The following is a 224,935-nucleotide window of genomic DNA, read 5'->3' as shown; positions in this document are numbered from 1 at the left end:
AGCAAGGGCGACGGCATCTATGACGTCCCCGGCCAGCTCGTCCGCCGGGGCGATGCTTCCGACCGGCGCTATATCGGCACGCAGGGCGAATTGCTGCTGAGCTGGCAGCCGACGCCAACCGTGTCCTACGCCGTCTCTTACTCGATCTTCCGCCCCGGAGGGTTCGTCCGCGATAGTGGGCCGGCACGCGACATACACATGCTGGGGCTCGAGGCGATGTTCCGTGTGTGACGGCTTTGTTCCGGATGCTCGTTCGCGATGTCGCGGAGGCAAGCCGGTTCTTCGATACGATGCTCTTCGTAGAGGGTGTATATTACGATTGCGTCGAAGGCTGGTGAACAACGTGGTGTACACCAGCCTCCGAAGAAGCCCGTCGCTGCGCGGCGTCAGCGCGGTCGCATAATCGCAACCGCGCATTTCAGCCCCATGGTGCCAAACACGGTTGGTTCAGTATTCGACCTTGAACTCGACGAGGAAACGGCGTGGCTCCGCATAGAGTTTGCCGCCGAAGCCGAGCGAGCCGAAGTCGATGCCGTAGAGAACCTGATCTTCGTTCAGCAGATTGTCGCCCGAGAGCGCGATCTCGCCTTTCGCACGGCCGCCGAGCGCGATCTCGCTCAACGCAATGCGCGCGCTGACCGTGTTCGTAGGCGGGCCGGCAATGTCCCGCTGGAACGGGTTTACCGCATCGTTGGGGTGGTAAAAGATCTTGCTGCGATAGGCATAAGCGACCCGCGCCGACAACACGCCCATGCTCATCGGCGCAAAGGTATAGTCGGCCGCCAGGTTTGAGTTGAACTTGGCGACGTTCGGGAAGCGCGCGGTCGCAGCGATGTCGCTGACCGTGTTGGTGTTGGGGTTGAGGAACAGGAACTGCTTATATTTGGGATCTGTGTATCCCATCGATCCCGACAGCGTCAGCCCCCGCGCGGGAAGCGCGGTGATTTCGAGCTCGACGCCCTTGAACTCGGCCTTGCCCGCATTGACCAGCAGCGTGGTCGCGCCGCCGCTGCCCGCCGCGAATTGCGGCACCTGCAGGTCGTCATATTTGCTGAGGAACGCCGCCGCGTTGATGCGCAGACGGCGGTCGAACAAGTCAAGCTTCGCACCGGCTTCGTAGGAGGTCAGCTTCTCCGGCTTGAACGAGTTGAGCCGATAGGTGCCCCCGGGGCAGGCGCCCGTCACCGTCGGGGCGGTGCAGATCCCATCAGCACGCGGGTTGAAGCCGCCCGATTTATACCCGGTCGAAGCCTTCGCATAGACGAGCGCAGCCGGCGCGACCTGATAGCTGAGCGACCCGAGAAACGCAGTGTTTTCGAAGCTGATACCCTGCGAGGTGTTCGACGCATTTGGCACGCCGTTGGTCGCGTTGGCGATCGTCGTGTTCTTCTTGTCCTTGGTGTAGCGGATGCCGCCGGTCACCTCGAGCTTTTCGTCCAGCGCCTGTGGTTTCCAGCTCAGCTGCCCGAATGCCGCGTAGGACTTCGACGTCTGGCGATAGGCGGCGAGCGGCGACGTGCCGAGGCCGATCAGATCGATATTTTGCGCGACCAGCGCATCGCGTACCGCCGTGGGAATGCCGAGGAAGGGCAGCGCGAAGGGTGAGAGTACCAATGTCAGGTTCTGGTTATTATTCTCCGACACGCGCTCGCGGAAATAATAGGCTCCGAGCACGTAGGAAAAGTCGCCCGTGCTGCCAAGCAACTGAAGCTCTTCCGAAAACTGGCGCTGCCGCTGCGGCGAGTTGAAGCCGTTATAGGGCGAGACCGATTTGATCGAGGTGAGCGTGGGCGAGGTGAAATCGAGCACGCGCCCCTTGAGATCGCCCTGTCCGGACAGCGACAGCGAATTTTTCATCAGCAGCTTGCGGTAGCCGGTGATGGACTTGATCGTGAAGGCATCCGAAACCTCGTAGGACGCCGTGAGGCTGTGGCCCTGGCTGCGGGTCTGCGATCCATAATTGTTGCCCGGCAGGCCGCTCGGCTGCTGAAGACCCGAGTTCAGGCGGATGTTCGGCCCGACGAACTGGAGCGGAGCACCGCCCAGGCTGGCGGACCGGCCATAATAGGTGCGGGCGTCGGCGCCGAGTGCGACCGTCTGGAAGAAAGCCGAGGTACCCACGCGATCGTCCCAGTCGAAGGCGTAGTTGAGCTGGAACTGGCCGAAATCGCCGCGGATTCCGACCCCGAAGGCGTCGACATTCAGCGCCCCCGGATCCTTGCTCTTGGGCGTGAGGAAATTGTTGAAATAGCCGTTGCGCTGCCGGTGCAGATAGGTGGCCGAGGCGGAGATGCCGGAATCGCCGAGTTCGCCGGTATCGATGCGGATCTTGCCCGAAAGGTTTCGGCGGGTGCCGTAGCCGACCTTCGCCGAAACCCCGAACTCATCCTGCGGCTTCTTCGACAGGAGTTGGATCGCGCCGCCGGTAGTATTGCGGCCGAACAAGGTGCCCTGCGGGCCGCGCAGCACCTCGATCCGTTCGACATCGACCAGATCGAACAGCGACCCCGCGCTGCGCGCCACATAGACGCCGTCGAGATAGATGCCGACCGCCGTATCGAGGCCGAGCGACGGATCGGTCTGGCCGATCCCGCGGATGGTGATCGATGCCGCCGACAGCGATGAGGATTGCTGGCTGATGATCAGGTTCGGGGCGACCTGCGCGACCTTGTCGACCGACTGGACATTCATCTTCTCGAGTGTCTTGTTGTCGAGCGCCGTAATCGCGATCGGCGTCTTCTGGAGCGATTCCGACTGGCGGCGGGCGGTGACGACAATATCCTGCAGCGTGGCAGGCTCACCATCGGATTGGCTGGCGGATGCGGTCTGTGCGAGCGCGCTGCCGTTGGCGACGGCCAGAGCAATGGCGGCCGAACGCGCGAGTAGAATAGCTTTGTGCATAGTCCATCCCCATCTGCCCGATCACCTTCGGGCTTTTTTGTTAGTCAGCCACCGCCGCGAATGCCGCTATGCGCAAGACTTGTTGTGATTATCTGCGCGATATCGCGAGACAGGGTGTAACAGATAGCGACTTTGCGTTTTTATAAAGCAGACTAATGACGGGTTTTACGTCCTTCCGGAGTGGCTGCGCACAGCACTGGCGCTTCGCGCTCGATACGCGCTGCCTGTCGGTGGGACGATGTCCTCGCACAAAAGACGGGGGAGAGGCATGGCAGGACAGTTTGACGGCAAGGTCGCGCTGGTAACCGGCGCTGGCGGCGGCATCGGCCGTGCGACGGCGATCGCCTTCGCGCGCGAAGGTGCGCGGGTGATCGTGGCCGATCTTCCGGGCGACGCAGGCGCCGAAACGGTATCGATGATCGCGGGAGAGAGCGGCGAGGCGCGCTTCGTGCCGGTCGATGTGTCGGACGAGGCGTCTGTCGACGCACTCATTGCCGGCACGGTCGCCGCGTTTGGCCAGCTCGACGTTGCGTTCAACAATGCAGGCATCAACCTGGAAGCCGATGTGTGGGACAATCCACTCGCCTTCGATCGTACGCTCGCGGTCAATCTGGCCGGGGTCGCGGCGTGCATCCGCGCCGAAGTGCGCCAGATGACGGCGCAGGGCACGGGCGGCGCGATCGTCAACACGTCGTCGATCAACGGCATCATCGGTTCGCCGCAGCCCGGCTATGTCGCGGCCAAGCATGGCGTGATCGGCCTCACGCGATCGGCCGCGCTCACCTATGCCCGCGCGAATATCCGCGTGAACGCGGTCTGCCCCGGCGTCGTGCGCACCCCGATGAGCGCGAAGTTCGACGATATTCCGGAAATCCGCGCGACGATCGAGGCGATGACGCCCATGGGCCGCTTCGCCCAGCCTGAGGAGATCGCATCAGCCGTCCTGTGGCTCTGTTCGGACGGCGCAAGCTTCGTGACCGGCCACCCGCTGGTGGTCGACGGCGGCGCGACGGCGCAGTGACGGGAAGGGATCGCACGATGGCCAGGGGAAGCAACTCCCATCCCGCCTTATTGTCCGAAGGGCGGATCGGATCGATGGTTCTCAAGAACCGGATGATCGTCACCGCAATGGGCGTCAGCCTGTCGGAGCCCGATGGGACTGTGGGCGATCGGCTGATCGACTATCATGTCGCGCAGGCCGAAGGCGGCGTGGGGATGATCATCACCGGGGTGACCGGGGTTGCCTGGCCGGTCGGCGCGGTCTCGCCCAACCAGACCGCGATTTCGGACGATCGTTTTCTGCCCGGGCTGACCCGGCTGGCCGATGCGGTCCACGCGGGCGGTGCGAAGATCGCCGCGCAGCTCCATCATGGCGGGCTGGTCGCGGCCTATTCGGCGCTCGACGGGCACCCCTTGTGGGCTCCCGCAATCCCGCCCGGCTTCAGCGCCGACTTCATCCAATATTTCCTGCCCGAAGAAATTGTGGCCTTCATCGGCGACGGCACGATGCCGTCGATCAAAGTGCTGGAGGAGGAGGACATCGCGCTGGCGATCCGCCAGTTCGCCGACGCCGCCGTCCGCGCGAAGGCCGCGGGCTTCGACGGGGTCGAGGTGCATGGCGGGCATGGCTATCTCCTCTCCTCCTTCGTCTCGCCCGTCACCAACAGCCGCACCGACGGCTGGGGCGGCGGGACCGCGCCCGAGCGTGCCCGTCTGCTGATCGAGGTGGTGCGCGCCGTTCGCGCCGCGGTCGGCCCCGACTTCCCGATGTGGGTCAAAATCGACAGCCGCGAGATCGGCAAGGAAGGCGGGATCACGATCGACGATGCGCGCGCGATCGCGCCGCTGATCGAGGCGGCGGGCGCCGATGCGATCACGGTCAGCGCCTATCACGACATCGGTCAGGCCAAGCTTCACTCCGCGTCGAACATCCCGCACCAACCCGGCGCGCATCTGGAATCCGCCAAGGCGATCAAGGACACGCTGCGCATCCCCGTCATCGCTTCGGGCCGGCTGGAGGTGGACGTCGCCGACAAGGTGCTCGCGCGCGGCGGGTGCGATTTCGTGGCGATGGGCCGCAAGCTGCTCGCCGATCCCGAGCTTCCAAACAAGCTGGCCGAAGGGCGCATCGGCGATATCCGCCCATGCATCTATTGCTACACCTGCGTCAGCAACATCTACATCCGCGTGCCAGTGCGCTGCGCAGTTCGGCCCGAAACGGCGTTCGAAGGGCGCAACTGGCTGCCCGAACATGCGAAGCGCCGCGTCGTCGTGATTGGCGGCGGGCCAGGCGGCATGGAAGCGGCGCGTCGGCTCGATCTGGGTGGGGATGAGGTGATCCTGCTCGAAAAGGCCGATCGGCTCGGCGGCACGTTGCGCTTCGCGGGCCTCGCCTACGAACCCAATGAGCGGCTGCTTGATTGGCTGCGCGGACAGATCGACGCCTCGTCGGTCGACGTGCGGCTGGGTATGGAGGCGACTGTCGATCTGGTCGCGTCGCTGCGACCCGATCGCGTCTTCGTCGCGACGGGCGCGGTGCGCGACATGCCGCCGATTCCGGGGGCCGACCACGACCATGTCTTCAGCGGCGACGACATGCGCGCGATGATGTTCGGCGAAACCACCGAAGCGCTCAAGCGCAAGACGAGCTGGACCACGCGGCTCGCGACCAAGGTTGGGGCGGCAACGGGCGCCACGGCCAATCTCGATCTGGTCCGCAAGGCGACCCGCAGCTGGATGCCGCTGGGCCAGAACATCGTGATCATCGGCGGCGAACTCGTCGGGTGCGAACTCGCCGAGTTTCTCGTCGAGCGCGGCCGCACCGTTACGATCATTGGCGATGCCGCCCGTTTCGGCGGCGGGCTCACCGCCGTGCGCCGGATGCGGCTGCTCGTCGAGCTTCAGGAGCATGGTGTGGCGATGTTCCCAGGATCGCAGGACATCGCGATCGAGAAGAACGTCGTGCGCTTCGTCGACGGAAACGGCGCGGCGCAGGCGGTGCCAGTCGATCACGTCATCGTCGCGACGGGCGCGCATGGCGACACGACCCTCGCCGATCGGCTCGCCGCCGCTGGAATGGACGTGCGCGCTTATGGCGATGCGACCGGCATAGGCTATATCGAAGGCGCGATGCGGGGCGCGGCCGAAGCGGTTGCCTCTGGCTGACGCCAGGAGGCGCATCCGCTGTGAAATCCGACATGGCAAGGCCGAAATACGTCAGCTACACCATCGATAACTGGGGCTGCGGCGAGACGCGGGTGCAAATCAAGTCACGCAAGACGCTGGCATCAGCAACGCTCGACACGCTCGATCACCGCATCATCGAAACGCTGCGTTCCAACGGGCGCATCACCAACCAGGAAATTGCCGCCCGGATTTCCGTGACCGCAGCCACCGTTTCCGCACGTCTCAAGCGCCTTGATGAAATCGGAGCCGCACGTGTCGTGGCCGTCGCGGATTTCGCGGCTCTGGGCCACAACGTGCTCATGACGGTTGGCATAAAGGTCGCTGGGCGGGACGTGCTGGAGGTGGCGCAAGAACTTGCCAAATTGTCGGAGGCGCTGAGCGTCGCTGTCATGAATGGCCCCTGCGACATCGAAATGCTGATCGCCCTGCACGGGTTCGACGAGGCAAAGAGCCTGATGCTGGAGCGGATTTCGACCATCGCCGGGATCGATGTCATCGAAGCCGCCATCGCCGTCGAGATCCCAAAATTCAAATTCAACATCGCGCCGCTGCTATGAACGATTATCGGGTCGACGACCTCGACCGTCGCATCATCGAGAAGCTGGGGCGCGATGCGCGCGTGTCCAATCGACAGATCGCGGCGGAACTCGAAGTGGCCGAGGGCACGATCCGCACCCGGATCAAGCGACTGCAAACCCATCGGCTGATCGAATTTGCCGTTGTGAAGGACTTTCGCCTCGCGGGATCGACAACTCCCGTCATGCTCGGGATCCATGCAGATCCTGCCAAGATCGACACGATCGCAAAGCAACTCGCGGACATGGCCGAGATAAACTGCGTAATCATCCCGCTGGGCCGATACAGCATTATTGCCGTTGGGCTTTTTAACAGCGTCGAAACGATTAACGAGATGATCTTGACCCGCATCAGGTCATTGGAAGGCGTACGGCGTGTGGAAACGTCGATAGCCATTAACTACACCAAGTACGAGACCGGCGTCGCGCGTATCACAAAAGGAGATTAGCAAGCATAATGCGGGTATCTGTTATAGCCTGCTGTTCCTGATGATCTCGCGCCTAAATATCGGTCGTCCAATGTAGCCGCATTACTTTGAACGTATTCACCGGCCGCAATAACTACCGGCACGACTAAATGAATACTTACAAAATCTCGAGATTGCAGACATACTCAGCGATCGCGCGCGATCGCGAAGGCCGCTATTTCGGTAAGCAGATGAGCGGGAACCGAAATATCTTGGAGTTGATCCATGGCTTCGTCAACGAGGCGCATCGCCATCTCCTTGGCGTCGTCAACTCCGAGGACAGTCACGAAATTGCTCTTGCCTTGAGCCTGATCCTTGTTGAGTCGCTTACCAACGACATCTTCGCTACCTTCGACATCCAACAAGTCGTCCGCGATCTGGAACGCCAAACCGATCCGCTGGGCATAAGCGCGCAACGCCGTGCGGTCGGCGCTCGATGCCCCGCCCAGCAGCGCGCCAGCATCGACGCTCCATTCGATCAGTGCGCCGGTCTTCCACTCCTGAAGCCGGGTAATAGCCTCTAGGCTGGTCATCTGCTCGGTCGGCAGAAGATCAAGCATTTGCCCGCCAGCCATGCCTGCCGCGCCCGCATACCGCGCCAGCTCCATCACCAGCGCCGATCGAACGTCCGAATTCGGGTGGGTGGCGGGATCGGCGAGAATCTCGAAGGCGAAAGCGTGGAGGGCGTCCCCCGCAAGCACGGCGGTCGCCTCGTCAAAAGCGCGGTGGACGGTCGGCTTGCCGCGCCTCATATCATCGTCGTCCATGCATGGCAGATCGTCGTGGATCAGCGAGTGGACATGGAGGCATTCGATCGCGAGACCGGCGCGCAACGAGAAGATTTCGGGTACCGCGAACAGATCGGCTGTCGCCTTGACCAATAGCGGGCGTAACCGCTTGCCACCGCCAATCGCGGCGTGGCGCATCGCGGCGTAAAGCTGGTCGCGCCCATCGCCCGGCGGCTGGAGCACCTGATCGAGCCCCTCGTCGACCGCGCGCGCTATCGCGCGCAACGCATCGGGAAGCAGGCATGTGTCGGCGGTGAACATGGCACGTGTCAGCACAAGGCCACCTGTCGGAACGTCACACCTTCCTCCTGATTACCGACCTGTTCGGTCGATAGGTCGAATGATCGGCCGAGCCCCTCGAGCACCGCGCTCACCGACTGGGCCGGGGTCGAAGCGGCCGCCGTGATCCCGATCGAGCCGCTCTCTTCAAGCTTGGCGAAGTCGAGCTCGGACAGGTCGGCGACGAGCTGGACATTTTCGCAGCCCGCGGCGCGGGCGACCTCGACGAGACGACACGCGTTCGACGAAAAACTTTCGCCGACGATTATGAAGGCGTCGACCCTGCGGGCGATCGTCCTCACCGCCGACTGGCGATTGGTTGTAGCATAGCAGATGTCGCTGCCTTGGGGGCCGGCGATGCCGGGAAACCGCGCTTCGAGGCTCTCGACGATCCGGCGCGCCTCTTCGACCGCGAAGGTCGTCTGGATGGCATAGGCCACTGGCCCTCGCGCCGTCTCGGGCAGATGTTCGACCTCGTCGGCCGTTGCGACCACGTCGGCGGCGCCGGCCGGTAACTGGCCTAATGTACCATCGATCTCCGGGTGGCCGCGATGGCCGATCAGGATGACGTGGCGGCCATCCCTGTGATGGCGGCGCACCTCGCGATGAACCTTGTCGACGAGCGGACAGACGGCATCGAAGACGCGCAGGTTGCGCGCTTCGGCCGCCGCGATGATGTCGGGCGCAACGCCATGCGCCGAGAGGATCAGCACCGCGCCTTCCGGCACGTCCTCGACCTCCCGGACGAAGACCGCGCCGTGCGCTTCCAGGTGCTGCATCACCGATCGGTTGTGGACGATCGGGCGGCGGACATAGACGGGCGGCCCGAACTGGCTGAGCGCGCGCTCTACCGCATCGATCGCTCGGGTGACGCCGGCGCAAAACCCGCGTGGCGCAGCGAGCACCACATGCATCGGACGCGGCCGTGTCGAACGCGGTGAGGCGGAAAGGGATGCGCCGGGCGACGCGGGGGATGGCATCGATGACAACCTGCTTTCGGCCCCCGCCTCGTCGAAGGGTAACGGTCGGACGCTCAGCCGTCCACCTCATGTCATAAAAGATATCGGACGCGGATGTTCCGTCGGTTGTGTCCAGGCGCCACATCGAAAAGGACATCGTCGAATTTTGGCGGGCCGAATTTCATGGCGGGATCGCGCGAGAAGCCGAAACCTTCCCTGGGCATGGCGAGTAAAGTGTCTAGCTTGCCATTGCCATTTTCATCGTGAACCAAAGACAGCGCGTAGCGACCCGGAGAGAGGCCGACGAGCGTGATAGTCCCTCCGCCCGCCGCCACGGACCGCTTGATCGCCTTTGGATCCTTTGAGCAATCGGGAAAGTGGCGACTGTCCTGTGTCACGCAAAGCTGGATCAGGCCCTTGGCGTTCCGCAAGCCCGTCGGAACGACTTCAAGTTCAGCGCTCTGCGTGTCCGTCGCCAAGGCTTGAGAGGGTGCCAGCGCCAGCGTGACGATCATGATCGAAACGGCCCAAGCCGTGGTCGGTCCGGCAGAGGCGATCCCAGAAGCGGAAATATAGGCCATAATTGCACCTGTACTGGCGGTGATGCTGCTGATGATGGCTGGCGGTGATAAGCCAGCGGCCGATCGGCCCGTCGATGAGCCGGCGCGGGAACATCTCCCACCCCATGTGGTTCGTCACTCCCATGAGGGTCATGATGCCAAGCACCACCAGCAGCGCGCCCCAGTGGATCGGAATCATGAAGACCAGCGCTGGAATGACTACGGCGCCGGTCAGCGCCTCGATGGGGTGGAAGCTCATCGCCGCCCAGGCGGTCGGCGGGCGGCTCGCATGATGGACCGCATGGGCGATCCTGAATGGCGTGGGTCGGTGCATCCAACGGTGCGTCCAGTAGAACCAGGCATCGTGCGCGATAAGGAAGGCGAGCACCGACACGGGCCCGTACCACGACGGATAAGCGTGCAAATCATCGTAGATCAACGTCCAGCCCTGCGCCTGCCAGCCCCAGGCGACTATCCCCGCCGGCAGGCCATAGACGACCGCGCTGGCGAGCGACCAGGCGATTTCGCGGCGTATCTGTTCGCCGCGTCCCACATGGATATGCGGATGACGACGCGCCGACAGCCAGGCAAAGCCCCCGCTCGATACGAGATAGCGGCCCGCGATGATCGCGGTCATCGACAGACTGGTTACGAGGATGGCGAGCGTAGTCTCCACGACGCCCGACCTACACCATCATTTGGCGCGGCGCGACGCTCCTGCCATAGTGCCGCATGGCCGAACCCTCTGTGATCATTGCGGGCGGCGGACTCGCGGGCTGCCTCGTCGCTCTGGCCCTGTACCGACATCGTCCCGACCTTGATCTCATGCTGATCGAAGGCAGCGATCGTTTCGGGGGCGACCATGTCTGGTCCTTCTTCGACAGTGATCTTACGCCCGCCGAGCGCGCATTCGTCGACGATCTCGTCGTCGCATCGTGGCCGGGCAATCGCGTGGCTTTCCCAGCGCGGCAGAGGTCACTCGCCGGGAGCTATAACAGCTTGCGTTCCGAACGGCTCGACGCGGTGATCCGGGAAACCCTGCCGCCCGCGTCCCTGCGACTGGGCGTGCCCGTGACCCGCGTCGGGCCGACTGGAGTTAACCTTGCGGACGGGACAATCCTGGAGGCGTCATGCGTTATCGACGCGCGCGGAGCCGGCGACATGGCCGGTCTCGATCTGGGTTGGCAGAAGTTCGTCGGGCGGACCTATTGTTTCGCCCGCCCGCACGGCGTCACGCTTCCGATCATCATGGACGCGACCGTTGACCAGCGCGACGGCTATCGCTTCGTCTATTGCTTGCCATTCTCGGCCACCGAGATGCTTGTCGAGGATACTTATTATGCCGACGGTCCCGCGCTCGACGACCATGCGATCGGCGCGCGGATTGCGGCGTATGTCGCGGACCAGGGCTGGCCTGCGCACAAGACGCTCGCCGAGGAACGCGGGGTTTTGCCGGTTGCGATGGGCGGCGATGTCGCGACCCTATGGGAAGGCGCCGACGTCGCCCGACTGGGGCTGCGCGGCGGCTTCTTCCACCCCACCACGGGCTATTCGCTGCCTGATGCCGTGCGCAATGCACTCCTTCTCGCCGAGCAGACCGACATGACAAGTGCGGGCTTGTGCCGCCTTTTCCGGAGAGAAGCCGAGCGGCTGTGGCGCGATCGAGCCTTTTACCGTCTGCTCAACCGCATGCTGTTTCGCGCCGCCGAACCTGATCGACGTTATCGCGTGCTCGAGCATTTCTATCGGCTGGATGAGGCGCTGATCGGACGCTTTTACGCTGGCCGCTCCACCCTGCTCGACAAGGCCCGCATCCTGAGCGGGCGTCCGCCGGTAGCCCTATGGCGCGCGGCGGCGGCGATGACAGACATGAAAAAAGGGCGGGCGGTATGAAGCGAGCAGCGGTTATCGGAGCCGGATTCGGCGGGCTCGCACTCGCGATTCGGCTGCAGGCGGCGGGGATCGAAACCACGATCGTTGAAGCGCGCGACAAGGTTGGGGGACGCGCCTATGTGTGGCGCCGCGATGGCTTCACCTTCGATGCGGGCCCCACCGTCATCACCGATCCAGCCTGCCTGTCGGCGCTCTGGGCCCTAAGCGGGCATGACATCGCGGCCGATGTCGAACTGGTGCCGGTCTCGCCATTCTACCGTCTGTCCTGGCCCGATGGTGACAGCTTCGACTATACCAATGACGATGCGCTACTGACCGAGCAGATCGCACGGCTCGATCCCCACGACGTCGAGGGCTATCGCCGTTTCCTCGCTTATTCGGCGGGCGTCTACGTTGAAGGTTATGAGAAGCTGGGCGCGGTGCCCTTTCTCGATTTCCGCGCGATGCTGCGCGCCGTACCGGCACTGGCACGTTACCAAGCGTGGCGCTCGGTCTATTCGATCGTGTCGGGCTTCGTGCGCTCGGAAAAGTTGCGCCAGGCGCTGTCGTTTCACACGCTGCTCGTCGGCGGCAATCCGATGACGACAAGTTCGATCTATGCGCTCATCCACAAGCTCGAGCGCGACGGCGGGGTCTGGTTCGCAAAGGGGGGAACAAATGCGCTCGTCGCGGGCATGGCGCGGCAGTTTGCGCGGATCGGCGGCCGAATCCGCCTTGGCGATCCGGTGACTGAGATCGAAACCGCAGGCGACCGGGTGACGACCGTGACCACCGCGAGCGGATGGTGCGATACGTTCGACGCGATCGCCTCCAACGGTGACGTCGTGCGCAGCTACGAATGGATACGTGGCCATAAACGTGGCCCTGAGGCTGCACGCCGTCTGAGGCGTAAACGCTTCTCGCCGTCCTTGTTCGTCGTCCATTTCGGGGTTCGGGGTACCTTCCCCGAGATCCCGCACCATAACATCCTGTTCGGCCCGCGCTACAAGGGCTTGCTCGACGATATCTACGGCACCGACGCGCTTGCGCCCGACCCTGCACTCTATGTGCACCATCCCAGCGTCACCGACGGATCGATGGCCCCCGAAGGCTTTTCGACCTTCTACGCGTTGGCGCCGGTGCCCCACTTGGGCCGACACAGTCCCGACTGGACCGAAGAGGGGCCCCGCTATGAAGCGCGCATCCTTGACATCATCGAGGCGCGGCTCATCCCGAATCTGCGCGACAGGTTGGTCACTCGCTTTCACTACAGCCCGATCGATTTCGCGACCGATCTCGGCGCGCATCTGGGATCGGCCTTCAGCCTTGAGCCGTTGCTGACCCAGAGCGCATGGTTCCGCGTGCACAATCGCGACGATGTCCTGTCCAATTTCTACTTCGTCGGTGCCGGAACCCATCCGGGTGCCGGCATTCCCGGCGTCGTCGGCAGCGCGCACGCGACCGCCGGGCTGATGATCGATGATCTTGGCCGCTGATCGCTCGGCGCTTGTCGCCCAGGCCGAGGCGACCATTGTGCGAGGATCGCAGTCTTTCGCGATGGCGAGCCGACTGTTCGATCGCGTGACGCGTGAGCGCGCCTGGCTGCTCTATGCCTGGTGCAGGACCTGCGACGATGTCGTCGACGGTCAAGTTCTCGGCCATAATATGGCCGTGCCCGCCGATCCGCTCGACCGCTTCGAGACAGCATTTCGCCAAACTATGGACGCACTCGACGGCCGGCCGGTCGATGATCCGGCGTTCCAGGGCCTTGCCCTTGTCGTCGACGAAACCGCGATGCCGCGCCGGTTCGTATCCGACCATCTCGCCGGCTTCGAAGCCGACGCGCGGGGGTGGCGCCCGCAGAATGCCGACGATCTGTTCCGCTACTGTTATCAGGTAGCTGGCGTCGTCGGGTGCATGATGGCGGTGGTCATGGGGGTCAGCCCGCACGACGACGACACACTCGATCGTGCCTGCGATCTTGGCATTGCTTTTCAGCTATCGAACATCGCCCGCGACATCGTCGAGGATGCAGACAATGGCCGCTGTTATATCCCGGAGGACTGGCTCGCCGAAGCAGGCTTGAACGAAGCCGAACTGAGAATTCCTTCGACCGCCCCCCAGCGAGCGACATTTGCGGCGCGCCTCGTCGCCATAGCCGATCGTCATGAAGCTTCGGCGAGAGTCGGCGCCGCGCGGCTGCCCTTCCGCTGCCGCTGGGCGATCTTGTCGGCCGCCGGCATCTATGGCGGAATCGGGCGCGAGGTCGTTCGACGCGGGCATCGCGCGTGGGACGAGCGTGTCCGGATCTCCGGCAGCAAAAAGGCTATGCTCGCTATGCAGGCGCTGATCGCGAGCAGTCTGCCAAGCCCCCGAGACATGGTGCGCGACGGGCTGTGGTCGCGTCCGCGCTAAGGGATTTTGCTACGCGCCGCCGGCAATCGCCACCAAGGCAAGTGCGGATGGCGGTGATGTTCGTGATGATAACCGAAATGGTAGCAGGTCAGGAGCGACACCAACCAAGGATAGTCTGAACTGTGTGCGCGATGTTCATCGGCGAACGGGACGCCACGATGTGCATGCGGCAGGAAGGTGCCGAACCAGAAAAGCTGGAGCGACGACAGGATCGCTGGGAGCGCCCAGAATAACAGCAGATTAACGTAGGGGACGCGCAGGGCGAAGGTGAGGACTGCCACCGCCACAGTAAGAACGATCACCTCGCGAATGCCAAAATATTCTCGAAAGAACGCGGCATACCAGCGGAAGACATTGGTCGGGGCGGGCGCGTGAAAGTCGGGATCCTCGACGGTGCCTGGTGCCCGGTGGTGCTGCATGTGCTTCGGCGCAAGGCGGTCGAACGAGAAGCCGGCATAAGCGAGCAGCGCGGTCGTCCCGATCAGACCGTTGAGGTGGGGACGACCCGGCGCCAGCGAGCCATGCATGGCGTCGTGCGCCACGATAAATAGACCGACGTCGAGCCAACACAGAACTATGACAAGGGCAAACCCGACGAACGTGCTGTGCGTGGCAAGATCGACCCCGAAGAAGCCGTAGAGCGTCAACGCCAGCCAGCCCGCGAAGATCGCGGAGGCGAGGAGGAGGCCGATGATCGTCTGGCGCCCGCGCATTTCAATCCCGCAGACGTTGCCGGACGCGCTTCGCGAGCGCTTCGACCGGCGGGGCATAGAGGAACCCGAAGGAGACGGCGCCCTCACGAGTTCTCACCGCGTGGTGGATGTGGTGGGCCTTGATCAGGCGCAGAAGATAACCGCGGCGTGGCGCGTGGACGAAAGGGAAGCGGCGATGGACGAGGCCGTCATGGAGAAGTGCGTAGAGCAGGCCGTAGAGCGCCATGCCGATGCCGATCCAATAAGGCCATTCCCGCCACGTCGAGCGGAGGATGAGCGCGAGGCTGAGCGCGGCAAACATGAGTCCAAAGGCGTCGTTCGCCTCAAAAGGCCCGGAGCGCGGGCGATGATGCGAGCGGTGGAGCGACCACCCGATTCCATGCATGACATAGCGATGCACCGTATAGGCGACACCTTCCATCACGAAGACGGTAGCAAGCGCGATCGCGAAGCCGGTGAGGATCGAGGACGTCATGAAATCCCTCAAGAGACCTAGCTTATAGAACAAGACCGATCAGTGCCACCGGATCTCGATATGGGCTCGATACGGGACGTTTGCGACGCTGGCTTCATGACGCCGGCAGGTTATTTATATAGCCCTCGATCGCAGCGTGCCGCAGGGATCGAGGCAGCGGTCATCATCGTATACAAGCTCTGCTTGCGGGCGTTCAACCCGCGATAGCGCGAGGCCCCTTGCGACGACAGGAAAGGAACGGCATTATCGCCATATAACTGATCATCGCCGGGAAAGGTCCGCTCCGGCGCATACTTGTTCATTGTTTTGCTCCACCTTCTCCGGCGTCGGAGACTCCGGCAAACCCGGAGCGATTCAATCTGTCGGGGCGATGGCAGACTGCGAGATGGCTTATTCTAGTGGCAGATGAGGTCTGAACGCATGATGGACGCGTTGGCCCCTAGCTCCGGTTCGCATTGCGCCCGTTTGGTCGCAAGCCAGACGGGAACAACAAGAAGCTGGCGCGTTCTGTCAGATAGCGTGACGGTTTCGAGCGGGCGCGAACGAGATCACAGGGGGGCTCAGCCATTGCTTAAGACCTTTGCATGACCACTCCGCAATGGCTTTCCGTCGCAACGCTCATCGGCATGATGGCCCTCTTCCTCTGGGGGCGCTTCCGATATGATGTGACTGCGATCATTGCGTTGCTCGCAGCCATCGCATTGGGCATCGTCAGCCCCAAGGATGCCTTTGCCGGCTTTTCGGACGACATCGTGATAATTGTCGGGTCCGCGCTGGTCATCTCTGCAGCGATGCAGCGTTCCGGGCTGATCGAAGGTGCGCTCAGGCTGCTCGGCGGCCATGTGACGCGGGTGCGGTCCCAACTTCTGGTACTGACGGCTTCGGTCGGTATCGCTTCTGCATTGGTCAAGAATGTCGGCGCACTGGCGATGCTGATGCCGGCAGCCTTCCAGATGGCGAAGACGAACAAGACGAGTTCTTCGGTCTTCCTGATGCCGATGTCATTTGCATCGCTGCTGGGCGGGTTGATGACGCTGGTCGGGACCTCCCCCAACATCATCGTCAGCCGCGTGCGTCAGGAAATGACGGGTGAGCCGTTCGGCATGTTCGATTATCTGCCAACCGGGCTTGGCCTGCTGATCGTGGGACTCATCTTTCTGCGCTTCGGCTACCGCCTGCTGCCACGCGAGAGGCGAGCCGCCGCGACGCTGGGCGAAGCGCTGGACATTTCGAGCTATGTTACCGAAGCGCAGATCATGGAAGGTTCTCCTGCCGAGGGAGAGTCGATCCGAGAGTTCGTAGAGCGGCACAGGCGCGAGATTGGCGTCACTCGGGTTCTGCGCGCCGACATACGCACAATTCCGTCGGCCGATCTCATCCTGCATCGGAACGACACGTTGATCCTGACAGGCGCGCCCGATGCGCTGGAACGGGTGATCGCGCGCGACAACCTAGCGCTGGTGGGTGGCGATCGCGAACAGCCGAAGGGCAGCAAGGGCGACGAGATCGGCGTAATCGAGGGCGTGATCGGAGCTTCCTCGGTCATGATCGACCAGACAGCGGCGCGCATGCGGCTTCAGGAGCGTTATGGCGTCAATCTGATTGCCCTGTCGCGCTCCGCCGAGCGACTGACCCACCAACTTGGTAACATAAAGCTCAGCTCCGGCGACGTGATCGTGCTGCAGGGGCCGCTCAAACTGCTGACCGATCGACTCCGGGATCTGGGCGTATTGCCGCTTGCACAACGAACGCTGCGGCTCGGCGCGTCGGGACGCAGCTGGCTACCGCTGATCGTGTTGGCCGCGGCGATGACAGCAACCGCGGCGGGGCTCGTCCCAGTCGCCGTGGCCTTCTTTGCGGCCGCGGGAATCGTAATGGCAACCGGCACTTTGCCGTTGCGCGAAGCCTATGACGCCGTCGAATGGCCGATCCTCGTAATGCTCGGTGCGCTGATTCCGGTGAGCGATTCACTTCGCACGACGGGTGCGTCGGACGTTATCGCGACCCAACTCGCGCAACTCGCTTCCACTTTGCCACCGTGGGGGGCGGTTGCGCTCATCCTCGTCGTCGCGATGGCAGTGACCCCGTTCCTCAACAATGCCGCCACCGTGCTTGTTATGGCGCCCATCGCAGCGGTCTTCGCACACGACCTCGGCTATCGTCCCGAGGCTTTCCTGATCGCCACCGCTATCGGCGCGGGCTGCGATTTCCTCACGCCGATCGGGCACCAGTGCAACACGCTGGTTCTCGGCCCTGGCGGCTACAAGTTCAGCGATTATGCGCGATTGGGCGCACCGTTATCGCTAATTGTCATTCTCGTCGGAACACCTCTTGTCATGTGGGCATGGCCTCTACGCTAGGCCGCAGACTCATAACGTGCTGCACCAGATGCGAACGCAGACGAGTTTGACGGCAGGGAGATAATTGGCGGCGTTCTTGTCGTATCGAGTAGCGATGGCGCGAAAATGCTTGACCGAACCGTCGATCAATTCCGAACAATCCACCACGCTGCTCATCGGACCCCTGCTGGTTAGGCTCAGGGCGCTTAATTGGAGTGAGTGAAATCGATGTGACAGGTTCGCGGACTGGGGGCGCTGTTGCAGGCCTGCGGAGGGATCACTCGGGAAAGGCGGACAATTCGAGTCATGTTTCGCTGCCCTTTCCTGCCAAAACGGGATCCGGGGTTCGCGCTTCCCGATCGATAGAATGAGTGCAGCTGCCTCCGCGATCCGCCCTCCGTTTGGCGCCGACAGAGAAGAGATTTATAGAGGAGCGCCATTCCCGTAGGCTCGCTTTACAGCACCATCACGGCCGTTGGCCGCTGCTGCTAATGGGCTGCTTCATCGACTTTTCGTGCTTCAAATCGTTTGAGCTAGCTGAACCAATCGATCGTCGAGCCGTTCCGCCCGAAGCGTCGCAAGCCAGAGTAAGATCCTGATTTGGAGGCAAGATGAGCAAACACACGGCCGACCATCCGGACATCAAACCATTTGAAGGACCGGCAGGCGGCTGGGGTTCGGTTCGCTCGCTCGCCGAGATACTCCCGCGCGAGCGGATCCCGCCGGAAGCCCTCATCGAACTGGCGCGGCAGAACAAGCCGGACGGCTTCATGTGCGTCAGCTGTGCATGGCCCAAACCCGCTGATCATCACCCCGCCGAGTTTTGCGAGGAAGGCGCCAAAGCGACCGCGTGGGAACTGACCACGTTGCGCACCACTCCGGACTTTTTCCAGGAGCACACGCTCGACGAACTACGCAGCTGGCGCGATTATGATCTGGAGCAGAATGGCCGGCTGACTCACCCGCTGCGCTACGACGTAGTCACCGACAAATATGTGGCGTGTAGTTGGGAAGAAGCATTCAACGCGATCGGGGAGGCGCTTCGGCCGCTCGATCCGAATGCGGTCGTTTTCTATTCATCGGGGCGTGCCAGCCTCGAAGCATCCTACATGTATGGGCTGATGGCCAGGATGTATGGCAACCAGAACCTGCCCGACAGTTCGAACATGTGCCACGAATCGACCTCGGTCGGGCTCAAGGCAGCGATCGGCGTACCCGTAGGCACCACCCAACTGAAGGATTTCGACGATTGCGACGCGATCTTCTTCTTCGGGCAGAATGTCGGATCGAACGCGCCGCGTATGCTCCACGACTTGCGCAAGGCGCGCAAGCGCGGGGTGGAGATCGTCACCTTCAATCCGCTGAAGGAGCGTGGGCTCGAACGCTTCACCGATCCGCAGAACCCGGTCGAGATGACGACGCTGAGCGAGACGGTGATTTCGACCCAATATCATCAGGTGAAGGCCGGCGGAGACATCGCTGCGATGACCGGCATCGCCAAATTCCTGATCGAATGGGACGATGCGAAGGCGCCGGGCGAGCCGGGTGTCCTCGACCATGATTTCATCGCCGAGCATACCAAGGATTTCGATGCGTTCGCAGCCAAGGTCCGCGCGACGGAGTGGGAGGACATCGTGCGCGAGTCCGGCCTTGATCTGACGGCGATCGAAAATGCTGCTCGTGTTTATGCCAACGCGAAGGCGGTGCTCGCGATCTACGGCATGGGTCTGACCCAGCATGTGAAGGGCGTCGAGAATGTCCGCATGGTGGTGAACCTGCTTTTGATGCGCGGGAATATCGGCAAGCCCGGCGCGGGGCCGACGCCGGTGCGCGGCCATTCGAACGTTCAGGGGCAGCGCACGGTCGGCATCACCGAAAAGACCGAACTCGCACCGGTCGACAAGCTCAAGCAACTTTACGGCTTCGATCCGCCGACTGAGAAAGGTCTCGACACGGTAGAGACATGTCGCGGCGTGATCGACGGCAGCGTCAAGGCGGTCATTGGCCTGGGCGGCAACTTCCTGCGCGCCGTGCCAGAGACGGCGGCGATGGAAGAAGCGTGGCCGCGGCTCGAACTCTCAGTGCAGATCGCGACTAAGCTTAACCGAAACCACCTGTTCCCTGGCCACCAGACCTACTTGCTACCCTGCCTCGGCCGGATCGAGGAGGACGTGCAGGCAAGCGGCCCGCAAGCAGTGTCGGTCGAGGATTCGACCAGTTGCATTCACGGATCGCGCGGAAAGGTGGCTCCGGCCAGCCCGCATCTCCTGTCCGAACCACGGATCGTGGCCGAGATCGCCAAACGGATCGTGCCCCCCAATCCGCGCGTCGATTGGGACGGGTGGGTCGCGGACTATGCACGCATCCGCGACGCGATCGAGGCGACCTATCCCGAGGTCTTCAAGGACTTCAACGCGCGCCTGCTTACTCCCGGCGGCTTTTGGAAGGGTAATAAGGCGGCCGAGCGCGTCTGGCTGACGCCCAGCGGCAAGGCGGAATTTTTGGCGCCAACCGGCTTGTCTTCCACCGGCTTTGACGATGCTGATGGCCGCTATCGCCTGATCACGCTGCGATCGAACGACCAGTTCAACACCACGATCTACGGCTATCATGATCGCTTTCGTGGGGTGAACGGCACCCGCGACGTGCTGTTCATCAATTCCGAGGACATGGCGGCGGCCGGCTTAACCGACGGGCAGGTGGTCGCGCTCGAATCCGACGCAGGCGACGGCAAAAAGCGGAGGCGCGATGGACTGATCGTGACCCCTTACGATATTCCGCGCGGCTGCCTCGGTGCTTATTATCCGGAGGCCAATGTGCTGATGCCGGTCGAGCATCATGCCGACGAGAGTCATGTGCCTGCCGCCAAATCCGTGCCGGTGCGCGTTTGCGTATGACGTGGCTGGGGAACGGAGTGCCGCTCGCCCGGTTGTCTGCGCCATGAGCGCGCCCGCCAAAGCCTCGCCCGATGGCATCGAAGATCGGCACGTCTCCGCGACCGGATGGTTTCAGCGCCACGCCAATCCGACCTCGCTGATCCTGATCGCGCTGCTGCTCGCCACGGCACTGCTCGGCGTGTTGGGCGGGCATCCCAATCCCACGCACATCGCCGCCGGCGATGCGGTGCGACTGTCGGTCAAGAGCCCGGCGATCCTGCGAAACGGGACATTCTACGAAATGCGTATCCGGATCGAGCCACGCGTGCCGATCGCGGACGTGACGCTCGCGATATCGCTGCGGCTGTGGCGCGACATCACGATCAACTCCGCGATTCCTGCTGCGGAGAACGAGAGTTTCAAGGACGGCATGGTTCACATGTCGTTCGGTCCCGGCGAACCGGGCGAGCCGATCGAAATCAAGTTCGACGGGCAGGTCAATCCGCCGCTGGTCGGCCGGAACGAGGGCGTCGTCGCGGTCTATGACGGCGATCGAAAGCTGGTGTCGCTGCCCATGAGCGTGCGGGTTCTCCCCTGATGGACATCGTCCTGCGCGCCACGTTGATGTTCTTCATCCTCTACGTCCTGCTCAGGGTGCTGGGGAAGCGTGAACTCAGCCAGATGACGCCGTTCGAGCTGGTGACGTTGATCGTGCTGGGCGACCTTATCCAGCAGGGGGTGACTCACAACGATTTCAGCCTGACGGGAGCGGTGCTGGCGATCACCACCTTCGCCTTCTGGGGATTGGCGATGAGCTGGGGGAGCTATGTGTCGCCTCGGCTCGAAAAGCTGTTTGAGGGCGAGCCGCGCGTGATCATCCGCCATGGCGAGCTGCTGAGAGACAATCTGCGGCGCGATCGGCTCACCCGCGCCGAGGTGGAGAGCGAGATGCGGTTGGCGGGCATCGCACGCATCGCGGAGGTCGATTGGGCTATCCTCGAAACCAACGGCAAGATCAGCTTCATCGGGCGTTCGGCTGGCGACGACAGCGCCCAGCGCGACGATGATGGTCCGGTGTAGATGCAAGTGTGGATCCCTTATTGCGGCGCGGCGCCAGTGCCTGCCGACTGGCTTGCGCGTTGGAATTTCGATCCGGCGGTGCTGGCTGGACTGGTGTTATGCGGCGGTTGGCTGACGCTTCGCGCGGTTGCAGGGCGCGAGCGAAACACAGCGGTGCTGGCGATCGGCCTGCTTGCTATCCTCTTTGTGTCACCGTTTTGCGCGCTGAGTTCGGCGCTGTTCTCGGCGCGGGTCGCGCATCATCTCGTGCTGACCGCTATCACCGCGCCGCTCTTCGCTATCGGCCTGCCGCGGCTGGCGCTGCCGGGTGGAGCAATCGGTTGGGCGGCGCTCCACGCGCTGATCTTCTGGGCATGGCACACGCCGCAGGCTTACGCGATCGCACTGTCGAGCGACGCGATGTACTGGCTGATGCAATTCAGTCTGCTCGCCAGCGCACTGGGAATGTGGAGCGCCGTCTTGCGCGGACCGGCTTTGCTCGGCATCGGCGCATTGTTGGCGTCGATGGTCCAGATGGGCCTGCTGGGCGCATTGATCAGTTTCGCGAGCCGTCCGCTCTACGCGCCACACTGGCTGACCACGCAGGCGTGGGGGCTTGCATCGCTCGAGGATCAGCAACTCGCGGGGCTGCTGATGTGGGTCGCGGGTTCCGCCCTTTATCTCGGTGCGGCGATGTGGATCGGGCTGCGCTGGAAGGCGCTGGCGGCATTGCGCGCATGATCGAGGCGATCCGCGCCTGGGCTGCGCAGCACACGTCCGAGGGTCGTTATTCGCCGGTCGGTCAGATCTTCCACTGGGTGATGGCCGCGCTGATCACGTTCCAGCTTTACTGGGGCTGGCATATGAGTCGACTGCCAGTCGGCGGCGAAAAGCTGTCCGGATATTTGGTTCATGCCGAGCTGGGGCTGCTGATGCTGGTCCTGGCACTGTTGCGTTTCCTGTGGCGGATGATCGTGCCCGGTCCGGTCAACGACGCCGATCGCCTCGGCTGGCAGACTTGGGCAGCGCACGTCACCCATGTTCTGTTCTACATCTGCTTTTTCGGCCTGCCGTTGAGCGGTTGGGCGATGTGGTCGGCGCTCGATCCCGATCTTCCGCTCGCGGTGGCGGGCGTGATCCCTTGGCCCCAAATGCCGTTCGAGACACTGCCCGGTTGGATTCAGTGGATAGTGCTCGACTGGGCCGAGGATATCCACGTGGTGCTTATCGTCGTGCTGCTCGTCATGATTCCGCTCCATGTCGGCGCGGCACTCAAGCATCATTTCTGGGACAAGCATGACGTTTTGCGCGGAATGCTGCCCGATCTCAACGAGGATGAGGTCCGGGAAGAGCCACGGCATGGACTGACACCGCGCGAGCCTGCTCCGGAGAAAACCGGCGGCTGACGTGCCGCATCTCGCCCAGCGGATCGTTGTAGCGCCGCCCCTCGCGCCACGCGGCGAGTTGCGCCTCGACATAAGCGGCGGGTTGCGCACTTAGTGGCGGATTGGCCGGGCCGCGCCCTTCGCCGCGCGATCCGTGGCAGTTGACGCAGGCGGCGTATAGGCGATTGCCTTCCGCATCTGTGGGCCTCGCGATCGGCGGGGGCGCGGGCAGCCCGGCATAATAAGCCGAGACCTTGCCACGATCGTCCAGCGACAGCTTTCGCGCCACGGTGCGCATCGGCACATGGTCGCGACGCCCATTCACATAGTCGTCGAGCTGGCGTTGTAGATAGCCGACGTCGAGCCCGGCCAGGCGCGGTGACAATGCGCCATCGCCCTCGCCATGCAGGCCGTGGCAGGTGACGCACGCGGCGGCCACCCCACCATCGCCGCCGCTCATCGCGATGATCTGCCCGGTTTCACGAAAGCGATCGTCGGATCGCTCGCCAACACAGCCGCCCGCTGCCACGCACGCCAACACCCCTATGGTCCTGAGAAGAAAGCCGTAGTCCACGCGCAGTGGAACCTATCGTCCGCCGCGTCGGTTCCCCAGCCGAAACGACGGAAGACCAGATGCGCTTCACAGGGGGAATGATCGGATCGATGGCGGTCCTGCTGACCGGATGCGACGCCGCCGCGCTGCGGCCTGCGGCGGCCGACGGTGCCGCGATTGCGCGCGGCCGCGAAGCGGCGGTGCGACTGGGGTGCGGCGCATGCCATGTCCTGCCAGGTGTCGATTGGCCACGCGGGCGGGTCGGCCCGGCGCTGAGCGAGATGGGCGACCGCGCACTGATCGCGGGCCGCCTGCCGAACCGCCCCGATATTCTCGCCCATTTCGTCCGCGACGCGCCCGCGCTCCTCCCCGGCAGCGCAATGCCGGCACTGCCGATGCGCGATCGCGATGCCACCGACATCGCCGCCTGGCTCGGAAGCCTCCATGCAGACTGACGGGCCGCTGCACCACGATGCCGATCTGGCGCGCGTTCTTGATGGCTGGCCGCCGCCGGTGCTCGATCCCGCGGGGCCTTATTCCGAACCGATCACAGTGCTCGCATGGGCTCTTCTGATCGGAGGCACATTGGTGCTCGCGCTGGTGCTGGTGGCGCTCGGTGTTGCGCTGTTCGGATCGGGCAGGACCAAGGCGCGGCTGGGCGGTGAGAAGGCGATCTGGATATTCGGCGTCGCATGTCCGGTTGTCGTGCTCACCGGATTGCTGGTCTGGGGACTGACGCTGACCAGTCACCTTTCCGCCGGCCTGCCGACGGGCAAGGAGATGCGCGTCCGCGTGATCGGCGAAATGTGGTGGTGGCGCGTCCACTATCTGGATGCTGTGGGGCGCGAGACCGTCCGCGATGCCAATGAACTGCATATCCCGACCGGCATACCGGTGCTGCTGGAGTTGCAATCGGCCGATGTTATCCACAGTTTCTGGGTGCCGCGTCTCGGCGGCAAGATGGACATGGTGCCGGGGCGCACCAACCGCCTGCTGATCCAGGCCGACCGCCCTGGAATCTACAAGGGCCAGTGCGCCGAATATTGCGGGGGGCCGCACGCATTGATGGGCTTCATCGTGATCGCGCATGATCCTGCAGATTTCGCCCGCTGGCGCGCGTCGCGCCGCCCCGCGCCGATCGCGGGCGATTTGGTCGCGCGCGGTGCCAGGCTGTTCGACACGGTCGGCTGCGCGGCATGTCATACCGTCCGCGGCACGCCCGCCGATGGCATGGCCGGACCCGATCTGACGCATGTTGGATCGCGCGGGACGATCGGTGCGGGCATCCTGCCCAACAATGCAGGAACGCTCGCCGGATGGATCGCCGACAGCCAGGCGATCAAGCCCGGCAACCGCATGCCGCCCTATCGCCAGCTTTCCGCCGACGATCTGCGTGCGCTTACCGCGTATATGGCAAGCCGACGATGAGATCGGAGACGGGCTTCGATCCCGGTCTATACGCGCGTTTTCCGACGCAGGAACCCCGCCCGCCCGAGGAGGAACAGGAGCTCCGTCGCATCTGGTGCGCGCCCAAGGGCTGGGAATATCTCACCGTCGTCAACAACAACTATGTCGGGATCTACTATCTCGGCACCGCCTTTCTGTTCTTCCTGCTCGCGGGCGTGCTCGCGCTGCTGATGCGGGTGCAGCTTGCCGCGCCGCTGGTCGATATCCTGCCGCAAGCGACCTACAATCAGGTCTTCACCATGCACGGCACGGTGATGATGTTCCTGTTCGCGGTGCCGGCGGTCGAGGCTGCTGGCGTTTTGCTCCTCCCGCAGATGCTCGCAGCGCGCGATCTGCCCTTTCCGCGTCTCTCAGCCTATGCCTTCTGGGCCTATGCGGTGGGCGGGCTGTGCTTCTTCGCGTCGCTTTTCGTAGGGCTGGCGCCCGACGGAGGGTGGTTCATGTATCCACCGTTGACATCGAAAGCCTATTCGCCCGGCATCAACACCGACTTCTGGCTGCTCGGTATCGGTTTCATCGAGATTTCGGCGATCGCGGGCGCGATCGAGATCATCGTCGGCGTGTTGCGCACCCGCGCGCCGGGCATGAGCCTCGACAAGATGCCGATCTTCGCCTGGTCGATGCTCGTCTTCGCGGTGATGATCGTGATCGCCTTCCCCAGTGTTATCTTGGGCACGCTGCTGCTAGAAATCGAACGCGCGTTCAACTGGCCGTTCTTCGATGCGACGCGCGGCGGCGATCCGATGCTGTGGCAGCACCTCTTCTGGTTCTTCGGCCACCCCGAGGTTTACATCATCTTCCTGCCCGCGGCCGGGCTGATGAGCATGATCGTGCCGACGATCGCGCAGACCGAGCTGGTCGGATATCGGCTGATCGTGCTGGCGATGATCGCGACCGGCTTCATCAGTTTCGGCGTATGGGCGCACCATATGTTCACCACGGGTATGCCGGCGATGACGACGGGCTTCTTCTCGGCGGCATCGATGGCGGTCAGCGTGCCGGCGGGGATCCAGGTGTTTTCGTGGATCGGCACGCTCGCGGCGGGCAAGCCCCGCTTCAACGCGCCCGGCCTGTTCGTGATGGGCAGTATCGTGATCTTCGTGACCGGCGGACTGACCGGCGTGATGGTCGCGCTCGTCCCGTTCGATTGGCAGGCGCATGACAGCTATTTCATCGTCGCCCACCTCCATTATGTTCTGATGGGTGGGATGGTTTTCCCCCTCTTCGCCGCCTTTTACTATTGGACCCCGATGGTCAGTCGCCGCGCGTTGAGCGAGCGGTTGGCCAAATGGGTGTTCGCGCTGATGTTTGTCGGAATGAATGTCGCCTTCATGCCGATGCATCTGGCGGGGCTGATGGGCATGCCACGCCGCGTCTATACCTATCTGCCCGGTAACGGCTGGGATCTACCTAACCTCATTTCGACGCTGGGCGCGTTCATGCTGGCGGCCGGGATAGTGTTGTTCTTGATCGATCTGGCCCGCAACTTTCGCCTGGCACCGGCTGAGGGCAATGCCGGCAACATATATCGCGCGGGTTCACTCGAATGGCTGCCAACCGAACTCTATTCGACCCGCTCGATCCCGGTGGTGAAGAGCCGCGAGCCCTTGTGGGACGATCCGGGCATCTCGGACGATGTCGAGCAGGGCCGCTACTTCCTGCCGCGATCGGCGACGGGATTGCGTGAGACGATCGTCACCAGTCCGTTGCTGGCCGAACCCCAATATCTGCAGATCATGCCGGGCCCATCGGTCTGGCCGTTCGCGGCGGCGATCTTCACGGCGGGCTTCTTTCTGGCGCTTACGGTGCAAGCCTATGCGTTCGGACTGACGAGCGGCGTGCTTGCGGTGATCGCGGTGTTGCGCTGGATGTGGGAAACCGATCGGCCCGTCGACATGGAAGGCGTCGATATCGGCGCAGACATTCGCGTGCCGACCTATATGACCGGGCCGCGGAGCCACGGCTGGTGGGCGATGATCATCCTGCTGATCGTTCTCGGCATGATCTTTGTGATGGCGCTGTTCGGGAACGCCTTCCTCTGGTCGAACCAGATTACCTTCTGGCAAGCGCCGCCGGTTTTCGGCAATGCGCTACCGATCTTGGGATTGGAGGCGATGGGCGTCGCGGTGGCGCTGGCGGCGCGCAGGATCCTGTCGCGCAGTGTTACCATGTCGCTCGGCGCGCTGATCGTGGCGGCGGCGGCGCTCATCGCAGCGCTGCTGCTCGATCATCGTCAATGGCAGCTGACCGGCCTGTTGCCCGATATGAGCGGACAGGGCGCCAGTTTGTTCGCCCTCCTTGCGCTCCAGGCGACCGTGCTGGCGATCGCAGTACTGATGGCGGGTTACACGATCGTCCGCGCGATCAACGGTCTCGTGACGCGACCGGCGAACAATACGGTCGATCTGACCGCGCTGTTCCTGACCTATGCGGGCGGGCAGGGGTTCGCGGGCACGATCGTTCCGCGGCTGCTGGACGTCGTATGATGGCGGTACGGACCGCATAGCGCTTTCCGCCCTGACATCGGCCGCGCTGGCAGGCGAAGTCGCAGTCGTTTTTCGCACAGGGCAGTACCGCAATAGCGAAGCCTTCCATCAATGGCGTGATGGGATTGGGTTACAGATCGCGGCGCTCGCCGCGCTCGCGATCCTCTGGCAAACATTGCCGGTCCTGGCCGTAAACTCATTAAGGCGCTTGAGATTTGACGTTCCAGGGGATTCAGGCGTCCCATTGATTGGAAGTTTTGATGACACGGCGGTGGTACGAACTGACGGATCGGGAATGGGCGATCATCGAACCGCATGTCGACCACGATCACCACCGCGCTCGCGGCGACGCTCGCCCTCACCATCGCAAGCGGCGCGATCGCAGCCCCCGCCGCCGCCCCGACCGAGAAATGCTATGGCGTGTCGCTTGCCGGCAAAACCGCGGTGATCGCGATCTTCGTATATTCCGATGCCTGGCCGACCCATTTGAGCTGGCTCGGCTGTTGCTCCCGCCGATCGCGAGGGGCGGCGGAGCGTGGGCTTTGGACCAAACAGCGCAACGAGTTTTCGGCGCGAACGCCAGCGAAACCAAACGGCCACTCCATAAGGTTTAGTGGGACGGGCCAATCGGAAGGCGCGTCGCGAACTAATCACATTATTCTGAAAGCCGTCGTCGCTCCCGGTATCTGACATACCAAGAGGATCTGTGCTCGTGCGGTTTGGGCGGTCCGAGCAACCTATCGAAACGATGGGCGTTACGCGAAGAGCACGGGGGACGATATTTGGTACACGCCCAGTCTTCCGGATACGTTCCTACGGCCAAGGGGGCTGAGATTCGACGGACTGATCTCTTGTGGCCTCAGCAATCGTTGACCAACTCTCTATGAACGCTGAGACCCCGTTCGGAGCTGCCGCTCGTGAGCAACTCGACCGCTTCCCGCTTTACCGTTGGTGGCGGCGTTCGATTGTTGGCTCAATCGATCACGAACATGTCATGGAAAAGATCATAGCAGAGAGCGGGTGGTCGCCACGTTATGCCTTCATGACGATGATGTCAGCCGGCATCGCGGTTCTCGGCCTTTTGCTATCGTCGCCCGCGGTCGTAATCGGTGCAATGCTGATCTCACCCTTGATGAGCCCAATTCTGGGTCTTGGGTTCAGCCTCGCGCTATTCGACTTCGCCGAGATGCGCCGAGCGCTCATCGCGCTCGCGATCGGGTCGGGCGTAGCGGTGATGTTCACTGCGATCATCGTCCTGCTTTCACCGCTCCAGGCGCCGACACCCGAAATCATCGCGCGCACGCGGCCTAACCTCTTCGACCTTGCGGTAGCACTCTTCGCCGCGTTGGCAGGAACATTTGCCATCATACGCGGGCGGGGGGACACTGTGGTCGGCGTCGCGATCGCCACGGCCCTGATGCCGCCGCTTGCCGTCGTTGGCTATGGGCTTGCGACCTGGAACCTCGCGGTTCTTGGGGGTGCTTTCGCGCTGTTTGTGACCAACTTTGTCACGATCGCTCTGTCCGCAACGATCATGGCGCGCATTTACGGATTTGGGCACCACCTTTCGAGCCAGCAGAGCTGGACCCAGACGGTACTCCTGCTCCTCGTTTTCATTGTGATGGCTATCCCGCTGGGCGTCTCGCTCAGGCGCATTGCGACCGAAGCTGTCATCGTCAGCCAGGTTCGTTCCTCGCTCAACGAACAGTTCGACAGTCGCGCCCGCGTTACCCAACTCGATGTCAATTTCGACAAGACACCGATTGCGATCCGGTCCGTCGTCATCACGCCGCGCGACACGGTACAACAGGCCGGCAAGGTCGAGGCGGCGCTACGACAGCGTCTCAAAAGGCTACTGACGCTGCAACTCGATCAGGTCGTGCTCGATCCTGGCGCGCGGGCGTTCGATGCCCAGAAGGAAGAGCTGCGCCAGGCCGGAGACGCCGCAACGGCGGAAACGGCGCTTGTGTCGACCATTTCGCGCGCACTCGCTTTGGCCGCGGGCACCTCGCCCGAGCAGGTGCTCGTCGATCGGGACCATCGTCGCGCGTCGGTCGCGGCGGCCGTGCTGCCGGGTGCGGACCTTGCGACTTACCGCACCCTAGAACAGCGGGCCGCGACTGATGCGCGCGGGTGGACAATTGCTTTGACGCCGCCTCAGTTGGCTCTTCCCGAAATCGGCTTTGCCGACAATAGCGACGAGCTGGATGAGGCCGGGCTGGCAGCGACCGAAATTTCCATCTGGGCAGCACAACGATGGAATCTGCCGGCCCTGGCAGTACCCGGACTTCCGGACACCCTAACCGACAAGCCCTTGTTGGCGGAGCGTCGCGCTCGGCGCATTGCCGATCTCGTAACCAAGGCCGGCCTGCGGCCGACGTCGGCCCCTGCGGAGGGGCAGCGCTTCCGCCTCGCCGCGCCCACGACGCGCTGACGAAACGCGCATGAGTCCCGCCGCCCTTAGCGCCACCATATTGGTGATAGCGCTGACCTTGTTTGTCAGCGAGAAGGTGCGGCACGACCTGGTTGCCCTCATCGCACTGTTCGCCTGTCTCGCTGTTGGCCTGGTGACGCCTGCCGAAGCCTTCGAGGGCTTTGCTGATCCAGCGGTGCTGGCGGTGGCCGCGATTCTCGTGGTCGGCCGCGCGGTCGAGCTTTCGGGCGTTGCGTCCGTCATCGCCAAGGTGGTCATTCCTGAGAAGGCGGGTTTTCTGTCGAGACTCGTGACACTGCTCGCAGTGGCAATGCTGTTGTCCGCTTTCATGAACAACATCGCAGCTCTGGTCATAACGATGCCTATTGCGGCCGAGGTCGCCCGTGATGCGCGCAAGCCGCCCGCGACAACTCTCATGCCCCTCGCCTTCGCAACAATCCTTGGGGGAATGACCACACTGATCGGCACACCCGCCAATCTTATCCTGTCGTCGGTGCGCGAGACCGAACTGGGTGCACCGTTCGGCTTCTTCACAATGACGCCCGTCGGCGTCGCTGTCGCGCTTGCCGGGCTCCTCTATCTTGCGTGGATCGGTTGGCGACTGCTCCCGATCCGCGAGAGCGCCGAGCATCAAAAGCGTCCGCCTTGGCGGGTCTTCGAACTCGCCATACCAGAGGGCGGCCTTGCGCCATCGGATTTGCGCAAGCGGCTGCTTCACGCCAAAGCCCGAGCGCTGGCTCATTTTCGCGACACCCATCGCCTCCCGGTGGGCGGCGACCTGCCTCTCGAGCAGGGGGACCGCTTGCTCATCATCTCGCGCGCCAATCAATGGACGGTGGCCGAGCGAACGGGCCTGCTCACCGGGGCGCAACTCGCTGGAGCACCGGATGTCGTCACCGCTCGCGTTGTGGTCGCGCATGGCTCACCGCTCATCGGGCTGGGTTATGATCAGGTGCGCACGCAGAGCGACGACCGGCTCGAAGTGGTGGCAGTCGGCCCACGTGTCGCACGGGAAAAGCAGCCGCTCGTGCGCATGCGGATCAGCGCGGGCGATCAGCTTTACATCCGCGGCTCGAAGCACGAGCTTGCCCAATTCGTCGCAGGCGCCCGCCTGCTCGAAGTCGACCGGCTAGATCCCATGCCGGTCGCGCCGCTACGCGCGGCCGCAACGCTCGCTGTTTTCGTTCTGTCGATCGCAGCGGTGGTCATTGGCGGCGTCTCGCCCGCTATAGCCTTTCTCGCTGCCGCTGCGGCGCTGGCGGCACTGCGCCTTCTGCCGGCCAAAGAAATCTATCGCTCTGTCGACTGGCCGATCATCGTTTTGCTCGCTGCAATGATACCCGTTGGCCAGAGCTTCGATGACAGTGGCGCCGCGGCGATCGCGGCGCAATGGCTCGGCCACACGCTGGCGGGCCTGCCTTTGACAGCGGTGCTTGCTGCGCTGTGCGCTGTAACCATGCTGCTGTCGATCTTTCTCAACAATGTGGCGACGGCGGTCATCATGGGACCGCTAGCTATCGATGTCGCTCGGCTCCTAGGTGTCGACCCCGACGCAGCACTACTGGCGGTGCTCATTGGCGCGTCATCGGATTTTCTGACTCCCATCGGACACCAGAATAATCTGCTTGTGATGTCGCCCGGCGGGTATCGTTTCACCGACTATGCACGCATGGGCGCCGCACTGGTTGTCATCGTCATTATCACGGCTGCGGTGGTGCTAACGGTTCTCCACAGTTGATCATCGTCCTGCGCGTCGGCCTCTCGAACCATGACGTCCAGCCATGCCAGCGGGCGGGGATAGAGCGAATGGCAATCCCTATCCAAAACGTAGGACATAGTGGCTCGAAAAATATATCGTGGTACGATGTTCCTTCGCACAAGGCCGTGCATTAGACAGCGTCCATTCCCGGCCCGGATTCTCCGGTCCCAGGAGCGGACCAAAAGGCAATTTCATGCTGATTCCCGTCGCCGCGCTTTCGAGCGCTGTTCTTGTGACCCTGTTTCTCAGCTTCGGTCGATTTGCCCGATCGGACGGCTGGCGCGCCACGGTCACACCGCTCGCGTCGATCATCGGCAGCGGCTTTCTCATCTGCGGACCGATCCTAGCCAGAGAGTTCGGCCGGGCCGCGATCGTCGCCGAGGCAGCACTACTGCTGATAGCCTATGCAGCCGGCGCGGTGATCCGTTTCAACATCATCCACGTCGAGAATTACCTCGCCAAGGCTTCCTTCAACGACCCGGTGAGCTGGCTCGCACGCGCCACCCAAGGTGTCCTGGCGCTGGCATATGCGATATCGGTGGCTTACTATCTCAAGCTGCTTGCCGAGTTTCTGCTGAAGCCAATCGCTGTCGGCCCAGCATGGCACCACCTTGCTTCGAACATGACGGTCACCGCGATCATCATCGCGATCATTCTGCTCGCTTATGGCAATGGACTGAAGCGTGTCGAGCATCTGGCGCACGGCACCGTCTCTTTCAAGATCGGGATTATCGCTGGCTTGCTCACCGGGCTGGCCTGCTGGTGGCTTACCAATGCTGCCGCCGATCCGCTTCCTCCGGCGCGCGTGTCGGTCGCGAGCATCCCGTTGCTGCTCGGGCTGGTGATCACGGTGCAGGGGTTCGAGACGTCGCGCTATCTGGGCCACGCCTATTCGCAGGAGATTCGCATCCGCACGATGCGACACGCCCAGTGGATCGCCTCGGCAATCTACCTCGCCTTCCTTCTCCTGCTGACGCCCTTTCTCGGACGCGCCGCCGAAGCGGAGGGCGTAGCGGGGATCCTCGACATCATGACCATGGTGTCGCCCGCACTTGGCGTCTTCGTGCTGGTCGGCGCGCTCTCGAGCCAGCTCAGCGCCGCGGTGGCGGACTCGATCGGGTCTGGTGGATTGATGAGCGAGGTCACCCGCCGCAAACTCAGCGTCCAGCTCGCCTTCGCACTGGCGGGCGCGCTGGCCGTAGTCGTTGTCTGGCTGACCGATCCTTTCGAGGTCGTGGCAATTTCGTCACGCGCCTTCGCGCTTTTTTATGCGCTCCAGTGCGTTCTGGCGTTCACGGTGGCTCGGCGCACTGGGGCAGGCCGGTTGGCGCAATATCTTGGTTTTATCGTCGTCGGCCTCATCTGCCTCGTCGCCGTCTTTGTTGGCGCTCCGGCGGAAGGCTGAGAATGCGCTGGCGTCAGCTCACTCTACCGCGCGCGCGGGTGCTCCTGCGGCGCCATGGCCCCAAGGCGATGGTATGGCGCCGCCGCATCGCCATCCTCGGCGGGGCCATTCTGATCGGCCTGGTCGCGCTCCTGTTTGCTCGGCTCGCGGACTGGGCTGGGGCGAGTTTTCTTGGTTTCGCGGCGCGCTGGCGATGGGCGCCGCTCATCCTGACGCCCGCTGGCTTCGTGCTTCTGGTCTGGCTCACGCGTCGTATCGCCCCTGCGGCCAGTGGATCAGGCATCCCGCAGGTCATCGCCGCTTCGCGCGATCCGGAACGCGGCATGTCGCAGCTCGTCTCGGCGCGCACCGTCATAACGAAGCTGATCCTTACCGTCGGCGCCTTGCTGTGCGGCGCCTCGGTCGGTCGCGAAGGCCCTACCGTCCAGGTTGCCGCAGCCATCATGGGCTACGCGCACAGGATCGCAGGTATTCCGCTCAGAGCATCTGTCTTCATAGCGGGCGGCGCAGCCGGGGTTGCCGCCGCGTTCAATACGCCGCTTGCCGGTGTCGCCTGCGCGATCGAGGAACTGGCGGCGGCTTACGAGCAGCGCATGACCTTGCTGGTGATGGCGGCTGTCCTGATCGCCGGCATGGTCAGTCTCGGTCTCGCTGGCGATTATATTTACTTCGGGGCGATGCGACAGACGCTGAGCGTCGGCAACGCCCTGATCGCCGCACCGGTGGCAGGGCTCCTCGGTGGCCTGATTGGCGGAATCTTTTCGAAAGCGATGCTGGCAGCGGGAACGACCAGCTTTGCGCCTATGGCCTGGCTGCGCACGCGCCCGCTTCTGCTGGCAGCCGGTTGCGGACTGGCGGTTGCCATCACCGGTATCGCATCCGGGATTACTTGGGGTACAGGCTATCGCACGGCCCACGCGGTTATCACCGGGTCGGACGTCCCCCTCTGGTTTGGCGTTGCCAAGTTCGTCAGCACGCTGGCGACAGCGATATCCGGTCTGCCCGGAGGCATTTTCGCCCCGTCACTGTCGGTAGGCGCCGGCATTGGAGACATGCTGCGCAGCATCTTCCCCGGCTATCCACCAGGAGCGATCGTGCTACTGGGCATGGTTGCCTATTTCACGGGCGTCGTGCGCGCTCCGCTAACCGCAGTGATCATCATATCGGAAACCACGGCGAGTCGGGGGCTGATGATGCCGCTGCTCACCGCAGCGCTCGTGGCGGATTTTACAGCCCAGCTCGTCTGCAAGGAGCGGCTCTATCACGGCCTCTCACGCCGCTTCGCATTGCCGTCGCAGCCCGATCCAGCCCGAACGCACTAGGCTTCGTCGCTCGTCAGATTATCGATCGGCGAGCACGGCGTGTCTGATCCCGAGCAAGAAGATGCCGCCCAAGGCGGCTCCGCACGACAGTATGATCAGGATCAGAACGGTGCGCGATCGCGCACCCGGCCGCGCGCGAATAACCAATTTACAAGCCATATGAGCGCGGCGGTCACCGCCATCAGCCCGGTAGCCGTGATAAGGATCATCCTGTTGTGCTCCTTCCAGGCCGCCGGAAGTCAGCGATAGCCCAGGCGCTCGCGCATCACATGCTGCCGAACCTGCCGCTCGAGCGCGGGCCGTGCCGCCACTGCAGCGGTGATCTGGTTGAACCGATCCTTGTTGAGACCGTGATCCGCCAGAGAAGCGGCGATGGCTGCGTCCGCTTGCTCACGCAGCATGCCCAGCCGCGTCGGCGCCGCGCCTCTCTCCCGCTGATTAGCAATCGCACGAATGTTCAGGATTTCTAAGAGCGCTGATGCGTAACGAGTGATTTCGGCCTGATCGATACGTTGCGCGGGCGCTGACGGAGCGGCCACCGCCTCACCAACGCCAATCCATACGGCGGCACACAGAACCAATGTCAGAAGCGAACGCACCGGCACGCCATCATGATGTCGGACTAATGGCTGCGTTGAGTTCGACCGCAGTCATATTGACCGTCAGGCCCTTCTGACCGCTCGCGATCGCGGCAAGCGGGAGCCTGGCGTCGCCGGCCGCAGTGGCAAGGACAAGATAGTCGCCGTCAACCGCCTTGATCGTACCGAGATTTGCGCCCTGCGATCCGAAGATGGCGACACCCGGCAACATTTGCGCGCGCAAGGCGGCGGCAGCGTTGGCAGCAGCCGTGGCAGCGGCGTTGTCCAATTCCCCCTTTGTCATGGCAATAACCGGCCCATTTGGCCCCATGCCGAACGATGTCACCGGAACCGCGACCTTGTGCGCGCCCGTAGCGATAACAGCATTGTCGGCTGTTACACTCTCGATTGAGCCGACCTGGCCGCCGGATGTGTCCATGACCGTCATGCCGGGACTCAAGCGCGGAGGCATGGCGAGTATCGGGGTGGCTGCGACAATCATGGCCGCGCCGACGGACGCAGCGATGGTGCGAAGTCTCATCAGATCCTCCTGAAATTGGCAAGTATATCGTGATACGATATATATAGGCCCCGGAGGGAAAGTTCAAATGCGAATGAGCGAAGATCGAAAATTCCGCCTCCTGCTCGCCATTCCCGGATTGCTCGTCACGGTGGCTGCCATCCACATCGTATTGCGATGGATTCTTCACCAGATCCTGTAGATTCTCAGTCTTCGCTAAGGCCGCCAAGAATATCGGTCAGGGTCGATCGGATCCGCAAAACCTCAGCACGATGGGTCGTCGACATTTTACCGAGCATCGCCTCGGACTGGCTGGTCAGTCCCAGCATCACTCGGCGCCGGTCATGGGGGGAGGCGTGGCGCTCGAGCCAACCGAGTGCGATCATACGCTCGGCGAGTTCGCTTGCCGTGTGCGGCTGGACGAACAGTTGCTCGGCAAGATCGCCGATAGCCATCGTACGGTCGGGTGCAGCGCGTATCGCGAGCAAGCTCTGATGCTGCTGCGGCGTCATGCCAAGGGCTTTGGCGGCTCTCTCGCTGAAATTGAGGAAGCGGCGGAGTTCGTACCGGAATGCAGCGAGCTGCTCATAGTCCTTCTGGCTGACGGCCGATTTCGTGTTCTTTCCGCTCGCCATTCGATGCTCCGCAGGGTCGCGCGCATCAACGCCATACTCATCGTAGCGTCAAGTGGCTCAAAGCACCCGAACTTATGGCTCCGACGCCTTGTCGATACGCGGGTCGCTCGCATCGGTTTGTCGCATCGAAATCCGCTGGCCTCGCCACCAAGACCAACCAAGAACCGCGATCGCCGCTACGATCATGACGACCATCCTGAGAATCATGGCCGGCTCCTTTCCTTCAACCCCAACTCGACGATCCCGGTCGGCTGGAGTGCGGCATGCAGGATAGACTAGGCCCGCTGATCCAGCGCGCTTGCGAAGAGCGCACAAAGCCCGAACTCCTCCTCGATCCGCGCGGCGACTGCGCGACGAGCACGATGCGGCGTTCGCGGCCGACTTGCCGTTCGTAACCGACCTTTCGGATGCGCCGTTCGGCGAAGTCGCGCAAACGGTGGAGCATGCCGCCGACGCGCTCTATTTCAACGACAGCGGCCGTGCGGCGGCACGACCGGTGGCGCTGCGCGAAAATCCCAGATGGTCCGCCGACCTAACTAAATCGATTTCAACTATATCAACGCTTCAGATTAAATCTCTCGCCGAACCCCACACTCGGATTTCGCCGATTTTCATAGGTCATTGAAAATATAGATAAAACGGATGTCAAAAAATCAGCTAAATCATTGAATATAAATGATTTTATGACGAAATGGCGGAGCGGGAGGGATTCGAACCCTCGATACGCTTTTGACGTATACTCACTTTCCAGGCGAGCGCCTTCGACCACTCGGCCACCGCTCCGCATGCTCTGGAACGCGCGCTCCTATCGCCTTGGGGCCGCTTCCGCAAGGCACGGCGGCGTGCCATGATCGACGGATGAACATCACCTCGCGCCCCATCATCGTCGCCATCCCGCTGCTGTTCGCCGCAGCGGCCTTCGCCCAGGCCACGCCGGCCAAGCCGAAGACGTCGGCGGAGATCGTCGCGGCCGCGCCCGCATCGGCGTGGAAGGTGGTGGCCGACGAGGATCTGTTGATGATCGATCTCGACGGCGGACAGCGCGTCGTGATCGCACTCGCGCCCGCTTTTGCACCCGTCCACGTCGCCAATATCCGCGCGCTCGTCCGTGCCGGGTGGTTCGCGGGGATCACGGTCAACCGCGTGCAGGATAATTATGTCGTCCAGTGGGGCGACGCGACCGAGAAAAAGCCGCTGCCCGCGGGCATCGTCACCCCCACGCCCGCCGAATATGAGCGGCCTTTGGCGGGGCTGAAGCTCCGCCCGCTCGGCTATCGTGACGCTTATGCCCAGACGACCGGGCATGTCGGCTTCTGGCCCGTGGTGAGCGACGGCAACGCGGCATGGCTCACCCATTGCTATGGCATGGTCGGGGTGGGACGCGGCCTAGCGCCCGATACGGGAAGCGGCGCCGAACTCTACGCGGTAACGGGCCATGCCCCGCGCCATCTCGATCGCAACATTGCGACCGTGGGCCGCGTGATCGACGGGATCGAGGCACTGACCGCGCTGCCGCGCGGAACCGAGGCGCTCGGCTTCTACAAGGAAGGCACGCCGCGCCCCGCAATATCGCGCGCGACGATCGCCGCCGATCTGCCCGCCGCACAGCGCCCGCATTACCAGTTGCTCGACAGCGCAAGCCCCGCCTTCGGTGAATGGGTGACTGCGCGCGCCAATCGCAAGGACGACTTCTTCATACGCCCGGCGGGCGCGGTCGACATCTGCAACGCGCTGCCGCCCGTCCGCAAAAGCCCCGTCTGATCGCGCGTTCGGGCGGGTAGGAGGTCTTTCGCGATCTTTCGTCGCGCGGCCCGTTGCGTAACTGTGTTCGCTTGCGCACAATGAAGGCCGGCCGGGGGCAGGCAGGGATCGCCGGCGGGGACGATCATGGGCAAGACGCACTATATCGTGGCAGGGCTCGGCGACGCCGACATGGTCTGGTTGTTGTCGATGGGCAAGCTGCGCATGCTGAAGCCCGGCGAACGGCTGGTGAAGGCGGGCACCGCGCTGCAGGATCTGTTCTTCGTGACACGCGGCACCTTGTCCGTCGTTCAGGCCGACGGCACGCCGGTCGCGACGCTGGGCGAAGGCGCGGTGATCGGGGAGATGTCCTTTATCGAACGGCAGCCGCCGTCGACATCGGTCATCGCGGTGGACCGGATCGAGCTGCTCGCCATCCCGCGCGAGGCGATCCTCGAGCGATTCGAGCGCGAGCCCGAATTCGCAGCGCGCTTCTATCGCGCGCTCGCGGTGTTTCTGTCCGAACGATTGCGCGAGACCACGGCGGCGATGCGCGAAGCTGGTCAGCATCCCGAAAATCTCGCCATGTCGCCAGGCGGCGGCGATCGCTTCGGCCGCTTCGTCCGCATGCTAAAGGGCAACGGCGCCCCCGCCTGAGAGCGGCCTTGACCGCAATATCGATCGCCACACCATGCAACCCCACGCGCGTCTGGCGACCAACGATGCGCAATCGAAATGAGAGGAACGCCTTGCCACGCGAGGGCATTTTTCGTCGCCTGGGGCCGACGATGCCCCAGAAGCGCGAAGGAGATGGCGATGCCCCGCGGAGACAAGGACGCTTATACCGACAAGCAGAAGCGCAAGGCCGAGCATATCGAGGAAGGTTATGAGGATCGCGGTGTGCCGGAGCGGGAGGCCGAACGGCGCGCCTGGGCGACCGTGAACAAGGAATCGGGCGGCGGGAACAAATCGGGCGCGGGACGCGGCAAGCCCGACACCCATATATCATCGTCGCGTGGCGGGCGGGCCAATAAATCGGGTTCGGCTGAGCAGCGTTCGGCCGCAGCGCGCAAAGGCTGGGTCACGCGGCGCAAGAATGCAGCAAAGCATGCCGCCTGAACCACAATAGTGAAGGCCGCCGTCCCTTCCGGAGGACGACGGCCTTCTCCCCAGTACGCCACCGGGGGACTTATAAGGCGTTAGCAGTTACGATCGATTGCGCGGCCGGCAAGGGCGCCGACACCCGCGCCGACGATGGCACCGGTAGTGCCATCACGATTGTCGTAGCGGCCATTGCCGATTTCGTTGCCGAGCAGACCGCCGGCGATTGCGCCGATGATCGTACCACCGGTGCCCTTGTCGCGGCAGCGGCCGCGGTTGCCGCCATAATAACGGCGATCGTCATAGCCCCGGCCATAATAGCCACGGTCGTAACCACGGCCGCGATAACCGCGATCATAATCGCGATAATGGCGGACCTGCTCATAGCCGCCGCCATAATAAGGCTGCGCCTGGGCGACGACCGGAACGGTAGCGGTCAGCGCCACGGCGGAAGCGGCGAGGCCGGTCAAGAACTTACGCAACATAACCTTTCTCCTACACTCGAGCGGGGAACGCTTGGGACTTTCCCCGGCTCCTTCCTCGCGGACTCGACAGCCAGAAGGCCTGATCGATGAGACGCTTATTCCATGATTCGCGTGACCCCATCCTGAACGCGCTCGTTGGCCCTCGTTCAGCTTGGGGGGAGCTTTCGGCCGTCACGACAAGCGGCTAGGCTGGGGCCATGCAAAGGGCTGTCCTCGCTGCGATCGCATGGGTGCTGACGGGCACGGCGTCGTTGCCCGATCCCACGATCGATCATGTCACCGCCGAAGCCGTGGCGCTGGATGCGAACGATCCCGCGCATATACAGGTGGGGTCGTTGCGCTATCTGTCGGGCTGGGTGCTCAACAGCCGCAACCCCCGTTTCGGCGGCTATTCGGCGTTGCATGTCAAAGGCGATACGTTCGCCGCGCTTGCCGATACCGGTGAGTATCTGGGCTTTCGGATCGCGCCGCTTGGTGGGATCGAGGATATCCGATTCGGCCGGCTTCCCGACTATCCCGGCCGCACCGGCGCGAAATCGGATCGCGATTCCGAATCGCTCGCGATCGATCCCGCCACGGGCCGCATGTGGGTGGGGTTCGAACAATATAATGCCATTTATCGCTTCGCGCCGGGCTTCGCCAAGGCGGAAGCCGCCGCGCGACCCGCCGCGATGTCCGAATGGCCCTCGAACGAAGGCCCGGAAAGTCTGGCACGGCTGACCGACGGACGCTTCATCACTATTCAGGAGGGCAAGCAGGATGCGCTTGAGCCCCATCCGGCGCTGCTGTTCCCCAAGGATCCGACCGATTCGGACTCGATACCGATCGCCTTCAGCTATCGCCCGCCCGAGGGCTATGCACCGACCGATGCCGCGCAACTGCCCGACGGCCGCGTCGCGGTTCTTAACCGGCATTTCCGCCTGTCAGATGGAATGTGGGCCGCGATCACGATATTCGACCCGCGCGATATCCGGCCGGGTCAGACGGTACCCAGCACCCTGCTCGCCGAGATCCGCCCACCGCTAACGATCGACAATATGGAAGGCCTATCGGTCACGCGCGAGGGCGATCGGACGATTCTCTGGCTGATCTCGGACGACAATCAGAACGGGATTCAGAAGACGCTGCTGCTGAAATTCGCGCTCGAAGAGCGATGATCGGATCCGGCTGACAGCCACCGGCAAAACGCGAAAAGGCCGGGCCGCCACTGGGCGACCCGGCCTTTTTCCGAAATCGGGCTTCGCAGGAAGCTTAGGCTGCTGCCTGAAGCTTCTTGGAGACTTCGCGCTTCAGGCGACGGGCGCGCAGCGACAGATCGTCGTCCGACGTCTTGATCAGCCAGTTGTCGAGGCCGCCGACATGTTCGACCGAACGCAGGCCGTGGGTCGAAACCTTGAGGCGCACGCCCTTGCCCAGCGCGTCGGAAAGCAGCGTCACGTTCTGCAGGTTCGGCAGAAAGGTCCGCTTGGTCTTGTTATTGGCGTGGGAGACATTGTGTCCCACCTGACGGCCCTTGCCGGTAAGCTCGCAAATGCGCGACATTGCTCTTCGTCCCGAATGATCTGGTTAGCCCGGAAAGTGGCGCCGGATAATGGTCGCGTAGAGATTCGTCAACCCACAGCGCGGTGGGACGATGAAACCTTACCGTCCAAGGCTCGTTCTTCACGCCAGCCCAACTTTGGCAATGAAGGAACAAGTATCATGGCTACCGGTGAACCCTATAACGAATATCCCGCCCGGTCCAACGGCGCGCGCGTCGGCCTGATCGTCGCCGTCATTGCCGTGCTGGCGGTGATTGCCGCCTTTGCCTTCGGCCTGGTCGACATCAACCAGACCAAGAAGGCCAGCATGCCCGAAGTCAGCGTGTCGGGCGGCCAGGCGCCTGCATTCGACGTCGACACCGCCAAGGTCAGCGTCGGCAGCAAGAATACCGACGTCACCGTTCCCAAGGTTGAAGTCGGCACCAAGGAAGAAACCGTGAAGGTGCCTACGGTCGACGTTCAGAAGGCCAACTAAGGCGTGGTACGGCAGGTCGGAATCGACGGCGGTACGGGTTCTCCGGGGATTGTCACGCTGATCGCGGCGATCCTTCTGCCGCCGCTCGGCATCTTTCTCGATCGCGGGATCACCCCGGCCTTCTGGCTGGGTGTGGTCCTGACGATCATAGGTTGGTTGCCGGGGGTGCTGTTCGCGGTGCTCCTGCTTCTGATCCCTGAGCGCATCCCGATTCGCTGAGCCAATCTCGCAATATGGTGGCGGGTAGAATAAGCGGGGCCATGCCCTTCCCTCTGCCCGCCCCGATGCGCCTTGCGCTCGATCTCGCTGCCGAAGCTGCGTCAAATGGCGAGGTACCGGTGGGCGCGGTGATCATGCGCGGCGATACCGTTATCGCCACCGCAGCCAACGCGATGCGGGCGGGCGTCGATCCCACGGCCCATGCGGAAATGGTGGCGATTCGCCGCGCAGCGGAGGCGCTGTGCGCCGAACGACTCGGCGACTGCGACCTGTGGGTCACGCTGGAGCCGTGCGCCATGTGTGCGGGGGCAATCGCCCATGCCCGTCTCGCGCGGGTCTATTTCGCCGCCGAAGATCCCAAAGGCGGCGCTGTCATCCACGGGCCGCGACTGTTCGGCCAGCCCACCTGCCATCACCGGCCGGACGTCTATGGCGGCATCGGCGAAGCCGAAGCGGCGGGCCAGTTGCGCAGCTTCTTTGCGACACGACGAGACTGATCATTGCCGAAACGTCCGTTTCGCTGCATTAGGTGTGCAGCGCCATGCCGCACACAGCTCCCCTAGACCCGTTCCCCTGGCTCGATCTCGCGATCATCGTCGCGCTGATCGCGTTGAATGGCGTGTTCGCGATGTCCGAACTCGCCATCGTCTCGTCACGCAAGCCGCGGCTCGAAGCGATGGCCCGTGCCGGGCGGACCGGCGCGCGCAGGGCCGTGCAGCTATCGGCCGATCCCGGTAAATTCCTGTCGGTCGTCCAAATCGGCATCACCCTGATCAGCATCCTCGCGGGCGCCTATTCGGGGTCGAGCCTTGGCGATCCGGTGGCACAGCGGCTCCAGCTGCTGGGCGTTTCCGCAGAGGCCGCCCCCGAATGGGGCTTCGGCCTCGTCATCGCGCTGACGACCTATCTCTCGCTGATCATCGGCGAGCTCGTGCCCAAGCAGTTCGCGCTGCGATCGCCCGAGCCGATCGCCGCCCTGATGGCGCTGCCCTTATGGTTCCTGTCGCGGGTGGCTGCTCCGATCGTATGGCTGCTCGATAAATCGAGCATGCTCGTGTTCAAGCTGCTGCGGTTCGATCGCGAGGCGGCGAACCACGTCACCGCCGAGGAACTCCACCTGATCGTCGCCGAGGCGTCGAGCGCGGGCGTGATCGAGGAGAATGAGCGCGCGATCATATCCGGCGTCGTGCGCCTTGCCGATCGGCCAGTGCGCGAGGTGATGACCCCGCGCACCGCGGTCGAGTGGATCGACGTGAATGTCGACGAGGCGGGCGTGCGCGCGATGATCGCCGACATGCCGCACAGCCGGATGCCCGTCGCCGAAGGATCGGTCGACGAAATCATCGGCGTCGTCCATTCGCGCGATCTGGTGCGCGTGCTGCTGGCGGGCGGGCCGCTCGATCTGCGCGCGCTCATCCGCAGGGGGATCGTCCTGCCTGATCATATGGATGCGATGGATGCGCTGAACGCCTTGCGGGAGGCCGAAACCCCCGTCGCCTTCATCCACGACGAATATGGCCATTTCGAAGGGCTGGTCGTCCCCGCCAATCTGCTCGCCGCGATCGCGGGCGAATTCGCGTCGGATCAGGACGTCGATACCGATCCGCCGATGGTCGAACGGCCCGACGGCAGCTGGCTGGTGTCCGGCTCCTACGCCGCCGACAGCCTGGCCGACCGACTTGGCCTCGATCTGCCCGAGGATCGCGATTTCGCGACGGTCGCCGGCTTCGCGCTGTGGCGGCTCAAGCATCTGCCATCCACCGGCGAGCGGTTCGACTATAAGGGCTGGCGATTCGAGATCGTCGATATGGACGGTCGTCGCATCGACAAGCTGATCGCAAGCGCGATCGAGGATTGATACAGGTTCGTTACACCCACTTTGCGTGAAAATGGCGTGGGTTAACCTGTAATCGGCCCGGAAATGGGCTTTTTTGTCGGCATTTTGCCCGACGCTTGTCGTTTTTCGGATTGCCCCGTCCGAAAAGCCCGCGCACAAGGGGCGCCTTGCGCTGCCCACTGGCGCAAACCCATCAAGAATAAAGCAGGAGCTGACATGAACACTGCCGACATCGCAGGCGCCGTCGCCGCGGACCAGGGCATCGAGAAGGCCGCCGCCAAGCGCGTGATCGACGCCGCCCTCAAGATCATCACCGACGCAGCGGTGAAGGGTGATGAAGTCTCGCTCCCGGGCTTCGGCAAGTTCAAGGTTACCGCCCGTCCGGCGCGCGAAGGCCGCAACCCGGCCACCGGCGCGACCCTGACCATCCCGGCGTCGAAGAAGGTCGGTTTCACCCCGGCCAAGGCGCTCAAGGATGCCGTCAACGGCTAATCCTTTCCCTTCGGGGTAAAGTACTTTGGGGCGGGAACGGGATGCCGTTTCCGCCCCTTTGCGTTGGAAGCGATCGGAGAGCGCGATGGGCGGCAAGGCCTATGTCGGGATCGGCGGCTGGACCTACGAACCGTGGCGCGACAATTTCTACCCCAAGGGGCTGGCGCAGGCGCGCGAGCTGGAATTCGCGTCGCGCGCGGTAACCGCGATCGAGATCAACGGCACCTATTATGGCAGCCAGAAGCCCGAAAGCTTCGCGAAGTGGGCCGAAACCGTGCCCGACGGCTTTGTCTTCTCGGTCAAGGCATCGCGTTTCGCCACCAACCGCAAGAAGCTGGGCGACGGCGCGGAATCGGTCGCGAAGTTTCTCAATCAGGGGATCACGCGTCTCGGCGACAAACTGGGCCCGATCCTGTGGCAGTTCATGGCGACCAAGCCGTTCGATGCCGAGGATTTCGAAGCCTTCCTCAAGCTGCTCCCACCCGAGCTCGACGGGCTGAGGCTGCGTCACGCGCTCGAGGTTCGGCACGAAAGCTTCCTCTGTGCCGAGTTCGTCGATCTCGCCCGGCGCTATGGCGCGGCGATCGTCTTTGCCGATCACGCCAAATATCCGATGATCGCGGACCTTACCGCGGACTTCGCCTATGCGCGACTTCAGGATGCCGCCGCCGACATCCCTACCGGTTACGACTCAGCCGCCCTCGATCGCTGGGCCAGTGTTGTGAAGGCATGGAAAGACGGTGAAGACCCCGTCGACCTGCCCCACGCGAGCACGAAATCGGCCGAAAAGTGCGATCGCGACGTTTTTTTGTTCATGATCAACGGTGCCAAGGAACGCGCGCCTGCTGCAGCGAAGGCATTGATCGAGCGCCTTTAAGTCGCTTCCACGCTGCACCTGCGATGCTGCATCGCGCAATCGAATCAAGCAGTTACGTCATTGTTTCGTCGCTGAGGTGATTCTATATCCTGCCCGCCGGCCGCCCAACATGACCGGCATGAACGTAAGGCCCATCCCAAACAAAGGGGCCGCGTTTGCAGGAGAATGTTATGACCAAGACGATGTTCGCGTCGGCGCTGCTCGGCGCCGCTTTGCTGTCCACGACCGCCTTCGCCGCCGAAAGCCAGATCGACGTGGCAGGCGCCACCGGCAATGCTCTCATCCAGAGCAGCCCGGTCCGTACCGACGACCTCAACCTCACCAACCGCGCCGATCAGACCGAGCTGCGCGCGCGCGTCAACCATGCGGTTGCCAGCGCCTGCACGTTCAGCAACAGCGCGGTCGACACCGCCTGCGCCGGCGACGCCAAGGCGACCGCCAGCGCTCGTACCGAGGCGCTGATCGCTGCAGCCAACAGCGGCACGTCGGTAGCGCGCGGCGCCAACTGATCTGTCCCTTGCCGGCGGGTGGTGTTCCATCCGCCGGGATCGGGATCCTCAGCCCAAGGCCGGGCGCAATTCATCGCGGAAGAAGCGGATGAAGCCTTCCTGATCCGGCCCCGGCGACGTCAGCACGACATGATCGTAGCCTGCCGCCGTATATTTCCTCACCTGCTCCACATGCGGCCCGACATCGGGCCCCGCCGACAGCGAGTCGGCCAGATCCTCCGGCCGGATGAACTTGGTCGCCGCCTCGAACCCCTCGACCGACGGCAATTCGCTGTTCACCGCCCAGCCGAGGCCCGAGAAGCGGAAGCGCTCATGCGCAATCTCGAGCCCCTTCTCCGTCGTCGGTGCATAAGCCAGCAGCGCTTCCGAATAAGCCGGCCCCTTGGTGCCCGATTGCGATCGAAAGCCATCGACCAGCTCGGCGCTCGGCTCCGTCGTCATGATGCCGTCGGCCTTCTCCGCCGCCAACGCGACCGACCGATCACCGCTGACGCCGACGATGATCGGGATCGGCCGGTTCGGCACCTCGAAGATCTGCGCGTGATCGACGTCGTAATAATCGCCGGTCCAGCTATGCGCCCCGCCCTGCCAGAGCAGCCTGAAGATATCGATCGCCTCGCCCAGCATCGCGTGGCGCTCGATCGTCGCGGGCCAGTGGCCGCCCGTGACATGTTCGTTGAGCCGTTCACCCGCGCCGACCGCCAGGGTGAAGCGATCGTCGCTCATCACCGCGATCGTCGCAGCCGCCTGCGCGATGATCGTGGGATGATAGCGGACGATCGGGCATGTCAGCCCGGTCGCGATCCCGATCTTCGACGTCGCATGCGCGATCGCGCCCAGCACGCTCCAGGCGAACGGCGCATGGCCCTGCGCAAACAACCATGGATGGAAATGGTCGGATATCGACACGAAGTCGAACCCGGCCTCCTCGGCCAGCACGGCGTTGCGCACCAGTTCCTTGGGCCCATGCTCTTCCGTCATGAGCTTATATCCGTATTTCGTCATGCCTCGCCTCCTGGTCGGGAAGCGGACTCAATGCGTTACGATACGGTTCGATCCGTGCGGTGCGGCGATCAGGTGTCGAACAGGGCCGCGAGCTGCTCGACCATCGTACCGCCCAGCTGCTCGACGTCCATGATCGTCACCGCCTTCTGATAATAACGCGTGACGTCATGGCCGATGCCGATCGCGGCCAGTTCGACCGGCGACTTGGTCTCGATCCAGCCGATCACCTGGCGCAGGTGCCGCTCCAGATAGGAGCCGTTGTTCACCGACAGCGTCGAATCGTCGACCGGCGCGCCGTCCGAGATCACCATCAGGATCTTGCGCTCCTCGCGCCGCCCGATCAGCCGGTTGTGCGCCCACATCAGCGCCTCGCCGTCGATATTCTCCTTGAGCAGCCCTTCGCGCATCATCAGGCCCAGCGACTTGCGCGCGCGGCGCCACGGCTCATCGGCCTTCTTGTACACGATGTGGCGCAGATCGTTGAGCCGGCCGGGTGCGGGCGGGCGCCCTGCCGCCAGCCAGGATTCGCGCGACTGGCCGCCTTTCCAGGCGCGGGTGGTGAAGCCGAGGATTTCGGTCTTGACCGCGCAACGCTCCAGCGTGCGTGCCATGATGTCGGCGCAGATCGCCGCGATCGAGATCGGCCGCCCGCGCATCGAACCCGAATTGTCGATCAGCAAGGTCACGACGGTATCGCGGAAATCGGTCTCGCGCTCGATCTTGTAGCTGAGCGAATGGGTCGAGTTGATCACGACACGCGCAAGCCGCGCGGCATCGAGCAACCCTTCCTCCTGGTCGAAATCCCAGCTGCGGTTCTGTTGCGCCATCAATCGGCGCTGCAGCCGGTTGGCGAGCTTGGTCACCGCCCCCTGCAGGTGGACGAGCTGCTGGTCGAGATAGGCGCGCAGCCGCGTCAGCTCTTCCTCGTCGCACAGCTCGGTCGCCGAGATCTCCTCGTCGAACCGCGTCGTATAGGGATGATAGTCGAAGCCGGGGAAGAGGTCGGCGGGCGGACGGTTCGGGCGGACGGGCATCATGCCCTCTTCGCCATCGTCCCCCATCTCGCCTTCCATCTCGGACATGTCGTCTTCGTCGAGCTGGCGCTGCTCGCCCTCCTCATCGCCCTGTTCGGACTTGTCGGCGCGCATCTCCATCTGCGAGTCCGAGGAACCGCCGTCCTCGTCGCCTTCCTCCTGCTGATCCTCGCCGTCCTGTTCCTGCTCGTCCTCGCCCTGATCCTGATCGAAGGGTTCGTTCTCGGGCAGGATTTCCCCCTCGACGAGTTCGAGGTCCTCGAGCAACCGGCCGACGAGCTTGGCGAAGGCGCGCTGATCGTCAATCGCGAGCGCCAGCGCGTCGAGATCGGCGCCGCCCTTCTCCTCGATCCATTCGCGCACCATCGACAGGCCAATGTCGGCGATCGCCGGCGGTGCCTCGCCGGTCAGCCGCTCGCGCACCAGCAGGCCGACCGCGGTCGACAGCGGCACCTCCTCGCGGGTCCGCGCGCGCACCAACGGGTCGGACTTGATCCGCACGTCGAGCGCGGCGCCCAGATTGGCGCGCATCCCCGCCATCGCCTTGGCGCCGATCGCCTCGACGCGCGCATTCTCGACCGCATCGTACACCGCGCGCGCCACCGGTTCGGACGGCGCGTTCTTTTCGTGCAACCCGGCATCGTGATGCCGCATCTTGAGCGCGAAGCCGTCGGCGAAGCCGCGCGCCTCGGCCACCTGCTGCGCGGGCAGGTTGCGCGGCGGCATCGGCACGCGGATCTGCTTGTACGACGCCGAGGGCGCCTCGGCAGTGAAGCTCAGCTCCAACTCCGGCTCGCGCGCCACCGCGCGCGCCGTGCCGCCCAGCACCTCGCGAAACGCCTCGATCGGGGAACGTTCGGCCATTATTCGACCAGCAGCGCGATCAGCCGCTCGCGCTCGGCGGGGCCGACGCCGATGACATCGGCCAGATAGGCATCGACCCCGCCATGCTGGGCGTCGAGATGTTCATAAGCCGACGCAAGATAGGCTTCGTCAGCCGCCATAACCGGGGCGAGCATGGCGCGGTCGAACGTCGCCATCCGCTTCACCGAAGCCGCGCCGCCGTCGAACAACCGCTGGAAATCGGCGTGGCTGTTGGTCTCGAGATAATCCTCCAGGATCGTCTCCTTCGGCACGCCGAGCGCGTGAAGGATCAGCATCGCACCGAAGCCGGTCCGGTCCTTCCCCGCCGAACAGTTGAACAGCAGAGGCGCTTCGCCCGCCAACAACCGTTCGAACATGTGGCGGTAGGACGGCGCATGATCCTGCGGGATGTCGCGATACAGGTCGATCATCGCCTGCCGCATTCCTTCGGCACCACCCGCGCCCCGCTTGAGCAGTTCGGACAGCACGCCGGACGATTCGCCATAATCGCGTGCGAAATAATGAATGCCCGCGGGCTCGCACCAGCGCGTCGGCTCGCGGTCGCGCTCGCCGGGGCGGCGCAGATCGCACACCGTCTTGATGCCGAGCGCGACGAGATGCGCCTCGTCCTCGGGCGTCAGCAGCGTCATCGTGCCCGATCGGAACAGCATGCCACGCTTCACCCGGCGGCCGTCGGCGGTGGCATATCCCCCCATGTCGCGCAGGTTGAACCCACCCTGGAGCGGCAACAGGCGCGACGCTTCGGCGACATTGGACATGGCGTTCACTCCCCCTCAGGGTCTCGAAGCGGCGTCAGGCTTTCCCGACAATGCTTTCCGGCAGATCCTTGCCGAACACGCGCTGATAATATTCGGCCACCAGCGCACGTTCGCTCTCATCGCACTTATTGAGGAACGAGAGGCGGAAGGCGAAGCCGACATCGTTGAAGATCAGCGTGTTCTGCGCCCAGCTGATCACGGTGCGCGGGCTCATCACGGTCGAGATATCCCCGGCCATGAAGCCCTGACGGGTCAGGTCGGCCACCTTGACCATGTTCTCGACGGTCTTCTTGCCGTCGGGCTTGTCATATTCGCCCGACTTGGCGAGCACGATCTGCGCCTCGGTCGCGGCCGGCAGATAGTTGAGCGTGACCACGATGTTCCAGCGGTCCATCTGGCCCTGGTTGATCTGCTGCGTGCCGTGATAGAGGCCGGTCGTGTCGCCCAGGCCCACCGTGTTGGCGGTCGCGAACAGGCGGAACCAGGGATTCGGCCGGATCACGCGATTCTGGTCGAGCAGCGTCAGCTTGCCCTCGGCCTCCAGCACGCGCTGGATCACGAACATCACGTCAGGGCGGCCCGCATCATATTCGTCGAACACGATGGCCGTCGGGGTCTGCAGCGCCCAGGGCAGAAGCCCCTCGCGGAACTCGGTCACCTGCTGGCCGTCCTTCAGGACGATGGCGTCCCGGCCGACCAGGTCGATGCGGCTGATATGCGCATCGAGGTTGATGCGCACGCACGGCCATTTCAGCCGGGCGGCAACCTGCTCGATATGGCTCGATTTGCCGGTGCCGTGATAGCCTTGCACCATCACGCGCCGATTGAACGCGAAGCCCGCGACGATCGCCATCGTCGTATCCGGATCGAACACATAGGCCGGATCGAGATCAGGCACGCGTTCGTCGGATTCGGAGAAGGCGGGCACCTCCAGATCCGAATCGATCCCGAACAATTCGCGCACCTTGACCATCTTGTCGGGTGCCTCGAGCACCGTTCCGGCGCGGCTGTCGGGCTGGGTATTCGGCAAGTCGGTCATCATGCTGCTCATGCGAAGGCGGGACGGGCTTTCAACTGCGTATAAGCGGAAATCACGTCCTGCAAAGCTTTCTCATGACTGCGATCGCCGCCATTCCGATCCGGATGGAAGCGGCGAACCAGTTCGGCGTAGCGTGTTCGCAGCGCGCGGCGATCGGCATCCTTGTCGAGCCCCAGCACCTTCAGCGCCTTGCGATCGCCCTCGCTCAGCTCGCGTCCGTCCTTGCGTTCGCGCTCGGCGGCGCGGGCGAATTTCGCGCCGATCGCGTCGAGCGGATCGACGAAATCGGCCCAGCGCGGCACGTCTCCGCGACGTGGTGAAAAAGCCCGAGTCTCGCGCTCCCAGCCGGCATAGGGGGTCTGCTGCGTCTCGATTTCGTCGGGGCTCATTCCCGCGAAGAAATTGTAGCCCGAGTTGAAGGCGCGGACGTGATCGAGGCACAGGAAGCGATATTCGCCCGGCCCATCGAAACTCGCCCGTGCGCCGCCGATCGCGGGCGCGCGAAACTCACCGGGCTGCTCGCAACCCGGCTGCGCGCACAGGCGGCTCGTCCCCTCGATTCGTCCATGGAAGCGCGGCCCCGCCCGGCGCTTCACCCCTTCGTCGTCCAATCTCGCCTCTCTTCGCGGAAACGGCCTATATAGGTCGAATGACCCAGAATCCCACCGGCCCCGTCGCCACCGAAATCACGCGCCGCCTTACGCAAGCGCTCGCCCCGTCGCATCTGAACGTGATCGACGACAGCGATCATCATCGCGGCCATGCCGGCCACGACGCGCGCGGCGAAAGCCACTTCACCGTCGAGATCGTCGCCGAAAGCTTCGCCGGCCAGAACCGCGTCGCCCGCCAGCGCGCGGTCAACGCCGCGCTCGGCGATCTGATGAAGGAGCGGGTCCACGCGCTATCGATCAAGGCGCGGGCACCCGGCGAAAGCTGACACCCACGGAACCGTAATCCACTCGCGTCGTTTGGAATCCCGACAAGTATTTCGGGAGACGCACGATGCTGAAATGGGCCCTTATCTTTCTCGTCGTCGGGCTGGTGCTCGGCGCCCTCGGCTTCGGCGGAATTGGCGGCGCGTTCGTCGGGCTGGCCAAAATCCTGTTCTTCGTCGCGGTCGCTCTGTTCATCATCTTCGCGCTGCTCGCGTTGTTCGCGGGCCGGAAGATCAGCGAATCGCTATAGCTTAACCGCTCTCTCGAGCATGAGCCGCGGCGCCCCGTGCGTCGCGGCTCTTTTGTGTCTAGGGTAGCCTCATGAAGATCGCCCCGCTCCTCGCAGCGCTCGCTGCCACATCTTTCGCCAATCCAGCGCAGGCCGTGCTGGTCGACGGCTACAGCGCACAGCTCGCCAAGCTGCCCGAGATCCGCAAGCGCGCGGTGATTCGTCGCGCCATCCTCGACAACGAGGCGGCGTGTCAGCAGGTGACGATGGTCAAGCTGCAGGGCCGCTGGAAGAACCTTACCATGTGGTCGGCGCGCTGCACCAAGGGCGGCGACTATGGCGTGTTCATCGGCCCCGACGGCACCGCCCAGGTTCGCGCCTGCACCGACATCGCCAAGCTCAAGACGCTGCCCGCCTGCCAGCTGCCCAAGCCCTAAGTGGGGTTGGGCCACCCGTAAGCGCATGTTACAGGCGCCGTCATGTCCGAAGCAGCTACCATCGCCCGGCCCATCGACGCCGCTGACCTGATCGCCGATATGGGCGCCCGCGCCCGCATCGCCAGTGGATTGCTCGCCCGCACGCCAACCGCCGCCAAGGCCGAAGCGCTGCGCAAGGCCGCCGCCGCGATCCGCGACGCCGCGCCGGCGATCCTGGCCGCCAACGCCACCGATGTCGCCCAGGCCCAGACCAACGGCCTGTCGAGCGCGATGATCGACCGGCTGACGCTCAATCCCGATCGGATCGAGGGTATGGCCGCCGGGCTGGAGGCCGTCGCCGGTCTCGACGATCCCGTCGGCCGGATCATCGATCGGGCCGAACGGCCCAACGGCCTTGTCCTGCAGCGCGTGCGCGTGCCGCTGGGCGTGATCGGCATCATCTACGAAAGCCGCCCGAACGTGACCGCCGATGCCGGCGCGCTGTCGCTGATGTCGGGCAATGCCTGCATCCTGCGTGGTGGATCCGAGGCGGCGGCGAGCAACCGCGCGATCCACGCGGCGCTGGTCGCGGGCGTGACGGCGGCGGGGCTTTCCGCCGACGCGATCCAGCTCGTCCCCACCACCGATCGCGCCGCCGTCGGCGCGATGCTGACGGCCGAAGGGCTGATCGACATCATCGTGCCGCGCGGGGGCAAAAGCCTCGTCGCGCGCGTACAGGCCGAAGCGCGCGTGCCCGTGCTCGCCCACCTCGACGGTATCGTGCACCTCTATGTCGATCGCGCCGCCGATCCGGCCAAGGCACTGCCGCTCGTCGTCAATGCCAAGATGCGGCGGACGGGTGTGTGCGGGGCGACGGAGACGCTGCTGATAGACCGTTCCTATCAAAACCCCCGCCCGATCATCGATGCGCTTATCAAGGCCGGCTGCGAAGTGCGCGGCGATGCGGCCGCCAGAGCGATCAATCCTTTGGTGATGACCGCCGACGCCGCCGATTGGGATACCGAATATCTCGATTCGATCGTGTCGGTCGCGATCGTCGACGGCGTCGATGCCGCGCTCGCGCACATCGCCGCCCACAGCAGCCACCACACCGATGCGATCATCACCGAGGATCAGGCGACCGCCGACCGCTTCCTCGCCGAAGTCGATTCGGCGATCGTGATGCACAATGCCTCGACCCAGTTCGCCGATGGCGGCGAGTTCGGGCTGGGCGCCGAGATCGGTATCTCGACCGGACGCCTCCACGCGCGCGGCCCCGTCGCGCTCGAAGGGCTCACCACCTACAAATGGCTGGTGCGCGGTTCGGGACAGGTGCGGCCCTGAACAATCCTCCCCCGCTAGGGGGAGGTGTCAGCGCTAGCTGACGGAGGGGGAGGACGGCGGCAAACTCGGGTGGAGTCGTAACCTCCCCCTCCGTCGCCTTCGGCGCCACCTCCCCCTGGCGGGTGAGGATTATTGTTGGGGCTGCGGCCCCCGCCCCGCCGGGTCGGAGCCGTGGATCGGCACACCGACTTCGCGCAGGAAAACCGCGGTCACGCCGTAGCCCGCTTCCTCGGGCACGATCGAATACATGCCGTCCTCGCGATCCTCGATCGTGGGCATCACGCGCACATGCGGGCGCGCCTCGGCCGCCGCGATCGCAGCGTCGGCATCGACGCTGTAGCTGAGCAGGCGCAGGTTGAGCCGGGTCGGCAGCATGAACGACAGGTCGGCCTCGGCACGCGCCACCGCATCGGCCACCGGCAGCCATTCGATCGCCACCGCCTCACGCCCGTCGCATGCGGCATCCTGCCCATCGGGGGCGCGGACGATGAAGAAATGTGTGTCGAACCGCTTGAGCCCGCGCTCGGGCGTCACCCAATGCGCGAAGCGGACGACGCGATCGAGCGCGAGCCTGCCCCCGCTCGCGCGCACCGCATCCTCGAACGACAGATCGGGCCCGCACGGCCCCAGCTGCTCGCCTACGATCAGCAGCCCGGTTTCCTCGTAGGTCTCGCGCAAGGCCGCGATCCGCAGTGCGCGCTCCTGCTCGTCGAGCCCCTCGGCGCCGCTAACGAGCGGCAACCACGCTGCGTCGCGATCCTCCGGATCGGCAAGCCCGCCCGGAAAGACCAGGGCATTGTTGAACACATTGCCCTTGCGCCGCCGCACCATCAGCACTTCGAACGGATCGTCGCGGACGATCAGAACGGTCGCGCTCAGCTTCGCGGGAACGGGGACATAGGGCTCGCTCATCAGATGTCGGCGCCCTGCAGCAGGCGCGGCAGCGTGCCCGTCTCCCCGCGTGCCTCGGCCATGAAGCGCGCCTTGAGCGGAGCGATCCGCTGCACCGCGCCCAGGCCGATCCGCCGCACCGTGCGCGCCGCGCGGCCCGGCACGCCGAACAGGCGGGTCAGCCCGTCGGTCGACGCCGCGACCATGAAGCTGTCGAGGCTGCGCCAGCGCTGATAGCGCGCGAGCAATTGCGCATCGCCCGGATCGAGGCCCAGCCGCATCCCTTCGACCAGCACCTCGGTCAACGCCGCGACATCGCGATAGCCCAGGTTCACGCCCTGCCCGGCAATCGGATGAATGCCGTGCGCCGCATCGCCGACCAAGGCGAGTCGCGTGTCGGTGATCCGCGCCGCGTGGTGGAACCCCAGCGGATAGGCTGATCGCGGCGAGATCAGCTCGGTCTTGCCGAAGATCCCGCCCATGCGCTTGTCCGCCTCGGCCAGATAGGCGCGATCGGGCAGGCCGAGCATCGCCGGCGCATCCTTTTCGGACACCGTCCAGACAAGCGCGGTGCGATGCCGCCCCTGTTCGTCGTCGACCAGCGGCAGCAAGGCGAACGGGCCGCTCGCATAGAAGATTTCCCACGCGACATTGTCATGCGGCTTTTCGTGCGCGAGCGACGCGATCATCGCGACATGGTTGTAGCTCCATCGCGCGATCGTGATCCCCGCCGCCTCGCGCGTCGGCGACTTGCGCCCCTCGGCCCCGATCAGCAGCGAACCCGCCAGCACGCGCCCGTCGTCGAGCGTCACCCGCACCCCGTCGAGGTCGCGCTCGGTATTCACCGGACGACGCTGCATGAACAGGGTGAGGCCATCGACGCCCAGCGCGGTTTCGTAAAGCGCCCGGCGGATGTCGCGATTTTCGAACATATAGCCCAGCGCGCCGTCGGCGGCATCGGGCTCGAACATCAGCGCTTCGGGGCTCAGCCCATCCTGCACGCGGATCGTGTCGATCGGGCAGCCCTTGCCCACCAGGCGATCGGCGACCCCGATCGCCTGCAGCATCCGCCACGGCGCGCTCGCCACCGCCGATGCGCGCCCGTCGAACCCGGCCGCCAGCGTCGCCGCCGGATCTGCGGGATCGACCACCGCCACTGCAACTCCGTGCCGCGCCAGCGCGATGCCGAGCGTCAGCCCGACCAGTCCGCCGCCGAGGATGATGACGTCATGCCGTTCCATCACCCCTCCGTAAAAAGAACCCCCGTTCGTGTCGAGCGAAGTCGAGACACGTCCGCAAAACGCCTGGCCATGTGTCTCGACTTCGCTCGACACGAACGGCAGGGTGGAGGCCATGCACCTGATCTTCCTCCACGGCCCCGCCGCATCGGGCAAGCTGACGATCGCGCGCGAGCTGGCGGCGATCAGCGGCTATGCGCTGTTCCACAACCATCTGATCGTCGATGCGGTGGGCGCGCTTTTCGCCTTCGGCACCCCAAACTTCGTCCGGCTGCGCGAAGCCTTCTGGATGGAGAGTTTCGCCGCCGCGATCGCGGAGGACCGTAACCTCATCTTCACCTTCGCGCCCGAACCCAGTGTCGCAGCCGATTTTCCCGACCGCGTCCGCGCACTGGTCGAGGCGGTGGGCGGGCGGATCGACTTCGTCGCGCTGACCATCACCCGCGACGAGCAGGAACGCCGCATCGACACCGCGAGCCGCGCCGAGTTCGGCAAGCTCCGCTCGCTCGATCTGTTGCGGGCGCTGCGCGACCAGTTCGAGGCCTGCGAAACCGCGATGCCGCCCTCCGCCGTCACCGTCGACACGACGGCCACACCCCCCGCCGAAAATGCACGCAGGATAGCGCAAAGCCTGCATCTGCCGCACGCGGCTTGACCGCGACTCCCGGCTATGCGCATTCTGGCGCCCGGAACATTTGGGGCACAGGCCCCGAAGGCGGGACCATGGCGACAGCAGCGGATCAGGCATTCAAACCCGGCGGGACGCTGAAGGGTTTCGGCGCACGCGCGGGGGCGATCCTCGCGGCGATCGCGCTGATCACGGGCACGATCGCGCTCGGCTTCGCGCTGATCAGCTACCACGTCACCGATCCGGCGCTGAACACTGCCGCGGGCGGCCCGCCTGCCAATGTGCTGGGTTATCCAGGCGCCTGGATCGCCGATCTCGCGCTCACCCTCGTCGGCCCGCCGATTGCACTGACGCTGCCGCTCGGGCTCGTCTGGGGCATGCGACTGTGGCGCGGTGCGCCGGTCGGTCGCTGGGGCCGGTCGTTGTCGATCGCGCTCGCCGCCGGCATCGCCACCGGCATTGGCCTCGCCCTGTTCCGGGGCGGCTCGGTCGCGGGTCTGCCGGCGGGCCTGGGCGGCGTGCTGGGCTTTTCGGGCGGTGCGCTGGTGATGCTGGGGGTCGACCAGATCGGTGACCCGATGGCGCAGAATGCCGTGCGCCTCAGCATCGCCGCCTTGTTCGCCGTGCTGGGCCTGTCGCTGTGGATCTGGGGTCTCGGCCTGCTCGCTGACGAGCGTGACTGGCTGCTGCGGCGTGGTGCCTATGCGCGGCGTGCGCGGATCGATGAGGATCTTGCCGACGACGACCTGTTCGAAGACGACGATATCGAGGCGCTGGAACGCATGCCCGTTCCCGCACGCCCCCCGCGCCACGCGCCGATCGACGAGGATGAGGCGCCCGCCCCGCCCCCCGTCATCGCCGACCGCAAGAAGGCGCCCGCGCCCTCCGCCAAGGCGCAGGCGCGCGACCGGCAGAGCGCGCTGCCGCTGGGTGACACCTACAAGCTGCCGGGGCTCGACCTGCTCGCGCCGCCGCCGCCCAGCAACGGCAAGTCGATCGACAAGGCCGCGCTGGAACGCAACGCCCGCCTGCTCGAAAGCGTGCTCGACGATTTCAACGTCAAGGGCCGCATCGTCGAGATCCGCCCCGGCCCCGTCGTCACCATGTACGAACTGGAACCGGCGAGCGGCATCAAGGCGAGCCGCGTGATCGCGCTGGCGGACGATATCGCGCGCAACATGTCCGCCATGTCGGCGCGCATCGCCGTGATCCCCGGCCGCACCGTGATCGGCATCGAACTGCCCAACCAGAAGCGTGAGGGCGTGGTCCTTTCCGAACTGATCGCGTCGGACGCGTTCGAGGATGTCGCCGGCCTCGCGCTCGTGCTCGGCAAGAATATCGGCGGCGAACCGGTGATCGCCGATCTCGCGCCCATGCCCCATCTGCTCGTCGCCGGCACCACCGGATCGGGCAAGTCGGTCGGTCTCAACTGCATGATCCTGTCGCTGCTCTACCGGCTGACACCCGATCAGTGCCGCATGATCATGATCGATCCCAAGATGCTCGAACTCAGCATCTACGACGACATCCCCCACCTGCTGTCGCCCGTCGTGACCGAACCGCAAAAGGCGGTGCGCGCGCTCAAATGGGCGGTCGAGCAGATGGAGGACCGCTATCGCATGATGGCGTCGGTCGGCGTGCGCGGGCTCGCCAGCTTCAACGACAAGGTCCGCGCCGCCAAGGCCAAGGGCCAGCCGCTCGGCCGCAAGGTGCAGACCGGTTACGACGCCGAAAGCGGTCGACCGATCTACGAGGAAGAAAAGCTCGATTACGATCCGTTGCCCCAGATCGTCGTGATCGTCGACGAGCTGGCCGATCTGATGATGACCGCGGGCAAGGAGGTGGAATTCCTCATCCAGCGGCTCGCGCAGAAGGCGCGGGCGGCAGGCATCCACCTGATCATGGCGACGCAGCGCCCCTCGGTCGACGTCATCACCGGCGTGATCAAGGCGAACCTGCCGACGCGGATCAGCTTCCAGGTCACGTCGAAGATCGACAGCCGCACCATCCTGGGCGAGCAGGGCGCCGAGCAGCTGCTGGGCAAGGGCGACATGCTCTACATGCCGGGCGGCAAGCAGATTGCCCGCGTCCACGGCCCCTTCGTCAGCGATGAAGAGGTCCGCGCGATCGCCGAGCATTGGAAGATGCAGGGCACGCCCGATTATATCAGCGCGGTCACCGAGGAGCCCGAGGATGGCGGCTTCGCGCTCGAAGGCGCGCCAGCGGCCGACGATCCCGAGACCGCGACCTATCGCAAGGCGATCCAGCTCGTCGTCGAGAATCGTAAGGCATCGACCAGCTGGCTCCAGCGCCAGTTGCGCATCGGCTACAACAGTGCGGCGCGGCTGATCGAGCGGATGGAGAAGGACGACATCATCTCCACCCCCGATCATGTCGGCCGCCGCGAAGTAATGATTGACGTCGCCGATCTGGGCCGCTTCCTGAGCTGACCTCCATCATCCCCTTCCAGGGGGAGGATTATCGGGTTTGATCCCTGTCAAAGCGAATCGGCCGTGCCTGCCCCAAAGTCCGTCCCAGAAGCGGGCTTGGAAGGATCAGGCGCATGACCGACGTTTCCGTCACACACGGCGTGCCAGTGCAGGATCGTTCGGAGCCCGCTTCGCCCATCGCCTCGACACCGTCGGGCCCCGCCACCGCCGCGTCTTTTGCGACGCCCTATCAGGCGCTGGGCGGGGCGACGGTGATCGAGGCGATCATCGATCGCTTCTACGATCTGGTCGAACATGATCCGGCCTATGCCGAACTTCGCGCGATGCACGCCGCCGATCTCGGCCCGGTGCGCCGCTCGCTGGCGCGTTTCCTCACCGGATGGTGCGGCGGCCCGCGCGACTGGTTTCGCGAGGATCGGCCGGGCGGCAGCTGCGTTATGTCGCTCCACCGCAGCCTCGCGATCGATCCCGCAACCGCCGGCCAGTGGATCGACGCGATGACCCGCGCGATCGGCGGCCAGCCCGGACTCGACGAAAGCCTTGCCGCCTTGATGGTCGAGCGGCTGGACCTGATGGTGCGCGGCATGATCAACCGGGCAGTCGGCGAAGATGCCGCCGCGCGCCGTCAGGCGGAGGCAACGGCCTGACGCACCCTTGCGCGCGACCGGCGGCAACCTAAATCGGCTACGGAACGACACCGGCTTCGCGCCGGTTTGCGTCGCACCGTATGGATCGGCTACGTCAGCCGCAGAGGTTTCCCGCACATGATCATCGACATCATCATCTATCTGCTCGGCATCCTGACGATGATCATCATCATCCAGGCGATCCTGTCCTGGCTGGTGGCGTTCAACGTCATCAACACCTACAATGATTTCGTCCGCCAGTTTCTCTACGCGCTCGATCGGATCACCGAGCCGCTCTACAAGCCGGTCCGCAAGATCCTGCCCGATTTCGGGGCGCTCGATCTGTCGCCGCTGGTGGTCCTGATCCTGATCCAGATCATAGAGCGCGTTCTGCGCGGCGTTCAGAGCGGGTCGCCGCTGATCTGACCGTCTGGACCGCCACGGATGACGGCCTGATCCTCGCTGTCCGGGCGCGTCCTCGCGGCGGGCGCGATGCGATCGAGCGGGCCGCTGTCGACGCCGACGGGCGGTGCTGGCTATCGGTCCGGCTGGCCGCCGCGCCCAGCGACGGGGCGGCCAATGCAGCGCTGGTCGCGCTGGTCGCAAAGACACTCGGCATCCGCAGAAGTGACGTGACGCTGGCGGCGGGGGCCACGGCGCGGCTAAAGAGGCTGCATGTCAGGGGCGACGCGACCGCATTGGGCGCCGCCATAGATGCACTCATCAGGGGTTTGGAATGACGGCGGACATCATCGACGGCAAGGCGTTCGCGGCAAATCTGCGCGCGAAGGTGGCGGCGATGGTGCCGGCCTTCCGCGAGAAGGCAGGCCGTGCGCCGGGCCTTGCGGTCGTGCTGGTCGGGGAGGATCCGGCGAGCCAGGTCTATGTGCGCAACAAGCACAAGACGACGGTCGAGGCCGGCATGGAAAGCTTCGAGCACCGCCTGCCCGCCGATACGACGCAGGACGCGCTGACCGCGCTGGTCGAGCAGCTCAACGCCGATCCGGCGGTGGACGGCATCCTCGTCCAGCTGCCTCTACCCAAGCAGATCGACGAGAGCGCGGTGCTGGCCACGATCGATCCCGACAAGGATGTCGATGGTTTCCACGTCGTCAATGTCGGCCGCCTGTCGACGGGCATGCACGGTTACGTCCCCTGCACCCCGCTGGGCTGCGTGATGCTACTCAAGGATCGGCTGGGCGATCTTTCGGGCAAGGATGCCGTCGTCATCGGCCGATCGAACATCGTCGGCAAGCCGATGGCGCAACTGCTCCTCGCTGAAAACTGCACCGTCACCGTCGCGCACAGCCGCACCGCCCATCTGCCCGAAGTCGTGCGCCGCGCCGACATCGTCGTGGCGGCAGTGGGCCGGCCGGAAATGGTCAAGGCCGACTGGATCAAGCCCGGCGCGACCGTGATCGACGTCGGCATCAATCGCGTTCCAGGTGCGGAGCCGGGCAAGACGAAGCTGGTCGGCGATGTCGATTTTGCCGAAGCTGTGGAAGTCGCTGGCGCGATCACGCCGGTTCCGGGGGGCGTCGGCCCGATGACGATCGCGGTCCTGCTGCGCAACACCTTGGTCGCCGCGCATCGGCTTGCGGACGTCCCCTATGATGAAAAAGCGATCTGACCGGTGATCGCGCTGTTCCTCTCCGCCTTCGTGACATTGTTCGTGGTCATCGATCCGCCCGGCTGCGCGCCGATCTTCGCCAGCCTCACCCCCGGCGCCAGCGATCGGCAGCGGCGCGCGATGGCGATCCGCGCGACCGTGATCGCGGGCGTGGTGCTGCTGCTGTTCGCGCTGATCGGCGAGAAATTGCTGTCGACTTTGGGCATCAGCCTGGATGCCTTCCGCATTGCGGGCGGCGTGATGCTGTTCCTGATCGCGCTCGAAATGGTGTTCGAAAAGCGTACCGAACGGCGCGAAGGTCGTGCGGAGGAGATCAGCAAGAAGGCGGCCGAGGAGCAGCGCGAGATCGAGGACGTCTCGGTCTTCCCGATGGCGATCCCGATGATTGCGGGGCCGGGATCGATCGCGACGACGATGCTGCTCGTGTCGCGCAGCAATGGCGTCGAACAGTCGGTGGTGGTGATCGTGGCGCTGCTGGCGGTGCTGGCGCTGATGCTGGCAGCACTTCTGGCCGCGGGCGCGATCATGCGCGTGCTGGGGCCGAAGCTGGAGGCGATGATCACGCGCATTCTGGGCGTGCTGCTGGCGGCTCTGGCGGTGCAGTTCGTGATCGATGGGATCACGAAGGCGTTCAATCTGGCTTAGCCCCAGATCCTCCCCCGGAGGGGGAGGTGGCAGTCCGAAGGACTGACGGAGGGGTATTGGCCGGCAGCGATGCGCCAAGCCTCTTGCTACCCCTCCACCGCTTCGCGGTCCCCCTCCCCCTCCGGGGGAGGATTTTTCACCCCACAAGCTTCCACAGCCGGTAGGGCGAGTTGGCCGGAAGTTCGACGCGTTCGAGCCAGGTCGGTACCTGATCCTTCATCAGCTGACGATAGAAGCCGCCTTTGTCGTAGAGCGTCGTTTCCGCCATGCCGGGGCAGACGAGCAGCATCGTCGCCTTGTGCCGCTTCATCACGTCGTGCGCGACTTTGGGCGATGCGTCGCGGAAGGCGTGGTGGACGTCGAGGATCGCCTGGCTGTTGCGGTGATAGGGGCCGGCGATCGCGCTGTGCCCGGTCATCGCGATCAGGCGCGGGCCAAAATCGACATGGGTCAGGATCACCGTCGGCTTGAACGCGCCGAGTTCGCGTAAGTACGCGATGCGCGGGCAACGCACGCTGCGGTCCACAACCTTCTTCTTCGCCGCCTTCTCCGATTTCGGCCAGTGCGTCGTGACATATTCGACGCCGAGGCCGGAGACCGCGAGGAACGCCGCCGTCGGCCCCAGCACGCGCACGACGCTGGTCTTCGCATTGAGCAGCCGGCTCATCACCGGCCACGCGAGCGCGGTCGCGCCGAACACGCCCAGCATCTGCGCCTGCGGGCCATAGCGCGACTGCCAGAACATGCATGCGGTCGAAAAGACGCTGAGCAAGGCGATCGTCGCCCAGGCGGGAGCACTCGCCTGCCCGCGCGCGCGCCACCACGCGAAGATCGCGCCCAGCGCGCCGAAGACCGGGAGTGCTGCGATGTTGACCGCGTCGCGCCACGCCTTGGTGTGGAGCGGGCGCACCTCGCGCACATGGCTGAACCACAGCTTTTCGAGTTCGGGCGAGAGATGTTCGGGGCGGCCCAGGCATTGCGGGAAGGCGCCTGCATAGACGCCCGCCACCGCGCCCGCCGCGACGCCCGCAAGCGCCAGACGCAGCACGCGGCTTTCGACGCGCGCGTAGGAGAGGGCGAACAGCAAAGCGCCGGCCAGCAGCATCGCGGTGAGATAGACGGGCGAGAAGGCGTCGCAGACGGGCAGGCGATTGTCGTAGGACGCGAAGCCCGCGAAGATGATCGCCGAACCGCCCGCCAGCACGACCGCATAGCCGCGCATCCGATCGGCCTCGGCGCGGTCCCAGATCCAGCGCAACACCGTCGCCGCCCCCGCCATCGCCATCGACGGCAGAAGTTCGAGGCCGATGCCCAGCGATACGACGGTCGCCGTCGCGACGGTCACGCCGCCACGCTTGCCGACCGGATCGGCGAGGCCGGCGAGCGCGAGCATCAGCATCGCCAGCTGCCAGCCATGATGATCGACGCGCAGCGGGAACCACATGAACATCGCGGTCTGCGCGCACAGCAGCATCGCGAAGGCGAGCGGGTAGGCAAGCGGCGCGATCAGCCGGCGGCTCGCCAGGATCAGCGCCCACAGGGTCGCCCCGAAGGCGAGCATCGGCGCCACCGTGGTCGCGAAGCGTAGCGAGGTGAAGTTGTCGGTCACCTGCCGCGACAGGAACAGCAGCACCGCGATCGGCAGATCGACGATCCGGGTCCAGTGGATGCTCGCCCCCGCCGGTGGATCGAGCTTGTGCTGGCGCAGATCGAACCAGCCTTGCCCGTTCAGCCACGCCTGCACCTGCGCCAGCCGCATATTGTCGTCGGTGTCGCCCAGGCCCAGGACGCGGATCGACGCCCATTTGTAGATGAGCATGTAGATGATCGTACCCGCGAACATCAGCCAGAATGTCCGCCGCCAATGCCGCTCGACGAACGCGATGATCCGATCTTCCACCGATGCCCCTAACCTTGTGATGCGTGCGAGCGTAGAGCGCATGCCGTTGGATGAGAAGCGCTTCCACTCTCCTCCCCCGCCAAGGGGAGGTGTCAGCGCAGCTGACGGAGGGGGAGGATTGAGAATGCACCGGCCGCTTGAGGCGCGCCCGCTTTTGTGGAAGAGCGCGAACCACATGCGCAGCGCAGGCCTCCTTTCAGCCGAACGCCTCGTACTCCTGGGTCAGCTCGTCCGTTATGGGATCAGCGGAGGGATAGCGAGCCTCGTCAACATCGGCGTGTATCACGCCGGGGTTAAGCTTGCGCATCTCGATCCCAACCTGGCCTGGACGATCGGATTTCTGGCAGCGGCGACCACCGGCTACATCATCCATTCGCGCTGGAGCTTCCGTGGCCATGGCCGTCGCGACAATGTCTGGCGGCAGACGTCGCGCTTCTTCATCGTCTCGCTGGTCAGCTTCGCGCTCAACAGCGTCTGGGTTTATATGCTCGTCCAGCACTTCAAACTGCCGATCTGGGCCCCGTATCCTTTCGCGTTGTTCGTGACCCCTTTGCTCGTCTTCTGGCTCAATCGCGTCTGGGTGTTCGGATGAGCGCGCCTCTCATCAGCCTGATCGTCCCGGTGAAGAACGAAGAGGACGCGATCGGCCCCTTCGTCACGCGCGTCACCGCCGTGCTCGACCGACTGTGCGATCCCGATGGGGCCGCCGTCGGCTGGGAAATCCTGTTCGTCGACGACGGATCGACCGACGCGACCCTCGCCGCGATCATCGCCGCCAATATGGCCGACGCCCGCATCGTCGGCATCTCGCTGTCGCGTAATTTCGGCAAGGAAGCGGCACTGTCGGCGGGGCTCGATACCGTGCGCGGACGCACCGTCGTTCCGATCGACGTCGACATGCAGGATCCGCCCGAGGTGTTGGGCGACATGATCGACAAATGGCGCGAGGGTTATGAGGTCGTCTATGGCGTCCGCCGCAACCGGATGACCGACAGCTTTCCCAAGCGTTTGACCGCCGATCTCTATTATCGCGCGCATAACTGGCTGTCGGCGGACAAGATCCCCGAACATGCCGGCGACTTCCGCCTGCTCGATCGCCGCGTCGTCGAAGTCATCAAACAGATGCCCGAGCGCAACCGCTTCATGAAGGGGCTGTTCGCCTGGTCGGGCTTCCGCCAGACCGCGGTCGAATATGACCGGGCCGAACGCGCGGTGGGCACCACCAAGTTCAACTATTGGAAGCTGTGGACACTCGCGATCGACGGCATCACCTCGGCCTCGACGCTGCCGCTCAGGGTCTGGTCTTATCTGGGCGCGGGCGTGGCGTTGTTCGCGTTGATCTACGCGCTCTATCTGCTGGTGCGGGTGATGATCTACGGCGTCGACACGCCGGGCTATGCGTCGATGATGGTCGCGACCCTGTTCCTGGGGGGCATGCAGTTGCTGTCGCTGGGGATATTGGGCGAATATGTCGGCCGCATCCTGGTCGAAACCAAGCATCGCCCGATCTATGTGGTGCGCCAGCGCATCGGTGCGGTTGAAGGAGAAGAGTGAGTTGGATCGCGCCGTCTATGATCGCATGGCCGAGATCGATGCCGACCACTGGTGGTTCGTCGCGCGTCGAAAGATCATCGCGGCACTGATCGATCGCTTCCGCCCCAAGGCGGGACCGATGCGGATCCTGGAGGTCGGCTGCGGCACCGGATCGAACCTCGCACTGCTGCAACGTTATGGCAGCGTCGACGCGATCGAGCCCGACGACGGCGCCCGCGCGCTCGCCACCGAACGCAGCGGCCTGGCGATCATGGGCGGCTACCTGCCCCACGGCGTACCGCTGGAAGAAGGCCATTACGATCTGATCGTGCTGTTCGACGTGCTGGAGCATATCCCCGAGGACGTGCCCGCGCTCGCCGCTCTGCGCACCAAGCTGGCACCCGGCGGCCGCATCCTCGTCACCGTTCCCGGCACGCCCTGGCTGTGGAGCGCGCACGACGCCGAACACCACCACCAGCGCCGTTATACCGAGGAACATCTCACCCGCGTCTTTGCCGAGGCGGGCCTGACACCCCGCCACACCAGCCATTTCAACACTTTGCTCTTCCCGCTGATCGTCGCGGTGCGGGGGGTGGGCAAATTGCTGGGGCGCGAGGGCAATGACGACAAGATGCCGTCAGCGCCGGTCAATGCGGCCTTGACGGCAATCTTCGGGGTCGAGCGTCACTGGGTGGCGAAGGCGCGCGTGCCGTTCGGCGTTTCCATCGCCATGATCGCCGAGCCTTCGATCTCGTAAAGCGCGCCCCGCTCGCCGCCGTTCCAGATCTGCTTCAGGCTCGGATCGTCCTTCGGCCAATGTTCGGGGGCGGTGTTGATCAGCCACAGATAATCGAAGGCGGCGTGCGGGAAGAGCGCGATCGAGCTTTCGATGCTGCGCGTCGTGCGTGAACGACACCGCTTGGGCCGCATCACCTGGGTCGGATCCTCCGAATAACCCTTGGCCGGCGCATAGCGGATGCTGAGTAGTTGCGCCCCCGGCATCGTCCACAGCCCGTTGACGAAGGCTTCCTTGCGAACCACCGCGATCGCCCCGAGATGTTCGAGCCGTGGTGCCTCCCACTGGCTCAGGCATGGCAGGTCGATCAGCACGAAGATCCGCGAACCCTGCTTCACATGATCGAGCGCCTTCAGCTGATCCTCATAGCGGGTCGCGAAGGCATCGAAGCGCACGGTCGACAAATAGAGTCGGTAGCCGAACAGCGCGAGCGCGATCAGCGCGGTGGCGGCCAGCGCGCGTCGGTCGGTATAGCGCGGCACGATCGCGATCACCCCGATCGCGATCAGATAAGGCGCGAGTCGCATGTCGGCATAGGCCGATCCGATCACGATGCGCGGCATCAGCACATAGGCGATCGCCAGCACGATCATCGCCACACCCAGCACGCGGCGCATGCGGAAGCCGAGGCCGATCGTCGCGAACGCGATCAGCACCAGCAGCACGGCGACATTATACATGTCGAGCGCCATCCAGTGGTTGCGCAGCGACGAGACCAGATAGACGTATTTGGCGACCCAGTTGAACCAGTCGGTCGTCTCCCCTGTCACCGCGCCCGATCGCCATGCGACCATCAGGAGGAGCGGCGGCGCGAGCGGAAGGCAGTGGAGGGCCCCCCACCACAGCGACTGGAGTACCGACTTGCCCGTATCGCGCACGCGGATGATCTCGGCCGCGAAGGCGAGCAGGCCGAGCACGCCCCAGGCGAAACCGTGCGCCAGCCAGATGACGGCGCCGATCGGCACGAACAGGATCGCGCGCAGCCGCAAGCGCCCGGTACGCGCCATCCACAGCCACAAGGCGAACGCATTGAGCGTCAGCGCCATCGCGAAGACGTAGTTGATGAAGCCCCACTGGAACGGCCAGCTGAACGCGAAGGGCGCGACCAGTGCGGCGGTGGCGGGCAGCCGCCCGTGAACTTCGCGCGCGACCAGCAGGAAACCGAGCAACGTCAGCGGCGGAACGCTCATGACGATCAGCTTCACGCCCAGCTCGATCCCGAAGATCTTCGACATGGGGATGATGAGCAGATCGACGCCAAGATTGCCCATCAGCGCCCAGTTGAAGCCGTAGAAGCGCGACAGCAAAGGCGATTCGGGCGGTGCGGTCTCCACCGCATAGCGCGCCATATGGCCCAGCAGGTCGGTCAGCGGAATGATCTGCGGCCGGATCATCGGGATCAGGCAGGCAAGCGACAGCGCCGCGATGTACCAGGGGCTGGTCCACCAGCCCTTGGGGGGCGTCGCATGCGGCGCGGAACGGAACATCACGCGCCCTTATTTCGGCACGCGGCCGCCCGCAAGGGGAGGCGGTGCGGTTACGCCACCTTCCGCCACAGACGGAAGGGGCTTCCCGGCAGGGCGACCGGTTGCAACCAGGCCGGCGGATGCCCCGCGATCAGGCGCGCCATCAGCCCGTGCGGCGCGGCCTTGATATAGACCTGCGCCTCTTCGGCTTCGGGATCGATCAGCACATGGGTCATGCCCCGGGCTGCCATCATCCGGCGGGTCGCATCGATGTTGCCGGTGAAGGCGGTGATCGTGCGACGCAACGGGCCGGCGTTGCGATGATAGCCCGACGCCGGAAAGCGATGATGCGTGTGGACCAGCAGCGACGGCGCGACATCGAGCGACGACAGCATGTAGGTCGCAGGCAGAGCATCGAGCGCGCTCCAGCGATCGCACCCCTTGGCGCAGGTATAAGCGATCGCATCGCCCTGCCCCACCGGCGCGGGCGCCATCGCGCCGATCAGCGCGCCACCGATCCCGGCCGCGGTCAGCGGCGAGGCGGCGAGAATCGCGGCGCTCGATCCGATCACGCGCGTCGGCATCCGCGGCCAGCGCCGCACACTATCGAGCGCGCGCGCGAGCAACCACGCCGCCCCCGGCAGCGCAAAGCCGTGTGCGACGGCCGATGTGCGCTGGACGAGCAGCGAGAGCACGAAGGCCGCGCCCGCGATCAGCAGCAAGGTCGCCCACTGTCGCCGGCCATCGCTGCCATCCGCCTTGCGCCAACCAAGCGCCAGTCCCCCCAGGCCGATCATCGGGAAGGCGAGGATCATCCCCTGCATGTCGGCCGACTGGTGCCAGATCGGCAGCCCTTCGAGGACATGTTCATACCAGAAACCGCGCGTCACCGGATCGAGCGCGCCGAACGGCCCCGCCGCGCACAAAGGTGCTACGGAGAGGAATGCGGTCAGCCCCGCCGCCGTGCCCAACATGATCGGTACGGCGCGAAGCAGGCGCGATGGTCCGGCAAAGCCTCGCGCCGCCACGATCGCGCCCAGCGCGCCGCCCCCGATCAGCGCAAGCCAGGCCGGCCCCATCGCGTCGCATTCGGTGTGGCCCCATGCCGACAGGCGATGCGCGACGAGAAACCAGATCGCCGCCCCACCTGCGAAGGCGGCGGCAAAACCCTGAAGCCGCGCCGCATGGCCGGCATCGTCGCGGCCGATGATGAAGCGCAGGATGACGAGGCCGAAGAGGACTGCGACCATCGGCACGCCCTCCATCGAAACCGACAGCCAGATCGCGGCCGCCAGCCCGGCGAGCAGGCCGCCGCGCAGCGCGCGCGTGTCGATCAAGGCGGCGACGGTCGCCATCGCCATCATCGTCTGCCAGCCATGATGGTCGATCCGCATCGGCATCGTCTGGAACAGGATCGGCGGGCAACAGGCGACGAGCAGAGGCGCTGCCAGCGCGGCCGGTCGCCCGCCCACGCGCCGCGCCGCGACCATCACCGCCGCCATGATTCCGAGCAGGATCGCCAGCGGCACGACGCTTAAGGCCACGCGCTCGGCCAGGACATCGCCCAGCAGCGGCCGGAACAGCAGGGTCAGCGCGGCGATCGGCAGGTCGACGATCCGCGACCAATGCATCGCGAAGCCGCGCGGCGGATCGAGCCGGTATTGCGTGACGTCGAACCAGCTCTGCCCGCCGATCCAGTCGCGGACTTCCATCAACCGCATATAATCGTCGGGATCCCACATCCGCAGCAGCACGATATGCGGCCAGGCGAGGACCATCGTCACCGCGACCGCGATCCCCCATGGGGCAAGGAGGGCGATTGCGCCTTCTCCCCACGCCATTCGTCTATTCTCACCGGTTCGGAGATCGGTCACGGAAAGGCTCAGGCGGCCTTCTTCAACCGCCGCGGGACCAGCCGTTCGGAGCGCAAAGCGGCGGCGACGCCGGCATCGTCGCCCTCCGAACCCGCCTCGTGATATTCGGCATCCTCGTTCACCGCCCACAGATCGTGGCGGCGACGGCCTTCGACGATGTTCCGCACCGCGAGCATCGCGGTCATCATCGCATGATCCTGATTGTTGTACCGGTGCATGCCGTTGCGGCCGACCATCTGCAGCGTGGGATAACGCGCTTCCAGCTCCGCGCGGATCGCCGCGACGTGGCCGGCATAATGATCGTCATAGACCGGATAGGCCTTTTCCTGACGCACCACCGCGCCGCCGACCACGTCGCGCGGATCGCACAGGCCCAGCCGCGCGAGTTCGGCGGTCGCCAGCGCGATCAGCCCCTCGTCGGTCGAGCTCCACAGCCCGTCGCCTTCGAAGCAGAAATATTCGAGGCCGACGCAGGCCAGCGCCTCGTCGGGCACCATTTCGGGCGACCAGCTGCGGAAGTTCTGGATGCGGCCGACCTTCACCTTGTCTTCGTGGATGTAGATCCAGTTGTCGGGGAACAGGTCCTCCGATCGGATCATCAGCGCGACGGTCAGGAAGTCGCGATAGTTGAGCGCCATCGCGTTCGGCATCGATTTGGGCATCGGATGGAGCCGCGCGACGAGTTCGCGCACCGGCGCCGAGCTGATCAGATGGTCTGCGGTGATGACACGGGTCTTGCCGCCCCCGGCCTTGATCGTGATGCGCCAGTGGCCCGCCGCCTCGTCCCAGCTCGCCTGGTGCAGCGCATGGCCCATCAGGAATCGGTTGCCATGTTCGAGGATGCGATCGCGCGCGGCGTCCCACATCATGCCGGGGCCCTTGCGTGGATAGCGGAAGCTTTCGAGCAGGGTCTTGGCCTGCATCCCGTCATTGGGGCGCCGGTTGAGGCCCAGCGAGCGCTTGATCCCGTCGAACACCGCCTTGCCCAGCGACAGCCCCTTGATCCGCTGCGCCGCCCAGTCGGCCGACATGTCCTCGCACGGCATGCCCCAGACTTTTTCGGTGTAGGTCTTGAAGAAGATGCCGAACAGCCGCTCGCCGAACTGGTTGATCACCCATTTGTCGAACGACCGCACGTCCTTGTTGGGAAACAGCTTGGCACGGAAGAAGGAGAGCATGCACAGGCTCGATTCGATCAGCCCGAGCTTCCTCAGCGCATCGAAGGCGCGCAGCGGATAATCGTAGAATTTGCCCCGATAATAGATGCGGCTCATGCGCGGACGCTCGATGAAATCGTTCGGCAACAGCTCGTCCCACAGATCGACCACCTCGCGGGACTTGGAAAAGAAACGATGCCCGCCAATGTCGAATCGGAAGCCGGCATGTTCGACGGTGCGGCTGATCCCGCCCACCTGTTCGGCATCCTTTTCGACCAAAGTCACCGAAAAACCGTGCTTACCCAGCAGATAGCCGGCGGTGAGACCTGCCGGCCCCGCGCCGATGATGGCGACGTCACTATGCTGTTCGGCCGGGCTCATGGGGGTCGAAATCCTTTTCCGTCAGACGGACAAGGCTTCTGGACGCGCATCGGCTAAAAGATGGTTAACGGAACCTAACCTTTATGCAGCCTCTCCTCTTTTTAGAGGAGGCGGGCGCAACCCTGCGACGACATATTGCGTATCCTTAGTGCAAATGTGCGTTTTGCCGATGCGTGCCATGGCGCAATGGAGTTCCGGTCGTTTCCGCGAACAGGGGCGGGACCGGGAATCTACGTGTCGATTGGTCGCTTCTTTTCCGGTTACTTATAACCGGGATGACAGGGACGACTTTTGCAATTAACACCCGATAACAATTGGGTGGCCGTAATATAGTTGCAGGGGGGTGCGTGGTGCGTAACCGATTCGCGTTGATCGCTGGCGTGGGCGGCCTATCGCTCCTGACTTCGCCACTCGCCGCACAGGTCACCGCACCCCAACTCGCGCCGACTCGCGAAGAAGTCACCCGCAACCAGCGCGGCGGCGAAGTTCCCACGAAGGGCAGCAAGCTTCTCGTCGATGGCGGCATCGAACGCGCCCCCTGCGCGCTCGACGATCCGGCCTATGCCGACATCAAGGTCACGATCACCGAAGCCCAGTTCAACAACCTGCAGGGCGTGACGCCCGAAGAACTGCGCCCCGCTTACGCATCCGCGCTGGGCCAGGAACGGCCGATCAGCACGATCTGCACGATCCGCGATGCCGCCGCGACCATCCTGCGCCAGAAAGGCTATCTCGCCGCCGTCCAGGTGCCGGTGCAGCGGATCGAAAATGGCGTCGTCAAGTTCGAGGTGCTCTTTGCCAAGATCGTCGCGATCCGCGTGCGCGGCGACGCGGGCAAGCAGGAGGCGATCCTCGCCCGCTATCTGTCGAAGCTGACCCAGGATCCGGTGTTCAACCGCCTGACTGCTGAGCGTTACCTGCTGCTCGCGCGCGACGTGCCGGGCATGGACGTGCGCCTGTCGCTCAAGCCCGCCGGCACCGCGCCGGGCGAGCTGGTCGGCGAAGTCAGCGTGGTCCGCACGCCCTTCGATCTCGATGCGAACGTCCAGAATTTCGCCGCGAAGGGCACTGGCCGTTGGTCGGGCCTGCTGCGCGGGCAGGGTTATGGCCTGCTGACGTCGGGCGACCGGTTGAGCGCGTCGGTCTCCTCGACGGCCGATTTCAAGGAACAGCAGATCGCGCAGCTCGGCTACGACATGCGCCTGGGATCCGAAGGCGTCGTCCTGTCGGGCAACCTCACCTCGGCGTGGACCAAGCCCGACATCAACACGCCCGGCCTGTCGCTCAAGGCGCGCACATTGTTCTGGACCGGGGGCATCAGCTATCCGATCAAGCGCAGCCAGGCGCTCAGCGTCGCGGTCGCGGGCGGGCTCGATTATCTGAACCAGACGGTGCGGCTGAACGGCATCGTCTTTTCGCGCGACCATCTGCGCGTGCTCTATGCGCGCCTCGACACCGATTTCTCCGACATTCAGGAAGGCCGCCCGTCGCGCTGGCGCGGGTCGGGGTCGGTCGAGCTGCGCCGCGGCATCAGCATCCTGAATGCCAGTGAGAGCGGGCCGCTCGGCTCGTTCACTGATCGCACCTTCACCGGCCGGCCGCTCGGCGATCCGACCGCCACGGTGGTTCGCGCCTCGGGCGAGTTCGAGATCAACACCGGCTACAATGTGTGGGTCGCGGTCATGCCGCGCGCGCAATATGCGTTCGATCCGCTGTTGAGCTTCGAGCAATTCTCGACCGGCAACTATTCGATCGGCCGCGGCTATGATCCGGGCACCACGATCGGCGACAGCGGCATCGGCGCAAGCTACGAAATCCGCTGGAACCGCATCACGCCGTTCCCGCGCTACAATCTGGTCTTCCAGCCCTTCCTGTTCGCCGATGTCGCGCGGACCTGGGTCAAGGACGTCGGCGCGATCCAGGGCTATCACGACACGTCGATCTCGCTGGGCGGCGGTGTCCACGCCGCGCTCAACAACCGTTTCCGCATCGATGCCACGCTCGCCGTGCCGATGCGCCGGACCGGCTTCCAGACCGAGAAGCCCGATCCCCGCTTCCTGATTTCGCTGACGACCAAGCTTTGGCCCTGGAGTGCCCGGTAATGCGTAACACCAACGATCCGTTCGCGCGTCACAACCGCCCCGGCAAGAAGCCGCTGTTCACATCGCGCACGCTGACATCCGTCCTCGCCCTCGGCACCGCCCTCGCGGCGCCGGTGACGAATGCGATTTCTGGTAACTTTGTCGGCAACGGCATAAATCCGAACGGATCAGGCGTCTTCGACCTTGCTACCGGCGAATCCGGCGCTTTCCGGGCGAGCATAACGGGTGGATCGGGCAACGTGGCCCGGTACAACAACGTCCAGGGTGTGGACGGCGTCAACACGGATCGAGTTTTCATCTCATCCTCGACTGCGGTGATCAACTGGACGCCTTATGCCAGCGCCGAAGCTGCCCCCGGCGCGATCAACCTGCTGCCAAATGGCAATCGTCTATTTTTTCAGGCTGACGGGTCGGACTTCGGTCCCGATTTCACTGTTTTAAACCGTATCATTCCGACCGATCAAAGCCGTCAGATCAGCCTAAATGGTGTGATTTCGTCTTATCGAAATCAGATTGGCAGCAGCGTCAGCAGCCAATTGGGCGGTGGAAATATCTGGTTCTACAGCCCGGGTGGTATCCTCGTCGGTGCCACCGCGAACATCAATGTCGGCGGGCTGCTGCTTACTTCGCTCGATCCCATCGGCAACTTCAACAGTGGCGGTGCAACCTTCACCAATGACCCGATGGTCACGGGCCTCGCGCGCGGCGGCAAAGTGCAGATCGCATCGGGCGCACAGATCGCCGTCAGCAATTATATCGGCATCGTCGCGCCGACCGTGGAGCAGAACGGCGACGTCACCATCGGTACGCTCAATGGCACAGACAATGTCAGCGCCGCTTATGTCGCGGCCGAGGACGCGACACTGACGCTCAACGAGGGCCTGTTTGACATTCAGATCAACGTCGGCACCGATGGGGAATTGTTGCCTGACGGTTCGCTGCGCGCGCTGACCCACGGTGGCAGTACCACCGGCCCCGCGAACGATTTTGAACAGAACGTCCAGCAGCGCATCTCGCTGGTCGCGGTTCCGAAGAACAGCGCGGTCACGATGCTGATTCAGGGTGACGGCCAGCTCGGCTTCGAAGTCGCCAACGCCGTGCAGCAGGGTCGCAATTCGATCATCCTGTCGGGCGGCTATAACGTCCAGAATAACTCGGTGGAGATCGACGAAGGCACTCGCGCGCCTGCCATCGCCACCCGTGCGCCCACTGTAGGCGATCCCAATACCACGTTCGTCAACATCAACATCGTCGGCAGCGCGGCGTCGGCTCAGGGCAATCCCAAATTCCTGAGTGATGTAAGCGGCTACGCGACCGGCAATGCGTCGATCTCCGCCGGTTCGGGCACGCGGCTCGATTTCGCGCGCAATCTTTACTTCAACACATCGCATCGCGCGCTGGGCGATGGTGTGAGCGCGACCGCCGGTACGCTGTCCTTGTCGACGGGGGCGGGCGGCGCGGTGACGGTGGCGGGCATCGCCAGCCTGGTATCGAACGGCATCGGCGATAATGCGGTGTCGCAGGCGTTTGGCGGAACCGGCGTGGGCGGTCTCGTCTCGGTCAACGCCAGCGGCGGCTCGATCACGCTCGGCGCGCTGGAAATGTACTCCGAGGGCTATGGCGGCCTCGGCTCCGGCAGCGGCGCCAAGGGCGGCAATGGCTTCGGCGGCGGCGATCCCTTCGGCCAGAGCTTCCTGACCGGTGCGTCGCTCGGGGCCAATGCCGGCGGTGTGCTGACCGTAACCGGCCCGGTCACGCTCAGTGCCAACGGCTATGGCGGCAACAGTATCGATAATGACGGTGGCTTCGGCTATGGCGGCCGTGCGGTGATCTTCAACAATGCTTCGCAGGATATGAACCTGGGCGGCTTTGTGGACGTCAGCGCGGATGCGCAGGGCGGCAATGGCTTCAATGCCGGTGGCGCGGCCGGCGGCTTCGCGCAAATCGGTGCGGAAAGCGCCAGCATCATCACCGGCAGCGGCGTAAACATCTATGCGCGCGCCGTTTCCGGCGAAGCCTTTGGCGGCTTCGCCATTCCGCTGGGGGGTGAAGAAACCATCTCGCTGCGCGGCGGCACCGCGCTCCTGTCGCGCAACGGCGCGGGCGGGACCTTCATCGGCGGCGCTGCCTATCTCGATGGCTCGGCTTACGGCCTCGATCCGTTTGGCGGCGAAGTCTTCGCACCCACCATCACCTATCCGGATTTCAGCGGCGCATCGGCGCGCGGCGGGCAGGCGTCGGTCTTCGCCAGCGGCGGCGGGATCACGCTCAACAACGGCCTCTACGCCTATGCCGAAGGCTATGCCGGCATCAATCAATATGGTGACGGCGGCGTCGGCATCGGCGGCTTCGCGCGCGTCCGCGCGATCAACGACGCCGACATCACGATCTTCAACGAGGCGCAGCTGCTCGCCAGCGGCTATGGCGGCGTCGGCTTTAATGGCGGCGAGGGCATAGGCGGCGAGGTCAGCATCACAGTCGCCAATGGTGTTCTGTCAAACGGTACGCCGGGCGTAAGCGGCGCGACGATCACCCTCAACGACACCGGAATGTCGTTCTTCGGGCTGGAAGCGCGCGCCGACGGTCGCGGCGGTGATGCCGGGATCGAAGGTGACGTCGGCAATGGCGGCCGGGGCATTGGCGGCTTTGCGTTGATCCAGGCCAATGGTGGCCCAGGCCTTTCCAACAATGCGATCACCTTGGGCGGCAATGTTTACGCCTCTGCCAGCGGCTATGGCGGAGACGGCGGATCGGGCTTCAGCGATGGCGTTCCGCAGGACGGCGGCACGGGCGGCGACGGCATCGGTGGCAATTTCGTCGATGGGAACAATAACCAGCTCAAGGGCGTCGCGATCGGCGGCACCGCCGCCGGCGGCATCCTCACGATCAATGGCGCGGCGGAGGCCAGGGCCGAAGGCGAAGGCGGCGAAGGCGGAAGCGGCTCCGACAACGGCTCGACCTTCACGGCGGGCGGCAAGGGCGGCAACGGCTTCGGCGGCCTGATACAGGTCGGCCTGTTTTCCGGCGTAACCGGAACACCGACGACCGGGTCGGCCAGCTTCAACGGCGGCCTCGACATCAATGCGCAGGGCGAGGGCGGCGAAGGCGGCTTCGGCGCGTCCGATGAAAACGGCGTTTATAGCGCGGCAGGCGGCGAAGGTGGTCGTGGCTCGGGTGGCTTCGCCAACGTCCTTCAGCGCGGCGGATCGGCTCTGATCAATTTCATCGACATCAATGAATCCGGCGCGACGGTCGATGTATCGGGCCGCGGCGGCGATGGGGGCGAGGGCACCACAGCGGGCACGTTCGGCCGTGGATCGGGTGGCGACTTCGCGATGATCGCGTCGCCCCGCTTCCAATCGACCGATGTCGGCACGCTGCAGCTTCCCAACGGCGTCACCGCCGATGTCAGCGGCTATGCCGGCTCGGGCACCGCGCCGGTCACGTCCGATCCTGTCGCGGTTTCGGGCGAGTTCCTCGTCGCCGCCATCAATGGCGGCACGATCAACGCGCCTGGCATCACGATCGCGAATGCGGGTGTCAAAGGCACGCGCGAGTTCATCGACTTTGCCAATCTGACGCAGATTTTGACACCGCCGAGCTTCAGCGAATTGTCTGCGACCGGTGGTGGATCGATCGTGCTGGGTTCTGGCGGATTGACGCTTGTTACCCCGGGTGATCTCTCCCTGAACGTCGACGCGCTCAGCTCGATCTCCACGTCCGGCAACGTCACCCTTGGCGGTTCGACCAGCAGCCAGATCATCCAGACCGCGACTCCGAACGGCAATGGCGTGTTCAGCGCCAACGCCTTCAACATCTTCGCCAATTCGATCGACACGTCAGCGATCCTGAACAAGACGGCCGGCAGCTTCACGCTGACGGTGCCCGGCGCGATCAAGGTCGGCGGCTTGCGCGCCGCGGGCGGCAACATCACCGTCGTCAGCCAGACCGGCGGTGCGCTCGATCTCGGCACGATCTTCGCGGGCGGCGCGGTGCTGCTCAATGTCCAGCAGGCCGCGCCGACGACCCCGCTCAGCGCCGCAAGCACCATCACTACCGGCGACATCACCGCCGGTGCATCGGTCGTCGCCGCCGGCACGGCAATCGCGGTCGGCAACGTCATCTCTGGCGACACGATCGGCCTGACCGCGACCACGGGCGGCGTCACCTACGGTTCGCTGAGCGCGGGTCTGGTCAATCCGGTCGGCCAGTCGCAGCAGGGCTATGGCGTTGGCATCCGCTCGGCGGGCAACGTCGCCGGCGGCGCGATCGCGGCGCGCGGCAATGTCGGCATCGTCAGCCAAACAGGCGCGATCACCACCGGCGACATCAGCTCGCAACAGCAGTCGATCGTTCTGCTCGGCAAGGGCGCGCTGTCGACAGGTGCGCTGACGGCCGGATCCACCACACAGGGCATCTATGTCGCCGATTCGGCGATGTTCGCGGCGAATAACGGCAGTCTCGATCCGACGGTCTATTTCGGTCAGGCGCCGACCCCGATCGCCGCTCTCGGCCAGACCCCTGGCTCGCTGACGGTTGCCGGCACCGTGACCGGACGAAACCTGATTGCCGCAGCGACCGGCGCGATGCAAATCGGTGGGGTCAATCTGTCGGATGCGCTCACGCTAGGTGGTGGCAACATCACGCTGGGCAACGTCAACGCCGGAAGCGTCGCGATCAACGACGCCAGTTCGATTACCAGCGGTACGATCACCACCACCGGCAATGTCGATCTGAGCGCCTCCACAAGCGCTGTGGTCAACGGCCTTTTCGTCACCGGACCAATATCGACCGGCGCGATCACCGCTGGCGGCAACGTCAACGCCCTGGGTTCGTCGATCGCTACGGGCAACATCAACGCCCAGCAAATCGGGCTTAGCATGTACGGCTCGACCGCGGGCACGATCACCACGGGCAATCTGACCGGCGGCCCGGTGACCGTTAACGCGCGAGTTTTCAACGGCGGGCCCGGCGGTTCGATAGCGGTCGGCGATGTGACGTCCTCCGGCACTGTCGGCATCACGGCGGCGGGCTCGGTCACGGCGGGTTCGTTCAGCGCGGCGGGGCTGACGCTCGCTGCCGGCGGCAACGTCAATATGGGCAATCTCGTCGGCGGCGGCAACGTTTCCGCCGGCGGTTCGCTGACCACCGGCGATCTGTCTGGCGCCAGCGTTTATGCGGAAGCTCTCAACGGCAACGCCACGATCGGAACGGTTACAGTCGGCAGCGCCACGCTTCAGGCGCGCGGCGGCGACCTCGTCGTGGCGGATATCGATGCCGCCGCGAGCCGCCTGACCTCTGCGCCCGGGCAGGAGGCGCGCATTGCTCTGATCGGCAATTCGGTGCGTGCAGGCAATGTGTCGGCCACGGGCCGTGTCTACGCGGCCGCCACCACCGGTAACCTCACGCTGAGCAATCTGACGACGAGCAGCCTCGCCGAGCTTTTCGCCGCTACCAACGTTTCGCTGGGTACGGTCGTTACCGGAACCCAGGCCAACGCCTTCACCAATGTCGTCGGCCTGTCGATCAGCAACGTCTCGTCGCAGCTGCAGTCGGGCGGGACCGTTCCTCCACCGTTCTCCAACCTGCCAGCAGTAGACGGGTCGATCTCGGTCAGCGGCCCAATTTCGGGCGGGCAGTTGCTGTTGGCGGCAAATGGCGCGGTTTCGACCGGACAGGTCACGTCGAACAGTAACGTTCAGCTGCGGGGCGGTTCAATTAACGCCGGCAACGTCATCTCTGGCGACACGATCGGCCTGACCGCGACCACGGGCGGCGTCACCTACGGTTCGCTGAGCGCGGGTCTGGTCAATCCGGTCGGCCAGTCGCAGCAGGGCTATGCGGTCGGCATCCGTTCGGCGGGCGCCGTCACCGGCGGCGCGATTGCGGCGCGCGGCAATGTTGGCGTCGTCTCGCAGGCCTCCACGATCACCACCGGCGACATCAGCTCGCAACAGCAGTCGATCGTCCTGCTCAGCGGCCGCGCGGTCACCACGGGTTCGCTCAACGCTGGTTCGACCACCGGGGGCGTGTACATCGCCAATTCGTCGATGTTCCAGCAATCGGGCGGCAGCCTCGATCCGGCGACTTATTTCGCCGCGACGCCGGTGCCTGTCGCGGGCATCCCCTCCGCACCCGGTACGATCACGGTCAATGGCAACGTCAATGCCGCCCGCTTCCGCGCGGCATCGAACGGCACGTTCCGCACCGGCAATATCACGGTCAGCAACCAGCTCGATATCCGCAGCTTCAGCAACTACATCCTGGGTGACGTCAGCGCCCCCACGATCTTCCTGACGGCGCCTGCCATTCAGGCTGGCGCTCTGACTGCCAGCGGTGAAGTTCTGCTCGTTGCACCCGCGGCGATCAATGTCGGTAACATCACCGCCAGCGCGCTTTCCGCGCAGGCCGGTGGCGTCGTCAACATCGGCAATGTCAATGCCACCAACGGCGTGTTCATCGCCAGCACGATGATACCGCAGACACTGCCCAACGTCGTCCTGCCCGGCACGGTCACCATCGGCAACATCGCCTCGACCGCTGGCGATATCACCGTGTTCAGCCAACGCGGCTCGGTCACCACGGGTAATCTCGCGGCTGCCGGTGAAATCGGCGTCTTCGCCGATGCGGGCTCGGTCCGCTTCGGCAACGCAACCGGCGCCAACGTCGAATCCACGGCGGCGGGATCGATCACGGCGGGCGATGTCACCGCGACGGCAGGCGAGATCGACTTCGAAGCCGGGCCGAACGAGGAGAATCTCGAGGCGTTCGTCGCCGGAGCCGACATCACCACCGGCGCGCTGGTCGCGACGGACGAGATTTCGGTGCTCGGCAGCGGCAATGTCACGGTCGCCAGCGCGACCATCAACGCGCCCAGCAACCGCAATTCCGAGGAACTCTACGAGATCGGGCTTGGCGCCGGCGGCAATCTGACGGTCGGCAATGTCAGCGCGCCCGGCACCATCGGCCTCGTCGCGCTGACCGGCAACATCTCGGCCGGCAACATCGCCAGCAGCCAGGATTCGGTCCTCGCACTTGCGGGCGGAAGTGCCAGCTTCGGTTCGGTTTCAACTGTCGCCGGAGGCTACGTCTTTGTTGGCAATTCCAGCCAGCTTCCCGACGTCGATACCGATGACGGCATCGACGCCAGTGTGCTGCTGGCCAATGCGCCGGTCCGCGCGGGCGGCGCGGTCAGCTTCGCCGGCCCGGTTTCAACCGGTCGCTTCGATGTCGCCTCGGCCAGCGGCTTTGCGGCCGGCAACCTCACGGCCTCTTCAGTGCGCGTGAATACGGGCGGGGCCGCGAGCTTCGGCAATGTCGTCGACAGTGGCGCCTTCACCGTCGCGTCGAACGGCATCAGCACCGGCACGCTTCAGGCCTCTTCGGTCTCGGCCACCGCCGGCACGGGTGCGGCGAGCTTCGGCGCAGTCAACACGCCAGGCGCCTTCTCGGTCGGCTCGGGCGCGTTCACGGCAGGCGGTATCAACGCCGCATCGGTCCAGATCGCGGCCAGTGGCGCGGCCAGCTTCAACGGCGCAGTCACGGCACCGACGATCAACGTCGCGTCGACCGACATCGCGATCGGCGCCAATGGCTCGCTCGGCAACGCGGCGACGACCGCGCTGACCCTGACCAACAGCGGCACCGGGCCCAGCACGCTGGGCGGCACGGCGCAGGTGACGGGCTACACGCTCGACGCGGCCGAGATCGGCCGACTGCGCGCGACCCAGATCGCGTTCAACTCGACCGGCAACGTCACGTTCGATACAGCGGCGATCAATGCGGCGAACGCGCTGAACGGCGCGACCGGCGGCTTCCGCGTCGCCACCCCGGGGTCGATCCGCATCACCGGCAATGTCGACTTCACCAATATGGCAGCAACCAACACGGCGACCTTCGTCGCCGGCCAGCGGTTCGAGATCGTGACCCCCACCGGGCAGCTCCGCCTGCTCGGCGCCGGCAATGCGGTGAATGGCGTGGCCAATATCAGCGCCACGAACGTCGCTGTCGGCAACGCGGCTCTGCTCGACCAGCTGGCGGCCAACCCCCGCTTCGCCGGCCGCGATACCTTGCTCGGCCTGGGCGCTACGGGCAGCGCGGTGAACAGCGCCGGCTACATCCAGGCCGGCCGCCTTGCCTTCACCGTCGGCAACACCCTGCTGATCGCCAATTCGGGCACGGCCACCGACCCCGCCGGCTTCACCGCCGGCACCGGCGGCGTGAGCGTCGCGGCTGCACCGGGCCAGGGCACTGTCGACGTCGTGATCTTCGGCCGCTCGCTCGATGCTTCCGGCACACCGACATCGTCGTCGGGCACGGTCTCGACCGTGATGATCGCTCCCGGCAGCACCGGACGGATCAGCACGACGTCCAGCGTCAACGGCTGCGGCTTCGACGGGACGACCTGCACCGCGGGCGCCGTCGTCACTAACACCGTTCAGAACCAGTTGACCCAGATCGCCGCGACCATCCAGTCGGCGGTGACGGGCATTGGCGGCGGCGCGACCAACGGCCCGGCCGGCGGATCGGCCGACAATGACGGTACCGCCAGCGACAATGCCGCCACCGACGAAGGTTCGGATGGTGAGGATGACGGCGCGACGGCAGCGGCGCAGAGCGCGACGCGCGTCAACGTGCTGATCGACACCAGCAGCATCGGCGGCGGCGGCCCCGTGATCGACACGCCGGTCACCAGCTCGGGCAATTCCAGCCTGTGGGGCGGCGATGCCGGCAGCGACATCGGATCGACCGGTGCCGGCGGCCTGGGCGACACCAGCGGTCCGCTGGGCGATCTTGGCGGCAGCGGTGGCTTCGGCGGCGCGACTGGCGGCGGCTTCGGCGGCGCGGCCGGCACGGGTGCCGGGGGCGCAAGCTTCGGCGGCGCAGCGGGCGGCAGCCTCCCCAGCGGTACCGCGCCGACGGGCGGTACCGGATCGGTCGGCGGCGCGGCTTCGGCAGGCGCGGGCTCGACCGGTAATGCTGGCTCGGCCGGTGCCTCCGGCTCGGCGGGCGGTTCGGCTTCGACCGGTGGTACGGGCTCTGCGGGTTCGGCGGGTGGCGCGGCTTCGGCCGGCGGCAGCACCGGAAACACCGCAGGCAGCGGCAACGCGGGCGGCTCCGCGGCTGGCGGAAGCACTGGCGGCACCGAAGGCGGCGGTTCGACGGGCGGCCAGGGCGGCGGCACGGCCGCGACCCCGGCGGGTGAATCGAACGCGGGTGCCAGCGGCACGGCCGCGACAACGGCGACCGAAGGCACGTCGAACAGCGGCGGTGGGGGCGGCGGCGGTGAAGCCGGCGCGTCCGAGCCTGGCGCGACGCCGGGTGGCGCGGCGGGCGGCGCGGCAGGCAGCGGCGGCAATAGCGGCGGCGGCAACAAGGACGAGAAGACCGACAAGCCGCAGGGCGGCACCACCGGGGGGATCAACTAATGAAGACCATGATCCGCATCCTGCCCGCGCTCGCGGCCATCGGCCTGGTGGCGACGACGCCGTCGGTGGGCGCGCCGAGCCTGAGCCTGCGCAACAGCTTCCGCATCGGCAATGGCGGGGTGCTGTGCACCGCGCAGTCCAAGCCGCTGACGCCGAACCTGAAGAGCATGTTCGATCGCGGCTATTCGATCGTCTGTCGCGACGCGGCGACGCCGGTCGGGCAGATCAACGTGATGCGCAAAGGCATCGACGATCCGGTCGCGCGCGTCGCGAAGAACCGCGACGCCGGCATCGCCTGCGAAGCCCCGGCCCCGGCCCAGATCGAAGGGCTTTCGGGCGCGACGGTCGCGGCCTGCGTCGAAAAGGAAAGCGGCCTCGCTTATCAAAGCTGGGTGTGGTCGGATTCGCGGACGACCTATGTCGTCGAAGGTCTGGCGGGCTATGAAAGCGCGCTGAAGCTCGCGCTGCGCACCGCCGCGGCCGATGCGCCGGTCAAGGGCGATGTCGAGGTAGCAACGACCTCGGCGGGCGATCCTGCCGCCTTCGCGCGCGCCCAGGCGGGCTCGCTCGACAGCGAAAGCGCGCTGGCCGAAGCTTATTCGCGCAACAATGACGGCAGCTATGCCGAAGCAGCCGAATTCTTCCAGGCACTGGTCGAACGCGACGCTTCGGGTACCGAAACCAACGCCCGTACCGCCGAATATCTGGCGAACCAGGCGCTTCAGGAATCGAACCAGAAGAATTTCGCCGCGGCGGAAACACTGTTCGCGCGCGCCTCCACCCCGGCGGCGCTGGGCGAACCGATCACCGGCCGCCTGCTGCGCAACTTCTACGCGATCCACCAGCTTAACGAGGGCAAGGTCGACAAGGCGATCGCCGAGCTCGACAAGCCCGTGGTCAGCGTCAAGGCCGTAGGTACCGCCGACGCCGCGCTGGCCAGCGGCGCGATCACCCCCGCGGTCGCCGATCGCATCAACCGCGACAATCAGTCGCTCGCGCAGATGGGCGGATCGGTCGACGCCTCGCTCCAGCCGTTCGAACGCGCCGCGATCCTCGATGCGCAGGCGCTCCAGCTGCAGGGCGTCGCCTATCGCATCAAGAACGATTTCCCCAAGGCGCGCGCCAAGTTCGACGATTCGATCGCTGCAATGGGCTCGGTCCGCGAGGGCAAGCTCAACTCCACCGGCTGGCTGCGATCGAGCATCCAGAGCGAACAGGGGCTGATGGCCGAAAAGGAGGGCCGCATTCCCGAGGCGCAGCGCATGTTCGAAGACGCGCTGACCACGGTCGAGATCGGCCATCCGCAGACGGCGATCGCGCTCGCCGCCAAGGCGCGCTTCGCGGGCTTTCTCGCCCGCCACGGCCAGGGCGATCGCGCGATGACGATGTTCGCCGAGGTGGTGAAGGAAGGGCAGAACGTCCCCGGCGCCCTCACCTCGACCCGCAACCTGCTCAGCCCCTATTTCGCGCTGCTCGCCCAGCGGGCACCCAGCGATCCGACCGCGGTCGACGCGATGTTCCAGGCAAGCCAGGTCATGCTCCGCCCCGGTATCGCGCAGACCCAGGCGCTGCTCGCCCGCGAGCTTTCGGGTGGCGATGACGAGGCCGCCAGCCTCTTCCGCCAGACGGTCGCGCTCACCCGCGAGATCGCCCGCACCACGGGCGAGATCGCGCGGATGACCTCGACTCCGAATCCGGACGAGAAGGATGTGCTGCTCGCCGCGCAGAAGCGGCTCGCCCGCTCTGAGCGCGATCAGACCGCGCTCCAGTCGCAGCTCAACAAATATCCGCGCTACCGCGTGCTCGCGCCCGAAACCATGTCGGTCGCCGAGCTGCAGAAGTCGCTGCGTCCGTCCGAGGCCTATTTCAAGGTCACGATGGTCCAGCAGGATGTGTACGGCATGTTCGTCACGCCCGATGAGGCCCGCGCCTATCGCATCCCCGCGACGACCAAGCAGCTCGACGATGCGGTCGCCAAGATCCGCGATTCGGTCGTGAAGATCGAAAACGGCCAGATGGCGACCTATCCGTTCGACATCCGCCTCGCGCGCCGCCTCTATCTGGCGCTGCTCGGCCCGGTCGACGCGCAGGTCCATGCGGCCAAGAACTTCATCTACGAACCCGATGGCCCGCTGCTGCAGCTGCCGGCCAATCTGCTCCCGTCGGAGCAGGCCGGGGTCGATGCCTATACGGCGCGGCTGAAGGCCAGGAATGCCGACGAATATGATTTCCGCGGCATCGCCTGGCTCGGGCGCGATCATGACGTGTCGACCGTGGTGTCGCCGCGCAGCTTCGCGGACGGCCGCACCACCTCGGCAAGCCGCGCGAAGATGGCCTATCTCGGCCTGGGCGAGAATGCGAAGCCGGGCGACAATCCCTTCTTCGTGCCCCCGCCCGCGCTCAACGACGATTGCGCCTGGCCGGTCGACAATTGGAACAACCCGATCAGCTCGTCCGAGCTGTATCTGGCCGCCAACATCATCGGCACCGACAAATCGGCGCTGATCACCGACGGCCAGTTCAGCGATACGGCGATCGAGGGGAAGTCCGACCTCAACGACTTCCGCGTCATCCACTTCGCGACCCACGGCCTCGTCACCGCGCCCAAGCCGAGCTGCCCCGCGCGGCCGGCGCTGCTGACCTCGTTCGGCGGCGGCACGTCGGATGGCCTGCTGAGCTTCAAGGAAATCTTCGACCTCAAGCTCGACGCCGACGTCGTCGTCCTCTCGGCCTGCGACACGGCCGGCATGGCGACGGTGGGCGCGACCCGCGAGGCGGGCGTGACGACGGGCGGCAACTTCGCGCTCGACGGCCTCGTCCGCGCCTTCGTGGGCGCCGGCGCGCGCACCGTGATCGCCAGCCACTGGCCGGTGCCGGACGATTATGATGCCACCAAGCGGCTCATTTCGGGCCTGTTCACCGCACCCCCGGGCACCGCGATCGCCGCCGCGCTGCGCGAGGCGCAGATCGGCCTGATGGACGATGCGAACACTTCGCATCCCTATTACTGGTCCGCCTTCGCGATCGTCGGCGACGGCGAGCGGCCGATGCTCCCGGCCAACGAACAGCCCGCCCAGCAGGTCACCTCCACCGGCGGCGCTCCCGCCACCGCGAGCCGCCGCTAATTGATCCTCCGCCGCAAGGGGGAGGATTGATCTGGATCATTGCCACACCCTGTTCTAGAACATATCTAGAACAACATGGCCCAGCTCGACACCCGACAGAAGCTCGAGATTCTCGCGGATGCTGCGAAATATGACGCGTCCTGCGCCTCGTCAGGCACGTCGAAGCGCGAGTCGGCGGGGAAGGCCAAGGGGATCGGATCGACCGAGGGCATGGGCATCTGCCATGCCTACGCCCCCGACGGCCGCTGCATCTCGCTGCTCAAGATCCTGCTGACCAACAGCTGCATCTTCGACTGCCACTATTGCATCAACCGCAAGAGTTCGAACGTCCGCCGCGCGCGCTTCACCGCCAGGGAGGTGGTCGATCTCACCCTCGCTTTCTATCGCCGCAATTATATCGAGGGGCTGTTCCTCTCCTCGGGCATCATCCGCTCGTCCGACTATACGATGGAGCAGATGGTCGAGGTCGCCCGGTCGCTGCGCGAGGATCACCAGTTCCGCGGTTATATCCACCTCAAGACGATCCCCGATGCCGATCCCGGCTTGATCGACGCCGCAGGCCGCCACGCCGATCGCCTGTCGATCAATGTCGAGCTGCCGACCGACCCCGGCCTCGCCCGCCTCGCCCCCGAAAAGTCCGCGGCGGGAATCCGCGCCGCAATGGGGGGCATGAAGGCCGCGATCGAGGACGGGCATGACGCGAAGAAGCGCTATCGCTCCGCCCCCGCCTTCGCTCCCGCTGGCCAATCGACCCAGATGATCGTCGGCGCCGATGCCGCGAATGACAGCGACATCGTCCGCACCGCCGCCACGCTCTACGATCGCTATGCGCTGCGCCGGGTCTATTATTCGGCGTTCAGCCCGATCCCCGATGCCTCGGCCGTCCTGCCGCTCAGCCGTCCGCCCTTGATGCGCGAGCATCGGCTTTATCAGTCGGACTGGCTGATGCGCTTCTACGGCTACAAGCCTGCCGAGGTCGCCGCCGCGACCGACGATGCCGGCATGCTCCCGCTCGATATCGACCCCAAGCTCGCCTGGGCGCTCAAATATCGCGACGCCTTCCCCCTCGACGTCAACCGCGCGCCACGCGAGGCGCTGCTGCGTGTTCCCGGCCTCGGCGTGAAGGCGGTCGACGCGATCCTCGTCTCGCGCAAATGGCGGCGTCTCAGCCTCGCCGATGTCGGGCGACTGACGGTCTCGATCGCCAAGATCCGCCCCTTCATCGTCGCGTCCGACTGGCGCCCCACCGCCCTGATCGACCGCCTCGACCTCAAGCCCCGCATCAAGCGCGAGCAACTGGAGCTGTTCGCCGCTTAGAATCCTCCCCCGGAGGGGGAGGGGGACCGCGAAGCGGTGGAGGGGTATTGGCCGGCAGCAATGCCCTTGCGGGTAGCTACCCCTCCACCGGCTGCGCCGGTCCCCCTTCCCTTCCAGGGGAGGACTAAGAAGGAATCATCGCAGGTTACGTTCGAATGCATAGCATCCTCCTCCCCCGGCCCGACGACATCGACGCCTGGCGCGACGCCGCCCGCGCGTTGGCGCTCGCCGATGTCGCGCCCGTCGACATCGTCTGGCGGGTCGAAGGCGAGGGCGGCGACCTGTTCGGGGACACCGCCACCCCGTTCCCCTCTCCGTCCACCCCCGCCTTCGCCGTCCCCCGCCGCTTCGTCGATCTCGCGCAGAGCGTGATCCTGCACCGCGATCCCGAACGCTTCGCCTTGCTCTACACGATGCTGTGCCGGCTGAAGGATGATCCGGCGATGATCGACGACGAATCCGATCCGCTGCGCCGCCGGCTCGATCTGCTCGCCAAGGAGGTGCGGCGCGATATCCACAAGATGCGCGCCTTCGTCCGCTTCCGCGAGGTGGAGGATGGGGAGGGCGAGCGCTTCGTCGCCTTCTTCGAGCCCGACTTCCACATCGTCCGCGCCAATGCCGGCTTCTTCCTGCGCCGCTTCGCGACGATGCGCTGGTCGATCCTGACCCCGGACCTTTCGATCCACTGGGACGGCGAAACCCTCACCGAAAGCCCCGGCGCCACCCGCGCCGACGCGCCTGGCGACGATCCGGTCGAGGCATTGTGGAAGGGTTATTACGCCTCGATCTTCAATCCCGCGCGGCTGAAGGTCGACATGATGGTGAAGGAGATGCCGCGCCGCTACTGGGCCAATATGCCCGAAACCGCCTTGATCCCCGGCCTGATCGCCGGTGCCCGCGCCCGCGAGATCGCGATGGTCGAACATACCGCCCCGCGCGGTAACGGCGCGACGGCGTGGGAAAAACTGCGTGAGGAAGCGTCACACTGCACCCGCTGCCCCTTGCACAGATGCGCGACGCAGACCGTGTTCGGCGAAGGCCCGATCGACGCCGATCTGATGTTCGTCGGTGAACAGCCCGGCGATCAGGAAGACCTTGCCGGCAAAGCCTTTGTCGGCCCCGCCGGCCAGCTGTTCGATCGTGCGATGGCCGACGCCGGGGTCGATCGCGCGCGCGCCTACATCACCAACGCGGTCAAGCATTTCAAATATGAACAGCGCGGCAAGCGCCGCATCCACGCCCGGCCCCATGCGGGCGAGGTGAAGGCGTGCCGCTGGTGGATCGATCAGGAACGCCGGATCGTGCGGCCGAAGCGGATCATCCTGCTCGGCACCACCGCGGTCCATTCGCTGACCGGCAAGGCGCAGAGCCTCGTCTCGATCCGCGATCGCGTGCTGGACGTCGGCGACGGCGCGACGGCGCGCGCGACCGTCCACCCCAGCTACCTCCTCCGCCTCCCCGACCGCGATCAGGCCGAGATCGAATATGCGCGGTTCGTGGAGGATTTGCGGAGGGCGGCTGCCCTCTAAGTCCTCCCCCGGAGGGGGAGGGGGACCGCTGAAAGCGGTGGAGGGGTATTCGCCGCAAGCACATCGCTGCCGGCCAATACCCCTCCGTCAGTCCTTCGGACTGCCACCTCCCCCTCCGGGGGAGGATTTCAGCGTCGGGTTAAATCCCCACGCCCGCCAGCAGGCCGAACGCCTGGAGCAGATAGAGGATGACGACGATCACGACGACGGCATTCAGGATGCTTTTGATTTTGCCGTCCATCGGGATGTAGTTGTTCACGAGCCACAACAGCACGCCGACGATGATCAGTACGATAATGATGTGAATCAGCATTTTGGGCCTCCTGCGAACCTTGGGGTCTGGAAGCCCCATGTTGTCGCTATCGAACCCCCATGCGGCCGATATTGTTCCGCCCCCGTCTCTACCAGGCGAGTTCTTCGCCTTCGACATCGCTGAGGAAGCGGCCCGTCGGCGGCGCGGGGTTGAGCGCGAGGCGGACGGTCGACTCCGCGCCTTCGGCCGGGCTCTTGGTGCCCATATGCTGGCTGACTGCGGTGTTGACATAGCCCGGGCTGATCACGTTCACCGCGATCCCATCGGCCTTCAGCGCCTGCGCAAGCTGCACGCTGATCGAATGCATCACCGTCTTGGACGTCGCATAGCCCAGCGGCACCCGTCCCGCGAAGGCCGGCGGGGTGTTGCCCAGCCAGTGGAGACTGCCCGATCCGCTGCCCACGTTGATGATCTGCGGCTTGTCGCCCTTGCGCAGCAGCGGCAGCGCGAGCTGCGACAGGCGCAGCGGCCCGATCGCATTATTCTCGATCGCCGCGCGCAGCGCATCGAGATCGGCGACATGCGCCGCGCCGCCGCCGAAGGTCGCGCCCGCATTGTTGATCAATATGTCGAGCTTGCCGTGCGCCGCCTCGATCGCCGCCACCGCCGCGACCATGCTCGCCTCGTCGGTCACATCGATCCGAACCGGACGGATATCGCCCTCACCCGCCAGTTCGGCTGCAGCCTTCTCGCCCTTGGCCGGGTCGCGGCTCGCCAGCCACACGACATGCCCTGCCTTGGCCAGCGCGCGGACCACTTCATAGCCGATCCCGACATTTCCGCCGGTCACCAGCACCACCCGCTCCGCCATCATCGCTCTCCTGCTATTTGTCGCGATGACTTTGCCCGGATTCACCTGCGAACGGGAGAGACAAAATTATAGCACGCTTAAATATCATGAATCCTCCCCCGCCAGAGGGAGGTGTCAGCGCAGCTGACGGAGGGGGAGGATGCGATGAGCAGGAGTTAGTCGCCGCCCTCCCCCTCCCCCTCCGTCGCCTTCGGCGCCACCTCCCCCTGGCGGGGGAGGATCAGGAGCGGACAAAAGAAAAGGGCGGCCGACCCATCGGTCGACCGCCCCAATTCTCAAGCCGAAGCTGTGTTCAGAGCTTGCCGGTCAGTTCCGGCACGATCTTGAACAGATCGCCGACCAGGCCGATGTCGGCGACCTGGAAGATCGGCGCGTCTTCGTCCTTGTTGATCGCGATGATCGTCTTGGAGTCCTTCATGCCGGCGAGGTGCTGGATCGCACCCGAAATGCCGATTGCGATATAGACTTCCGGGGCGACGATCTTGCCGGTCTGGCCGACCTGATAGTCGTTCGGGACATAGCCCGCGTCGACCGCGGCGCGCGACGCGCCGACCGCGGCGCCGAGCTTGTCGGCGAGCGGTTCGATGACCGAATGGAAGTTCTCGCTGTTCTGCAGCGCGCGGCCGCCCGACACGATGATCTTCGCGCTGGTCAGTTCCGGGCGTTCCGACTTCGAGATTTCGGCGCCGACGAAGCTCGAAAGCCCCGCATCACCCGCACCCGAAGCCGCCTCGACGGTGCCCGAACCACCCTCGCGGGCCGCCTTTTCGAAGGCGGTGCCGCGCACAGTGATCACCTTCTTCGCGTCCGACGACTGAACGGTCGCGATCGCGTTGCCGGCATAGGTCGGGCGGGTGAAGGTATCGGCGCTCTCGACCGAGAGGATTTCCGAGATCTGCATCACGTCGAGCAGGGCTGCGACGCGCGGCGCGATGTTCTTGCCGTTGGCGGTCGCCGGGGCCACGAACGCGTCGTAATTCGCCATCAGGCCCGCGATCAGCGGCGCGACATTCTCGGGGAGAACATGGTCGAAGGCCGCGTCGTCGGCGGACAGCGCCTTGGTGACGCCCGCGATCTGCGCGGCGGCGGCGGCGACATCGCCCACGCCCGAACCCGCGACGAGAACGTGAACCTCACCCAGCGCAGCGGCGGCGGTGACGGCGGAGAGGGTGGCGTCCTTGATGGCGCCGGTGTCGTGTTCGACCCAAACGAGGCTCGTCATGCCGCAACTCCCATCGCCTTGAGCTTGGCAACCAGCTCATCCACGTCAGCAACCTTGATACCGGCCGAGCGCTTCGGCGGCTCGGAGACCTTGACGGTCTTGAGGCGCGGGGTGACGTCCACGCCGTAATCGGCGGGGGTCTTCTGCGCGAGCGGCTTCGACTTCGCCTTCATGATGTTCGGCAGCGACGCATAGCGCGGCTCGTTCAGACGCAGGTCGGTGGTGACGATCGCGGGGGTCTTGAGCGACACGGTCTCGAGACCGCCGTCGACTTCGCGGGTGACCTTCACGCTGTCGCCTTCGACGACGACCGCGCTGGCGAAGGTGCCCTGCGGACGGCCGGTGAGCGCGGCGAGCATCTGGCCGGTCTGGTTGCTGTCATCATCGATCGCCTGCTTGCCCAGGATGACGAGGCCGGGGGCCTCTTCCTCGACGATCTTCTGCAGGATCTTGGCGACGCCCAGCGGCTCGACTTCGGTCTCGCTGACGACCAGGATCGCGCGGTCCGCGCCCATCGCCAGCGCGGTGCGCAGCGTTTCCTGGGCCTTCTGCTCGCCGATCGAAACGGCGACGATCTCGGTCGCGATGCCCTTTTCCTTCAGGCGGATCGCTTCTTCGACCGCGATCTCGTCGAACGGGTTCATCGACATCTTGACGTTGGTCAGGTCGACGCCGGTGCCGTCCATCTTGACGCGCGGCTTGACGTTATAATCGATCACCCGCTTGACGGGGACGAGGATCTTCATTCCCACTTCTCCTATACGCATCGTCATGCCGTTCCCGGCATTCCGGTCGGGCTAGCTCCCACGCGCCCGATCCGAAGCCGCGGCCCTGGGCCGCGGCGACGGGGGAAATCACGCGGCCTTGCGAACCTCGGCCACGATCTTCTTGGCGGCGTCGCCCAGATCGTCGGCGGGGACGATGGCGAGGCCCGACTTGGCAAGGATGTCCTTGCCCTGCTGCACGTTGGTGCCTTCGAGGCGGACGACCAGCGGAACCGAAAGGTTCACTTCCTTGGCGGCCGCGACGATGCCTTCGGCGATGATGTCGCACTTCATGATGCCGCCGAAGATGTTGACCAGGATGCCCTTCACCGCCGGATCGGCGAGAATGATCTTGAACGCCGAGGTCACCTTCTCCTTGCTCGCGCCGCCGCCGACGTCGAGGAAGTTGGCGGGGAATTCGCCGTTCAGCTTGATGATGTCCATCGTGGCCATCGCCAGGCCGGCGCCGTTCACCATGCAGCCGATGTTGCCGTCGAGCTTGATGTAGGCGAGGTCGTACTTCGACGCTTCGATTTCGGCCGGATCCTCTTCGGTCTCGTCGCGCAGCGCGAAGACGTCGGGGTGGCGATACAGCGCGTTCGAATCGAAGCTGACCTTCGCGTCGAGAACGAACAGCTTGCCGTCGGTCGTTTCGACCAGCGGGTTGACCTCGAGCATCGACATGTCGGTCGCGACGAACGCCTTGTAGAGCTGCTCGGCCATCTTGACCGCCTGCTTGTTGAGGTCGCCCGTGAGGTTCAGCGCGAACGCCACCGCGCGGCCGTGGTGCGGCATGAAGCCTTCGGCCGGATCGATGATGATCGTGGTGATCTTTTCCGGCGTGTCATGCGCGACGGTTTCGATGTCCATGCCGCCCTCGGTCGACACGATCATCGCGATGCGGCCGGTCTTGCGATCGACGAGCATCGAGAAATAATATTCCTTCGCGATGTCCGCGCCGTCGGTGACGTACAGGCGGTTGACCTGCTTGCCGGCTTCGCCCGTCTGGATGGTGACCAGCGTGTTGCCGAGCATGTCGGCCGCATTGGCCTTCACCTCGTCGAGCGTCTTGGACAGGCGAACGCCGCCCTTGGCGTCGGGGCCGAGTTCCTTGAACTTGCCCTTGCCGCGGCCACCGGCGTGGATCTGCGCCTTCACCACATAAAGCGGCCCGGGCAGCTTCTTGGCGGCTTCGACAGCCTCTTCGACCGTGAGGGCCGCGAAGCCGGCGGGCACGGCCGCGCCGAATTTCGCGAGCAGTTCCTTGGCCTGATATTCATGGATGTTCATGTGGTAAGGATCCCCGAGTCCGAAGAAATCCCGGGCGCTAAAGCATAGTCGGACGGCTAAGGGAACCCCCGCGCGCTGCAATGCGCAATAGCGGCGATCAGAACCCGATCGAACAGCCCAGCCCGGTCTTGAGCACCACGGCCGTAATCTCGGGGTCGTCGAGCCCGCGCAGGCGATGCGCGATCTCGTCGATGCTCATCGCGTTCACGTCCTTGCGCGCCAGCCCGCTGAGCGACTGAAGCCGCTTGAGCTGCGCCAGCGACAGCCGGTCGACCAGCCGTTCGGCCATGCAGGAGGCGACGGGCGGCTTCACCCCCGCCTCGATCAGTTTCGCGCGCACCTTCGCCTCGGGCGAGACGGTGGTGCAGGCGGCAAGCGCGATCAGCACGATCGGCAGGAGGCGGGCGATCCGGGTCATGGCGCCGGCCTAGGCGCGCGCGCCTTGCGTCAAGCTGAACGCCCCGTCCGCGTGGCCGCCCGCCAGGCGGAAATATACGAAATACGATCGTCACGATTTAGAAACGATTCCTTCGCTGCACCGCAACAGGGCGCGCGTAACCGCCGCGACGAACCGCCGATCAGGGCGGATGCATATCAGGGAAGCACAGCCATGATCCAGCAACGTCGTCGTTCAGGGGCAGCCGCCTCGCGCCTCATCCTCGCCCTCACGCTCTGCACGCCGGGCTTCGCGGCGGCGCAGGTCCCCGCCACCGCCCCGGTGGCGGACGATGCCGCTGGAATGGAGTCCGGCGGCGGCCTGTCCGAAATCGTCGTGACCGCGCAGAAGCGCCCTGAAAACCTGCAGAAGACGCCGATCTCGATCTCGGTGTTCCGCAACGAGGATCTGGCCAACCGCCACGTCACCTCGCTGGTCGATCTGGGCGACGGCGCGATCCCCTCGCTCAAGGTCGCGCCCTTCTATTCGCGCAATTCGGCGCTGATCGTGAACATCCGCGGCATCGGCGTGCTTTCGGACGGCAATCAGCCCGCGCGCGATCAGGGCGTCGGCGTCTATATCGACGGCGTCTATCTGGGCCGCGCTCAAGGGTTGGGCACCGCCTTGTTCGACATCGAGAATATCGAGGTGTTGAAGGGTCCGCAGGGCACCTTGTTCGGCCGCAACACCGAAGGCGGCGCGGTCAACATCACCACCAAGAAGCCGACCGGCGAGTTCCACGTCAACGCCACCGGCGGCTATGGCAATTTCGGCCATTACAAGGGCGAGGTCCATGTCGATCTGCCCGCCTTCGCCAATATCGCGGTCAAGCTCGATGGCGTCGTCGCGCATCGTGATCCGCTGGTAAAGAACCCGCTGTCGGGCGCCGAAGGCTTCAACCAGTACGACAAGCGCGGCCTGCACGCCGAGGCTTTGTGGAAGCCCAGCCCCGAGTTCAGCGCCGATTATTCGTTCGATACGTCGAAGGACGAATCGACCCCGCTCTACCTGAACCTCATCGCCCCCGGCGCGAACCGGCAGGCCGCGCTCGCCACGATCCAGCCGACACGCGTCCGCACCGCCAATGTCGGCGTTCCGCAGCAGATCAGCACCGGCAAGGTCCACGGCCATCGCCTGACGCTCGATTATCAGGTCTCGCCGCAGATCACGCTCAGGTCGATCAGCTCGTATCGCAAGCTCACCCAGGACCAGCTCGACAACGGTTCGGCCGCGTCGAGCATGTCGAACGCGACCGGCAATTTCCTCAACTTCGGCTTCGCGCGCTACAGCCTGGCCTATTTCGCGCAGAATCAGCGCAGCCAGGAAGTCCAGGTGATCGGCTCGCTCGACCGCGTGAAGTTCGTCGCCGGCGCGCTTTATTATCGCGAGCATGTTCGCGATAATGCGCAGGCTTACAACACCGCCGCCTTCACCAATGCGGCGGGTTCGGCCTACACCGTCACCCCCCTCGTCCGCAGCGCCCAGCGGATCGACCGCGCCAGCCACGTCACCACCAAGAGCATCGGCGCCTTCGGCCAGGCGACCTGGACTCCGGACCTGATGGACGATCGCCTCCACCTGACCGGCGGCCTGCGCTGGACCAGGGACAGCAAGCATGGCGCGCTGGAAATCGTGAACGGCCTGCTGCCGGTCGATCGCAACGGCGTCTCGGCCGAAATCGGGCTGGACGCCAGCTGGTCGCGCGTCGATCCGATGGTCAACCTCGCCTTCGACGTGACCGACGATGTCCACGCTTATGGCAAATGGTCGACCGGCTATAAATCGGGCGGCGCGAACTCACGCTCGCAGGAATATGATCCGTTCAATCCCGAATCGGTGTCGATCTTCGAAATCGGGCTCAAGAGCGAGTTCTTCGATCGCCACGCCCGCTTCAACATCGCCGGCTATCTGGGCACCTACAAGGATATCCAGGTCGATTTCAGCCGCCCCTACGAAACCGGCGGCATCCGCCAGACGCGCACCACCACCTCGACGATCAACGCGCCCGGCGACGGCGATCTGCGCGGTGTCGAGGCCGAACTGACCGTCCTGCCCGTCGACGGGCTGACGCTCTCGGCCTCCTACGCCTATCAATATGTGAAGATCCCGGCGACGGTGAACCCCTATCCCAATGCGCAGGGCGTGGTCAGCACGATCGCGGTGCCGATCTACCAGACCTACACCCCCGCACATTCGGCCAGCGGCGCGATCGACTACGAACTGCCGATGAACGGCTATGCGATCCGCGCGCATATCGACGGCAATTATGACGGCGGCTTCTATTCGAACGGCAACGACCCGGTCTATCTGGGGCCGAACAACCCGGCCAACGTCCGCCAGCCGAAGGGCGAGAAGGCGTTCATCGTCAACGGCCGCCTCGCGATCGCCGATATCGAAATGCCGGGCTCGGCCGCGCTGGTCACGGTTGCTTTGTGGTCGCGCAACCTCTTCAACGAACAGCATCTCTTCTACAAGTCGCGCAGCCCGCAGTCGGGCGTCAGCGGCTTCTTCAACGAACCCCGCACCTTCGGCGGCGAAATCAACGTGAAGTTCTAATCGAAGCGGAACACGCCACCTCCCCTTATCCTCCCCCGCCAGGGGGAGGTGGCGCCGCAGGCGACGGAGGGGGAGGACGGCGACGAACCCCGAATTGCTCCCGCCGCTCAGCCGCAACCATCAAAACATGCCGCACCACGCCGTCGAGATTCGTCAGCACATCCTGCGCGGTATAACGGACCACCATCACGCCCTGCGCCGCCAACCACGCATCCCGAACCGCATCCCGCGCCGGACGATCGCCCCGATCATGTGCTTCGCCGTCGACTTCGATCGCCAGCTTCGCGATCGCACAGTAGAAATCGAGCACGTAATCGCCTGCCGCGTGCTGCCTGCGAAAGCGCAGACCAGCCTCGTTTCGTGGCAGCGCTTCCCACAGGGCCAGCTCGGGCGGCGATCTCCTGCCGCAGCCTTTTGGCATTGCGGTTAGCGCCAGCCGAACCCCTCAAGCGCACCGCATCCTCCCCCTCCGTCAGCTGCGCTGACACCTCCCCCTGGCGGGGGAGGATAATGTGGCTATCTGTTCCCCCCGATCAGGTCGCCCAGCCCACCGAGCACCGAACCCTCGCCGCGATTCTGCCCGCCGCCGCCGGCCGCCGCCAGCATCCGGCCGGCCAGCCGCGCGAAGGGCAGCGACTGGACCCACACCTTCCCCGGCCCGCGCAGCCGCGCGAAGAAGGCGCCCTCGCCGCCGAACAGCATCGATTTCACGCCCCCCGCCGCGATCAGATCGAACTCGACCGACGGCGTGAACGCCGCGATGCAGCCGGTGTCGACGTGCAGTTCCTCGCCCGCCGCCAGCTCCCGCTCGATCACCGTGCCGCCCATCTGGACGAACACCCATCCGTCGCCGTCGAGCTTCTGCATGACGAAGCCTTCGCCGCCGAACAGCCCGGTCATGATCCGCCGCTGGAAGGCGATGCCGATCGACACCCCCTTGGCCGCACACAGGAACGAATCCTTCTGGCAGATCAGCGTCCCGCCGAGCTGATCGAGCCGGATCGGCAGGATCGACCCCGGCGTCGGCGACGCGAACGCCACCCGCGCCTTGCCCGATCCATTGTGGGTGAACACCGTCGTGAACAGGCTTTCGCCGGTCACGAGCCTCTTCCCCGCCCCCAGCAGCTTGTCCATGAACCCGCCGCCCGCGCCACCCGATCCATCGCCGAACACGGTCGTCATGCCCACCGCCGCATCCTTCCACACCAGCGCGCCTGCTTCGGCCACCGCACTCTCGCCCGGATCCAGCTCGATCTCGACGAACTGCAGCTCCTGCCCCTTGATCTCGAAGTCGATATCATCGGCCATGCCGCTGCTGCGATGATGGCTCCACGGACCGTTCGTCATGGGAATCTCCTTGGGGATTTTGGGGTGAGCCTACCTTATTCATCCTCCCCCGCCAGGGGGAGGTGGCGCCGCAGGCGACGGAGGGGGAGGACGGCGACGAACTCCTTCCCGGCCGCACCGCTCGATCGCGATCATAACGATATGCCGCACCACCCCTTCCAGATTGGTGAGTACCTCCTGCGCCGAATATCGCACAACCTGCACGCCCTGAGTGCCCAGCCAAGCATCACGAACCGCGTCCCTCGCCGGACGATCGCCCCGATCATGCGCTTCGCCATCCACCTCGATCGCGAGTTTCGCCCGCGCACAGTAGAAATCGAGGACATAGTCGCCGGCGGCGTGCTGCTTGCGAAAACGCAACCCTTCCGGATTCGAACGCAGCGCCTGCCACAGAGCCAACTCCGGCGGCGTCATTTCTTGGCGCAGCCGTTTGGCATTTCGCTTGGCGTCGGACGAACCCTGCAAGCGCACCGCATCCTCCCCCTCCGTCAGCCTGCGGCTGCCACCTCCCCCTGGCGGGGGAGGATGTTAGGTTGTGGACTGATAAACGGGAATGGCAGAAAGCGCCCCAGTTGCGGACGTTCCGTAGAGGAGTAGGATTACGCGATGGATCGCGGGGCATTCTTCTCGGAGTTGCAGGCCTTGGTGAGCGACGAAGCCCAAGGCTGCGATGCTGGTCAGCTTGTCCAGCGGGGCTTGCGCCTTCTTGCTGACGTTCGTGGGCAAGCTTTCGCCAGCGACGTCCCGGAAGACGTCTGGCACTACCTGTCTGACTTCGACATTCGCGCAAAAGATCCAGGTTATCGCGATGATCAAATTAGCTGGGTTCGCGAAGTCTTGGGCGCGGAAGCATCACGAGCGGGATAATCGTTACGTCCGCTTTCCACCCCAATTCAGCCATTCGCTTTATGAGTTTACGGCCTAGCGGACATCACCGCTCCAGCTTCTCGATCCACTTCCCCAGCGCCGGCGGCTCGTAAGCGCGCATCGCAGCGATCAGCGCGGTCGGTTCGTCGCCCGTGACCAGCATCCCGCGATGCTCGGCCTTGACGAAACCCGTCTCCACCAGCCGATCGAGGAAGACGGCCAAGGGATCGTAGAAGCCGCCGACGTTCAGCAGCGCGAAGGGCTTGGCGTGGTCGCCCAGCTGCCCCCAGGTCCAGATTTCGAACAATTCCTCCAGCGTCCCGATCCCGCCGGGCAGCGCCACGAAGCCGTCCGACAGATCGGCCATCATCGCCTTGCGCGTGTGCATCGAATCCACCACGCGCAGCTCGGTCAGCCCCTTGTGGCCGACCTCCTTGTCGAACAGCCCCTGCGGGATCACGCCGATCGCCTCGGCGCCCGCCGCCATCGCGGCGTCGGCGACGATTCCCATCAGCCCCACGCGCCCGCCGCCATAGACGAGGCCCATGCCCGCCTCCGCGATCGCCCGCCCCAGTGCGCGCGCCGCATCGGCATAAGCGGGGTCGTTGCCGGGACTCGATCCGCAGAACACGCACAGCCGCTTCATGTTGCTACCCCTTCAGCGCCGCCGACAGCGGCATCGGGCCGTCGCCCAGGCTCAGCGCGATCCGGTCCATCATTGTCAGCCGCATATTGTGGAAGCGCGCGATCGTGGCCGGCTCCTTGGTATAGAGCACTTCGAGCGGCTTATATTGTTCGGCCAGCGCATTTTCGTCGAGCAGCGCGCGGGCGAAGCGGCGATAATAATCGCGCCGGCCCCAGATCTTGGCGGCATGCGCGTGGAGCGTGCGGTGCAGCGCCTCGCCCGACCAGTCGCGCATCTCCGCGATCATCCGCGCCGTCCGCGCCGCATCGGGCAGCGAGGCGCCGGTGACGGGGTGAAACAGGGCCGCGCGCACGCCCACCTTCGCCACCCCCGGCCCGCCCGAATTCCAATACGCCTCGAAATCGCCCCCGGTCGTGATCGGGATGACCCCGGCCTGTCCGCGCGCGCTGTCCAAAATCTTCCAGCCGAAGCGCGCCGCCAGATTGAAGATGCGCTTGGCATAGCCCGGCACGTTCAGCGTCGGATCGCGGCCGTAGCGCACCTCTTCGATGAACAACGTGTCCTTCTCGATCGGCAGGAGCGTGCAGTAACTCAGCCCCTCCTCCTGCACTTCGACGCCTGCGTCGATGATCCGCGCGTGACGCACGCTGTGCGGGCCCGCAAGCTGCAGTTCGTAGCCGACGAACTTGCGCCAGCCCGGATCGAGCAGGGTCAGGTCCGCGCCGCCGCGCGCGTCGACCACGCCCTTCGCCTCGATCCGCGTGCCGCTTTCCATTTCGACCCAGGTCGGGCCGGCATCGATCACGGTCTTGCCGGTCATGATCGATTCGGGCGGCAGCGTGTCGCGCAGCACCGCGTCGAACCGATCCGATCGCACGCCGTACAGCTGCGATCCGATCATGCGCTGATAGGCGGGGAAGATGACGTGCGCCTGCCGCCATCCGTAGGAGATGAGCGGTTCGAGCAGCGGCCGATCGCCCGCGTCGATATCGGTGTCGAGGAACGACCAGAGGTGGTTGCCGCCCAGCGCGGGGCGCCCCTCGATCATCAGGATGCGCCGTTCGGGGTGCGCGCGCTGGCATGCGAGCGCGAGCAATCCACCGGATAGCCCGCCCCCGATGATGATCAGGTCATAGGTCGGGGCAGTCGCCATGCGGCCGACTATAACCGCCTCGCTGCAATGCACCACCCCGCACGGCCGCCTGCGACAAAGGTTACGCAGGCGTTACAAGATTTTACAATTCCGCGCCGGTGGACACGCCGCCCCGCATCCCATAAGCTCGGTTCATCCCCGGGGGGCCGTGTAGGCGGCTGAGAGGTGCGGCGTTCCGCACGACCCGTAGAACCTGATCCGGGTGAAGCCGGCGGAGGAAGCGGACGGCGTCACACACGCGCAATCCTTCTTTCTTCGATCATGCGAAGGAATGATTGCGATGGCCGACGTCCCCACCCCTACCGAAATCGGCGTGACCACCGGCCCGATCCGCGGCAGCCGCAAGATCCACGTCGAGGGCCCAGGCGGCATCCGCGTCGCGATGCGCGAGATCGCGCTGGAGCCGTCCGCGAACGAACCCCCGGTCCGCGTCTATGACTGCTCCGGCCCCTATACCGATCCCAAGGCGCGCATCGACATTTCCGCCGGCCTCGCCCCGCTGCGCCGCGAGTGGATCATCGGCCGCGGCGATGTGGAGGAGTATCAGGGCCGCGCGATCAAGCCCGAGGATAACGGCCTGAAGGGCCCGGATCGTTCGGCGGGCGTGAAGCCGTTCCCCAACGTCGTCACCCGCCCGCTGCGCGCCAAGGCGGGACAGAATGTCAGCCAGATGCACTATGCCCGCCGCGGCATCATCACGCCCGAGATGGAATATGTCGCGATCCGCGAGAATATCGGCCGCGCCGCGCTGAAGGAACAGCTCGTCCGCGACGGGCAGGATTTCGGCGCGTCGATCCCCGATTATGTCACCGCCGAATTCGTGCGGGACGAGGTCGCCCGCGGCCGCGCGATCATCCCCAGCAACATCAACCACCCCGAATCCGAGCCGATGGCGATCGGCCGCAACTTCCTGGTCAAGATCAACGCGAACATCGGCAATTCGGCGGTCGCCAGCGATGTCGCGTCCGAAGTCGACAAGATGGTCTGGTCGATCCGCTGGGGCGCCGACACGGTGATGGACCTGTCGACCGGCCGCAACATCCACGACACCCGCGAATGGATCCTGCGCAACTCGCCCGTGCCGATCGGCACCGTCCCGATCTATCAGGCGCTGGAGAAGGTGAACGGCGTCGCCGAGGATCTGACGTGGGAAATCTTCCGCGACACGCTGATCGAGCAGGCCGAACAGGGCGTCGATTATTTCACGATCCATGCCGGTGTTCGTTTGCCCTTCATCCCGATGTCGGCGAAGCGCGTCACCGGCATCGTCTCGCGCGGCGGATCGATCATGGCGAAATGGTGCCTGAGCCACCACAAGGAGAGCTTCCTCTACGAGAATTTCGAGGAAATCTGCGAGATCATGAAGGCGTATGACGTCGCCTTCTCGCTGGGCGACGGCCTGCGCCCCGGTTCGATCGCCGACGCCAATGACGAAGCCCAGTTCGCCGAACTCGCCACCCTGGGCGAACTCACCCAGATCGCGTGGAAGCATGACGTTCAGGTGATGATCGAAGGCCCCGGCCATGTGCCGATGCACAAGATCAAGGCGAACATGGACAAGCAGCTGGAGGCGTGCGGCGAAGCCCCCTTCTACACGCTCGGGCCGCTCACCACCGATATCGCGCCGGGTTACGATCACATCACCTCGGCGATTGGTGCTGCAATGATCGGCTGGTTCGGCACCGCCATGCTCTGCTACGTCACGCCCAAGGAGCATCTGGGCCTGCCCGATCGGGATGACGTGAAGGTCGGCGTCGTCACCTACAAGCTCGCCGCCCACGCCGCCGATCTCGCCAAGGGCCACCCCGCCGCGAAGCTGCGCGACGACGCGCTCAGCCGCGCCCGCTTCGAATTCCGCTGGCGCGACCAGTTCAACCTCTCGCTCGATCCCGACACGGCCGAGCAATATCACGACCAGACGCTCCCGGCCGAAGGCGCCAAGACCGCCCACTTCTGCTCGATGTGCGGCCCCAAATTCTGCTCGATGAAGATCACGCAAGAGGTGCGCGATTTCGCGGCCAAGCAGAACCAGACCGCCGATAGCTTCCTCGCCGCCAATCCTCCCCGGCACGGGGAGGGGGACCATGCGCAGCATGGTGGAGGGGGCTTCGATCTGGACGCCGAAGCCGGCATGGCCGAGATGAGCGAGAAATTCCGCGAGAAGGGCGGGGAGATTTACCTGCCAGCGGCGGAGTAAGGTAAAAATATTACGGGAGAACCAAGATGGCTAGGGCAAGTAGATATGAAATCTCTGCTACATGGGAGCAACTCGCAAGCGACAGCTCCTATATCGTAGGTCAATTTCTAAACAGCGCGATTAACAAAATTGACCACGAATTTGGCCCAGGCTTTTCCGCATCCAATCCGGCTCTCGTCGGATCGTTTATCCAAGCTGCTGCAGCGGTCCAAGCCGGCACCTATAGCATGATAAATGGAGAGGGTTTGGAAGGTGAGGTGTCCAATCTCTCCGCTGAAATTTCGGCTCTAGGAATAGCGCTGCGGGAGGAATGACGCCTATTCAGCTACGGCCATTTGCTTCCTAAATGGCTGGGGTACCGATTTTCCGGGATCCGCTTTGGCTGCCTTTAGATAAACAGACAGCGTATTTCGTAGTTTCTCACCCCATGCTGGATCACGGATATCATAAACAGCAACGCGGAGATGACGAAGATCGAAAGGAACATCTTCCAAATCTCCTGTGGTGAAAACTACTGGTTTATTGGCAGCGTGAGCTAAACCCAGCTCGTAAAATACGTTTGCATTCTTCCCGGTTAAATCCGCCAAGAGCACTTTGGCTCGCGATATTTGCTCCCAGATTTGCTCGATAACGGATCCTGTGGAGAATAACTCATCAGCTCTGATTGGCTCTAAACCAGCTTCACGAATAGCTGGAACAAAAATTTCTCGGTAATAAGCATCCATCCATTGTCCAAATGGCATCATTACAAAGCAAGTGTCTAAAAATTGACGACCTGTTCCTCCATCATCTATCCCGGACACGTCGGGTTCTCTCTGACGGAATTCCGTCGTCACTACCGGTCCGGTTCCCGAGCGATCGGGGCGGAAAGCATGTAAGTAATTTAAGTTACTAGTAAATGTCTCGATGAACGATTTAACTCGTTCACGAGGGATGCCGAATTCTCGGTATAGATTGTTTTCGAAGAACTCATCTTCTGGTAGCTTCTTACCATTATAGAAATCTTCTACTTTCTGAAAATCTTCGACCGAGCGAAACGCAGCCATGAGGGCCTTCGGCCGCGCAGTTGGCGCACTCGGAGCAACAACGTCTTGACCGATTTGAGTCAGCCCAACCGGCGATATTTTTCCACTCCCGGTGACTAAGCCGTACTGATTTGCCGCTCGTAAAAGGTCCAGAAATCGCCAATCGGCTACCGAGTTATATCCAACAGCCTTAGCGAGCATATCGGGCTTCATTGGGTTACCCGCATTTTGCTCCTCAATCGCCCGTGCGATCTTTATCGCCTCTTCGAGAGTGGTTTTCGGGAACGTCCAAGGTGCTGCCGCAGGTTTACTAGGCTTCGAGGCGATATCCTTCTTGCTCGCAGGAATTGCCTTGGCTGCACCAGCCTTAGATGCACTTCCAGCCTTATTTGTTCCGCTCTTGGAGCTAGGTCTCGCAGCGTTCTTCGCCTTAGTACTGGCCTCTGATGAACCGGTAATGGGGGCTTCCAGCTTATCGGAAACCTGATCTACAGCCTGCTCGATCGTAGAAACCTCTTCCATCGCGAATCGCCTCCTTTAAAGAGAACGTACGATGAACAACTCAGCTAAACAACCTTCTATATCATGGTACACTTGGCGAACACTGGCTCGCCTCGTTTTATCCTGACTCACCATTTATACGTGTTCAATGCCCCATCTCGCCCACATCGCCCTGATCGTCCGCGACTATGACGAGGCGCTCGCTTTCTATGTCGGCACTCTCGGTTTCACGCTGGTCGAGGACACCTATCAGCCCGAGCAGGACAAGAGGTGGGTCACGATCCGCCCGCCGGGCGCGCCCGAGAACGCTACCAATATTCTCCTCGCCCGCGCCGCCACGCCCGAACAGGCGGCTTCCGTCGGCGATCAGGCGGGCGGGCGCGTCTTTCTGTTTCTCGCGACCGACGATTTCGCCCGCGATCATGCCGCCTTCACCGCCAAAGGTGTCCGCTTCGTCCGCGAACCCGCCACGCACGACTACGGCACGGTCGCGGTGTTCGAAGATCTCTACGGCAATCTGTGGGATCTGATCGAGTTCGCCCGCTGAGGCCGATTCAAGCCCTTCCCCAAGCGGGATCGACATTCAGAAAATACCTCCCCTCCCTCCCTGCCTGCAGGGAGGGGACCAAGGGGTGATCCAACTTTGCGGACATCACCACCTTGATCCGCGCCATCCTTATTTCCGCAGCCACCGCGAATCCGGATCGTCGATCCGCTGCTTGCCGTCCTTCATCGACTCGCTCGGATCGGTCAGCGCCCAGCGCTTCACCGGCAACGCATCGCCATCGAGCGTCGAACCCAGTCGCGCGGCCACCAGCCGTCGCTCGCGCCGGGACGACTGCGCCTTGAACGGCTTATCGGTCGCCGCCGTCGTGTGGCCAACATAAGGTGATGTCTTGCGACTGCGGCTCATCGTGAACGCTGCCTCTGCCTAAAACCCCATCGCCCGCGCTCCCACGATCGCCACCCCGCCAATCGCGATCACCGCGACGACCAGCCGCATAACCCCGGCCCAGCCCGTCTCCGGCGGATAAGCCGGCAGATCGCGGATCGCGGCCAGATCGTCGGGCACGACATAGGCGTCGGCCCATTCGTCGCGCCGCGCCTCTTCGATGATCGCGCGGATGCGCGCCTCCTGTTCGGCGGTGAAGGGCGGTTCAGCCATGCGCCCCCGCCCTGTTCCTGCCCTGCCTGTCCGAACCCATGACGCCCCCGTCTGTTGGTGCGCACGGTCGGGCAAAGCGGGCCCGCAAACAATCCGAAGTGGCTCCAAAATGGGCCTATCCCTGCCCGCCACCTGCCACAGCCGCCGCCGTCCGAAATCGCTGTCCTACACGGCGCTTTTCTGATCCATCCTGATCCATGAAGAAGCGACGCAACCCCCCGCGCCGGGCCAAGGCGCACAAGCATCCCCCCGCCGCTGCGAAGGCGACGCGGCCGGGATTCCGATCCTTCACCCCTGTCGCGCTGCGCGCGCGCAGCGACGGCTTCACGCCCGAACGGCAACAGGGTTTTATCGAGGCGCTGGCCGAATGCGGCTGCGTGGAGGAGGCGTGTCAGCGGGTCGGCATATCCGCCACCGCCGCTTACGCACTGCGCCGCCGGATCGACGCGGTCAGCTTTCGCCAGGCGTGGGAGGCCGCACTCGATTATGCGGTGCGCCGCCTGTCCGATGCAGTGTTCAGCCGCGCGATCAAGGGCGTTTCCCGCCCGATCTTCTACAAGGGCGAACAGGTGGGCGAGCGGATCCATTATGACGAGCGCCTGGCCCAGTTCATCCTGCGCTATCGCGATCCCACCCGATACGGCCGATTCATCGACAAATTGACGGCGCAGCGCCCGCCCGATGCCGCCGCGGTCATGCTCAACATCGCCACCGATCGCGCGATGGAGGCGGCCTATGCGATGGCCGATGGCGAAAGCCCGGAGGATCTTACGCCCCTAAACGGCATCGAACCCAGCTTCCCCACCGAGGAGGAGGTCCAGGCGCAGATCGCCGAGCAATGGCGGCGGGATGCGGAGGCAAGCAATAGCTCCTTTGCGGAGAGCCAGCGCGCATTCGCCGAACTTCAGGCCGCCCGGGCGAAAGCCGACGCCGAATTGTGGGATGAAGACGATGTCAGCCCCGACGAGCATCGCGACGACGCCGAACCGGCTTCGCAGCCGCTTTACGAACCGTGGGCGCCGCCGCCGCCCGTCCCGTCCGAATGCTATACGCCCGCATCTTCGCGTCCGCGCGTCCGCCTGCTCGGCGGGGACTCGCCCTGATCGCCGCGGAAGCGATTCCGGCGCGGACGTAGTGACAACTTTGACAACTTCCAGACAGCCGAACGCCGCCGCCTCCGGTGGGGAGACGACGGCGCCGGTACGACCCTCTCGGGTCAGGCGGTTAAGGGTTTAGGCCTGCCAAATCAGCCCTGATACACCGGGCGGAATCCGGTGCGCGGGCGGCTGGGCGATCGGACTGTGATGTGATCCGTCGTGGCCGGGCGGCGTTCGGCGGCTGCGGCCGGGATCGGCGCCGACGGTGCGAACGTCTCGACCGGCTTGCCCTCGCGGGCCATCCGCTCGCGGCCGTCATAGAAGCTGGCGACCTTGAGCCGCTTGCGCAGCGAAAGCGACGGATTCTCCGGCGTCGGCCCGCGATATGCGGCCTGCGTGTGGCGGCCGAAGCGCGAGATGTCGAAGCCACTCGGCAGCGTCGTCGTCGCACCGGTCGGCGCGGTGGCGACGGCACGGGCGCCCGACTGCGTGTCGCCCATCATCAGCGGCGCGGCGAAGGCCGGGGTCGCGGTGGCGGCGGGCGCAGGGGCGACCATCGTCGTGTCCGCATAGACGACCTCCTCGTCGTCGCGACGGCGACGGCTGAAGGCATAGGCGCCACCGCCGAACAGGATCAGCGCAAGTGCCGCGCCCCCTGCGATCGGCAGTGCCTCATCCATGTCGACCGTGGTCGTCTGGGTCGGGGCCGGCGCGGGTGCCGGGGTCGCGCGGGCGATCGGGGCCGGCGCGACCGGGGCGGGCGAAACCTCGGGCGTCGGCGTGGCAGCCGGCGTCACGGGGGCGGCCTGGACCGGGGCGGCCGCGACCGGCGCGGCGGTGCGCGTCTCGGTCCGCTGCGTCACTGTGCGGCGCGCCTGGGCCGGGGCCGGCTCGTCAGCCACGCTGCTCGTGACTGCAGGAGCCGGCGCCGGCTGGGCGGCCGGCGGGGTCACCGCCGGTGCGGGGGTAGCCGTCGACGCGCTGGCCGTGCCGATGATCGGCGCGGTCACGACGCCACCGGCCGGGGCGGGGCTGGTCGCCGGCGCGGCCGAAACGGTCGGCGTCGGCGCAGGGGCAGGCGCTGCCACGGGCGGCGGCGCGACCATCGGCGCGTCGGCGCTCTGGGCGAGCGCGGCGGTGGAAGACAGGGCCAGGACAGCGGCAATCGCGGTCAGGCCGGGGCGGAGCATAAGCTGATCGTACCTCATGCACAGTCAACCGCGGCATCGATGAAAGGGGTTCAGTGATTCGGACGAATCGCCCGCGGCCAACGACGAAACGAGCGCCAAAGTGATCTAGTGGACGCCCAGCGCCCGATTCGCGGCCCCGGCGCAATCGGCATCGGTGGCCGCTGGCTCCTGCTTGTCGGCGATCGCGTCACCGATCATGGCCAGGATCCCGCCGACCGACTTCGCCTTTTCGGGCAGCTCGATCGCCGGTCGCTTGATCGTCCCCCGCGCGCCGATCGTCCCCTGCAGCCGCAACAGGCTGTCGCCCTTGGGCGCGCCGTTGACCGCGAAGGCCAGGCGTTCGGTCTTCAGGTCGATGGTCCCCCTCGCGCGGGTCAGCGCGCGGTGGCTGTCGATCAGGACCGGATTCGCCCGCGCCGTCCCGCCACGGATGTCGAGCCGCGCGACCATGCAGCGCAGGCCGGTCTGCTTGTCCTTGTCCGTCGTCAGCCCGCGCCCGACATCCTGCCCCAGCAGCGACGCCGTCCGTGCCCCGATCGTCCCTTCGCGCACCACCAGTGCCACGGCGCCATCGCCGCGCCCGATCGCCTCGCGCACCGTCAGCCCCCGTCCGGTCACGCGCGCGCGGCCGGTCAACGGTCCGTCGATCGTGCCGGGCAGGAAGTCCGCGAAGCTCGCGCGATCGATGTCGAGCACCACCTTCAGCTCCGGCGGTCGCCCGCCCCGCTGGTCGACCGTGATGCGCCCGGCCATCGTCCCGTGGGTCAGCCCCATGCGCAGCGGCGCGATCTCCAGCCGGCTGCGATCGACCATGATCACGGCATCCAGGCTGCGGATCGGCGACGGCCCCGGCCACATCAGCCGATCGACCTTCACGGACAGCCGCCCGTCGGTGCGCCGCACATTGTCCAGGTCGATCGCGGTGTCGGGGATCAGCCGCAACCCGAAGCGCGCCCGCTTCGCCGCCGCCTTGGCCAGCCCCGCGTCCGACGCGATGTCGTCGAACGCGAAGCGCCGCGACGTGATCCGCCCGTCGATCCGCGTGCGCCCGTCGCGCTTCACGATCGTCGCATCACCCGCGACGTCGGATCGACCGATCGTGCCACTCAGCCCGCTGATCCGCCAGTCGGGCCGGTCGCGCCGCACCTGCGCGGACAGGCGCACGGGCTGCGTGCCCATCAGCCCCGCCTCGATGATCGCGTCGACCAGCGCCAGATCGTCGGCCCGCGCCGTCGCCTTCGCGGTCAGGTGGTTGATGTCGAGCGGGCCATCCATCCGGCCGACGAAGCTTATTGCGACCGCAGGTCCGTCGATCGCGGCGCGGAAGGGCCATGGCCGACCGGCAACGATCGGCGCGCCCGTCGCGGTCAGGGTGACGGGGTTGCGTTTCACATGGCCGGTGCCCGACAGACGCAACCCCGCCGAACCGGCGTTCAGGACGACATCGAAGTCGCGATCGCGCTTGGCATCTTTATATGTGATGCGGACATCGTTGAGACGGATCTGCTCCAGCATGGGCCGCTCTCCGCGCCGGTCGGACGAGGCCGGCTTCGGCCCATCACGCCAGTTGACTCGCCCGTCCGCCGCGCGGGCAAAGCCGATGCGGCCACCCTCGATCGTCGCATCGACCGGCTCGAAGCGTCCGGTCAGCATTGCCCACACCGAAAAGCGCGCCCGGACCCGATCGATCCGCGCGAGCTCGCCCGCCCCCGCCCAGCGCGCCTGCGGCAGTCGCACGCCACGCGCCTCGACGATCGGATGAAAGCCGAATCGGTCCACCCGATCGAGCACCGCGATCCGCGCTGGCTGTCCGTAATGGCGCGACAAAGCGCGCTCCGCGGGCCCGCGCAGCAGGCCCCAGGGAAAAGCAGCGAGCGCGATCAGCAACACCGCGACCGCCGCCGCCAGACTGGCGATCACGATCCGGATGCGTCGACGCGGGGAGAGGGCGGGTGGGATCGTTTCGGGCACGACGCTGATACGTCCGAGCGAGGATCGCGTTCCCGAACCTGGTTCGGTTTCGAAGGGATGGTTGGTGCGGGGGATTTCCCAAACCGCTCAATCCCTCGCGTCGCGCAGCGCCTCCAGTTCGGCAAGCCTCACCGGATCACCCTCAGCGAGCATTTCCTCGAGATAGAAGCTATGACCCTTCTCCACGGCCGTGATTGGCCGTCGGCAGAACAAATGGAATTTTATGTGAGCGCCAGAGGCACAACTTGAAAGCGGCCGCTTTCAGAGTGTGTCACTAGCTCGGTAAATGGCCGAAATTGGGGCGCTTTGCTTCCTCTAGCGGCTGCTCAATCGCTTGCGCAGCACGCGATCGGCCGTCGCGCCGAAGCCGATCCCGATCACCACCCACAGAATCGCCTGGACGCCGAGCGAGGCGATGCGGAAGCGCCAGAGGACCACGGCGGGGAAGTCGGCGGGCACTTCGTTGATCGCCGGCAAAGCGAACTGCACCGCGATGACGATCGCGACATAAGCGCCGGCGGCGATCAGCATCGCGTTGAAGGGGCCCGCCTTGTTCGCAAAGGCGCGGCCGACCTTGATCGCGAGCACCATCGCGACGACCGAAAGCGCGATCATCGCGAAATAGGTGAGCGTGCGGAACACCACCGTCTCATGCTGCCCGACGGCCGGCGGCGTTGCGGGATATTTGATCGCCGGCACCAGCGCGATCGCGATGAACGCGCCGATCGCCATCAGCAACGACAAGGATCGCGGCCCGAGCGTGCCGACGCGACCATAGATCACCGCGAAGACGAGCGAGAAGATGCCGCCCACCGCTGCGCCATAGAGCGCCGTCGCGGTCAGCAGGCCGACGCCCTTCTGGGTATCGCGGCTTACCAGTTCGGGTTCGGGCGCGGCGGGCATCGCCATCGCGTGGCCCGCATGGCGGTGTGCGGCCTGATCGCGCGAGGCTTCGAACGCGATCGCCAGATCGACCTGCGGTTCTGCGACCAGCCGCGCGAACATCGTCACGATGAACGCAGCGACGATCCCCGCGATCATGCCGCGGATCAGAAGATCCCGAGTCATCGGATAGCCTGCCTTAGTGGCAGGGGAAGCCGAGAAGGTGACGCCCGTCGTGGACAAATTCGTGCACGTACATGCCGTCGAAGAAGGCATAGGCGCCCTGTTCGGTGCTGACGAAATAGAGCGCGATCATCGCAAGGAGCAGGCCGAAGATCGCCCAGGGCACGATATCGCGCAGCGGGATCGCGCCGCTGTCCGACAGCGGAATGAAAGCGTCATCGGCGAACACAGCAGCAGCGGCCATCGTCAGTCTCCTTCGGGATTGCGCGTCCCGCGAACAAGATGGTTCTCGAAGGTCTGGCTCTCGACAGCTTGCGAAGGCTGGCGATAACAGTGGCGCGACCGCGCCGGATTTGCACCGGCTTCTTCTTCTTCGAACCTGTCCGCACGATTTGGCCGGAACGGGGCGAAACGTCAACGATCCTGAAAGGCCAAGTGGACGTGCGACTGACATTATTGTGCCACGCCGCCACACGATCGATGCGCGAAGGCGGCTTTCCAGCGCCCGACGAGTCGGTGGATGAGGGCGGCGAGCGCAAGGTCGCGGCTCTCGACCTTCCCAACGCTGGCGTGATCCTGTGCAGCCCTGCCCGCGCGGCGCGTCAGACGATGGAGATGGCCGGCCTGTCCGGTGCCGAAGATGCGGCGCTGCGCGACATCGATCATGGCGACTGGAGCGGGCGCAGCTTCGCAGCGATCCACGCAAGCGATCCGGACGGGCTGACCGCATGGATCGCGGATCCGACCCGCGCCGCGCCGGGGGGCGAGCGATTCGGTGATCTCGTCGCGCGCATGACGCCGTGGCTGGACAACGTCGGCGCCGGAACCGAAGCGACACTCGCGATCAGCCATCCGATGGTCATGCGCGCGGCAATAGCCGCCGCGATCGGCCTATCCGCCGAAGCCGCATTGCGTATCGATTGCGCACCGCTGACGCGGATCGATCTGTACTACAATCGGCTGTGGCGATTACAGGCGATCCGTCCGCTCTAATGAGAGCGTCTATTTGTTGCACTTGCGAAGCGGTATCTTTCTGCTTATCAGCCGCCTCGTTCGAGGGGGCGAACATTCAATCCCGAGAGCATTGATCGCGCCGGTTCCCCGAGAGGGGATTAAAATGGGAACGCGGTGAAGGCGGCTGATGTCGCCTGAATCCGAGGCTGTCCCTGCAACTGTAAGCGGTGAGCGCGATGCACATGCGCGGACGGGCCTTCCATCCGCCAGCCACTGGACCGCCAGGTCTGGGAAGGCCGTGCATCGAGCGACGACCCGCGAGCCAGGAGACCTGCCGGCGTCTGGTCGCTCTTGCCTTGGCCCAGGGGATGGCTGCGGCACGGTTCTTCCGTCTGAGCGACGAACGAGCGGCGGGGGCCGTATCGGAGACGTGCGTCGGTCGCCTTTGGCGTCCGCCCGCCGCGCGTTGCCGACCGTTCGCGAACGGCCAGACCCCCGCCTTGTCGCTTTGACGCCGGGGACCGAATTGATGACCTATTCCACCAAGCCCGCGCACATCCGCGCACTGTTGTTCACTGCCACCGCGCTCACCGCCTTCGCATCGCCCGCGCATGCCGAAGATGCGGCAGCCACCGAAGCCGAGGATAGCAGCACGATCATCGTGACCGCGGTGGATTCGCTGCGGCTCAACCAGAAGACCGAGGGTGCCAGCCGTCTCGGCATCACCGCGCTGCAGACGCCCGCCAGCGTCGAGACGCTCGATGGCGATGCGATCCGCCTGCGCGGCGACCTGACGATCCAGGATGCCGCCGCGCGCGCGACCGGCATCGTCAACGCATCGGGCGTGTTCGGCTTCTCGCTCGCCGCGCGCGGCTTCGTCGGCCAGAATTCGGTGATGCAGCTCTATGACGGCATGCGCATGTACAACAACACGCTCACCTTCCCCGCCGATCCGTGGATGGCCGAGCGGGTCGAGATCCTGCGCGGTCCCGCCTCCGTCCTCTATGGCGAAGGCGCCATCGGCGGCGCGGTGAACGTCGTGCGCAAGCAGCCGGGCGACACGCTGGAGGCCAGCGGCCGCGCGATCGTCGGATCGTTCGAAAGCTACAATATCGCCGCCGGCGCAGGCGGGCCGATCAACGACATGATCGGCTTCCGTATCGACGGCGCCTATCGCGAATCCGACGGCTGGATGAAGCGCGGCAATTCCAGCGCGACATCGCTGTCGGGCGCGATCAAGCTCAAGCCTGCCGAGGATCTGAGCATCACGCTCTCGCACGATTTCAGCCGGCAATTGCCGCGCACCTGGTTCGGCGTGCCGCTGGTCGGCGGCAAGCTCGACAAGTCGCTGCGCAAGAACAATTACAACGTCACCGACGCCCGCCTGCGCTTCCGCGACAATTGGAGCCAGGGGAAGATCGAATGGTCGCCGTCGGACAGCTTCAGCATCCGCAGCACCTTCTACCATCTGTGGGCCAACAAATATTGGCACAATAGCGAGAACGAGACCTACGTCGCCGCCACCGCGACCGCGCCGGCCAAGATCCGCCAGTCGAGCTTCCTCGAACTCTACCATGTCCAGCGGCAGACCGGGAACCGCACCACCGCCAATGTCAGCGGCACGATCCTGGGCCTGGAAAACCACATGGTCGTGGGCTTCGACGTGAACCGGATCACCTATAAGAACATCAGCAATTCGGGGAATAACGCGACCCGGCTGGTCGATCTGTTCGCCACCGACACCGGCCTGTTCATCGATCAGACCGGTGCTGCGGCGACCAAGCCGCGCTACAAGAACACGATCCACCAATATTCGGTCTTCGCCGAGGATCGGCTGGTGCTGAGCGATCAGGTCTCGTTCGTCGGCGGGCTGCGTTACGATCGCCCGCGCATCCGCAAGAACGACTATGTGAACGCCGCGAACAACTTCACCGCGACGCCCGACGCCGTCACCTGGCGGCTGGGCGGGGTCTATAATCCGATCCCCACCCTCTCGATCTACGCGCAATATGCGACGGCCGCCGATCCGGTCGGCGCGCTCGTTTCGACCAGCCTCGCCCAGAGCGCGTTCGATCTGTCGACGGGTCGCCAGTGGGAAGCCGGCGTCAAGCACGTCTTCTGGGGCGGGCGCGGCGAATGGACCTTCGCCGCCTATGACATCGTCAAACGGCGGCTGCTGACGTCCGACCCGCTGATCCCGACGATCCAGGTTCAGGTGGGCCAGCAATCGTCGAAGGGGCTGGAAGCGTCGCTGTTCCTGAAGCCGGTCGATCGCATCGGCATCACGCTCAACGGATCGGTGCTCAAGGCACGCTACGACGATTTCTCGGAATCGGTCGGCGGCGTCCGCTTCCAGCGCGCGGGCAACCGCCCGAGCAACATTGCGGCGAAGACCGCCAATGCTTTCCTGAGTTGGGAGTTCGCAGATGGCTGGGTCGCCGACGGCGGCTTCTCCTATGTCGGCAAACGGTTCCAGGATGCAGCCAACACGCTGGTCATCCCGTCCTACACGCTCACCGATTTCGGCGTGCGCTGGCAGTTCACCGAAAAGGCGAGCGCCGGCCTGCGCGTCCGCAACATCTTCGACGAAACCTATGTCCGCGCGACCTATGGCGCGTCGCAGTGGGTGCTGGGCGATCCGCGCGCGGTAGAGGCGTCGATCAATGTCGCTTTCTAGAAGCGCGCTGCGCACCGGAAGGCGGTGGCTCTATCTGAGCCACCGCTGGACCGGCATCGCCCTGTGCATCCTCTTCGCGATCTGGTTCGTGTCGGGCGTGGTGATGATGTACGTCCCCTTCCCGTCCTTCCGTGGGCCGGAGCGGGTTGCGGGGCTTCCGCCGATCAAATGGGCAAAGGTCCGCACCAGCCCCGCCGACGCACTTGCATCGATCCGGCCGAAGGACTTTCCTTCCGAAATGCGGCTGGAGATGACGGGCGGCGAACCCGTCTATCGCTTCGTCCTGGAAGATGGCCGCCGCGCCGTTTCCGCCACGACGGGGCGCGAGATCACCGGCGTCGATGCCACGCGGGCGCAGGCGATCGCCAGCGCCTTCGTCCACGCGCCCGCAAAGTCGATCGTCCCGGTCGATCACGATCAGTGGGTCGTCACCCGCGCTTATGCGCGGATCGCTCCCTTCTGGCGCATCCGCATGGCCGACGATGTGGGTACCGACATCTACGTTTCCCGCAAAACCGGGGAGATCGTGCAGAACACGACCGCGCACGAACGCTTCTGGAACTGGCTGGGCGCTGTGCCGCACTGGATCTATTTCGAGGCGCTCCGCGTCTATCAGGAGCCGTGGCGGCAGACGGTGCTGTGGACATCGGGCATCGGCATGTTGGGCGCCATCGCCGGCATCTGGATCGGCATCCTGCGCGTGCGGATTGCCCGGCGCTACAGGTCCGGATCGGTCAGCCCCTATGTCGGCTGGATGAAGTGGCACCACATCATCGGCCTTGTCGGTGGCCTCTTCCTCGTCACCTGGGTGTTCAGCGGCTGGATTTCGATGAGCCCGTGGGGCGGCCTGCGCGACGAGGGCGGCAAGGCGATCGCCGATCGCTACGCGAGCAAGAAGCCCGAATTTGCCCGCACCGACCTGACGACGCTCGCCCGCACTGCGGCCGGCGCCCATGAGGTACGCTTCACCTGGCTCGGTGGCCGGCCGGTGATGACCACGCATGGCGGGCCAGTGCACAAGCATCTGCTCGACGGCGCAACCGCGCGCGCCTTCAAGCCCGCCCGCGCGGATATTCAGAGGCTCGCGGCATCGGCGCTGCCGGGCGCGCGACTGACCGGGTTCGAACGGCTCGACCGCTACGACCTCTACTGGTTCAGCACCGGCGATCCGCGCAGCGACGAACGCCCGCTGCCGGTCTGGCGCTTCACCTTCGACGATCCGGCCCAAAGCTGGCTCCACATCGATCCGGCAACCGGCGAACTACTCAACCGATCGGGATCGGGATCGCGCAGCTACCGCTGGCTGTTCAGCGCACTTCACAGCTTCGACCTGCCGTGGCTCCTGATCCTGCGCCCGTTACGCGACGCGCTAATGTGGCTGCTGTCGGGAGCCGGACTGTTCATATCGATCAGCGGCCTCGTCGTGGGCTGGCGCCACCTGAGGAGACGATAGGCGTCACGCGCAAAAGTCCGATGCCTTCGACACAACTACCGATGGCGGGCATTCGATGGATTCCCAATCCTGTGCATACGAGCGAGTGACGACTTTCGGGATAGGGAAAGGTCGCAGTCAGAGGCTCGGCCTAGTCCAGATGGCTGAGGCGTAGAGATAGAGATCGCGCATGTAGATCCGCGCATGGGCCGTCCGATAATTGTCATCTATCGTGGTACCGCGTGAAAGATCGCGGGCGTGATGACGGATCGGACACCATTTGTGGCCGATTGAGCGCGCCTTTTCTTCGAAGGTAGTGTTGCACTCCATCAAGCCTTCCGAGATCGGACCTCCCAATAATAGGCGGCATCCGGACGCAATTCTGCCCGCGGCAACTGATAGACATAGGAATTTCGAGCCGCCTGGGCGTTCCCCGCATCGCCAGCAGCGCGCCTCGTGCTTGTTCATATTTCTTATGACGTCAGCCAAGCGGGGGTCTTGTGGGTTTTGTTATATATATATATCAAATCGACGGACGGATTGAATCGGAAAGAAAAAATGACGGAAGCCGCACAGCCGCTGGCTGGCATTAAGGTCGTTGAGTTTACGCACATGGTGATGGGCCCTTCGGCGGGCGTGATCCTGGCAGATCTCGGAGCGGACGTGATCAAGGTCGAACCGATCGGCGGCGATCATACCCGCGAATTGCTGGGATCGGGCGCGGGCTATTTTCCCATGTTCAACCGCAACAAGCGCAGCATCTGCCTCGATCTCAAAAGCCCTACCGGTCTGGAGGCGGCAAAGCGGCTCGCGCAGGGGGCCGATATTCTGATCGAAAATTTCCGTCCCGGCACGCTCGCCCGGCTGGGCCTGGGATATGACGAACTGGCGCAAGCCAATCCCGGCCTCATCTACTGTTCGGCAAAGGGTTTTCTGCCCGGCCCCTATGAACAGCGCACCGCGCTGGACGAGGTGACGCAGATGATGGGCGGTCTTGCCTACATGACAGGCCCGCCTGGCCGCCCCCTGCGCGCAGGATCGTCGGTGATCGACATTACCGGCGGCATGTTCGGCGTGATCGGCATCCTCTCCGCGCTCGAACAGCGCCACCGCACGGGCACGGGCTGCGAAGTTAAATGCTCGCTGTTCGAAACGACCGCCTTCCTGGTCGGGCAGCATATGGCGCAGAAGGCAGTGACGGGCCATGCAGCGCAGCCAATGCCGGTCCGCATCTCCGCCTGGGCGATCTACGACGTGTTCGAAACGCAGCACGAGGACGAACAATTGTTTGTCGGCGTCGTCAGCGACGGACAGTGGCGGACCTTCTGCGAGGCCTTCGACCTGGGCGATTTCAGCGCCAACGAAGACTATCGCCTGAACAACCAGCGCGTACTGGCGCGCGACCAGATCTTGCCGCGCATCCGCAGCCTGTTCGCGGCCATGGCGCGCGAGGATATCGTCGCGAAACTGGAAGCAACCGGCCTGCCCTTCGCGCCGATCGTGCGTCCGGACGAGTTGTTCGACGATCCGCACCTTAATGAAGGCGGGCTGGTGGCACTCACCATGGCCGACGGATCGACGGCCAAGCTGCCGGCGCTGCCGATCGCGTTCAACGACCAGCGCGGCGGGTTGCGTCACGATCTGCCGACGCCTGGCCGCGACACGGGCGACGTGCTGCGCGAACTCGGCTTCGACGAGGACGAAACTGCCGGGCTGATGGCGAGCGCGCGCATCGGATGACCGGCCAGACCGCATTCGAAAAGATATGGCAGGCGCACCTGATCACCGATCTCGACGAAGGGACCGGGTTGATCGCGATCGACCGTGTCCTGCTGCACGAACGGACCGGCGGGGTCGCGCTCAACGGCCTGCATGAAAAGGGCCGCGACGTCGCAATGCCCGCGCAGGTCTTCGCTACGATGGATCATGTGGTCGATACCTTCCCCGGCCGCACCGATCGCACGACGATGCCGACCGGCACCCAGTTCATCACCGCGACCCGAGAGGCCGCGCTCGCCGCCGGTATCTCGTTGTTCGACCTGGGCGATCCGCGCCAAGGAATCGTGCATGTCATCTCGCCCGAAATGGGAATCGTCCTGCCCGGCCTGACGCTTGTCTGCCCCGACAGCCACACGTGCAGCCAGGGGGCTCTGGGTGCGTTGGCCTGGGGGATCGGATCGACGGAAGCCGAACATGCGCTGGCGACCACCACATTGCGCGTCCGCAAGCCCAAGACGATGCGCGTCACCGTGTCCGGAACGCTTGGGACCGGCATCACCGCCAAGGATCTGGCGCTGCACATGCTGGCGCGCTTTGGCTCGGCCGGGGCCAAGGGCCATGTCGTCGAATATGCGGGCGAAGCAGTCGAGATGCTCGACATCGAGGCGCGGCTTACCCTGTGCAACATGGCGACCGAATTCTCGGCCTTTTCCGCCTTCATCGCCGCCGACGACAAGACCTTCGACTATCTGAAGGGGCGGACTTATGCGCCCGCAGGCGATGCATGGGATGCGGCGGTTGCAAGCTGGCGGACGATGACAAGCGATCCGGATGCGACGTTCGATGTCGAACTGCAGGTCGACGCCGCCGATGTCGCGCCGATGGTCAGTTGGGGCACCAGCCCGCAACAGGCGGTGCCGCTCGACCGGACCGTGCCGCGCGCGGGTGAACTTTCTGCAGTCGACGCGCCCGAGGCACATGCGCGCGCACTCGATTATATGGGGCTGGAGGCCGGAGCCATGGTCCAAGGGCTCGCGATCGACGCGGCTTTCATCGGATCGTGCACCAACAGCCGCCTGTCCGATCTGCGCCGCGCCGCCGATATACTGCGCGGCCGGAAGGTCGCCGCTGGGGTCAAGGCGATTTGCGTGCCGGGATCGTCTCAGGTGAAGGCCGCTGCAGAGGCCGAGGGGATCGACGTGGTGTTTCGCTCGGCGGGTTTCGAATGGCGCGAAGCCGGCTGTTCGATGTGCTTCTTCGCAGGCGGCGAAAGCTTCGGCGCGCAGGAACGCGTGATCAGTTCGACCAACCGGAATTTCGAGAGCCGGCAGGGGCCGGGCACACGCACTCACCTCGCCTCCCCTGAGACCGTTGCTGCATCCGCTATCGCGGGGCGCATCGCCGATCCCCGCATGCTGGATCCGCTGCCATGACCCCATTCGATCGGCTCAGCGCGGTCGCCGCGCCGTTGCTACGCAATAATATCGATACCGACGCGATTATTCCGTCGCGGGAGATGACGTCGGTGGGCAAGACCGGGCTGGCGGCGGGCCTGTTCGCCGGCTGGCGGTACAACGCAATCGGATCGCGCGCTCCAAATCCCGACTTCATCCTGAACCGGCCCGATTTCGCCGACGCAGCGATCCTGCTGTCGGGGGAGAATTTCGGCTGTGGATCAAGCCGCGAACATGCGGCGTGGGCGCTGGCCGAATATGGCTTCCGCGTGGTGATCGCGCCCTCGTTCAACCCGATCTTCCGGGGCAATTGCGTGCGCAACGGGATCGTGCCGGTCGAAGCCGATGCCACGGAAATCGCTGCCGATCTGGAGGCGACGCCCGGCATGCTGACCGTCGACCTGCCGAACCAGACCGTGACCGCCCCATCGGGTCGGAACTGGTCGTTTACGATCGAGGACGAAGGCAAGACCATGCTGCTCGGCGGGCTTGACGCGATTGACCTTACCCTGATCCGCAAGGCCGAGATCGCCGCCTATCACGACCGTGACAGGCAGGCGCGACCTTGGGCCTATCTTTAACCAACGCCGCGAGGATTCGACCTTCCATGCCGCAGATCAAGCGCGACCCCGTCTCGTTCGAAATGTCCTTCCCCGTGGTCATCGTGGGCGGTGGCGGCACCGGGTTGAGCGCGGCCCTGGCCGCGAGCGACGGCGGGGCGGATGTACTGGTGATCGAACGCGACGCGACCCCGCTTGGGTCGACCGCGATGTCGACCGGGCTGATCCCCGCCGCGGGCACGCCGGAGCAGGAAGTCGCCGGGATCGATGATTCACCCGAGCGCTTCGTCACCGACATCATGGCCAAGACGAAGGGACGCACCGACCCGGCCTTTGCGCGCCTGCTGGCGCAGGAATCGGCCGAGACGATCGCCTGGTTGCGTGACATTCACGGCGTACCGTTGAGCCTGGCCGACGGCTGGCTATATCCCGGCCACAGCGCCAAGCGGATGTACGGCACCCCAAATCGCGCCGGCGGCGAACTGATGGCGGCGCTGGAAAACGCATCCGAGCGAGCCGGCGTTACCATATTGTCCAACGCAACCTGCGAAGCGCTGCACATGCACGAGGATCGCGTCGTCGGCATCCACGTCGTCCGGCCGGACGGCGAGCGCTACGATATCGGCTGCGGTGCGCTGATCCTCGCCTGTTCGGGTTTTGGCGGCAATGCCGACCTCGTCAGCCGACTGATCCCGGAAATGGCCGATGCGACCTTCCACGGCCATCCGGGCAACAAGGGCGATGCTCTGCTGTGGGGCGAGCAGATCGGCGCGGCCATAGCCGACGTTTCCGCCTATCAGGGCCATGCCGGGCTGGCGGTGGGGCATGGTGTCCCTATCCTGTGGCCGCTGATCATGGAGGGCGGCTTTCAGGTCAACAGCCTCGGCGAGCGCTTTTCGAACGAGGCTGCGGGCTATTCGGAACAGGCTGCCAAGGTGAATGCGCAGCCCGGCCACATCGCCTTTTCGATCTTCGACGAGAAGCGTCATCAATTGATGATGGCATTTGACGATTATCATGATGCGTTGCGCGCCGGCGCCGTGATCGAGGCAGCCTCAGTCGAGGACCTTGCCGCCCGAACCGGCCTGCCCTTGGGCTCGCTTGCAGCGACGCTGGCCGGGGTGGAGCAGATGGTGGACGGCACCGTCAGCGATCAATTCGGGCGCGATTTCACGGGCAAGACGCCGCTGGCCGCGCCCTATCGGGCGGCCAAGGTTACGGGCGCACTCTTCCATACCCAGGGCGGGTTGATCGTCGATGACGAAGCATATGTCGTAAAGGCGAACGGAGGCACATTCCCCAATCTGTTCGCAGGCGGCGGCGCAGCGCGCGGCATCTCGGGCCCGGGCGCCGATGGCTATCTGGCGGGCAACGGACTGCTCGCCGCCACGACGCTGGGTAAAATCGCTGGTCGTGCAGCTGCCGCAATCGCCGCCTGACGGAATTCAGCCGATTTCCGCTTGTATTGCGAATGACTCGCGATATATTTGTTACCAGTATATAACAAATTGAAAATCGGGGGTCGCAATGATCTGCAAAACGACTCTGGCCGCGATGTCGCGACCGGCATCGAAGGGGCTTGCCTGCTCACTCGGGCTTATGCTTGCATCGGCTGCTTCGGCTGAAGGCGCGAGTTCCGACATCATTGTTGTCGGCAACGTCATCGATCAGACGATCGGTTTGTCGAAAGTCACGACCAACATCATCGACACGCCCCAGGCCATCTCTCGCATCGGCGAGGACGAACTCGAACGGCGCGGTGTCAACAATCTGTCCGATGCCTTGCGGATCGTGCCGGGAATCAGCCTGGGCGCGGGCGAGACAAGCTGGCAGGGCAACAATCTGGTCCTGCGCGGCTTCACGACGCGCAACGACACCTTCCTGGATGGAATGCGGGATTACGGCTATTATTTCCGCGATCCGTTCAATAGCGCCAGCCTGGAGGTTCTGAAGGGCCCCGGATCGACGCTGTTCGGCCGTGGATCGACCGGCGGCGTGATCCATCAAATCAGCAAGACCGCGACGCTTGATCCTGTGACCACGTTGGATGTCGCGCTGGGTACGGACGATACGCGCCGCGTCACCGCCGATATCGACCGCGCGATAGGTGAGACGATCGCCGTTCGGGTCAATGCGATGACGCATCGTTCCGAAGTCGCAGACCGCGATGGCGCGCTGCAGAAGCGCTGGGGCATCGCTCCATCGATCGCGCTAGGTCTGGGCACGCCCACCCGCGCCTATTTGTCCTGGCTTCATCAAGAGGAAGACAACCGACCCGATTACGGCATCCCGTGGTTCAACGGGCGCCCTGCGGCGGTAAAGCGTGACAATTATTATGGTTTCGACAGCGACTATCTCGACACCAACGTCGACGTCATCACCGCCCGGATCGAGCATGACGTGTCGGACACGATCCGCCTGCGCAATCAGTTTCGCGCAAGCTGGGCCAAGCGATCGTTTCGCACGTCCGAAGCCGTGATTCCCGCCGGCACGCCCGTGACCACGCCGCTCACCAACATCACGCTCACCCGTAACGAATTTTCGGGCTACAGCACCGACCGCTTCGTGCAGAACCAGACCGACGTCACGTTGAAACTGGGTGCTGCCGGCTTCCGACACACGATCGTCGCGGGCGTGGAGCTGGGTCGAGAAATGCCGCGCCCGACCTACATCTTCCACGAAGGTGTGATCACCACCAATCTCGCCAATCCGCCCAAGCAGGCTTTCGCGCAGGCGCGCCAATATGTGCGGCTGCGCGCACGCACACGTGCCGACACGATCGGCGTCTATGCGTTCGACACGATCGAGGCGGGCGAGCACTGGATGGCGGTCCTCGGCGTCCGGTGGGATCGTTTCGACGCCGACTATCGCAGCGCCGGGTTCAATGCCGCCGGCGCCACCGTCGCCACGACCGACATCAACCGCGTCGACAAGAAAGCGAGCCTGCGCGGCTCGCTCATCTACAAGCCTGGCAAGTCGAGCAGCATCTATCTAAGCTACGCCAACAGCTTCAATCCATCGGCCGAGGGAATAGAATCCCTGATCTCTGCCGGCCGTTCGGTGGGGCAGGCGAATATCAATGCGGATCCGGAAAAGGGCCGCATTTTCGAACTGGGCACCAAATGGGGGATGCTGGACGATCGCCTGCTGGCCACGGCGTCGGTGTTCGACGTGGTGAAGTCCAATGTGCGCGTGCCGGATCCCGCAAACCCCAGCGTCAATGCCAATGGTGGACGCCAGCGCGTGCGCGGCTTCGAAATGGAGGCCGTGGGCGCGATAACCGAACGCTGGACGGTACGTGCGAGCTATACCTATCTTGATACCGAAACCACCCGTTCGGACAATCCAACCGCCGGCGGATCGCCTCGTATCGGCAAGCAATTGGCGATTGCGCCCAAGCATAGCGCAGGCCTTCAGACCGATTACGTGCTGGTGCCCCGTTTCGCGATCGGAGGCGGCGTGATCTATCAGTCGAGCAGGCTGGGGCAGAACACCAATGCCTCGCTGCTGAGCGCACCGGGATACACGGTGTTCGAGGCGCGGGCGCGGTACAACGTTACCGAACAGCTCAGCGTGCAGGTGAATGTCTATAATCTCACCGACAAGCTATACTATGACCAACTTCATCCCTTCCACGTCGTCCCAGGCGCGGGGCGCAGCGCGCTCCTTACGCTCAGCTGGAAAGGCTGATCGGACCCCTATCGCAGAGGCCAGACCGTCATGCTCCACATCAATGCAGTTCTGAGGGAGGACGATCTGGCCGAACTGCACGCGATCCTTGTCGAAGGCGATTGGATCGATGGCCGGCAGACTGCAGGCCATCTTTCGGCCCAGGTGAAGAACAATCGCCAGCTTGCCGAAGGATCGGCCGGCGCCGCGCGGGCGGGCGCGATCGTCACCCGCGCGCTCGAAATGAATCCGCTGTTCATGTCGGGGGCACTGCCGGCGCGGATCGTGCCGCCGCTGTTCAACCGCTACGGCCCCGGCGAGACCTATGGCGATCATATCGACGGGGCACTGCGCCACGCCGGGGGGCAGCGCATCCGCACCGATCTGTCGGCTACGCTGTTTCTCAACGCGCCCGAGGATTATGACGGGGGCGAACTTACGATCGGCGAGGGATCGATCACGCACCGCGTCAAGCTGGCGGCCGGCGACATGCTCCTTTATCCCGCCACGGCCATCCATCGGGTCAGTCCGGTGACGCAGGGGGAGCGAGTCGCCGCTTTCTTCTGGATCCAGAGCATCGTGCGCGACAATCACCAGCGGCAGATGCTGTTCGACCTCGATCGCACCGTGCAGCAGTTGACGGCCGAAGCCGCAAGCGATGAAGCCGTGCTCGCGCTCACGGGCCACTATCACAATCTGGTGCGGCTATGGGCCGATGGGTAATGCCTTCTCCAAGCCTCGCATTTGACCGATATATAAGTCAATTCACCAGCATCGAGTGAGGCCTTCATGCGGATCAAAGGCATAATTCTCTCCCTCGCGATCCTCGGCGGGGCGCAGTCGCAGGCGACATCCGCCACCGACCTCAACGACGCCGTGATCGAGCGCCGCACGCACATGGCGGAGTTCAACGCCGCGATGCAGGGGCTGGGGCAGCAGATCATGAGCGGGAAGCCCGATCGCGCGGCCGTTCTGGACTATGCGAAGGCTATCCAAGAACTCTCGAAGGCGCTGCCGGGCTGGTTTCCGGCAGGCAGCGGCAGCGACAAGGTTGCGGATAGCGCCGCCCTGCCCGGCATATGGGAATCGCCCGACGATTTCGCTGCTAAGGCGGCGGCGCTTGTCCAGGCCAGCGACGACCTGGCCCAGCTCGCGGACAAGGGCGACCTGCGCCAATTGATGAGTAAGGCGATGGCGGTCGACGGTAGCTGCGTCGCCTGCCACAATGTCTATCAGAAGCGCTGAGGCCGGCGCTCCAGCGTCACGTTGGCATCCTCAACAAAATGACGGCGGTAGAGCGTGCCGTCCTTCAACGCCGCAGGGATCGCGCGGCGGGCAACCTTGAGCAGATCGGCGTCACCCGCCCGGATGATCGGCGCTAGCGGTTCGATGCTGAAACGATCGGGCAGGATACGGTAGCGCTTGGCTTTGTCATGCGAGAGCGCGGAAAACAGGCCGCTCACATCCCAACTCCATCCCCTGCAACGTCCTGCCTGAAAGGCCATCCGGGCCGCTGTCGCGTTCGCCTGCGGCAGTTGGCGGATATTTGGGCGAGCGCGTCGCAGCTGGCCCGCAAAAATACTATCGCGCTCGACGCAAACCATCGCACCATCAAGATCATCGGCTGTGCGGGCGGGATCGTCGCCATGCAGCGCGATCGCCTGGCCATCCTGAAAGCTGACCGGAGCAAATCGGACACCCCAAGCCTCTTCGCGCGCCGGTTTGGCGGTAAGACCGTGAAAGACGAGATCGATCGTATGATCCGAGCGGAACTGGTCGATCGTGGCGATCGGGACGAAGCGGGCATGGGCGGCGTCACCAAGCAGTGCGCGAGCGACGGCGCGGCAGAGGTCCGCGTCCAGCCCGGTCGCGGATGCCGGCCCAATGACGAGCGAGAAGCCGGGCATATCGGGGGCAAGACCGCAGGTCAGAATGCCGCGCGTCTTTATGTCCGCGACCCGTCTTGCCTGGCCCGCGCCAGGCAATGCCAGCAACAAGGCGGCGGCGAGGAACCTGTAGAGGATCAGCCCTTCGCGAGGATGAAGTTGATCTCGACCGGCTGGCCCGGTTTGCGCGCGCGGCTCATGTTCACCGATTTGATCAGCTTATAGCCGGGCTTGATCACGCTAACCTTCACCTGTTTCGGATCGATGTTGTTCGACAAGCCATTCGAGCGGTAGCGGCCGCGCGCATCGGTATCGAAGCTCAGGCTCTGGTTGAACGACATCACGTCGAGCGAGACCTGCGCGCCGGGCAACGGCTTTCCGGCCGTGTCCGTCACCGAACCAAGATACACGGTGCCGGTATCCGAATCATGCTGATGCTCGTGGAAGAACAGATATCCGTTGGCCGACGCGGCGCCCGAGGCCGTGGCGGCCAATGCTATGGCCATCACAACCCGCGAGAACTGGTTCAGCGACATGGCAACCTCCAACCAACGCGAAACGTCATAATAGTAAGGCTTTTATCAGAAATAGTGCCGCAGGAGAAAGAGAATGATCAGCATTATGAGCGTCGGCACCGCCCACAGCAGCCAGCCGAGACCGCGAACCAGTGCGAGCGACCAGCGTATCGGCAGAAGATAGGTTAGCAGCCCGCCGGCCAAGCCGACGATCGCCGCATAAACCATCCAGCCATACCAAAACATCGGCGGGCCTAGATCGGGCTGCGCCGCCCAGGTGAAATCGCCGGTTTCGGGATAGTAGACGAAGGGCGACAGGCCGAAGCCCATGAACAGGAAATAGCCGATCGACGCGAAGATCGAGAAGGCGGGAAAGGTGCGGGCGGCAAAACCGGGCCGGATACCTGCATCATCCATTACATAAGCCCCCGCACATTGTTGACGATGTGCCCGCCGAGAAAGCCGACCCAGACGGCTATGGCGATGAAGACGGTCACGCCCTTGCGCGCGCCCTTCGCCTCGGCGGTCGGAATGCGGTGCCACAGCAGCCAATAGACCGGCAGCAGCGCGAGCCCGACCGCGAGGATGTGCTCCTTATACTCGAAGATGCCGACGGTGCTTTCCTGGCCCAGATCCTCGAGGATGGTGCGGACGGTGTAGCGATAATGCGTGTAGATCCAGCTGCCCACCACGAACGTAGCCAGGTAGAGCCAGATGATTGCGTTGGTGAACATTTTGTCGCGAACGGTGGCATAACTTTCGACGAAGCCGGCTTTGCCGCCGCGCGACCGGAATACCGCAACCGCCTGATGGGTGACCGCCCCCATCAACGCGACCGCCAGCAATCCATGAACGATCAGCAAACTGACCCAGAACATCGTGCCCCCCTTCGCTATGCAGCTTCGCCCATCACTCCTGCGCCGAAGCTTTGCCGATATAGGCGACGATCGCCTTTCGCTCGGCGGCGTCTTCCATGCCGATATAGGGCATTGCATTGTCGGGCACGAATTCCGGCGGGCTCTTGATCCACTTATCAAGATTCTCCGGCGTCCAGGTCAGCGTGGAATTGAACAGGGCGTCCGAATAGGTGAACTCGCTGCTATTGGATCCAAGCTTCTTGCCCATCAGACCCCACAGATTGGGGCCCATGGATGGCCGGCCGTCCTTCACGATGGTGTGGCATTCGCCGCAGTTGGTTTCGAAGCTCTTGCGCCCCGCCTCGATCATCTGCGGATCGATAGAAGATGCCGCCGGCCCCTGCTCGATCGCTGGGGTGCCGAAACTCGCGGTGCCAACCAAAGCACATCCGGCAATCAGGAGGACGATGGCGGGTTGGGTGAAGCGGGACATACGCATTCCTGACACTGTAACTTGGCGAAAAATGGGCACGGAGGCCGGAATTACCGGCCTCCGCTCAATTGTTATTCGAGGTGACCCAAGGCCGAGTCCGGCTTCACCGGACCCAGAATCTTAGGCGCGGTAGCATTGCCCGGCGTGGCCGAGTTCTGGGCGCCGTTGGGCGATTCCTTGATCACCCCTTCCGCCTTCGGCGGCGGCGGTCCCTGATATTTGGACAGGTGGTTCGCCGTATTGTTCGGGCCGAAATAGGCGGCGAACTCGGTGATCGCATCCTTATCCGGATAGAGGACCGATGCAGTGCCGCCATAGGCGCCAGACTGGCCAGCGCCACGATCCGTGAACCACACGCCGCCATTCCTGCCGATCGTCATCATCGGAATATCGGTGCGGCTGGGCGCGGGATAACGGGTCATCTTGCGAGTCTTGGCGTCGATCCGGATCAGGTAATTGTCCGTCGAAGCCCAGACATTGTCCTGTTCGTCGGGCTTGGTATCGTAGGGGTTGGTGTAGGGAATACCGATGGGATATTCGGTCACCTTCCCGCTTTCCGGGTCGAGCTCAAACATCGAGCCGCCCTTCACCAGATTGGGACGCCCCCAGGTCGAAGCCCAGACGTGGCCCTTCGAATCCACGCCGAGGCGACGGATGTTTGTCGGCGCAAGCGGCGTCAGACGGAAGCTTTTGTAGGTTTCGGTCGCGGGATCGAACATGCCGATGCTGCTCTTGTGATACTCGCCGAACCAGACACGTTCCTTCTGGTCGAGGACGAGACCATAAGGTCGCGACTTGCCATAGGTCAGACCGGGCTGGGGCAAATCCCAATATTTGACCGTGTCGGTGGTTCGTTCCCACTTTGCGATCTTGCCAGCACCGAGCATGGCCATCCACAGATCGCCCTTGGTGTTGAACATGGTGGTGATCGACCCGAGACCGGCGCCCTTCTCGATCACGTAGGAATCGTGCTTGTCGGTGCTGGGATCGTAGTGACGGATGGTTTCACCCGTATACCAGATTCCGCAATTTTCGTCGGTCGTGATGCCGTGGCCACCGCCATGTCCGACGATGTCGACATGCTTGCCGGTTGTCGGATCGAGCTTCACCAGGCCTGGCAGGCCGCGGTCTGCGATGTAAACTTCGCCTTTGCAGAAATCGATCTGCTGGGTGAAGCGGTCGGGCTTCCCGGCTACGTTCGGGAAGAAGTAGGTAATATACTGGGCCTTGCCGAGCATCTTCTCGTCAAGCGGCGGATCGGGCAGTTCCTGCTGCACGACGCGCGGCTTGGAATCAGCCCCGAAATTCTTGGCGAGATAATCGATCAGGACTTCTCGCTCGCCCGGCTTCAGCAGCTTGGCATCCCAATAGCCGACGCCACGCTCACCAAAGGCCGGTCCCTTGTGCATGCGATCGACCGTAATCGCCCATGCGGCCTTGTCCTTCAGATTGCGTCCCGTCGGATAGGTGCGCTTCACATTGTAAGGAAAGAGCTGAACCGTGTGGCAGCCCTGGCAGGTCCGTTCGATGATGTCGCGACCGGCACCCGCCGGATAGATCTTGTTGTAGGGCTGGATCTCCGTGTCCGGATAAACCTGACCGCCGATATAGGTTGGTGCGACAGGCGCTGTCTTCGCTGCGATGTTGAGCGTCGCTGTCTTGCCCGGCTCGATCGTGATCGTCGCGGGTGCGGCCTTCAGGCCGGGCTTGTCGATCGTCACCGTATAGGTGCCCGGATACATATTGGTCGCCCGGAAAGCGCCATTTTCGGTGAAGACCATATATTTGATCTGACGGTCTTTGTTGAACGCATAGACCTTGGCCGACTTAAACGCCTTTGCCGCCTTCACCGAGCCCGTCATTTCGCCCATGCCGGGCAATTGCGCGGCGTGTGCGCCGACCGCGCCCAAGCCGAATGCCGCCGACACCATGGCGATCCCACGTCGGAAACCCATTCTACTCGTCATCTCAGACCTCGCTGGATTAAGCGTGTCGCTCCGCCGGGTGAACCGGCGGAGCGTGTGCATTTTCCTGGTCAGGAGCGATGCTCCCATCAGAACTTGTAGGCGACGCGAACGCCGTAGGTTGGCTTCTCAGGCAGCGCGAAGGAGAGCGCACGGCCCTGCCCCGTCGGCCCCAGATCGAGGTTGTTGGTTCCCGACGACGCCGAATTGATCGCCTTGTTGTTGAAGATATTCGTGGCGTAGAGAGTGAAGCTATATTCTTCGCGCTGCAGCCCCAGCGTTGCGTTCACGCGCTTCACCGCCCCGGTTCGCGCCAGATTGGCATCCTCGGCGAAGCTCGTTCCGCGATAGGTGAAGTCGCCATGCGCCACGACCGTGAAGATGTCGTTGATCGGTCGCGAATAGGTGACCCCGAAGTTGCCCGTATATTTCGGGACACGCGCCTTCTGATTGCCCGTCACAGTACGCGTGCCGATCAGCGGCTGACAGACCGAGCAGAGATAGGCACTTTCCAGCTTCACACGGGTGTAGCCGAAGCCGAAGTCCGTGGTCAGCGAGTCCGAAATCTTGAGCGAGCCTTCGAGTTCCATGCCGTAAAGCTTGGCATCGCCGCTGGCTGTGGCGATATCGACGCCACGCCCCAGCGGGTTCGCAGCGGTGCGCGAGATCGTCAGGTTGGTGAAGACGTGGATGTTGCTCCAATCACCATAGTAACCCGCGAGCGTTCCGGTGAGAATGCCGCCGAAGAAACGGCCCTTGATGCCGCCTTCGTACATCCACAGCTTTTCCTGATCGAGCACGATCGAGCTTGCACCCGTTTCGAGTTCGATCTCTGCGCGCTCGGCGGCGGTGAAGAGGCCGAGGTTGGCGTTGAAGTCGCCGGGCCGGTAGGCTTGCGCCGCACTGGCATACAGATTGATCTGATCGCTGGCCTTGTACTGCAGGATAACGCGCGGCTGGAAGCTCTTGAACGTCTTCTTGTAAACCGGGCCCACCGTCGGCTTGATGACCTGCGAGTTGACGTTATCCCACTGATATCGCGCCTCGACGTTCAGCGTCAGGCTTTCGATGAAATCATAAGCAAGCGCCGTGAATACGCCTGTCGTGAGGACGTCGCGATCGGTGACCAGCGCACCGTCGTTGAAGCCGCTGGCGGTCGTGCCTTCACCAAACGAACGCCCCTGCGCCTGCTGGAAGAAGGAACTGGCGCCAACCATCCAGCGGAAGCTCTGCTTCGCCGGCGAGCTTACACGCAGTTCGCCGCCATAACCGAAATTCTCCTGGTCGACGCGATTCTGCAGATCTTCCTGGAACTGCGGCGCACCGGGAAGGCGTCCGAAGTTGGGATTGGGCCGGCGCGTGGTATTGGTCACCGCGTTACCGGGTACGATCTCGAACGCGTTGTAATTGTAACCGCCATTCGCGTCGATCGAGATGCCGCTATCGAACTCGTAGCCGAGCGCCAACGTGCTCTGGATCGCGTGACGCTCCAGCCCCGCACCCTGCAGGAAGTTCTGATCGACAACCGAGGCGAGGTTAGCGTCGTTGTTGAGGATCAGGCTTCGGAAGCGCGGCGTAATCGTCGTAACCTTGCCGATCGCCGAGGCTGGGATCGAAGGAATCTTGCCGCAGATATAGGTGTTGACCGTCGCACCCGTCGTCCGACAGTTGCGCTGCGCCTCACCGGTCAGCGCGTCTGCGGAGGGGCCGTCACGGTCCTTCCAGACACCAAGGAAGGCCTTGGCGTGGAAAGCATCGTTGGGCTGGAACAACAGCGTGCCGGCGACCGACTTAGTCGAACGCGCGCCCAGGCGCTCGCTCGAATCCGCAGCGTTCACATACTGGCCGTCAGTGGTGTAATACCGCCCGCTCAAGCGGAAGGCGAGCTTGTCGCCGACCAGCGGACCTTCGACCATGATGTTGGTATCAGCGGTACCGAACCGGCCGACATCAGCCTTTGCGCGGCCCGACCATTCGAAACCGGGATCCTTCGAGATGAAATTGATCGCGCCAGAAAAAGTCGAGCGGCCGAAATACGCGCTCTGAGGTCCCTTGATGACCTCGACACGCTGCACGTCGTCCAGGCCCGGAATGTTGCCGCCAACAATCGGAATGCCGTCGAGGAAGGCCTGCGCCGGCTGGCGCGTCACCAGAAACGTGCCGGCCTCCATGCCGCGGAACGTGAGCGTAGTGAAACCACGGTCGTTACGGCCGAGATTTTCGTTCACATATTGGAAGCCCGGCGTGAACTGCGAGATCGCCTGAATATCCTTGATGCCGCGCGACTCGAGCGACTTGTCGCTCAAGGCCGAGATCGCGACAGGGATCTCAAGAAGGCTTTCATCGCGCCGACGCGCAGTGACTGTGATTTCCATCGAGTCCGCGGCATCAGCCGCGGTTTGCGATCCGGTGTCGACACTTGAGGCGGCATTCTGCGCAAAAGCCGCCCCGGCCTGAAACGAGCCAATCGCGATAGCCAACGCGGCCGACGATACCCGCCAAAAACTCTGCTTCATTGTACTCCCCCTTCGAACTGACGAAACTCCCTGGATGTCCAGCCTGCGTCCGCGATTTTCGCGTCGGCCTCGCCGGACTTCAGCCCGTGTCGAACGCCTATTTGTTATATGATCATATCAAAACACGAGTCGCGCCGGGGCGCAAGTCAATTGTTATACAAATATGACTTAACACCCTCGTTCAGGTGAGATCTCCGCGATGGCGCACCAGCGATGCGAGCACCCCCGCGAACACGAGCGGCGCAGCGAAGCAGAGGAATACTGCCCATAGCGGCACATCGGTGGCGAGCAGGAAACCGCCCGCAAGTGGGCCGATCACCGAGCCACCACGACCGATACCGATCGCCCAGCCGATGCCCGAACTGCGTACCGACGGTGGATACATCTGCGCGGCGAGCGAATAATATCCGCTAAAGCCACCCTGCACCGTGAGCCCCAGGAGCGCGGCGATCAGGAGCACGGCTGGCAAAGGCATTGGTGCAGCGAACAGGACGAGCAGTGCGCCACCGACCATCATGTAGATGCGGATCAGCTTTCCGATATCGAATCGCGTGGCGAGCCATCCGATGCTCGATGCGCCCACCAACCCACCGAGGTTGAAGATGGATCCGGCCCACAGCGCCTTGTTGGCATCCAACCCCGCTTCGATCGACAGCTTTGGGATCCAGCTCGTCACGAAGTAGAGCACCGCGAAAGACGCGAAAGACGAAACCCACAGCAGCAGGGTCGATCGCCATAAACCGCCCGCGAACAGGTTACCGATCTTCGGCAGACTTCCGCGCTCCCTTTGCGCAGGCAATTCGGAGCGAGGCGGCAGCGAAAGGCGCATCCGCAAGGCGTTGATGCGATTCAGCGCGTTTGGCGGCTGGCGATTTTCGAGATAGTTGATCGATTCCGGCAGCCAGATGAATGCCACAGGCAATACCAACGCGCTCGCCAAGCCGGCAAAAAGCAGGGTGGTTTGCCAACCGAAGGCCGGAATTGCCCAGATGGCAAACAGGCCCGTAAAGACCGCTCCCAGAGGATAGCCGGCCTGGAACGCGCCGATCGCGAGACTGCGCTTGCCGGCCGGAGCATATTCGCTGACGAGCGCGGCGATGCTGGCTAGCAGTGTTCCTATGCCGATCCCGGTCATAGTGCGGAAGGCGATAAAGGCACCTAATGATCCGACAAGACCCGTCCCCAAAGTGCCTAAAGTGAGCATGGTGAGTGCGGCGAGAATGACGGGTCGCCGTCCAAAACTATCCGCCAACGGTGCGATCAGCACGCACCCCGCCATCATGCCGGCCAGGCCGACCGAAAAGATGATGCCAAGCGTTCCGGTGTCCAGATTCCAGTCCGTCGACATCGTCGGCGCGACGAACGACATGATCAGCACATCCATGCCGTCCAGCGCATTGATCAGCGTGCATAACGCAACGACGAGGAACTGCATCGGCGTCCAGCCGATCAGGTCCGTACCGTGGGTTGTTTGGGTTTCGCCGTGCGTTGCCGCCATTTATTTGCCCCCGCAGAAAAAAGATTGAGCGACTATCACCTGCGCTCTCGATCGGCACAAGATAATTGTTATAACTATATATCTTTTGACGGCACGGATCGCGGATCGTGCAACTTCACAGCGCACGCGGAGTCGCCTATGTATGCGGCGGTAAGCAGGCTTTTGCGCCAGCCGACAATGATGAGAGACAGGGGAGCAGATATGTTCGATGGCGGCCAAGAAGCTTTCAGCATCGACCGCAATACGGCTGTCCCGCTTTACCATCAGATTTACATGCAGTTGCGCGACGAAATCGTATCCGGTGCGCGGGCATTTGGAACGCTGGTTCCCACCGAACAGGAGCTGTCGAACAATTTCGGTGTTTCGCGTATCACGGCGCGCCGTGCGCTTGACGAATTGGCAGGACAGAATTTCGTCGCACGCAAACGCCGGGTCGGCACGCAGGTCATTTATAACCTGCCTGTCCGGCCGATCGAGGCGAATATCGCCAAGGCGGTCGACTCTCTGGTGATGTTCGGACGCAACACCAAGGTGACCGTCATCGACATACGCAAGGAGCGAGCGATTGATCCGATCGTGTCGCTGATGGGTGTGGCGGTCGGAACCCCTTTGGTGCGGGCCACCCGTTTGCGCTGGCTCGATCGGGAGCCTCTCGGCTGCACGATCGCGCATCTTCTCGAAGAGTTCGAGGACATCGTGACGGAACGGAACCTCAAAGATTCGCCGCTGCTGACCTTGATCCAGCAAACGGGGCGCCGCATCGACAAGGCCAAGCAGACGATTGCTGCGGTGTCGGCCGACCCGGCGATGGCGGCGTCGCTCAAAATCGAGCCTATGATGCCGTTGCTCAAGATTACGCGCGCCTATCACGACGAGGACGGTGCGCCACTGCTTTTGACACGCGCCTTCTATCGCGCCGACCGCTACCAAGTCAGCGTTGACCTGCAAACCAGCACGCTGGAACCCGAAGTGAGTGTCTAGTCGCTGGTCGCATCTGCAACCTCGCCAGTGGTGAGGAAGCCGACTTCGTCGCGTGCCACCAGCCAATCGAGCAGCCGTTCGAACGCGGCGATCCGATAGGGCAGTCCCATGATGTAAGGGGTCACGTTTAGGGCCAGCATCCGCGCGCCGAAGCGCGCCGCCTCGCGCTCGAACACCATGGTCGCATCCTGCATCTGCTGGACGTAACTGTCGGCCGACTGCTGCTGCACGGTGATGATCTGGCGATCGGACAGCTCGTGGTTGACGGGCACGTTGACGATCGAGCCCGCCGCGGTGGCAAAGCGCACCGGCAGATCGTCGTTCACCCAGTCGCACATATAGCCCAGTCCCGCCTCGGCGAGCAGCCGTGGCGTGTTCCAGCTCTGCGACCGCGCGATGGACATCCAGCCGCGCGGGCGTTTGCCGACGATCTTCTCCAGCGTATCGAGCGAGGCGGCGATCAACGCGCGCTCCTCATCCTCGGGCACCCCGGTCGCGATCGTGCCGTTCATGTCAGTCGAATGGGCGACGACCTCATGACCGCCAGCGACGATATCGGCGACAAGCGCGGGATAGCGTTCGGCAATGGCGGCATTGACCGCGAAACTCGCCCTAATTCCGCGGGCGGCAAAGGCATCGAGAAAACGATAGAGACCGACGCGCGTGCCATATTCGCGCGACGTATAGTGCCGATAGTCAGGATAGGTCGTCTGCATATGACCCGGGGCGCGAAACGGCTTGTCCGCTGGCGTGATCGGAAACCATTCCACGTTGACAACGATGACCACCCCGACGCGGCGCCCGCACAGATCGGGCGCTGCCCGTTCGAACAGGTTCGACCACGGATAGAGATCGTGATCCATTCCGTAGCGGCGGCGGGCATATTGGAGATAGGCAGGGTCGAGGCTCATGCCGCCACCTCCTTGACGAAGCTGCGCATATAATGATCGGCGATGTCGCCCGACCGCGTGATCCATGCGCGGCCGTCGGCGGCGATATGACGCAGAACTTCCTCAAATGGCCCGATCCGGTGCGGCTGACCGATCAGATAGGAGTGGAGCGGGATGCACATCACCGTGCCCGACGCAGATCCCTCTGCCGCCAGCCGCTCATATTGGCGGATCAGGGTATCGGCATATTCGCGCGGCGACATGTTATAGACGAAGAAGCCGTAATGGTCGTTGACCTCAAGGCTGTAGGGCATCGAGATCAGCCGACCGCTCGCGACGTTCACGTCACCCGGCTGATCATCATGATAGAGATCGCAGGTATAGTCGAAACCATATTCGGCCAGCAGATCGAGCGTGCGTGGCGTGTGCGTCAACGCGGGCGCGAGCCAGCCCTTGATCGTCTGGCCCGTGGCGTCGCGGACCGTCCTGATCGAATCCTCGATGATCGCGCGTTCCTGCGCCTCGTCCATGCCGTAGCTGTAGCGGGTGTTGTAGATGCCATGACTGAAGAACTCCCAGCCACGGGCATTGGCGTCCTCGACCACTTCGGGGATGTGGTTGCACAGGGCGACCGACAGGCTGACCGAGCCGGGGAAGCCATATTTGGTCATCGCGTCGGCCATTCGCCAGTGGCCCGCGCGATTGGCATAGTCGCGGTGGCCGTAACCGACGACGTCGGGGTGTGGCTTCGTCCAACTCTTGCGATGCGGATTGGCAGGCGGATCGAGTTCGTAGAATTCGAGGTTCGGCGACACCCACACCGCAACCGTCTTGCCGTTCGGCCATTCGATCTTCGGCCGGTTGCGGTAAGGACGGAACGGATAGAGCCCCGGATCGGCTGCGCCCTCCTGCATCAGCGTGCCTCCAGCCAGTCGATCACCACCTGCACAGGCTCGACATCAGCATACTTGATCTGGAGGTCGGTGAGGTTGGCGTAATGGTAGCTCTCATGCTTGTCGGCGCAGGTCTCGATCGGAACGATCGTGCGATAGCCATGGCTGAGCGCGTCGACCGCCGTCGCGCGCACGCAACCCGATGTCGATCCGCCCGTCACCACAACGGTGTCGACCTTGTGCCAGACCAGATAGGAGGCGAGCGGGGTTTCGAAGAAGGCCGACGGCATACGCTTGGCGTAGATCGCATCGACCGCGCGATCGATCTCGCAGCGATCGTCGAACTCGTGCCGGCGGCTGGGGATCTTGATGTTCTGGAGCGAATCCGGCGTGTCGGTGCGCGTGCCCCACACGCCCGCATCGGCGGCATTGTCCATATAACCGACGTGGGTCCAGATCACCGGCATCCCCTTCGCGCGGGCAAGCGCGGAGATGGTGTTGGTATATTCGATCTGCCGCGGATCGGTCTCGTAAGCGGTCTTGAACTCGTCGACGCGCGTATAAGCGTTCTGGAAGTCGACATTGACGATCGCGAGCTTCGACCCGAAGCCGAACTTGTTGCGGCCCGGATTGGCCATCAACTCCTCGAACAGCTGCCTGGCCGTCTTGCCGTCCGATACCATCTTCGTGCCGATGATCGTCATGCCACTTCCTTGGTGGGTGCTGCCTGCGTGAAACCGAGCGGAACACCCGCATCGGGAAGAAAGCCGTAGAGCTGCTCGCCTGGCAGCGCTTTTTCGACGATTGACCGCACTGCGAGCAATGCGTCGATATCGATGCCGGTGCGCAGGCCCATCGCCTCGAGCATGAACACCAGATCCTCGGTCACGATATTGCCGCTGGCGCCCGGCGCGAAGGGACATCCGCCGATCCCGCCCAGCGAGGAATCGAGCGTGGTCAGCCCGCCTTCGAGCGCGGCCAGCACGTTGGCGAGCCCAAGACCCCGGGTGTTGTGCAGATGGATGCCGGTGAGCGCCTTCTCACCCACGACCCCGCGCACCAGCTTGATCAGGTGGCGGACCGCAGCCGGGTTGGCATAGCCGGTCGTATCCGACAGGCCGACCTCGTCACAGCCGGCGGCCATCAGCCCTTCAGCGAGCCGGGCGATCTGCGCATCGGGGATCGCTCCTTCGAGCGTGCAGCCGAAGACGGTCGAAAGACTGCCCTCGAAATGCGGCCGCTGCCCTGGGGGAAGCGCCTTGATCATATCGGCGATCACGTGCGCCTCGTTCAGCACCTGATCATGCGTGCGACGCAGATTGGCGAGACTGTGGGTTTCCGAGACCGATAAGGGCAAGGTCAACTTGTCCGCACCGGCCGCGATCGCTGCCTCGGCGCCACGCGCATTGGGCACGAGCACTGCCACCGTGAGGCCAGGGATGGTTTTTGCATGCGCGACAAGCTCCGCGGTATCGGCGAGCTGAGGCAGAAGCTTTGCGGGTACAAAGCTCCCCACCTCGATCTCGCGCACACCGGCACGCGCCTCAGCATCAATCCAGGCTTTTTTGGCAGCCAGCGGCATGATCGAGTCCACGCTCTGCAGCCCATCACGCGGACCAACTTCGCTTACCAAAATATCAATTTCAAACATGCCAAATACCTACATTTGTCCTATAGATATAACATTTAAAATTGGGCTGTCTAGGGACGTTGCGCTAATCCATCGCGGTCATGGCCTAGCCCATCGCCAAGTGAAGCCGCCCGCCTATCAATATCGCGACATGTGCAGATCCTTGGCATGAGCAATGATCGCCCGGCGCGACGTTGGGCGGCTCGTGGTGGAACCGGATACCTGGCCCCCTCGCCTGACGAGCGTCGAACCCATATCGCCATCTCGGCAAGCTGTTCAGACTGGCCCGGATTGAGTGCGCGCTTCAGCATGTGCGCTTCCACGGCAATCGACGGGGGGCGATGAGCGCGCCCAGCGGCGGCAAATGCGCGAACGCGAACAGGACTATGCCATCTCGCGCGAGCAAGTTCTGATCGAGGAGCACAGGGCGCCGGCGCGGTCGACGACCCGCTCACGTTTTTGCTCGACCGAATTTGGACTTAGGCCAATCGACTGCTGGACGTGCAGCACAATTGCTTCCTGGATCGGATCGCGAAGACGGCGCCGGGCGCGGCGAGCGAGAATACCGGCACTGGCTTAACCGACGATCGCGCGCGGCTCACAGATGTGATTGGCGAACTCGACAGCATCGTCCTGACAGCGTTCGAGGAGATTACCAGGATCAAAGACGGTGGCGCGCACTGAGCAAGCACTAAAGGCCTGTGGGCGACGACGTATCACTGCGGTGTCAGTGTCGTCGACACGATCTACCCCCACCCGGCAGAGCGCCGGCGGCGCTACCATTATGGCTTCACGCCAATGGTGGCGGCGAAAATCCGTGCGATCACCGCGGTGCGGCCGGCTATGGCGACCTGGAACTGACAACGCGCGCGCCAAATGCCGCCTCCGACGGCAATTGGGTCCATCGGTGAAGCCGCTATTCTGTCACGGCCTATCCCGAGAAAGCGAACGTCGTTGCGGCTGCCCGCGAGGCTTTTCCGAGCGCCCGTGCCGTGCTTCTAACATTCTCGGCCGCGCTCCTGGTCTTGCTCGCGCTGGAGGCTATCATCGTGTTGCGTAACAACCAGGGGACATCGGCCGGCACACACAGACACCACTAAATCTTCTTCTGAGGCCCTTCTCGTCGAGCAATTTCCAATCCTTTTCCAAAGGCTTGGCGGCATTGATCAGGGTGTCCTTAAGCGCCATTTGGGGGCCTTTTTCGCGATTAGTCGCCTGAAGTTGGGGGCCTTTTCGCGACATGCCCCCAAAAAGGCCCCCACCGCGTCGCGACTGGCGACGAATGACAGCACACAATCGCGGACACCGCGCCGCGATCTATCCTTTATTGTCGGGAATTTTTCAATCGTCAGCGGATGTCGGCGAATGTGCCGATGGTGCCCAGGAAAGGACTCGAACCTTCACGACCTTGCGGTCACTGGCACCTGAAGCCAGCGCGTCTACCAATTCCACCACCTGGGCATCCGGAGCGGAGCGCGGCTGATAGTGGCGGCGGTTGCGCCTTGTCAACAGCTTCCGTCGCGGGCAATGCGTGCGGCGACAATATCCATGAGGTTTGCGACAATGAGCCGGTTGGTCACGCTGTTCGGCGGAGGCGGTTTTCTGGGCCGCTATGTGGCACAGGAGCTGTTGAAGGCAGGCGCGCGGGTGCGCGTCGTGGAACGGGATCCGCGCAAAGCGCTGGCGATCAAGCCGTTGGGCGGCTTGGGCCAGACCCAGTTCGTCGCGGCCGACATCACCAAGGCAGATAACGTCGCCCGCGCAGTGGCGGGCAGCGATTCGGTGGTGAACCTGGTCGGCATCCTTTCCGGCGACTTCAAGCGCATCCACGTCCAGGGCGCGGCGAATATCGCGCAGGCGGCGGCCGATACGGGTGCGACCGCGCTGGTTCATGTCTCGGCGATCGGCGCCGATCCCGAGGCCGCTTCGGCCTATGGCCGCACCAAGGGTGAAGGCGAGGCAGCTGTAAAGGCCGCCTTCCCCGCCGCCACGATCATCCGCCCATCGATCCTGTTCGGGCAGGAGGACGATTTCGTGAACCGCTTCGCCGCCATGCAGGCGATGCCGTTCGTGCCGGTGCTGCGCGGCGACGTGAAGTTCCAGCCGGCATGGGTGGCCGACGTCGCCCGCGCGATCGCAGCCGCGGCGCTCGATCCCGCGCGCTACGCCAGCCAGGCCTTCGAGCTGGGCGGGCCCGAGCAGATCACGATGCAGGGCCTGCAGGACTTCATCGCGCGCGAGACCGGGCGTGAGCCGACCTTCGTACCGGTGCCCGACGCGATCGGCGGCGCTATCGCGAGCATCGCCAGCTTCCTGCCCGGCGTGCCGATCACGCGCGACCAGTGGCTGATGCTGCAGAACGACAATGTCGCGACCGGCGACGGTTTCGCCGCGTTCGGGATCAAGCCGACGCCGATGGACGCGGTGGCGCCGGCCTGGCTCGTCCAGTTCAAGCCGCGGGGCCGCTTCGCCCCGGCGCGCGCCAAGCCGGCGGCGTAGGCCCCATGCCCTTCCTCGTCATCCTGTTCCTCGGCATCGTCGAGGGACTGACCGAGTTCATCCCCGTCTCGTCCACCGGCCACCTGATCCTGGCCGGCGAGCTGGTGAAGGTGCCCGAAGGCAGCGAGACGTTCGACATCGTGATCCAGCTGGGCGCGATCCTGTCGGTGCTCGTCGTCTATCGCGCGCGCTTCGCGTCGGTGCTGGCGGGGCTGGGGCGGCGCGATCCCGAAGCGATCCATTTCACCCGTAACGTGCTGCTCGGCTTCCTGCCGTCGGCGGTGATCGGGGCGGTCGCCTATTCGGCGATCAAGGCGCTGCTCAACCAGCCGATCGTGGTCGCGGTCGCGCTGCTGGTGGGCGGTATCGCGATGCTGGTGATCGAGCGGATGGCGAAGCGCATCACGACCGAGAGCGTCGAGGCGATGGGCTGGCGCACCGCTTTGGGCATCGGCTTCGTCCAGTGCATATCGATGATCCCGGGCGTCAGCCGATCGGGCGCGACGATCATGGGCGCGCTTCTGCTGGGCGTCGAGCGCAAGACGGCGGCCGAATACAGCTTCTTCCTGGCGATCCCGACGATGCTGGGCGCGACCACGCTGGCGCTGTGGAAGGCGCGGCATCAGCTGGGCGGGGATCAGATCACCGACATTGCGCTGGGCTTCGTCATCAGCTTCGTCGTCGCGATCGTTGTGATACGCTGGTTCCTGGGCGTCGTCACGAAGCGCGGCTTTGCGCCGTTCGCCTGGTATCGTATCGTCGTGGGCGCGCTGGCGCTGGTCTGGCTTGTCAGCCGGTAAGGGCCGAAACGGACGCATTATCCCAACGCCTTGTCGCGAATGATTCACAACTGGGCAGTTCTCCCCAGATAATAGGTCAGCAAAGCTTACTCATTGCGCGGATTGCGCGTGACTTCGCCCGATTCCTATGAGAATGGGCGCGCCATGAGGGAGCAGCGTCATGGCCAATGAACCGATGTTGAAGTTCGTCGTGCGGGGGCAGGATTATCCAGCCAAACGCGACGCATCCGATCGGACCGGCGACTTCGCCGAAATCAGCGCGCGTTACGACGACAGCTCAGCGGGCGAGCAGGCTTCGCGCTGTTCGCAGTGCGGCGTGCCTTATTGTTCGACCCACTGCCCGCTGCACAACCATATTCCCGACTGGCTGCGCCTGACGACCGAGGGACGGCTGCGCGAAGCCTATGAACTGTCGAACGCGACGTCGACCATGCCCGAGATCTGCGGCCGCATCTGCCCGCAGGACCGGCTGTGCGAAGGCAATTGCGTGATCGAGTTTTCCGGCCACGGCGCGGTGACGATCGGGTCGGTCGAAAAGTACATCACCGACACCGCCTGGGAGCAGGGCTGGGTCGAGCCAGTGCGCGTCGGCCCCGCCAGGGGCCAGTCGGTCGGCGTGATCGGCGCGGGGCCCGCGGGGCTGACGACGGCCGAGCTCATGCGTGCGCGCGGCTATGACGTGCACGTCTATGACCGGCACGATCGCGCGGGCGGCCTGCTGACCTACGGCATTCCGGGCTTCAAGCTGGAGAAGGACGTGGTGATGCGCCGCGTCCAGCGCCTCATCGATGCGGGGATCGTCTTTCACCAGAGCTTCGAGGTCGGCCGTGATGCCACACTCGAGGAACTGCGCGGTCGCCACGATGCGCTGCTGATCGCCACCGGCGTCTATAAGCCGCGCGCGATCAAGGCGCCGGGCGTCGGCGCGCCGGGCGTGGTCGATGCGCTCGACTATCTGATCGCGTCGAACCGCAAGGGCTTCGGCGACGCCGTACCGGCTTATGACGATGGCGCGCTTAACGCCGAAGGCAAGAATGTCGTCGTGATCGGCGGCGGCGACACCGCGATGGACTGCGTCCGCACCGCGATCCGCCAGGGCGCGACGTCGGTGAAGTGCCTTTACCGTCGCGACAAGGCCAATATGCCGGGTTCGCAGCGCGAGACCAAGAATGCCGAGGAAGAGGGCGTCGAGTTCGTCTGGCTCTCCGCCCCCGAGGCGTTTGACGGGACCGATGCGGTCAGCGGCGTGCGCGCGATCAAGATGCGCCTCGGCGCGCCCGACGCGAGCGGCCGCCGCGCGCCGGAACCCGATCCGGGCAGCGAATTCCGCCTCGACGCCGATCTGGTGATCAAGGCGCTGGGCTTCGACCCCGAGGAACTGCCGCACATGTTCGGCGCGCCCGATCTGTCGGTTACCCGCTGGGGCACGCTGCGCGTCGACCACAAGACGATGCAGACCAGCGTCGAGGGCGTGTTCGCCGCCGGCGACATCGTGCGCGGTGCCTCGCTGGTCGTGTGGGCGATCCGCGACGGCCGAGACGTGGCGGACCGCATGCACGCCTTCCTCAGGGCGAAGGCCAAGGCAGCGAACGCCGAGAAGGTTGCGGCATGATCCGCACGATCGTCATGGCGGCGGGCATGCTGCTGGCGGCGCCCGTGGCAGCACAGGCACCGGCCGCTGCCGCTGCTGTTGCGCCGGTTGATCCTGCGCGGCTCGCGGCGTCGCGGGCGTTGATCGACCAGATCATGCCCCCTGCCCAGCGCGACGCGATGATGACATCGACGATCACGCCCATGATCGCCAACATGCGCGAATCGATGACCAAGGACAGCCGTCTGGCCCAGATGGTCAGCGAGGATCCGCGCGTTCAGCCGATCGTCGATCGTTTCATGAACCGCGTGATCGACGAAGCGATGGGCAGCGTGCGCACCAGCATGCCCCAGATGTTCGACGCGATGGCGATCGCTTATGCACGCCAGTTCACGGTCGCGCAGCTGAACGAGGTGAACGCCTTCTACGCGACGCCGACAGGCCGTGCGTTCATGGCGAAGATGCCGCAGATCATGGCCGATCCCGCCGTGCTGGAAGCGCAACGCGCGACCATGACGGCGAGCATGGGGCGCATGCCCGACCTGATGAAAGAGTTCCAGGCGGAGATCGCCGGGCTCGACAAGACCAAGAAGTGAGGGTCCGCAGATGACCGAGACCGAACAGCAGACCTACATCACCCCCGAGCATGAGCGGCTCGCCCGCGAAGGCATGTATCGTCCCGAGTTCGAGGGCGACGCCTGCGGCGTTGGCCTGGTCGCGGCGACTGACGGCAAGCCGTCGCGCCGCGTGGTGGCGGCGGCGATCGATGCGCTGAAGGCGGTGTGGCATCGCGGCGCTGTCGACGCAGACGGCAAGACCGGCGATGGTGCAGGCATTCATGTCGACCTGCCCGTCCGCTTCTTCGACGACGCGATCGAATATGCCGGGCACAAGCCGCGCCCGAACCGCCTGGCCGTCGGCATGATCTTCCTGCCGCGCACCGATCTGGGTGCGCAGGAGACGTGCCGCACGATCGTCGAGAGCGAGATCATCGATTTCGGCTACACCATCTATGGCTGGCGCCAGGTGCCCGTCGACGTCTCCGTGATCGGCGAGAAGGCGCAGAGCACGCGCCCCGAAATCGAGCAGATCATGATCGCCGGGCCGATGCCCGACGAAATGTCCGAAGCCGAATTCGAAAAGAACCTGTACCTGATCCGCCGCCGTATCGAGCGCAAGGTGATCGAGGCCCAGATCCAGGGCTTCTACATCTGCTCGCTCAGCGCGCGTTCGATCATCTACAAGGGCCTGTTCCTGGCCGAAGAGCTGTCGGTCTTCTATCCCGACCTGAAGGACCAGCGCTTCGTCAGCCGCGTCGCGATCTTCCACCAGCGTTATTCGACCAACACCTTCCCGCAATGGTGGCTGGCGCAGCCGTTCCGGACCTTGGCGCACAATGGCGAGATCAACACGATCCGCGGCAACAAGAACTGGATGAAGAGCCACGAGATCAAGATGGCCTCGCTGGCGTTCGGCGAGCATTCCGAAGAGATCAAGCCGCTGATCCCCGCCGGCGCTTCCGATACCGCAGCGCTCGACGCGGTGTTCGAGGCGATCTGCCGTTCGGGGCGCGACGCGCCGACCGCCAAGCTGATGCTCGTCCCCGAAGCGTGGCAGGGCAGCACCGACCTGCCCCAGCCCGTCATGGACATGTACAGCTATTTCGGATCGGTGATGGAGCCGTGGGACGGCCCCGCCGCGCTGGCGATGACCGACGGCCGCTGGGTCGTGGCGGGCGTCGACCGCAACGCGCTGCGCCCGCTGCGCACCACGCGCACCGCCGACAATCTGCTGATCGTGGGTTCGGAGACCGGCATGGTCGTCGTCCCCGAGACGACGATCGTGTCGAAGGGCCGTATGGGCCCCGGCCAGATGATCGCGATCGATCTGGAAGAGGGCAAGCTCTACACCGACGCCGAGATCAAGGCGCAGATTGCGGGCGAGGCGCCCTATGGCGAATGGGTGAAGGATTTCCGCACCCTCGCCGACCTGCCGGCACCCGATGAGGACATGATCCCGCGCTGGGAGCGTGCCGAACTGCTGCGTCGTCAGGTCTCCGCCGGCCAGACGATGGAGGACATGGAACTGATCCTGTCCCCGCAGGTCGAAGACGCGAAGGAAGCGATCGGATCGATGGGCGACGACGCGCCGCTGGCCGTCATCAGCGACAAGCCGCGCCTCGTCAGCCATTTCTTCCGCCAGAATTTCAGCCAGGTGACCAACCCGCCGATCGACTCCTTACGCGAAACGCGCGTGATGTCGCTCAAGACGCGGTTCGGCAACCTCGCCAACATCCTCGACAGCGAAGCGGCGCAGACCGACGTGCTGGTGCTGGAAAGCCCGGTGCTCCACTGCCGCGACTGGCACACGCTGAAGAACCATTTCGGCGCGCAGGCGGCCGAGATCGACTGCACCTATGACGCCGACGGCGGGCCGGACGGCCTGCGCAACGCGATCGCCCGCGTGCGCACCGAGGCCGAGATCGCGGTGCGCGAGGGCAAGACCGAAATCTTCCTGACCGACGAGCATGTCGGTCCGAACCGGGTCGCCATCGCGATGGTGCTGGCGGCAGCCGCCGTACACACCCACCTCGTCCGCAAGGGGCTGCGCTCTTATGCGTCGGTCAACGTGCGATCGGCCGAATGTCTCGACACGCATTATTATGCGGTGCTGATCGGCGTCGGCGCGACGACGGTGAACGCCTATCTGAGCGAAGCGGCGATCGCGGATCGCCATGCGCGCGGCCTGTTCGGCGACATCAGCATCGCCGACGCGCTCAAGCGCCATCGCAAGGCGATCGACGATGGCCTGCTCAAGATCATGTCGAAGATGGGGATCGCGGTGATCTCCAGCTATCGCGGCGGTTACAATTTCGAAGCGGTCGGCCTCAGCCGTGCGCTGGTGAACGATCTGTTCCCCGGCATGCCTGCCAAGATTTCGGGCGAAGGCTACAACTCGCTCCAGCTCTCGGCGATGCTGCGGCACGAGGCGGCGCATGACGACGTCGTCGTCAACCTGCCGGTCGGCGGCTTCTACCGCCAGCGCAACGGCGGCGAGGCGCATGCCTATTCGGCGCAGCTGATGCATCTGCTGCAGTCGTCCTGCTCGACCGACAGCTATTCGACCTATCTGCAGTTTTCGCGCGGCGTGCGCGATCTGCCGCCGGTCTATCTGCGCGATCTGCTCGAGTTCAACTGGGCGCGCGAGGGGATCCCGATCGACTCGGTCGAGGCGATCACCGAAATCCGCAAGCGCTTCGTGACGCCGGGCATGTCGCTGGGCGCGCTCAGCCCAGAGGCGCACGAGACGCTGGCCATCGCGATGAACCGGATCGGCGCCAAGGCGGTGTCGGGCGAGGGCGGCGAGGACAAGTCGCGCTACACGCCCTACGACAATGGCGACAACGCCAACTCGGTCATCAAGCAGATCGCGTCGGGCCGCTTCGGCGTGACCGCCGAATATCTGGGCGCTGCCGAGGAACTGGAGATCAAGGTCGCGCAGGGCGCCAAGCCGGGCGAAGGCGGGCAGCTGCCCGGCTTCAAGGTGACCGAGATGATCGCCAAGCTGCGCCATTCGACGCCAGGCGTGATGCTGATCTCACCTCCGCCACACCACGACATCTACTCGATCGAGGATCTGGCGCAGCTGATCTACGATCTGAAGCAGATCAATCCGCGCGCGCGGGTCTGCGTCAAGCTCGTCAGCTCGGCGGGCATCGGCACGGTCGCGGCGGGCGTCGCCAAGGCGCATGCCGACGTGATCCTGGTGTCCGGCCATGTCGGCGGCACCGGCGCATCGCCCCAGACGTCGATCAAATATGCCGGCACCCCGTGGGAAATGGGGCTGACCGAGACCAACCAGGTGCTGACGCTCAACGGGCTTCGCCACCGGGTGAAGCTGCGCACCGACGGCGGGCTCAAGACCGGGCGCGACATCGTGATCGCCGCGATCCTGGGCGCAGAGGAGTTCGGCATCGGCACGCTTTCGCTGGTGGCGATGGGCTGCATCATGGTGCGCCAGTGCCATTCGAACACCTGCCCGGTCGGCGTTTGCACGCAGGATGACAAGCTGCGGCAGAAGTTCGTCGGCACGCCCGAAAAGGTCATCAACCTGATGACCTTCATCGCCGAGGAAGTGCGCGAGATCCTGGCCAAGCTGGGCGTGCGCAGCCTGGACGAGGTGATCGGTCGCACCGAATTGCTGCGTCAGGTGAGCCGCGGTGCCGAGCATCTCGACGATCTCGATCTCAACCCGATCCTGGCCAAGGTCGACGCGCCCGAATCGAAGCGTCGCTTCAACATCGAGGGCTTCCGCAACGAAGTCCCCGACAGCCTCGACGCGCAGATGATCGACGATGCGCGCGCCGTGTTCGACCGGCGCGAGAAGATGCAGCTGACCTATACGGTGCGCAACACGCACCGCGCGGTCGGCACGCGCTTCTCCGCCGAGATCACGCAGCGCTTCGGCATGTCGACGCTGGCCGACGGCCATGTCCACATCCGCCTGCGCGGTTCCGCGGGCCAGTCGCTCGGCGCGTTCGGCGTGAAGGGCATGACCCTCGAAGTGTTCGGCGACGCCAACGACTATGTCGGCAAGGGGCTGTCGGGCGCGATCATCACCGTGCGCCCGATGGTGTCGAGCCCGCTCGAGACCAAGAACAACACGATCATCGGCAACACCGTCCTGTACGGCGCGACCAGCGGCAAGCTGTTCGCGGCGGGCCAGGCGGGCGAGCGCTTCGCGGTGCGCAACTCAGGCGCGACCGTGGTGGTCGAGGGCTGCGGCGCGAATGGCTGCGAATATATGACCGGGGGCACGGCAGTCATCCTGGGCAAGGTCGGCGAGAATTTCGGCGCGGGCATGACCGGCGGCATGGCGTTCGTCCTCGACGAAGACGCCAGCTTCCCGACGCACGCCAACCCCGAAAACATCATCTGGCAGCGCTTCGCATCGCATTATTGGGAACAGCGCGCCAAGGCGCTGATCGCCGAACATGCGGTGATGACCGACAGCAAGTGGGCGCATTCGGTGCTCGACGACTGGGATCGCTGGCGTGGCAAGATCTGGCAGGTCTGCCCCAAGGAGATGATCAGCCGGCTGGAACACCCGCTGTCCGACACGGACGCCGAGGTGGTTGCGGCGGAGTGATATGAACGGGCGGGCCACACCCCGCCCGTCACCCCGCAGCAACAAAACTGTGGGTCGTTGCGTCGAGCCTACTGACAGCGCGTGTCCCGGTCGATAGGCTGGGGCGCGATGTTCCAGCTGTATCAGTTTCCCCTCTGCCCCTATTCGCGCAAGGTCCGGCTCCAGTTGGAGGAGAAGAGCATCGCTTATGCGGTGGTGCGCGAATCCCCGTGGGAGCGGCGCGACGAGTTCCTGGACATGAACCCGAGCGGTCAGACGCCGGTGCTGGCCGACGCGACGCTGGGCCTCACCTTGATCGATTCGAAGGCGATCGGTGAATATCTGGAAGAGACGGTCGAACGCGCGCCGATGATCCCCGGCAATGTCGCCGCACGCGCAGAGGTGCGCCGGCTGGTCGCCTATTTCGACGAGAAGTTTCACGGTGACGTCGTTGGCCCGCTGCTGCACGAGCGCGCGATCAAGCGGATCGTCCACCGCCTGTCGCCCGACGCCGGCGTGCTGCGCAACGCGATGAAGGCCGCGAACGACCATCTCGACTATATTGACTATCTGGTGGCCAGCCGCCGCTGGATCGCCGGACCGTTGCTCAGCCTGGCCGACCTGGCGTGCGCGGCGCATCTGTCGGTTGCCGATTATCTGGGGGGTATCGACTGGCGCGGGCATGATGAAACCCGCCAATGGTATTCAGGGATGAAGTCGCGCCGCTCGCTACGCACCATTCTGGCAGATCGGATGGAGTTGGTGTCGCCCCCCGAGCATTATGAAAAGCCCGATTTCTAACGCCTAGAGCGCGACGAACAGCGCCGCGATGCCGAGCCACAGCATCGTGCTGGCACCAAAGATAAACGTCATGCGCTGGATCCGCGACGGTCGCACATCGGGCTGGACCGCAGGTCGGACCGGCGCGCGCGGGGCAAGATAGATGTTCGGTCCACGACGCTGAACGTCGTGATGGGGATGCGTAGCCATGAGCCTCTCCGCTCGTCTTTATAATGCAACAAACGAACGAATGACATGAAGGTTGCCTGAACGGCAATTGGCGATTCGACTATTTTACAATGCTTTAGAATCGCAACCGGAACGATTGCACCGCTTTTTGGAAGCGATTGTCGATGGAGCGGGCGAAGGGAATCGAACCCTCCTAGCTAGCTTGGAAGGCTAGAGCATTACCACTATGCTACGCCCGCCCGCTCCGGAACCGCCCCGATAGCGGAAAGTGCCCCTGCCGGACAAGCCAGTTTAAAGCTGGAAGTTCGCCCAGGCCGCGCCGCCGATCAGCAGCGCCGCGCCCGTCGCCGAGGCCGCCATCAGGCCGCGACCGGCAAAGACAAGCGCGGGAGCATGCGCGCGCTGCTCGCGCCGATTGCGCTGCATGCTCGTCAGCACGAACATCGCGACAAAACCGTAGATCAACACGAACGCAGGATACATCACGCAAACCCCCGATGTGGCGGACGCCTGGCGCCGCCGCGACGCAGCGTCCCCCCGGACGCCGTTCCCATCGCCGATTATGGTTAATTTCGCCTTTCACCGGAAGCGATTCGGCCGCCTGAGCCGCGCTTTGCGACGAACGGTTGACGCTGCCTGTCCCGCGGCGCAGCATCGATCCCATGTCCAGCGCACCACCCATCACCCAGAACCCCGACATCCGCTTCCTCGGCCGCCTGCTCGGCGACGTGATCAAGGCCTATGGTGGCGAGGCACTGTTTCGGCGGATCGAATATATCCGATCGGCCTCGGTCGATCGCGCACGCGGGATCGTCGACGCGCACAATGTCGACAGCGGGCTCGACGCGCTGACCCTCGACGACACATTGTCCTTCGTGCGCGGATTCATGCTGTTTTCGATGCTCGCCAACCTGGCCGAGGATCGGCAGGGCGTGGCGGCGGAGCCCGGCGCCGACGTCGCCTCCGCGCTCGCACGGCTCGAACAGGAAGGCATTTCGCGGTCCGAGGTGCTCGATCTGCTCAACCGATCGCTGATCGCCCCCGTGCTCACCGCGCACCCGACCGAAGTGCGGCGCAAGAGCATGATCGATCACCGCAACCACATCGCCGAACTGATGGCGCTGAAGGATATCGGGCGCACCGAGACGGTCGACGGCGACCTGATCGACCAGGCGATCTACCGCCAGATCGCGCTGCTGTGGCAGACGCGCCCGCTGCGCCGCGAGCGGCTCTACGTCGCCGACGAAGTCGAGACCGCGCTCGCTTATCTGCGCGACGTGTTCCTGCCCGCGCTGCCTGCGCTCTATTCGCGTTGGCAGCGCGCGCTGGGGCATCGCCCGGCGAGCTTCCTGCGCCCGGGCACCTGGATCGGCGGCGACCGCGACGGCAATCCGTTCGTCACCGCCGATTCGCTGCGCCTGGCCCTGTCGCGCGGCGCCGAGGCCGTGCTGGGCCATTATCTGCGCCAGCTCCACGCGCTGGGTGCCGAACTGTCGATCTCGACCGAGCTGGCCGAGGTGACATGGGAGGTCGAGAAGCTGGCAGAGGCATCGGGCGACAAGAGCTCGACCCGCAGCGACGAACCGTATCGCCGCGCGATCACCGGCATCTATTCGCGGCTGACCAAGACCTATGAGGCGCTGGCCGGCCGTCCGCCCGAGCGCCTGCCGCGCTACGATGCCGATGGAGGCGCCTATGCCAACCCCGACGAGCTGAAAGCCGACCTGATCGAGCTGAGTCACGCGCTCAACCGCACCGGCGCGGGATCGCTGTCGAGCGGCGGGGCGCTGGGCCGGCTGATCCGCGCGGTCGAGACCTTCGGCTTCCATCTCGCAACGCTCGACATGCGTCAGAATTCGGACGTGCATGAGCGCGTCATCGCAGATCTGCTCAAGGTCGCGGGCGTAGAGGCCGATTATCTTGCGCTCGACGAGAATGCGCGCGTCGCGCTGCTACGGTCAGAACTGCAGAGCAAGCGGCTGCTCCGCACGCCCTTTGGCGTCTATGACGATGAGACATTGTCCGAACTCGCGATCGTCGAGGCGGCGGCCGAAGCACACCGGCTCTACGGGCCGGAAGCGATCACCACCTACATCATATCCAAGGCAGCCACCGTTTCGGACATGCTGGAGGTCAACATCCTGCTCAAGGAAGCCGGGCTCTACGTCCCCGGTGATCCGCCGCAGGCCGCCGTGATGGTGGTGCCTTTGTTCGAGACGATCGGCGATCTGCAGAACGCGCCCGAGGTGATGACCGACTGGTTCGGCCTGCCCGAGGTCGCGGCGGTCACCACCGCGCGCGGCCATCAGGAGGTGATGGTCGGCTATTCGGATTCGAACAAGGACGGCGGCTATCTGACGTCGGTGTGGAGCCTGCACGAAGCGTCGAGCGCGCTCAAATCGGTGTTCGCCGATGCAGGCGCGGCGATGCAGCTGTTCCACGGCCGGGGTGGTTCGGTGGGGCGCGGCGGCGGATCGAGCTTCGCCGCGATCCGCGCACAGCCGCCCGGCACGGTGCAGGGCCGCATCCGCATCACCGAACAGGGCGAGGTGATCGCCGCCAAATATGGCACGCGCGAGAGCGCGATGGTCAATCTGGAGGCAGTGACATCGGCCACCCTGCTCGCGAGCCTGGAAAAGCCGCTGCTGAAGCCCGAAGAGGCGAAGAAGTTCGGCGCAGCGATGTCGACCCTGTCGGATTCGGCGTTCAAGGCGTTTCGCGGCCTCGTCTATGAGACCGAGGGCTTCCGCACCTTCTTCCGACAGATGACGCCGATCGCCGAGATCGCCGACCTCAAGATCGGATCGCGTCCGGCGAGCCGCACCAAGAGCGACCGGATCGAGGATCTGCGCGCCATCCCCTGGGTGTTCAGCTGGGCGCAGGCGCGCACGATGCTGCCCGGATGGTATGGCGTGGGGCAGGCGCTCAAGGGCTTCGAGGATATGGGCCTGCTGCGCGAGATGCTGGAAGCGTGGCCCTTCTTCCAGTCGACCCTCGCCAATCTGGAGATGGTGCTGGCCAAATCCGACATGGATCTGGCCGAACGCTATGCCGAGCTGGTCGAGGACAAGGCGATGGGCCAGGCGATCTTCGGCCAGATCCGCGACGGTTGGCAGATCACGCACGATTGCCTGTTGTCGGTGACGCGCCAGACGCGGCTGCTGCAGAAGAATCCCGCGCTCGATCAGTCGATCCGGCTGCGCCTGCCCTATATCGAGCCGCTGAACCTGTTGCAGATCGAGCTGTTGAAGCGCCATCGCGCGGGTGAGGACGATCCGCGCGTGCGCGAGGGCATCCAACTGTCGATCAACGCGATCGCGACCGCGCTGCGCAACAGCGGCTGAGGAGGGACGGATGAAGGTCATGATAAGCGCGATCGCGCTGCTGCTGGCGACGCCGGCATTCGCGCAAACGGCCGCGACTCCCGATTGCCGGGTGACGACGCCGGCTTTTCCCGGGCCGCTCGCGACGTGGCCCAAGCCGGTCGTGTCCGACGGCAAGCTGATCGCGGTCGGACAGGCGGCGAAGCTGGTGCTCGTGTCGCAGGCGAAGCTCAAATATGCGGTGAAGCCGCAGAAGGATGGCCTCGGCGCGATCCTGACCGTGCAGGTGATGGAAAAGGGCCGCTACCAGATCGCGTCGAGCGGGCGGGTGTGGATCGACGTCCTCCACGCCGGCGGGACGCTGGCTTCGGTCGAACATGGGCATGGCGCCGCCTGTACGGGCATCGCCAAGATCGTCCAGTTCGACCTCGAACCAGGCCCCTACACGATCGCGCTGTCGGGCGGCGCGAGCCCGGACCTTACATTGCTGATCGCGCCGGCTTCCTAATCCGCCCCCCCTTTTGCGAAGCGAGGCAATCCAGGCCCGCATTCGCGTTAGGTCGCGAACCTCTCTTGTGCGGGCCTGGATTGCTTCATCGCCTTCGGCTTCTCGCAATGACGAGTGATGGGTTCAGCGCGTCCCGAAGCCGTAGCGGGTGAAGATTGCCCGGCCGGCGGACGAGAGCAGGAAACGGCGAAAGCCCTCGGCTTCGCGATTCTGCGAAGCGGCGACGAGCGCGATCGGATAGGTGATCGGGGGGTGGCTGTGGGCCGGGAATACGCCCACCACCCGCACACCGGGCGCGGCCCTGGCGTCGGTCGCATAGACGATCCCGAGCAGCGCGGCACCGCGATCGACGAGCAACAGCGCGGCACGCACATTGTCGGCGCGCGCGACATGCGGCGCGATCCCGGACCAGACGCCCAGCGCCGTCAACGCCGCCTTGCCATATTTGCCCGCCGGCACCGCCTCGGTATCCGCCATCGCGAGCTTGCCGTCGCCGAGCGCGCGCAGCAGCGGGAAATTGCGGGCGATGCGGAGCCGCTGTGTCGAATCCGCCGGGGCGATCAGGACGAGCCGATTGGTGAGGAAGCTGTTGCGCGTGCCAGGTCGGATCAGCCCCTTCTTCGCGACATCGTCCATCCACTCCTCATCCGCCGACACAAAGACATCGGCGGGAGCGCCAGCCGCAATCTGTCGCGCGAGGGTGGAAGAGCCGGCGAAGGAGATGACAGGGCGTTCATGCCCCCTGGCCGCCCAGGCATCGGCCGCGGCGTTCATCGATTCCTGCAGGCTTGCCGCCGCGAAGATCAACGGCGGCTTGGCCATAAGGGGTGCGCCCAGCAGCGCCAGCAGGATCGTCAGCAGGACTTTCAACGACTCACTCCCCGGCACGCACGAAGGCGAAGGTGATATGATAACTGACCGTCGCGCCAGCGGCATCGAAACGATCGAGCGCCGCGCGCAGCGCTCCGGGGGAGAGCGGGCGATAGCCGTCCGCCGCCACGCCGGCGCCGATCGCCTTCAGGCTGGCGAGAAAGGCGCGCCCGCTGCCGGGGCACCATTGCCACGCCCCGGTTTCGACCTCGATCATGGTGCCAGCTGGCGCCATATCGCGAATGGCAGCTGCATCCGGATAATGCGGCACGCCCGTATCCCCGCCGACGGCGGCGCGCCACTCGTCAAAGCTGCCTGCCGCCATCGTCGCGAAGGCGAGCAGGCCGCCGGGGCGCAACAGAGCGACGTTGCGCGCGATCGCGTCGCGCAGGTCGCCGAACCATTGGAATGCAAGGCTGGAGCAGATCAGGTCGAAACGCGCATCCCCGTCCAGCCCGACCGCAGGATCGGCGCCGTCGATCACGCGATAGTCGGCCACCAACCCAAGCCGATCGCGGGCGCGATCGATCATCTCCGGCGCCAGATCGCTGACCGTCCAGTCCGCATCGGGCAGCCGAGGCGCCAGCGCGCCGGTGAGGAAGCCGGTGCCGCACCCGATTTCGAGCACCTTCGGCGCGGCCGACAAGGCACGCGAGGTGATTCGCTGGGCCAGCTCACTGGCGACGACGCGCTGCACGGAAGCAGCGGAGTCATAGCCTTGGGCGGCCCCGAAGGCGCGGGCGATACGGTCTGTGCGGGTGGGAATCATTCCTTTGGGCGATAGGCGCGGCAATTATTTGCGACAAGCCGCATGAAAAATTGCAGATTCGGTATTGATAGTCAGTCGCAGTAGCGCATATCTTCGAATCATAAGAGGAGTGGACTGGATGGTCGTTTGCATCTGCAACGCGATTCGCGAAACCGAAGTGCGCGACGCCGTGCGAAAAGGGGCTACATGCCCCCGCTCCGCTTATGAAACGCTTGGGCGGCGCCCGCGCTGTGGCCAATGCCTCCCCTTTGCCCGCGAAATCATCGAGGATGAAGCGACGGTCGCCTGATTGTCATTTGCAGTATCGCTTTCAAACTGCGAACGCCTCTCAATCAAAGCAATACAAAACAATTACTTAGCTGAACTTTTTATCAGCTGGTGCTTTTCTTTGCGGTGATGCTGGCTTAATAGGCGCGCATCTTTGCATCGGAGGCAGTAATGAAGGGTGACCCCAAGGTCGTCGACATCTTGAACGAGACGCTCAAGAACGAGCTGACCGCGATCAACCAGTATTTCCTGCATTATCGCATGCTCGATCACTGGGGCGTCAACCGTCTCGCCAAGTTCGAATATGGCGAATCTATCGATGAGATGAAGCATGCCGACCGCATCGCGGAGCGCATTTTCTTCCTCGACGGGCTTCCCAATTTCCAGATGCTGGGCCGCCTGCGCATCGGCGAATCGGTCGAAGAATTGATCAAGGCCGATCTCGCGCTGGAAAATGACGCGATCCCGCAGCTGCGCGACGGCATCGCCTATTGTGAGCAGGTCCGCGACTACATCTCGCGCGATCTTCTCCAGTCGATCCTCGATTCGGAAGAAGAACATGTCGACATGCTGGAGAAGCAGCTCGACATGATCGAGCGTATGGGCATCCAGAACTATATCCAGCTCCAGTCGCTTCCGGCCGACCAGCAGGAAGCGAGCCACTGAGGCTCACGGCTCCTCGTCATTGCGAGGAGCCGAAGGCGACGAAGCAATCCACTCCGAACTGCGGAATGGATTGCTTCGCTACACTTGCAATGACGAGGGTTGGGCTTACGCGCCCTTGCGGCCGAAGCCGCGCGCAGCGGCCGGGGCCCCCGGGCGGCGTGCCAGGCGGGCCGCGTCACTGGCGACCTCCCGCTCGAACAGGCGCAGCGTTTCGATCAGCAACGGGCGCAGGCGCGGAACATCGGCACCCAGATCGTCAGGGGCCGAGCGATCCTCGACGCACTGACGCGCGGCATGTTCAATCTTCTCGGACAGCTTGCCGATCGCCTCGGCGCCGAATTGCAGCGAATCACCCTTCAGCGTGTGTGCCGGACGCACCATCGCGACGGCGTCGCGCGCGATGAACGCCTGCTCGACCGCGACGATGCTTTTGGCGGCATCCTCACGATAGTAGGTTAGCAGCCGGCCGAAATCGGCGCCGATTATCGCGCGGGTCTGGGCAAAGGCCGCCCAGTTCACGACATCATCCTTAGGTTGCAGCATAGGTCTTCTCCAAGACCCGAGCTTTAGGCCAACGCCGTAAAGAAGCGGTTTACGGCTGTGATTGATGCCCGTTTACCGTGATCCGATGCGCGTCGTCCGCATGTTCGACAGCCCAGCCATTGGCAGCCGCAAGCGCAGCGATCTCCGCCGGGGCGATCGGATCGTCGGCGAGGATCAGCACCTCGTCCGCGCCTTCGCGCACCGCACGCGCCAGCCGGATCACCGGCCAGGGGCATTTCAGCCCGCGCGCGTCGATGCGGATCAATTGTCGAACGGGTTCTTCGGCGCGCGCACCGTCAGCCGCACGGGGACCGCGCCGAAGCCGAGATCGCGACGGATGCCGTTGACCAGATAGCGGCGATAGCTTTCGGGCAGCTGATCGACGCGGGTGCCGAACAGCACGAAGCTGGGCGGGCGGGTGCGTGCCTGCGTCAGATAGCGCAGCTTGATCCGCCGGCCGCCCGGCGCAGGGGGCGGGTTGGCTTCGATCGCTTTTTCGAACCAGCGGTTGAGCTGCCCTGTCGATACCCGCTTGGACCAGGCCGTCCGGGTTTCGTGCGCGGCGATCAGCAACTGATCGACGCCCCGCCCGGTTTCGGCGGATACGGTGAGGAGCGGCAGCCCCTTCACCTGCGCCAGCCCCTCGTCGAGCGCGTTGCGGACGCCCTGGAACAGCTTGGGCGGATCGCCCGCGACGTCCCATTTGTTGAGCGCTATGATCAGCGCGCGGCCTTCCTGCAGCACTTTGTCGGCGATGCGGAGATCCTGCGCCTCGAGCCCCAGCGTCGCATCGAGCAGCAGTACGACGACCTCGGCAAAGTCGACCGCGCGCAGGCCATCGGCGACCGACAGCTTCTCCAGCTTGTCCTGCACCTTGGCACGCTTGCGCATGCCCGCCGTGTCGATCAGGCGGATCGGATAAGCGACGCCATCGGGCGCGTTCCAGATCCAGTCGACCGCGATCGAATCGCGCGTGATGCCGGCTTCGGGGCCGGTGATCAGCCGCTGTTCGCCCAGAATCTTGTTGATCAGGGTCGATTTGCCGGCATTCGGACGGCCGACGATCGCGAGCTTGAGCGGGCCGGTGGCCTCCTCGTCATCCTCGTCGCTCTCCTCGACGCCATATTCGTCTTCTTCCCGCTCGATATGCGGGCGAAGGGCTTCGAACAGGTCGACCAGACCTTCGCCATGTTCGGCGCTGAGGGGAATGGGGTCACCGAGGCCGAGCGAATAGGCTTCCATCACGGAGCTTTCGGTTGCCTTGCCCTCGGCCTTGTTGGCGACGAGGATGATCGGCGTATCCTCGCCGCGCAACCAATTGGCGACCTGCTCGTCGAGCGGGGTAACGCCCGCGCGCGCATCGACCATGAAAAGGGCGACGTCGGACTCGCGCACGGCGGCCTGGGTCTGCGCGCGCATCCGGCCAGGCAGGGTTTCGGCGTCGTCGGTCTCGAAACCGGCGGTGTCGATGATGCGGAATTCGAGGCCGATCAGCGACGCATCGCCCTCGCGCCTGTCACGCGTAACGCCGGGCCGGTCGTCGACCAACGCCAGCTTCTTGCCGACAAGGCGGTTGAACAGAGTCGACTTGCCGACGTTAGGCCGGCCGACGATCGCTACGACGGGAAGATTGGACATCGCAGCCCCTTATAGGGGAAACGTCGATCCGTCACCCCAGCGAGCGCCGGGATGACGGATGGTGCCTAGCGATAGGCGATCAGCTTGCCGTCATCGAGCAGAAGGACGGCGGTGCCTTCCGCCACGACCGGCGCAAAATAAGCGGTGCCGCCGGTCTTCGTCGTCGAAACGACGCGACCTTCGTCGACCGACAAAGTCAGCATCTCGCCGCGCGTGTTGGTGACGAGCAGGCGGCCGCCGGCAAGAGTGGGGCCCGACCAGTTGATCGCGCCGCGACGCTTCTTTTCCTTCTTCCAGCGCGGAAGCTGGGTCAGCCAGCGGACCTTGCCGCTGTTGCGCGCGATGCAGACGATCTTCGCATCGTCGGTCAGCACGAACAGCCATTCGCCCGCGATCCATGGGGTTTCGATCCCCGCGACGTTGAGTTCCCAAAGCCGCTGGCCGGTGTTGAGATCCATCGAGACCATGCGGCCGCCCTGACCGATCGCATAGACGTGCCCCTGATCGACCACCGGCGCCGCATCGATATCGACGAGGCTGGCGACCGACGTGGTGATGCTGGTGCGCGACAGCGCGTCCTGCCACACGGCGCGGCCATTTTCGTAACGGAAGGCCGAAAGCTCACCCGACGAGAAGCCGGCGACCACGGTGCCCTGCGCGATCGCGGGCGCCGCGACGCCGAACACGGCCGAATTTTCCAGACTGCCGCTCGCGGTCCACATGGTCGCGCCATCGGCGGCCTTGAGCGCGAACAGCTGATTGTCCTGGCTCATCACATAGACGGTATCAAACGCGATCGACGGCGCACCGCGCAGCGGGCCGCCCGGGCGCTTCGACCACAGCAGGGTACCCGTCGTCGCGTCGAACGCGCCAACATCGCCGACGCCGTTGGTCGCATAGACCTTGCCACCGTCGAAGCTGACGCCGCCGCCGAACAGCGCCGCCTTGTTGCCGTCCTTGTCGGGCAGCGCCTGGCGCCAGATCTCGCCGCCGGTCTTGAGGTCGAGCGCATGAACGACCGCATCGATATCCAGCACATAGACGCGCCCGCCGGCGATGACCGGCGCTGCGCCGAGCCGCGCCTTCTTCGACGAGCCCGCGATCTTCCTGGTCCAGGCGACCGAGAGCGACTGGCCAAGCGCCGGGTTGCCCATCGAATGCGCACCGTTGCCGCCGGGCTGCGCCCAGGCATCATTCGGCGCTTCGGGCGGGACCACGACCGGCACTTCGGCGAGCGCGGGATCGGTCTCGGCACCGCTTTCGGCGGTCAGGATGGCGATCCGCTGCCCCATGACCGGAGTCCGTGACTTCTTGCCGTCGCCGCCCTTGAAGATGCCGCAGCCGGACAAGGCAGGCACGATCATCAGCGCACAGACGAGGGGGAGAATCCTACGCATCACGGGCATCCTTGGCATCTTATTCAGCGGTCTGTGCGGACGTGGTCGTATCGACGCCCAGCGAATTTGCGAGGCGCGAGGCGCGGGCGCGCAGCGTTTCTGGCTGTTTGGCGTCCGTGGCGATCGCCGCGAACAGGCGACCGGCATCGGTACGCTTGTTCATCGCGAGATAGGCCATCGCGGTCATCTCGCCTGCCGAGCCGAACCAGGCATTGCCTTCGACGGCGAGCGGCTTGAGCCGTTCGACCACGGTCGCGGGCGGCAGCGTGTCGAAATCGAGCGAGGTCTGCCGCAGCAGCGCGAGATCGCGATAGGGCTGCGGCGCCTTGGTATCCGCGACAATCTCGCCATAGATCTTCGACGCGCCCTTGAGATCGTTCTTCTGCGCGGCGAGCGTGGCGAGATCGAAGCGCGCAACCGTGGCGTAAGCCGGGTTACCGCTGGCGACGAGTTCCTTGAGCTTCACGCTCGCGGGATCGTTACGCTGCGCCTGCAGATCGGCGATCGCGGCGCTCATCTGCTCGCCCTCGACCTCACGGCCCTTCTGCTGCTGGTGCTGCCAGAACAGAAAGCCCGCGAACAGGACAAGCGCGACGCCGACGACGATCAGCGCGATGCGGCCATAGCGTTTCCAGAGCGACAGGAGTTCGTCACGACGAAGCTCCTCATCCACCTCACGCAGAAAGGCTTCATCATTGTTGGGCGAGACGGCCAATCAGATCCTCCGGAAACAAAGGTCCGCCCTCTTAGCGGGCGGAAGGCTCAAGCGGAAGGGGCGGCCTTCTTGGGATGATAGGTCTGATCCGGGGTCGGAAACGCCCTGGACCGGACATCGTCCGCATAGGTTTTCACCGCCGCGTCGATATCGTCGCTGAGCGCGGCGAACTTCTTCACGAAGCGCGGAACACGTTCGAACATGCCGAGCATGTCGTCGATCACCAGCACCTGGCCATCGCACTGCGCCGACGCACCAATGCCGATCGTAGGAATCTCGATCGTGCGCGTCATCTCGATCGCGATCGGCTCGATCACGCCTTCGACGACGACCGAGAATGCGCCCGCGTCCGAAACAGCCTTCGCATCGTCGAGCAGCTTGGCCTGTTCGGCCTGGCTGCGCCCCCGCGCGCCATAGCCGCCGAGCGCGTTGACCGCCTGCGGGGTGAGGCCGACATGGCCCATCACCGGGATACCACGCTCGCTCAGGAAACGGATGGTCGGCGCGATCGCCTGCCCGCCTTCGAGCTTCACCGCCGCACAGCCGGTTTCCTTCAAGATGCGCGCGGCCGAACGAAACGCCTGCTCGGGGCTTTCCTCATAGGAGCCAAACGGCATGTCGACGACGACGAGGCTGTGATAGCTGCCGCGCACGACCGCGGCGCCATGCGCGCACATCATGTCGAGGCTGACCGGCACCGTCGACGGCAGGCCGTAGATCACCTGGCCCAGACTGTCGCCGACCAGCAGGATATCGCAATGCGGATCGAGGATCTGCGCCATGCGCACCGTATAGGCGGTGAGCATCACGATCGGCGTCTTGCCCTTGGCCTCGCGGATCGCAGGCACGGTCAGCCGTCGCATAGGCTGCGGGGTCGGCGTCGCGCGGCTCGTGGCGGTGTCTATCTGGAACGTGGACATCTTCGTTGGGCCCTCAAGCGCCGGGCGGAGCGCATTCGCGCTCCCTGGCTTTCCTCGCATAAGCTCGGGCGCGCATTCGCGCTTGCGGACCCTGCCGGGTCCGTTGGCCCCCTCTCTTCGTCGGAGAGGGGGCGCGGCATCAGATCATTCCAAGCGCAGCCATATAGGTTTCGAGGACCATTTCCTCTTCCTCATGCTCACCCTTCTTCTTCTTGCGGATCGAGATGAGCTTGCGGACGATCTTGGTATCGTAACCGCGGCCCTTCATCTCCGACATCACGTCCTTGATATCGTCGGCGATACCCTTCTTCTCTTCCTCGAGCCGCTCGACGCGCTCGATGAAAAGGCGGAGCTCCTGCGCCGCGATGCTGCCCTTGTCCTCGACGCTGTCCGCATCGGCCATGATTCGGTTCCCCGCTTTGATTCTGTGAAGTCGGCGGGTCTAGGGCGTCGCCCGGGACCGCTCAACGGCAAAGTTTCTCAGCGTGCCGGAAGCGCGTTGAGAATTTCGTGGAGCGCGCCGAGGCACTCGGCGCCAAGCCGTTTGGATCGCTGATCGGACCAGCCGAAATCGGCATCGGGCAAGTCTTCATTGTCCTTGAACGGCATTTCCAGGGTCGCCGCGACGCAGCCGAAGCGGTTGGCGAGCTGGTTGGTCGACATCGACAGGTTCGCCTTGCCAGGTGCCGCGACATGATAGCCGTGCCTGGTCTGAAAATCGGGGGTGCGGCGGGCGAGCGTGTCGCGGAACAGGTGGAATGCCTTGCCCTGCGCGTCGGTCCAGTTCGGGATGCCTTCGAAACCGGCGATGAAGACATAGGGAATGGTCTCGTCGCCATGGACGTCCATCGCGAAATCGATGCCGGTTTGGTCCATGCGCCTGAGGACGTGGAAGACCTCGGGGCTCTTTTCCAGGCTCGGCGCATTCCATTCGCGGTTGAGGTTCACCCCGGCCGCATTGGTGCGCAGATGGCCGCGGCGCGACCCATCCGGATTCATGTTGGGGACGATGTGGAAGGTTGCCCGCTTCCGCAGCGACCGCGCCACCGGATCATGCGCATCGACGAGCTTTTCCAGCGCGCCTTCCATCCACCATTCGGCCATCGATTCGCCGGGATGCTGGCGGGCGTAGAGCCACACCTGCTTCGGCCCGTCGCCGATGGTCAGCAGATCGATATCCTGTCCGTCGAGCGTGCCGCCGAGCCGTTCGTGGGTGACGCCGGGCTGGCCAGCGATCCGCGCGATCAGGTCGTGGTGCCGCTCCATCGAATAAGGTGCGAAATAGGCGATCCACACCGAATCGGCGGAGGGCGTGAAGGCGAGCGTGAGCGTGCCGTTCGCGTAAGATGTCGGCACGCGATGCCACGCCTGCCGATCGGACGAGACGGCGGCGGCATAATTCTCCCACCCGCCGACATAGGCCGACCCACCCGCATTGGTGATGCGCAGCGTCACGGCCTCATCCTTCGCGCCGGTCAGGCGAAAATGGAACCATTGGTAGAAATCGGACTGGTGATCCTTGGCGATCTCCAGATCGAAGCTGGCGCCGTCCTGGCGTAGGACGACGATGTTGCCGCTGTCGAAGTCGGCCGAAATATGGGCTGTCATTTCACCGTGATAGTCTCGCCCGACCGACCGGGGAAGTCCCGGAACAACGCGGCGACGAGGGTACGGACCTGGGCTTCGGGCCCGGCAGCGGCGGTGCCGGAGCGTGCGCCGGTCTGCGCGCGGCCTTCCCAGATCACCGTCCCTTCGGAACGGCGCTTGAGCTGCACGGAGAGTTCGGTGATGTCCTCATAATTCTGGCGCGGCTTGCCGACCGGGAAGCTGACCCCGCCGCCCACGCCGACATTGCCGCCGAAGCTGCCGCCGCCCAGCCCGATCGACAGCGGCGAGCGCGCCTGGCCGACGGGTTGCGAGTAACGGCGCACATCGGTGACGGCGACCAGTTCGGACTTGGTGAGATCGCGCGCCGCACCGAAACCGAGGCGCGTCAGTTCGCCCTGCACGATCGTCGCATAGGACTGGAACTCCAAATCCTTGGCGAGGGTGGGATCGCGAGGCTCAACCACGACTTCGCCTGGCGCGATCGGCTGATTGAGGTGGAAGCGGGTGACGCGCGTCTGTGGCGTCTGTGCGGCGCATCCGGCCAATATGAGGGCGCCGCCAATGGCGATCAGGGTGGAACGGACAGCGCGCATAGGGCAACCTTTCGGCAAAACGCAGACGATCGAAACGCATCAACAACGGTCTGGCTGCTCTGTTCCGGCTGCATCGTCAATGAACGGATGCGCCCAAACCCGCCCCAACGCGCTTGACTCTATTCCGGCCCCCGCATAGGGGAGCGCCTCGTTTTTCACTGCATCACAGAAAAGACAGGCACGTCACGCCATGAAGATCCGCAACTCGCTCAAGTCCCTTAAGGACCGTCATCGCGACAATCGCGTGATCCGTCGTCGTGGCCGCACCTATGTGATCAACAAGACCAACCGCCGCTTCAAGGCGCGCCAGGGCTGATCCAGTCCTGCCGGTCTGCCGTCCCGATCACGTGGGCGGCCTGATCTAAAATGCCCGCGCTGATGCTTCAGGGCACCGGTTCCGACGTCGGAAAATCGGTGCTGGTAGCCGGCATCTGTCGTGCGCTCGCGAACCGCGGCCTGCGGGTCCGGCCGTTCAAGCCACAGAATATGTCGAACAACGCCGCCGTCACGATCGACGGGGGCGAGATCGGCCGTGCGCAGGCGCTGCAGGCGGTGGCCGCGCGCACGCCGCTCCACAGCGACATGAATCCGGTGCTGCTCAAACCGCAAGCCGACCGCACATCGCAACTGATCGTACACGGGCAGGTGCGCGGCACGCTGGGCGCCGCCAATTTCCGCGAAGCCCGTCGCCCGCTACTGGGCGAGGTGCTGGCGAGCTTCGAGCGACTGAAGGCGCAATCCGACATCGTCATCGTCGAAGGCGCAGGCTCGCCCGCCGAGATCAACCTGCGCGCGGGCGACATCGCCAATATGGGATTTGCGCGCGCTGCGGATGTGCCGGTCATATTGGTGGGCGACATCGATCGTGGCGGGGTGATCGCCTCGATCGTCGGCACCCAGGCGGTGATCGATGCCGACGATGCGGCGATGATCCGCGGTTTCATCGTCAACAAGTTTCGCGGCGACCCCGCCCTCTTCGCCGACGGCTATGCCGCGATCGAGGCGCGGACTGGGTGGCGCGGCTATGGCCTCGTCCACTGGTTGCCCGCCGCCGCGCGCCTTCCAAGCGAAGATGCGGTGATCTTGGAGCGACGACATCTGGGCGGGGGCGGCCGCAAGCTGATCGCCTGTCCGATCCTGCCGCGCATCGCCAATTTCGACGATCTCGATCCGTTGCGGCAGGAGCCGGGGGTCGAGCTGGTGATGGTGCCCCCCGGTCAGCCGATCCCGGCGGAGGCGGCTCTGATCGTCCTGCCGGGCTCCAAGGCGACGATCGCCGACATGGCGGCGCTGCGCCGGCAGGGCTGGGACATCGACATCCTCGCGCACCGGCGGCGTGGCGGCGCAATATTGGGGCTGTGCGGCGGCTATCAGATGCTGGGGACGCGAATCGCCGACCCACACGGGATCGAGGGGGCACCCAGCGCGATCGACGGGCTCGCGCTGCTCGCCGTCGAAACCATCCTCGAGCCCGTCAAGGCGCTGCGCGAGGTGGCGGGCGAGGCGCTGTCCGCGCGGTTCGACGGCTATGAGATGCATATGGGCGTGACCGATGGTCCGGATGCCCGCCGGCCGTTTGCGACGCTTGGCGACGGCCGGGCCGAAGGTGCGCAGGATGCGGCGGGACTCGTCCTGGGCAGCTACGTCCACGGCCTGCTCGCGGCCCCCGGCCTGCGGCGCGCACTGCTCGATCGCATCGGGGTGGAAGGGAGCGACCGCGACCATCGGGCCACCGTCGACGCCGCGCTCGACGAGATCGCCGCCACGTTCGAAACACAGATCGACATCGATGCACTACTCGGGCTCGCTAACCGACATTAGGACGATTAGGCGCGCCACCAGAATGTAAAATGCTTACACTGCCGATATGACACGCGTCAGCCTGGGTGCCCTGGAAGGCGATTCGATACGACCCATCTTCCGCGGATCGGTCGACGGGCTGCCGTTTGCGGTGGAACTCGATACCAGCGCGCTCATCAAGCTGACCGAGGGCCATGTCGGTGAAAACCGCATCGCCGCACTCGAGACCCAACGCGGGCGGGTGCGCGCGGCAGCGCAGGCTCTGTACGACAACGGTTTTCTGAAAGATCCGGCCGAAGATCCGCGCCTTGTGATCTCGGCGCTCGATATCGATTAATCGGCAATCGCCTGGCGCTTCGCCTCCGCAGCGGCTGCAATCAGACTTTCCCCCAGCCGCACCGCAGCCTCCGGGCTGAGCGTGGCGGCAAGGCCCGGCGGTCCATCCAGAATCACATGCCCCGCCTCGGCACTGGCGACGGCAATGTCAGCCGAATCGGCATGGGGCGGTGCAGACGGCTTCGCTTCGGTCATCGTGCACCTCCTAGTCCGAGCGTGCAGGGCTCTCATCAAGATAGAGATAGGCATCGTCGAACTGCCCCCTGGCGGCGAGCAGTTCGGGTTGCAGCAATTCTACCAAGGATGACCGGTAGGTGCATATGCCTTCTTCGCGCAGCTGACGAAGAATGCGGTTCACATGGATGCTGGTGACGCCGCAGATTTCGGCCAGATCATTCTGCGTGAGATCGAGCTGGAAGCGGCGACCGTCGCTCAAGCCCACCGCCTTCAGCCGGGCATTGGTCTCGCACAGGAAATGCGCGAGCCGCCCCATCGCATCGAGCCGGCCGAGCCGGAACAGCCAGGCGCGATGCATCGCCGCGTCCAGCAGCGTGGAGAACCACAATTTGCGCGTGAGATCAGGGCTGTCGGCGCTTAGAGCACGGATCCTGTCATGCGGGATGATCGCCACCTTCGCCTCGGTGACGGTCGCCACATCATGTTCGAGTGTCTTGAGCGCATAGCTGTGCAGATCGACAAAATCGCCAGGCACATGGAACGCCACCAGCTGCCGCAACCCTTCGCGATCGTCGATATAGCGGCACATCGCGCCGTCGATCAGCAGGGCGCACTGACGCACGGGCGTGCCCGCTTCGATCAGGACGGTGCGCGCGGGGATCGACCTGATCTCGCTGACCGCCGCTTCGATCGCGGCACGCTCCTTCTGATCGAGGACGACATCGCGTCGGCCCTTCAACAACTTGTCCGTCACCATATTCGGCAATGCGCCCCCAAAAGGTGCGCGGGCCCGCCTGCCCCCAGACGCCCCGCACCAATCGATGGCGAAGCTCTATCCGGCTCGCGCCGGTTTGCGATTGCCCTAGGTTAAGTTGCGAAAATGATTTGCAACCCAGCGGTCACAAAGGGGTTTCGGCCAACAGATATCGTCTGACGGGTTCCCCCGCCCGACCCTGTGGAAGGCGCCCCGATGCCACGTTTCTATTTTCACGTCTTCAACGGCAATGGCGAAACCCATGACGACGAAGGCGTCGAGCTTTCCAACCTGGACGACGCCCGCGCCCTGGCGATGACGGGGATCCGATCGATCCTTCGGGACGAGGTCACGCACGGCCGGCTCGATCTGAACGGCATGCTCAAGGTTGCCGACGATACCGAACATGTTCTGATGGAGATAAGGTTCGACGAAGCTGTCGACGTTCGCCATGATCAGGCCTCCTGCCAAGACCCGACGGGCGGAGCAAGCGTGTGATCGACCATCTGCTGCTCAAATTACGCCGGCGCCATGAAGTCAGCGCAGAGGAAGAGGCGGTGCTGCGTCGGATCGCTCAGCCGGTCCGTCAGGTGCCCGCGCGTACGGTGTTGATCCGTGAAGGACAGCGGATCGATTATTCGACGCTGCTGATCGACGGCATGATGGGCCGTTACAAGGACATGCGCGACGGCCGCCGCCAGATCAGCGCGCTCCACATCAGCGGCGACTTCCTCGATCTTCACAGTTTCATGCTCAAGCGGCTCGATCATGACGTGATGGCGCTCAGCGATTGCACGGTCAGCATCGTTTCACATGATGAGATCGAGTGGATAACCGAACAACATCCACGGCTTGGCCGGCTATTCTGGTTCCAGACGAACCTCGACGCCGCCACCCATCGCGCGTGGGAAGTCTCGCTCGGGCGACGCAGCGCGCTGGCACGAACCGCACACCTGTTCTGCGAACTCTACGTCCGGATGAAGATCGTCGGCCTTACCGACGAGCGGGGCTATCGCCTGCCGCTGACGCAGATCGACCTGGCCGAATGCCTGGGCCTCACCTCGGTGCACGTGAACCGCGTTCTGAAGGAGCTGCGCGAGAGCGGTCTGGCGACCTTCCGCAACGGCCGCGTGGACATCGACAATTTCGAAAAACTGCAGCGCGTTGCCGAGTTCGACGCCGATTATCTGTACGTCGATCCCGGCCCCGCCTGACGCGAACGACCTAACCTGCATCAAGCGGGAAGCGAAACGACCGGAACAGCGCCGGAAGGCAAGGGTTCAGCCCCCGATTTCCAGGAGGCTCCCATGACCAGCAACACGTCCGCCCGCAAACCCAGAACGCCGCGCGCCAAGCCCGCGACCGCCACCGCGAAAGTCGCCAGCATCACCGCGCCGATCGCGGAGACGATCGCTCCGGTCGAAAAAGTGGTCGACGCGGGTGCCAAGCGCGTGCGCCGCGCCGCTACACGCTCCCGTCGCGCCGCGGCCGACATCACCCGCGACACCAAACGCGCAGCATCGGGACGCACCGCCGGTCTGGTCGGCGCAGCGGCCGTGGGGCTGGTCGCGGGACTCGCGGCCAATTTCGGCCGCAAGGTGATGGTGCAGGCACCGACCGCACTTGCGGGCGACTGGCTGGACGGCGTGAAGGCCGATCACAAGATGGCCCTCGCATTGTTCGACGCGCTGGAAAAGACCAGCGATCGCGAGACCGGCAAGCGCGCGACGCTTCTCGCCCAATTGACCCATGCGCTGGGCAAGCACGCCTTCATGGAAGAAAACAGCCTCTACCCCGCGCTGCGCGAATGGGGCGACAAGGCCGATGCGGACAAACTCAACCACGATCACGGCTATGTGAAGCAGCATCTGTACGAACTCGATGCGATGGCGAAGGACGCGGCCGGCTTCCTTGCGAAGGTCAGCGCGTTTCGCGCCGATATCGAGGCACATGTGCGCGAGGAGGAGGATGCGATCTTCCCGAAACTGCACGCCGCGCTGGGCGACGCTGGCAATGCGCGGCTGACCGCCGCGGCCAACAAGGAAGCTTTCAAGCTCGCTTGAGGAGGTTGCGATGGAAGACGGACATGTCGTGACGGGCGAGATCGCGAAAACGGATGCCGACCGTATCGCCAATGCTGGCGGCCGGCCTGGCGGGGCAGCGAAGGGCGGGTCGGCGCCCCGGCCTGGCGACCCCGCCAATCCCGAGCGCGCCGCCGATGACCAGGCGCCAGACAATGCCAAGATGCGCGCCAATGGTTTTGGTGATCACAAGGGTCAAGATCTGGGTCGCGACGGTAAAGGTTAGGAACTCGAAGCGGTTGCCGTCCGTTATTCTGCTAAATCTATGAATTGAGAGAATAAAATGGCAACGCGGATTAATCTGGATCAGTCGGCGGAGCGATCGCAGTTCCTTACGGACAGCTTTCAACGCGGACTTAGCCACTGGAATCGAGAGCGTTTGGCGCCACAACTCCCCACCGATGACTGGCAACGTCTGCTCGATCGCGACATGCGGATGCAGCGGCTCGAAGGCGGTTTTCTCGAGGAGTTGCGCGCCGAAGTGATCGACGAGGCATCGCGTGCGCCGACCGACCCGGACGGCTTTGTCGCGTGGTTCGAGCATCTGGCCGTGGTAGGCCCCGGCCAGGGCGATCCTCTGTTCCCATGGCTGGAGAAAGAGGCGACTCGCGACGAGCTTCGTTGGTTTTTCGAACAGGAGGCGGCCGGCGAGGCCGGGTTCGACGACCTTGTCGCCTATACGCAGGTCAAGCTGCCCGCCGCACCCAAACTCGAGCTGGCGCGCAACTATTGGGACGAGATGGGGCGCGGAAATGCCAAAGGCATGCACGGCCCCATGCTGAACGTCCTTGTCGATACGCTGGACGTCGATCCCGCAATCGAGACGACGGTGTGGGAAAGCCTGTCGCTTGCCAATGCGATGACCGCGATGGCGACCAGCCGACGTTATGCATGGCACTCGGTCGGCGCGCTCGGCGTGATCGAACTGACCGCCCCCGGGCGCTCGGCACATGTGGCCAAGGGGCTACGCCGCATCGGCCTGAGCGAACGCGAACGCCGCTATTTCGATCTGCACGCGGTGCTCGACGTCAAGCATAGCGCCGATTGGAATCGCGAAGCGCTCCGTCCACTCGTCGCCGAAGATCCGGCCCGCGCGCATGCTATCGCCGAGGGCGCTCTGATCCGCCTACGCTGCGGCGCGCGCTGCTTTGGTCGCTATCGCGCACATCTGTGGGATTGATCAACGCTTGGCACGTTTGAGTCGGCGGCGGTTCTTGGCCACGCCGGCGCGATAGTGGGCGAGTGAGCCGTGGGCTACGCTGACGGGCGTGACGCCAAGGCCACCGGTCAGCGCCTTGCCCTGCAATTGCGCCGCGGCCTCGATCTTTTCGACCACCATCAGCCGCGCCTCGACGAAAGCGGCGGCGTCAAATGCAGCCAGTCGCGTAAGCCGCATGGCGATTACCGACGATGCCTCGAGACCGAGCGACCATCCGCTGAACGCGAGGTCCATAAAATTCTTGGAACGCATGCACCACGAAGCGCGCGGCCGTATCCGGAGTTCCCGTCGATTCGTGATCCCGTCATCATGACGGTGTCGCGGCTGACCGCGAACCTGGAGCGGGCGAAGGGATTCGAACCCTCGACCCCAACCTTGGCAAGGTTGTGCTCTACCCCTGAGCTACGCCCGCTCTGGCGCTTACAAGCGGGCGAACCCGCTGTGTGAGGCGCGGCGTTTAGCGTGGGCCTTTCAGGTGCGCAAGCTGATTCGACAGGAAAAATGCGCAAGGTTGCAACCGCCCTTGGCATGGCGGATATGCGCCCCACATGTGACGTGGAACGATCGGGAGACGAGCAGGTGGCGACCCTGGGTATGAGCGCGGCGGACAAGGAGGCGATCGAGGCATTCAAGCGCGATATCGTCGAACCGTCGATGACTTCGCTCGTGATCGTCGATTTCTGGGCCGAATGGTGCGGCCCCTGCAAGCAACTGACCCCGCTGCTCGAAAAGGTTGCTGCCGATTATGCCGACAAGGGCGTGATCCTGGCCAAGATCAACGTCGACGAGCAGAAGATGATCGCGGCGCAGTTCCGCGTCCAATCGATCCCCACCGTCTATGCGATGTTCCAGGGGCAGCTGGTCGCCGACCTGACCAATGCGCGCACCGAGGGTCAGCTGACCCAGATGCTCGATCAGATCCTGCGCCAGATCCCGGTCGAAAGCGCGGCGGGGCAGCTCGCGCAGGATATCGCCCCGCTGATCGCGATGGGCGAAGAGGTGCTCGACGCGGGCGATATCGAACGCGCTCTTTCGGTGTTCAGCCAGATCGCGGAGATGGCGCCCGACAATCCGCAGGTTCTGTCGGGCCATGCCCGCGCGCTTGTGGCGGCAGGGCAGATCGACGAAGCCGATGCACTGCTGACCGATCTGCCGCCCGAAATCGCCAAGGATCCCGCGATCGCGCGCGCCCAATCGGCGATCGCGCTGGCGCGCGAGGCGACCCCGGTCGACGATCTCGATCCGCTGCGCGCGCGCGTCGTCGCGAACCCCGACGACCATGACGCGCGATACGAACTGGCAGGCGGCCTGATGGCCATGAACGACCGCGACGGGGCCGCCGACCAGTTGCTCGAGATCATCGCGCGCGACCGGACGTGGAACGAGGATGCGGCGCGCCAGCGGCTGCTCAAGCTGCTCGAAGTCGTCGGGCTGGAGGATCCCTGGGTCCGCGATCAGCGCCGGCGGCTGTCGGCCATTCTGTTCACCTGAGGATCGGCCAATGGCGACGCGGACCGGACAGCGGCTGTCGATCTTCCCGCTTGGGGGGGCGTTGCTGTTTCCGCGCAGCCTGCTGCCGCTTCACATCTTCGAGCCGCGATACCGTGCGATGGTGTCCGATGCGCTGGCGCGTGACCGGCGGATCGCGATGATCCAGCCGCGCGACGCCGCCGAGCCGCCGCGCCTGTTCGACGTCGGCTGCATCGGCCATATCCGCGAGGTGAAGAGCCACGACGACGGTCGTTTCGACATCATCCTGGAAGGGGTGAGCCGCTTTCGCCTGCTGCGCGAACTGGACGTCACGACGCCGTTTCGGCAGGTCGAAGGCGATATCAGCGGCTTCGCCGATGCCAAGGAGCCCGAACCGCTGGCGAGCATCGTGCGCGCCTCGATCGAGCAGGAAGCGCGCCGCTTCGCCGATGCGCGGGGCTACGCGATCGACTGGACCTCGGTCAGCCGCCTCGACGACGAAACGCTGGTCAACGCGATCGCGCAGATCGCCCCCTTCGACCCCGCCGCCAAGCAGGCATTGCTGGAGGCGGTGTCGCTGGACGAAAGGGCCGAGTTGCTCGCGCAATTCCTCGGCTTCTTCCGCCGCAACGACGATGATGACGCCACGCTTCAGTAGCGCACGGCCGGAGCGATCAGGCCGACCAGCAGGTAGAGCAGGATCGTCGAACCCACACCGAGCAGCGTGAGCAGGACGGTGACGATGCGGATAAGCGTCGCGTCGACGCCGGTGAAATCGGCGAGGCCGGCGCAGACACCCATGACCTTGCCGTCGGTCTTGTTGAGGCGGAAACGGTTGGAAGACGCGTTCATGGCAATTCCCTTTCGCGGAAAAAATTAAAGCAGGGCCACACGGCTCGCGACGGCCGGGACCGAGGCAGTAGCGTTGGCGGGGCCGATCGCGGCGGTCAGGCAGGCGAGGCTGAACAGCAGGCCACCGCCCAGCGCGATCAGGATGCGCTTCGCGTCGCTCATCTCGTTGGTCGGGGTCATCGTCTGTCTCCTTCATCTGCCGATCGCCGTGGCGGCCGTTGCCGAAGGGATTGCATTTGCCGTGCCAGTTTTCGTCCAGCCCGGATTTATAGGGATTTTCCCGATATTCTTGTACGGCAACTTGAATTTCACCGCTAAGAGTTGGGAAAATGCGCCGACGACGTGGCGAAGGTTGCCAATTGTTACGGCGAAAGATTTTGGCGCGCTATAGGATAAGTGACGCTGTATCATTTCCTTCGGCGAACCGCGGAGACATGCGGTCGCCAGGAGAAGGAGATCGTCATGCACAGTGAAGGCTTTCTCGATACCCGCACCAAAGGCAGCAAGACCGGCCTTGCGATCGTTATCGCGGGCCACGCCGCCGCGATCATCGCGCTGGCGCTGGTCAAGACCCAGGTGATCGGCCCACCGAACATCGTCCGCACCCAGATCTACGAAACGCCCGCCGACCCGACACCGCCGGAAATCCCGCCGCCACCGCGCACCGGAAGGGATATGCCCAGCGCGACGATGCCGACAATCATCGATCTGCCACCTTTGTCGCAGACCGCCATCCTGACCAAGCCGATCGATCCGCCGTCGAGCGGCGTGACCGACGTGGTGATCCCCACCCAGCCCGTGATCGCCGAACCCGCCTTCGTCGAAGCGAAGATGGATCCGGCCGCGGCCGGCCGCTTCCAGCCCGATTATCCCGCGGCGATGGCGCGCGCGGGGACCGAGGGTTTTGCGACGGTCCGCATCCTGATCGGCGCGGACGGGCGTGTGCGGCAGGTGGTGCAGGTCAATGCGACCGACCCCACCTTCTTCACCGCGACCGAACGGCAGGCGTTGCGATACTGGCGGTTCCGCGCCGCCACCCGCGACGGCGTCGCGACCGAAAGTTGGCGGACACTGACGGTGCGCTTCAAGCTGGTCGAATAAGCCAAGCCTAGCGCTCGACGGGGGATCGCCCTATCTTGGGTGACCTATGGCGATCCCCCGTCCTTCGCGCCCGAGCGCATTCCTGGCCGACTTCAAGGCTTTCCTGACAGGCGATCAGCGGCATAAGGTGCCGTTCGCGATCCTGGCCATGCTGATGCCGTGCATCATCATCGCCGGTTTCTACAAGGACTCGCTGCTCGCCAAGCCGCAGAAGCGGATGATCTACGTACAATATTACAAGCCCGATCGGACCGACGAAGAGATCCGCAAGCAGAATATCGCCGATCAGAAGGTGCTCGACGCCGCGCGCGAGGAACGACGCAAGCAGTATCAGCGGTTGGCCGACCGGCTCGGCATCGACACCAAGAATTGAGTATCCGGCCTGACGATTCGCGCTGGATGACGGCCGCGATCGCGCTGGCCGGCCGCACGCGCGGGCTGACGGCACCCAATCCCAATGTCGGCTGCATCATCGTGCGCGATGGCCGCGTGATCGGGCGTGGCTGGACCCAGGCGGGCGGCCGCCCCCATGCCGAGGCGTCGGCGATCGCCGACGCCGGCGGCGATATCACGGGGGCCACCGTCTATGCGACGCTCGAACCATGTGCACACGCCTCGCCGCGCGGCCCGGCCTGCGCCGACCTGCTGTCGGCGGCGCAGCCGGCGCGCGTCGTGATCGGCGCGGGCGATCCCGATCCGCGCACGAACGGCAAGGGCGCCGAACGGCTCCGCGCGGCCGGCATCGAGGTGACCGAGGACATCGAGGCGGCCGCGTGCCGCGCGTCGATGGCGGGCTTCCTGACGCGGATCGCGACCGGGCGCCCGCAAGTGACGCTCAAGCTCGGCCTCTCGATCGACGGTGGGCTGGCGATGGACGACGGGCGCAGTCGCTGGATAACCGGCGCGGCGGCGCGCGCCCATGCCCATGTCGAGCGCGCGCGCCACGAACTGATCCTCGTCGGGCGCGGCACCATCACCGCCGACGCGCCGAAGCTCGACGTGCGGGTGGCCGGCCTCGAATCGCGCAGCCCCCGCCCCGTCCTGATCAGCAGCAACGCGGCAGCAACGCCGGCGGGCTGGCTCCACATTGCATCACCCGACCAGATCGCGTCGCTGCCCGGCGACCATCTGATGATCGAAGGCGGCGCAGGCGCCGCTGCCGCCTTCCTGGCCGTCGACCTGGTCGATCGCATGCTCGTCTATCGCGCGCCGGTCCTGATCGGGGCGGCGCGGACGCTGGGCGATATCGGCCTGACCGATCTTTCGCAGGCGCATGGCCGCTGGCAGATGGTTGACATGCGCGCGCTGGGCGGCGACCGGCTGGAAATCTACGAGAGGCGGCGGAGCTAAGGCCATGTTCACCGGAATCATCACCGATGTCGGCACGATCGCCGCGGTCGAGCAGCGCGGCGACCTGCACGTCCGCATCGACACGAGTTTCGACACCGCATCGATCGACATAGGCGCGTCGATCGCCTGTTCGGGCGCGTGCATGACCGTCGTCGAAAAAGGGCCGGGCTGGTTCGCGGTCGACGTCAGCCACGAAAGCGTGTCGTGCACCGCGGCGAATCGCTGGACCGCTGGAACCCGTCTCAACCTCGAACGATCGCTGCGCGTCGGCGACGAACTGGGCGGGCACATCGTCACCGGCCATGTCGACGGCATCGGTACGGTCGCCGCGATCGGCGAGGAAGGCGATTCGCACCGGATCGACATCGCGATACCCGCCGAGCTCGCCGGCTATCTCGCCGCCAAGGGCTCCGTGTCGATCGACGGCATCTCGCTGACGGTCAACAGCGTGACCGATCAGCCCGATGGCGCGACCCTGATCGGGCTCAACATCATCCCGCATACGGCGAGCGTCACGACGTTGGGCGACGTGCAGGTGCACGATCAGGTCAATCTGGAGATCGATATCCTCGCGCGCTATCTCGGCCGGATGGAACAGTTGAGAAATCACATTAAAATGTGATTTCTCTCTTGAGGGGATCACATTGCGGGTGTAGTCGGCGGTTATGAGCACCACCCTGATCGAGCGCATCCGCGCCGCCGTCTCGGACGGCAACGTCTCCCGCTCCGGCCTTGCCCGCGCGGCCGGACTCCACCCCAATTCGCTGCGGTCGCTCGACGAGCCCGATTGGAATCCGACGGCGGACACGCTCAAGAAGCTCGAAGCCTATCTGTCGCGGCCGGGCCTGACCCCGATCGAGGATATCATCAACGAAGCGCGCAACGGGCGCATGTTCATCCTGGTCGACGACGAGGATCGCGAGAATGAGGGCGATCTCGTCATCCCCGCGCAGATGGCGACCCCGGATGCGATCAACTTCATGGCCAAGCACGGCCGCGGGCTGATCTGCCTGACGCTGACCAAGGACCGCGTCGAACAGCTCGGCCTCGACCTGATGAGCCGCAACAACGGCACCCGCCACGAAACCGCCTTCACCGTGTCGATCGAGGCGCGCGACGGCGTGACCACCGGCATTTCGGCCGCCGATCGCGCGCGCACCGTCGCGGTTGCGATCGATGCGTCGAAGGGGCCGGAGCATATCGTGACCCCCGGCCACGTCTTCCCGCTGATCGCGCGCGACGGCGGTGTCCTCGTCCGCACCGGCCACACCGAAGCCGCATGCGACGTCTCCCGGCTTGCCGGCCTCAATCCGTCGGGCGTGATCTGCGAGATCATGAAGGACGACGGGACGATGGCGCGCATGCCCGACCTGATCGAGTTCGCGCAGATCCACGGGCTGAAGATCGGCACGATCCGCGATCTGATCGCCTATCGCCGCCAGCATGATCACCTCGTCCAGAAGCTGGCCGAGGGTAAGTTCACCAGCCGCTGGGGCGGCGAGTGGACCGCGATCACCTTCTACAACAAGGCGACCGGCAGCGAGCAGGTGGCGTTGGTCAAGGGCCGCATCGATCCCGAAGAGCCGACGCTGGTGCGCATGCACTTCTCAGGATCCTTCTACGATCTGTTCGGTGAAACCGGATCGCGCGGCGCGCTGATCGAACGATCGATGCAGGCGATCGCCGAGCATGGCAGCGGCGTGATCGTCGTCGTCAACTCGCCCAGCGAAGGCTGGCTGACCCGCGCGGTCCAGTCGTTCAGCAAGGGCGGCGACGATACGCCGCCGGCGCAGGACGTGATCCGCGATTATGGCGTGGGCGCGCAGATCCTGACCGAACTGGGCGTGCAGGACATGATCCTGCTCACCAACACCCACCACAGCCTCGTCGCGCTCGACGGCTACGGCCTGTCGATCGTCGGCGAACGCCCGATCCCCAAGCTCGACGGAGTGAACTGATGGCCAAGATCCTGATCGTCGAGGCGCGTTTCTACGACCACCTCAACGACCTGCTGCTCGAGGGCGCGCGCGCCGCGATCGAGGAAGACGGGCACAAGCATGAGACGATCACCGTCCCCGGCGCGCTCGAAGTGCCCGGCGCGATCGCGATGGCGGCCGAGAGCGGGCGCTATGACGGCTTCGTCGCACTGGGCGTCGTCATCCGTGGCGAAACCTATCATTTCGAGGTGGTCTCGAATGAAAGCGCGCGCGGGCTGATGGCGCTGACGATGGATGGCATCGCGATCGGCAACGGCATCCTGACGGTGGAGGACGAGGCCCAGGCGCTCGCTCGCGCGCGGATGACCGAGAAGGACAAGGGCGGCGAGGCAGCCAAGGCCGCGCTCGCCATGCTCAAGCTGCGCGAGCGGTTCGGGGCGTAAGCCTAAATCCTCCCCGATATGGGGAGGTGGCGCCGAAGGCGACGGAGGGGGTTGGCCGAAGGCTCCGCGACAGCCTCTTGCCCCCTCCACCATCCTCCGGATGGTCCCTCTCCCGTACCGGGGAGGACTTCATTACGCCGCGTCGACCGTCGGCCAGTCCGAATAGCCGGCCGCACCCTCGCCATACCATTGCGCCGGCCCCGATGGGATGAACGGCAGGCCGCGCGAAATGCGGACCGGCAGATCGGGGCTGGTGATGAACGGCCGGCCGAAGGCGATCGCATCGGCGTCGCCACGATCGAGCGCCGCCTGCGCGCTCTCGCTCGTGAAATCCGAATTGAGAATCAACGGACCCTTGAACATCTTGCGGATGACAGGGTGGACCGGCGCGCTGCTCGGCTTGCCAAAGGTACCGTCGGGGCCGGGCTCGCGCAGTTCGAGGAAGGCGATGCCGATGTCGGACAGGGCCGCCGCCGCCGCTTCGAACAACGGATGCGGATTGCTGTCATCGGTGCCCTGCGAATTGCCGTTGGGCGACAGGCGGATGCCGGTCCGCTCCTTGCCCACCGCGTCGGCGACGGCCTGCGTCACTTCGCGCATCAGGCGGATGCGATTCTCGATCGACCCCCCATATTCATCGGTGCGCTGGTTCGCCGAATCGCGCAAGAAGCTGTCGATCAGATAGCCGTTGGCGCCGTGGATCTGGACGCCGTCGAACCCGATCGCGATCGCATTCTGCGCGGCCCGGACATAGTCGGCGATGATGCCGGGAATCTCGCCGATCTCCAGCGGGCGCGGCGCAACGAAATCGAACCGCCCTTCGTAGGTGTGCGCCTGATCGGGCGCCGCGATCGCCGAGGCCGCGACCGGCAGTTCGCCGCCCAGGAAATTGGGATGGACCATCCGACCCATATGCCAGAGCTGCGAAACGATCCGCCCGCCCGCGTCGTGGACCGCCTTCACGATCGGCTTCCACGCTTCCAGCTGCTCGTCTGTCCAAAGGCCCGGCGCGTTGGGCCAGCCCATGCCCTGTCGGCTGATACCGGTCGCTTCGGAAATGATCAGCCCGGCCGAGGCACGCTGACGATAATAGTCCGCCATCACGGGGGTCGGAACGTGATTGCGCGTCGAGCGGGCGCGCGTAAGAGGGGCCATGAAGATGCGGTTGGGCGCTTCGATGGCGCCAAGACGGATCGGATCGAACAGCGTGGGCACGGACATTCTCCTACATGCTGCGGCGCAAGATAGGATGTTTCAGGGCCGATGCACGAGGCCAAGGGCACAAGATTAGCTGATCCCGCCGATAGTTCGGCTGTGATCGCGCGCGCCTTCGTCGCAATGGTGCTCAGCAATATATGCTTGGCGTTCGGTCCGGTGAGCGTGCGCCTGGCGGCTGCGCATTCGGACATCGGCCCGGTGACATCGGCCTTCTGGCGCTTGGGCCTCGCCGTGCCCGTCCTCTTTATCCTGACCCGCGTCATGCGCCAGCCGATCCCGCGCATGAGCCGTGGCATGGTGCTGATGCTGCTGACCGGCGGGCTGTTCTTCGCGCTCGATCTGGGCAGCTGGCATATCGGCATCCTGCGCACCCGCCTCGCCAACGCCACTTTGTTCGGCAACATCACGACCTTCACCTTCGCGATCTACGGCATGATCGTCGCGCGCGCGCTCCCGACACGGATGCAGGGAATCGCGATGACGCTGGCCTTTGGCGGGGTCGGCCTGCTGCTCGGCCGATCCTACGAATTGTCGCGCGAATATCTGGTCGGCGACCTGTTCTGCATCTTCGCGGGGCTGAGCTATACCGGCTATCTGATCGCGATGGGCCGCGCGCGCGGCATCCTGCAGCCGATGCCCGCCTTGTTCATATCCACCCTGGCCGGCGCCGTGCCGATGCTGTTCGCCGCGCTGGCGATGGAGGGGAAGCTGATCCCCGATGCCTGGTGGCCGGTGCTGGCGCTCGCGATCGGCAGCCAGGTGATCGGCCAAGGGCTGCTGATCTACGCGATCGGACATCTGCCGCCGTTGATCATTGCGCTGGGCCTGCTGATCCAGCCGGTGGTGTCGACCGCGCTCGGCTGGGAATTCTATGGCGAGACGCTGGCGACGTTCGACTGGATCGGCGCCGCGGCGATATGCATCGCGCTTATTCTCGTCCGACGCGGCGAACCGCCAGCCGTGGCCAAGCCGGCCGTGGTCAAGTCGACTGGGCCGGTCTAAAGAGATCGCATGATCGCCCCTATCGACATGACCCTCGACGAACTGCGCGAGGCACTGGCCGAAAGGCTGCCCACCCATGCCGTGTTCGACGGATGGAGCGAAGCCGCGCTCGCGGCGGCGGCGGCCGAACTCGGCGTCCCTGCCGACCGCGCCGCACTCTGCTTTCCGGGTGGCGCGATCGAGATGATGGACGCATGGTTCGCCGCGGTCGACCGCGCGATGGCCGCCGAATATCCGGCCGATCGGATCGCCGGCATGAAGATCCGCGCCCGCATCCGCGCGCTCGTCGGTTTCCGCATCGCGCAAGGGTCGGCTCATCCCGACGCGCTGCGCCGCGCGCTCCAGCTTCTCACCCGCCCGACCAACGCAAGGCGCGCCGCGTCCCTGGGCTGGCGCGCGGCCGACGCGATGTGGCGCATCGCGGGCGACACGAGCACCGACATCGCCTGGTATACCAAGCGCACCACGCTTTCGACGCTCTATGCCGCCACGATGATGGCGTGGATGGACGACGACAGCGAAGGCTTTGCCGACACCTATGCGTTCCTCGATCGCCGGATCGACGACGTGATGCGGTTCGAGAAACTGAAGGCGCAGCTCAAGCCCGATCCCGACCGGCATTTCAGCGTCGCCCGCTTCCTAGGCCGGCTGCGTTACCGCATGGCCGAATAGGATCCGGGGTAAGGATTTGCTGGCGCGCCTGCCAAGCTATTGATAATGGTTCGCAGCATGACCTCGCATGCTGCCATCACCCTCGACCAGCTACCCATAAGCGACAAGGGATCGATCCAGTCGATCGACTGGTCGCTTCTGTCCGAGAAGGACGGGCGGCGTCTGCGCGAACTGGGCGTCGACGAAGGCGTGACGGTGGAAAAGCTGCACAAGGGGCCGTTCGGGCGCGACCCGATCGCCTGCCGGATCGGCCGCATGACGGTGGCGCTGCGCAGTGCGCAAGCCGCCGCGATCCTGGTGGAGCCGGCGTCCAAATCATGAACCACACTCCGCTGATCGCGCTCGTCGGCAACCCCAACGCCGGCAAGAGCGCGCTGTTCAACGCCCTGACCGGCGCTCGCCAGAAGGTCGGCAACTATCCGGGCGTCACCGTCGAACGGAAATCGGGCCGCTTCGCGCTGGAGGATGGCCGCCCGGTCGAACTGCTCGACCTGCCCGGCACCTACAGCCTCGAACCGTCGAGCCCCGACGAAGCCGTCACCCACGACGTTTTGCTGGGCAAACAGGAGGGCGAGCGCCTGCCCTCCGCGCTCATCGTCGTCATGGATGCGAGCAACCTCGACAATCATCTTCGCTTCGCGCTGCAACTGATCGCGCTGGGCCTGCCGACCGTGGTCGCGCTGAACATGATCGACATGGCCGAACGCGACGGGCTGAAGATCGATGTCGCCAAGCTGTCGGCGGAACTCGGCGTACCTGTGATCCCGACGGTCGCGGTGCGCAAGCGCGGGATCGACGCACTCAAGGTCGCGGTGGGCGAACTGGCGACCACCGGTCCGCGCATATCTGGCGGCGATGTCGCGGTGCTGCACGAAGACATCGTCGGGCTCCAGCGCCGCGCGCGCGCGATCGCGGTCGCCGCGACCACCGAGGAAAGTTTTCGGCGTCGCTGGACGCACCGCGCGGACGCGGTCGCGCTGCACCCGATCATCGGCCCGATCCTGCTCGCGGCCATCCTGTTCCTGATTTTCCAGGCGGTGTTCAGCTGGGCCAGCGTGCCCGCAGACATGATCGACGCGGGCATCTCTTCGCTCGGTGAGATCGTCGGCGACGCGATGCCCGAGGGCTTCTTCCGATCGCTGATCGTCGAAGGGCTGATCGCGGGCGTGGGCGCTGTGGTCGTGTTCCTGCCGCAGATCCTGATCCTGTTCTTCTTCATCCTGCTGCTGGAAGCGACCGGCTACATGGTCCGCGCCGCCTTCATCATGGATCATCTGATGGCGCGGGTGGGCCTGTCGGGCCGCGCGTTCATCCCGCTCCTCTCCTCCTTCGCCTGCGCGATTCCCGGTATCATGGCGACGCGCACGATCGACGATCCCAAGGACCGGCTGACCACCATCCTGATCGCGCCGCTGATGACCTGTTCGGCGCGGCTGCCGGTCTATGCCGTCGTGATCGCGGCCTTCATCCCCGATCGGGCCGTGGGGCCGGGAATCGGCCTGCAAGGTCTGGTGCTGTTCGCGCTCTACATTGCGGGCGTGGCCGGCGCGATGTTGGCCGCCTATGTCCTGCGCCGCACCGTGACCAAGGGGCCGCCGCCGGGCTTCATGATGGAGATGCCCAAATATCAGGCGCCCGCAATGCGCGACATCGCGCTGGGCCTGTGGACGCGTGCTATGATCTTCCTGAAGCGCGCAGGCACGATCATCGCCTTTACCACCGTCATCCTGTGGCTGCTCGTCTCCTATCCCAAGCCGCCTGCCGACTATGATCAGCCCGCCATCGATTATTCGATCGCCGGACGGATCGCGAACGGCATCACCCCCATCGTCCGCCCGATCGGATTCGATCGTGACATCGCGCTCGCGCTGATCCCGGCAATGGCCGCGCGCGAGGTGGCGGTGTCGGCGCTCGCGACCGTCTATGCGATCACCGACGGCGATGAGGCGGCGCAGGAGCGCTCGCTCGTCGATCGCCTGCGCGGGCGATGGCCACTGCCGACCGCGCTCGCCTTCCTCGTCTGGTTCGTATTCGCGCCGCAGTGCATCTCGACGATCGCGGTCGTCCGGCGCGAGACGAACGGGTGGAAATGGACGGGCTTCATGCTCGCCTATCTCTTCGCACTGGCATACATCGCGGCAGGCGCTACATACTGGGCGGCTACAGCTTTGGGCCTTTAGGAGATACAAGTGGCAGGCAGCGTCAATAAGGTGATCCTGGTCGGAAATCTGGGCCGCGATCCCGAATCGCGCAGCTTCCAGAACGGCGGCAAGGTCGTGAACCTGCGCGTCGCCACCTCCGAACAGTGGAAGGATCGCGCCAGCGGCGAGCGCCGCGACAAGACCGAATGGCATTCGGTCGCGATCTTCAACGACGCGCTGGCCGGCGTCGCCGAAAAGTATCTGCGCAAGGGCAGCAAGGTCTATCTCGAAGGCCAGCTCCAGACCCGCAAATGGACCGATGCCCAAGGCCAGGAGCGTTATTCGACCGAGGTGGTCCTGCAGGGCTTCAACGCCGTGATGGTGCTGCTCGATCGCCCCGAGGGCGGTGGTCAGGGTGGCGGCTATGGCGGCGGCGGCCAATCGTCCGGCGGTGGCTGGGGCGACGATGATGGCGGCTATGCTGGCGGCACCAATTTCGGTGGCGGCAGCGGCGGTGGATTCGGCGGCGGACGTGGCGCGCCGGCTGGCGGCGGCGGCGCCGCCAAGCCGCAGCGCCAGGCCGATCCTTTCGAAAGCGATCTGGACGACGACGTCCCGTTCTGATCGGGCTTTGATCGGCGTGGCTTAGAGTCTATTTACCAGAGAATGTCGGCGCCAGACCGCAGACACGCATTCTTGCGTTCGCCGCCCTTCCCGCAGGCATCGGCCGAGATCGCGCGCGTTAGCGCGCCGAGGTCGTTTGCCCGCAGCACCGAGCTGGCTGTGCCGGAACGCGACCGTGCCCGCCTGCTGATCGACGCCATCGTCGCAGCGCGGATCGGCGGCGCTTTCTGGGCGGCGACCGACGACCCGTGGTTCATCACCGACGATCCCGCGCCGATCCGCGCGGGCGGCCATGACGAACGCGGGCTTGTCGCCTGGTTGCGCGGGCGCGACGTCGAATGGAGCGGTCCCGGTCTTTTCGCCGATTATGGCTTGGACGGCCTGCCAGATCCGCTCGAACGGCTCGTCCACGATCATCTGGTCGCGGGTGCCGACTATCGCGATCCCTTCTCCAACCGCCCCGTCGCGGTCGAAGCCGCGATCGAGCTGCTCGGCTTCTGGCGCAGCCTGATCGATCGCAACCGCGGCCTCGCCGTCGCCACCGGCATCGCCGGCTGGAAGCGACGCGAGGTCGAAGGGATGCTGTGGCCGGGCACGTCGGGCCTCGCGTTCGAACGGTCCGCCAGGATGGCCGTGCGGACCGCGAGCGCCCATCACGGCGCGATCGCGGTCTGGCCCACCAAAGCGCCCGCCGGCCTCGACGGCGCGGCCGCCACGGCCGGGGTGCAGCTCATCCCGGTCGAGGACGGTTTCCTGCGCTCCTCCGGCCTGGGAAGCGATTGCCATCCGCCGCATTCGATCATCCTCGACCGGCGCGGCATGCATTTCGATCCGCGAACGCCGAGCGAACTCGAACTCCTGCTCGCCGATCCGACCACCGATCCGGTGATGCTGGCGCGTGCCGAACGGCTGATGCGCGAGATCGTCGACGCGGGTCTGAGCAAATATGCCAGCGGTCGCGCGGGTTTCGACAAGCCCGTGACGTCGAAGCCACTTGTTCTCGTCACCGGCCAGGTCGAGGACGATCTATCGGTGCGGCTGGGCGGCGCCGGGATCGAAAGTAACCTGGAATTGCTTCGCCGCGCGCGCGCAGCCGAGCCCGACGCCTTCCTGATCTTCAAGCCGCATCCCGATGTCGACGCCGGCCATCGCCGCGGACGGATCCCGGATGCCGAGATCCTCGTTCATGCCGACATGGTGATACGGGATATCCCGATGGCAGCGCTGCTCGATCACGTCGCGCGTGTACATGTGCTCACATCTCTGACGGGATTTGAGGCATTGATGCGCGGATGCGAGGTCGTGACCCACGGCCAGCCATTCTATGCGGGTTGGGGGTTGACGCGCGACCTCGGCCCCCGCATTGAACGGCGCGAGGGTCGCACCTTGTCATTGATGCAACTGGTGGCGGCGACGTTGATTCAATACCCTCGTTATCTCGATCCCGTAACCAAGCTTCCCTGCTCGCCCGAGTTGTTGGTGGCTCGTCTTGCGGCTCAGCCCGTACCGATAGAAACGCCGCTGACGCGGCTGCGCCGGCTGCAGGGTCGCGCCCGCCGCGTCCTTGCGCGTGGCTGGCCGCCGCGCGCGAAGGTCCAGGGCACGGGAGCCCGCGCATGAAGCACGGCGTCGCTCCGCAACAGCGCTTCCTGTTCCTGCAGGGCCCGCCCGGCCCCTTCTTCTTTCGCCTCGCCAAATCTCTGCGCGCGCTGGGCCACCGTGTCCACCGCATCAATCTGAACGGTGGCGATCGGGCGTCCTGGCCCGAAAAGGCGATCGACTATCGCGGCGACCCCGATCGCTGGCCGCGCTTCGTCGACAATTTCCTGGCCGAACATGCGATCACCGATCTCGTGCTGTTCGGTGATTGTCGCCCGCTGCATCAGGCTGCCCGCGGTCTCGCGCAGCGTCGCGACGTGCGCGTCCACGTGTTCGAGGAAGGCTATATCCGTCCGCACTGGGTGACGCTGGAACGCGATGGCGTAAACGGCCATTCGCCGCTGCCACGCGACCCGAAATGGTTTCTGCGGGAGGCGCGACGCCTGCCCCCGCTGGGTGAAGAAGCGGCCGTTCCCGCCACCTTCCGCCGCCGCGCACGCGAAGCCACCCTCTATTATTTCCAGACCTATGTCGGACGGGTCGTCTTTCCGCATTACAAGTCGCATCGTGATCGCTGGGTGGTTGCGGAAGCGGCAGGCTGGCTCAAGCAGTTCGCTTTGCGCAGCGTGCACGAGGATCGCGCCGAACAGGCGATCGCCTCCGTCGCTGGCAAACGCTATTTCGCGCTGCCGCTCCAGCTGACGTCGGATTATCAGATCCGCGTCCATTCGCCCTTCTCCTCGATGGAGGCCGGCGCGCGCTATGTGATCGAAAGCTTCGCCCGCTTCGCGCCCGAGGACACGCTTCTGCTGATCAAGGAGCATCCGCTCGACAACGGCCTGTCGAGCTGGGCGCGCTTCGTGAAGCGCGAAGGCGCGCGGCTCGGCGTTGCCGATCGGCTGGTCCTCGCCCGCGGCGGCGACATCAACGATGTGGTCAACAACTCGATCGGCGTGGTGACGGTGAACAGCACTACGGGCACATTGTCGCTGGCCAATGGCATCCCCACCGTGGCGCTGGGAGAAGCCGTTTACAACATCCCAGGCATCACCTTCGACGGGCCGCTCGATGAATTCTGGGCCAACCCGACCCCGCCCGATCCCAAGATCTGGGATGCCTTCTGCCGGGTGCTGCGCGCGCGCTGCCTCGTCTATGGCGGCTTCGCCAGCGACGAGGGGATCGAATTGCTCGTCGCCGGATCGATCGAGCGGATGATCGACTCCGTCGCGACCCCGACGCCGCGTCCTACGGACTTCGGTTGATTTGAGCCGGTTCGGCAAGCCGAGCCGGCGGGGTTAAGCGCCCAGCCGCTCGATCGCGCGGTCGCGACCGATCAGCGGAAGCAGGGCGTTCATGTCTGGACCATGCTCCCGCCCGGTGAGCGCGAGGCGCAATGGCAGGAACAGCGACTTGCCCTTGCGGCCTGTCTCGGCGCCGAGCGCGGCGGTCAGCGCCTTCCACGGCGTGCCGACCCAGTCGATCTCGCTCGCGACCCGCGCGGCCGTCGCGAGATAGGCGGCATCCTCTTCCGAGACGTCTGCGCGCTCGATCGGTCCTTCGACCACGGCCCACCATTCGCCCGCCTCGGCGATCGTGGTCAGGTTCGGCCGGATCGCCTCCCAGCCCGCGCGGTCGATGCCGACCGGAATCCGCCCCGCGACAGCATCGTAATCGAGGGCGTGGATGATCCGCGCGTTGAGCGCCTTCAACTCCTCCTCATCGAAGCGCGCGGGCGCGCGGCCGAAGCGGGCGAAGTCGAAGCTTTCGATCAGCGGCGCGAGATCGGTGACGGGTTCGACCGGCAGGCTCGTGCCCAGCCGCGCGAGCAGAGCGAGGATCGCGATCGGTTCGATCCCTTCGGCGCGGAACGCATCGCTGTCGGTTGCGCCGAGGCGCTTCGACAGCTTGCCCTCGCTGCCCGTCAGCAACGCCTCATGCGCGAAGGCCGGTGGCGTCGCCCCCAGTGCCGCGAACATCTGAAGCTGCAGCCCGGTGTTGGTGACGTGGTCCTCACCGCGCACGACATGGGTGACGCCCATGTCGATATCGTCGATCGCCGAAGGAAGCATGTAGAGCCAGCTGCCGTCGGCGCGGCGGATCACCGGATCGGACAGCAGCTTCGGATCGAGCTTCTGCGGCCCGCGGATCAGATCGTCCCACGCGATCGGCGCGTCGTGATCGAGCAGGAAGCGCCAATGCGGCGTGCGCCCCTCCCCCTCGAACCCTGCGATCTGCTCCGCCGTCAGCGACAGTGCCGCGCGATCATAGACCGGCGGCAGCCCGCGACCCGCCAGCACCTTGCGGCGCAGTTCGAGTTCCTGCGCGGTTTCGTAGCAGGGATAGACCCGCCCCGCCGCGCGCAGCTTTTCGAAACGGGATTCGTACAGCGCGAAGCGATCCGACTGGCGCGCCTCGCCATCCGGCACCAGCCCAAGCCAGGCGAGATCGGCGCGGATCGATTCGACGAAGGCTTCGGTCGATCGCTCGGCATCGGTATCGTCGAGCCGCAGCAGGAAACACCCGCCCTGCTGTCGCGCCCACAGCCAGTTGTGGAGCGCGGCGCGGATATTGCCGACGTGAAGCCGGCCGGTGGGCGAAGGAGCGAAACGGGTGACGATCATCGCGTCAGCCCATAGGCTGGTCGCGCGTTCGCAACCACCCCCTTCCCCCAATGGCATGTTACGCTTAAGGGGTCCGCGTTCGAAGGGGACTCCACACGATGAAGCTGCTCACCGGCAATTCCAATCTGCCGCTTGCTCAGGCGATTGCGAGCTATCTCGAAATGCCGCTGACCGACATGAGCGTCCGCCGGTTCGCCGATGAGGAAGTGTTCGTCGAGATCCACGAAAATGTCCGCGGTGAGGACGTGTTCGTGATCCAGTCGACCGGCTATCCCGCCAACGACAATCTGATGGAATTGCTGATCTGCATCGATGCGCTCAAGCGCTCGTCAGCCAAGCGGATCACCGCCGTCATCCCTTATTTCGGCTATGCCCGACAGGACCGGAAGCCCGGCCCCCGCACGCCGATCTCGGCCAAGCTGGTCGCCAACCTGCTGACGACGGCGGGCGCCAACCGCGTCCTTTCGGTCGATCTGCACGCCGGGCAGATCCAGGGCTTCTTCGATATCCCGACCGACAATCTCTATGCCGCGCCCGTGATGTCGGCCGACATCAACGCGCGTTTCGCGGGCAAGAACCTGATGGTCGTATCGCCCGACGTCGGCGGCGTGGTGCGCGCGCGCGCGCTGTCCAAGCGCATCGACAACGCCCCGCTGGCGATCGTCGACAAGCGCCGCGAGCGCCCCGGCGAATCGGAGGTGATGAACATCATCGGCGATGTTTCGGGCCGCTTCTGCATCCTGGTCGATGACATCGTCGATTCGGCGGGCACACTCTGCAACGCCGCCGCCGCCTTGCTGCAGGCGGGCGCCGAGGGCGTGGTCGCCTATGTCAGCCACGGCGTGTTGTCGGGCGGTGCGGTCGCGCGCGTCGAAGGCTCTGCGCTGACCGAGCTCGTCATCACCGACTCGATCTGCGCGACCGAGCCTGTCGCCGCCGCTTCCAAGATCCGCCACCTGACGATCGCCCCCCTGCTGGGCGAGGCGATCAAGCGGACGTCCGAAGAAAGCTCGGTCTCAAGCCTGTTCGACTAAGCCCGGTCAGGCAGCGCGCATCGCGCGCTGCCGGCGGCGTTGCACCGATGAGCCGAGGCCGATCGCCTCGCGATATTTGGCGACGGTACGGCGTGCGAGATCGAATCCCTTCGCGTTGAGCAGCTCGACCAGTTTGTCGTCGGACAATATGTCGTCGCCCTCGGCCGCGATCAGCTTGGCGATCTGACTCTTCACGGCTTCGGCCGAGACCGCGCCGTCCCCATCAGCCGACGCGACACCGCTGGTGAAGAAATATTTGAGCTCGTGCAGCCCACGCTCGCACATCAGATATTTGTTCGACGTCACCCGGCTGACAGTCGATTCGTGCATCCCGATCGCGTCGGCGACGGTCTTGAGCGTCATCGGCTTGAGATGCTCGACGCCCTTCAGGAAGAACGCCTCCTGCTGCTTCACGATCTCGCGCGAGACCTTGAGGATCGTGCGGGCACGCTGATCGAGCGCCTTCAACAGCCAGTTTGCCGATGCGAGGCATTCGGACAGCCATGCCTTGCTGCCCTTGTCCGCCCCCGAGTTCAGTTCGGCATAATAATCGCGGTCGACGATCAGCTTGGGAAGGGTGGCGCGGTTGAGTTCGATCGCCCAGCCATCCTTGGTCTTCGTGATGAAGATGTCGGGCGACACGGGCTGCGCGGGTTCACCACCGAAACGCAGGCCGGGTTTCGGATCATAGCCGCGCAGTTCGCGCAGCATGTCGGCCATGTCCTCTTCATCCACCCCGCACAGCCGGCGCAGCTGCGGGATGCCGCCGCGCGCCAGCAGGTCGAGATTGTCGATCAGCTTGGCCATCGCCGGATCGTAGCGATCGACCTCCTTCGCCTGGATCGTGATACATTCGGCGAGCGTCCGCGCGCCGACGCCCGAAGGATCGAAGGTCTGGATCACGCCCAGCACCCGTTCGACATGATAAAGCGCGACGTCCAGTCGCTGCGAAAGCTCGAACGTCTGCCCGGTGAAATAGCCCGCATCGTCGATCAGGTCGATCAGGTGGCGGGCGATCGTCAACTCCTCGCCTTCCAGCAGCTCCCCGGCCTGCCGCTCCAGATGTTCGTGCAGGTCGATCGTCGCCGCGACATAGGTATCAATGTCGGGCGCATCCTCACCCGATCCGCCACTACCGCCTTCGAGGCCCAGCCCACCATCCTGCCCACGAACGCTGTCCGTCGCGCTGTCATGATGGAAGGTCTCGGCGTCATAATCGACGTCGAGCGGGTTGTCGGTCGTCGCGTCGCCGAACTCGACCAGCCGATCGGCGGTCGGCTCGACATCGGCGGGGTCAAAGGTGAAATCGTCATCAGGCGCGTCGCCGCCGTCCGGCTCGGGCGTCGCCTCGTCGCGGGTGCCGGTCGCTTCGAGCAGCGGGTTCTTCTCGATCTCCTCGGCGATGAACGCCTCGATCTCGAGGTTCGACAGCGCGAGCAGCTTGATCGCCTGCTGGAGCTGCGGCGTCATCACCAGCGATTGGGATTGACGCAGGTCTAGGCGGGGTCCGATCGCCATATGCTGTCAGACCGGGTGTGGCATCGTCAGAGCGAGAAGCCCTCGCCCAGATAAAGACGCCGCACGTTCGGATCGGCGACCAGTTCGGCCGGGCTGCCCTGGAACAGCACCTTGCCGTCATAGACGATGCAGGCGCGGTCGACGATGTCGAGTGTCTCGCGGACATTGTGATCGGTGATCAGCACGCCAATGTCGCGGCGCTTCAGATCCTTCACCAGATCGCGAATGTCGGCGATCGAGATCGGGTCGATCCCCGCGAAAGGCTCGTCGAGCAGCATGATCGAGGGGCTGGCCGCCAGCGCGCGCGCGATTTCGCAGCGGCGACGTTCGCCGCCCGACAGCGCCATCGCCGGTGCATCGCGCAGATGGGTGAGGTGGAATTCGCCGAGCAGCGATTCGAGCTTGGGCTCGCGCGCGGTCTTGTCGGGCTCGACCAGTTCGAGCACCGCGCGGATATTCTGCGCGACGGTGAGCCCACGGAAGATCGAGGTTTCCTGCGGCAGATAGCCCAGGCCCAGGATCGCGCGGCGATACATGGGCAAAGTGGTGATGTCGTCGCCGTCGAGCAGGATGCGGCCCGCATCGGGCTTCACCAGCCCCATCACCGAATAGAAGCAGGTCGTCTTGCCCGCGCCGTTCGGCCCAAGCAGCCCGACCACCTCCCCACGCGCTACGTCGAGCGAGATGTCGGTCAGCACCTGCCTTTTGTCATAGGATTTGGCGATCGACACAACCGAAAGGCCGCGGCTGATCCCCTCTTCAATGGGACTGCGCTGGGGGCGGTCGATCGTCTGGCTATCATTCATGCGTGGGCCTCAAACGGCGCGTTCCTGCCGCGACGCTTAGCGAAAAGCGACGGACAAGGAAACTGGCAGGGTTCATGCATAACGTGGGGCGGCGATGCCCCACGACAATCAATTGCTCCGGGGCGGCGGGACGAAGCGCCCCGTCACACGGCCGCGCTGTCCGGCGACGGTGCCACCGTCCATCGTCGCGAGACCGCTGTTGAGGTTGAGCACCAGGCGACCGCCCTTCGTGTCGCCCTGACCCGGGCGCGTCAGCGTCACGCCGCCGATCATCGTCACAAGCCGCTTCTGCAGATCGTAGATGCCGAATTGGGCGCGCGCCGTCTCGCTCGCGCTCTTGAGCACGACATTGCCGCTGGCGTCCATACGGGTGACCTGGGTCTGCTGCGCCGAACTATACGCGATCGTCAGGCGATCGGCGTTCAGCGTCATGTCACCCTGCTTCACGTCGACATTGCCGGTCAGCACCGCGCGATCGGCGCGATCCTGCAATTCGATCCGGTCGGCCGAGAAATCGACCGGCGCGTTCGCATTGTGGCCCTTCAAGGCCGACACCGCCTGCGCGTTCGCCGCCCCGCCGGCACATGCCAGCAGAAGGATCGCACCAAGACGCACCTGCAACCGCCCAATCATCGCGCGATCTGCCATCCCTGTCTCCGGCACTTTTTTCACGGCAATTTCGCCTTGGCCCCACCCTGCACGATATGCAAGCGCGCATGACCGTTCAGCACGACGACGCGGCTGTTGAGGTCCGCCTCCAGATGATCGCCGCTGAAGCGACCCAACGGCATCGTGCCGTCGACCGCGCCTTCGCTGCGCACCTTGCGCGTCTGCATGTCGATGCCGACGTCGCGGGTCTTCATCGTATAGCCGTCGGCGGACCTGAACAGCACCGGCCCGTCGACGTTCACCTTCTCATTATCCATGTCGTACCGACCACGGCCGGCGTCGATCGTGGCCGGGCCGTCCTCCAGCTGGATCTGCGCCTTGAGCGTCTGAAGCCGCACCACCGGATCGCGCGAGCTTTGCTGTACCGCGGACTGGGCAACCAGCTGGAAGGCTTGGCCCTTCGAATCCTCGCCGCGATAGGTGGCGCGGGTGACGCGCATCCGTTCGCGCGCGACTTCGACCCGATCCTTCGACAGGACGAAGCTGATATCCTTGCCCACCGTCAACGGCGCCAGCGCCAGCAGCAGGATCAGCGTCAGGATCGCGGCCGGAAGCACCAGTCGCAGGATCGCGATCAGCCGGTCATGGCCGCTCCCGCTCGCCGCCCAGAGCTGGCGGCTGGATCGGACGCGATCGGCCAACTCAGACATGAAGGAGCTCAGACATGCGCGAAGATGTCGATCTCTGGCCAGCCGGCGAGATCGAGTTCGGCGCGCGCGGGCAGGAAGTCGAAACAGGCCTGCGCCAGCGCCATGCGGCCCTCACGCGCCAGCCGCTCGTCTAGCTTTTCGCGCAGAGCGTGGAGATAGCGCACGTCGGACGCGGCATAATCCTTCTGCGCATCGCTCAGATCGGGGGCGCCCCAATCGGAAGACTGCTGCTGCTTCGAGATTTCCTGACCCAGCAGCTCGCGCACGATCTCCTTGAGGCCGTGGCGATCGGTATAGGTGCGGATCAGGCGCGACGCGGTCTTGGTGCAATAGACCGGGGCCGCGACGACGCCGAGATAGTGGCGGATCGCCGCGATATCGAAGCGCGCGAAATGATAGAGCTTCAGCCGCTCCGGATCGGCGAGAACGGCGCGCAGGTTGGGCGCGGCATAATCGCTGCCGGCGGCGAAGCGGACGAGATGCTCGTCCCCCTGCCCGTCCGAAATCTGGACCAGGCACAGCCGGTCGCGGGGAGTGATCAGGCCCATCGTCTCGGTATCGACGGCGATGGGACCGGGGGCGAGGACGCCCTCGGGCAGATCCTCCTGATGCAGATACACGGTCATCGTGACGCCTTAGGCCGGTAAAGCCGGGCGCTCAACCCGCCTTCGCACGGCGCTTGCGCGCGAAGATGTTGAGCGCCTCGACCAGCGCCGAAAAGGCCATTGCCGCGTAGATATACCCCTTGGGCACATGAAAGCCGCTGCCTTCGGCGATCAGCGTCATGCCGATCATGAAGAGGAAGGCCAGAGCCAGCATCACCACCGTCGGGTTCTTTTCAATGAAGCGCGACAGCGGGCCGGACGCGAGCAGCATCACCGAAACCGCGGCAATCACCGCGATGAACATGATCGGCACATGTTCGGTCATGCCGACCGCGGTGATGATCGAATCGATCGAAAAGACCAGGTCGAGCAGGATGATCTGGAAGATCGCCGCGCCAAAGCCCAGGCCCGCCTTCTTCGCATCGAACATGTCGCCATCCGAATCGGTGTCGACGCTGTGGTGAATCTCCTTGGTCGCCTTCCACACCAGGAACAGGCCGCCCGCGATCAGGATCAGGTCGCGCCACGAAAAACCGTGGCCGAACGCCTCGAACAATGGCTTGGTCAGCGTGACGATGAACGCCACCAGGCTCAGCAACACCAGGCGCAGGCCCAGCGCCAGCCCGATGCCGATCGTCCGCGCCTTGCCCCGCACCGCTTCGGGCAGTTTGTTGGTCAGGATCGAAATGAAGATCAAATTGTCGATGCCGAGCACCACCTCCATCGTCAGCAATGCCGCCAGTGCGACAAGGTTGGTCGGATCGGCGAGGATGGTGAAAATGTCGGTCATGCGCGTGGAGCTTAAGGGGCCGCGAGGGGACGCCACAAGCGAAATAGGATGGATCGCGAATCGGATGCTTGCGACATCGCCTTTCCGCCTGGCTTAACCTTGGCTGCACGACGTGATTTCGTCACGATTCCTCTCCAGCCGCTCGTTTCGGCCATTGTTTCGACCGTATCGCCGATCCGTTCAGCCCGAAACTGCTCGCAGGGAGGCCGATTTTGCTTTATGGCAACATTTGGGCGCGGCTTCTTTTCCGCGCTGGGAGACCCACCTGCCGCGCCCGGCAAGATGGTCTTTCGATGGCTTCGGGGCGCGATTCGGGAAGATTTGGACGGCATGAGTTTCGATCGAGGGCGGCGCGGTCAGCGCGGCAGGGACAAGCGCGACGGCTTTGGTGACGAAGGCGGCTTTGGCGGCGGCGGTGGGTTCGATGGCGGCTTCGGCGGCGGCGATCGCTTCGGCGGCGGCGGTGGCTACGGCGGCGGCGGTGGCGGTGGCTATCGCGGCGGCGGCGGCGGTGATCGCTTCGGCGGTGGCGGCGGCTTCGGCGGCGGTGATCGCTTCGGCGGTGGCGGCGGCGGCGGTTTCCGTGGCGGCGGCGGTGGCGGCTTCGGCGGTGGTCGCGGCGGCGGCGGCGGCATGCCCGCACAGGTCATCGGCGAAGGCACTGGCGTCGTTAAGTTCTTCAACGGCCAGAAGGGCTTCGGCTTCGTGGTTCGCGATGACGGCGGCGAAGACGTGTTCGTGCACATCTCGGCTGTCGAGCAGGCTGGCCTGACCGGTCTGGCCGAGGGTCAGCCGCTCGGCTTCACCCTGGTCGATCGTGGCGGCCGCGTTTCGGCGACCGACCTCAAGATCGACGGCGAGCCGATGGCAGTCGAAGAGCGCGCTCCCCGTGAGCCGCGCGAAGGCGGCTTCGGTGGCGCCGGTGGCGCGCCGCGTGGTGGCCCGTCGCGTCAGCTGACGGGCGAGAAGGCGACCGGCACGGTCAAGTTCTTCAACGCGATGAAGGGCTTCGGCTTCATTCAGCGCGACGATGGCCAGCCCGACGCTTTCGTTCACATTTCGGCCGTCGAACGCGCCGGCATGACCAACCTCAACGAGGGTGATCGTCTCGAGTTCGAACTCGAGGTCGATCGTCGCGGCAAGTACGCCGCGGTGAACCTCAACGGTATCCAGTAAGCGCCAACGCGCTTTCTACGGGATAGGAGAGAGCCCGGCTTCCGAAAGGAGGCCGGGTTTTTTCTTTGTTTTAGCCCTCAAACGCCGGGCGGAGCGCATCCGCGCTCTTTGGCTTCGCGCCAATAAGGGCGCGGCGGCCGGTCGGCCTTGCGAAGCGTACGGCTCCGCAGACGCTTGCGTGTCAGGCCTTCGCCACAAACTTCATCGCCACACCGTTCATGCAATAGCGCTTGCCGGTAGGCGGCGGGCCATCGTCGAAGACGTGGCCGAGATGCCCGCCACAACGGCGGCAATGGACCTCGACCCGCTCCATACCCAGCGTGCTGTCCGTGGTGGTGCCTATGGCATTGGGCAGAGGCCGGTAGAAGCTCGGCCAGCCGGTGCCGCTGTCATATTTGGTCTTCGATCCGAACAAGGGCAGCGCGCAGCCCGCGCATGCGAACACGCCCGCACGATGTTCCGTGAGGAGCGCGCTGGTAAACGGCCGCTCGGTCGCTTCATGCCGCAGCACCTTATAGGCCGACGGCGACAGACGCTTCTGCCATTCGGCGTCGGTGAAGCTCACCTCAAACTTGGCGGGGGCGGCCGCGAGCAGCCGGTTCGCGCCGATCAGTGCCAGCGCGGCCGTCGCCATTCCCGATCCGATCAGCGTCCTGCGGTCGATCAACATATGCGCACTCCTCACCCCCAACATGGTGTCGCAACAGATACGCATCAATCGCGCCAAAGGTTACGATCGCAACCGCATTCGCCTATAGGCGCGCAATGGCGCCCGAGGATCCCACAGAGCTGCGCGAGGCGATCCGCGCCGAAGCCACACGGCTCGGCTTCGTCGCGTGCGGCTTCGCGGCGGCCGATGCCGCGCCCGAAAGCGCCGCTCGCCTCGACGAATGGCTCGAAAGCGGCGCGCACGGTTCGATGGAATGGATGGAGGCGCGCAAGGGCGAGCGCGCCCGCCCGCAGGGGCTGTGGCCCGCCTCCCGATCGCTGATCATGCTGGGCATGAGCTATGCGCCGCGTGAGGATCCGATGCGCCTCGCCACCGAACCCGGCGTAGGCCGCATCTCGGTCTATGCGCAGGGCGGCGACTATCATGACGTGGTCAAGAAGGCGCTCAAGGCGCTCGCCCGCTGGCTCGTCGACCGCGCGGGCGGTGAACTGAAGGTCTTCGTCGATACCGCGCCGGTGATGGAGAAGCCGCTATCGGCGGCGGCGGGTCTGGGCTGGCAGGGCAAGCACAGCAACCTCGTCAGCCGCGAACATGGCAGCTGGCTGTTCCTCGGCGCGATCATGACGTCGCTCGATCTGCCGCCCGACCTGCCCGAACCCGATCGGTGCGGATCGTGCGACGCCTGCCAGCGCGCCTGCCCGACCGACGCCTTTCCGCACCCCTATGTCGTCGATGCGCGCCGCTGCATCTCCTACCTCACGATCGAGCATAAGGGGCCGATCCCGGCCGATCTGCGCACCGGCATCGGCAACCACATCTATGGCTGCGACGATTGCCTGGCGGCCTGCCCGTGGAACAAGTTCGCGCAGGCCGGCGCCGCCAATCGCGCCTTCGCCGCCCGCGCCGAACTGGCGGCCCCCGAACTGGTCGATCTGCTCGCCTTGTCCGCTGCCGATTTTCGCCAGATCTTTGCGGGTTCGCCGATCAAGCGGATCGGGCGCGACCGGATGGTCCGCAACGCCGCGATCGCCGCGGGCAACAGCGCGCTGCCGTCGCTGACGGCGCCGGTCACCGCTCTGCTCGACGATCCCGATCCTGCCGTGCGCGGTTCCGCCATCTGGGCGCTGTCGCGGCTCGACCCCGCCCGCTTCGCCGCCGAGCGGACGGCGCGCATGTCCGCCGAGCAGGATGCAGGCGTTTTGGCCGAATGGGGCGTTGCGGGGTCCGACCCGCGCCGATAGAGCAGCCGCAATCTTTGGGTTTCAGCAAGGGGATCGGGCATGAAGGTGATCGGCGTCGTGGGCGCGGGGCAGATGGGCGCGGGCATCGCGCAGATCGCGGCCCAGGCGGGGCTGAAGGTCATCCTGTCCGACATGTCGGTCGAGCTTGCCACCAAGGGCCGCGACGGTATCGCCAAGGTGCTGACCAAGCAGGTCGAAAAGGGCAAGCTGGAGGCGTCCGCACGCGATGCCGCGATCGCGCTGATCGATCCGGTCGGCGATCTCTCCGCGATGTCAGCGGCCGACATCATCATCGAAGCCGCGACCGAGCGCGAGCAGGTGAAGCGCGCGATCTTCGAGAATATCGGCAAGGTGCTGCGCGCTGACGCGGTTCTCGCCAGCAACACCTCGTCGATCTCGATCACCCGTCTCGCACAGGCATCGATCGATCCGGCGCGCTTCATCGGGATGCACTTCTTCAATCCCGTGCCGCTGATGCCGCTGCTCGAACTGATCCGCGGCATCGCGACCAGCGACGCCACCGTCGAAATCGCGCGCGCCTTCGGCAAGGCGACCGGCAAGCAGACGATCGTAGCTAAGGATAGCCCCGGCTTCGTCGTCAACCGCATCCTGCTGCCACTGCTCAACGAAGCATTCTTCGCCGTGGGAGAAGGGCTGGCGTCGATCCCCGATATCGATACCGGCGTGAAGCTCGGCCTCGGCCACCCGATGGGTCCGCTGACGCTGGCCGACCTGATCGGCCTCGACACGCTGCTGGAGATCCTGCGCGTGTTCCAGGCCGACTTCGGTGACCCGAAATATCGCCCCGCCCCGATCCTGGCGAAGCTGGTCGAAGCCGGCTGGCTCGGCCGGAAGACCGGCAAGGGCTTCTACGATTATAGCGGCCCCGAGCCGGTCCCCTCACTCTAAGCAGGGCTCAGAGCCGGATCTTGTGCTTCGCGTCGGGCAGCGGGCGACCGCTGCACGGCAGAGCCGGCAAAGCCTTGGCGCTGCCGCTCAGCGGCAGATTGGCGACCGCGCCGTTGATGAAGCTGACGGTCAGGGTCGATCCGGCCCGCACCGCGCGCCAGAAGCGGGCGAAGGTCGCGCTGCGATCGCGATCGTCGATCCGCATCGTGCCATTGTCGTTGGTGCGAAACGCGAAGCTCTGCCCCGCCGCGCGGAAGCCGACCTGCTCGCCCTCCGGCGGCAGCGTGCCGTTGATCAGCACCGACATGGTCGGCGATCCTTCGATCGGGCAGTTGATCGTCATATTGTCGGCGCGCGCGCCGGTCGATCCGACGCGATATTCGTGGACGCCCTGCACGAACACCGAGGTCCAGGCCGATGGCGCCGCCATCGCCGGGGCCGATGCCAGCATCGCCATCCCTGCTGCTGTCCAAGCCTTCATCGCACGTCTCCTGATCCGTTACGTAGGCGGATCAACGCGGCAGACGGCTTTTGGTGTCAGCCCGGCAGCAACAGCCCGGCGAGCGCGGCCGACATCAGATTGGCGAGGCTGCCCGCCACCAGCGCCTTGATGCCCAGCTTGGCGATCATCGGTCGCTGGTTGGGCGCCAGGCTGCCCGTCGCCGCCATCTGGATCGCGATCGACGAGAAGTTGGCGAAGCCGCAGAGCGCGAAAGTCGCCACCGCGACGCTGTGTGGCGACAGCTGCGCCTGCAGCGTGCCGAGATGGATGTAGGCGACGAACTCGTTGAGGACGATCTTCTCGCCGAACAGCCCGCCCACCGCCTGCGCCTGATCCCAGGGCACGTTGAGCAGGTACATGATCGGCGCGAAGATGAAGCCCAGGATCTGCTGGAAGCTGAGCCCCGGCATGCCGATCCACCCGCCGATCCCGCCGAGGATGCCGTTGGCCAGCGCCATCAGCGCTACGAAGGCGAGCACCATCGCACCCACCGCAACCGCGATCTTCACGCCGGTCTGCGCGCCCTGCGACGCGGCCATGATGATATTTTCGGCGCGCGCATCTTCTTCATGTGCTTCGGCGGCTGCGAGTGCGGCGATCTCGACATCGTCGCCCAGCGGCAGTTCGCCGGCGGGTTCGCGCGGATCGGGCATGATGATCTTGGCCATCAACAGCGCGCCCGGCGCCGACATGAAGCTGGCGGCAAGCAGCAGATCGATGCTGATCCCCATCGACGCATAAGCCGCCAGGATCGTGCCCGCGACGCCCGCCATGCCCGACGTCATGATCGCGAACAGAGCATGTGGCTTGAGCGCGGCGAGATAGGGGCGGATCACCAGCGGCGATTCACTCTGCCCGACGAAGACGTTGGCGGCGGCACACAAGGATTCGACCTTCGAGACGCCGATCACCTTTTCGATCGCGCCGCCGACCCAGCGGATCACCGCGGGCATGATGCGCAGATAATAGAGGATCGAGACGAGCGCGGCGAAGAAGATGATCACCGGCAGCGCCGCCAGCGCGAAGCTGTGCCCGCCGATCTCGGGCTTGGCGAGCGGACCGAACAGGAAGTCCGTGCCCGCCTGCGCATAGCCGAGCAGGTTGGCGACGCCGCCCGACAGCCATTCGAGCACGGCACGTCCCCACGGCACGTACAGCACCAGCACCGCGATCCCCGCCTGCAGCGCAAAGGCCGAGCCCACCACGCGCAGCCGGATCGCCTTGCGGTCCGAAGACAGGGCGACCGCGATCAGCAGGATCAGGAGGATGCCGGCAAGGCCGGTCAGGATCTTGGTCATCTGGTCGCGAATGTCCCCGGGGAAAGCGCCACCTTGCCCGCGCCGCCCGCTTGGTCAAGCGCCTGTTTGACGCACGCGCAAAAGCCGTTAGCGTGGATCGATGCAGACTTCGCCCGCCGCACCGGCCTTCCCCCGCTCGCTATTCGTCTTCGCGCTCTTCTACGGGGGCATGGTGTGCATATCGGGGGTGCTGGGGGTCAAGCAGGTCGCGCTCGGCCCGCTCGCGGTCGAAGCGGGCATCTTCGGCTTCCTGCTGCTCGTCATCATGGGCAGCGCAATCGCCGAGCTACATGGCCGCGAAACCGCCGATTCGATGGTCCGCTGGGGCTTCCTGCCGCTGATCGTGTCGGCGGCTTTGATCCAGCTCGTCCTCGCGCTTCCCACCGATCCGGGCATGTATCCGCCCGCGATCGATGCCTTTCCGATCGTGGTCGGCCAGGGTGCGCGCATGATGATCGCGGGGCTGATCAGCTATGGCACGTCGCAAACGCTCAACGTCTTGATCTTCTCGAAGCTGAAGGCAAGCGAGGGGGCGGGCCGGCTCGTCTGGCTGCGCGGCATGATCGCCAGCGTCGTCAGCCAGATCATCGACACCGTCCTGTTCATCACGATCAGCTTCTACGGCGAACGCCCGATCATGGAGCTGATGGCCGGGCAGATGCTGACCAAGGTCGTCCTGTCGATCGTGCTGGTGCCGCCGCTGATCACGCTGTTCGTGGCAATGGGGCGAAAGCTCGACGGCAAGGCAGCCTAAACCCCACTCAATCCAAGCCCGCACTGGAGAGACTCGTCGCCTACGGCTCCTCGCAATGACGAGGGGGAGGCGAATAGTTGTGACTGTCATTCCCCTCCGCTAAGGGCGCGATCATGACGAACAACCACGCCCCCGATCCTGCATTGCTCGCCAAGGCAGAGACGCTCACCGAAGCGCTGCCTTTCATGCAGCGTTATGCCGGTGAGACTTTCGTCGTGAAATATGGCGGCCACGCGATGGGCGATCCGGAGGCGGCGCGTGATTTCGCCGAGGATGTGACGCTGTTGAAGGCCGTCGGCATCAACGCCGTGGTCGTTCACGGCGGCGGGCCGCAGATCGGCAAGATGCTCAAGACGATGGGCGTCGAAAGCCACTTCGTCGACGGGCTGCGCGTCACCGACGCCGAAACCGCGCGCATCGCCGAAATGGTGCTGTGCGGATCGATCAACAAGGAAATCGTGTCTTGGATCGCGCAGGCCGGCGGCCGCGCGGTGGGCCTGTCGGGCAAGGACGGGCGCCTGGTCGTCGCCGACAAGGTCAAGCATCCCACCGTCGATCTCGGTTTCGTCGGCACCCCCGCCGATATCGATCGGCGCGTGATCGACACGATTTCGAAGGCTGGCATGATTCCCGTCATCGCCCCGATCGCGATCGGCACCGACGGCGAAACCTACAATATCAACGCCGACACGATGGCGGGCGCGATCGCGATCGCGCTGGGCGCCACGCGCCTGTTCCTGCTGACCGACGTCGCGGGCGTGCTCGACAAGGAAAAGCAGCTCATCCGCGATCTCACGCCGGCGCAAATCAGCCTGCTCCAGCAGGACGGCACGATCCAGGGCGGCATGATCCCCAAGCTCGAAACCTGCGTGGACGCGGTCCAGGGCGGGGTCGAGGCGGCCGTCATCCTGGACGGGCGCGTACCGCACGCCATGCTGATCGAAGCCTTCACGAAGCGCGGCGCCGGCACGCTCGTCTGGGCGGACTGACGATCTTTCCTCAAGCTGGTTGAAACGCGCCGGCCGGTCCCCAGATTGCTCCCGATCCTTTCGATGGAGCAACAGATGGCCGACGCAGCCGATACGCCCGCAAACCAGCCCGCCGATTATGTCCCGCCGAAGGTCTGGACCTGGGCCAAGGGCAATGGTGGGCAGTTCGCGAACGTCAACCGCCCCGTTTCGGGCGCGACCCATGACGCCGACCTGCCCGTCGGCGATCATCCGTTCCAGCTCTACTCGCTCGGCACGCCCAACGGGCAGAAGGTGACGATCCTGCTCGAAGAGCTGCTCGCCGCCGGCCACACCGGCGCCGAATATGACGCCTGGCTGATCGAGATCTTCAAGGGCGATCAGTTCGGCAGCGGCTTCGTCGACATCAATCCCAATTCTAAGATCCCCGCGATGATCGATCGATCGGGCGACGTGCCGATCCGGCTGTTCGAAAGCGGATCGATGCTGATCCACCTTGCCGAAAAGTTCGGCGCCTTCCTGCCCACCACTCAGCCGCAGCGTGCGGAGACGATCAACTGGCTGATGTGGCAGATGGGATCGGCACCCTTCGTCGGCGGCGGCTTCGGCCATTTCTATGCTTATGCGCCGTTCAAGATCGAATATGCGATCGATCGCTATGCGATGGAGACGAAGCGCCAGTTGCACGTCCTCGACACCGTCCTGGCCGATCGCCGCTTCATCGCCGGCGACGATTACACGATCGCCGACATGGCGATCTGGCCCTGGTATGGCGGCGGTCTGTTCGGCGGTGCTTATGGCGCGCAGGAATTCCTGAGCCTGACCGACTATCCCCACCTCACCCGCTGGACCGACGAGATCGGCGCGCGGCCCGCGGTGAAGCGCGGCCGCGTGGTCAATCGCGCGTCCGACAAGCCCGGCGAGTTCCTGCGCGAACGCCATTCGGCGAGCGACTTCGACACGATCATGGGCCTGTGACGCGATGATCGATCTTTCCAGGCTCCAGTCGACCAGCACGGTGGAGGACGAGTGGGCCTATCCGCTCGCAGACGCCAATCGATCGGGGCTGCTGCAGGTCGATCATGATCCGGACCACAGGCTCTACTGGGAGGAATATGGCGATCCGGCAGGTGAGCCCGTCATGTTCCTCCACGGCGGCCCGGGCGGCGCCTGCGCGCCGGCGATGGCGCGCTTCTTCGATCCGACGCGCTATCGCATCATCCTGTTCGATCAGCGCGGGTGTGGCAAAAGCGAGCCTACGGTCGCCACCGACGGCCCCGATATCGCGCTGACCCGCAACACGACCGACGATCTGGTCGACGATATCCGCAAATTGCGCCACGCGCTCGGCATCACCGGCAAGATGCATGTCTTCGGCGGCAGTTGGGGCAGCACGCTCGCCTTGATCTATGCGATCCGACATCCGGACGATGTCGCGACGTTGATCCTGCGCGGCATCTTCCTGGGCGAACGCGAAGACCTGCTCTACATGTATCAGGGCAACGCCGCGACCTACGCCGCGCAGCCCTTCGCGCTCACCGAACCGGGCAGCTACGTCACCTATCCCGACGAATGGAAGGCGTTCGTCGAGACGATCGCCGAGCCCGATCGCGCCGACATGATGGCGGCGTACAAGGCGATCTTCGACATGGTCCCGCAGAACGATGCCGATCGCGCGCGTCAGCTGAAGGCCGCGCTCGCCTGGTCGGTGTGGGAGGGGACGATCTCCAACATGATCCCCAAGGAAAGCGATCCCGGCAAGTTCGGCGAGGCAAATTTCGCGCTGTGTTTCGCGCAGATCGAAGCGCATTTCTTCGCCAACGAGCTGTTCGTCGCGCCGCGCTACATCGTCGACAATGTCGGCCGGATCGCGAACATCCCGACCCATATCGTCCACGGCCGCTTCGATCAGGTCTGCCCGTTGACCCAGGCGTCACGCCTTATCGACGCGATGGCGGCGAACGGCGCGACCCCGGAAAGCTTCGTCATCACCAATGCGGGCCATAGCGCGATGGAGGCCCAGACGGTCCTCGCGCTCACCGCGATCATGGATGGCCTCCCGCCGATCGACTGATTCGACAGGAATAAATGGTCGGGGATACTGGATTCGAATCACGCCGATAATTTTGTCGTTAGTTCATAGTTCATCGGCAAGATGCTTAAGGCACTGTGCCAGAAGTTCTTCGGTTGGTTGTCCATCTCACCGCGAGATTCTCGGCCTCGCGGTGAGGATCTTTTCCATCGAACTAAGTCTATTACGCTTACCACGTAACGCCGCCTAATATTGGTGCTCGGTTGCCGCTTAACCGATTCCCCTGCAGCCAGATGGACTGGGTGTCGAATTGCCGAACTATCATGAGAGTGCGCTCGTCGCTCGTGCACAGCTCCATCACTTTGGGTTGATCGAGGACTGCGACTGCCACACCCCGGCGGCCGTTGTCCTCAAGGATCAGCGATTTCCGCGGCGCTCCAAACCACTGCCCATACAATGAAGCCCACTGACAGCGCGAAGATCGCTGCAACGGCGTGCGAACCGCCAAGGCTTACGATAGCCCACCACACGCAGAAAGCCGGGACGAGCACAACCGTCGCCTGTTCGACGATGATCGCGGCGATGTGAAATACAAGGCTGCGGGGCCGCATCAGCACCAGGCCTTCGCTGCGTGAATGGTAGGAACGCGTGCCATTCGACTTCTCCCCAACATGGGAGGCTAGACGCCGCGGCCATCGCAAATCCGCACTTGACGATGTGAGTGAGAAATTCCCGGTTCACCCGCTACCGTCGCGAACCAAGGTGCGGGTTTCGAGGGTCGCCGCCGTCTCAAGGCTTTGAGGCGCGAACATGCGGCACGAAATGGCGGGATTTTCAGCGAATGGTGATGCCCTCGCTCTCGATCGCGCGCCGCGGATCGCGTTTCTGTTCAACGCGCAGGCGCATCAGCTTCTGCATGGCATCTCGATCGCGGAAAGCCTCGCGCGAAGCTGGCATATCGGCGTCGACATAGTGTCGCCTTCGGATCAGCATCTGGCCCTCGCTCAACGGCTGACGGACAAGGCGACACATCGCTTGCTCCGGTTCGAGAATATCGGCTCCCCTTTTCTCGGAACGCTGGCGAACCTGCGGCAGAGCGCCATTCCGCCGAAAGCGCTGACGCTGTTCCACGCCCGACGCCGGCTTGACCAATACACCGCCATCGCCCTGCCCGAACGCACATCGACGCTATTGCGGCGCTTCGGCGTCACGCAACCCAAGCTGATCCATACCGATCATGGTGCGGGCGATCGCGCGGTTGGGTATGATCCACGCATAGCCCTGTTCGATTTCGCATTGCTGGCGGGCAGGAAGCAGGAGCGCCGCATGCTCGATGCCGGGCTCATCAAGTCGGGTCATTATGCGATCGTGGGCTATCCGAAGTTCGATGCGGCGGATCGACTGCGCTCGGCCAGTTGGACGCCGTTCGCCGATCGACGGCCGATCGTGCTCTACAATCCGCACTTCTCGCGGGAGTTGGGCTCCTGGTGGCGGCACGGACCGACGATTGTCGATCGGGTGGCCAGCGATGGTCGATACAATCTGATCGTGGCGCCCCACATCCGCCTGTGTGATGATCGCAAGAGCCGGAGAAGGTTCGAAGCCGCACTGGCGCCCTATGCCGACCTGCCCAACGTATTTGTCGACACGGGCAGCGATCGCCTGATCGACATGACCTATACGTCCACCGCGGACATATATGTCGGCGACGTCAGCAGCCAGATCTACGAATTCCTCCGCACGCCCCGGCCTGCCCTGTTTGTGAACAGCGGACGGCGGGATTGGCGCGGCGACGCCAATTATGCGCATTGGGCGCTCGGCCCCGTCATCGACGAACCCACGCACATCGCCGACGCGATCGCTAACGCCATCGCCACCCACGACGCGTTCACGCCGGCACAACATGTCGCAATCCGCGATACGTTCGACACCGATTCTACCCAGCGAGCATCCGACCGCGCGGCAGACGCGATCGCCGCCTTCCTCAACCTGCAACGCGTGCGTTGACGCCGGATCAGGCGAAGAGCTTCGCCAACTGTCGAACGCGATCGTTGGTCGCGCTCAGAAGGAAACCGCGCGCTTTCGCCGCGAAGGCCGGGGTCGCCGTTTTACGAGCTTCGGCGAGCCAATGTTCGGCCGCTTCATGATCGCCGGCTTCGATCAGCATGCGGGCATGATTGAACTGACCGCGGAAATCGCCACCTTCGGCCGCGACGGCGTAGAGGCGGGCGGCTTCGGCCATGTCGCGATCGACGGCCCAGCCATCCTCATAGAAACTGCCGACATAATTGGTCGCCTTGGCATTGCCCATCGCCGCCGCCTTGCGGAACAGCGCGAGGGCCTCCGGACGATCCTCTGGAACGCCCGCACCGAGCGTCAGGGCTGTCGCATAATTATACATGCCCCATTCGAGACCACGATCCGAAGCGGCCTTGAACCACTGCGCGGCGCGCACTTTGTCGATGGGGACGCCCCAGCCGAGATCGTAGCAGCGCCCCATCATGTTCATCGCCATGACGTGCCCCTGCCGCGCGGCACGATCGAACCAGCGAACGGCATCCTGCTGATCACGCGGCACGCCATCGCCGTCGAGCAGCAACTGCCCGTAGAGCGCCTGCGCATCGGCTACCCCGGCTTCGGCGGCGATATGGATAAAGGCGCTCCGCTCCTCGGCCGGGCCGGAGAGACGGCGCGAAATCTCAACGGCGTCCATCGCCGAAATCGCATCGATGTTCAGATCGGTCATGGCCAGTCGCCCAAAACGAAAGCGGCCCGCCCCATTGACGGGACGGGCCACCAATGCATCAATCCACTCAATACTTGAAATTGAGCGTTCCGAACACCGAACGCCCCGGCGCGATCGAAGCATAATGCGCCGTGTAAGCCTGGTTGAAATAGGTCTTGTTGGTCAGGTTGTTGGCGTTGATCGCCAGATCGAGATGATCGTTGATCTTCCAGCCTGCGCGCGCATCGAAGCGCCAGTAGCTGGGGATCGTGCGCGATACGACCTTTGTCGCCGGGTTGACGGTCACGACGCCCGCCGTGGTCTGGGTCGCGGTGCGATTGTCCGAATAGCCACCGAACACACGGCTGACATAGAAGGCGCCGCCGCCGATCGAGAGGGCCGAGGTGACCTTATAGTCGGTCCACAGGGTGAAGCTGTGTTTCGCCGTTTGCGGGAACTGGCGACCATTGTTGACCGACGGCACCAGCACCGTCTTGGCCGCCTGACCCGTAACCGCCGCCGCCGTCAGAGCGGTAAAGCCGCCATCGGTGATCTTGGCATCGAGGTAGGAATAGCCGCCGAACAGGCTCCACTCAGGGGTGACGTTACCGTTGAAGCCCAGTTCGAAACCGCGCGTGCGCCGCGTGCCGATGAACTCGACGGTGTTGTTCTGGCCGGTGGCGCGGGCGTTGGTCGTTTTGGTCTGGAACACCGCGCCGTTGATCGACAGCGCACCTTCGAACAATTCGATCTTGGCACCGGCTTCGATCGACTTGGTCTTTTCGACCTTCAGCGCATCGGTCGCCGCCTGGATCGTGCTGCCGGCCGGGGCGGTGGTCACGACGCCATTGCCCTCCTGCCCTTCGCCGATCAGGCTGTTGGGCGGCGTGGCCGACGTCGCATAGGACGCATAGAGGCTGCTGTTCGCCGAAGGCTTGAAGATCAGGCCGGCCTGATAGTTGAAGATCGTGTCGTGTCGGCTGAGCGTGGGCCGCCCCGTCGCCGTCGCCGCCTGTTCCGACTTCGACGTGTAGCGATCGACGCGGGCACCGAGGTTCAGAATGAGCTGTTCGGTGAGCGTGATCGAATCGAACGCATAGAGCGCCTTGGTGTAGGCGGTGTTGATGATCCGCGTCGGCGGCGCGCTACGCACGATCGGCGTGGTCGTCGTGGAGGTGTCGCTCGTATAGTTCACGAACGGATCGTTCGGGTTCGGATTGAACAGACTGGTGCAGTAGAAGCGCGCGATTGTGTTCGCGTTGCAGCGCGGGCTGACCGTGCTGCCGGTCGCCAGCACATACGTGCCGCGTGCTGCGCGCTCGTAGGACCATTCAACGCCGGTCGAGAAGCTGTGCTTCACCGAACCCGTGTTGAACGCACCATAGACGTCGCCCTGGTAGCTCCAGTTGTCGGTCTCGCTGTAGCGGGTGTTGGCCCGACGCCACACATAGCCGCCGTTGATGAAGTTGGTGACGCCGCCGGTAGTCGTGTTCGTCGCGGCGGTTCCATAGACGTTGCCCTGCTGATCGTCGGGCTGGGTGTAGATGTAACCCTGCGTGATATGACCGTAGCGGCCGGTGCCGCGGAACTTCAGGCCGTTGCCGAAGTCGTGATCGAAACGCAGCGTGAACTGATCGACCTTGCTGTCGCGAAAGTCGCGATTCTTCAGGCCGTAGAAGGTGCTGCGATCGACGGTGCCGGTGGTGCCACCGATCGTCGTGCCGGTGCCGATCAACGGGGCGGAGTAGATTTCGCCAGTGCCGGGCGCGTTGCCGATCGTGTAGAAATAGGGAATGCCGCTGTCGGGCAGCTCATCGGTGTCGAGATGGTAATAGCCGATGTTGAGCTTGGTTGGGTTTTCCATGCCGATCGTGATCGACGGCGCGACGCCCCAGCGCTTCTGGAAGATCGCGTCGCGGCCGGCAACGTCCTGATCGTGCCACATCGCGTTCAGGCGGATGCCGACGAGATCGGAAACGCGGACGTTCACGTCACCGGTGACGCGCTTGTAGTCGGCATTGCCATAGCTGATGCCGCCGACGACGAAGGTCTCGCGCTGCGGCATCTTGGAAACGATGTTGAGCGAACCGCCCGCGCCGCCACGGCCGCCGAGCGTCGAATCCGAACCGCGCACGACCTGGATCTGTTCGACAGCGAAAACTTCGCGGCTCTGCGCGCTGATGTCGCGAACGCCGTCGACATAGGTCGAACCCTGCGTGTCGAAGCCGCGAATGAACGGGCGATCGCCGATCGGATTGCCACCCTCCGCTGCGCCGAAGGTGATGCCAGGCACGGTGCGCAGCGCATCGACGAGAGTTGCCGAGCCGGTGTCCTTGATCACCTGCTTGTCGATCACGACCACCGAACGCGGCGTATCGAGCAGCGGCGCGATCGCCTTCGGGCTCTCGGTCCGTTCGACCTTATAGCCTTCGTCGAGCGCGGTATCGGTAACCTCGAAGCTGCCGAGGTCCTTGGAGGCAGCAGGCTTTTCGGGCTGCTTCGCATCGCTGGTCTGCGCCGCTGCGGGCGCGGACACCAGGAAGCCGACACACGACAGCGCCAGAAAGGCGGGTGTGCCGGTCTCGATCAGGCGATCAGATGTGGATGTGCTCATTGATACCCCTTTTGCTTTGGGGCGCGTTCGTCGCGCCTCTTCAGGAATGTGTGGGTCGGCTCAGCTCAGCGCGGCGGCGAGGGCCGGGCGCGCGCGATACCAGCCGGTGCTGACGCGCTCGAGCAGGCCGTCGCGGCACCAGTTGCTCAGGCACTGGCGTGAAATTCCCGATGCGACGAAATCGCTCGCGCTAACGACGTCGCGATCGCCGATCACGCTGCGGGCGCGCGTCCTGGCATCGGACGGACTCGGTCGGCTGCGGGTGATCGTCCAGACGGGCAGGGATTCCGCCGCTCCGCGAGCACTTGCCGGCGCATGGCCGCTCCCCAAGCCACGTTGAGGCAGGCGAATGTCGGAATCACGCAGGCGAGCGGCGCATTCGCCGAGATACGTCACAAGCGTGTCGGGCACCGTGCCGGGCAGGATCGAATATTTACGCTGCAGCTTCGAAAGCCAGCCGAGCAGCGCGACTTCGTCGCTCGATGCCTGTCGCATGCCGGGGTGCGACACCACGACATCATGATCCGCGCAGGCTCTACGCAGGCTCTGAAATGCGACGATGAGTGCCTCAGCTTCGCCGACCGCACCGCCGCGCAGCAAAACGAGCGTTCGCCGCTCATTGTGATGCAATTCCGTAATCGCGCGTCGTGCCATGTCCAGCCCCTTCGCAAGGGGAGATGAACCCGCTTGCAGCTATTGCGATTGCTTCTAAGAATGAATCGCAATCAGGCTCTTTATTCATGCGCGACGACCGGTCCACACAAAGCAGAAACATTGGGAAATCGTATAGAAATGCCAATGGTTGAAGGTGATCATCCCTGCCATCCTGCTTATGGGGCTAACCATGTGGGCATGATGCGAATATTGCTGCTCGAAGATGATCGGGACGCGCGCGATTATCTCGTGAAGGGTCTGGCCGAGCTGGGGCATAACGTTGCCTGGGAAAGCGATGGCAAGGCCGCGCTGCGCCTGATCCTGACCGACGATTTCGACGTCCTGATCCTCGATCGGCTGGTCCCCGGACTCGATGGGCTGACCGTCCTGCGCCTTGCGCGTGAGGCAGGGTGCAAGGCGCCAGCGATCATCCTGTCGGCGATGTCGGGGATCGAGGATCGCGTATCCGGGCTGGAAGGCGGAGCGGACGATTATCTGGTGAAGCCCTTCGCCTTCGCCGAACTCGCCGCGCGGCTGGTCGCGCTGGCCCGCCGCCTGCCAATCAACGACAGCACCCCGCCGCAGACGATGCTGCGGGCCGGCGATATCGAGATGGATCTGGTCCGCCGCACCGTCCGCCGCAGCGGCAAGCCGATCGACGTCCAGCCGCGCGAGTTCAGCCTGCTCGAATATCTGATGCGCAACGCCAACCGGGTGGTGACGCGGACGATGCTGCTCGATCGGGTGTGGAATTTCGGTTTCGATCCGAAGACCAACATCGTCGAAACCCATATCAGCCGGCTGCGCACCAAGCTCAACGCGGGGCATGAGGGCAATGTGATCCGTGTCGTGCGCGGATCGGGCTATATCCTGGCCACCGATGAAGCTTAGCCTGCCGTTCAGGAGCGTGCGTGGCCTGTCGATGACGGTTGCCGCCATATCCAGCCTTGTCGTCGTGCTGATCGGTGCCGCGACCGTCTATACCTCGCATGAGGAGATCGAGGCCCAGATCGACCACAGGCTCGAACTGGAAATGGAGGCGCTGGTCGACTTCCGACGGACGCACAGCCTCGACGAACTGGCGACCCTCGTCAGGGCGCGCGATGGCGTAACCGCGGGCAACACCGGCTATCTCGCCGATGTCGACGGCGCGCAGCGGATCATGGGCTATGCGCTGACCGACAAGAGCGGCCACCGGATCGCGGGATCATTGGTCGCACACATGCCGGTGGACGGGTGGATGGAGTTCCTGCCGATCCGCCGACCGGACGGCAGCCGCGGCTTCGCGCAGGCGCTGACCCATTCGCTCCCCGATGGCAGCCGTCTGGTCGTGGCAGGGGACCGGCTGGCCCTCGACAAGACGGACGATCGCATCATCACAATCTTCCTCATCGGGCTGGCCGCGATCCTGCTGACGAGCGTCGTCGCGGCCATCGCGCTGGGTCGCCTGGTCGAACGCCGTCTGTCCGCGATCAGCAGCACCGCGCAGGGAATCATCGACGGTGACTGGTCGCGCCGCGTGCCGCTCGATCGATCGGGCAGCGAATTCGATCGGCTGTCGCAAATCTTGAACGACATGCTCGACCGGGTCGAAGCCCTGATGCGCAATCTGCGTCAGGTATCGAGCGACATCGCGCACGACATGCGCACCCCGCTCACCCGCGTCCGCCAGCAGATGGACGAACTGCTGCGTCGCGAAGATCGGGCGGACACCGCCGATGCGCTGCGCCGGATGATCGCGGATACCGAAATCCTGCTCGATCTCTTCGCCGGCCTCCTCGGCGTCACCGAGATCGAAGGCTTCGGCGCCCGCAAACGCTTCCGGCCCGTCCGGCTCGACGAAGTGATCGAGGATATTGCGGACACCTATCGCCCCGCCTTCCACGACGACGATCGCTATGTCGAACTGCGCCTGTGCCCCGCCACCGTCCACGGCGACGCACAATTGCTGATGCGCGCGTTCGTCAATCTGTTCGAAAATGTGCTGACGCACGCCGGCCCCCGCGCCGGTATCTTCATCGACATGGATCTGACGGCCGACATGGCGATCGTTCGCATCAGCGACGATGGTATCGGCATCCCGCCGGAGAAATCGGAGGCGATTTTCGAACGCCTGTCACGGCTCGAACCATCAAGGGGTGTTCCCGGACATGGCCTGGGCCTGGCTATCGTTCGTGCGGTCGCCCTAGCCCACCGCGGGTCGGCAGATGTCGATCGTGTCGGCCGCGGTCTTACGATCCGATTGGCCATTCCGCTCGCTCATTCGCCGTTGGATGAGGGCGACAAGGATCGATAAAGGTCGCGCCCCGCCCTTGCGAGCAGACCATCTGCGCAAAGCCGACTGACATTCTGACGCGAGATACCGGCTCTCAAGAATGTGCGGATATGGACCGTCGCGGACCGCCGAACCATTTCGAGCGCGCGGGCACGCAACTCCCCCGTTCTGGCGCGAGCGGGGAGCAACTCCACTGTGTCGGCAGCCGGCGATAGTTCGCGGATCAGCGGACCGGCGCGGACGGACGTGGCCGCAAATGGTGCCTGTAGAGGTAGCTTCGTCCCGCTTTCCCGCAGTTCCATTCCTAAATCCTCGGCTGCGAGTCGAAGAGCCGGATCGATGATCTCCACGCCAGGCGATTGCCGCTGGCTGACAGCCAGAACCTTTAAGACCGACCTTTCGTCGGCCGAAATATGGAGAGATTCCGGGGAGAGGATCGTTATGTCGAGCCGTCGCAACTGCCTGACGAAGCGGCTCACCGAAGCCCCATCCACTTTCGGCCAGTTCGCGAGCAGGGTTTCGCGCTGACTCTCGCCAGTCGTTGAGTGCTGCAGGCGCAGCAACAGGATGAGCTTCCGCTCACGCGCTGTTCGCTTCGAGAGTATTCGTGGAGTGCTTTCCACCTGACCGCCTGCGGGGAAAGCGGAGAGCCTGGCCCCGGCCAGACTCCCCGCGATGACTTAGAACTTCACGTTGATCGCACCGCGCACCGACGTCGGGCTGCCCGGCGTAATGTTGGTGTTGCTATGCGCGAACTGGAAATAGCGCTTGTCGAACAGGTTCTCGATGTTGACCTGCACGTCGACATTCTCGGTGATCTTGTAGAACAATGCCGCGTCGAACCGGGTGAAGCCCGGCAGGCGCACAAGATTGTCCTGCGCCGCATAGCGGCGGCCCTGATAGATCGCACCGAGCGCCAGCCCGATGTCGGACGTCACGTCATAGCGCCCCCACAAAGATGCGCTGTGGCGCGGCGCGTTTGGGATTTCGGCGCCGGCGCGCACCGTGGCGGAAATCGCCTTGGTGAACTCGGCATCCTGATAGGTGTAGGCGCCAACCACGCTGAACTGCGGAGTCAGCTTGCCCGATGCGCCCAGCTCGAACCCCTTCGAACGCTGGCCACCGCCCAGTTCGGTGCCGGCACCCGGATTGTTCGGATCGATCAGGACGATCACGTTGTCGCGATCGAGCTGATAGATGGCGGCCGAGACATTGAAGTTGGGATTGATGTCCCACTTCGCGCCCAGTTCGTAATTCTCGTAACGCTCGGGATTAAGCGTTTCGTTGGTGAGGTTGAGCCCCGCGAGCTGATCGCCACCACGCGGCAGATAGCTGCGCGAGAAGCTGGCATAGAGGCTGGCATTTTCAACCGGCTTGTAGATTAGGCCCGCACGCGGCGACCACAGATTGTCGGTGGTCTTGAAATCACGACGCTGGGTCGCTGGGAAGCCGACGGTGCGGCGATCGCGGACCTTCGTCACCAGATGTTCATAACGCACGCCCAGCACGATTTCGAACTGCGGCGTCAGTTCGATCTGATCCTGAACGTAGCCGGCCGAGACCGCCAGCGTGCCGTAATTATCGCCGCTGCTGGCAAGCGGCTGCCAGACGATGTCGGGACGACGGATACGCGGGCTGGCGGGGCGGACATAGGTGGTCACCACGTTCGAGGTGGTGGTGCCACCGGCGCTGGTCGCCACGGTCTGCGGGAACAGACCTTCCAGACGGATATTGCCCGTCTTCTGCTTCGCGAATTCGGCGCCGATCAGCAGGGTGTGCTTGATGCCGCCGGTCGCGAACTCGGCATTGAGATCGGTCTGGTTGACCAGATTCTTGCGCCGCGTTGCCTGATTATAGGCCTGGATGCCGGCGATCGTGCCGGCCGCATAGCTGCCGGTCGGTAGGCCCGGAGCCCCGGTCGCGGCGCCGGTGTTGTTGAGCGCGCCGGTGTTCAGGCCCGACGTGAATACGTTCTGGTAGAACTTGTCATAGTCGGCGTAGCGCGTGCGGTTGCGGATCGACACGGTGTCGCTGAAGTCGTGCGAGATGTAGAGGTTGCCCGCATCGGTATTGGTGGAAGTCGGGCTGCCTTCCGCATCGCCGAAGAACTGGCCGCGTGGCGTGGCGAGCGGGCCGACCGGGCCAATCGTCGTCGCCGGGCGGAACTGCGAAGGCACGCCTCGATCGGCGATGCGCTCATCCTTGAAATGTTCGTAGCCGACCTGGACCAAAGTATCCGGGCCGACGCGGAACGAAGCGGTCGGGTTGATGCCCCAGCGCTCATAATTCACGCCGTCGCGATAGCTTTCGCTGTTCTGATAGACGCCGGTGACGCGCAGCGCGACCGCCTCGCTCACCGCGCCACCCAGATCGAACTGGCCGCGATAATGCTGATACATACCGCCTTCGAGCCGCACTTCGCGCACATCGTCCCAGCCCGCGACCTTGGTGACACGGTTGATCAGGCCGCCGGTGCCGCCACGGCCGAAGGTCATCGCGTTCGATCCACGAAAGACTTCGAGCCGCTGGATATTGTAAAGGTCGCGATAGGTCTGAACGTCGTCGCGAATGCCGTCGACGAAGAAGTCGCCCGTCGTGGTCATGCCGCGGATCACCAGCGTTTCGCGATTGCCTTCGCCTTGCGCCGAATAGATGCCGGGCGTGTAGCGGACGGCATCGCCTATGCTGTTGGCGGCCTGATCCTCTATCTGCTTCGCCGTCACGACCGTGATAGACTGCGGCGTATCGACCAGCGGCGTGTTGGTGCGCATCGCCGATACCGAGTCCGTCACCTTGTAGCCGGTCTCCGCTTCCTTTTCGCCGATGACGATGATGGTCTCGCTCTCGCTGGGCGCGGCCGCGGCTAGCGGCGAAGCAAGGCTCGCGACGCTGACCGAGGCGAGCAGAAGGCGCGAAAAGGCGGAGGACGGAAGAACGGACACGGTAAGGCTCCCTGCTATTGTTATTGCGATTAAGTCGCGTTTGCGGAGCCAGATGATCGCGCTCATGGCGGCTGTCCATCGACGGAAGCCGGCCTTACCAACTTGTATTCCAACGGTAAGAAACGCGGCGCCCTGCGCGAACCTTGGGAAATTGTAAGGTTACCCCAACAAGCCGCCACAGTTCGGTCGGTTAGGGACGGCGCATGCGCACCATCGCCCTCATCCCCCCGCTGCTCCTGCTCGCCGCTTGCGGCAGCCCCGCCGGCAAGTCCGCGGCGCCCCCGGCCAAGACCGAACTGACCGCGCACGAAAGCGAATTGCTGAAGATCAGGCTGACGCCCGAAGCCGACAAAAGGCTCGGCATCGTGACGACCAGAGTCGGTGCCGGCGCTGCGGGAGCCGTGCGCCAGGCACCCGGTGAGATTGTCGCTCCCGCCGCCAACAGTGCTGGCGTGCCAGCCGGCGCCGCCGCGAACTTCCAGCAGCTTTCGATCCAGCAGGCGACGGCCGACGGCGAAGTTCGACGAACGGTCGCGCAGGCGAAACTTGCCCGCATCGCGCTCGATCGCGCCGAAGCGCTCGTGCGGCAGGAGGCGGGCAGCGTGCGGGCGCGCGACGAGGCGGCGGCGGCTCTCGCGGCGGCCGATGCAGCGGCTTCGGCGGCACATGCGCAGCGCCAGTTGCTGGGGCCATCGATCGCCTCGCTCGACGATCAACGCCGTCTATGGGTTCGCGTCTCGCTTTTCTCGAGCGATCTCTCGGTGATCGGCCGGCGCGCACCGGTGACGGTCCACGCGCTGGGTGATGCGCAATCGTCGCGCGCAGCCACACCCGTTGACGCCGCCCCTTCGGCCAATGCGGTCGCTGGCACTGTAGATCTCTACTACAGCGTCCCGAACGCTGATCGCCGCTTCCGGATCGGTCAGCGCGTCGCGGTCGATCTGCCGGTGGGCCGCGAACGCCGGGGCGCGACGATCCCCACCGCGGCATTGGTCCGCGACATCTACGGCGGCGAGTGGGTCTATCGGCGCACCAAGCCCGCCGAATATCTGCGCCAGCGGGTCGACGTGGTCGCCGAAAAGAACGGCACCGCCTTCATCGGACGGGGGCTGGATATCGACGCCGAGGTCGTTACCACCGGCGCGGCCGAACTGTTCGGGATCGAGTTCGGGGCGGCGCACTGATGCTCGCGCGCCTGATCGCTTTTTCGCTGCACCAGCGTGTCCTCGTCATCGGCGCGGCGCTGCTATTGGTCGTCTTGGGCATTCGCGCAGGCCGCGACGTTCCGCTTGACGTCTTCCCCGAATTCGCCCCGCCGATGGTCGAAATCCAGACCGAAGCGCCCGGCCTTTCGACCGAGGAGGTCGAAAGCCTCGTCACCGTGCCGATCGAAACCGCGGTCAACGGCGTGCCGGGCCTGATGACCCTCAGATCGAAGTCAGTGCTCGGCCTGTCGTCGGTGCAGATATTGTTCGAGCGTGGATCGGACGTGATGCGCGCGCGCCAGATGGTCGGCGAGCGCGTCGCGCAGGTGCAGCCGCGCCTGCCCACCGCCGCGCGCCAACCGGTCGTGATGCCGCCGCTCTCGTCGACCAGCCGCGCGATGAAGATCGGTCTGTCCTCCAAAAAGCTCGACCAGATGCAGCTCTCCGAACTCGTTCGCTGGACGATCCGGCCACGGCTGATGGCGGTGCAGGGTGTCGCCAATGTCGCGATGTGGGGGCAGCGCGATCGCCAGCTTCAGATCCTGATCGATCCCGATCGGCTGCGCATGGCGGGCGTGACCCTGGCCGAACTGCGCGCGGCGGCGGGCGATGCGGTGCTGGTCGGTGGCGGCGGTTTCGTCGACACGCCCAATCAGCGGATGAGCGTGCAGCAAATCGGCGTGATCCAGACCGCCGAGGATCTGTCGCAAGCGATCGTCAAGCAGAGCGGCGAGGCGCCGGTCCGCGTCGGCGATGTCGCGCGCGTTGTCGAAAGCTACGCCGCGCCGATCGGCAATGCGATCATCGACGACGGCCCCGGCATCATGCTGATCGTCGAAAAGCAACCGTCGGCCAACACGCTCGAACTCACCCGCAAGGTCGAAGCCGCAATCGCCGAGCTCAAGCCCGGCCTTACCGACGTGAAGGTCGACACGACGATCTTCCGTCCCGCAACCTTCATCGAACGATCGATCGATAATCTCACCCGCGCGCTCATGATCGGCTGCGTCCTGGTCGTCGCGGTGCTTTTCGTGTTCACCCGCGACTGGCGGCAGGCGGTGATCAGCCTCGTCGCGATCCCGCTGTCGCTGCTGGGCGCGGCCTTGGTGCTCTTGTGGAGCGGCGCCACGATCAACGTGATGGTGATCGCCGGCCTCGTCATCGCTCTGGGCGAAGTGGTCGACGATGCGATCATCGATGTGGAAAATATCGCGCGCCGCCTGAAACTGAACCGCGAAGCGGCGGAGCCGCGCCATGCCTTCGACGTGGTGCTGTCCGCATCGCTGGAGGTGCGATCGGCGGTGGTGTTCGCGTCGCTGATCGTGATGCTTGTCTTCCTGCCGATCTTCTTTCTCGGTGGGGTCGCAGGCACCTTCTTCCAGCCGCTCGCCATCGCTTATGTCCTCGCGATCGCAGCCTCGCTGCTGGTCGCGCTTACGGTGACGCCGGCGCTGTGCCTGATGCTGCTCCCCAACGCGCCCAATCGCGAGGAGCGCGACACGCGGCTCGTCGGCTGGCTCAAGAGCCGCTACGGCCGCGCGCTCCCCGGTACGATCGATCGATCGCGCATAGCGATCGGCGTGGTCGCGGCCGGCCTCGCACTCGCGGCGCTCGGCTATGCGAGCTTCAAGGACCAGTTCCTCCCTGATTTCCGCGAAACCGACTTCTTGATGCACTTCGTCGAGAAGCCGGGCACCTCGATCGAGGCGATGGATCGGATCACGATCCGCGCGTCGAAGGAGTTGCGCAGCGTCCCCGGTGTCCGCAATTTCGGCGCGCATATCGGCCGCGCCGAAGCGGCGGACGAGGTGGTCGGCCCCAACTTCACCGAGCTTTGGATCAGCCTGGACGCGAAAGCCGATTATGATGCGTCTGTCAGCCGCATCAAGGCGATCATCGACGGCTATCCCGGCCTCTACCGCGACGTGCTCACCTATCTGCGCGAGCGGATCAAGGAGGTCTTGACCGGCGCCGGCGCAACCTTGGTCGTCCGCATCTACGGCCCCGATCAGGAGGAATTGCGCGCGGCCGGCGCGCGGGTGCGCGCAGCGGTGGCCGACATTCCCGGCGTCGCCGATCTCAAGGTCGAAAGCCAGGTGCTGGTGCCACAGATCCGCATCCGCCCCCGCCCGGCCGATCTTGCCCGTCTGGGCCTGAGCGCCGGTGAAGTGCGGCGGCAAGCGCAGACTTTGGTCGCGGCACAGAAGGTCGGCGAAATCTACCGCGACCAGAAATCGTTCGACGTCGCGATCTGGGGCGAACCGGCGGTGCGCGGCGATCTCCACGCATTGACCGACCTGATGATCCAGGCGCCGACGGGCGCGCCCGTCCGCCTCGGCGATGTCGCCGATATCCAGATCTCACCCGCCCCCAATGAGATCAAGCGCGAGAACGGCCAACGCCGGATCGACGTCAGCCTCAACGTCGCAGGCGCCGATCTCGGCACCGTCGCAGGACAGGTCGAGGCGGCGGTGGCCAAGCTGCCCTTCGCGACCGGATATCACCCCGAAATCCTCGGCGAATATGCGGCGCTGCGCGAGGCGCGGACCCGGCTCGCCTTCACCGGCTTCTTCTGCCTGATCGGCATTCTCGTGCTGGTGTGGACCGAGTTCCGATCGCTGCGAATCACCGCGCTGGTCGGTGTCAGTCTTCCGTTCGCGCTCGTCGGCGGTGTGGTCGCGGTGGCGCTGACCGGCGGTTTGCTGTCGCTGGGGTCGCTGGTGGGCTTCGTCACGGTGATCGGCATCGCCGCGCGGAATGGGATCATGCTGTTGTCACACTACCAGCATCTCGAACGGCACGAAGGCGTGCCCTTCGGCCGCGCGCTGATCCTGCGCGGTGCGGAGGAGCGGCTGGTGCCGATCCTGATGACGGCTGCCTGCGCGGGCCTTGCGCTGGTGCCGCTGGTCGTCGCGGGCAATGCGCCGGGGCATGAGATCGAGCATCCGATGGCGATCGTGATCCTGGGCGGCCTGATCTCGTCGACCGCACTCAACCTGTTCCTGATGCCCGCGCTCTATGCACGCTTCGGCCGCGAACCCGAACGCGCGCCGCAGCAGGAGGCGCTGGCATGATGCGCGCGCTTGTCCCGATCGCGGCGTTGGTCGCGACGGCCGCGATGGCGGCGCCGACAGTGCCCGAAGAGGCGAAGGCACCCTTCGCAGCCAACCCGCTGACCTCACCCGATCAGGTGCCGGTCGACTGGTGGCGCCTGTTCGACGATCCCGCGCTCGACACGCTGATCGCCGCCAGCCTGGCGGCCAATGTAGATCTGCGCATCGCCTTCGCCAATCTCGATGCCGCCCGCGCGGCGCAGTCGCAGGCCAACCGCCAGCGCCTGCCGCAGACCGCGATCGAAAGCGGACTGACCGTCGACAAGACGAGCGCGCAACCGAGCGCATCGACTGTGCCGTCGACCGACTGGGACGTGGCCGGCGCAATCAGCTGGGATGTCGACCTGTTCGGCAAGCTGCGGGCAAGCGCGCTCGCCGCCCGCGCCGATGCGGAGGCACAGCAGGCGGCCTATGACGGGGTCCGCGTCGCGGTGGTCGCCGATACGGTCGCCGCTTATGTCGACCTGTGCGCCGCCGAGCGTGGCCGCGCCGCCGCCGCCGAGATCGCAGCCGCGCAGGACAGGTCGACCGCGCTCGCCCGCGATCAGCTTGCGGCGGGCGAGGTCTCCCCGCTCGAAGTCGCACAGGCGTCGACTCTCGCCGCGAGCAGTCGCGCCGCCATCCCCCCCTTCGAAGCGCAGCGGACGAACGCGCTCTATCGGCTTGGCCTGTTGCAGGGAAAGGTGCCGGCCGAGGCGCGCCGCTTCGCGATCGGCTGTCCCGCATCGCCCTTTACGACGGGCATGCTGCCTGTCGGCGACGGCGCCGCGCTGCTGCTCCGTCGCCCCGATCTGCGCCAGGCCGACCGCAAGCTCGCTGCCGCCGCAGCACGGGTCGGCGTGGCGCGCGCCGATCTCTATCCGAAGATCAATCTCGGCACCGCGCTGGGGCTGCTCGCGGGGCGTTTCGATGCCGCGCTCACCCCGCTGATCAGCTGGAGTTTTCCCTATCAGGGGGTCGCCCGCGCCAAGCTGCGCGGCGCGAAGGCGGACGAACAGGCGGCGCTCGCCAATTGGGACAAGGCGGTGCTCAACGCGCTGCGCGAGGTCGAGACGGCGCTGGCCGCCTATGATGCCGAGATGCGGCGCAACCGCGATCTCGCCCTCGCGCTCGACGATGCCGCGCTCTATGCGCGGCGCGCGGCGGCGCGGGTCAGGATCGGCGACGCCGCCCCATTGCTCGCGATCGATGCCGAACGGGTCCATGCCGCCGCCCGTCTTGCCAAGGTCCAGTCGGACCAGTCGGTCGCGCAGGCGCAGGTCGCCCTGTTCCGCGCGCTGGGTGGCGGCTGGCAAATCACCGGTGGAAAGGTCTAGGCAAGGGCGATGCGGATCCTGTTCGTCGAAGACGATGCCGACACGCTCCAGTTCGTCACCGCCAGCCTTGAACAGGCGGGCCATATGGTCGTGAGCATGAAGGACGGGCGCGACGGCCTGTTCGAAGCGACCGGCGGCGGCTTCGACGTGATCGTCGTCGATCGGATGCTGCCGGGTCTCGACGGGCTGTCACTGGTGAAGGCATTACGCGCCGCCGGCGATACCGTGCCCGTGCTGATGCTGACCGCGGTGGGCGGTATCGCCGATCGGGTCGAGGGGCTCGATGCCGGCGCCGACGATTATCTGGTCAAGCCGTTCGCCTTTTCCGAACTGCTCGCCCGGCTCCACGCGCTTGGCCGCCGCCCAGCCCCGCAGATCGCCGTTCGTCGCCTGACCGTGGGCGATATCATTCTCGATCTCGATCGCCGTTCGGTCCACCGCGCCGGCCGTCGGATCACCCTCCAGCCGCGCGAATTCGCGTTGCTTGCCGAACTGATGCGCAATCCGCACCGGGTGATGACGCGCACCATGCTGCTGGAACGGGTCTGGGATTTCGATTTCGATCCCAAGACCAGCATCGTCGAAACCCACCTCAGCCGCCTCCGCTCGAAGCTCAACGCTGGGTTCGAGGAGGATGCGATCGAAACGGTGCGTGGCGCCGGCTACATGATCAAGGGCGATTGATGCTCCGGCGCTTCTGGAAATCGACGGCGGGTCTGGCGGTCGTCGTCGCGCTGATCTTCGCGCTTGCCACAGTGACGGTCGGGGCGATCGCCTATCAGGTCACGCACGAAGCGCTCGAGGAACAGTTCGATCATCGCGTCGCGGTCGAGACGGCTGGAATATTGGCCGAACCCAGCGCGCAGACGCTGAACGGTCTCATGGCGGCTATCGGACGGCGGCAGGCCGCCCGATCCGAATCGAGCCTCCACTATCTGCTCGTCGACGCAAAGGGGCGCAGGCTCGCCGGCACGATGACCGCCGAACAGCCGATCCGGGTCGGCTATGAGGAACTCTTCGCCTTCCGCGATCGATCCGGCCCCGGCATCGCGCAGGTGATGGCGACACCGGTCGCCGGGGGCCTGCTGGTCGTCGGGGCCGATCGACGCGAGCTGGACGGGATCGACAGGATCCTCGCGACCTTGTTCGGCGGAACCTTCGCCGCCATCCTGATCCTCGGCATCGGCGCGTCGGCCGCGATCGGCTGGTTCACGCGCCGCCGCTTCGCGCAGATCGATGCGACCGCGCAGGCGATCATCGCGGGCGATCTGTCGCGGCGCATCCCACGCGATGATTCCGGCAGCGAGTTCGACAATCTCGCCGGCACGCTCAACCATATGCTCGATCGCATCGCCGGGCTGATGGATAACCTCCGTCAGTTGTCGAGCGACGTCGCGCACGACCTGCGCACGCCTCTGACACGCCTGTGCAGTCGGCTCGATGCCGCGCTTGCCGCCCCAGCCGGAGGCGACACGACCGCCGCGATCGAGGCGGCGCGCGCACAAGCAGGCGAACTGCTCGAAATCTTCGCCGCGCTCCTGCGCATTTCCGAAGTTGAAGGCATGGCCGAGCGCCTTCCACGAGAACTCGTCGATCTGTCGAAGATCGCCGATCAGATGGTCGAAACCTATCAGCCCGATATCGAGACCAGCGGTCGCATGCTGCGCAGCGTCGTGGCGCCCGGCATCAGCGTGCGGGGCGATCGCCGTTTACTGGCGCAAGCGATGACGAACCTGCTCGACAATGCGCTGCGCCACACGCCCGAGGGTAGCATTATCGAAGTCGCCTTACAGGCCGATACCGACAGCGCGATCCTGACCATCTCGGATGATGGCCACGGTATTCCTGTCGCCGATCGCGGTCGGATATTTCAGCGTTTCGCGCGATCCGAACGCGCACGATCGACGCCAGGGCACGGCCTGGGCCTTGCGCTGGTCGCAGCCATTGCCGGCGCTCATGGCGGGCGCGCGGCATTGCACGGCCAGACGGGGTTTGCGGTGCAGGTGACGTTGCCGCTCCCGCACAATCGTCAACGCCGCTGAAATTGGTGCGGGTTTTCTAGCAGCGCGGCGTCATGGGCGCAGTGGCGGGATCGGGCGTGCGTTCGAAGCCGGCCGTTCGCACAATTTCGCCCGGACAATATGCTGAAATCCCTTTCGCCGATCGTCAGACGGACCGCCATCCATCTGCTACCGCCCCCCATCGCCTGGCTATGCGCGATCTGGTTCGTCAGACAGGTCGTCACCTATGTGTTGCCCATCCCGATCATGTGGTGGTTGCTGGCGCTATGCGGCTGCCCCAGTGAGGTCGCGATTGCGCTCGCTTGCGTGTTTGCGGGGGGTTTCTGGGTCATCCTCTTGGCCACGCTCGACTAGAAGCGAGCGTCGACACCGAACCGGACAGTGCGCGGAGCCAGCGGCGTAACCTGTCGTCGCGCCATCACGCCGAACGGATTGCCGAGTGCGAAGCGATTGCCCGCCTGGTCGAGCAGGTTGGTCACACCGATCGAGAAGCCGTATCTCCCGGTGCCCAGCCGGGCGTTGAACGCGGTTTCGGCATATTTGCCCTGAACGATGTCCAGTTGCCGCCCAACGCCAAGGCGCGAATGGCCGAAATAGCGGAGCGACCCGCCGCCTTCGATCCGCCAATCACCCGCCAGTCGATAGTTGAAGTTGATGCCGATCCGGCCACCGATCGCCGCGACATTCGGTAGTTCGGCGCCGCGCGCATCCGCAAAGCCCGCCTCGGGCCGCCTTAGTTCGCTGTCGTTGAGGAACAGGCCGGCGTCGATGCGCCAGACATGATCGACCCGCATCGCAGCCGACAATTCGAGGCCCAATATCCGCCCGTTGCCGAGGTTCGCCGTGTAAGGCAGACCTGCGGCATCGACGAGATCGGCCTGGATGTGCTCCCAATGCGCGAAGGACGCGCTGAGCGCGGCGTGGAACCGGTCCTTTCGCGCATCGCCGAACCGCGCGCCCACTTCGTAGGTCGAGATGCTGTCGCCGGTGAAACGCTGCGAAGCGACCTGCGCGGCGCCGGGCGATACCGACAGGCCGCCGGGCCGAAAGCCTTCCTGATAGCGGGCATAGAGCGTCAGCCGATCGCGCGGCCGCCAGCTGAGCGCGAATGAAGGCAATATCTCGACCTCGCTGCGCTTCGGCTCACCCTCGATCTGCAGCACATCGAGCAGTTCGCCCGACAACCGACTGAAGGCCAGACGGCCACCGATGGTCGTCACCACGCGAGGCAAGGGACGGAAACTGAACTCGCCATAAGCGGCCATTTGGGTGACGGCGTTACGAACGCCAGTGATCGTCGTGGCGCTGCCCGCGCTGATGAAATCGCGGGTCAGGCGCTCGCGGTTAACGATGATTGACGTGCCGATCAGCCATCCGTGTCCGTCCGTGCCTCGTCGCGACAGACGGGTCTCATTGGTGATCAGGGTGATGCGGTTCTGCTGGTTGAACGCGATCGGCACCAGGGCCGCGCCGGTCGCATCATAGACTTCGCCCACTTCGTGCCGGATGAACCCCGTTGCGGAGACCAAGCGGGTGCGCCCCCAGTCCTTCGAAATAGTCAGCGCGCCCAGCCGATAGTCATTGTCGAACGGCTGGGCGATCGCGCTGGCCCTTCGATATTGGAGCAAGCCGCGCTCGGCATATTGGCTGTCGCGATTGTCGATATCCTGGCTCGTCACGCCAAGATCGATGGTCCAGCCGTCCCCCGGCGTCAGCCGCAGCGCAAACCGGCCGCCTTCTGTTACCGATCGGTTCACATCCTTCAGCCCGCGACCGACATCGTCAATATAACCGCCATCGACCGATCGATAAGCGACCGCCCGTATCGCCAGCACATCGTCGATCAGCGGCGCGTTGATCATGCCCGCAAGGTCGTTCGATATCGCGCCGCTGCGACGGATGCCGATGCCGGTCGCGGCCGAACCACCCCAGCGATCGGGCGTCGGTGCGTTCGGAACCAGCCGCACGATCCCGCCCAGCGATCCGGCGCCGTAAAGCGTGCCCTGCGGCCCCTCCAGCACCTCGATCTGCTGCATATCGTAGAGATTCAAGTCGGGATCGGGTGCGTTATAGTTGAGGCGGATATCGCCGAGATATTGGCCGACGATCGCCTGGGTCGGGCCGGTGAAGCTGCTGTCGGCGACCCCACGGATGATCAGCTTATTGCGGCCGGGACCAAGATGGGTCGAGGCAATCGACGGGATGGCGTTGATGATCGCCTGCGTCCCCGAGCGACCCAGCCGATCGGTATCGAGATCGCCGGAGCCCAGAACCGTCAGCGTGCCGGGAAAATCCTGCACCGCAGTCTGTCGCTTGCTGGCCGTCACGACGATATCGCGCACGGGCGTCGGCGCTTCCGGGGCAATGGCTTTCGTGACTTTCGCGGGTCGCTCGAAAATGCGGAAACTGCGCGCGTCGATCGCGACGAAATCGAGGCCGGTGCCTTTGAGCATCCGGCGCAGCGCGATCGACGGCGGCATATGCCCCCGCACCGCGTTGCTGCGATGATGCCGACCGATATCTCCCGAGACGCCGAGGGAAATGCCGGCCTGCGTCCCGAGAATGCCCAGCGTGTCGGACAATGACCCTGCCGGCACGTCCAGCGATTGCGGCGCCTCCGCAAAAGCGGGGGATGCCAGCATCAGCAGAACTGCAGCTGGAGTAGCCGCTCTAGCGGCTGTCGCGAGCCCGTGAAGACATATGCCAGCCATCAGCCTCGCGGGCGACCGAGATGTCGAGGATCGCGCCGATCCGCGGCAGGATGGTGCTGTCGTCGCCACCGAGAATCACTACTCCGCTGAAGGTCTGTGCCGCAATGTCGGGCGACACCCGGATCGGAACACCTAGATTGCGCGACACGTCGCTCGCGATCCGTGCAATCGGCGCCTGCTTGTAGATCAATCGGCCATCGCGCCACGTCCCGACCGTCGCCGTATCGATCGAAGCGAGCGTGGCACGACCACGGTCTGTGCGCAGCACCCTGCCCGCTTCGATCCGAACAGCGTCGCTGCCCGGATTGTAGAGCACCGCGCCATGCGAGACAGCCGTCTCGACCGCGCCATTGTTATCGCGCGTGATGTCGAAGACCGTTCCGGCATCCTGATAGACATCGGCGCCGACATGCACCTCGAACGGGTCGCTCGCGTCGTGAACGACCGTGAAGGTCGCCTCACCACGATCGAGCGACGTGAAGCGCGCGTCGCCCTTGCGCAGCATGATCTTCGTGTCGCCGTTCAATTCGATCCGCGTCCCGTCGTCGAGCCGCACCGTCTGATGCTGCCCCGGCTGGGTCTCGACCGCATAGGTCGCCGGCGAGGCCGTGAGCATCGGATAGCCGACGATCCCCGCGACCGAGGCTGCCGCCGCCGTCACGATGCCGGCGAAGAATTTCAGTCGCCGCGGATTTGTCTGCACATTGTCGTTCGAAGGCCTGTGCGCATCGACCGCCTCGACCAGATCGCCATAGCCGTCATGCGCATCGGCGACCTCCTGATAGAGCGCGTCATGTCGCGGATCGGCTTCGAGCCAGGCCATGAACCCGTCCCAATCGGCATCGGCCGGCTCGCGGAGCCGGAGATACCAGGCGATCGCGGCCTCCCTCATCTGGTCGTCACTCGGCGACATCTTCATGTCCTTCGGTGCCACGACGCCGCGGATTCAATGAATCCGCATGCAGGCGATCCTTCATGTCGGTCAGGGCACGATAGGCCTTCTGCAGATGCTTTTCGACCGCGCTCAGGCTGATGCCGACCTTATCCGCAATCTCGCGCTGCCCCATGCCTTCGAGCCTATAGCTGCGAAAGATCAGCGCGGTTCGCTCGCCAAGCGCATCGATGGCCTCATCGACAAGACGAAGTTGCTGCCGCGCAATCAGCGCCTCTTCGGGCGTGGGCTGGGTGGAGGCGGTGGGCGAAGCGCCCCGACCGAGACCGCTCCACGCATCGTCGCGGCTATTGCGGCGCAGATCGGCACGGCGGCGATCATGGACAAGGTTGTCCGCCATCTTGAACAGATAGGCGCGCGGCTCGGCGATCGGCCCCGCTTCCAGCGATTGCACCTTCAGCCACAATTCCTGCAGCAAATCCTCCGGATCCGCTCCCCCGCTACGCAGCGACAGGAAACGGAGCAGCGCTGAGCGATTGAGCATTAAAATGGCTTCGAGACCGCCGTCGGTCATCCGCTAATCTCTCTGCGCGAACGAGTAAGCGTGCCATATCGATGATGGATCGGCTGAGCAAATGACGGATCGAGCGCCGTCACGGACCTCAGTTTTGCTACAGCAAATGCTCGCCATTTGCTACAGCAGAGTGTCGTTAAGTTATTGAATTTACTGATATGAATAAAGTGGTCGGGGAGACAGGATTCGAACCTGCGACCCTCTGGTCCCAAACCAGATGCGCTACCAGGCTGCGCCACTCCCCGACTAAGGAATATCAAGCTTTCCGGCCTTTGCAGGCAGGCGCCGCGCTCTGGTTACGCGGCATCGAGCGGCCTTAGACGGCATTACGCGGAAGGGAAAGTCCCGAAATAGTCCCGGACTTTGTTCACGGGCTGATCCTTAGCCGCTTGCGAGCACAGCGCGCGCAACGAACGGTCCAACTCCCGCCCAACCGCAAGATTGTGACACCGGCGCTGGCTGCAGCGACAGGTCTGGTGTGGCAAAATTCCCACACTGTAATAATACTGTTAATGAACAGTTGAACCCGAAACGATCGTTCCCAAATGTCCGTCACCTGATCGCGCTTCAGTTTTGATAGACGACAGGGTTCGAGGAGTAAGTTGAATGTCAAAGGGTTCGTACAAGCCGGGGCAGGAAGCCCCTAAATCTGGTCAGTATGGTATCGTCGGGCCGCGCGGCGGCGACACCAAGGTGGAGCGCACTGTCGTTCGCGGCGAGCCGTTTCCGCCGACCCCGGGCAAAGGCATGACCTACAAGCTCAACGATCCCACGAAGACGAAGTAAGACCGCGACCGCTGATGGGATACACGAGCCTGACTTGATCCTAACGATGCCGGCCTACGGAAACGTAAGATACCCGCCGCCGGCTAGTTCACATCATCTGGTTTCTACGATTGATCATCAGCCCGCGATCATAGGCGGCTCCGACGCCGCCTCATAATCGGAGGAAGATATGGCTGAAGTGTTTGTTGAAGGTGATATTGTCCGCCTTAAATCAGGCGGTCCCGAAATGACGGTCGACGAGATGTTCGAAACTGACGCGCGTTGCGTCTGGTTCGCTGGTGAGAAGCATCAGGAAAACGTCTTCCGGATTTCCACACTCCGGCGAGCCGGAGGCGATCAATGACCGCCGCCGAAGTCGCAGACTGGATGGTTCTGCAGCTCGCGGAACGCGCCACCCTGTATCAAAGCACGGTTGCGTCTCACGTGGCCCGAGAAAATCGGGAACTCGTTTACCGAAATAAAAATGGCAACTGGGCCCTCGACAAGACGGTTCTTGCTGCCTTCCGCGCCAAGACGCCGGGTGACGAAATTGTTTGGTCGAGATCAAGCCAGCTTTGGCGGCATCGTCGTCCTAACGACAAGCCTGGACGTCAGCAGCGCTAAACGAAGGGCGGCATTGCGCCGCCCTTCACCTGTCTAGCCTTCCAAGCTGGCGAGCCGCCAGCGTTTTCGGGCCCTCCCGTGTAAAACGCGCGATTTTCCCCGCCTTATCGCTCAATAGCTTAGGTCCGGCGCGTAAAACGCGGGCGGCCATTTTTGCCAACCGATCGGGTCTGGTCGATTGAGAACAAAATCAGAACATTCTATGTCAGCTCCCCGCACGATTCGAGGAGCCAGCTATGACCGCAATGCCGTCGCCCGACACGATCAGGGAGCGGATCAAGTTTCTTGCCGCCCAGCGCGGCACGACGCTGCTCGACCTGTCGAAGCGGATCGGTCGGAACGAAGCCTACCTGCAGCAATTCATCGAACGCGGCTCGCCCCGCCGGCTTCGCGAGGACGATCGACTGCACCTCGCGATGGCGCTCGACGTGGACGAAAGGCTTCTCGGCGCTCGCGATCCTTGGTCCCCGATCGACGCCTCAGCCGAGGTGCAGCTCGCGCTGATCTGATATGGGACGCTCGCCGCCTGCCTTCTTTCCGAACTGGACGCACACCGTCGCCAAAATGATCGAGGCGCGAGGGGAGAAGCCCGAGACATGGATCGTCAGGGTCGGCTGCGATACCTGCAAGAAGTGGCGCGCTGTCGATCTCGATGCCTTGCTTGCCGATCGCGGCGGCAACTTCTCGTTGGTCAACCGGCGCTATCGGTGCCGCCTCAAGCCCGACTGCTCGGGTTGGAACCAGTTCTACTATTATAGCGGCGTGATGCGCCCGCTTTGGGATGACGCGACGACAGATCGATGGATGAAGCACGACAGCCAGGTGCGCACGAC

Annotated in this window: 216 protein-coding genes, 5 tRNA genes, 2 pseudogenes and 2 riboswitches (1 of these 225 cut by a window edge); of the genes and pseudogenes, 124 read left to right on the top strand and 99 right to left on the bottom strand. The window is 64.7% G+C overall.

Features of this window, described 5'->3' with window-relative positions:
• Positions 1-231, top strand: a pseudogene (locus FYJ91_RS06780) (alginate export family protein); it begins 1,112 nt to the left of the window's first position.
• Between the two features lie 216 nt (positions 232-447).
• On the opposite strand, the gene FYJ91_RS06775 reads toward FYJ91_RS06780, so the two are convergent.
• Positions 448-2,901 (bottom strand): TonB-dependent receptor, encoded by a 2,454-nt coding sequence (locus FYJ91_RS06775; protein ID WP_149521532.1) that lies wholly within the window; start codon positions 2,899-2,901, stop codon positions 448-450.
• 268 nt (positions 2,902-3,169) lie between these two features.
• On the opposite strand from FYJ91_RS06775, the gene FYJ91_RS06770 reads away from it, so the two are divergent.
• Genes FYJ91_RS06770 through FYJ91_RS06755 form a run of 4 tightly spaced genes read left to right on the top strand, consistent with a single transcriptional unit; the run spans position 3,170 to position 7,111 of the window.
• Positions 3,170-3,922 (top strand): glucose 1-dehydrogenase, encoded by a 753-nt coding sequence (locus FYJ91_RS06770; protein WP_149521531.1) that lies wholly within the window; start codon positions 3,170-3,172, stop codon positions 3,920-3,922.
• Positions 3,923-3,939: 17 nt separating this feature from the next.
• Positions 3,940-6,066, top strand: coding sequence for an oxidoreductase (locus FYJ91_RS06765; protein WP_246152504.1), 2,127 nt, complete (start codon positions 3,940-3,942; stop codon positions 6,064-6,066).
• A gap of 20 nt (positions 6,067-6,086) precedes the next feature.
• The gene (locus FYJ91_RS06760) at positions 6,087-6,644 is read left to right on the top strand and encodes an Lrp/AsnC family transcriptional regulator (protein ID WP_149521530.1); all 558 of its coding nucleotides are present in this window, start codon (positions 6,087-6,089) and stop codon (positions 6,642-6,644) included.
• The gene (locus tag FYJ91_RS06755) at positions 6,641-7,111 is read left to right on the top strand and encodes an Lrp/AsnC family transcriptional regulator (protein ID WP_149521529.1); all 471 of its coding nucleotides are present in this window, start codon (positions 6,641-6,643) and stop codon (positions 7,109-7,111) included. The genes FYJ91_RS06760 and FYJ91_RS06755 overlap by 4 nt, the downstream gene beginning before the upstream one ends.
• Positions 7,112-7,275: 164 nt before the next feature.
• Here FYJ91_RS06755 and FYJ91_RS06750 read toward each other — a convergent pair whose 3' ends face one another.
• From FYJ91_RS06750 to FYJ91_RS06735, 4 genes are all read right to left on the bottom strand, one after another.
• A complete protein-coding gene (locus FYJ91_RS06750; RefSeq protein WP_149522296.1) occupies positions 7,276-8,178 on the bottom strand; it encodes a polyprenyl synthetase family protein in 903 nt (300 codons plus the stop codon).
• Between the two features lie 8 nt (positions 8,179-8,186).
• Positions 8,187-9,110, bottom strand: coding sequence for a 4-hydroxy-3-methylbut-2-enyl diphosphate reductase (gene ispH / locus FYJ91_RS06745; protein ID WP_219822565.1), 924 nt, complete (start codon positions 9,108-9,110; stop codon positions 8,187-8,189).
• A 137-nt stretch (positions 9,111-9,247) separates the two neighbouring features.
• Positions 9,248-9,670: a DUF2141 domain-containing protein gene (locus FYJ91_RS06740; protein ID WP_149521527.1), complete on the bottom strand. Its 423-nt coding sequence runs from the start codon at positions 9,668-9,670 to the stop codon at positions 9,248-9,250.
• Complete coding sequence (locus tag FYJ91_RS06735) at positions 9,609-10,352, bottom strand: sterol desaturase family protein (protein ID WP_149522295.1); 744 nt, start codon at positions 10,350-10,352, stop codon at positions 9,609-9,611. Before FYJ91_RS06735 ends, FYJ91_RS06740 begins: the two co-directional genes overlap by 62 nt.
• A gap of 95 nt (positions 10,353-10,447) precedes the next feature.
• Here FYJ91_RS06735 and crtY (FYJ91_RS06730) point away from each other — a divergent pair, with 95 nt between their 5' ends.
• The 3 genes from crtY (FYJ91_RS06730) to FYJ91_RS06720 are packed head-to-tail and all read left to right on the top strand — an operon-like array spanning position 10,448 to position 14,002.
• Positions 10,448-11,608, top strand: coding sequence for a lycopene beta-cyclase CrtY (gene crtY / locus FYJ91_RS06730; RefSeq protein WP_149521526.1), 1,161 nt, complete (start codon positions 10,448-10,450; stop codon positions 11,606-11,608).
• Positions 11,605-13,083 carry a phytoene desaturase gene (locus FYJ91_RS06725; RefSeq protein ID WP_149521525.1) on the top strand — a complete coding sequence of 493 codons (1,479 nt, stop codon included), beginning with the start codon at positions 11,605-11,607 and terminating at the stop codon, positions 13,081-13,083. The genes crtY (FYJ91_RS06730) and FYJ91_RS06725 overlap by 4 nt, the downstream gene beginning before the upstream one ends.
• Positions 13,067-14,002 (top strand): phytoene/squalene synthase family protein, encoded by a 936-nt coding sequence (locus FYJ91_RS06720; protein ID WP_149521524.1) that lies wholly within the window; start codon positions 13,067-13,069, stop codon positions 14,000-14,002. The genes FYJ91_RS06725 and FYJ91_RS06720 overlap by 17 nt, the downstream gene beginning before the upstream one ends.
• On the opposite strand, the gene FYJ91_RS06715 is transcribed toward FYJ91_RS06720, so the two are convergent.
• The 3 genes from FYJ91_RS06715 to FYJ91_RS06705 form a co-directional block, all read right to left on the bottom strand.
• Positions 13,999-14,715, bottom strand: coding sequence for a fatty acid desaturase (locus FYJ91_RS06715; protein ID WP_149521523.1), 717 nt, complete (start codon positions 14,713-14,715; stop codon positions 13,999-14,001). The two genes, FYJ91_RS06720 and FYJ91_RS06715, sit on opposite strands and share 4 nt — an antisense overlap.
• 1 nt (position 14,716) lies before the next feature.
• Positions 14,717-15,190, bottom strand: coding sequence for a sterol desaturase family protein (locus FYJ91_RS06710; RefSeq protein WP_149521522.1), 474 nt, complete (start codon positions 15,188-15,190; stop codon positions 14,717-14,719).
• Positions 15,191-15,300: 110 nt separating this feature from the next.
• Positions 15,301-15,492: a hypothetical protein gene (locus tag FYJ91_RS06705; protein ID WP_149521521.1), complete on the bottom strand. Its 192-nt coding sequence runs from the start codon at positions 15,490-15,492 to the stop codon at positions 15,301-15,303.
• A 282-nt stretch (positions 15,493-15,774) separates the two neighbouring features.
• Here FYJ91_RS06705 and FYJ91_RS06700 point away from each other — a divergent pair, with 282 nt between their 5' ends.
• Positions 15,775-17,550 carry an SLC13 family permease gene (locus FYJ91_RS06700; RefSeq protein ID WP_149521520.1) on the top strand — a complete coding sequence of 592 codons (1,776 nt, stop codon included), beginning with the start codon at positions 15,775-15,777 and terminating at the stop codon, positions 17,548-17,550.
• 9 nt (positions 17,551-17,559) lie between these two features.
• On the opposite strand, the gene FYJ91_RS20535 is transcribed toward FYJ91_RS06700, so the two are convergent.
• Positions 17,560-17,706: a hypothetical protein gene (locus FYJ91_RS20535; protein WP_181008385.1), complete on the bottom strand. Its 147-nt coding sequence runs from the start codon at positions 17,704-17,706 to the stop codon at positions 17,560-17,562.
• Between the two features lie 434 nt (positions 17,707-18,140).
• Between FYJ91_RS20535 and FYJ91_RS06695 the strand changes: the two genes are divergently transcribed.
• Genes FYJ91_RS06695 through FYJ91_RS06675 form a run of 5 tightly spaced genes read left to right on the top strand, consistent with a single transcriptional unit; the run spans position 18,141 to position 22,870 of the window.
• A complete protein-coding gene (locus FYJ91_RS06695) occupies positions 18,141-20,426 on the top strand; it encodes an FdhF/YdeP family oxidoreductase (RefSeq protein ID WP_149521519.1) in 2,286 nt (761 codons plus the stop codon).
• A 43-nt stretch (positions 20,427-20,469) separates the two neighbouring features.
• Positions 20,470-21,003 carry a hypothetical protein gene (locus tag FYJ91_RS06690; protein WP_149521518.1) on the top strand — a complete coding sequence of 178 codons (534 nt, stop codon included), beginning with the start codon at positions 20,470-20,472 and terminating at the stop codon, positions 21,001-21,003.
• Complete coding sequence (locus tag FYJ91_RS06685; RefSeq protein ID WP_149521517.1) at positions 21,003-21,485, top strand: DUF421 domain-containing protein; 483 nt, start codon at positions 21,003-21,005, stop codon at positions 21,483-21,485. The genes FYJ91_RS06690 and FYJ91_RS06685 overlap by 1 nt, the downstream gene beginning before the upstream one ends.
• On the top strand, positions 21,486-22,205 hold the full coding sequence (locus tag FYJ91_RS06680; RefSeq protein ID WP_149521516.1) for a cytochrome c oxidase assembly protein: 720 nt from the start codon (positions 21,486-21,488) through the stop codon (positions 22,203-22,205).
• Positions 22,202-22,870, top strand: coding sequence for a cytochrome b (locus FYJ91_RS06675; RefSeq protein WP_149522294.1), 669 nt, complete (start codon positions 22,202-22,204; stop codon positions 22,868-22,870). Before FYJ91_RS06680 ends, FYJ91_RS06675 begins: the two co-directional genes overlap by 4 nt.
• Here FYJ91_RS06675 and FYJ91_RS06670 read toward each other — a convergent pair.
• The gene (locus tag FYJ91_RS06670) at positions 22,791-23,390 is read right to left on the bottom strand and encodes a c-type cytochrome (protein ID WP_149521515.1); all 600 of its coding nucleotides are present in this window, start codon (positions 23,388-23,390) and stop codon (positions 22,791-22,793) included. The two genes, FYJ91_RS06675 and FYJ91_RS06670, sit on opposite strands and share 80 nt — an antisense overlap.
• 92 nt (positions 23,391-23,482) lie before the next feature.
• On the opposite strand from FYJ91_RS06670, the gene FYJ91_RS06665 reads away from it, so the two are divergent.
• From FYJ91_RS06665 to FYJ91_RS06630, 9 genes and pseudogenes are all read left to right on the top strand, one after another.
• Positions 23,483-23,857, top strand: a complete 375-nt coding sequence (locus FYJ91_RS06665) for a c-type cytochrome (protein WP_246152502.1) — start codon at positions 23,483-23,485, stop codon at positions 23,855-23,857.
• Positions 23,811-24,503 (top strand): annotated as a pseudogene (gene coxB / locus FYJ91_RS06660) (cytochrome c oxidase subunit II); the annotation flags it as partial. The gene FYJ91_RS06665 and the pseudogene coxB, both read left to right, overlap by 47 nt.
• A complete protein-coding gene (locus tag FYJ91_RS21080; protein WP_425474009.1) occupies positions 24,480-24,830 on the top strand; it encodes a c-type cytochrome in 351 nt (116 codons plus the stop codon). The pseudogene coxB and the gene FYJ91_RS21080, both read left to right, overlap by 24 nt.
• Complete coding sequence (locus FYJ91_RS06655) at positions 24,827-27,355, top strand: cbb3-type cytochrome c oxidase subunit I (protein ID WP_149521513.1); 2,529 nt, start codon at positions 24,827-24,829, stop codon at positions 27,353-27,355. Before FYJ91_RS21080 ends, FYJ91_RS06655 begins: the two co-directional genes overlap by 4 nt.
• A 315-nt stretch (positions 27,356-27,670) precedes the next feature.
• Positions 27,671-28,045: a hypothetical protein gene (locus tag FYJ91_RS21075; protein ID WP_425473987.1), complete on the top strand. Its 375-nt coding sequence runs from the start codon at positions 27,671-27,673 to the stop codon at positions 28,043-28,045.
• Positions 28,046-28,238: 193 nt separating this feature from the next.
• A complete protein-coding gene (locus FYJ91_RS06645) occupies positions 28,239-29,789 on the top strand; it encodes a DUF389 domain-containing protein (RefSeq protein ID WP_149521512.1) in 1,551 nt (516 codons plus the stop codon).
• A 10-nt stretch (positions 29,790-29,799) separates the two neighbouring features.
• Complete coding sequence (locus tag FYJ91_RS06640) at positions 29,800-31,527, top strand: SLC13 family permease (RefSeq protein WP_149521511.1); 1,728 nt, start codon at positions 29,800-29,802, stop codon at positions 31,525-31,527.
• 214 nt (positions 31,528-31,741) lie between these two features.
• On the top strand, positions 31,742-32,953 hold the full coding sequence (locus FYJ91_RS06635; RefSeq protein ID WP_149521510.1) for a hypothetical protein: 1,212 nt from the start codon (positions 31,742-31,744) through the stop codon (positions 32,951-32,953).
• 2 nt (positions 32,954-32,955) lie between these two features.
• Positions 32,956-34,275, top strand: coding sequence for a chloride channel protein (locus tag FYJ91_RS06630; protein WP_246152501.1), 1,320 nt, complete (start codon positions 32,956-32,958; stop codon positions 34,273-34,275).
• 239 nt (positions 34,276-34,514) lie between these two features.
• Here FYJ91_RS06630 and FYJ91_RS06625 read toward each other — a convergent pair whose 3' ends face one another.
• The 4 genes from FYJ91_RS06625 to FYJ91_RS06610 all read right to left on the bottom strand — a co-directional run bounded on the left by FYJ91_RS06625 (position 34,515) and on the right by FYJ91_RS06610 (position 36,791).
• A complete protein-coding gene (locus FYJ91_RS06625) occupies positions 34,515-34,874 on the bottom strand; it encodes a DUF4168 domain-containing protein (RefSeq protein ID WP_181008384.1) in 360 nt (119 codons plus the stop codon).
• Between the two features lie 10 nt (positions 34,875-34,884).
• Positions 34,885-35,394 (bottom strand): hypothetical protein, encoded by a 510-nt coding sequence (locus FYJ91_RS06620; RefSeq protein WP_149521508.1) that lies wholly within the window; start codon positions 35,392-35,394, stop codon positions 34,885-34,887.
• Between the two features lie 185 nt (positions 35,395-35,579).
• A complete protein-coding gene (locus tag FYJ91_RS06615) occupies positions 35,580-36,008 on the bottom strand; it encodes a MarR family winged helix-turn-helix transcriptional regulator (protein WP_149521507.1) in 429 nt (142 codons plus the stop codon).
• A gap of 692 nt (positions 36,009-36,700) precedes the next feature.
• A tRNA-Ser gene (locus FYJ91_RS06610) sits at positions 36,701-36,791 on the bottom strand.
• A 75-nt stretch (positions 36,792-36,866) separates the two neighbouring features.
• On the opposite strand from FYJ91_RS06610, the gene FYJ91_RS06605 reads away from it, so the two are divergent.
• From FYJ91_RS06605 to FYJ91_RS06595, 3 genes are all read left to right on the top strand, one after another.
• The gene (locus tag FYJ91_RS06605; RefSeq protein ID WP_149521506.1) at positions 36,867-37,769 is read left to right on the top strand and encodes a peptidylprolyl isomerase; all 903 of its coding nucleotides are present in this window, start codon (positions 36,867-36,869) and stop codon (positions 37,767-37,769) included.
• A gap of 126 nt (positions 37,770-37,895) precedes the next feature.
• A complete protein-coding gene (locus FYJ91_RS06600; protein ID WP_149521505.1) occupies positions 37,896-38,405 on the top strand; it encodes a Crp/Fnr family transcriptional regulator in 510 nt (169 codons plus the stop codon).
• A gap of 159 nt (positions 38,406-38,564) precedes the next feature.
• Positions 38,565-38,867: a plasmid stabilization protein gene (locus FYJ91_RS06595; RefSeq protein WP_149521504.1), complete on the top strand. Its 303-nt coding sequence runs from the start codon at positions 38,565-38,567 to the stop codon at positions 38,865-38,867.
• An 80-nt stretch (positions 38,868-38,947) separates the two neighbouring features.
• On the opposite strand, the gene FYJ91_RS06590 is transcribed toward FYJ91_RS06595, so the two are convergent.
• Positions 38,948-39,334: a YMGG-like glycine zipper-containing protein gene (locus tag FYJ91_RS06590; RefSeq protein ID WP_149521503.1), complete on the bottom strand. Its 387-nt coding sequence runs from the start codon at positions 39,332-39,334 to the stop codon at positions 38,948-38,950.
• Between the two features lie 197 nt (positions 39,335-39,531).
• Here FYJ91_RS06590 and FYJ91_RS06585 point away from each other — a divergent pair, with 197 nt between their 5' ends.
• Positions 39,532-40,491, top strand: coding sequence for an esterase-like activity of phytase family protein (locus tag FYJ91_RS06585; RefSeq protein WP_149521502.1), 960 nt, complete (start codon positions 39,532-39,534; stop codon positions 40,489-40,491).
• A 94-nt stretch (positions 40,492-40,585) separates the two neighbouring features.
• Here the strand turns inward: FYJ91_RS06585 and rpmB are convergent, their stop codons facing one another.
• On the bottom strand, positions 40,586-40,876 hold the full coding sequence (gene rpmB / locus FYJ91_RS06580; protein ID WP_149521501.1) for a 50S ribosomal protein L28: 291 nt from the start codon (positions 40,874-40,876) through the stop codon (positions 40,586-40,588).
• A 159-nt stretch (positions 40,877-41,035) separates the two neighbouring features.
• Between rpmB and FYJ91_RS06575 the strand changes: the two genes are divergently transcribed.
• The 7 genes from FYJ91_RS06575 to FYJ91_RS06545 all read left to right on the top strand — a co-directional run bounded on the left by FYJ91_RS06575 (position 41,036) and on the right by FYJ91_RS06545 (position 45,284).
• On the top strand, positions 41,036-41,350 hold the full coding sequence (locus FYJ91_RS06575; protein ID WP_181008383.1) for a hypothetical protein: 315 nt from the start codon (positions 41,036-41,038) through the stop codon (positions 41,348-41,350).
• A 3-nt stretch (positions 41,351-41,353) separates the two neighbouring features.
• A complete protein-coding gene (locus FYJ91_RS06570; protein WP_246152499.1) occupies positions 41,354-41,569 on the top strand; it encodes a YqaE/Pmp3 family membrane protein in 216 nt (71 codons plus the stop codon).
• A gap of 41 nt (positions 41,570-41,610) precedes the next feature.
• Positions 41,611-42,066: a nucleoside deaminase gene (locus tag FYJ91_RS06565; protein WP_149521500.1), complete on the top strand. Its 456-nt coding sequence runs from the start codon at positions 41,611-41,613 to the stop codon at positions 42,064-42,066.
• A 44-nt stretch (positions 42,067-42,110) separates the two neighbouring features.
• Complete coding sequence (locus FYJ91_RS06560; RefSeq protein ID WP_149521499.1) at positions 42,111-43,427, top strand: hemolysin family protein; 1,317 nt, start codon at positions 42,111-42,113, stop codon at positions 43,425-43,427.
• A 195-nt stretch (positions 43,428-43,622) separates the two neighbouring features.
• Positions 43,623-43,898, top strand: a complete 276-nt coding sequence (locus FYJ91_RS06555; RefSeq protein WP_127740971.1) for an HU family DNA-binding protein — start codon at positions 43,623-43,625, stop codon at positions 43,896-43,898.
• A gap of 85 nt (positions 43,899-43,983) precedes the next feature.
• A complete protein-coding gene (locus tag FYJ91_RS06550; RefSeq protein ID WP_149521498.1) occupies positions 43,984-44,775 on the top strand; it encodes a DUF72 domain-containing protein in 792 nt (263 codons plus the stop codon).
• Between the two features lie 170 nt (positions 44,776-44,945).
• Positions 44,946-45,284, top strand: coding sequence for a UrcA family protein (locus tag FYJ91_RS06545; protein ID WP_149521497.1), 339 nt, complete (start codon positions 44,946-44,948; stop codon positions 45,282-45,284).
• Between the two features lie 48 nt (positions 45,285-45,332).
• Here FYJ91_RS06545 and FYJ91_RS06540 read toward each other — a convergent pair whose 3' ends face one another.
• The 5 genes from FYJ91_RS06540 to FYJ91_RS06520 form a co-directional block, all read right to left on the bottom strand.
• The gene (locus FYJ91_RS06540; RefSeq protein WP_149521496.1) at positions 45,333-46,289 is read right to left on the bottom strand and encodes a TIGR03557 family F420-dependent LLM class oxidoreductase; all 957 of its coding nucleotides are present in this window, start codon (positions 46,287-46,289) and stop codon (positions 45,333-45,335) included.
• Between the two features lie 68 nt (positions 46,290-46,357).
• Entirely contained in the window at positions 46,358-48,187 is a 1,830-nt protein-coding gene (gene cobT / locus FYJ91_RS06535; RefSeq protein WP_149521495.1) for a cobaltochelatase subunit CobT, read from the bottom strand.
• The gene (locus FYJ91_RS06530) at positions 48,187-48,966 is read right to left on the bottom strand and encodes a tyrosine-protein phosphatase (RefSeq protein ID WP_149521494.1); all 780 of its coding nucleotides are present in this window, start codon (positions 48,964-48,966) and stop codon (positions 48,187-48,189) included. Before FYJ91_RS06530 ends, cobT begins: the two co-directional genes overlap by 1 nt.
• Before the next feature lie 34 nt (positions 48,967-49,000).
• Positions 49,001-50,005 (bottom strand): cobaltochelatase subunit CobS, encoded by a 1,005-nt coding sequence (gene cobS / locus FYJ91_RS06525; RefSeq protein ID WP_149521493.1) that lies wholly within the window; start codon positions 50,003-50,005, stop codon positions 49,001-49,003.
• An 8-nt stretch (positions 50,006-50,013) separates the two neighbouring features.
• Entirely contained in the window at positions 50,014-50,616 is a 603-nt protein-coding gene (locus FYJ91_RS06520) for a J domain-containing protein (RefSeq protein ID WP_246152498.1), read from the bottom strand.
• A 38-nt stretch (positions 50,617-50,654) separates the two neighbouring features.
• Between FYJ91_RS06520 and FYJ91_RS06515 the strand changes: the two genes are divergently transcribed.
• From FYJ91_RS06515 to FYJ91_RS06500, 4 genes are all read left to right on the top strand, one after another.
• Positions 50,655-50,942: a BolA family protein gene (locus FYJ91_RS06515; protein WP_149521492.1), complete on the top strand. Its 288-nt coding sequence runs from the start codon at positions 50,655-50,657 to the stop codon at positions 50,940-50,942.
• Between the two features lie 65 nt (positions 50,943-51,007).
• Positions 51,008-51,190: a DUF1328 domain-containing protein gene (locus FYJ91_RS06510; RefSeq protein WP_149521491.1), complete on the top strand. Its 183-nt coding sequence runs from the start codon at positions 51,008-51,010 to the stop codon at positions 51,188-51,190.
• 71 nt (positions 51,191-51,261) lie between these two features.
• Complete coding sequence (locus FYJ91_RS06505; protein WP_149521490.1) at positions 51,262-51,606, top strand: hypothetical protein; 345 nt, start codon at positions 51,262-51,264, stop codon at positions 51,604-51,606.
• A 42-nt stretch (positions 51,607-51,648) separates the two neighbouring features.
• A complete protein-coding gene (locus tag FYJ91_RS06500; protein ID WP_149521489.1) occupies positions 51,649-52,929 on the top strand; it encodes a glutamate-5-semialdehyde dehydrogenase in 1,281 nt (426 codons plus the stop codon).
• Positions 52,930-53,058: 129 nt separating this feature from the next.
• Here the strand turns inward: FYJ91_RS06500 and FYJ91_RS06495 are convergent, their stop codons facing one another.
• Positions 53,059-53,841: an NUDIX hydrolase gene (locus tag FYJ91_RS06495; RefSeq protein ID WP_149521488.1), complete on the bottom strand. Its 783-nt coding sequence runs from the start codon at positions 53,839-53,841 to the stop codon at positions 53,059-53,061.
• On the bottom strand, positions 53,841-55,061 hold the full coding sequence (locus FYJ91_RS06490) for a UbiH/UbiF/VisC/COQ6 family ubiquinone biosynthesis hydroxylase (protein WP_149522288.1): 1,221 nt from the start codon (positions 55,059-55,061) through the stop codon (positions 53,841-53,843). The genes FYJ91_RS06495 and FYJ91_RS06490 overlap by 1 nt, the downstream gene beginning before the upstream one ends.
• A gap of 112 nt (positions 55,062-55,173) precedes the next feature.
• On the opposite strand from FYJ91_RS06490, the gene FYJ91_RS06485 reads away from it, so the two are divergent.
• From FYJ91_RS06485 to FYJ91_RS06455, 7 genes are all read left to right on the top strand, one after another.
• Entirely contained in the window at positions 55,174-55,713 is a 540-nt protein-coding gene (locus FYJ91_RS06485; RefSeq protein WP_149521487.1) for a P-loop nucleotide/nucleoside kinase family protein, read from the top strand.
• A gap of 68 nt (positions 55,714-55,781) precedes the next feature.
• Positions 55,782-58,136, top strand: a complete 2,355-nt coding sequence (locus FYJ91_RS06480; RefSeq protein ID WP_149521486.1) for an FtsK/SpoIIIE family DNA translocase — start codon at positions 55,782-55,784, stop codon at positions 58,134-58,136.
• A gap of 113 nt (positions 58,137-58,249) precedes the next feature.
• On the top strand, positions 58,250-58,783 hold the full coding sequence (locus FYJ91_RS06475) for a group II truncated hemoglobin (RefSeq protein ID WP_149521485.1): 534 nt from the start codon (positions 58,250-58,252) through the stop codon (positions 58,781-58,783).
• 117 nt (positions 58,784-58,900) lie between these two features.
• Positions 58,901-59,188: a YggT family protein gene (locus FYJ91_RS06470; RefSeq protein WP_149521484.1), complete on the top strand. Its 288-nt coding sequence runs from the start codon at positions 58,901-58,903 to the stop codon at positions 59,186-59,188.
• Positions 59,185-59,502 carry a DUF167 family protein gene (locus tag FYJ91_RS06465; protein ID WP_149522287.1) on the top strand — a complete coding sequence of 106 codons (318 nt, stop codon included), beginning with the start codon at positions 59,185-59,187 and terminating at the stop codon, positions 59,500-59,502. The genes FYJ91_RS06470 and FYJ91_RS06465 overlap by 4 nt, the downstream gene beginning before the upstream one ends.
• Entirely contained in the window at positions 59,499-60,392 is an 894-nt protein-coding gene (gene folD, locus FYJ91_RS06460) for a bifunctional methylenetetrahydrofolate dehydrogenase/methenyltetrahydrofolate cyclohydrolase FolD (protein ID WP_149521483.1), read from the top strand. Before FYJ91_RS06465 ends, folD begins: the two co-directional genes overlap by 4 nt.
• Positions 60,393-60,395: 3 nt before the next feature.
• Positions 60,396-61,037 (top strand): MarC family protein, encoded by a 642-nt coding sequence (locus FYJ91_RS06455; RefSeq protein ID WP_149521482.1) that lies wholly within the window; start codon positions 60,396-60,398, stop codon positions 61,035-61,037.
• A gap of 136 nt (positions 61,038-61,173) precedes the next feature.
• Here FYJ91_RS06455 and FYJ91_RS06450 read toward each other — a convergent pair whose 3' ends face one another.
• The gene (locus tag FYJ91_RS06450; protein WP_246152497.1) at positions 61,174-62,937 is read right to left on the bottom strand and encodes an AcrB/AcrD/AcrF family protein; all 1,764 of its coding nucleotides are present in this window, start codon (positions 62,935-62,937) and stop codon (positions 61,174-61,176) included.
• A 124-nt stretch (positions 62,938-63,061) separates the two neighbouring features.
• Between FYJ91_RS06450 and FYJ91_RS06445 the strand changes: the two genes are divergently transcribed.
• Genes FYJ91_RS06445 through FYJ91_RS06435 form a run of 3 tightly spaced genes read left to right on the top strand, consistent with a single transcriptional unit; the run spans position 63,062 to position 65,227 of the window.
• On the top strand, positions 63,062-63,529 hold the full coding sequence (locus FYJ91_RS06445; RefSeq protein WP_246152495.1) for a GtrA family protein: 468 nt from the start codon (positions 63,062-63,064) through the stop codon (positions 63,527-63,529).
• Positions 63,526-64,491 (top strand): glycosyltransferase family 2 protein, encoded by a 966-nt coding sequence (locus FYJ91_RS06440; RefSeq protein ID WP_149521480.1) that lies wholly within the window; start codon positions 63,526-63,528, stop codon positions 64,489-64,491. Before FYJ91_RS06445 ends, FYJ91_RS06440 begins: the two co-directional genes overlap by 4 nt.
• A 1-nt stretch (position 64,492) precedes the next feature.
• Positions 64,493-65,227 (top strand): class I SAM-dependent methyltransferase, encoded by a 735-nt coding sequence (locus FYJ91_RS06435; RefSeq protein WP_149521479.1) that lies wholly within the window; start codon positions 64,493-64,495, stop codon positions 65,225-65,227.
• Here FYJ91_RS06435 and FYJ91_RS06430 read toward each other — a convergent pair.
• Genes FYJ91_RS06430 through FYJ91_RS06420 form a run of 3 tightly spaced genes read right to left on the bottom strand, consistent with a single transcriptional unit; the run spans position 65,155 to position 70,144 of the window.
• A complete protein-coding gene (locus FYJ91_RS06430) occupies positions 65,155-66,753 on the bottom strand; it encodes a hypothetical protein (protein ID WP_149521478.1) in 1,599 nt (532 codons plus the stop codon). The two genes, FYJ91_RS06435 and FYJ91_RS06430, sit on opposite strands and share 73 nt — an antisense overlap.
• Positions 66,754-66,803: 50 nt before the next feature.
• Entirely contained in the window at positions 66,804-68,573 is a 1,770-nt protein-coding gene (locus tag FYJ91_RS06425) for a hypothetical protein (RefSeq protein WP_149521477.1), read from the bottom strand.
• Positions 68,574-68,614: 41 nt separating this feature from the next.
• Positions 68,615-70,144 carry an NAD(P)/FAD-dependent oxidoreductase gene (locus tag FYJ91_RS06420; RefSeq protein WP_149521476.1) on the bottom strand — a complete coding sequence of 510 codons (1,530 nt, stop codon included), beginning with the start codon at positions 70,142-70,144 and terminating at the stop codon, positions 68,615-68,617.
• Between the two features lie 350 nt (positions 70,145-70,494).
• Here FYJ91_RS06420 and FYJ91_RS06415 point away from each other — a divergent pair, with 350 nt between their 5' ends.
• The 5 genes from FYJ91_RS06415 (at position 70,495) to FYJ91_RS06395 (ending at position 87,645) form a co-directional block, all read left to right on the top strand.
• Positions 70,495-72,246 carry a ShlB/FhaC/HecB family hemolysin secretion/activation protein gene (locus FYJ91_RS06415; protein ID WP_246152494.1) on the top strand — a complete coding sequence of 584 codons (1,752 nt, stop codon included), beginning with the start codon at positions 70,495-70,497 and terminating at the stop codon, positions 72,244-72,246.
• On the top strand, positions 72,246-81,674 hold the full coding sequence (locus FYJ91_RS06410) for a beta strand repeat-containing protein (protein ID WP_149521474.1): 9,429 nt from the start codon (positions 72,246-72,248) through the stop codon (positions 81,672-81,674). Before FYJ91_RS06415 ends, FYJ91_RS06410 begins: the two co-directional genes overlap by 1 nt.
• A complete protein-coding gene (locus tag FYJ91_RS06405; protein ID WP_246152492.1) occupies positions 81,674-84,799 on the top strand; it encodes a CHAT domain-containing protein in 3,126 nt (1,041 codons plus the stop codon). Before FYJ91_RS06410 ends, FYJ91_RS06405 begins: the two co-directional genes overlap by 1 nt.
• 75 nt (positions 84,800-84,874) lie before the next feature.
• The gene (locus tag FYJ91_RS06400) at positions 84,875-86,116 is read left to right on the top strand and encodes a putative DNA modification/repair radical SAM protein (RefSeq protein ID WP_149521473.1); all 1,242 of its coding nucleotides are present in this window, start codon (positions 84,875-84,877) and stop codon (positions 86,114-86,116) included.
• A gap of 155 nt (positions 86,117-86,271) precedes the next feature.
• Positions 86,272-87,645, top strand: a complete 1,374-nt coding sequence (locus FYJ91_RS06395; RefSeq protein WP_149521472.1) for a UdgX family uracil-DNA binding protein — start codon at positions 86,272-86,274, stop codon at positions 87,643-87,645.
• Positions 87,646-87,784: 139 nt separating this feature from the next.
• Here FYJ91_RS06395 and FYJ91_RS20530 read toward each other — a convergent pair whose 3' ends face one another.
• The 6 genes from FYJ91_RS20530 to FYJ91_RS06370 all read right to left on the bottom strand — a co-directional run bounded on the left by FYJ91_RS20530 (position 87,785) and on the right by FYJ91_RS06370 (position 92,463).
• Positions 87,785-87,958, bottom strand: coding sequence for a Thivi_2564 family membrane protein (locus FYJ91_RS20530; RefSeq protein ID WP_164857061.1), 174 nt, complete (start codon positions 87,956-87,958; stop codon positions 87,785-87,787).
• Positions 87,959-88,046: 88 nt separating this feature from the next.
• On the bottom strand, positions 88,047-88,772 hold the full coding sequence (locus tag FYJ91_RS06390) for an SDR family NAD(P)-dependent oxidoreductase (protein ID WP_149521471.1): 726 nt from the start codon (positions 88,770-88,772) through the stop codon (positions 88,047-88,049).
• 289 nt (positions 88,773-89,061) lie between these two features.
• On the bottom strand, positions 89,062-89,991 hold the full coding sequence (locus tag FYJ91_RS06385; RefSeq protein WP_149521470.1) for an electron transfer flavoprotein subunit alpha/FixB family protein: 930 nt from the start codon (positions 89,989-89,991) through the stop codon (positions 89,062-89,064).
• Positions 89,988-90,737, bottom strand: a complete 750-nt coding sequence (locus FYJ91_RS06380) for an electron transfer flavoprotein subunit beta/FixA family protein (RefSeq protein WP_149521469.1) — start codon at positions 90,735-90,737, stop codon at positions 89,988-89,990. The genes FYJ91_RS06385 and FYJ91_RS06380 overlap by 4 nt, the downstream gene beginning before the upstream one ends.
• Before the next feature lie 108 nt (positions 90,738-90,845).
• Complete coding sequence (gene sucC / locus FYJ91_RS06375) at positions 90,846-92,045, bottom strand: ADP-forming succinate--CoA ligase subunit beta (RefSeq protein WP_149521468.1); 1,200 nt, start codon at positions 92,043-92,045, stop codon at positions 90,846-90,848.
• A 97-nt stretch (positions 92,046-92,142) separates the two neighbouring features.
• Positions 92,143-92,463, bottom strand: a complete 321-nt coding sequence (locus FYJ91_RS06370; protein ID WP_149521467.1) for a hypothetical protein — start codon at positions 92,461-92,463, stop codon at positions 92,143-92,145.
• A gap of 192 nt (positions 92,464-92,655) precedes the next feature.
• Between FYJ91_RS06370 and FYJ91_RS06365 the strand changes: the two genes are divergently transcribed.
• Entirely contained in the window at positions 92,656-95,037 is a 2,382-nt protein-coding gene (locus FYJ91_RS06365) for a TonB-dependent receptor (RefSeq protein ID WP_149521466.1), read from the top strand.
• A 25-nt stretch (positions 95,038-95,062) separates the two neighbouring features.
• Here FYJ91_RS06365 and FYJ91_RS06360 read toward each other — a convergent pair whose 3' ends face one another.
• From FYJ91_RS06360 to FYJ91_RS06350, 3 genes are all read right to left on the bottom strand, one after another.
• A complete protein-coding gene (locus FYJ91_RS06360) occupies positions 95,063-95,458 on the bottom strand; it encodes an endonuclease domain-containing protein (protein ID WP_149521465.1) in 396 nt (131 codons plus the stop codon).
• Between the two features lie 95 nt (positions 95,459-95,553).
• Positions 95,554-96,384: an AIM24 family protein gene (locus FYJ91_RS06355; RefSeq protein WP_149521464.1), complete on the bottom strand. Its 831-nt coding sequence runs from the start codon at positions 96,382-96,384 to the stop codon at positions 95,554-95,556.
• A gap of 39 nt (positions 96,385-96,423) precedes the next feature.
• Positions 96,424-96,855, bottom strand: a complete 432-nt coding sequence (locus FYJ91_RS06350; RefSeq protein WP_149521463.1) for an endonuclease domain-containing protein — start codon at positions 96,853-96,855, stop codon at positions 96,424-96,426.
• A gap of 135 nt (positions 96,856-96,990) precedes the next feature.
• Between FYJ91_RS06350 and FYJ91_RS06345 the strand changes: the two genes are divergently transcribed.
• A complete protein-coding gene (locus FYJ91_RS06345) occupies positions 96,991-97,251 on the top strand; it encodes a hypothetical protein (protein ID WP_149521462.1) in 261 nt (86 codons plus the stop codon).
• 64 nt (positions 97,252-97,315) lie between these two features.
• On the opposite strand, the gene FYJ91_RS06340 is transcribed toward FYJ91_RS06345, so the two are convergent.
• Complete coding sequence (locus FYJ91_RS06340) at positions 97,316-97,897, bottom strand: LOG family protein (protein WP_149521461.1); 582 nt, start codon at positions 97,895-97,897, stop codon at positions 97,316-97,318.
• A gap of 4 nt (positions 97,898-97,901) precedes the next feature.
• Entirely contained in the window at positions 97,902-99,050 is a 1,149-nt protein-coding gene (gene crtY, locus FYJ91_RS06335) for a lycopene beta-cyclase CrtY (protein ID WP_149521460.1), read from the bottom strand.
• 129 nt (positions 99,051-99,179) lie between these two features.
• A riboswitch (TPP riboswitch) is annotated at positions 99,180-99,287 on the top strand.
• A 43-nt stretch (positions 99,288-99,330) separates the two neighbouring features.
• On the opposite strand from crtY (FYJ91_RS06335), the gene thiC reads away from it, so the two are divergent.
• Both thiC and FYJ91_RS06325 read left to right on the top strand, forming a co-directional pair.
• The gene (gene thiC / locus FYJ91_RS06330) at positions 99,331-101,247 is read left to right on the top strand and encodes a phosphomethylpyrimidine synthase ThiC (protein ID WP_149521459.1); all 1,917 of its coding nucleotides are present in this window, start codon (positions 99,331-99,333) and stop codon (positions 101,245-101,247) included.
• Positions 101,248-101,273: 26 nt separating this feature from the next.
• Positions 101,274-101,561 carry a hypothetical protein gene (locus FYJ91_RS06325; RefSeq protein ID WP_149521458.1) on the top strand — a complete coding sequence of 96 codons (288 nt, stop codon included), beginning with the start codon at positions 101,274-101,276 and terminating at the stop codon, positions 101,559-101,561.
• A 3-nt stretch (positions 101,562-101,564) separates the two neighbouring features.
• Here FYJ91_RS06325 and FYJ91_RS06320 read toward each other — a convergent pair whose 3' ends face one another.
• Positions 101,565-102,794 (bottom strand): hypothetical protein, encoded by a 1,230-nt coding sequence (locus tag FYJ91_RS06320; protein WP_149521457.1) that lies wholly within the window; start codon positions 102,792-102,794, stop codon positions 101,565-101,567.
• A gap of 127 nt (positions 102,795-102,921) precedes the next feature.
• Between FYJ91_RS06320 and FYJ91_RS06315 the strand changes: the two genes are divergently transcribed.
• Complete coding sequence (locus tag FYJ91_RS06315) at positions 102,922-103,320, top strand: VOC family protein (RefSeq protein ID WP_149521456.1); 399 nt, start codon at positions 102,922-102,924, stop codon at positions 103,318-103,320.
• Between the two features lie 129 nt (positions 103,321-103,449).
• Here FYJ91_RS06315 and FYJ91_RS06310 read toward each other — a convergent pair whose 3' ends face one another.
• Together FYJ91_RS06310 and FYJ91_RS06305 are read right to left on the bottom strand one after the other, a co-directional pair.
• A complete protein-coding gene (locus tag FYJ91_RS06310) occupies positions 103,450-103,686 on the bottom strand; it encodes a hypothetical protein (RefSeq protein ID WP_149521455.1) in 237 nt (78 codons plus the stop codon).
• 18 nt (positions 103,687-103,704) lie between these two features.
• Entirely contained in the window at positions 103,705-103,938 is a 234-nt protein-coding gene (locus FYJ91_RS06305; protein ID WP_149521454.1) for a hypothetical protein, read from the bottom strand.
• 197 nt (positions 103,939-104,135) lie between these two features.
• Here FYJ91_RS06305 and FYJ91_RS06300 point away from each other — a divergent pair, with 197 nt between their 5' ends.
• Entirely contained in the window at positions 104,136-105,041 is a 906-nt protein-coding gene (locus tag FYJ91_RS06300) for a hypothetical protein (protein WP_149521453.1), read from the top strand.
• 143 nt (positions 105,042-105,184) lie between these two features.
• Here the strand turns inward: FYJ91_RS06300 and FYJ91_RS06295 are convergent, their stop codons facing one another.
• The 4 genes from FYJ91_RS06295 to FYJ91_RS06280 form a co-directional block, all read right to left on the bottom strand.
• Positions 105,185-106,225 carry a hypothetical protein gene (locus FYJ91_RS06295; protein WP_149521452.1) on the bottom strand — a complete coding sequence of 347 codons (1,041 nt, stop codon included), beginning with the start codon at positions 106,223-106,225 and terminating at the stop codon, positions 105,185-105,187.
• Positions 106,226-106,330: 105 nt separating this feature from the next.
• The gene (locus FYJ91_RS06290; RefSeq protein ID WP_246152491.1) at positions 106,331-108,196 is read right to left on the bottom strand and encodes an AsmA family protein; all 1,866 of its coding nucleotides are present in this window, start codon (positions 108,194-108,196) and stop codon (positions 106,331-106,333) included.
• Between the two features lie 315 nt (positions 108,197-108,511).
• Positions 108,512-109,264 carry a CbtA family protein gene (locus FYJ91_RS06285; RefSeq protein ID WP_149521451.1) on the bottom strand — a complete coding sequence of 251 codons (753 nt, stop codon included), beginning with the start codon at positions 109,262-109,264 and terminating at the stop codon, positions 108,512-108,514.
• A gap of 13 nt (positions 109,265-109,277) precedes the next feature.
• Complete coding sequence (locus FYJ91_RS06280; RefSeq protein ID WP_149521450.1) at positions 109,278-109,505, bottom strand: CbtB domain-containing protein; 228 nt, start codon at positions 109,503-109,505, stop codon at positions 109,278-109,280.
• A 191-nt stretch (positions 109,506-109,696) separates the two neighbouring features.
• On the opposite strand from FYJ91_RS06280, the gene FYJ91_RS06275 reads away from it, so the two are divergent.
• From FYJ91_RS06275 to FYJ91_RS06230, 10 genes are all read left to right on the top strand, one after another.
• Complete coding sequence (locus tag FYJ91_RS06275) at positions 109,697-110,254, top strand: histidine phosphatase family protein (RefSeq protein ID WP_149521449.1); 558 nt, start codon at positions 109,697-109,699, stop codon at positions 110,252-110,254.
• A gap of 84 nt (positions 110,255-110,338) precedes the next feature.
• Positions 110,339-110,568: riboswitch (cobalamin riboswitch) on the top strand.
• A 176-nt stretch (positions 110,569-110,744) separates the two neighbouring features.
• The gene (locus FYJ91_RS06270) at positions 110,745-112,892 is read left to right on the top strand and encodes a TonB-dependent receptor (RefSeq protein ID WP_149521448.1); all 2,148 of its coding nucleotides are present in this window, start codon (positions 110,745-110,747) and stop codon (positions 112,890-112,892) included.
• Positions 112,879-114,345 (top strand): PepSY domain-containing protein, encoded by a 1,467-nt coding sequence (locus FYJ91_RS06265; protein WP_149521447.1) that lies wholly within the window; start codon positions 112,879-112,881, stop codon positions 114,343-114,345. Before FYJ91_RS06270 ends, FYJ91_RS06265 begins: the two co-directional genes overlap by 14 nt.
• Positions 114,346-114,882: 537 nt before the next feature.
• On the top strand, positions 114,883-116,064 hold the full coding sequence (locus FYJ91_RS06260; RefSeq protein WP_149521446.1) for a CaiB/BaiF CoA transferase family protein: 1,182 nt from the start codon (positions 114,883-114,885) through the stop codon (positions 116,062-116,064).
• Positions 116,061-117,476: a 3-isopropylmalate dehydratase large subunit gene (locus FYJ91_RS06255; protein WP_149521445.1), complete on the top strand. Its 1,416-nt coding sequence runs from the start codon at positions 116,061-116,063 to the stop codon at positions 117,474-117,476. Before FYJ91_RS06260 ends, FYJ91_RS06255 begins: the two co-directional genes overlap by 4 nt.
• Positions 117,473-118,078, top strand: a complete 606-nt coding sequence (leuD, locus tag FYJ91_RS06250) for a 3-isopropylmalate dehydratase small subunit (RefSeq protein ID WP_149521444.1) — start codon at positions 117,473-117,475, stop codon at positions 118,076-118,078. Before FYJ91_RS06255 ends, leuD begins: the two co-directional genes overlap by 4 nt.
• A gap of 26 nt (positions 118,079-118,104) precedes the next feature.
• Positions 118,105-119,496, top strand: coding sequence for an FAD-dependent oxidoreductase (locus tag FYJ91_RS06245; RefSeq protein WP_246152490.1), 1,392 nt, complete (start codon positions 118,105-118,107; stop codon positions 119,494-119,496).
• 88 nt (positions 119,497-119,584) lie between these two features.
• A complete protein-coding gene (locus tag FYJ91_RS06240; protein ID WP_149521443.1) occupies positions 119,585-121,747 on the top strand; it encodes a TonB-dependent receptor in 2,163 nt (720 codons plus the stop codon).
• A 30-nt stretch (positions 121,748-121,777) separates the two neighbouring features.
• Positions 121,778-122,449 carry a Fe2+-dependent dioxygenase gene (locus tag FYJ91_RS06235; protein ID WP_149521442.1) on the top strand — a complete coding sequence of 224 codons (672 nt, stop codon included), beginning with the start codon at positions 121,778-121,780 and terminating at the stop codon, positions 122,447-122,449.
• 66 nt (positions 122,450-122,515) lie between these two features.
• On the top strand, positions 122,516-122,971 hold the full coding sequence (locus tag FYJ91_RS06230; RefSeq protein ID WP_149521441.1) for a c-type cytochrome: 456 nt from the start codon (positions 122,516-122,518) through the stop codon (positions 122,969-122,971).
• Here the strand turns inward: FYJ91_RS06230 and FYJ91_RS06225 are convergent.
• The 8 genes from FYJ91_RS06225 to FYJ91_RS06190 form a co-directional block, all read right to left on the bottom strand.
• Complete coding sequence (locus tag FYJ91_RS06225) at positions 122,959-123,720, bottom strand: transporter substrate-binding domain-containing protein (RefSeq protein ID WP_149521440.1); 762 nt, start codon at positions 123,718-123,720, stop codon at positions 122,959-122,961. The genes FYJ91_RS06230 and FYJ91_RS06225 overlap by 13 nt on opposite strands.
• Positions 123,721-123,749: 29 nt before the next feature.
• Positions 123,750-124,148 carry a carboxypeptidase-like regulatory domain-containing protein gene (locus FYJ91_RS06220; protein WP_149521439.1) on the bottom strand — a complete coding sequence of 133 codons (399 nt, stop codon included), beginning with the start codon at positions 124,146-124,148 and terminating at the stop codon, positions 123,750-123,752.
• 45 nt (positions 124,149-124,193) lie between these two features.
• Positions 124,194-124,544, bottom strand: a complete 351-nt coding sequence (locus FYJ91_RS06215; protein ID WP_149521438.1) for a hypothetical protein — start codon at positions 124,542-124,544, stop codon at positions 124,194-124,196.
• On the bottom strand, positions 124,544-125,005 hold the full coding sequence (locus FYJ91_RS06210) for a hypothetical protein (RefSeq protein WP_149521437.1): 462 nt from the start codon (positions 125,003-125,005) through the stop codon (positions 124,544-124,546). The genes FYJ91_RS06215 and FYJ91_RS06210 overlap by 1 nt, the downstream gene beginning before the upstream one ends.
• Before the next feature lie 31 nt (positions 125,006-125,036).
• The gene (locus FYJ91_RS06205; protein WP_181008382.1) at positions 125,037-125,477 is read right to left on the bottom strand and encodes a c-type cytochrome; all 441 of its coding nucleotides are present in this window, start codon (positions 125,475-125,477) and stop codon (positions 125,037-125,039) included.
• Between the two features lie 71 nt (positions 125,478-125,548).
• Positions 125,549-127,444: a carboxypeptidase regulatory-like domain-containing protein gene (locus FYJ91_RS06200; RefSeq protein ID WP_181008381.1), complete on the bottom strand. Its 1,896-nt coding sequence runs from the start codon at positions 127,442-127,444 to the stop codon at positions 125,549-125,551.
• Positions 127,445-127,530: 86 nt separating this feature from the next.
• The gene (locus FYJ91_RS06195) at positions 127,531-129,957 is read right to left on the bottom strand and encodes a TonB-dependent receptor (protein ID WP_149521434.1); all 2,427 of its coding nucleotides are present in this window, start codon (positions 129,955-129,957) and stop codon (positions 127,531-127,533) included.
• A 181-nt stretch (positions 129,958-130,138) separates the two neighbouring features.
• Positions 130,139-131,455 carry an MFS transporter gene (locus FYJ91_RS06190; RefSeq protein WP_149521433.1) on the bottom strand — a complete coding sequence of 439 codons (1,317 nt, stop codon included), beginning with the start codon at positions 131,453-131,455 and terminating at the stop codon, positions 130,139-130,141.
• A gap of 201 nt (positions 131,456-131,656) precedes the next feature.
• On the opposite strand from FYJ91_RS06190, the gene FYJ91_RS06185 reads away from it, so the two are divergent.
• Complete coding sequence (locus FYJ91_RS06185; RefSeq protein WP_181008380.1) at positions 131,657-132,436, top strand: GntR family transcriptional regulator; 780 nt, start codon at positions 131,657-131,659, stop codon at positions 132,434-132,436.
• On the opposite strand, the gene FYJ91_RS06180 is transcribed toward FYJ91_RS06185, so the two are convergent.
• The 5 genes from FYJ91_RS06180 to FYJ91_RS06160 form a co-directional block, all read right to left on the bottom strand.
• Positions 132,433-133,347 carry a polysaccharide deacetylase family protein gene (locus FYJ91_RS06180; RefSeq protein WP_149521431.1) on the bottom strand — a complete coding sequence of 305 codons (915 nt, stop codon included), beginning with the start codon at positions 133,345-133,347 and terminating at the stop codon, positions 132,433-132,435. The two genes, FYJ91_RS06185 and FYJ91_RS06180, sit on opposite strands and share 4 nt — an antisense overlap.
• Positions 133,344-134,240, bottom strand: a complete 897-nt coding sequence (locus FYJ91_RS06175; RefSeq protein WP_149521430.1) for a polysaccharide deacetylase family protein — start codon at positions 134,238-134,240, stop codon at positions 133,344-133,346. Before FYJ91_RS06175 ends, FYJ91_RS06180 begins: the two co-directional genes overlap by 4 nt.
• Positions 134,240-134,923 (bottom strand): isochorismatase family protein, encoded by a 684-nt coding sequence (locus FYJ91_RS06170; protein ID WP_149521429.1) that lies wholly within the window; start codon positions 134,921-134,923, stop codon positions 134,240-134,242. Before FYJ91_RS06170 ends, FYJ91_RS06175 begins: the two co-directional genes overlap by 1 nt.
• Positions 134,920-135,870, bottom strand: a complete 951-nt coding sequence (locus FYJ91_RS06165; RefSeq protein ID WP_149521428.1) for a hydroxymethylglutaryl-CoA lyase — start codon at positions 135,868-135,870, stop codon at positions 134,920-134,922. Before FYJ91_RS06165 ends, FYJ91_RS06170 begins: the two co-directional genes overlap by 4 nt.
• 1,353 nt (positions 135,871-137,223) lie before the next feature.
• Positions 137,224-137,310, bottom strand: a tRNA-Leu gene (locus FYJ91_RS06160).
• A 102-nt stretch (positions 137,311-137,412) separates the two neighbouring features.
• On the opposite strand from FYJ91_RS06160, the gene FYJ91_RS06155 reads away from it, so the two are divergent.
• The 6 genes from FYJ91_RS06155 to FYJ91_RS06130 all read left to right on the top strand — a co-directional run bounded on the left by FYJ91_RS06155 (position 137,413) and on the right by FYJ91_RS06130 (position 146,667).
• A complete protein-coding gene (locus FYJ91_RS06155) occupies positions 137,413-138,348 on the top strand; it encodes a sugar nucleotide-binding protein (RefSeq protein ID WP_149521427.1) in 936 nt (311 codons plus the stop codon).
• Positions 138,349-138,353: 5 nt separating this feature from the next.
• Entirely contained in the window at positions 138,354-139,148 is a 795-nt protein-coding gene (locus FYJ91_RS06150) for an undecaprenyl-diphosphate phosphatase (protein WP_149521426.1), read from the top strand.
• A 160-nt stretch (positions 139,149-139,308) separates the two neighbouring features.
• Complete coding sequence (locus FYJ91_RS06145) at positions 139,309-140,760, top strand: NAD(P)-dependent oxidoreductase (RefSeq protein ID WP_149521425.1); 1,452 nt, start codon at positions 139,309-139,311, stop codon at positions 140,758-140,760.
• Positions 140,757-141,335, top strand: coding sequence for a DUF2059 domain-containing protein (locus FYJ91_RS06140; RefSeq protein WP_149521424.1), 579 nt, complete (start codon positions 140,757-140,759; stop codon positions 141,333-141,335). The genes FYJ91_RS06145 and FYJ91_RS06140 overlap by 4 nt, the downstream gene beginning before the upstream one ends.
• 10 nt (positions 141,336-141,345) lie before the next feature.
• A complete protein-coding gene (gltB, locus tag FYJ91_RS06135; protein WP_149521423.1) occupies positions 141,346-145,887 on the top strand; it encodes a glutamate synthase large subunit in 4,542 nt (1,513 codons plus the stop codon).
• Positions 145,888-145,995: 108 nt separating this feature from the next.
• The gene (locus FYJ91_RS06130) at positions 145,996-146,667 is read left to right on the top strand and encodes a glutathione S-transferase family protein (protein WP_149521422.1); all 672 of its coding nucleotides are present in this window, start codon (positions 145,996-145,998) and stop codon (positions 146,665-146,667) included.
• 3 nt (positions 146,668-146,670) lie between these two features.
• On the opposite strand, the gene FYJ91_RS06125 is transcribed toward FYJ91_RS06130, so the two are convergent.
• The 3 genes from FYJ91_RS06125 to FYJ91_RS06115 all read right to left on the bottom strand — a co-directional run bounded on the left by FYJ91_RS06125 (position 146,671) and on the right by FYJ91_RS06115 (position 147,318).
• Positions 146,671-146,856 carry a hypothetical protein gene (locus FYJ91_RS06125; protein WP_149521421.1) on the bottom strand — a complete coding sequence of 62 codons (186 nt, stop codon included), beginning with the start codon at positions 146,854-146,856 and terminating at the stop codon, positions 146,671-146,673.
• Between the two features lie 144 nt (positions 146,857-147,000).
• Positions 147,001-147,074: transfer RNA gene (locus tag FYJ91_RS06120), tRNA-Gly, on the bottom strand.
• Between the two features lie 52 nt (positions 147,075-147,126).
• Positions 147,127-147,318, bottom strand: a complete 192-nt coding sequence (locus FYJ91_RS06115; RefSeq protein WP_246152568.1) for a hypothetical protein — start codon at positions 147,316-147,318, stop codon at positions 147,127-147,129.
• 179 nt (positions 147,319-147,497) lie between these two features.
• On the opposite strand from FYJ91_RS06115, the gene ppc reads away from it, so the two are divergent.
• A complete protein-coding gene (ppc, locus tag FYJ91_RS06110; protein ID WP_149521419.1) occupies positions 147,498-150,179 on the top strand; it encodes a phosphoenolpyruvate carboxylase in 2,682 nt (893 codons plus the stop codon).
• A gap of 10 nt (positions 150,180-150,189) precedes the next feature.
• Positions 150,190-150,666 (top strand): hypothetical protein, encoded by a 477-nt coding sequence (locus tag FYJ91_RS06105; protein ID WP_149521418.1) that lies wholly within the window; start codon positions 150,190-150,192, stop codon positions 150,664-150,666.
• A 123-nt stretch (positions 150,667-150,789) separates the two neighbouring features.
• Here the strand turns inward: FYJ91_RS06105 and modA are convergent, their stop codons facing one another.
• Together modA and FYJ91_RS06095 are read right to left on the bottom strand one after the other, a co-directional pair.
• Complete coding sequence (gene modA, locus FYJ91_RS06100; RefSeq protein WP_149522282.1) at positions 150,790-151,488, bottom strand: molybdate ABC transporter substrate-binding protein; 699 nt, start codon at positions 151,486-151,488, stop codon at positions 150,790-150,792.
• 52 nt (positions 151,489-151,540) lie between these two features.
• The gene (locus FYJ91_RS06095; protein WP_149521417.1) at positions 151,541-152,305 is read right to left on the bottom strand and encodes a methyltransferase domain-containing protein; all 765 of its coding nucleotides are present in this window, start codon (positions 152,303-152,305) and stop codon (positions 151,541-151,543) included.
• A gap of 118 nt (positions 152,306-152,423) precedes the next feature.
• Here FYJ91_RS06095 and FYJ91_RS06090 point away from each other — a divergent pair, with 118 nt between their 5' ends.
• Positions 152,424-152,594: a (2Fe-2S)-binding protein gene (locus FYJ91_RS06090; protein ID WP_127740817.1), complete on the top strand. Its 171-nt coding sequence runs from the start codon at positions 152,424-152,426 to the stop codon at positions 152,592-152,594.
• 149 nt (positions 152,595-152,743) lie between these two features.
• Complete coding sequence (gene bfr / locus FYJ91_RS06085) at positions 152,744-153,238, top strand: bacterioferritin (protein ID WP_149521416.1); 495 nt, start codon at positions 152,744-152,746, stop codon at positions 153,236-153,238.
• A gap of 105 nt (positions 153,239-153,343) precedes the next feature.
• Here the strand turns inward: bfr and FYJ91_RS06080 are convergent, their stop codons facing one another.
• From FYJ91_RS06080 to FYJ91_RS06040, 9 genes are all read right to left on the bottom strand, one after another.
• Positions 153,344-153,781, bottom strand: coding sequence for an Hpt domain-containing protein (locus tag FYJ91_RS06080; RefSeq protein ID WP_149521415.1), 438 nt, complete (start codon positions 153,779-153,781; stop codon positions 153,344-153,346).
• Positions 153,782-153,830: 49 nt separating this feature from the next.
• Positions 153,831-154,046 carry a sulfurtransferase TusA family protein gene (locus FYJ91_RS06075; protein ID WP_149521414.1) on the bottom strand — a complete coding sequence of 72 codons (216 nt, stop codon included), beginning with the start codon at positions 154,044-154,046 and terminating at the stop codon, positions 153,831-153,833.
• Positions 154,043-155,419 carry a ribosome biogenesis GTPase Der gene (gene der / locus FYJ91_RS06070; protein ID WP_149521413.1) on the bottom strand — a complete coding sequence of 459 codons (1,377 nt, stop codon included), beginning with the start codon at positions 155,417-155,419 and terminating at the stop codon, positions 154,043-154,045. The genes FYJ91_RS06075 and der overlap by 4 nt, the downstream gene beginning before the upstream one ends.
• A gap of 65 nt (positions 155,420-155,484) precedes the next feature.
• The gene (locus FYJ91_RS06065) at positions 155,485-156,816 is read right to left on the bottom strand and encodes a PQQ-like beta-propeller repeat protein (RefSeq protein ID WP_149521412.1); all 1,332 of its coding nucleotides are present in this window, start codon (positions 156,814-156,816) and stop codon (positions 155,485-155,487) included.
• A gap of 19 nt (positions 156,817-156,835) precedes the next feature.
• The gene (locus FYJ91_RS06060) at positions 156,836-157,531 is read right to left on the bottom strand and encodes a tetratricopeptide repeat protein (RefSeq protein ID WP_149521411.1); all 696 of its coding nucleotides are present in this window, start codon (positions 157,529-157,531) and stop codon (positions 156,836-156,838) included.
• Between the two features lie 47 nt (positions 157,532-157,578).
• Positions 157,579-158,451 (bottom strand): 3-methyl-2-oxobutanoate hydroxymethyltransferase, encoded by an 873-nt coding sequence (panB, locus tag FYJ91_RS06055; protein ID WP_149521410.1) that lies wholly within the window; start codon positions 158,449-158,451, stop codon positions 157,579-157,581.
• Positions 158,452-158,590: 139 nt separating this feature from the next.
• Positions 158,591-158,854 carry a DUF2312 domain-containing protein gene (locus FYJ91_RS06050; protein ID WP_149521409.1) on the bottom strand — a complete coding sequence of 88 codons (264 nt, stop codon included), beginning with the start codon at positions 158,852-158,854 and terminating at the stop codon, positions 158,591-158,593.
• Between the two features lie 77 nt (positions 158,855-158,931).
• Positions 158,932-160,059: a M14 family metallopeptidase gene (locus FYJ91_RS06045; RefSeq protein ID WP_149521408.1), complete on the bottom strand. Its 1,128-nt coding sequence runs from the start codon at positions 160,057-160,059 to the stop codon at positions 158,932-158,934.
• The gene (locus FYJ91_RS06040) at positions 160,056-160,652 is read right to left on the bottom strand and encodes a DUF4136 domain-containing protein (protein WP_149521407.1); all 597 of its coding nucleotides are present in this window, start codon (positions 160,650-160,652) and stop codon (positions 160,056-160,058) included. The genes FYJ91_RS06045 and FYJ91_RS06040 overlap by 4 nt, the downstream gene beginning before the upstream one ends.
• 190 nt (positions 160,653-160,842) lie before the next feature.
• On the opposite strand from FYJ91_RS06040, the gene ykgO reads away from it, so the two are divergent.
• From ykgO to FYJ91_RS06025, 3 genes are read left to right on the top strand one after another with little or no spacing between them, the layout of a single operon-like run.
• The gene (gene ykgO / locus FYJ91_RS06035; RefSeq protein ID WP_003046794.1) at positions 160,843-160,968 is read left to right on the top strand and encodes a type B 50S ribosomal protein L36; all 126 of its coding nucleotides are present in this window, start codon (positions 160,843-160,845) and stop codon (positions 160,966-160,968) included.
• 50 nt (positions 160,969-161,018) lie between these two features.
• Complete coding sequence (locus tag FYJ91_RS06030; protein ID WP_149521406.1) at positions 161,019-162,473, top strand: cobyric acid synthase; 1,455 nt, start codon at positions 161,019-161,021, stop codon at positions 162,471-162,473.
• 46 nt (positions 162,474-162,519) lie between these two features.
• Complete coding sequence (locus FYJ91_RS06025) at positions 162,520-162,789, top strand: hypothetical protein (protein ID WP_149521405.1); 270 nt, start codon at positions 162,520-162,522, stop codon at positions 162,787-162,789.
• Here FYJ91_RS06025 and FYJ91_RS06020 read toward each other — a convergent pair.
• Complete coding sequence (locus FYJ91_RS06020) at positions 162,786-162,983, bottom strand: hypothetical protein (RefSeq protein WP_149521404.1); 198 nt, start codon at positions 162,981-162,983, stop codon at positions 162,786-162,788. The two genes, FYJ91_RS06025 and FYJ91_RS06020, sit on opposite strands and share 4 nt — an antisense overlap.
• A gap of 10 nt (positions 162,984-162,993) precedes the next feature.
• A complete protein-coding gene (locus FYJ91_RS06015; protein ID WP_149521403.1) occupies positions 162,994-163,722 on the bottom strand; it encodes a Crp/Fnr family transcriptional regulator in 729 nt (242 codons plus the stop codon).
• A gap of 213 nt (positions 163,723-163,935) precedes the next feature.
• Between FYJ91_RS06015 and FYJ91_RS06010 the strand changes: the two genes are divergently transcribed.
• The 5 genes from FYJ91_RS06010 to FYJ91_RS05990 all read left to right on the top strand — a co-directional run bounded on the left by FYJ91_RS06010 (position 163,936) and on the right by FYJ91_RS05990 (position 166,980).
• Positions 163,936-164,217: a DUF6894 family protein gene (locus FYJ91_RS06010; RefSeq protein ID WP_149521402.1), complete on the top strand. Its 282-nt coding sequence runs from the start codon at positions 163,936-163,938 to the stop codon at positions 164,215-164,217.
• Complete coding sequence (locus FYJ91_RS06005; protein WP_149521401.1) at positions 164,214-164,933, top strand: Crp/Fnr family transcriptional regulator; 720 nt, start codon at positions 164,214-164,216, stop codon at positions 164,931-164,933. Before FYJ91_RS06010 ends, FYJ91_RS06005 begins: the two co-directional genes overlap by 4 nt.
• A gap of 93 nt (positions 164,934-165,026) precedes the next feature.
• A complete protein-coding gene (locus tag FYJ91_RS06000) occupies positions 165,027-165,782 on the top strand; it encodes a hemerythrin domain-containing protein (protein WP_149521400.1) in 756 nt (251 codons plus the stop codon).
• A 10-nt stretch (positions 165,783-165,792) separates the two neighbouring features.
• A complete protein-coding gene (locus tag FYJ91_RS05995; protein ID WP_149521399.1) occupies positions 165,793-166,026 on the top strand; it encodes a hypothetical protein in 234 nt (77 codons plus the stop codon).
• A gap of 57 nt (positions 166,027-166,083) precedes the next feature.
• Positions 166,084-166,980 (top strand): iron-containing redox enzyme family protein, encoded by an 897-nt coding sequence (locus tag FYJ91_RS05990; RefSeq protein ID WP_149521398.1) that lies wholly within the window; start codon positions 166,084-166,086, stop codon positions 166,978-166,980.
• On the opposite strand, the gene FYJ91_RS05985 is transcribed toward FYJ91_RS05990, so the two are convergent.
• The gene (locus FYJ91_RS05985; RefSeq protein WP_246152487.1) at positions 166,981-167,253 is read right to left on the bottom strand and encodes a hypothetical protein; all 273 of its coding nucleotides are present in this window, start codon (positions 167,251-167,253) and stop codon (positions 166,981-166,983) included.
• Between the two features lie 103 nt (positions 167,254-167,356).
• Positions 167,357-167,431, bottom strand: a tRNA-Gly gene (locus tag FYJ91_RS05980).
• A 167-nt stretch (positions 167,432-167,598) separates the two neighbouring features.
• Between FYJ91_RS05980 and FYJ91_RS05975 the strand changes: the two genes are divergently transcribed.
• Together FYJ91_RS05975 and FYJ91_RS05970 are read left to right on the top strand one after the other, a co-directional pair.
• On the top strand, positions 167,599-168,510 hold the full coding sequence (locus FYJ91_RS05975) for a tetratricopeptide repeat protein (protein ID WP_246152485.1): 912 nt from the start codon (positions 167,599-167,601) through the stop codon (positions 168,508-168,510).
• Between the two features lie 10 nt (positions 168,511-168,520).
• Positions 168,521-169,147 (top strand): LON peptidase substrate-binding domain-containing protein, encoded by a 627-nt coding sequence (locus FYJ91_RS05970; RefSeq protein WP_149521396.1) that lies wholly within the window; start codon positions 168,521-168,523, stop codon positions 169,145-169,147.
• On the opposite strand, the gene FYJ91_RS05965 is transcribed toward FYJ91_RS05970, so the two are convergent.
• On the bottom strand, positions 169,141-169,341 hold the full coding sequence (locus tag FYJ91_RS05965) for a PspC domain-containing protein (RefSeq protein ID WP_149521395.1): 201 nt from the start codon (positions 169,339-169,341) through the stop codon (positions 169,141-169,143). The genes FYJ91_RS05970 and FYJ91_RS05965 overlap by 7 nt on opposite strands.
• Positions 169,342-169,365: 24 nt before the next feature.
• On the bottom strand, positions 169,366-169,521 hold the full coding sequence (locus FYJ91_RS20525) for a hypothetical protein (protein WP_181008378.1): 156 nt from the start codon (positions 169,519-169,521) through the stop codon (positions 169,366-169,368).
• Positions 169,522-169,803: 282 nt separating this feature from the next.
• Between FYJ91_RS20525 and FYJ91_RS05960 the strand changes: the two genes are divergently transcribed.
• The 6 genes from FYJ91_RS05960 to ribH are packed head-to-tail and all read left to right on the top strand — an operon-like array spanning position 169,804 to position 174,172.
• Positions 169,804-170,442 (top strand): energy transducer TonB, encoded by a 639-nt coding sequence (locus FYJ91_RS05960; protein WP_149521394.1) that lies wholly within the window; start codon positions 169,804-169,806, stop codon positions 170,440-170,442.
• 46 nt (positions 170,443-170,488) lie between these two features.
• On the top strand, positions 170,489-170,815 hold the full coding sequence (locus tag FYJ91_RS05955; protein WP_149521393.1) for a hypothetical protein: 327 nt from the start codon (positions 170,489-170,491) through the stop codon (positions 170,813-170,815).
• A 26-nt stretch (positions 170,816-170,841) separates the two neighbouring features.
• Positions 170,842-171,792, top strand: coding sequence for a bifunctional diaminohydroxyphosphoribosylaminopyrimidine deaminase/5-amino-6-(5-phosphoribosylamino)uracil reductase RibD (gene ribD / locus FYJ91_RS05950; RefSeq protein ID WP_149521392.1), 951 nt, complete (start codon positions 170,842-170,844; stop codon positions 171,790-171,792).
• Between the two features lie 4 nt (positions 171,793-171,796).
• Positions 171,797-172,414, top strand: a complete 618-nt coding sequence (locus tag FYJ91_RS05945; RefSeq protein ID WP_149521391.1) for a riboflavin synthase — start codon at positions 171,797-171,799, stop codon at positions 172,412-172,414.
• 43 nt (positions 172,415-172,457) lie between these two features.
• Positions 172,458-173,750 (top strand): 3,4-dihydroxy-2-butanone-4-phosphate synthase, encoded by a 1,293-nt coding sequence (ribB, locus tag FYJ91_RS05940; protein WP_149521390.1) that lies wholly within the window; start codon positions 172,458-172,460, stop codon positions 173,748-173,750.
• Complete coding sequence (ribH, locus tag FYJ91_RS05935; RefSeq protein ID WP_149521389.1) at positions 173,750-174,172, top strand: 6,7-dimethyl-8-ribityllumazine synthase; 423 nt, start codon at positions 173,750-173,752, stop codon at positions 174,170-174,172. Before ribB ends, ribH begins: the two co-directional genes overlap by 1 nt.
• 132 nt (positions 174,173-174,304) lie before the next feature.
• Here ribH and FYJ91_RS05930 read toward each other — a convergent pair whose 3' ends face one another.
• Positions 174,305-175,387: an alkene reductase gene (locus tag FYJ91_RS05930; RefSeq protein WP_149521388.1), complete on the bottom strand. Its 1,083-nt coding sequence runs from the start codon at positions 175,385-175,387 to the stop codon at positions 174,305-174,307.
• 48 nt (positions 175,388-175,435) lie between these two features.
• Here FYJ91_RS05930 and FYJ91_RS05925 point away from each other — a divergent pair, with 48 nt between their 5' ends.
• The 7 genes from FYJ91_RS05925 to FYJ91_RS05895 all read left to right on the top strand — a co-directional run bounded on the left by FYJ91_RS05925 (position 175,436) and on the right by FYJ91_RS05895 (position 182,690).
• Positions 175,436-176,392 (top strand): DMT family transporter, encoded by a 957-nt coding sequence (locus FYJ91_RS05925; RefSeq protein ID WP_149521387.1) that lies wholly within the window; start codon positions 175,436-175,438, stop codon positions 176,390-176,392.
• A 9-nt stretch (positions 176,393-176,401) separates the two neighbouring features.
• Positions 176,402-177,064: a COQ9 family protein gene (locus tag FYJ91_RS05920; RefSeq protein ID WP_149521386.1), complete on the top strand. Its 663-nt coding sequence runs from the start codon at positions 176,402-176,404 to the stop codon at positions 177,062-177,064.
• Positions 177,065-177,121: 57 nt separating this feature from the next.
• Positions 177,122-177,385, top strand: coding sequence for a FeoA family protein (locus FYJ91_RS05915; RefSeq protein WP_149521385.1), 264 nt, complete (start codon positions 177,122-177,124; stop codon positions 177,383-177,385).
• Positions 177,382-179,244, top strand: a complete 1,863-nt coding sequence (gene feoB, locus FYJ91_RS05910) for a ferrous iron transporter B (RefSeq protein ID WP_149521384.1) — start codon at positions 177,382-177,384, stop codon at positions 179,242-179,244. The genes FYJ91_RS05915 and feoB overlap by 4 nt, the downstream gene beginning before the upstream one ends.
• A 9-nt stretch (positions 179,245-179,253) precedes the next feature.
• On the top strand, positions 179,254-179,829 hold the full coding sequence (ssb, locus tag FYJ91_RS05905; protein ID WP_149521383.1) for a single-stranded DNA-binding protein: 576 nt from the start codon (positions 179,254-179,256) through the stop codon (positions 179,827-179,829).
• 159 nt (positions 179,830-179,988) lie between these two features.
• Positions 179,989-181,449: a capsular polysaccharide export protein, LipB/KpsS family gene (locus tag FYJ91_RS05900; RefSeq protein ID WP_246152483.1), complete on the top strand. Its 1,461-nt coding sequence runs from the start codon at positions 179,989-179,991 to the stop codon at positions 181,447-181,449.
• Positions 181,446-182,690, top strand: coding sequence for a capsule biosynthesis protein (locus FYJ91_RS05895; protein ID WP_149521381.1), 1,245 nt, complete (start codon positions 181,446-181,448; stop codon positions 182,688-182,690). Before FYJ91_RS05900 ends, FYJ91_RS05895 begins: the two co-directional genes overlap by 4 nt.
• Before the next feature lie 33 nt (positions 182,691-182,723).
• On the opposite strand, the gene gltX is transcribed toward FYJ91_RS05895, so the two are convergent.
• Positions 182,724-184,049 carry a glutamate--tRNA ligase gene (gene gltX, locus FYJ91_RS05890; protein WP_149521380.1) on the bottom strand — a complete coding sequence of 442 codons (1,326 nt, stop codon included), beginning with the start codon at positions 184,047-184,049 and terminating at the stop codon, positions 182,724-182,726.
• 98 nt (positions 184,050-184,147) lie between these two features.
• Here gltX and FYJ91_RS05885 point away from each other — a divergent pair, with 98 nt between their 5' ends.
• Positions 184,148-185,083, top strand: a complete 936-nt coding sequence (locus FYJ91_RS05885) for a ribose-phosphate pyrophosphokinase (RefSeq protein WP_149521379.1) — start codon at positions 184,148-184,150, stop codon at positions 185,081-185,083.
• A gap of 6 nt (positions 185,084-185,089) precedes the next feature.
• On the opposite strand, the gene rpoN is transcribed toward FYJ91_RS05885, so the two are convergent.
• From rpoN to FYJ91_RS05855, 6 genes are all read right to left on the bottom strand, one after another.
• Positions 185,090-186,601, bottom strand: coding sequence for an RNA polymerase factor sigma-54 (gene rpoN / locus FYJ91_RS05880; protein ID WP_149521378.1), 1,512 nt, complete (start codon positions 186,599-186,601; stop codon positions 185,090-185,092).
• Between the two features lie 26 nt (positions 186,602-186,627).
• A complete protein-coding gene (gene lptB / locus FYJ91_RS05875; RefSeq protein ID WP_149521377.1) occupies positions 186,628-187,407 on the bottom strand; it encodes an LPS export ABC transporter ATP-binding protein in 780 nt (259 codons plus the stop codon).
• A 108-nt stretch (positions 187,408-187,515) separates the two neighbouring features.
• Entirely contained in the window at positions 187,516-188,055 is a 540-nt protein-coding gene (locus FYJ91_RS05870; RefSeq protein WP_246152481.1) for an LptA/OstA family protein, read from the bottom strand.
• Positions 188,056-188,075: 20 nt separating this feature from the next.
• Positions 188,076-188,726 carry an LPS export ABC transporter periplasmic protein LptC gene (gene lptC / locus FYJ91_RS05865; protein WP_149521376.1) on the bottom strand — a complete coding sequence of 217 codons (651 nt, stop codon included), beginning with the start codon at positions 188,724-188,726 and terminating at the stop codon, positions 188,076-188,078.
• Between the two features lie 8 nt (positions 188,727-188,734).
• Entirely contained in the window at positions 188,735-189,352 is a 618-nt protein-coding gene (locus FYJ91_RS05860) for a ribonuclease D (RefSeq protein ID WP_149521375.1), read from the bottom strand.
• Positions 189,353-189,383: 31 nt separating this feature from the next.
• Positions 189,384-190,121, bottom strand: coding sequence for a TerC family protein (locus FYJ91_RS05855; protein ID WP_149521374.1), 738 nt, complete (start codon positions 190,119-190,121; stop codon positions 189,384-189,386).
• 330 nt (positions 190,122-190,451) lie between these two features.
• On the opposite strand from FYJ91_RS05855, the gene FYJ91_RS20980 reads away from it, so the two are divergent.
• Positions 190,452-191,297, top strand: a complete 846-nt coding sequence (locus FYJ91_RS20980; RefSeq protein ID WP_149521373.1) for a cold-shock protein — start codon at positions 190,452-190,454, stop codon at positions 191,295-191,297.
• A 181-nt stretch (positions 191,298-191,478) separates the two neighbouring features.
• Here FYJ91_RS20980 and msrB read toward each other — a convergent pair whose 3' ends face one another.
• Positions 191,479-191,967, bottom strand: a complete 489-nt coding sequence (msrB, locus tag FYJ91_RS05845; protein WP_149521372.1) for a peptide-methionine (R)-S-oxide reductase MsrB — start codon at positions 191,965-191,967, stop codon at positions 191,479-191,481.
• A 95-nt stretch (positions 191,968-192,062) separates the two neighbouring features.
• On the opposite strand from msrB, the gene queG reads away from it, so the two are divergent.
• Both queG and FYJ91_RS05835 read left to right on the top strand, forming a co-directional pair.
• A complete protein-coding gene (gene queG, locus FYJ91_RS05840) occupies positions 192,063-193,208 on the top strand; it encodes a tRNA epoxyqueuosine(34) reductase QueG (RefSeq protein WP_149521371.1) in 1,146 nt (381 codons plus the stop codon).
• A gap of 39 nt (positions 193,209-193,247) precedes the next feature.
• Entirely contained in the window at positions 193,248-194,117 is an 870-nt protein-coding gene (locus FYJ91_RS05835) for a 3-hydroxyacyl-CoA dehydrogenase family protein (RefSeq protein ID WP_149521370.1), read from the top strand.
• 7 nt (positions 194,118-194,124) lie between these two features.
• On the opposite strand, the gene FYJ91_RS05830 is transcribed toward FYJ91_RS05835, so the two are convergent.
• Positions 194,125-194,598, bottom strand: a complete 474-nt coding sequence (locus FYJ91_RS05830) for a hypothetical protein (protein ID WP_149521369.1) — start codon at positions 194,596-194,598, stop codon at positions 194,125-194,127.
• 56 nt (positions 194,599-194,654) lie between these two features.
• Positions 194,655-195,917: a NupC/NupG family nucleoside CNT transporter gene (locus tag FYJ91_RS05825; protein ID WP_149521368.1), complete on the bottom strand. Its 1,263-nt coding sequence runs from the start codon at positions 195,915-195,917 to the stop codon at positions 194,655-194,657.
• A 100-nt stretch (positions 195,918-196,017) separates the two neighbouring features.
• Between FYJ91_RS05825 and FYJ91_RS05820 the strand changes: the two genes are divergently transcribed.
• The 4 genes from FYJ91_RS05820 (at position 196,018) to pip (ending at position 199,713) form a co-directional block, all read left to right on the top strand.
• On the top strand, positions 196,018-196,671 hold the full coding sequence (locus tag FYJ91_RS05820) for a queuosine precursor transporter (protein ID WP_149521367.1): 654 nt from the start codon (positions 196,018-196,020) through the stop codon (positions 196,669-196,671).
• 113 nt (positions 196,672-196,784) lie between these two features.
• Positions 196,785-197,660: an acetylglutamate kinase gene (gene argB, locus FYJ91_RS05815; protein ID WP_149521366.1), complete on the top strand. Its 876-nt coding sequence runs from the start codon at positions 196,785-196,787 to the stop codon at positions 197,658-197,660.
• A 75-nt stretch (positions 197,661-197,735) separates the two neighbouring features.
• The gene (gene yghU, locus FYJ91_RS05810; protein ID WP_149521365.1) at positions 197,736-198,617 is read left to right on the top strand and encodes a glutathione-dependent disulfide-bond oxidoreductase; all 882 of its coding nucleotides are present in this window, start codon (positions 197,736-197,738) and stop codon (positions 198,615-198,617) included.
• 4 nt (positions 198,618-198,621) lie between these two features.
• Positions 198,622-199,713, top strand: coding sequence for a prolyl aminopeptidase (pip, locus tag FYJ91_RS05805; protein ID WP_219822564.1), 1,092 nt, complete (start codon positions 198,622-198,624; stop codon positions 199,711-199,713).
• Between the two features lie 368 nt (positions 199,714-200,081).
• Here the strand turns inward: pip and FYJ91_RS05800 are convergent, their stop codons facing one another.
• Positions 200,082-200,288 (bottom strand): hypothetical protein, encoded by a 207-nt coding sequence (locus tag FYJ91_RS05800; RefSeq protein ID WP_149521364.1) that lies wholly within the window; start codon positions 200,286-200,288, stop codon positions 200,082-200,084.
• Between the two features lie 193 nt (positions 200,289-200,481).
• On the opposite strand from FYJ91_RS05800, the gene FYJ91_RS05795 reads away from it, so the two are divergent.
• Positions 200,482-201,678 (top strand): CDP-glycerol glycerophosphotransferase family protein, encoded by a 1,197-nt coding sequence (locus FYJ91_RS05795; RefSeq protein WP_149521363.1) that lies wholly within the window; start codon positions 200,482-200,484, stop codon positions 201,676-201,678.
• A gap of 7 nt (positions 201,679-201,685) precedes the next feature.
• On the opposite strand, the gene FYJ91_RS05790 is transcribed toward FYJ91_RS05795, so the two are convergent.
• The 3 genes from FYJ91_RS05790 to FYJ91_RS05780 all read right to left on the bottom strand — a co-directional run bounded on the left by FYJ91_RS05790 (position 201,686) and on the right by FYJ91_RS05780 (position 205,664).
• Complete coding sequence (locus FYJ91_RS05790) at positions 201,686-202,417, bottom strand: tetratricopeptide repeat protein (RefSeq protein ID WP_149521362.1); 732 nt, start codon at positions 202,415-202,417, stop codon at positions 201,686-201,688.
• Positions 202,418-202,484: 67 nt separating this feature from the next.
• Positions 202,485-205,010 carry a TonB-dependent receptor gene (locus FYJ91_RS05785; RefSeq protein ID WP_149521361.1) on the bottom strand — a complete coding sequence of 842 codons (2,526 nt, stop codon included), beginning with the start codon at positions 205,008-205,010 and terminating at the stop codon, positions 202,485-202,487.
• A gap of 60 nt (positions 205,011-205,070) precedes the next feature.
• Positions 205,071-205,664, bottom strand: coding sequence for a type IV toxin-antitoxin system AbiEi family antitoxin domain-containing protein (locus FYJ91_RS05780; RefSeq protein ID WP_149521360.1), 594 nt, complete (start codon positions 205,662-205,664; stop codon positions 205,071-205,073).
• A gap of 201 nt (positions 205,665-205,865) precedes the next feature.
• On the opposite strand from FYJ91_RS05780, the gene FYJ91_RS05775 reads away from it, so the two are divergent.
• A complete protein-coding gene (locus tag FYJ91_RS05775; protein ID WP_149522278.1) occupies positions 205,866-206,555 on the top strand; it encodes a response regulator transcription factor in 690 nt (229 codons plus the stop codon).
• The gene (locus FYJ91_RS05770) at positions 206,545-207,960 is read left to right on the top strand and encodes a sensor histidine kinase (protein ID WP_149521359.1); all 1,416 of its coding nucleotides are present in this window, start codon (positions 206,545-206,547) and stop codon (positions 207,958-207,960) included. Before FYJ91_RS05775 ends, FYJ91_RS05770 begins: the two co-directional genes overlap by 11 nt.
• On the opposite strand, the gene FYJ91_RS05765 is transcribed toward FYJ91_RS05770, so the two are convergent.
• Complete coding sequence (locus FYJ91_RS05765) at positions 207,924-208,502, bottom strand: hypothetical protein (RefSeq protein ID WP_149521358.1); 579 nt, start codon at positions 208,500-208,502, stop codon at positions 207,924-207,926. The genes FYJ91_RS05770 and FYJ91_RS05765 overlap by 37 nt on opposite strands.
• Positions 208,503-208,619: 117 nt before the next feature.
• Positions 208,620-210,881 carry a TonB-dependent receptor gene (locus FYJ91_RS05760; protein ID WP_246152480.1) on the bottom strand — a complete coding sequence of 754 codons (2,262 nt, stop codon included), beginning with the start codon at positions 210,879-210,881 and terminating at the stop codon, positions 208,620-208,622.
• A 203-nt stretch (positions 210,882-211,084) separates the two neighbouring features.
• Between FYJ91_RS05760 and FYJ91_RS05755 the strand changes: the two genes are divergently transcribed.
• From FYJ91_RS05755 to FYJ91_RS05735, 5 genes are read left to right on the top strand one after another with little or no spacing between them, the layout of a single operon-like run.
• On the top strand, positions 211,085-212,065 hold the full coding sequence (locus FYJ91_RS05755; RefSeq protein ID WP_149521356.1) for an efflux RND transporter periplasmic adaptor subunit: 981 nt from the start codon (positions 211,085-211,087) through the stop codon (positions 212,063-212,065).
• Positions 212,065-215,160, top strand: a complete 3,096-nt coding sequence (locus FYJ91_RS05750) for an efflux RND transporter permease subunit (protein WP_149521355.1) — start codon at positions 212,065-212,067, stop codon at positions 215,158-215,160. The genes FYJ91_RS05755 and FYJ91_RS05750 overlap by 1 nt, the downstream gene beginning before the upstream one ends.
• A complete protein-coding gene (locus tag FYJ91_RS05745) occupies positions 215,157-216,515 on the top strand; it encodes an efflux transporter outer membrane subunit (RefSeq protein ID WP_149521354.1) in 1,359 nt (452 codons plus the stop codon). The genes FYJ91_RS05750 and FYJ91_RS05745 overlap by 4 nt, the downstream gene beginning before the upstream one ends.
• 9 nt (positions 216,516-216,524) lie before the next feature.
• Positions 216,525-217,199 (top strand): response regulator transcription factor, encoded by a 675-nt coding sequence (locus FYJ91_RS05740; RefSeq protein WP_149521353.1) that lies wholly within the window; start codon positions 216,525-216,527, stop codon positions 217,197-217,199.
• Complete coding sequence (locus tag FYJ91_RS05735) at positions 217,199-218,557, top strand: HAMP domain-containing sensor histidine kinase (protein ID WP_149521352.1); 1,359 nt, start codon at positions 217,199-217,201, stop codon at positions 218,555-218,557. The genes FYJ91_RS05740 and FYJ91_RS05735 overlap by 1 nt, the downstream gene beginning before the upstream one ends.
• A 329-nt stretch (positions 218,558-218,886) precedes the next feature.
• Here the strand turns inward: FYJ91_RS05735 and FYJ91_RS05730 are convergent, their stop codons facing one another.
• The 4 genes from FYJ91_RS05730 to FYJ91_RS05715 form a co-directional block, all read right to left on the bottom strand.
• Positions 218,887-221,178, bottom strand: coding sequence for a TonB-dependent receptor (locus tag FYJ91_RS05730; protein WP_149521351.1), 2,292 nt, complete (start codon positions 221,176-221,178; stop codon positions 218,887-218,889).
• Between the two features lie 28 nt (positions 221,179-221,206).
• Positions 221,207-222,160, bottom strand: a complete 954-nt coding sequence (locus FYJ91_RS05725) for a FecR family protein (RefSeq protein WP_149521350.1) — start codon at positions 222,158-222,160, stop codon at positions 221,207-221,209.
• Positions 222,147-222,713, bottom strand: a complete 567-nt coding sequence (locus FYJ91_RS05720) for an RNA polymerase sigma factor (protein WP_149521349.1) — start codon at positions 222,711-222,713, stop codon at positions 222,147-222,149. The genes FYJ91_RS05725 and FYJ91_RS05720 overlap by 14 nt, the downstream gene beginning before the upstream one ends.
• 168 nt (positions 222,714-222,881) lie before the next feature.
• Positions 222,882-222,958: transfer RNA gene (locus FYJ91_RS05715), tRNA-Pro, on the bottom strand.
• Positions 222,959-223,319: 361 nt separating this feature from the next.
• Between FYJ91_RS05715 and FYJ91_RS05710 the strand changes: the two genes are divergently transcribed.
• From FYJ91_RS05710 to FYJ91_RS05690, 5 genes are all read left to right on the top strand, one after another.
• Complete coding sequence (locus tag FYJ91_RS05710) at positions 223,320-223,499, top strand: YjzC family protein (RefSeq protein ID WP_149521348.1); 180 nt, start codon at positions 223,320-223,322, stop codon at positions 223,497-223,499.
• A gap of 169 nt (positions 223,500-223,668) precedes the next feature.
• Complete coding sequence (locus tag FYJ91_RS05705) at positions 223,669-223,842, top strand: YodC family protein (RefSeq protein WP_149521347.1); 174 nt, start codon at positions 223,669-223,671, stop codon at positions 223,840-223,842.
• Positions 223,839-224,102, top strand: a complete 264-nt coding sequence (locus FYJ91_RS05700; RefSeq protein ID WP_149521346.1) for a DUF6953 family protein — start codon at positions 223,839-223,841, stop codon at positions 224,100-224,102. Before FYJ91_RS05705 ends, FYJ91_RS05700 begins: the two co-directional genes overlap by 4 nt.
• A 236-nt stretch (positions 224,103-224,338) precedes the next feature.
• The gene (locus FYJ91_RS05695) at positions 224,339-224,611 is read left to right on the top strand and encodes a hypothetical protein (protein ID WP_149521345.1); all 273 of its coding nucleotides are present in this window, start codon (positions 224,339-224,341) and stop codon (positions 224,609-224,611) included.
• 1 nt (position 224,612) lies between these two features.
• On the top strand, positions 224,613-224,935 hold a 323-nt coding region (locus FYJ91_RS05690; protein ID WP_149521344.1), incomplete at its 3' end, for a hypothetical protein.

This window comes from Sphingomonas montanisoli (assembly GCF_008274695.1).
GTDB lineage: Bacteria > Pseudomonadota > Alphaproteobacteria > Sphingomonadales > Sphingomonadaceae > Rhizorhabdus > Rhizorhabdus montanisoli.
The sequence above is the reverse complement of the archived record's forward strand: the minus strand, read 5'-3'. Positions and strand labels throughout refer to the sequence as shown.

What these genes read in the sequence shown, in the direction of transcription:
- FYJ91_RS05960 (WP_149521394.1), top strand. Translation starts at nt 169,804, where the DNA reads ATGCACAGTGAAGGCTTTCTCGATACCCGCACCAAAGGCAGCAAGACC.
- FYJ91_RS06215 (WP_149521438.1), bottom strand. Translation starts at nt 124,544, where the DNA reads ATGGATGATGCAGGTATCCGGCCCGGTTTTGCCGCCCGCACCTTTCCC.
- FYJ91_RS05820 (WP_149521367.1), top strand. Translation starts at nt 196,018, where the DNA reads ATGCAGACTTCGCCCGCCGCACCGGCCTTCCCCCGCTCGCTATTCGTC.
- FYJ91_RS06305 (WP_149521454.1), bottom strand. Translation starts at nt 103,938, where the DNA reads ATGGCTGAACCGCCCTTCACCGCCGAACAGGAGGCGCGCATCCGCGCG.
- FYJ91_RS06620 (WP_149521508.1), bottom strand. Translation starts at nt 35,394, where the DNA reads ATGAGACTTCGCACCATCGCTGCGTCCGTCGGCGCGGCCATGATTGTC.
- FYJ91_RS06045 (WP_149521408.1), bottom strand. Translation starts at nt 160,059, where the DNA reads ATGACAGCCCATATTTCGGCCGACTTCGACAGCGGCAACATCGTCGTC.
- FYJ91_RS05735 (WP_149521352.1), top strand. Translation starts at nt 217,199, where the DNA reads ATGCTCCGGCGCTTCTGGAAATCGACGGCGGGTCTGGCGGTCGTCGTC.
- FYJ91_RS06080 (WP_149521415.1), bottom strand. Translation starts at nt 153,781, where the DNA reads ATGCTGCAACCTAAGGATGATGTCGTGAACTGGGCGGCCTTTGCCCAG.
- FYJ91_RS05725 (WP_149521350.1), bottom strand. Translation starts at nt 222,160, where the DNA reads ATGTCGCCGAGTGACGACCAGATGAGGGAGGCCGCGATCGCCTGGTAT.
- FYJ91_RS06220 (WP_149521439.1), bottom strand. Translation starts at nt 124,148, where the DNA reads ATGTCGCTGAACCAGTTCTCGCGGGTTGTGATGGCCATAGCATTGGCC.
- FYJ91_RS05855 (WP_149521374.1), bottom strand. Translation starts at nt 190,121, where the DNA reads ATGACCGACATTTTCACCATCCTCGCCGATCCGACCAACCTTGTCGCA.
- argB (WP_149521366.1), top strand. Translation starts at nt 196,785, where the DNA reads ATGACGAACAACCACGCCCCCGATCCTGCATTGCTCGCCAAGGCAGAG.
- FYJ91_RS20530 (WP_164857061.1), bottom strand. Translation starts at nt 87,958, where the DNA reads ATGCTGATTCACATCATTATCGTACTGATCATCGTCGGCGTGCTGTTG.
- FYJ91_RS06205 (WP_181008382.1), bottom strand. Translation starts at nt 125,477, where the DNA reads ATGTCCCGCTTCACCCAACCCGCCATCGTCCTCCTGATTGCCGGATGT.
- FYJ91_RS05920 (WP_149521386.1), top strand. Translation starts at nt 176,402, where the DNA reads ATGATCGCCCCTATCGACATGACCCTCGACGAACTGCGCGAGGCACTG.
- FYJ91_RS06210 (WP_149521437.1), bottom strand. Translation starts at nt 125,005, where the DNA reads ATGTTCTGGGTCAGTTTGCTGATCGTTCATGGATTGCTGGCGGTCGCG.
- FYJ91_RS06385 (WP_149521470.1), bottom strand. Translation starts at nt 89,991, where the DNA reads ATGACGAGCCTCGTTTGGGTCGAACACGACACCGGCGCCATCAAGGAC.
- FYJ91_RS05705 (WP_149521347.1), top strand. Translation starts at nt 223,669, where the DNA reads ATGGCTGAAGTGTTTGTTGAAGGTGATATTGTCCGCCTTAAATCAGGC.
- FYJ91_RS06640 (WP_149521511.1), top strand. Translation starts at nt 29,800, where the DNA reads ATGAGTCCCGCCGCCCTTAGCGCCACCATATTGGTGATAGCGCTGACC.
- FYJ91_RS06400 (WP_149521473.1), top strand. Translation starts at nt 84,875, where the DNA reads ATGGCCCAGCTCGACACCCGACAGAAGCTCGAGATTCTCGCGGATGCT.
- FYJ91_RS05965 (WP_149521395.1), bottom strand. Translation starts at nt 169,341, where the DNA reads ATGAACGCGTCTTCCAACCGTTTCCGCCTCAACAAGACCGACGGCAAG.
- FYJ91_RS06720 (WP_149521524.1), top strand. Translation starts at nt 13,067, where the DNA reads ATGATCTTGGCCGCTGATCGCTCGGCGCTTGTCGCCCAGGCCGAGGCG.
- FYJ91_RS06310 (WP_149521455.1), bottom strand. Translation starts at nt 103,686, where the DNA reads ATGAGCCGCAGTCGCAAGACATCACCTTATGTTGGCCACACGACGGCG.
- FYJ91_RS06255 (WP_149521445.1), top strand. Translation starts at nt 116,061, where the DNA reads ATGACCGGCCAGACCGCATTCGAAAAGATATGGCAGGCGCACCTGATC.
- FYJ91_RS06170 (WP_149521429.1), bottom strand. Translation starts at nt 134,923, where the DNA reads ATGACGATCATCGGCACGAAGATGGTATCGGACGGCAAGACGGCCAGG.
- FYJ91_RS06360 (WP_149521465.1), bottom strand. Translation starts at nt 95,458, where the DNA reads ATGCCAAAAGGCTGCGGCAGGAGATCGCCGCCCGAGCTGGCCCTGTGG.
- FYJ91_RS06240 (WP_149521443.1), top strand. Translation starts at nt 119,585, where the DNA reads ATGATCTGCAAAACGACTCTGGCCGCGATGTCGCGACCGGCATCGAAG.
- FYJ91_RS06230 (WP_149521441.1), top strand. Translation starts at nt 122,516, where the DNA reads ATGCGGATCAAAGGCATAATTCTCTCCCTCGCGATCCTCGGCGGGGCG.
- FYJ91_RS05795 (WP_149521363.1), top strand. Translation starts at nt 200,482, where the DNA reads ATGCGGCACGAAATGGCGGGATTTTCAGCGAATGGTGATGCCCTCGCT.
- FYJ91_RS06775 (WP_149521532.1), bottom strand. Translation starts at nt 2,901, where the DNA reads ATGCACAAAGCTATTCTACTCGCGCGTTCGGCCGCCATTGCTCTGGCC.
- FYJ91_RS06490 (WP_149522288.1), bottom strand. Translation starts at nt 55,061, where the DNA reads ATGGAACGGCATGACGTCATCATCCTCGGCGGCGGACTGGTCGGGCTG.
- pip (WP_219822564.1), top strand. Translation starts at nt 198,622, where the DNA reads ATGATCGATCTTTCCAGGCTCCAGTCGACCAGCACGGTGGAGGACGAG.
- FYJ91_RS06585 (WP_149521502.1), top strand. Translation starts at nt 39,532, where the DNA reads ATGCAAAGGGCTGTCCTCGCTGCGATCGCATGGGTGCTGACGGGCACG.
- FYJ91_RS06315 (WP_149521456.1), top strand. Translation starts at nt 102,922, where the DNA reads ATGCCCCATCTCGCCCACATCGCCCTGATCGTCCGCGACTATGACGAG.
- FYJ91_RS06355 (WP_149521464.1), bottom strand. Translation starts at nt 96,384, where the DNA reads ATGACGAACGGTCCGTGGAGCCATCATCGCAGCAGCGGCATGGCCGAT.
- ispH (WP_219822565.1), bottom strand. Translation starts at nt 9,110, where the DNA reads ATGCATGTGGTGCTCGCTGCGCCACGCGGGTTTTGCGCCGGCGTCACC.
- ribH (WP_149521389.1), top strand. Translation starts at nt 173,750, where the DNA reads ATGGCCAAGATCCTGATCGTCGAGGCGCGTTTCTACGACCACCTCAAC.
- FYJ91_RS05835 (WP_149521370.1), top strand. Translation starts at nt 193,248, where the DNA reads ATGAAGGTGATCGGCGTCGTGGGCGCGGGGCAGATGGGCGCGGGCATC.
- FYJ91_RS05895 (WP_149521381.1), top strand. Translation starts at nt 181,446, where the DNA reads ATGAAGCACGGCGTCGCTCCGCAACAGCGCTTCCTGTTCCTGCAGGGC.
- FYJ91_RS06565 (WP_149521500.1), top strand. Translation starts at nt 41,611, where the DNA reads ATGCCCTTCCCTCTGCCCGCCCCGATGCGCCTTGCGCTCGATCTCGCT.
- FYJ91_RS06145 (WP_149521425.1), top strand. Translation starts at nt 139,309, where the DNA reads ATGGCCAATGAACCGATGTTGAAGTTCGTCGTGCGGGGGCAGGATTAT.
- ribD (WP_149521392.1), top strand. Translation starts at nt 170,842, where the DNA reads ATGACGGCCGCGATCGCGCTGGCCGGCCGCACGCGCGGGCTGACGGCA.
- FYJ91_RS06300 (WP_149521453.1), top strand. Translation starts at nt 104,136, where the DNA reads ATGAAGAAGCGACGCAACCCCCCGCGCCGGGCCAAGGCGCACAAGCAT.
- FYJ91_RS06470 (WP_149521484.1), top strand. Translation starts at nt 58,901, where the DNA reads ATGATCATCGACATCATCATCTATCTGCTCGGCATCCTGACGATGATC.
- rpmB (WP_149521501.1), bottom strand. Translation starts at nt 40,876, where the DNA reads ATGTCGCGCATTTGCGAGCTTACCGGCAAGGGCCGTCAGGTGGGACAC.
- FYJ91_RS06695 (WP_149521519.1), top strand. Translation starts at nt 18,141, where the DNA reads ATGAGCAAACACACGGCCGACCATCCGGACATCAAACCATTTGAAGGA.
- FYJ91_RS06340 (WP_149521461.1), bottom strand. Translation starts at nt 97,897, where the DNA reads ATGAAGCGGCTGTGCGTGTTCTGCGGATCGAGTCCCGGCAACGACCCC.
- FYJ91_RS06675 (WP_149522294.1), top strand. Translation starts at nt 22,202, where the DNA reads ATGATCGAGGCGATCCGCGCCTGGGCTGCGCAGCACACGTCCGAGGGT.
- FYJ91_RS06710 (WP_149521522.1), bottom strand. Translation starts at nt 15,190, where the DNA reads ATGACGTCCTCGATCCTCACCGGCTTCGCGATCGCGCTTGCTACCGTC.
- FYJ91_RS06020 (WP_149521404.1), bottom strand. Translation starts at nt 162,983, where the DNA reads ATGACCGAAGCGAAGCCGTCTGCACCGCCCCATGCCGATTCGGCTGAC.
- FYJ91_RS06345 (WP_149521462.1), top strand. Translation starts at nt 96,991, where the DNA reads ATGGATCGCGGGGCATTCTTCTCGGAGTTGCAGGCCTTGGTGAGCGAC.
- FYJ91_RS06705 (WP_149521521.1), bottom strand. Translation starts at nt 15,492, where the DNA reads ATGAACAAGTATGCGCCGGAGCGGACCTTTCCCGGCGATGATCAGTTA.
- FYJ91_RS06540 (WP_149521496.1), bottom strand. Translation starts at nt 46,289, where the DNA reads ATGACGAAATACGGATATAAGCTCATGACGGAAGAGCATGGGCCCAAG.
- FYJ91_RS06320 (WP_149521457.1), bottom strand. Translation starts at nt 102,794, where the DNA reads ATGGAAGAGGTTTCTACGATCGAGCAGGCTGTAGATCAGGTTTCCGAT.
- FYJ91_RS06010 (WP_149521402.1), top strand. Translation starts at nt 163,936, where the DNA reads ATGCCACGTTTCTATTTTCACGTCTTCAACGGCAATGGCGAAACCCAT.
- FYJ91_RS06655 (WP_149521513.1), top strand. Translation starts at nt 24,827, where the DNA reads ATGAGATCGGAGACGGGCTTCGATCCCGGTCTATACGCGCGTTTTCCG.
- FYJ91_RS06395 (WP_149521472.1), top strand. Translation starts at nt 86,272, where the DNA reads ATGCATAGCATCCTCCTCCCCCGGCCCGACGACATCGACGCCTGGCGC.
- FYJ91_RS05885 (WP_149521379.1), top strand. Translation starts at nt 184,148, where the DNA reads ATGAAGCTGCTCACCGGCAATTCCAATCTGCCGCTTGCTCAGGCGATT.
- FYJ91_RS05770 (WP_149521359.1), top strand. Translation starts at nt 206,545, where the DNA reads ATGAAGCTTAGCCTGCCGTTCAGGAGCGTGCGTGGCCTGTCGATGACG.
- modA (WP_149522282.1), bottom strand. Translation starts at nt 151,488, where the DNA reads ATGGCCAAGCCGCCGTTGATCTTCGCGGCGGCAAGCCTGCAGGAATCG.
- FYJ91_RS05790 (WP_149521362.1), bottom strand. Translation starts at nt 202,417, where the DNA reads ATGACCGATCTGAACATCGATGCGATTTCGGCGATGGACGCCGTTGAG.
- FYJ91_RS06115 (WP_246152568.1), bottom strand. Translation starts at nt 147,318, where the DNA reads ATGTATCCTGCGTTCGTGTTGATCTACGGTTTTGTCGCGATGTTCGTG.
- queG (WP_149521371.1), top strand. Translation starts at nt 192,063, where the DNA reads ATGGCGCCCGAGGATCCCACAGAGCTGCGCGAGGCGATCCGCGCCGAA.
- lptB (WP_149521377.1), bottom strand. Translation starts at nt 187,407, where the DNA reads ATGAATGATAGCCAGACGATCGACCGCCCCCAGCGCAGTCCCATTGAA.
- FYJ91_RS05740 (WP_149521353.1), top strand. Translation starts at nt 216,525, where the DNA reads ATGCGGATCCTGTTCGTCGAAGACGATGCCGACACGCTCCAGTTCGTC.
- FYJ91_RS20980 (WP_149521373.1), top strand. Translation starts at nt 190,452, where the DNA reads ATGAGTTTCGATCGAGGGCGGCGCGGTCAGCGCGGCAGGGACAAGCGC.
- FYJ91_RS06370 (WP_149521467.1), bottom strand. Translation starts at nt 92,463, where the DNA reads ATGACCCGGATCGCCCGCCTCCTGCCGATCGTGCTGATCGCGCTTGCC.
- FYJ91_RS06740 (WP_149521527.1), bottom strand. Translation starts at nt 9,670, where the DNA reads ATGATCGTCACGCTGGCGCTGGCACCCTCTCAAGCCTTGGCGACGGAC.
- FYJ91_RS06200 (WP_181008381.1), bottom strand. Translation starts at nt 127,444, where the DNA reads ATGACGAGTAGAATGGGTTTCCGACGTGGGATCGCCATGGTGTCGGCG.
- FYJ91_RS05710 (WP_149521348.1), top strand. Translation starts at nt 223,320, where the DNA reads ATGTCAAAGGGTTCGTACAAGCCGGGGCAGGAAGCCCCTAAATCTGGT.
- FYJ91_RS05775 (WP_149522278.1), top strand. Translation starts at nt 205,866, where the DNA reads ATGCGAATATTGCTGCTCGAAGATGATCGGGACGCGCGCGATTATCTC.
- FYJ91_RS06285 (WP_149521451.1), bottom strand. Translation starts at nt 109,264, where the DNA reads ATGACTCGGGATCTTCTGATCCGCGGCATGATCGCGGGGATCGTCGCT.
- FYJ91_RS06680 (WP_149521516.1), top strand. Translation starts at nt 21,486, where the DNA reads ATGCAAGTGTGGATCCCTTATTGCGGCGCGGCGCCAGTGCCTGCCGAC.
- FYJ91_RS06480 (WP_149521486.1), top strand. Translation starts at nt 55,782, where the DNA reads ATGGCGACAGCAGCGGATCAGGCATTCAAACCCGGCGGGACGCTGAAG.
- FYJ91_RS06105 (WP_149521418.1), top strand. Translation starts at nt 150,190, where the DNA reads ATGAAGGTCATGATAAGCGCGATCGCGCTGCTGCTGGCGACGCCGGCA.
- FYJ91_RS06600 (WP_149521505.1), top strand. Translation starts at nt 37,896, where the DNA reads ATGGGCAAGACGCACTATATCGTGGCAGGGCTCGGCGACGCCGACATG.
- FYJ91_RS06545 (WP_149521497.1), top strand. Translation starts at nt 44,946, where the DNA reads ATGACCAAGACGATGTTCGCGTCGGCGCTGCTCGGCGCCGCTTTGCTG.
- FYJ91_RS06150 (WP_149521426.1), top strand. Translation starts at nt 138,354, where the DNA reads ATGCCCTTCCTCGTCATCCTGTTCCTCGGCATCGTCGAGGGACTGACC.
- FYJ91_RS06095 (WP_149521417.1), bottom strand. Translation starts at nt 152,305, where the DNA reads ATGATTCCCACCCGCACAGACCGTATCGCCCGCGCCTTCGGGGCCGCC.
- FYJ91_RS05755 (WP_149521356.1), top strand. Translation starts at nt 211,085, where the DNA reads ATGCGCACCATCGCCCTCATCCCCCCGCTGCTCCTGCTCGCCGCTTGC.
- cobS (WP_149521493.1), bottom strand. Translation starts at nt 50,005, where the DNA reads ATGACCGACTTGCCGAATACCCAGCCCGACAGCCGCGCCGGAACGGTG.
- FYJ91_RS06665 (WP_246152502.1), top strand. Translation starts at nt 23,483, where the DNA reads ATGCGCTTCACAGGGGGAATGATCGGATCGATGGCGGTCCTGCTGACC.
- ppc (WP_149521419.1), top strand. Translation starts at nt 147,498, where the DNA reads ATGTCCAGCGCACCACCCATCACCCAGAACCCCGACATCCGCTTCCTC.
- FYJ91_RS06050 (WP_149521409.1), bottom strand. Translation starts at nt 158,854, where the DNA reads ATGGCCGATGCGGACAGCGTCGAGGACAAGGGCAGCATCGCGGCGCAG.
- FYJ91_RS06015 (WP_149521403.1), bottom strand. Translation starts at nt 163,722, where the DNA reads ATGGTGACGGACAAGTTGTTGAAGGGCCGACGCGATGTCGTCCTCGAT.
- FYJ91_RS06765 (WP_246152504.1), top strand. Translation starts at nt 3,940, where the DNA reads ATGGCCAGGGGAAGCAACTCCCATCCCGCCTTATTGTCCGAAGGGCGG.
- FYJ91_RS05870 (WP_246152481.1), bottom strand. Translation starts at nt 188,055, where the DNA reads ATGGCAGATCGCGCGATGATTGGGCGGTTGCAGGTGCGTCTTGGTGCG.
- FYJ91_RS21075 (WP_425473987.1), top strand. Translation starts at nt 27,671, where the DNA reads ATGTCGACCACGATCACCACCGCGCTCGCGGCGACGCTCGCCCTCACC.
- panB (WP_149521410.1), bottom strand. Translation starts at nt 158,451, where the DNA reads ATGTCCACGTTCCAGATAGACACCGCCACGAGCCGCGCGACGCCGACC.
- FYJ91_RS05985 (WP_246152487.1), bottom strand. Translation starts at nt 167,253, where the DNA reads ATGGACCTCGCGTTCAGCGGATGGTCGCTCGGTCTCGAGGCATCGTCG.
- FYJ91_RS06365 (WP_149521466.1), top strand. Translation starts at nt 92,656, where the DNA reads ATGATCCAGCAACGTCGTCGTTCAGGGGCAGCCGCCTCGCGCCTCATC.
- FYJ91_RS06485 (WP_149521487.1), top strand. Translation starts at nt 55,174, where the DNA reads ATGCACCTGATCTTCCTCCACGGCCCCGCCGCATCGGGCAAGCTGACG.
- FYJ91_RS06700 (WP_149521520.1), top strand. Translation starts at nt 15,775, where the DNA reads ATGACCACTCCGCAATGGCTTTCCGTCGCAACGCTCATCGGCATGATG.
- FYJ91_RS05925 (WP_149521387.1), top strand. Translation starts at nt 175,436, where the DNA reads ATGCACGAGGCCAAGGGCACAAGATTAGCTGATCCCGCCGATAGTTCG.
- FYJ91_RS06380 (WP_149521469.1), bottom strand. Translation starts at nt 90,737, where the DNA reads ATGAAGATCCTCGTCCCCGTCAAGCGGGTGATCGATTATAACGTCAAG.
- FYJ91_RS05970 (WP_149521396.1), top strand. Translation starts at nt 168,521, where the DNA reads ATGGCGACGCGGACCGGACAGCGGCTGTCGATCTTCCCGCTTGGGGGG.
- FYJ91_RS06590 (WP_149521503.1), bottom strand. Translation starts at nt 39,334, where the DNA reads ATGTTGCGTAAGTTCTTGACCGGCCTCGCCGCTTCCGCCGTGGCGCTG.
- thiC (WP_149521459.1), top strand. Translation starts at nt 99,331, where the DNA reads ATGGCCGACGTCCCCACCCCTACCGAAATCGGCGTGACCACCGGCCCG.
- FYJ91_RS06575 (WP_181008383.1), top strand. Translation starts at nt 41,036, where the DNA reads ATGGCTACCGGTGAACCCTATAACGAATATCCCGCCCGGTCCAACGGC.
- FYJ91_RS06635 (WP_149521510.1), top strand. Translation starts at nt 31,742, where the DNA reads ATGCTGATTCCCGTCGCCGCGCTTTCGAGCGCTGTTCTTGTGACCCTG.
- FYJ91_RS05915 (WP_149521385.1), top strand. Translation starts at nt 177,122, where the DNA reads ATGACCTCGCATGCTGCCATCACCCTCGACCAGCTACCCATAAGCGAC.
- FYJ91_RS20525 (WP_181008378.1), bottom strand. Translation starts at nt 169,521, where the DNA reads ATGACCCCGACCAACGAGATGAGCGACGCGAAGCGCATCCTGATCGCG.
- FYJ91_RS05780 (WP_149521360.1), bottom strand. Translation starts at nt 205,664, where the DNA reads ATGGCACGACGCGCGATTACGGAATTGCATCACAATGAGCGGCGAACG.
- FYJ91_RS06630 (WP_246152501.1), top strand. Translation starts at nt 32,956, where the DNA reads ATGCGCTGGCGTCAGCTCACTCTACCGCGCGCGCGGGTGCTCCTGCGG.
- FYJ91_RS06000 (WP_149521400.1), top strand. Translation starts at nt 165,027, where the DNA reads ATGACCAGCAACACGTCCGCCCGCAAACCCAGAACGCCGCGCGCCAAG.
- FYJ91_RS06500 (WP_149521489.1), top strand. Translation starts at nt 51,649, where the DNA reads ATGTCCGAAGCAGCTACCATCGCCCGGCCCATCGACGCCGCTGACCTG.
- FYJ91_RS06530 (WP_149521494.1), bottom strand. Translation starts at nt 48,966, where the DNA reads ATGTCCAATGTCGCCGAAGCGTCGCGCCTGTTGCCGCTCCAGGGTGGG.
- FYJ91_RS06505 (WP_149521490.1), top strand. Translation starts at nt 51,262, where the DNA reads ATGAAGATCGCCCCGCTCCTCGCAGCGCTCGCTGCCACATCTTTCGCC.
- lptC (WP_149521376.1), bottom strand. Translation starts at nt 188,726, where the DNA reads ATGTCTGAGTTGGCCGATCGCGTCCGATCCAGCCGCCAGCTCTGGGCG.
- FYJ91_RS05995 (WP_149521399.1), top strand. Translation starts at nt 165,793, where the DNA reads ATGGAAGACGGACATGTCGTGACGGGCGAGATCGCGAAAACGGATGCC.
- FYJ91_RS05945 (WP_149521391.1), top strand. Translation starts at nt 171,797, where the DNA reads ATGTTCACCGGAATCATCACCGATGTCGGCACGATCGCCGCGGTCGAG.
- FYJ91_RS06440 (WP_149521480.1), top strand. Translation starts at nt 63,526, where the DNA reads ATGAGCGCGCCTCTCATCAGCCTGATCGTCCCGGTGAAGAACGAAGAG.
- FYJ91_RS06420 (WP_149521476.1), bottom strand. Translation starts at nt 70,144, where the DNA reads ATGAGCCCGGCCGAACAGCATAGTGACGTCGCCATCATCGGCGCGGGG.
- bfr (WP_149521416.1), top strand. Translation starts at nt 152,744, where the DNA reads ATGAAGGGTGACCCCAAGGTCGTCGACATCTTGAACGAGACGCTCAAG.
- FYJ91_RS05700 (WP_149521346.1), top strand. Translation starts at nt 223,839, where the DNA reads ATGACCGCCGCCGAAGTCGCAGACTGGATGGTTCTGCAGCTCGCGGAA.
- FYJ91_RS06185 (WP_181008380.1), top strand. Translation starts at nt 131,657, where the DNA reads ATGTTCGATGGCGGCCAAGAAGCTTTCAGCATCGACCGCAATACGGCT.
- FYJ91_RS06475 (WP_149521485.1), top strand. Translation starts at nt 58,250, where the DNA reads ATGACCGACGTTTCCGTCACACACGGCGTGCCAGTGCAGGATCGTTCG.
- FYJ91_RS06445 (WP_246152495.1), top strand. Translation starts at nt 63,062, where the DNA reads ATGCACCGGCCGCTTGAGGCGCGCCCGCTTTTGTGGAAGAGCGCGAAC.
- FYJ91_RS06555 (WP_127740971.1), top strand. Translation starts at nt 43,623, where the DNA reads ATGAACACTGCCGACATCGCAGGCGCCGTCGCCGCGGACCAGGGCATC.
- FYJ91_RS06065 (WP_149521412.1), bottom strand. Translation starts at nt 156,816, where the DNA reads ATGCGTAGGATTCTCCCCCTCGTCTGTGCGCTGATGATCGTGCCTGCC.
- FYJ91_RS06175 (WP_149521430.1), bottom strand. Translation starts at nt 134,240, where the DNA reads ATGCAGGAGGGCGCAGCCGATCCGGGGCTCTATCCGTTCCGTCCTTAC.
- FYJ91_RS06140 (WP_149521424.1), top strand. Translation starts at nt 140,757, where the DNA reads ATGATCCGCACGATCGTCATGGCGGCGGGCATGCTGCTGGCGGCGCCC.
- leuD (WP_149521444.1), top strand. Translation starts at nt 117,473, where the DNA reads ATGACCCCATTCGATCGGCTCAGCGCGGTCGCCGCGCCGTTGCTACGC.
- FYJ91_RS05695 (WP_149521345.1), top strand. Translation starts at nt 224,339, where the DNA reads ATGACCGCAATGCCGTCGCCCGACACGATCAGGGAGCGGATCAAGTTT.
- FYJ91_RS06270 (WP_149521448.1), top strand. Translation starts at nt 110,745, where the DNA reads ATGACCTATTCCACCAAGCCCGCGCACATCCGCGCACTGTTGTTCACT.
- msrB (WP_149521372.1), bottom strand. Translation starts at nt 191,967, where the DNA reads ATGTTGATCGACCGCAGGACGCTGATCGGATCGGGAATGGCGACGGCC.
- FYJ91_RS06645 (WP_149521512.1), top strand. Translation starts at nt 28,239, where the DNA reads ATGAACGCTGAGACCCCGTTCGGAGCTGCCGCTCGTGAGCAACTCGAC.
- FYJ91_RS06605 (WP_149521506.1), top strand. Translation starts at nt 36,867, where the DNA reads ATGAACATCACCTCGCGCCCCATCATCGTCGCCATCCCGCTGCTGTTC.
- cobT (WP_149521495.1), bottom strand. Translation starts at nt 48,187, where the DNA reads ATGGCCGAACGTTCCCCGATCGAGGCGTTTCGCGAGGTGCTGGGCGGC.
- FYJ91_RS06725 (WP_149521525.1), top strand. Translation starts at nt 11,605, where the DNA reads ATGAAGCGAGCAGCGGTTATCGGAGCCGGATTCGGCGGGCTCGCACTC.
- FYJ91_RS06165 (WP_149521428.1), bottom strand. Translation starts at nt 135,870, where the DNA reads ATGTTTGAAATTGATATTTTGGTAAGCGAAGTTGGTCCGCGTGATGGG.
- folD (WP_149521483.1), top strand. Translation starts at nt 59,499, where the DNA reads ATGACGGCGGACATCATCGACGGCAAGGCGTTCGCGGCAAATCTGCGC.
- FYJ91_RS06040 (WP_149521407.1), bottom strand. Translation starts at nt 160,652, where the DNA reads ATGCGCGCTGTCCGTTCCACCCTGATCGCCATTGGCGGCGCCCTCATA.
- FYJ91_RS05990 (WP_149521398.1), top strand. Translation starts at nt 166,084, where the DNA reads ATGGCAACGCGGATTAATCTGGATCAGTCGGCGGAGCGATCGCAGTTC.
- FYJ91_RS06515 (WP_149521492.1), top strand. Translation starts at nt 50,655, where the DNA reads ATGACCCAGAATCCCACCGGCCCCGTCGCCACCGAAATCACGCGCCGC.
- FYJ91_RS06190 (WP_149521433.1), bottom strand. Translation starts at nt 131,455, where the DNA reads ATGGCGGCAACGCACGGCGAAACCCAAACAACCCACGGTACGGACCTG.
- FYJ91_RS06030 (WP_149521406.1), top strand. Translation starts at nt 161,019, where the DNA reads ATGCCCGCGCTGATGCTTCAGGGCACCGGTTCCGACGTCGGAAAATCG.
- FYJ91_RS20535 (WP_181008385.1), bottom strand. Translation starts at nt 17,706, where the DNA reads ATGAGCAGCGTGGTGGATTGTTCGGAATTGATCGACGGTTCGGTCAAG.
- FYJ91_RS05825 (WP_149521368.1), bottom strand. Translation starts at nt 195,917, where the DNA reads ATGACCAAGATCCTGACCGGCCTTGCCGGCATCCTCCTGATCCTGCTG.
- FYJ91_RS06245 (WP_246152490.1), top strand. Translation starts at nt 118,105, where the DNA reads ATGCCGCAGATCAAGCGCGACCCCGTCTCGTTCGAAATGTCCTTCCCC.
- FYJ91_RS06495 (WP_149521488.1), bottom strand. Translation starts at nt 53,841, where the DNA reads ATGAGCGAGCCCTATGTCCCCGTTCCCGCGAAGCTGAGCGCGACCGTT.
- yghU (WP_149521365.1), top strand. Translation starts at nt 197,736, where the DNA reads ATGGCCGACGCAGCCGATACGCCCGCAAACCAGCCCGCCGATTATGTC.
- FYJ91_RS06425 (WP_149521477.1), bottom strand. Translation starts at nt 68,573, where the DNA reads ATGGCGTGGGGAGAAGGCGCAATCGCCCTCCTTGCCCCATGGGGGATC.
- FYJ91_RS06770 (WP_149521531.1), top strand. Translation starts at nt 3,170, where the DNA reads ATGGCAGGACAGTTTGACGGCAAGGTCGCGCTGGTAACCGGCGCTGGC.
- FYJ91_RS06690 (WP_149521518.1), top strand. Translation starts at nt 20,470, where the DNA reads ATGAGCGCGCCCGCCAAAGCCTCGCCCGATGGCATCGAAGATCGGCAC.
- FYJ91_RS06405 (WP_246152492.1), top strand. Translation starts at nt 81,674, where the DNA reads ATGAAGACCATGATCCGCATCCTGCCCGCGCTCGCGGCCATCGGCCTG.
- FYJ91_RS05750 (WP_149521355.1), top strand. Translation starts at nt 212,065, where the DNA reads ATGCTCGCGCGCCTGATCGCTTTTTCGCTGCACCAGCGTGTCCTCGTC.
- FYJ91_RS06560 (WP_149521499.1), top strand. Translation starts at nt 42,111, where the DNA reads ATGCCGCACACAGCTCCCCTAGACCCGTTCCCCTGGCTCGATCTCGCG.
- gltX (WP_149521380.1), bottom strand. Translation starts at nt 184,049, where the DNA reads ATGATCGTCACCCGTTTCGCTCCTTCGCCCACCGGCCGGCTTCACGTC.
- FYJ91_RS06180 (WP_149521431.1), bottom strand. Translation starts at nt 133,347, where the DNA reads ATGAGCCTCGACCCTGCCTATCTCCAATATGCCCGCCGCCGCTACGGA.
- FYJ91_RS06755 (WP_149521529.1), top strand. Translation starts at nt 6,641, where the DNA reads ATGAACGATTATCGGGTCGACGACCTCGACCGTCGCATCATCGAGAAG.
- FYJ91_RS05830 (WP_149521369.1), bottom strand. Translation starts at nt 194,598, where the DNA reads ATGAAGGCTTGGACAGCAGCAGGGATGGCGATGCTGGCATCGGCCCCG.
- FYJ91_RS06615 (WP_149521507.1), bottom strand. Translation starts at nt 36,008, where the DNA reads ATGGCGAGCGGAAAGAACACGAAATCGGCCGTCAGCCAGAAGGACTAT.
- FYJ91_RS06325 (WP_149521458.1), top strand. Translation starts at nt 101,274, where the DNA reads ATGGCTAGGGCAAGTAGATATGAAATCTCTGCTACATGGGAGCAACTC.
- sucC (WP_149521468.1), bottom strand. Translation starts at nt 92,045, where the DNA reads ATGAACATCCATGAATATCAGGCCAAGGAACTGCTCGCGAAATTCGGC.
- FYJ91_RS06715 (WP_149521523.1), bottom strand. Translation starts at nt 14,715, where the DNA reads ATGCGCGGGCGCCAGACGATCATCGGCCTCCTCCTCGCCTCCGCGATC.
- FYJ91_RS05785 (WP_149521361.1), bottom strand. Translation starts at nt 205,010, where the DNA reads ATGAGCACATCCACATCTGATCGCCTGATCGAGACCGGCACACCCGCC.
- der (WP_149521413.1), bottom strand. Translation starts at nt 155,419, where the DNA reads ATGTCCAATCTTCCCGTCGTAGCGATCGTCGGCCGGCCTAACGTCGGC.
- crtY (WP_149521460.1), bottom strand. Translation starts at nt 99,050, where the DNA reads ATGGCGACTGCCCCGACCTATGACCTGATCATCATCGGGGGCGGGCTA.
- FYJ91_RS06750 (WP_149522296.1), bottom strand. Translation starts at nt 8,178, where the DNA reads ATGTTCACCGCCGACACATGCCTGCTTCCCGATGCGTTGCGCGCGATA.
- FYJ91_RS06410 (WP_149521474.1), top strand. Translation starts at nt 72,246, where the DNA reads ATGCGTAACACCAACGATCCGTTCGCGCGTCACAACCGCCCCGGCAAG.
- FYJ91_RS06090 (WP_127740817.1), top strand. Translation starts at nt 152,424, where the DNA reads ATGGTCGTTTGCATCTGCAACGCGATTCGCGAAACCGAAGTGCGCGAC.
- rpoN (WP_149521378.1), bottom strand. Translation starts at nt 186,601, where the DNA reads ATGGCGATCGGACCCCGCCTAGACCTGCGTCAATCCCAATCGCTGGTG.
- FYJ91_RS06025 (WP_149521405.1), top strand. Translation starts at nt 162,520, where the DNA reads ATGACACGCGTCAGCCTGGGTGCCCTGGAAGGCGATTCGATACGACCC.
- FYJ91_RS05860 (WP_149521375.1), bottom strand. Translation starts at nt 189,352, where the DNA reads ATGACCGTGTATCTGCATCAGGAGGATCTGCCCGAGGGCGTCCTCGCC.
- FYJ91_RS05745 (WP_149521354.1), top strand. Translation starts at nt 215,157, where the DNA reads ATGATGCGCGCGCTTGTCCCGATCGCGGCGTTGGTCGCGACGGCCGCG.
- FYJ91_RS06235 (WP_149521442.1), top strand. Translation starts at nt 121,778, where the DNA reads ATGCTCCACATCAATGCAGTTCTGAGGGAGGACGATCTGGCCGAACTG.
- feoB (WP_149521384.1), top strand. Translation starts at nt 177,382, where the DNA reads ATGAACCACACTCCGCTGATCGCGCTCGTCGGCAACCCCAACGCCGGC.
- ykgO (WP_003046794.1), top strand. Translation starts at nt 160,843, where the DNA reads ATGAAGATCCGCAACTCGCTCAAGTCCCTTAAGGACCGTCATCGCGAC.
- FYJ91_RS06260 (WP_149521446.1), top strand. Translation starts at nt 114,883, where the DNA reads ATGACGGAAGCCGCACAGCCGCTGGCTGGCATTAAGGTCGTTGAGTTT.
- FYJ91_RS06125 (WP_149521421.1), bottom strand. Translation starts at nt 146,856, where the DNA reads ATGGCTACGCATCCCCATCACGACGTTCAGCGTCGTGGACCGAACATC.
- FYJ91_RS05720 (WP_149521349.1), bottom strand. Translation starts at nt 222,713, where the DNA reads ATGACCGACGGCGGTCTCGAAGCCATTTTAATGCTCAATCGCTCAGCG.
- FYJ91_RS06195 (WP_149521434.1), bottom strand. Translation starts at nt 129,957, where the DNA reads ATGAAGCAGAGTTTTTGGCGGGTATCGTCGGCCGCGTTGGCTATCGCG.
- ribB (WP_149521390.1), top strand. Translation starts at nt 172,458, where the DNA reads ATGAGCACCACCCTGATCGAGCGCATCCGCGCCGCCGTCTCGGACGGC.
- crtY (WP_149521526.1), top strand. Translation starts at nt 10,448, where the DNA reads ATGGCCGAACCCTCTGTGATCATTGCGGGCGGCGGACTCGCGGGCTGC.
- FYJ91_RS06390 (WP_149521471.1), bottom strand. Translation starts at nt 88,772, where the DNA reads ATGATGGCGGAGCGGGTGGTGCTGGTGACCGGCGGAAATGTCGGGATC.
- FYJ91_RS06280 (WP_149521450.1), bottom strand. Translation starts at nt 109,505, where the DNA reads ATGGCCGCTGCTGCTGTGTTCGCCGATGACGCTTTCATTCCGCTGTCG.
- FYJ91_RS06510 (WP_149521491.1), top strand. Translation starts at nt 51,008, where the DNA reads ATGCTGAAATGGGCCCTTATCTTTCTCGTCGTCGGGCTGGTGCTCGGC.
- FYJ91_RS05730 (WP_149521351.1), bottom strand. Translation starts at nt 221,178, where the DNA reads ATGCTGGCATCCCCCGCTTTTGCGGAGGCGCCGCAATCGCTGGACGTG.
- FYJ91_RS06685 (WP_149521517.1), top strand. Translation starts at nt 21,003, where the DNA reads ATGGACATCGTCCTGCGCGCCACGTTGATGTTCTTCATCCTCTACGTC.
- FYJ91_RS06595 (WP_149521504.1), top strand. Translation starts at nt 38,565, where the DNA reads ATGCCCCGCGGAGACAAGGACGCTTATACCGACAAGCAGAAGCGCAAG.
- FYJ91_RS05955 (WP_149521393.1), top strand. Translation starts at nt 170,489, where the DNA reads ATGGCGATCCCCCGTCCTTCGCGCCCGAGCGCATTCCTGGCCGACTTC.
- FYJ91_RS06265 (WP_149521447.1), top strand. Translation starts at nt 112,879, where the DNA reads ATGTCGCTTTCTAGAAGCGCGCTGCGCACCGGAAGGCGGTGGCTCTAT.
- FYJ91_RS06155 (WP_149521427.1), top strand. Translation starts at nt 137,413, where the DNA reads ATGAGCCGGTTGGTCACGCTGTTCGGCGGAGGCGGTTTTCTGGGCCGC.
- gltB (WP_149521423.1), top strand. Translation starts at nt 141,346, where the DNA reads ATGACCGAGACCGAACAGCAGACCTACATCACCCCCGAGCATGAGCGG.
- FYJ91_RS06130 (WP_149521422.1), top strand. Translation starts at nt 145,996, where the DNA reads ATGTTCCAGCTGTATCAGTTTCCCCTCTGCCCCTATTCGCGCAAGGTC.
- FYJ91_RS06295 (WP_149521452.1), bottom strand. Translation starts at nt 106,225, where the DNA reads ATGCTCCGCCCCGGCCTGACCGCGATTGCCGCTGTCCTGGCCCTGTCT.
- FYJ91_RS06735 (WP_149522295.1), bottom strand. Translation starts at nt 10,352, where the DNA reads ATGACCGCGATCATCGCGGGCCGCTATCTCGTATCGAGCGGGGGCTTT.
- FYJ91_RS06550 (WP_149521498.1), top strand. Translation starts at nt 43,984, where the DNA reads ATGGGCGGCAAGGCCTATGTCGGGATCGGCGGCTGGACCTACGAACCG.
- FYJ91_RS06430 (WP_149521478.1), bottom strand. Translation starts at nt 66,753, where the DNA reads ATGTTCCGTTCCGCGCCGCATGCGACGCCCCCCAAGGGCTGGTGGACC.